222 protein-coding genes, 4 tRNA genes and 5 pseudogenes (2 of these 231 running past the window's edge) are annotated in these 227847 nt (G+C 73.0%); 120 read left to right on the top strand and 111 right to left on the bottom strand.

Annotated features, from left to right (window positions below; genetic code table 11):
* Together PSED_RS04965 and PSED_RS04960 are read left to right on the top strand one after the other, a co-directional pair.
* A protein-coding gene (locus PSED_RS04965) for a DNA recombination protein RmuC (protein WP_233899300.1) crosses the window boundary here: on the top strand, positions 1-1304 show its 3' portion. It extends 244 nt beyond the left edge of the window; only the last 1304 of its 1548 coding nucleotides appear in the window; its start codon lies beyond the left edge, outside the window; its stop codon occupies positions 1302-1304.
* Positions 1301-2047: a DUF6542 domain-containing protein gene (locus PSED_RS04960; protein ID WP_143770360.1), complete on the top strand. Its 747-nt coding sequence runs from the start codon at positions 1301-1303 to the stop codon at positions 2045-2047. Before PSED_RS04965 ends, PSED_RS04960 begins: the two co-directional genes overlap by 4 nt.
* Here the strand turns inward: PSED_RS04960 and PSED_RS04955 are convergent.
* Complete coding sequence (locus PSED_RS04955) at positions 1977-2936, bottom strand: 4-hydroxy-3-methylbut-2-enyl diphosphate reductase (RefSeq protein ID WP_013673157.1); 960 nt, start codon at positions 2934-2936, stop codon at positions 1977-1979. The genes PSED_RS04960 and PSED_RS04955 overlap by 71 nt on opposite strands.
* 133 nt (positions 2937-3069) lie before the next feature.
* On the opposite strand from PSED_RS04955, the gene PSED_RS04950 reads away from it, so the two are divergent.
* The 3 genes from PSED_RS04950 to PSED_RS04940 are packed head-to-tail and all read left to right on the top strand — an operon-like array spanning position 3070 to position 5209.
* Positions 3070-3720 (top strand): lipid droplet-associated protein, encoded by a 651-nt coding sequence (locus PSED_RS04950; protein WP_013673156.1) that lies wholly within the window; start codon positions 3070-3072, stop codon positions 3718-3720.
* Entirely contained in the window at positions 3717-4988 is a 1272-nt protein-coding gene (xseA, locus tag PSED_RS04945; RefSeq protein ID WP_013673155.1) for an exodeoxyribonuclease VII large subunit, read from the top strand. Before PSED_RS04950 ends, xseA begins: the two co-directional genes overlap by 4 nt.
* Positions 4985-5209, top strand: coding sequence for an exodeoxyribonuclease VII small subunit (locus tag PSED_RS04940; protein ID WP_013673154.1), 225 nt, complete (start codon positions 4985-4987; stop codon positions 5207-5209). The genes xseA and PSED_RS04940 overlap by 4 nt, the downstream gene beginning before the upstream one ends.
* Position 5210: 1 nt before the next feature.
* On the opposite strand, the gene PSED_RS04935 is transcribed toward PSED_RS04940, so the two are convergent.
* Complete coding sequence (locus tag PSED_RS04935; RefSeq protein WP_013673153.1) at positions 5211-5969, bottom strand: DUF4245 domain-containing protein; 759 nt, start codon at positions 5967-5969, stop codon at positions 5211-5213.
* A 92-nt stretch (positions 5970-6061) separates the two neighbouring features.
* Here PSED_RS04935 and glpX point away from each other — a divergent pair, with 92 nt between their 5' ends.
* From glpX to PSED_RS04910, 5 genes are all read left to right on the top strand, one after another.
* Positions 6062-7090, top strand: a complete 1029-nt coding sequence (gene glpX, locus PSED_RS04930; protein WP_013673152.1) for a class II fructose-bisphosphatase — start codon at positions 6062-6064, stop codon at positions 7088-7090.
* A 279-nt stretch (positions 7091-7369) separates the two neighbouring features.
* Complete coding sequence (locus PSED_RS04925; RefSeq protein ID WP_013673151.1) at positions 7370-8008, top strand: L,D-transpeptidase; 639 nt, start codon at positions 7370-7372, stop codon at positions 8006-8008.
* A 105-nt stretch (positions 8009-8113) separates the two neighbouring features.
* Positions 8114-9514 (top strand): class II fumarate hydratase, encoded by a 1401-nt coding sequence (locus tag PSED_RS04920; RefSeq protein WP_013673150.1) that lies wholly within the window; start codon positions 8114-8116, stop codon positions 9512-9514.
* A gap of 97 nt (positions 9515-9611) precedes the next feature.
* Entirely contained in the window at positions 9612-10802 is a 1191-nt protein-coding gene (locus PSED_RS04915) for an EAL domain-containing protein (RefSeq protein WP_013673149.1), read from the top strand.
* Between the two features lie 76 nt (positions 10803-10878).
* On the top strand, positions 10879-12420 hold the full coding sequence (locus tag PSED_RS04910) for an ATP-dependent DNA ligase (RefSeq protein ID WP_013673148.1): 1542 nt from the start codon (positions 10879-10881) through the stop codon (positions 12418-12420).
* 30 nt (positions 12421-12450) lie between these two features.
* Here the strand turns inward: PSED_RS04910 and PSED_RS04905 are convergent, their stop codons facing one another.
* On the bottom strand, positions 12451-13485 hold the full coding sequence (locus PSED_RS04905) for a ketopantoate reductase family protein (RefSeq protein WP_013673147.1): 1035 nt from the start codon (positions 13483-13485) through the stop codon (positions 12451-12453).
* A 126-nt stretch (positions 13486-13611) separates the two neighbouring features.
* Here PSED_RS04905 and PSED_RS04900 point away from each other — a divergent pair, with 126 nt between their 5' ends.
* The gene (locus PSED_RS04900) at positions 13612-15063 is read left to right on the top strand and encodes a GuaB1 family IMP dehydrogenase-related protein (RefSeq protein ID WP_013673146.1); all 1452 of its coding nucleotides are present in this window, start codon (positions 13612-13614) and stop codon (positions 15061-15063) included.
* A 173-nt stretch (positions 15064-15236) separates the two neighbouring features.
* On the opposite strand, the gene phoH2 is transcribed toward PSED_RS04900, so the two are convergent.
* Both phoH2 and PSED_RS04890 read right to left on the bottom strand, forming a co-directional pair.
* Complete coding sequence (phoH2, locus tag PSED_RS04895) at positions 15237-16520, bottom strand: RNA 5'-3' helicase PhoH2 (RefSeq protein WP_041760469.1); 1284 nt, start codon at positions 16518-16520, stop codon at positions 15237-15239.
* A 372-nt stretch (positions 16521-16892) separates the two neighbouring features.
* Positions 16893-18179: a hypothetical protein gene (locus PSED_RS04890; protein WP_013673144.1), complete on the bottom strand. Its 1287-nt coding sequence runs from the start codon at positions 18177-18179 to the stop codon at positions 16893-16895.
* Between the two features lie 345 nt (positions 18180-18524).
* Between PSED_RS04890 and PSED_RS04885 the strand changes: the two genes are divergently transcribed.
* Both PSED_RS04885 and PSED_RS04880 read left to right on the top strand, forming a co-directional pair.
* Positions 18525-18905: a hypothetical protein gene (locus PSED_RS04885; protein WP_013673143.1), complete on the top strand. Its 381-nt coding sequence runs from the start codon at positions 18525-18527 to the stop codon at positions 18903-18905.
* Between the two features lie 271 nt (positions 18906-19176).
* Entirely contained in the window at positions 19177-19533 is a 357-nt protein-coding gene (locus PSED_RS04880) for a hypothetical protein (protein WP_013673142.1), read from the top strand.
* Between the two features lie 138 nt (positions 19534-19671).
* On the opposite strand, the gene PSED_RS04875 is transcribed toward PSED_RS04880, so the two are convergent.
* A complete protein-coding gene (locus tag PSED_RS04875; RefSeq protein ID WP_083845087.1) occupies positions 19672-20433 on the bottom strand; it encodes an isoprenyl transferase in 762 nt (253 codons plus the stop codon).
* A gap of 128 nt (positions 20434-20561) precedes the next feature.
* Here PSED_RS04875 and trhA point away from each other — a divergent pair, with 128 nt between their 5' ends.
* Complete coding sequence (gene trhA / locus PSED_RS04870) at positions 20562-21245, top strand: PAQR family membrane homeostasis protein TrhA (RefSeq protein ID WP_013673140.1); 684 nt, start codon at positions 20562-20564, stop codon at positions 21243-21245.
* Positions 21246-21264: 19 nt separating this feature from the next.
* Here trhA and PSED_RS04865 read toward each other — a convergent pair whose 3' ends face one another.
* The 3 genes from PSED_RS04865 to PSED_RS04855 form a co-directional block, all read right to left on the bottom strand.
* A complete protein-coding gene (locus tag PSED_RS04865; RefSeq protein ID WP_013673139.1) occupies positions 21265-21876 on the bottom strand; it encodes a hypothetical protein in 612 nt (203 codons plus the stop codon).
* Between the two features lie 132 nt (positions 21877-22008).
* Complete coding sequence (locus tag PSED_RS04860) at positions 22009-24024, bottom strand: thioredoxin domain-containing protein (RefSeq protein WP_013673138.1); 2016 nt, start codon at positions 24022-24024, stop codon at positions 22009-22011.
* A gap of 42 nt (positions 24025-24066) precedes the next feature.
* Entirely contained in the window at positions 24067-24390 is a 324-nt protein-coding gene (locus tag PSED_RS04855) for a hypothetical protein (protein WP_013673137.1), read from the bottom strand.
* 199 nt (positions 24391-24589) lie between these two features.
* Between PSED_RS04855 and PSED_RS04850 the strand changes: the two genes are divergently transcribed.
* On the top strand, positions 24590-25207 hold the full coding sequence (locus tag PSED_RS04850; protein WP_013673136.1) for a hypothetical protein: 618 nt from the start codon (positions 24590-24592) through the stop codon (positions 25205-25207).
* 7 nt (positions 25208-25214) lie between these two features.
* Here PSED_RS04850 and mca read toward each other — a convergent pair whose 3' ends face one another.
* Positions 25215-26147, bottom strand: coding sequence for a mycothiol conjugate amidase Mca (mca, locus tag PSED_RS04845; protein ID WP_013673135.1), 933 nt, complete (start codon positions 26145-26147; stop codon positions 25215-25217).
* 497 nt (positions 26148-26644) lie between these two features.
* On the opposite strand from mca, the gene greA reads away from it, so the two are divergent.
* Positions 26645-27130 carry a transcription elongation factor GreA gene (gene greA / locus PSED_RS04840; RefSeq protein ID WP_041760463.1) on the top strand — a complete coding sequence of 162 codons (486 nt, stop codon included), beginning with the start codon at positions 26645-26647 and terminating at the stop codon, positions 27128-27130.
* Between the two features lie 7 nt (positions 27131-27137).
* Here greA and ilvA read toward each other — a convergent pair whose 3' ends face one another.
* On the bottom strand, positions 27138-28436 hold the full coding sequence (gene ilvA, locus PSED_RS04835; RefSeq protein WP_013673133.1) for a threonine ammonia-lyase: 1299 nt from the start codon (positions 28434-28436) through the stop codon (positions 27138-27140).
* Between the two features lie 80 nt (positions 28437-28516).
* Here ilvA and PSED_RS04830 point away from each other — a divergent pair, with 80 nt between their 5' ends.
* The gene (locus PSED_RS04830; protein ID WP_013673132.1) at positions 28517-28738 is read left to right on the top strand and encodes a hypothetical protein; all 222 of its coding nucleotides are present in this window, start codon (positions 28517-28519) and stop codon (positions 28736-28738) included.
* 48 nt (positions 28739-28786) lie between these two features.
* Here the strand turns inward: PSED_RS04830 and PSED_RS04825 are convergent, their stop codons facing one another.
* The 3 genes from PSED_RS04825 to PSED_RS04815 form a co-directional block, all read right to left on the bottom strand.
* Complete coding sequence (locus PSED_RS04825; protein WP_013673131.1) at positions 28787-29935, bottom strand: cystathionine gamma-synthase; 1149 nt, start codon at positions 29933-29935, stop codon at positions 28787-28789.
* A gap of 29 nt (positions 29936-29964) precedes the next feature.
* On the bottom strand, positions 29965-31335 hold the full coding sequence (locus PSED_RS04820; RefSeq protein WP_013673130.1) for a cystathionine beta-synthase: 1371 nt from the start codon (positions 31333-31335) through the stop codon (positions 29965-29967).
* Positions 31336-31396: 61 nt separating this feature from the next.
* Complete coding sequence (locus PSED_RS04815; RefSeq protein WP_013673129.1) at positions 31397-35320, bottom strand: WD40 repeat domain-containing protein; 3924 nt, start codon at positions 35318-35320, stop codon at positions 31397-31399.
* A 373-nt stretch (positions 35321-35693) separates the two neighbouring features.
* On the opposite strand from PSED_RS04815, the gene PSED_RS04810 reads away from it, so the two are divergent.
* A complete protein-coding gene (locus PSED_RS04810) occupies positions 35694-36875 on the top strand; it encodes a sigma-70 family RNA polymerase sigma factor (protein WP_013673128.1) in 1182 nt (393 codons plus the stop codon).
* Here the strand turns inward: PSED_RS04810 and PSED_RS04805 are convergent.
* The 3 genes from PSED_RS04805 to PSED_RS04795 all read right to left on the bottom strand — a co-directional run bounded on the left by PSED_RS04805 (position 36869) and on the right by PSED_RS04795 (position 39191).
* Positions 36869-38176 carry an RNA polymerase sigma factor gene (locus PSED_RS04805; RefSeq protein WP_013673127.1) on the bottom strand — a complete coding sequence of 436 codons (1308 nt, stop codon included), beginning with the start codon at positions 38174-38176 and terminating at the stop codon, positions 36869-36871. The two genes, PSED_RS04810 and PSED_RS04805, sit on opposite strands and share 7 nt — an antisense overlap.
* 19 nt (positions 38177-38195) lie before the next feature.
* The gene (locus PSED_RS04800) at positions 38196-38555 is read right to left on the bottom strand and encodes a YciI family protein (protein WP_013673126.1); all 360 of its coding nucleotides are present in this window, start codon (positions 38553-38555) and stop codon (positions 38196-38198) included.
* Between the two features lie 180 nt (positions 38556-38735).
* Positions 38736-39191 (bottom strand): pyridoxamine 5'-phosphate oxidase family protein, encoded by a 456-nt coding sequence (locus PSED_RS04795; protein ID WP_013673125.1) that lies wholly within the window; start codon positions 39189-39191, stop codon positions 38736-38738.
* A 130-nt stretch (positions 39192-39321) separates the two neighbouring features.
* Here PSED_RS04795 and PSED_RS04790 point away from each other — a divergent pair, with 130 nt between their 5' ends.
* Entirely contained in the window at positions 39322-40551 is a 1230-nt protein-coding gene (locus tag PSED_RS04790; protein WP_013673124.1) for an acetyl-CoA C-acetyltransferase, read from the top strand.
* Positions 40552-40693: 142 nt separating this feature from the next.
* Here PSED_RS04790 and PSED_RS04785 read toward each other — a convergent pair whose 3' ends face one another.
* From PSED_RS04785 to PSED_RS04765, 5 genes are all read right to left on the bottom strand, one after another.
* Positions 40694-41503, bottom strand: coding sequence for a Bax inhibitor-1/YccA family protein (locus tag PSED_RS04785; RefSeq protein ID WP_013673123.1), 810 nt, complete (start codon positions 41501-41503; stop codon positions 40694-40696).
* Positions 41504-41610: 107 nt separating this feature from the next.
* Positions 41611-42033: a hypothetical protein gene (locus PSED_RS04780; RefSeq protein WP_041759285.1), complete on the bottom strand. Its 423-nt coding sequence runs from the start codon at positions 42031-42033 to the stop codon at positions 41611-41613.
* Positions 42034-42120: 87 nt separating this feature from the next.
* A complete protein-coding gene (locus PSED_RS04775; protein WP_049803610.1) occupies positions 42121-43341 on the bottom strand; it encodes an acyl-CoA dehydrogenase family protein in 1221 nt (406 codons plus the stop codon).
* 28 nt (positions 43342-43369) lie between these two features.
* Positions 43370-44194, bottom strand: coding sequence for an SDR family oxidoreductase (locus PSED_RS04770; protein ID WP_013673120.1), 825 nt, complete (start codon positions 44192-44194; stop codon positions 43370-43372).
* A gap of 91 nt (positions 44195-44285) precedes the next feature.
* A complete protein-coding gene (locus PSED_RS04765) occupies positions 44286-44906 on the bottom strand; it encodes a TetR/AcrR family transcriptional regulator (protein WP_013673119.1) in 621 nt (206 codons plus the stop codon).
* Between the two features lie 80 nt (positions 44907-44986).
* Between PSED_RS04765 and PSED_RS04760 the strand changes: the two genes are divergently transcribed.
* Positions 44987-45406 carry a cupin domain-containing protein gene (locus PSED_RS04760; protein WP_049803312.1) on the top strand — a complete coding sequence of 140 codons (420 nt, stop codon included), beginning with the start codon at positions 44987-44989 and terminating at the stop codon, positions 45404-45406.
* A gap of 11 nt (positions 45407-45417) precedes the next feature.
* Here the strand turns inward: PSED_RS04760 and PSED_RS04755 are convergent, their stop codons facing one another.
* Positions 45418-46254 (bottom strand): GNAT family N-acetyltransferase, encoded by an 837-nt coding sequence (locus tag PSED_RS04755; protein ID WP_013673117.1) that lies wholly within the window; start codon positions 46252-46254, stop codon positions 45418-45420.
* Positions 46255-46472: 218 nt separating this feature from the next.
* On the opposite strand from PSED_RS04755, the gene PSED_RS04750 reads away from it, so the two are divergent.
* Positions 46473-47021: a GNAT family N-acetyltransferase gene (locus PSED_RS04750; protein WP_049803311.1), complete on the top strand. Its 549-nt coding sequence runs from the start codon at positions 46473-46475 to the stop codon at positions 47019-47021.
* 2 nt (positions 47022-47023) lie between these two features.
* Here the strand turns inward: PSED_RS04750 and PSED_RS04745 are convergent, their stop codons facing one another.
* The 3 genes from PSED_RS04745 to PSED_RS04735 form a co-directional block, all read right to left on the bottom strand.
* A complete protein-coding gene (locus PSED_RS04745; protein WP_049803310.1) occupies positions 47024-47470 on the bottom strand; it encodes a hypothetical protein in 447 nt (148 codons plus the stop codon).
* Positions 47471-47750: 280 nt separating this feature from the next.
* Positions 47751-48005: a hypothetical protein gene (locus PSED_RS04740; RefSeq protein WP_013673114.1), complete on the bottom strand. Its 255-nt coding sequence runs from the start codon at positions 48003-48005 to the stop codon at positions 47751-47753.
* A 164-nt stretch (positions 48006-48169) separates the two neighbouring features.
* The gene (locus tag PSED_RS04735; protein WP_013673113.1) at positions 48170-48520 is read right to left on the bottom strand and encodes an MmcQ/YjbR family DNA-binding protein; all 351 of its coding nucleotides are present in this window, start codon (positions 48518-48520) and stop codon (positions 48170-48172) included.
* 104 nt (positions 48521-48624) lie between these two features.
* On the opposite strand from PSED_RS04735, the gene PSED_RS04730 reads away from it, so the two are divergent.
* Positions 48625-49359 (top strand): metallophosphoesterase, encoded by a 735-nt coding sequence (locus tag PSED_RS04730; RefSeq protein ID WP_013673112.1) that lies wholly within the window; start codon positions 48625-48627, stop codon positions 49357-49359.
* Between the two features lie 185 nt (positions 49360-49544).
* Entirely contained in the window at positions 49545-50285 is a 741-nt protein-coding gene (locus PSED_RS04725; protein WP_013673111.1) for an alpha/beta fold hydrolase, read from the top strand.
* Positions 50286-50357: 72 nt separating this feature from the next.
* On the opposite strand, the gene PSED_RS04720 is transcribed toward PSED_RS04725, so the two are convergent.
* Positions 50358-50831, bottom strand: coding sequence for an ArsI/CadI family heavy metal resistance metalloenzyme (locus tag PSED_RS04720; protein WP_013673110.1), 474 nt, complete (start codon positions 50829-50831; stop codon positions 50358-50360).
* 74 nt (positions 50832-50905) lie between these two features.
* Here PSED_RS04720 and PSED_RS04715 point away from each other — a divergent pair, with 74 nt between their 5' ends.
* The 5 genes and pseudogenes from PSED_RS04715 to PSED_RS04695 all read left to right on the top strand — a co-directional run bounded on the left by PSED_RS04715 (position 50906) and on the right by PSED_RS04695 (position 55054).
* The gene (locus PSED_RS04715; protein ID WP_013673109.1) at positions 50906-51286 is read left to right on the top strand and encodes an ArsR/SmtB family transcription factor; all 381 of its coding nucleotides are present in this window, start codon (positions 50906-50908) and stop codon (positions 51284-51286) included.
* A 76-nt stretch (positions 51287-51362) separates the two neighbouring features.
* Positions 51363-52370, top strand: coding sequence for a hypothetical protein (locus PSED_RS04710; RefSeq protein WP_013673108.1), 1008 nt, complete (start codon positions 51363-51365; stop codon positions 52368-52370).
* Between the two features lie 62 nt (positions 52371-52432).
* Complete coding sequence (locus tag PSED_RS04705; protein WP_013673107.1) at positions 52433-53014, top strand: arsinothricin resistance N-acetyltransferase ArsN1 family B; 582 nt, start codon at positions 52433-52435, stop codon at positions 53012-53014.
* Between the two features lie 112 nt (positions 53015-53126).
* Positions 53127-54119, top strand: coding sequence for an LLM class flavin-dependent oxidoreductase (locus PSED_RS04700; protein WP_013673106.1), 993 nt, complete (start codon positions 53127-53129; stop codon positions 54117-54119).
* Between the two features lie 157 nt (positions 54120-54276).
* Positions 54277-55054: pseudogene (locus PSED_RS04695) on the top strand (DUF899 family protein).
* A gap of 14 nt (positions 55055-55068) precedes the next feature.
* On the opposite strand, the gene PSED_RS04690 reads toward PSED_RS04695, so the two are convergent.
* A complete protein-coding gene (locus PSED_RS04690; protein ID WP_041759284.1) occupies positions 55069-55797 on the bottom strand; it encodes a GAF and ANTAR domain-containing protein in 729 nt (242 codons plus the stop codon).
* Positions 55798-56092: 295 nt separating this feature from the next.
* On the opposite strand from PSED_RS04690, the gene PSED_RS04685 reads away from it, so the two are divergent.
* Positions 56093-56485 carry a VOC family protein gene (locus tag PSED_RS04685; RefSeq protein WP_013673104.1) on the top strand — a complete coding sequence of 131 codons (393 nt, stop codon included), beginning with the start codon at positions 56093-56095 and terminating at the stop codon, positions 56483-56485.
* 1155 nt (positions 56486-57640) lie between these two features.
* The gene (locus PSED_RS04680; RefSeq protein WP_083845085.1) at positions 57641-58090 is read left to right on the top strand and encodes an SAM-dependent methyltransferase; all 450 of its coding nucleotides are present in this window, start codon (positions 57641-57643) and stop codon (positions 58088-58090) included.
* On the opposite strand, the gene istB (PSED_RS04675) is transcribed toward PSED_RS04680, so the two are convergent.
* Positions 58077-58856 carry an IS21-like element helper ATPase IstB gene (istB, locus tag PSED_RS04675; RefSeq protein ID WP_013673103.1) on the bottom strand — a complete coding sequence of 260 codons (780 nt, stop codon included), beginning with the start codon at positions 58854-58856 and terminating at the stop codon, positions 58077-58079. The genes PSED_RS04680 and istB (PSED_RS04675) overlap by 14 nt on opposite strands.
* Positions 58853-60412: an IS21 family transposase gene (gene istA, locus PSED_RS04670; protein WP_103384716.1), complete on the bottom strand. Its 1560-nt coding sequence runs from the start codon at positions 60410-60412 to the stop codon at positions 58853-58855. The genes istB (PSED_RS04675) and istA (PSED_RS04670) overlap by 4 nt, the downstream gene beginning before the upstream one ends.
* Positions 60413-60718: 306 nt before the next feature.
* Between istA (PSED_RS04670) and PSED_RS04665 the strand changes: the two genes are divergently transcribed.
* On the top strand, positions 60719-61060 hold the full coding sequence (locus PSED_RS04665) for a hypothetical protein (RefSeq protein ID WP_049803309.1): 342 nt from the start codon (positions 60719-60721) through the stop codon (positions 61058-61060).
* Positions 61061-61149: 89 nt separating this feature from the next.
* On the opposite strand, the gene PSED_RS04660 is transcribed toward PSED_RS04665, so the two are convergent.
* The 4 genes from PSED_RS04660 to PSED_RS04645 form a co-directional block, all read right to left on the bottom strand.
* Positions 61150-61623, bottom strand: a complete 474-nt coding sequence (locus PSED_RS04660) for a hypothetical protein (protein WP_013673101.1) — start codon at positions 61621-61623, stop codon at positions 61150-61152.
* 686 nt (positions 61624-62309) lie between these two features.
* Positions 62310-62852: a dihydrofolate reductase family protein gene (locus PSED_RS04655; protein ID WP_013673100.1), complete on the bottom strand. Its 543-nt coding sequence runs from the start codon at positions 62850-62852 to the stop codon at positions 62310-62312.
* 99 nt (positions 62853-62951) lie between these two features.
* Positions 62952-63025: transfer RNA gene (locus tag PSED_RS04650), tRNA-Leu, on the bottom strand.
* Positions 63026-63077: 52 nt separating this feature from the next.
* Positions 63078-64007, bottom strand: coding sequence for a LysR family transcriptional regulator (locus tag PSED_RS04645; protein ID WP_013673099.1), 930 nt, complete (start codon positions 64005-64007; stop codon positions 63078-63080).
* Here PSED_RS04645 and PSED_RS04640 point away from each other — a divergent pair.
* From PSED_RS04640 to PSED_RS04635, 3 genes and pseudogenes are all read left to right on the top strand, one after another.
* Positions 63963-64361: pseudogene (locus PSED_RS04640) on the top strand (SDR family NAD(P)-dependent oxidoreductase); the annotation flags it as partial. The gene PSED_RS04645 and the pseudogene PSED_RS04640 overlap by 45 nt on opposite strands.
* Positions 64327-64503, top strand: a complete 177-nt coding sequence (locus tag PSED_RS35590; protein WP_199796519.1) for an SDR family oxidoreductase — start codon at positions 64327-64329, stop codon at positions 64501-64503. The pseudogene PSED_RS04640 and the gene PSED_RS35590, both read left to right, overlap by 35 nt.
* Positions 64504-64558: 55 nt before the next feature.
* On the top strand, positions 64559-65578 hold the full coding sequence (locus PSED_RS04635; RefSeq protein ID WP_013673097.1) for an LLM class flavin-dependent oxidoreductase: 1020 nt from the start codon (positions 64559-64561) through the stop codon (positions 65576-65578).
* A gap of 162 nt (positions 65579-65740) precedes the next feature.
* Here the strand turns inward: PSED_RS04635 and PSED_RS04630 are convergent, their stop codons facing one another.
* From PSED_RS04630 to PSED_RS04620, 3 genes are all read right to left on the bottom strand, one after another.
* Positions 65741-67126 (bottom strand): NAD(P)/FAD-dependent oxidoreductase, encoded by a 1386-nt coding sequence (locus tag PSED_RS04630; RefSeq protein WP_041759281.1) that lies wholly within the window; start codon positions 67124-67126, stop codon positions 65741-65743.
* Between the two features lie 119 nt (positions 67127-67245).
* Positions 67246-67959, bottom strand: a complete 714-nt coding sequence (locus PSED_RS04625; RefSeq protein WP_013673095.1) for a uracil-DNA glycosylase — start codon at positions 67957-67959, stop codon at positions 67246-67248.
* 9 nt (positions 67960-67968) lie between these two features.
* Positions 67969-68922: a Ppx/GppA phosphatase family protein gene (locus tag PSED_RS04620; RefSeq protein WP_013673094.1), complete on the bottom strand. Its 954-nt coding sequence runs from the start codon at positions 68920-68922 to the stop codon at positions 67969-67971.
* Positions 68923-69513: 591 nt separating this feature from the next.
* Here PSED_RS04620 and PSED_RS04615 point away from each other — a divergent pair.
* Complete coding sequence (locus PSED_RS04615; RefSeq protein ID WP_041760451.1) at positions 69514-71148, top strand: acyl-CoA dehydrogenase family protein; 1635 nt, start codon at positions 69514-69516, stop codon at positions 71146-71148.
* Here the strand turns inward: PSED_RS04615 and PSED_RS04610 are convergent.
* The 3 genes from PSED_RS04610 to eno are packed head-to-tail and all read right to left on the bottom strand — an operon-like array spanning position 71135 to position 73472.
* Entirely contained in the window at positions 71135-71665 is a 531-nt protein-coding gene (locus PSED_RS04610) for a DUF501 domain-containing protein (protein WP_013673092.1), read from the bottom strand. The two genes, PSED_RS04615 and PSED_RS04610, sit on opposite strands and share 14 nt — an antisense overlap.
* Positions 71662-72177, bottom strand: a complete 516-nt coding sequence (locus PSED_RS04605) for an FtsB family cell division protein (protein WP_013673091.1) — start codon at positions 72175-72177, stop codon at positions 71662-71664. The genes PSED_RS04610 and PSED_RS04605 overlap by 4 nt, the downstream gene beginning before the upstream one ends.
* A 2-nt stretch (positions 72178-72179) precedes the next feature.
* Positions 72180-73472 (bottom strand): phosphopyruvate hydratase, encoded by a 1293-nt coding sequence (eno, locus tag PSED_RS04600; protein ID WP_013673090.1) that lies wholly within the window; start codon positions 73470-73472, stop codon positions 72180-72182.
* A 172-nt stretch (positions 73473-73644) separates the two neighbouring features.
* Here eno and PSED_RS04595 point away from each other — a divergent pair, with 172 nt between their 5' ends.
* Positions 73645-74082, top strand: coding sequence for a tetratricopeptide repeat protein (locus PSED_RS04595; protein ID WP_013673089.1), 438 nt, complete (start codon positions 73645-73647; stop codon positions 74080-74082).
* Between the two features lie 14 nt (positions 74083-74096).
* Here the strand turns inward: PSED_RS04595 and efeB (PSED_RS04590) are convergent, their stop codons facing one another.
* From efeB (PSED_RS04590) to efeU (PSED_RS04580), 3 genes are read right to left on the bottom strand one after another with little or no spacing between them, the layout of a single operon-like run.
* Positions 74097-75344, bottom strand: coding sequence for an iron uptake transporter deferrochelatase/peroxidase subunit (gene efeB, locus PSED_RS04590; RefSeq protein ID WP_013673088.1), 1248 nt, complete (start codon positions 75342-75344; stop codon positions 74097-74099).
* Between the two features lie 8 nt (positions 75345-75352).
* A complete protein-coding gene (gene efeO / locus PSED_RS04585; protein ID WP_013673087.1) occupies positions 75353-76480 on the bottom strand; it encodes an iron uptake system protein EfeO in 1128 nt (375 codons plus the stop codon).
* A gap of 37 nt (positions 76481-76517) precedes the next feature.
* Positions 76518-77351 (bottom strand): iron uptake transporter permease EfeU, encoded by an 834-nt coding sequence (gene efeU / locus PSED_RS04580; RefSeq protein WP_013673086.1) that lies wholly within the window; start codon positions 77349-77351, stop codon positions 76518-76520.
* Positions 77352-77745: 394 nt separating this feature from the next.
* On the opposite strand from efeU (PSED_RS04580), the gene efeU (PSED_RS04575) reads away from it, so the two are divergent.
* From efeU (PSED_RS04575) to efeB (PSED_RS04565), 3 genes are read left to right on the top strand one after another with little or no spacing between them, the layout of a single operon-like run.
* Positions 77746-78567 (top strand): iron uptake transporter permease EfeU, encoded by an 822-nt coding sequence (gene efeU / locus PSED_RS04575; RefSeq protein ID WP_013673085.1) that lies wholly within the window; start codon positions 77746-77748, stop codon positions 78565-78567.
* 32 nt (positions 78568-78599) lie between these two features.
* Positions 78600-79739, top strand: coding sequence for an iron uptake system protein EfeO (gene efeO / locus PSED_RS04570; RefSeq protein ID WP_013673084.1), 1140 nt, complete (start codon positions 78600-78602; stop codon positions 79737-79739).
* An 11-nt stretch (positions 79740-79750) separates the two neighbouring features.
* A complete protein-coding gene (gene efeB, locus PSED_RS04565; protein WP_013673083.1) occupies positions 79751-81067 on the top strand; it encodes an iron uptake transporter deferrochelatase/peroxidase subunit in 1317 nt (438 codons plus the stop codon).
* 131 nt (positions 81068-81198) lie between these two features.
* Here the strand turns inward: efeB (PSED_RS04565) and PSED_RS04560 are convergent, their stop codons facing one another.
* The 10 genes from PSED_RS04560 to PSED_RS04515 form a co-directional block, all read right to left on the bottom strand.
* On the bottom strand, positions 81199-82599 hold the full coding sequence (locus tag PSED_RS04560; protein WP_013673082.1) for an IS1380 family transposase: 1401 nt from the start codon (positions 82597-82599) through the stop codon (positions 81199-81201).
* A 59-nt stretch (positions 82600-82658) separates the two neighbouring features.
* The gene (locus tag PSED_RS04555) at positions 82659-83675 is read right to left on the bottom strand and encodes a nucleoside triphosphate pyrophosphohydrolase (RefSeq protein ID WP_013673081.1); all 1017 of its coding nucleotides are present in this window, start codon (positions 83673-83675) and stop codon (positions 82659-82661) included.
* Positions 83676-83682: 7 nt separating this feature from the next.
* Positions 83683-84630 carry a SurA N-terminal domain-containing protein gene (locus PSED_RS04550; protein WP_013673080.1) on the bottom strand — a complete coding sequence of 316 codons (948 nt, stop codon included), beginning with the start codon at positions 84628-84630 and terminating at the stop codon, positions 83683-83685.
* A gap of 131 nt (positions 84631-84761) precedes the next feature.
* On the bottom strand, positions 84762-88346 hold the full coding sequence (mfd, locus tag PSED_RS04545; protein WP_013673079.1) for a transcription-repair coupling factor: 3585 nt from the start codon (positions 88344-88346) through the stop codon (positions 84762-84764).
* Between the two features lie 155 nt (positions 88347-88501).
* Positions 88502-89254, bottom strand: a complete 753-nt coding sequence (locus tag PSED_RS04540; protein WP_013673078.1) for a membrane protein — start codon at positions 89252-89254, stop codon at positions 88502-88504.
* A complete protein-coding gene (locus tag PSED_RS04535) occupies positions 89251-90261 on the bottom strand; it encodes an ABC transporter ATP-binding protein (RefSeq protein WP_013673077.1) in 1011 nt (336 codons plus the stop codon). Before PSED_RS04535 ends, PSED_RS04540 begins: the two co-directional genes overlap by 4 nt.
* Positions 90262-90346: 85 nt before the next feature.
* On the bottom strand, positions 90347-93715 hold the full coding sequence (locus PSED_RS04530) for a S41 family peptidase (protein WP_013673076.1): 3369 nt from the start codon (positions 93713-93715) through the stop codon (positions 90347-90349).
* A gap of 21 nt (positions 93716-93736) precedes the next feature.
* Positions 93737-94006 (bottom strand): DUF2277 domain-containing protein, encoded by a 270-nt coding sequence (locus tag PSED_RS04525; RefSeq protein WP_013673075.1) that lies wholly within the window; start codon positions 94004-94006, stop codon positions 93737-93739.
* 46 nt (positions 94007-94052) lie between these two features.
* Entirely contained in the window at positions 94053-94727 is a 675-nt protein-coding gene (locus PSED_RS04520) for a PIG-L deacetylase family protein (protein ID WP_013673074.1), read from the bottom strand.
* A 196-nt stretch (positions 94728-94923) separates the two neighbouring features.
* On the bottom strand, positions 94924-95928 hold the full coding sequence (locus PSED_RS04515; protein WP_013673073.1) for an acyl-CoA desaturase: 1005 nt from the start codon (positions 95926-95928) through the stop codon (positions 94924-94926).
* Positions 95929-96164: 236 nt separating this feature from the next.
* Between PSED_RS04515 and PSED_RS04510 the strand changes: the two genes are divergently transcribed.
* Positions 96165-96235, top strand: a tRNA-Gln gene (locus PSED_RS04510).
* A gap of 25 nt (positions 96236-96260) precedes the next feature.
* Here PSED_RS04510 and PSED_RS04505 read toward each other — a convergent pair.
* A complete protein-coding gene (locus PSED_RS04505; RefSeq protein WP_013673072.1) occupies positions 96261-96698 on the bottom strand; it encodes an OsmC family peroxiredoxin in 438 nt (145 codons plus the stop codon).
* 110 nt (positions 96699-96808) lie between these two features.
* The gene (locus tag PSED_RS04500) at positions 96809-97402 is read right to left on the bottom strand and encodes a L,D-transpeptidase (RefSeq protein ID WP_233899298.1); all 594 of its coding nucleotides are present in this window, start codon (positions 97400-97402) and stop codon (positions 96809-96811) included.
* Between the two features lie 236 nt (positions 97403-97638).
* On the opposite strand from PSED_RS04500, the gene glmU reads away from it, so the two are divergent.
* Both glmU and PSED_RS04490 read left to right on the top strand, forming a co-directional pair.
* On the top strand, positions 97639-99240 hold the full coding sequence (gene glmU / locus PSED_RS04495; protein WP_013673070.1) for a bifunctional UDP-N-acetylglucosamine diphosphorylase/glucosamine-1-phosphate N-acetyltransferase GlmU: 1602 nt from the start codon (positions 97639-97641) through the stop codon (positions 99238-99240).
* Positions 99237-100217 carry a ribose-phosphate diphosphokinase gene (locus PSED_RS04490; protein ID WP_013673069.1) on the top strand — a complete coding sequence of 327 codons (981 nt, stop codon included), beginning with the start codon at positions 99237-99239 and terminating at the stop codon, positions 100215-100217. The genes glmU and PSED_RS04490 overlap by 4 nt, the downstream gene beginning before the upstream one ends.
* Before the next feature lie 48 nt (positions 100218-100265).
* Here PSED_RS04490 and PSED_RS04485 read toward each other — a convergent pair whose 3' ends face one another.
* Together PSED_RS04485 and PSED_RS04480 are read right to left on the bottom strand one after the other, a co-directional pair.
* The gene (locus PSED_RS04485; protein ID WP_013673068.1) at positions 100266-101459 is read right to left on the bottom strand and encodes a tyrosine-type recombinase/integrase; all 1194 of its coding nucleotides are present in this window, start codon (positions 101457-101459) and stop codon (positions 100266-100268) included.
* Position 101460: 1 nt separating this feature from the next.
* Positions 101461-102120 (bottom strand): helix-turn-helix domain-containing protein, encoded by a 660-nt coding sequence (locus PSED_RS04480; RefSeq protein WP_013673067.1) that lies wholly within the window; start codon positions 102118-102120, stop codon positions 101461-101463.
* 99 nt (positions 102121-102219) lie between these two features.
* Here PSED_RS04480 and PSED_RS04475 point away from each other — a divergent pair, with 99 nt between their 5' ends.
* From PSED_RS04475 to PSED_RS04410, 14 genes are all read left to right on the top strand, one after another.
* A complete protein-coding gene (locus tag PSED_RS04475; protein ID WP_233899296.1) occupies positions 102220-102405 on the top strand; it encodes a helix-turn-helix transcriptional regulator in 186 nt (61 codons plus the stop codon).
* A 274-nt stretch (positions 102406-102679) separates the two neighbouring features.
* Positions 102680-102958, top strand: coding sequence for a hypothetical protein (locus PSED_RS04470; RefSeq protein ID WP_143770356.1), 279 nt, complete (start codon positions 102680-102682; stop codon positions 102956-102958).
* Between the two features lie 125 nt (positions 102959-103083).
* The gene (locus PSED_RS04465; RefSeq protein WP_267939129.1) at positions 103084-104409 is read left to right on the top strand and encodes an AAA family ATPase; all 1326 of its coding nucleotides are present in this window, start codon (positions 103084-103086) and stop codon (positions 104407-104409) included.
* Between the two features lie 49 nt (positions 104410-104458).
* A complete protein-coding gene (locus PSED_RS04460) occupies positions 104459-104782 on the top strand; it encodes a hypothetical protein (RefSeq protein ID WP_013673063.1) in 324 nt (107 codons plus the stop codon).
* Positions 104779-105087 carry a hypothetical protein gene (locus PSED_RS04455; RefSeq protein ID WP_013673062.1) on the top strand — a complete coding sequence of 103 codons (309 nt, stop codon included), beginning with the start codon at positions 104779-104781 and terminating at the stop codon, positions 105085-105087. Before PSED_RS04460 ends, PSED_RS04455 begins: the two co-directional genes overlap by 4 nt.
* A gap of 557 nt (positions 105088-105644) precedes the next feature.
* On the top strand, positions 105645-107291 hold the full coding sequence (istA, locus tag PSED_RS04450) for an IS21 family transposase (protein WP_013677379.1): 1647 nt from the start codon (positions 105645-105647) through the stop codon (positions 107289-107291).
* A 70-nt stretch (positions 107292-107361) separates the two neighbouring features.
* Positions 107362-108117, top strand: coding sequence for an IS21-like element helper ATPase IstB (gene istB / locus PSED_RS04445; protein ID WP_013673060.1), 756 nt, complete (start codon positions 107362-107364; stop codon positions 108115-108117).
* Positions 108114-109391: an IS256 family transposase gene (locus tag PSED_RS04440; protein ID WP_013672244.1), complete on the top strand. Its 1278-nt coding sequence runs from the start codon at positions 108114-108116 to the stop codon at positions 109389-109391. Before istB (PSED_RS04445) ends, PSED_RS04440 begins: the two co-directional genes overlap by 4 nt.
* Positions 109392-110463: 1072 nt before the next feature.
* Complete coding sequence (locus tag PSED_RS04435; protein ID WP_158511293.1) at positions 110464-110610, top strand: hypothetical protein; 147 nt, start codon at positions 110464-110466, stop codon at positions 110608-110610.
* 6 nt (positions 110611-110616) lie between these two features.
* On the top strand, positions 110617-111324 hold the full coding sequence (locus PSED_RS04430) for a hypothetical protein (protein WP_013673058.1): 708 nt from the start codon (positions 110617-110619) through the stop codon (positions 111322-111324).
* The gene (locus PSED_RS04425; protein ID WP_013673057.1) at positions 111324-111737 is read left to right on the top strand and encodes a hypothetical protein; all 414 of its coding nucleotides are present in this window, start codon (positions 111324-111326) and stop codon (positions 111735-111737) included. Before PSED_RS04430 ends, PSED_RS04425 begins: the two co-directional genes overlap by 1 nt.
* A gap of 154 nt (positions 111738-111891) precedes the next feature.
* Complete coding sequence (locus tag PSED_RS04420; RefSeq protein ID WP_013673056.1) at positions 111892-112218, top strand: hypothetical protein; 327 nt, start codon at positions 111892-111894, stop codon at positions 112216-112218.
* A gap of 4 nt (positions 112219-112222) precedes the next feature.
* Entirely contained in the window at positions 112223-115768 is a 3546-nt protein-coding gene (locus PSED_RS04415) for a hypothetical protein (RefSeq protein ID WP_013673055.1), read from the top strand.
* Between the two features lie 112 nt (positions 115769-115880).
* Positions 115881-116105, top strand: coding sequence for a hypothetical protein (locus PSED_RS04410; RefSeq protein WP_013673054.1), 225 nt, complete (start codon positions 115881-115883; stop codon positions 116103-116105).
* 1 nt (position 116106) lies between these two features.
* On the opposite strand, the gene PSED_RS04405 is transcribed toward PSED_RS04410, so the two are convergent.
* The 6 genes from PSED_RS04405 to PSED_RS04380 form a co-directional block, all read right to left on the bottom strand.
* A complete protein-coding gene (locus PSED_RS04405) occupies positions 116107-116313 on the bottom strand; it encodes a hypothetical protein (protein WP_041759272.1) in 207 nt (68 codons plus the stop codon).
* A 53-nt stretch (positions 116314-116366) separates the two neighbouring features.
* Positions 116367-116528, bottom strand: a complete 162-nt coding sequence (locus tag PSED_RS04400; RefSeq protein ID WP_013673052.1) for a hypothetical protein — start codon at positions 116526-116528, stop codon at positions 116367-116369.
* A gap of 72 nt (positions 116529-116600) precedes the next feature.
* Positions 116601-118637 (bottom strand): P-loop NTPase family protein, encoded by a 2037-nt coding sequence (locus PSED_RS04395; protein WP_013673051.1) that lies wholly within the window; start codon positions 118635-118637, stop codon positions 116601-116603.
* On the bottom strand, positions 118634-119287 hold the full coding sequence (locus PSED_RS04390; protein ID WP_158511291.1) for a DUF2637 domain-containing protein: 654 nt from the start codon (positions 119285-119287) through the stop codon (positions 118634-118636). The genes PSED_RS04395 and PSED_RS04390 overlap by 4 nt, the downstream gene beginning before the upstream one ends.
* 20 nt (positions 119288-119307) lie before the next feature.
* Positions 119308-119505: a hypothetical protein gene (locus tag PSED_RS04385; protein ID WP_013673049.1), complete on the bottom strand. Its 198-nt coding sequence runs from the start codon at positions 119503-119505 to the stop codon at positions 119308-119310.
* Positions 119502-119870, bottom strand: coding sequence for a hypothetical protein (locus PSED_RS04380; protein ID WP_013673048.1), 369 nt, complete (start codon positions 119868-119870; stop codon positions 119502-119504). Before PSED_RS04380 ends, PSED_RS04385 begins: the two co-directional genes overlap by 4 nt.
* A 533-nt stretch (positions 119871-120403) precedes the next feature.
* Between PSED_RS04380 and PSED_RS04375 the strand changes: the two genes are divergently transcribed.
* Positions 120404-120823, top strand: a complete 420-nt coding sequence (locus PSED_RS04375; RefSeq protein ID WP_013673047.1) for a hypothetical protein — start codon at positions 120404-120406, stop codon at positions 120821-120823.
* Between the two features lie 7 nt (positions 120824-120830).
* Here the strand turns inward: PSED_RS04375 and PSED_RS35270 are convergent, their stop codons facing one another.
* Both PSED_RS35270 and PSED_RS35265 read right to left on the bottom strand, forming a co-directional pair.
* Positions 120831-123047, bottom strand: a complete 2217-nt coding sequence (locus tag PSED_RS35270) for a PEP/pyruvate-binding domain-containing protein (protein WP_063821887.1) — start codon at positions 123045-123047, stop codon at positions 120831-120833.
* Complete coding sequence (locus tag PSED_RS35265) at positions 122954-123526, bottom strand: PEP/pyruvate-binding domain-containing protein (RefSeq protein ID WP_063821886.1); 573 nt, start codon at positions 123524-123526, stop codon at positions 122954-122956. Before PSED_RS35265 ends, PSED_RS35270 begins: the two co-directional genes overlap by 94 nt.
* A 301-nt stretch (positions 123527-123827) precedes the next feature.
* On the opposite strand from PSED_RS35265, the gene PSED_RS04360 reads away from it, so the two are divergent.
* Together PSED_RS04360 and pth are read left to right on the top strand one after the other, a co-directional pair.
* Positions 123828-124478, top strand: coding sequence for a 50S ribosomal protein L25/general stress protein Ctc (locus PSED_RS04360; RefSeq protein ID WP_013673046.1), 651 nt, complete (start codon positions 123828-123830; stop codon positions 124476-124478).
* A 5-nt stretch (positions 124479-124483) separates the two neighbouring features.
* Positions 124484-125065: an aminoacyl-tRNA hydrolase gene (gene pth / locus PSED_RS04355; protein WP_013673045.1), complete on the top strand. Its 582-nt coding sequence runs from the start codon at positions 124484-124486 to the stop codon at positions 125063-125065.
* A gap of 82 nt (positions 125066-125147) precedes the next feature.
* Here pth and PSED_RS04350 read toward each other — a convergent pair whose 3' ends face one another.
* Complete coding sequence (locus tag PSED_RS04350; RefSeq protein ID WP_013673044.1) at positions 125148-126818, bottom strand: fatty acyl-AMP ligase; 1671 nt, start codon at positions 126816-126818, stop codon at positions 125148-125150.
* Positions 126819-126856: 38 nt separating this feature from the next.
* Here PSED_RS04350 and PSED_RS04345 point away from each other — a divergent pair, with 38 nt between their 5' ends.
* Positions 126857-128209 (top strand): dipeptidase, encoded by a 1353-nt coding sequence (locus tag PSED_RS04345; RefSeq protein WP_013673043.1) that lies wholly within the window; start codon positions 126857-126859, stop codon positions 128207-128209.
* 112 nt (positions 128210-128321) lie between these two features.
* Complete coding sequence (locus PSED_RS04340; protein ID WP_041759268.1) at positions 128322-131555, top strand: AfsR/SARP family transcriptional regulator; 3234 nt, start codon at positions 128322-128324, stop codon at positions 131553-131555.
* On the opposite strand, the gene PSED_RS04335 is transcribed toward PSED_RS04340, so the two are convergent.
* From PSED_RS04335 to PSED_RS04325, 3 genes are all read right to left on the bottom strand, one after another.
* Complete coding sequence (locus PSED_RS04335; protein ID WP_013673041.1) at positions 131537-132412, bottom strand: ABC transporter permease; 876 nt, start codon at positions 132410-132412, stop codon at positions 131537-131539. The genes PSED_RS04340 and PSED_RS04335 overlap by 19 nt on opposite strands.
* The gene (locus PSED_RS04330; protein ID WP_013673040.1) at positions 132409-133389 is read right to left on the bottom strand and encodes a daunorubicin resistance protein DrrA family ABC transporter ATP-binding protein; all 981 of its coding nucleotides are present in this window, start codon (positions 133387-133389) and stop codon (positions 132409-132411) included. Before PSED_RS04330 ends, PSED_RS04335 begins: the two co-directional genes overlap by 4 nt.
* Positions 133390-133478: 89 nt before the next feature.
* On the bottom strand, positions 133479-134036 hold the full coding sequence (locus PSED_RS04325) for a TetR/AcrR family transcriptional regulator (protein ID WP_013673039.1): 558 nt from the start codon (positions 134034-134036) through the stop codon (positions 133479-133481).
* A 74-nt stretch (positions 134037-134110) separates the two neighbouring features.
* Here PSED_RS04325 and PSED_RS04320 point away from each other — a divergent pair, with 74 nt between their 5' ends.
* Positions 134111-134545: a nuclear transport factor 2 family protein gene (locus PSED_RS04320; RefSeq protein WP_013673038.1), complete on the top strand. Its 435-nt coding sequence runs from the start codon at positions 134111-134113 to the stop codon at positions 134543-134545.
* A gap of 174 nt (positions 134546-134719) precedes the next feature.
* On the opposite strand, the gene PSED_RS04315 is transcribed toward PSED_RS04320, so the two are convergent.
* The 10 genes from PSED_RS04315 to PSED_RS04265 all read right to left on the bottom strand — a co-directional run bounded on the left by PSED_RS04315 (position 134720) and on the right by PSED_RS04265 (position 147243).
* Positions 134720-135085, bottom strand: coding sequence for an MmcQ/YjbR family DNA-binding protein (locus PSED_RS04315; protein ID WP_013673037.1), 366 nt, complete (start codon positions 135083-135085; stop codon positions 134720-134722).
* A 120-nt stretch (positions 135086-135205) separates the two neighbouring features.
* Entirely contained in the window at positions 135206-136996 is a 1791-nt protein-coding gene (locus PSED_RS04310) for an ABC-F family ATP-binding cassette domain-containing protein (protein WP_013673036.1), read from the bottom strand.
* A complete protein-coding gene (locus tag PSED_RS04305; protein WP_013673035.1) occupies positions 136996-137967 on the bottom strand; it encodes a 4-(cytidine 5'-diphospho)-2-C-methyl-D-erythritol kinase in 972 nt (323 codons plus the stop codon). Before PSED_RS04305 ends, PSED_RS04310 begins: the two co-directional genes overlap by 1 nt.
* Positions 137968-138038: 71 nt before the next feature.
* Positions 138039-139544: a DHA2 family efflux MFS transporter permease subunit gene (locus PSED_RS04300; protein ID WP_041759266.1), complete on the bottom strand. Its 1506-nt coding sequence runs from the start codon at positions 139542-139544 to the stop codon at positions 138039-138041.
* Entirely contained in the window at positions 139541-140101 is a 561-nt protein-coding gene (locus PSED_RS04295) for a PadR family transcriptional regulator (protein ID WP_013673033.1), read from the bottom strand. Before PSED_RS04295 ends, PSED_RS04300 begins: the two co-directional genes overlap by 4 nt.
* Positions 140102-140468: 367 nt before the next feature.
* Positions 140469-141323 (bottom strand): 16S rRNA (adenine(1518)-N(6)/adenine(1519)-N(6))-dimethyltransferase RsmA, encoded by an 855-nt coding sequence (gene rsmA, locus PSED_RS04290; protein WP_013673032.1) that lies wholly within the window; start codon positions 141321-141323, stop codon positions 140469-140471.
* A 34-nt stretch (positions 141324-141357) separates the two neighbouring features.
* Entirely contained in the window at positions 141358-143511 is a 2154-nt protein-coding gene (locus PSED_RS35460; RefSeq protein ID WP_013673031.1) for a resuscitation-promoting factor, read from the bottom strand.
* 196 nt (positions 143512-143707) lie between these two features.
* Positions 143708-144592: a TatD family hydrolase gene (locus PSED_RS04275; protein ID WP_049803606.1), complete on the bottom strand. Its 885-nt coding sequence runs from the start codon at positions 144590-144592 to the stop codon at positions 143708-143710.
* A 43-nt stretch (positions 144593-144635) separates the two neighbouring features.
* Positions 144636-146429: a methionine--tRNA ligase gene (gene metG, locus PSED_RS04270; RefSeq protein WP_013673029.1), complete on the bottom strand. Its 1794-nt coding sequence runs from the start codon at positions 146427-146429 to the stop codon at positions 144636-144638.
* Between the two features lie 94 nt (positions 146430-146523).
* Positions 146524-147243 carry a helix-turn-helix domain-containing protein gene (locus PSED_RS04265; RefSeq protein ID WP_013673028.1) on the bottom strand — a complete coding sequence of 240 codons (720 nt, stop codon included), beginning with the start codon at positions 147241-147243 and terminating at the stop codon, positions 146524-146526.
* 119 nt (positions 147244-147362) lie between these two features.
* Between PSED_RS04265 and PSED_RS04260 the strand changes: the two genes are divergently transcribed.
* From PSED_RS04260 to PSED_RS04245, 4 genes are read left to right on the top strand one after another with little or no spacing between them, the layout of a single operon-like run.
* The gene (locus PSED_RS04260) at positions 147363-148352 is read left to right on the top strand and encodes a methyltransferase (RefSeq protein WP_013673027.1); all 990 of its coding nucleotides are present in this window, start codon (positions 147363-147365) and stop codon (positions 148350-148352) included.
* 12 nt (positions 148353-148364) lie between these two features.
* On the top strand, positions 148365-148970 hold the full coding sequence (locus PSED_RS04255; RefSeq protein WP_013673026.1) for a chorismate mutase: 606 nt from the start codon (positions 148365-148367) through the stop codon (positions 148968-148970).
* A 50-nt stretch (positions 148971-149020) separates the two neighbouring features.
* On the top strand, positions 149021-149503 hold the full coding sequence (locus PSED_RS04250) for a cation:proton antiporter regulatory subunit (RefSeq protein WP_013673025.1): 483 nt from the start codon (positions 149021-149023) through the stop codon (positions 149501-149503).
* Positions 149503-150807 carry a cation:proton antiporter gene (locus PSED_RS04245; protein ID WP_013673024.1) on the top strand — a complete coding sequence of 435 codons (1305 nt, stop codon included), beginning with the start codon at positions 149503-149505 and terminating at the stop codon, positions 150805-150807. The genes PSED_RS04250 and PSED_RS04245 overlap by 1 nt, the downstream gene beginning before the upstream one ends.
* A gap of 40 nt (positions 150808-150847) precedes the next feature.
* Here PSED_RS04245 and rsmI read toward each other — a convergent pair whose 3' ends face one another.
* On the bottom strand, positions 150848-151696 hold the full coding sequence (gene rsmI, locus PSED_RS04240) for a 16S rRNA (cytidine(1402)-2'-O)-methyltransferase (RefSeq protein ID WP_013673023.1): 849 nt from the start codon (positions 151694-151696) through the stop codon (positions 150848-150850).
* A gap of 24 nt (positions 151697-151720) precedes the next feature.
* On the opposite strand from rsmI, the gene PSED_RS04235 reads away from it, so the two are divergent.
* Positions 151721-153304 carry a dolichyl-phosphate-mannose--protein mannosyltransferase gene (locus PSED_RS04235; RefSeq protein WP_013673022.1) on the top strand — a complete coding sequence of 528 codons (1584 nt, stop codon included), beginning with the start codon at positions 151721-151723 and terminating at the stop codon, positions 153302-153304.
* 15 nt (positions 153305-153319) lie between these two features.
* Here the strand turns inward: PSED_RS04235 and PSED_RS04230 are convergent, their stop codons facing one another.
* Together PSED_RS04230 and PSED_RS04225 are read right to left on the bottom strand one after the other, a co-directional pair.
* A complete protein-coding gene (locus PSED_RS04230) occupies positions 153320-154285 on the bottom strand; it encodes an Lrp/AsnC family transcriptional regulator (protein WP_013673021.1) in 966 nt (321 codons plus the stop codon).
* A 107-nt stretch (positions 154286-154392) separates the two neighbouring features.
* On the bottom strand, positions 154393-154974 hold the full coding sequence (locus PSED_RS04225; protein WP_143770354.1) for a hypothetical protein: 582 nt from the start codon (positions 154972-154974) through the stop codon (positions 154393-154395).
* A 759-nt stretch (positions 154975-155733) separates the two neighbouring features.
* Between PSED_RS04225 and PSED_RS04220 the strand changes: the two genes are divergently transcribed.
* The 4 genes and pseudogenes from PSED_RS04220 (at position 155734) to PSED_RS04205 (ending at position 160503) form a co-directional block, all read left to right on the top strand.
* Positions 155734-156282 (top strand): alpha/beta fold hydrolase, encoded by a 549-nt coding sequence (locus PSED_RS04220; protein WP_202946350.1) that lies wholly within the window; start codon positions 155734-155736, stop codon positions 156280-156282.
* 16 nt (positions 156283-156298) lie between these two features.
* Positions 156299-157149 (top strand): annotated as a pseudogene (catA, locus tag PSED_RS04215) (catechol 1,2-dioxygenase).
* Between the two features lie 35 nt (positions 157150-157184).
* Positions 157185-158306: a muconate cycloisomerase family protein gene (locus tag PSED_RS04210; protein WP_013673018.1), complete on the top strand. Its 1122-nt coding sequence runs from the start codon at positions 157185-157187 to the stop codon at positions 158304-158306.
* Positions 158307-159522: 1216 nt separating this feature from the next.
* A complete protein-coding gene (locus PSED_RS04205) occupies positions 159523-160503 on the top strand; it encodes an AraC family transcriptional regulator (protein ID WP_143770351.1) in 981 nt (326 codons plus the stop codon).
* Positions 160504-160577: 74 nt separating this feature from the next.
* On the opposite strand, the gene PSED_RS04200 is transcribed toward PSED_RS04205, so the two are convergent.
* Positions 160578-161303 (bottom strand): type 1 glutamine amidotransferase domain-containing protein, encoded by a 726-nt coding sequence (locus PSED_RS04200; protein WP_013673016.1) that lies wholly within the window; start codon positions 161301-161303, stop codon positions 160578-160580.
* Positions 161304-161563: 260 nt separating this feature from the next.
* On the opposite strand from PSED_RS04200, the gene PSED_RS04195 reads away from it, so the two are divergent.
* The 12 genes from PSED_RS04195 (at position 161564) to PSED_RS04140 (ending at position 170569) form a co-directional block, all read left to right on the top strand.
* Positions 161564-162583: a DJ-1/PfpI family protein gene (locus PSED_RS04195; RefSeq protein WP_013673015.1), complete on the top strand. Its 1020-nt coding sequence runs from the start codon at positions 161564-161566 to the stop codon at positions 162581-162583.
* The gene (locus PSED_RS04190; protein WP_013673014.1) at positions 162580-163059 is read left to right on the top strand and encodes a nuclear transport factor 2 family protein; all 480 of its coding nucleotides are present in this window, start codon (positions 162580-162582) and stop codon (positions 163057-163059) included. Before PSED_RS04195 ends, PSED_RS04190 begins: the two co-directional genes overlap by 4 nt.
* A gap of 8 nt (positions 163060-163067) precedes the next feature.
* On the top strand, positions 163068-163544 hold the full coding sequence (locus tag PSED_RS04185) for a nuclear transport factor 2 family protein (RefSeq protein ID WP_013673013.1): 477 nt from the start codon (positions 163068-163070) through the stop codon (positions 163542-163544).
* A 43-nt stretch (positions 163545-163587) separates the two neighbouring features.
* Positions 163588-165120: a ferritin family protein gene (locus PSED_RS04180; protein WP_013673012.1), complete on the top strand. Its 1533-nt coding sequence runs from the start codon at positions 163588-163590 to the stop codon at positions 165118-165120.
* Positions 165117-165425: a toluene-4-monooxygenase system B family protein gene (locus tag PSED_RS04175; RefSeq protein WP_013673011.1), complete on the top strand. Its 309-nt coding sequence runs from the start codon at positions 165117-165119 to the stop codon at positions 165423-165425. The genes PSED_RS04180 and PSED_RS04175 overlap by 4 nt, the downstream gene beginning before the upstream one ends.
* On the top strand, positions 165422-165739 hold the full coding sequence (locus tag PSED_RS04170; protein WP_013673010.1) for an MmoB/DmpM family protein: 318 nt from the start codon (positions 165422-165424) through the stop codon (positions 165737-165739). The genes PSED_RS04175 and PSED_RS04170 overlap by 4 nt, the downstream gene beginning before the upstream one ends.
* The gene (locus tag PSED_RS04165) at positions 165736-166788 is read left to right on the top strand and encodes a ferritin family protein (RefSeq protein WP_013673009.1); all 1053 of its coding nucleotides are present in this window, start codon (positions 165736-165738) and stop codon (positions 166786-166788) included. Before PSED_RS04170 ends, PSED_RS04165 begins: the two co-directional genes overlap by 4 nt.
* Positions 166788-167114, top strand: a complete 327-nt coding sequence (locus PSED_RS04160; protein WP_013673008.1) for a Rieske 2Fe-2S domain-containing protein — start codon at positions 166788-166790, stop codon at positions 167112-167114. The genes PSED_RS04165 and PSED_RS04160 overlap by 1 nt, the downstream gene beginning before the upstream one ends.
* Complete coding sequence (locus PSED_RS04155; protein ID WP_013673007.1) at positions 167111-168352, top strand: NAD(P)/FAD-dependent oxidoreductase; 1242 nt, start codon at positions 167111-167113, stop codon at positions 168350-168352. Before PSED_RS04160 ends, PSED_RS04155 begins: the two co-directional genes overlap by 4 nt.
* A 27-nt stretch (positions 168353-168379) precedes the next feature.
* A complete protein-coding gene (locus PSED_RS04150) occupies positions 168380-169141 on the top strand; it encodes an iron-sulfur cluster assembly protein (protein ID WP_013673006.1) in 762 nt (253 codons plus the stop codon).
* A gap of 19 nt (positions 169142-169160) precedes the next feature.
* Positions 169161-169451 carry a putative quinol monooxygenase gene (locus PSED_RS04145; RefSeq protein ID WP_013673005.1) on the top strand — a complete coding sequence of 97 codons (291 nt, stop codon included), beginning with the start codon at positions 169161-169163 and terminating at the stop codon, positions 169449-169451.
* Between the two features lie 146 nt (positions 169452-169597).
* Positions 169598-170569 carry an AraC family transcriptional regulator gene (locus PSED_RS04140; RefSeq protein WP_013673004.1) on the top strand — a complete coding sequence of 324 codons (972 nt, stop codon included), beginning with the start codon at positions 169598-169600 and terminating at the stop codon, positions 170567-170569.
* A gap of 5 nt (positions 170570-170574) precedes the next feature.
* Here PSED_RS04140 and PSED_RS04135 read toward each other — a convergent pair whose 3' ends face one another.
* Both PSED_RS04135 and PSED_RS04130 read right to left on the bottom strand, forming a co-directional pair.
* Complete coding sequence (locus PSED_RS04135) at positions 170575-170808, bottom strand: biotin/lipoyl-containing protein (protein WP_013673003.1); 234 nt, start codon at positions 170806-170808, stop codon at positions 170575-170577.
* Positions 170805-171392: an alpha-ketoacid dehydrogenase subunit beta gene (locus PSED_RS04130; RefSeq protein WP_267939128.1), complete on the bottom strand. Its 588-nt coding sequence runs from the start codon at positions 171390-171392 to the stop codon at positions 170805-170807. Before PSED_RS04130 ends, PSED_RS04135 begins: the two co-directional genes overlap by 4 nt.
* Positions 171393-171726: 334 nt before the next feature.
* Here PSED_RS04130 and PSED_RS04125 point away from each other — a divergent pair, with 334 nt between their 5' ends.
* The 3 genes and pseudogenes from PSED_RS04125 to PSED_RS04115 all read left to right on the top strand — a co-directional run.
* The gene (locus PSED_RS04125; protein WP_013673002.1) at positions 171727-172923 is read left to right on the top strand and encodes a replication-relaxation family protein; all 1197 of its coding nucleotides are present in this window, start codon (positions 171727-171729) and stop codon (positions 172921-172923) included.
* 611 nt (positions 172924-173534) lie between these two features.
* On the top strand, positions 173535-173768 hold the full coding sequence (locus tag PSED_RS04120; RefSeq protein ID WP_013673001.1) for a hypothetical protein: 234 nt from the start codon (positions 173535-173537) through the stop codon (positions 173766-173768).
* A gap of 185 nt (positions 173769-173953) precedes the next feature.
* A pseudogene (locus PSED_RS04115) lies at positions 173954-174961 on the top strand (recombinase family protein); the annotation flags it as partial.
* A gap of 583 nt (positions 174962-175544) precedes the next feature.
* Here the strand turns inward: PSED_RS04115 and PSED_RS04110 are convergent.
* The 5 genes from PSED_RS04110 to PSED_RS04090 form a co-directional block, all read right to left on the bottom strand.
* Positions 175545-175617 (bottom strand) — tRNA-Ala (locus PSED_RS04110).
* 42 nt (positions 175618-175659) lie between these two features.
* Positions 175660-176868 carry a divisome protein SepX/GlpR gene (sepX, locus tag PSED_RS04105; protein ID WP_013672999.1) on the bottom strand — a complete coding sequence of 403 codons (1209 nt, stop codon included), beginning with the start codon at positions 176866-176868 and terminating at the stop codon, positions 175660-175662.
* Positions 176869-177084: 216 nt separating this feature from the next.
* On the bottom strand, positions 177085-177753 hold the full coding sequence (locus tag PSED_RS04100; protein ID WP_013672998.1) for a GNAT family N-acetyltransferase: 669 nt from the start codon (positions 177751-177753) through the stop codon (positions 177085-177087).
* A gap of 9 nt (positions 177754-177762) precedes the next feature.
* On the bottom strand, positions 177763-178989 hold the full coding sequence (glp, locus tag PSED_RS04095; protein ID WP_013672997.1) for a molybdotransferase-like divisome protein Glp: 1227 nt from the start codon (positions 178987-178989) through the stop codon (positions 177763-177765).
* 6 nt (positions 178990-178995) lie between these two features.
* A complete protein-coding gene (locus PSED_RS04090; RefSeq protein ID WP_013672996.1) occupies positions 178996-179892 on the bottom strand; it encodes a UTP--glucose-1-phosphate uridylyltransferase in 897 nt (298 codons plus the stop codon).
* Between the two features lie 36 nt (positions 179893-179928).
* Here PSED_RS04090 and PSED_RS04085 point away from each other — a divergent pair, with 36 nt between their 5' ends.
* The 4 genes from PSED_RS04085 (at position 179929) to mscL (ending at position 182201) form a co-directional block, all read left to right on the top strand.
* Complete coding sequence (locus tag PSED_RS04085) at positions 179929-180531, top strand: 5-formyltetrahydrofolate cyclo-ligase (protein WP_013672995.1); 603 nt, start codon at positions 179929-179931, stop codon at positions 180529-180531.
* A 79-nt stretch (positions 180532-180610) separates the two neighbouring features.
* The gene (locus PSED_RS04080; RefSeq protein WP_013672994.1) at positions 180611-180970 is read left to right on the top strand and encodes an FmdB family zinc ribbon protein; all 360 of its coding nucleotides are present in this window, start codon (positions 180611-180613) and stop codon (positions 180968-180970) included.
* Between the two features lie 110 nt (positions 180971-181080).
* Positions 181081-181755 (top strand): Flp pilus assembly protein CpaB, encoded by a 675-nt coding sequence (gene cpaB, locus PSED_RS04075; RefSeq protein WP_013672993.1) that lies wholly within the window; start codon positions 181081-181083, stop codon positions 181753-181755.
* 17 nt (positions 181756-181772) lie between these two features.
* Entirely contained in the window at positions 181773-182201 is a 429-nt protein-coding gene (gene mscL, locus PSED_RS04070) for a large-conductance mechanosensitive channel protein MscL (RefSeq protein WP_013672992.1), read from the top strand.
* Between the two features lie 6 nt (positions 182202-182207).
* On the opposite strand, the gene PSED_RS04065 is transcribed toward mscL, so the two are convergent.
* Positions 182208-183074 (bottom strand): SDR family NAD(P)-dependent oxidoreductase, encoded by an 867-nt coding sequence (locus PSED_RS04065; protein ID WP_013672991.1) that lies wholly within the window; start codon positions 183072-183074, stop codon positions 182208-182210.
* Between the two features lie 70 nt (positions 183075-183144).
* Between PSED_RS04065 and PSED_RS04060 the strand changes: the two genes are divergently transcribed.
* A complete protein-coding gene (locus tag PSED_RS04060; RefSeq protein WP_013672990.1) occupies positions 183145-184050 on the top strand; it encodes a LysR family transcriptional regulator in 906 nt (301 codons plus the stop codon).
* Between the two features lie 501 nt (positions 184051-184551).
* Here PSED_RS04060 and PSED_RS04055 read toward each other — a convergent pair.
* Complete coding sequence (locus tag PSED_RS04055) at positions 184552-184716, bottom strand: hypothetical protein (RefSeq protein WP_013672989.1); 165 nt, start codon at positions 184714-184716, stop codon at positions 184552-184554.
* Between the two features lie 118 nt (positions 184717-184834).
* On the opposite strand from PSED_RS04055, the gene PSED_RS04050 reads away from it, so the two are divergent.
* Positions 184835-185470 (top strand): Rv0909 family putative TA system antitoxin, encoded by a 636-nt coding sequence (locus tag PSED_RS04050; protein WP_013672988.1) that lies wholly within the window; start codon positions 184835-184837, stop codon positions 185468-185470.
* A gap of 704 nt (positions 185471-186174) precedes the next feature.
* Positions 186175-187185, top strand: coding sequence for an NADP-dependent oxidoreductase (locus PSED_RS04045; RefSeq protein WP_013672987.1), 1011 nt, complete (start codon positions 186175-186177; stop codon positions 187183-187185).
* A gap of 172 nt (positions 187186-187357) precedes the next feature.
* Here the strand turns inward: PSED_RS04045 and PSED_RS04040 are convergent, their stop codons facing one another.
* From PSED_RS04040 to PSED_RS04020, 5 genes are all read right to left on the bottom strand, one after another.
* On the bottom strand, positions 187358-187852 hold the full coding sequence (locus tag PSED_RS04040; protein ID WP_373866048.1) for a MogA/MoaB family molybdenum cofactor biosynthesis protein: 495 nt from the start codon (positions 187850-187852) through the stop codon (positions 187358-187360).
* An 83-nt stretch (positions 187853-187935) separates the two neighbouring features.
* Positions 187936-189099, bottom strand: a complete 1164-nt coding sequence (locus PSED_RS04035) for a S1C family serine protease (protein ID WP_158511290.1) — start codon at positions 189097-189099, stop codon at positions 187936-187938.
* 826 nt (positions 189100-189925) lie between these two features.
* Entirely contained in the window at positions 189926-191332 is a 1407-nt protein-coding gene (locus PSED_RS04030) for a HAMP domain-containing sensor histidine kinase (RefSeq protein WP_103384383.1), read from the bottom strand.
* A 53-nt stretch (positions 191333-191385) separates the two neighbouring features.
* Positions 191386-192087: a response regulator transcription factor gene (locus PSED_RS04025; protein WP_013672983.1), complete on the bottom strand. Its 702-nt coding sequence runs from the start codon at positions 192085-192087 to the stop codon at positions 191386-191388.
* A 51-nt stretch (positions 192088-192138) separates the two neighbouring features.
* Positions 192139-193032, bottom strand: a complete 894-nt coding sequence (locus PSED_RS04020; protein ID WP_013672982.1) for an NAD(P)-dependent oxidoreductase — start codon at positions 193030-193032, stop codon at positions 192139-192141.
* 66 nt (positions 193033-193098) lie between these two features.
* On the opposite strand from PSED_RS04020, the gene PSED_RS04015 reads away from it, so the two are divergent.
* From PSED_RS04015 to PSED_RS04000, 4 genes are all read left to right on the top strand, one after another.
* Positions 193099-194253 carry a metallophosphoesterase gene (locus PSED_RS04015; protein ID WP_013672981.1) on the top strand — a complete coding sequence of 385 codons (1155 nt, stop codon included), beginning with the start codon at positions 193099-193101 and terminating at the stop codon, positions 194251-194253.
* 13 nt (positions 194254-194266) lie between these two features.
* Positions 194267-194923 carry a class I SAM-dependent DNA methyltransferase gene (locus PSED_RS04010; protein ID WP_013672980.1) on the top strand — a complete coding sequence of 219 codons (657 nt, stop codon included), beginning with the start codon at positions 194267-194269 and terminating at the stop codon, positions 194921-194923.
* 174 nt (positions 194924-195097) lie between these two features.
* Positions 195098-196756, top strand: a complete 1659-nt coding sequence (locus tag PSED_RS04005) for a glycine-rich domain-containing protein (protein ID WP_013672979.1) — start codon at positions 195098-195100, stop codon at positions 196754-196756.
* Positions 196757-196863: 107 nt separating this feature from the next.
* Positions 196864-196936: transfer RNA gene (locus PSED_RS04000), tRNA-Arg, on the top strand.
* A gap of 98 nt (positions 196937-197034) precedes the next feature.
* Here the strand turns inward: PSED_RS04000 and PSED_RS03995 are convergent.
* Positions 197035-197940 carry a LysR family transcriptional regulator gene (locus PSED_RS03995; protein ID WP_041760415.1) on the bottom strand — a complete coding sequence of 302 codons (906 nt, stop codon included), beginning with the start codon at positions 197938-197940 and terminating at the stop codon, positions 197035-197037.
* An 83-nt stretch (positions 197941-198023) separates the two neighbouring features.
* Here PSED_RS03995 and PSED_RS03990 point away from each other — a divergent pair, with 83 nt between their 5' ends.
* The 16 genes and pseudogenes from PSED_RS03990 to catC all read left to right on the top strand — a co-directional run bounded on the left by PSED_RS03990 (position 198024) and on the right by catC (position 211290).
* Entirely contained in the window at positions 198024-199217 is a 1194-nt protein-coding gene (locus PSED_RS03990) for a thiolase family protein (RefSeq protein ID WP_041759260.1), read from the top strand.
* Complete coding sequence (locus PSED_RS03985; RefSeq protein ID WP_013672976.1) at positions 199214-199891, top strand: 3-oxoacid CoA-transferase subunit A; 678 nt, start codon at positions 199214-199216, stop codon at positions 199889-199891. Before PSED_RS03990 ends, PSED_RS03985 begins: the two co-directional genes overlap by 4 nt.
* A complete protein-coding gene (locus PSED_RS03980) occupies positions 199888-200553 on the top strand; it encodes a 3-oxoacid CoA-transferase subunit B (RefSeq protein ID WP_013672975.1) in 666 nt (221 codons plus the stop codon). Before PSED_RS03985 ends, PSED_RS03980 begins: the two co-directional genes overlap by 4 nt.
* A gap of 138 nt (positions 200554-200691) precedes the next feature.
* A pseudogene (locus tag PSED_RS03975) lies at positions 200692-201345 on the top strand (alpha/beta fold hydrolase); the annotation flags it as partial.
* Between the two features lie 391 nt (positions 201346-201736).
* Positions 201737-202627, top strand: coding sequence for an RNA polymerase sigma factor SigJ (gene sigJ / locus PSED_RS03970; protein WP_013672974.1), 891 nt, complete (start codon positions 201737-201739; stop codon positions 202625-202627).
* A gap of 66 nt (positions 202628-202693) precedes the next feature.
* Complete coding sequence (locus PSED_RS03965; protein ID WP_013672973.1) at positions 202694-203152, top strand: carboxymuconolactone decarboxylase family protein; 459 nt, start codon at positions 202694-202696, stop codon at positions 203150-203152.
* Between the two features lie 83 nt (positions 203153-203235).
* Entirely contained in the window at positions 203236-204150 is a 915-nt protein-coding gene (locus PSED_RS03960; RefSeq protein ID WP_013672972.1) for a LysR family transcriptional regulator, read from the top strand.
* A gap of 159 nt (positions 204151-204309) precedes the next feature.
* The gene (locus PSED_RS03955) at positions 204310-204699 is read left to right on the top strand and encodes a hypothetical protein (RefSeq protein WP_013672971.1); all 390 of its coding nucleotides are present in this window, start codon (positions 204310-204312) and stop codon (positions 204697-204699) included.
* Positions 204700-204752: 53 nt separating this feature from the next.
* The gene (locus PSED_RS03950; protein ID WP_013672970.1) at positions 204753-205700 is read left to right on the top strand and encodes a ferritin family protein; all 948 of its coding nucleotides are present in this window, start codon (positions 204753-204755) and stop codon (positions 205698-205700) included.
* Entirely contained in the window at positions 205697-205981 is a 285-nt protein-coding gene (locus PSED_RS03945) for an MmoB/DmpM family protein (protein WP_013672969.1), read from the top strand. The genes PSED_RS03950 and PSED_RS03945 overlap by 4 nt, the downstream gene beginning before the upstream one ends.
* A 1-nt stretch (position 205982) precedes the next feature.
* Positions 205983-207512 carry a ferritin family protein gene (locus PSED_RS03940; protein ID WP_013672968.1) on the top strand — a complete coding sequence of 510 codons (1530 nt, stop codon included), beginning with the start codon at positions 205983-205985 and terminating at the stop codon, positions 207510-207512.
* Between the two features lie 2 nt (positions 207513-207514).
* The gene (locus PSED_RS03935; protein WP_013672967.1) at positions 207515-207835 is read left to right on the top strand and encodes a phenol hydroxylase subunit P4; all 321 of its coding nucleotides are present in this window, start codon (positions 207515-207517) and stop codon (positions 207833-207835) included.
* Between the two features lie 9 nt (positions 207836-207844).
* Positions 207845-208897 (top strand): NADH:ubiquinone reductase (Na(+)-transporting) subunit F, encoded by a 1053-nt coding sequence (locus PSED_RS03930; protein ID WP_013672966.1) that lies wholly within the window; start codon positions 207845-207847, stop codon positions 208895-208897.
* A 25-nt stretch (positions 208898-208922) separates the two neighbouring features.
* The gene (locus PSED_RS03925; protein WP_013672965.1) at positions 208923-210026 is read left to right on the top strand and encodes a mandelate racemase/muconate lactonizing enzyme family protein; all 1104 of its coding nucleotides are present in this window, start codon (positions 208923-208925) and stop codon (positions 210024-210026) included.
* 38 nt (positions 210027-210064) lie between these two features.
* Positions 210065-210913 carry a catechol 1,2-dioxygenase gene (gene catA / locus PSED_RS03920; RefSeq protein ID WP_013672964.1) on the top strand — a complete coding sequence of 283 codons (849 nt, stop codon included), beginning with the start codon at positions 210065-210067 and terminating at the stop codon, positions 210911-210913.
* 101 nt (positions 210914-211014) lie between these two features.
* The gene (gene catC / locus PSED_RS03915; protein ID WP_013672963.1) at positions 211015-211290 is read left to right on the top strand and encodes a muconolactone Delta-isomerase; all 276 of its coding nucleotides are present in this window, start codon (positions 211015-211017) and stop codon (positions 211288-211290) included.
* A 285-nt stretch (positions 211291-211575) separates the two neighbouring features.
* Here the strand turns inward: catC and PSED_RS03910 are convergent, their stop codons facing one another.
* The 10 genes from PSED_RS03910 to PSED_RS03865 form a co-directional block, all read right to left on the bottom strand.
* On the bottom strand, positions 211576-211968 hold the full coding sequence (locus PSED_RS03910; protein WP_013672961.1) for a DUF5313 domain-containing protein: 393 nt from the start codon (positions 211966-211968) through the stop codon (positions 211576-211578).
* A 131-nt stretch (positions 211969-212099) separates the two neighbouring features.
* Positions 212100-213614 (bottom strand): hydrogenase large subunit, encoded by a 1515-nt coding sequence (locus PSED_RS03905; protein ID WP_013672960.1) that lies wholly within the window; start codon positions 213612-213614, stop codon positions 212100-212102.
* Complete coding sequence (locus tag PSED_RS03900) at positions 213611-215113, bottom strand: proton-conducting transporter transmembrane domain-containing protein (RefSeq protein ID WP_013672959.1); 1503 nt, start codon at positions 215111-215113, stop codon at positions 213611-213613. Before PSED_RS03900 ends, PSED_RS03905 begins: the two co-directional genes overlap by 4 nt.
* Positions 215110-215787 carry a hypothetical protein gene (locus tag PSED_RS03895; RefSeq protein WP_013672958.1) on the bottom strand — a complete coding sequence of 226 codons (678 nt, stop codon included), beginning with the start codon at positions 215785-215787 and terminating at the stop codon, positions 215110-215112. Before PSED_RS03895 ends, PSED_RS03900 begins: the two co-directional genes overlap by 4 nt.
* Positions 215788-215818: 31 nt before the next feature.
* Positions 215819-216766 (bottom strand): respiratory chain complex I subunit 1 family protein, encoded by a 948-nt coding sequence (locus PSED_RS03890; protein ID WP_013672957.1) that lies wholly within the window; start codon positions 216764-216766, stop codon positions 215819-215821.
* Positions 216763-218778: a proton-conducting transporter transmembrane domain-containing protein gene (locus PSED_RS03885; RefSeq protein WP_013672956.1), complete on the bottom strand. Its 2016-nt coding sequence runs from the start codon at positions 218776-218778 to the stop codon at positions 216763-216765. Before PSED_RS03885 ends, PSED_RS03890 begins: the two co-directional genes overlap by 4 nt.
* Positions 218779-218791: 13 nt before the next feature.
* Complete coding sequence (locus PSED_RS03880; protein ID WP_013672955.1) at positions 218792-219277, bottom strand: NADH-quinone oxidoreductase subunit B family protein; 486 nt, start codon at positions 219275-219277, stop codon at positions 218792-218794.
* 25 nt (positions 219278-219302) lie between these two features.
* Positions 219303-219629 (bottom strand): ArsR/SmtB family transcription factor, encoded by a 327-nt coding sequence (locus PSED_RS03875; RefSeq protein ID WP_013672954.1) that lies wholly within the window; start codon positions 219627-219629, stop codon positions 219303-219305.
* A gap of 267 nt (positions 219630-219896) precedes the next feature.
* Positions 219897-220433 carry a hypothetical protein gene (locus PSED_RS03870; RefSeq protein ID WP_013672953.1) on the bottom strand — a complete coding sequence of 179 codons (537 nt, stop codon included), beginning with the start codon at positions 220431-220433 and terminating at the stop codon, positions 219897-219899.
* Between the two features lie 484 nt (positions 220434-220917).
* On the bottom strand, positions 220918-221037 hold the full coding sequence (locus PSED_RS03865; RefSeq protein WP_233899290.1) for a DM13 domain-containing protein: 120 nt from the start codon (positions 221035-221037) through the stop codon (positions 220918-220920).
* Here PSED_RS03865 and PSED_RS35260 point away from each other — a divergent pair, their 5' ends adjacent.
* The 3 genes from PSED_RS35260 to PSED_RS03855 all read left to right on the top strand — a co-directional run bounded on the left by PSED_RS35260 (position 221038) and on the right by PSED_RS03855 (position 222212).
* Complete coding sequence (locus PSED_RS35260) at positions 221038-221160, top strand: hypothetical protein (protein WP_267939114.1); 123 nt, start codon at positions 221038-221040, stop codon at positions 221158-221160.
* Positions 221157-221681 (top strand): hypothetical protein, encoded by a 525-nt coding sequence (locus PSED_RS03860; RefSeq protein ID WP_041759255.1) that lies wholly within the window; start codon positions 221157-221159, stop codon positions 221679-221681. Before PSED_RS35260 ends, PSED_RS03860 begins: the two co-directional genes overlap by 4 nt.
* 195 nt (positions 221682-221876) lie before the next feature.
* The gene (locus PSED_RS03855; protein ID WP_013672952.1) at positions 221877-222212 is read left to right on the top strand and encodes a hypothetical protein; all 336 of its coding nucleotides are present in this window, start codon (positions 221877-221879) and stop codon (positions 222210-222212) included.
* A 172-nt stretch (positions 222213-222384) separates the two neighbouring features.
* Here PSED_RS03855 and PSED_RS03850 read toward each other — a convergent pair whose 3' ends face one another.
* The 3 genes from PSED_RS03850 to PSED_RS03840 all read right to left on the bottom strand — a co-directional run bounded on the left by PSED_RS03850 (position 222385) and on the right by PSED_RS03840 (position 224909).
* On the bottom strand, positions 222385-222939 hold the full coding sequence (locus PSED_RS03850; protein ID WP_013672951.1) for a DUF2231 domain-containing protein: 555 nt from the start codon (positions 222937-222939) through the stop codon (positions 222385-222387).
* Positions 222940-223008: 69 nt separating this feature from the next.
* Positions 223009-224238 (bottom strand): sensor histidine kinase, encoded by a 1230-nt coding sequence (locus tag PSED_RS03845; RefSeq protein ID WP_013672950.1) that lies wholly within the window; start codon positions 224236-224238, stop codon positions 223009-223011.
* Positions 224235-224909 (bottom strand): response regulator transcription factor, encoded by a 675-nt coding sequence (locus PSED_RS03840; protein WP_233899420.1) that lies wholly within the window; start codon positions 224907-224909, stop codon positions 224235-224237. Before PSED_RS03840 ends, PSED_RS03845 begins: the two co-directional genes overlap by 4 nt.
* A 204-nt stretch (positions 224910-225113) precedes the next feature.
* Here PSED_RS03840 and PSED_RS03835 point away from each other — a divergent pair, with 204 nt between their 5' ends.
* The 4 genes in view from PSED_RS03835 to PSED_RS03820 are tightly spaced (each overlapping or abutting the next) and all read left to right on the top strand, a layout consistent with a single transcriptional unit that may run on beyond the window.
* Entirely contained in the window at positions 225114-225488 is a 375-nt protein-coding gene (locus tag PSED_RS03835) for a hypothetical protein (protein WP_158511288.1), read from the top strand.
* Positions 225485-226417 carry an FAD:protein FMN transferase gene (locus PSED_RS03830; protein ID WP_013672947.1) on the top strand — a complete coding sequence of 311 codons (933 nt, stop codon included), beginning with the start codon at positions 225485-225487 and terminating at the stop codon, positions 226415-226417. The genes PSED_RS03835 and PSED_RS03830 overlap by 4 nt, the downstream gene beginning before the upstream one ends.
* Entirely contained in the window at positions 226417-226959 is a 543-nt protein-coding gene (locus PSED_RS03825) for a ferric reductase-like transmembrane domain-containing protein (protein WP_013672946.1), read from the top strand. Before PSED_RS03830 ends, PSED_RS03825 begins: the two co-directional genes overlap by 1 nt.
* Positions 226956-227847, top strand: partial view of an NADH-ubiquinone oxidoreductase-F iron-sulfur binding region domain-containing protein gene (locus PSED_RS03820; protein WP_013672945.1) — the 5' portion only. The gene runs 383 nt beyond the window's last position; 892 of the gene's 1275 nt are visible here — the first part of the coding sequence; its start codon is at positions 226956-226958; its stop codon lies beyond the right edge, outside the window. The genes PSED_RS03825 and PSED_RS03820 overlap by 4 nt, the downstream gene beginning before the upstream one ends.

Genomic DNA, 227847 nt, shown 5'->3' with positions numbered 1-227847 from the left:
GCCTGCGCCGCGCGGAGAGCGAGGCCGCCGCGCACGGTGCGGCCCTGCGCAGCGAGCGCGAGGCCGGCGCGGCCCGCGAGGAGCTCCTGCTGCGGCGCGACGCCGAGCTCAAGGAGGCGTTCCGGTCGCTGTCGGCAGATGCGTTGGCGCGCAACAACGAGCACTTCGTCGCGCTGGCGGAGGGTCGGATCAAGGAGGCCACGGCGGCGCTGTCCGCGAAGGCCGCGGGCGACGAGGCGGCCCGCGCCGCGGCGCTCGACAAGCTGATCGACCCGATGACGGCCACGCTCGCCCGGGTCGAGGGCCAGCTGCGGGCCGTGGAGAAGGACCGCGAGTCGGCCTACGCCGGGCTGCGCGAGCAGGTCATCGCGATGCACCGGTCGTCGGAGAAGCTGCAGAGCGAGACCCGGCAGCTGGTCAGCGCGCTGCGGGCGCCGCAGGTCCGCGGCCGCTGGGGCGAGCTGCAGCTGGAACGCATCGTGCAGCTCGCCGGCATGGTCGAGCACTGCGACTTCGACACCCAGGTCACCGGAACCGGCACGGGCGGCGACGCCGACGGCGGCGTCCGTCCCGACATGGTCGTGCACCTGGCGGGCGACAAGCAGATCGTCGTCGACGCGAAGGTGCCGTTCGCCGCCTACCTCGACGCGGTCGAGACCCGCGATCCCGAGGTGCACGCCGAGCGGCTCGCCGCGCACGCCCGCCAGCTGCGCCAGCACGTGGACTCGTTGTCCGCCAAGGCGTACTGGGCGGCGTTCGAGCCGTCGCCGGAGTTCGTCGTGCTCTTCGTGCCGGGCGACCCGTTCCTCGAGGCGGCCCTGCAGTCCGACCCGTCGTTGCTCGAGCACGCGTTCGCGCGCAACGTCGTGATCGCCACCCCGACGACGTTGATCGCGCTGCTGCGCACCGTCGCCTACACCTGGCGGCAGGAAGCGTTGGCGCGCAACGCTGCCCAGGTCCACCAGCTCGGCAGGGAGCTGCACTCGCGGCTCGCGACGATGGGCAACCACGTGGCCAAGCTGGGCCGCAGTCTCGACACGGCCATCACCAGCTACAACCAGACGGTGTCGTCGCTGGAATCACGGGTCCTCGTCACCGCCCGCAAGCTCACCGAGCTCAAGGTCGCCGACGACGACCTGGCCGCCCCCGGCCAGGTCGACCGCGCCCCGCGCACCGTCGCCGCCCCCGAACTCGTCGCGTCGGCCGCGGACTCCCTGATCGCGTTACATCAGCTCGAACGGGAGATCGTCGGCCCGCATGCCGACGACGACGAGGACGACGCCCCGGCTACCGTGACGGGGTGACATCACCTCGCCCGGCGGGCGCCGTCCGCCACCCGGGGCGTCCCGGCCAGGGGCGGTCCGGCGGGTCCGGTTCGCAGGGGCAGTGGCCGATGCCCGACCGGTCGATCATCGGCACGGTGCTGGGCATCCCGCCGGTCGCGGCGCTGGGCGTCGCCGTGGCGTTCACCGGGCTGGGCGTGCTGATCGACGTCCTGCGGTCGGGTACCGCGGGGATCGTCTTCAAGGTCGGGTTCTTCACCGGCTGCCTGCTCGCGGTGATGTGGGTGCGCCGCCGCAGCCTGTTCCTGCCGATCGTGCAGCCGCCGCTGCTGGTCGCGGTGCTCGTCCCGGTGATGGTGCTGCTGGTCGGGCCGTCGCGCTCCGGCGGCGGGACGACCGAGACGCTGCTGCTCGTCGGGGCCCCGCTGATCAACTCGTTCCCCACGATGGCCACCACCACAGCGGTCGTCGTCGGTATCGGGATCGGGCGGCTCCTGTTGCAGCGCAACGACGACCCCGAGCTTCGGCTCGGCAGGCTCGCCGGCCGCGACCGGGCTGCGCAGGGCCGAGGCGGCCCCGCGGGCCGGGCCCCGGGACGTCGGGAGCCGAAGCCGACCGTCGCGGAGGAGGCCCGCCGGCGGGCTCGCGAGAAGCGCCTGGAGGCCGAACGTGCAGGCCGCGAGGGCGGCCGGGTCAGCGACCCGCGCGGCTCGGGCGGAGCTCGCGGGGAAGGGCGAACGTCAAGGTCTCCTCGGCAGTCGTGATCTCCTCGACCTCGCCGAACCCGTGCTCGCCCAGGTGCTCGAGCACGCCGCGGACGAGGACCTCGGGGACCGAGGCACCACTGGTGACCCCGACCGTCGTCACGCCCTCGAGCCAGCTCTCGTCGATCTGGCGGGCGTAGTCGATCAGGTACGACGCCCCGGCGCCCGCGGCGAGGGCGACCTCGACGAGCCGCACCGAGTTCGACGAGTTGGCCGACCCCACGACCAGCACGAGATCGCAGTGCGGGGCCATCGCCTTCACCGCGATCTGGCGGTTCTGCGTGGCGTAGCAGATGTCGTCGCTCGGCGGGTTCTGCAGCGTCGGGAAGCGCTCCCGCAGCGCGGCAACGGTTTCCATCGTCTCGTCGACGCTCAGCGTGGTCTGCGAGAGCCAGACGACCTTGTCGGGGTCGCGCACCGTCACCGACGCGACGTCGGCCGCGCTGTCGACGAGCTGGACGTTGCCGGGCGCCTCGCCCGAGGTGCCCTCGACCTCCTCGTGGCCGCGGTGACCGACGAGCAGGATGTCGTAGTCCTCGCGGGCGAACCGCTTGACCTCACCGTGGACCTTGGTGACCAGCGGGCAGGTCGCGTCGATCGTGCGCAGCTCGCGGTCCTCGGCCTGCTGGCGGACCGCGGGCGAGACCCCGTGCGCGGAGAACACGACGATAGAGCCGGGCGGCACCTCGTCGGTCTCGTCGACGAAGATCGCGCCGCGCTCGGTCAGCGTCTCGACGACATGGACGTTGTGCACGATCTGCTTGCGGACGTAGACGGGAGCCCCGTGCTGCTCCAACGCCTTCTCGACCGCCTCGACGGCCCGGTCCACGCCCGCGCAGTACCCGCGCGGCTTGGCGAGCAGGATTCGCTTGGTCTCGGCTCGGGACATGCCACCAGCGTACGGCGGTGTCGGGCGACGGGCCGCCCGACGTGACCCACGCCGTCACCCGTCGGGGCCGTGCCGAAGGGGCGCAGCCACTCCCCCAGGTGACGGCCCCGGCGGCGCAGGGGATGATGCGGGCATGAAGCCGCTGCCGATGCCGGTGCGGATCGCCGCCGGCCTTGTCGCCACCGCCGTCGAGCAGGCCCGCGACCTGCCTCGTCTCGTCACCGAGCTGCCCGTGACGGCCGTCAGCCAGGCGCTGCAGGTGTCGATGAGGGTGCAGCAGCGGGTGACCGAGCTGGCCATCAAGGGCGACCGCGCGCTCGGCGCGCTGCGACCGGTGCCCGAGACCCCGAGCTGGGCGACCTTCGACGACGAGGAACCGGCGACCGTGAACGGCGCGTCGGTGACGTCGATGCGCGGGCGGGCCACGTTCGACGACGACACCGAAGACGACGACACCGAACCGGCGGCGGGGTCGACGGGTGGGACGACGGGCGAGTTGACGGGCGGGTCGACGTTGCCCGCCGACCCGGAGGACCCGATCGTCGCCGCCGACCCGGCGACCGAGGTCGCCGCCGAGACGATCCGCGACGCGGCCGCCGAGGACGACGGCCCGGCCGTCCTCCCCGGGTACGCCGGTATGACGATCCCGCAGCTGCGCGGGCGCCTGCGGGCGCTCGACGTCGACGAGCTGCGCGCCCTGCTGCAGTGGGAGATCAGCCACGGCAACCGCCCGCCCTACGTGACGATGCTCGGGAACCGCATCGTCACCATGACCGAGGGGTGAGCGACGCCCCGACGTCCCCGGAGTCGCCCTGGCCGGTCCGGACGGTCGCCCGCAAGATCGCCGAGTGGGTCGACCGGCTGGGCGCGGTCTGGGTGGAGGGCCAGCTCGCGCAGGTCACCGCGCGGCCCGGGACCGGCACGGCGTTCCTGACGCTGCGCGATCCCGCCGCCGACGTCTCCCTGCAGCTCACCTGCCCGGTCGGGCTGGTTCGCGAGGGCGGTCCCGCCGTCACCGAGGGCAACCGTGTCGTCGTGCACGGCAAGCCGTCGTTCTTCCTGGGGCGCGGCACGCTGAGCCTGCGCGTCGACCGGATCCAGGCCGTCGGCCTCGGTGAGCTGCTGGCGCGCATCGAGCGGCTGCGCCGACTGCTGGCCGCCGAGGGCCTGTTCGACGTCGCGCGCAAGCGCCCGCTGCCGTTCCTGCCCGGGCGCATCGGGCTGATCACGGGGCGGGCGTCGGCGGCCGAGCACGACGTCGTGTCCAATGCGACGGCGCGCTGGCCGTCGGTGCGGTTCCGGATCGAGCACACCGCCACGCAGGGGGCGCTCGCGGTGCCACAGATCGTCGAGGCGCTGGGCGTGCTCGACCGGGACCCGGACGTCGACGTCATCGTGCTGGCCCGCGGCGGCGGCAGCGTCGAGGACCTGCTGCCGTTCTCCGACGAGACGCTGTGCCGCGCGGTCGCCGATGCCCGCACGCCCGTCGTCTCCGCGATCGGGCACGAACCCGACACCCCGCTCGTCGACCACGTCGCCGACCTGCGCTGTTCCACGCCCACCGAGGCCGGGCGCCGGCTCGTGCCCGACCTCGCCGAGGAGAGCGCGCGGATCTCCGGGCTGCGCGACCGCGCGCGGCGCGCCCTGCACGGCTGGGTCGACCGCGAGCAGCGGCTGCTCGTCGCGCTGCGCGCCCGGCCGGTGCTGGCGGACCCGTTGGGCGGCCTGCAGGTTCGGCACGAGGAGCTGGAACGCCTGCGGGAGCGGACCCACGCCGCCCTCGACCGGGGGCTCGCCGCGCGGGCCACCGAGATCGAGCACCTGCGCGCCCGGCTGACCACGCTCGGCCCCGCGGCGACGCTGGCCCGCGGCTATGCCGTCGTGCAGCGGGTGCCCGACGGCGAGGCCGCCGACCGGGGTGTGGCCTGGCCGGTGCTGCGGTCGGCGGGCGAGGTCGGCGAGGGTGACCGGCTGCGCATCCGGGTCGCCGACGGCGCGGTCGCGGCCCGCGTCGAACCGGCGACGGCGGCCGGGCAGGATGGCGCGTCATGAGCGACGCACGGCCCCCGGTCGAGAGCCTCGGCTACGAGCAGGCCCGCGACGAGCTGGCCGAGGTCGTCCGCACCCTGGAGGTCGGCGGCCTCGGGCTCGACGAGTCCGTGGCGCTGTGGGAGCGCGGCGAGGCGCTGGCCCGCCGCTGCGAGGAGCAGCTGGCGGGAGCGCGCGAGCGCGTCGAGAAGGCCCTGGACGAGGCCCGCGAGCACGACCGGTGAGTCAGGACGGTGCGCTGCCGACCGGGAGCACCGTCCCGTCGACGGCGGCCTGCGCGAGCGCGCGGAAGTCCGGCTCCGGCGCGCTGCCCGTGAGCAGCAGCGACGACCGCGGGGTCGAGGGCAGCTGCGCCACCCACATCGCCTCCGACCGCGGTCCGACGCGGTAGACAACCCAGGTCAGGCTGGCCGCGTCGACGGTGCCGGTGGCCGTCTGCGGACCGCCCGCCTGCGCCGCGACGAGGTTCTCCTCGGTCGCGTCGCTCTGCACGAGCCGCACGTAGGAGCCGCCCTCGGTGAGGTAGCCGACGGTGACGGCACGGCCGCCACCGACCACCGGCCCGTCGTCGGCCGAGTTGGCCGTCCAGCCCGGCGGCAGCTGCGGGACGTGCAGCGCGAACGGGGTGTGCAGCGCGGCCTCCTGCAGCTGCGCGGCGGAGTCGACGGTCGGTGCCGAACCGGGCGCGACCGTCGGGCCGCCCGGGCTGAACGAGCAGGACCGGGTGAATAGCAGCGACACGACGATGATCAGCCCGATCGCGAGCAGCATCTCGCGCACCCTGGGCAACCCGCGGGCGGGCTTCGCCGGGCCCTCCCCGGGTTGCTCCGCGGGCGCTTCCGAGCCCTTCCCCGGATCCTCGGCGGGCGCCGCCGAGCCGTGCCCGGGGTCCTCCGCGGGCGCCGTGGAGCCGTGCGCGTCGGGCCGGTCGCCGGCGTCGGGGGCCGGGGCGGGCTGCGGATCGGGTCGAGGGGTACCGCTCACGTTGCCATCGTCTCAGGCGTCGGACGGCGCGGCGCAGTGCGTCGATCTGCGAGGATCGAGGCGGCACACCCCTGACCCCTGGAGGCGCCCCGATGTCCACCGACCAGCGTCAGCGACCCGACCGCAACCTCGCGATGGAGCTCGTCCGCGTCACCGAGGCGGCGGCGATGGCCGCGGGCCGGTGGGTGGGCCGCGGCGACAAGAACGGCGGCGACGGCGCGGCGGTCGACGCGATGCGGCAGCTGATCGGCACGGTCTCGATGCGGGGCATCGTCGTCATCGGCGAGGGCGAGAAGGACGAGGCGCCCATGCTGTTCAACGGCGAGGAGGTCGGCAACGGCGAGGGGCCGTGGTGCGACGTCGCGGTCGACCCGATCGACGGCACCACCCTGATGGCCAAGGGCATGCCCAACGCGCTGGCGGTGCTCGCCGTCGCCGAGCGCGACGCGATGTTCGACCCCTCCGCCGTCTTCTACATGGAGAAGATCGCCGTCGGACCGGAGGCCGCCGACGTCATCGACATCACCGCGCCCGTCGGCGAGAACATCCGCCGCGTCGCGCAGGCCAAGGGGTACGACGTCGCCGAGGTCACCGTCTGCATCCTCGACCGGCCGCGGCACGCCGAGATCGTCGAGCAGGTGCGGGCCACCGGCGCCCGCATCAACTTCATCTCCGACGGCGACGTCGCCGGCGCCATCTCCGCCGCGCGCCCGAACACCGGCGTCGACATGCTGTACGGCATCGGCGGGACCCCGGAGGGGATCATCGCCGCGGCCGCGCTGAAGTGCATGGGCGGCGCGATCCAGGGTCGGCTCTGGCCGTCCGACGACGCCGAGCGCGAGCGGGCCGTCGCCGCGGGTCACGACCTCGGCCGGGTGCTCACCACCGACGACCTCGTCCGCGGCGACAACGTCTTCTTCTGCGCAACCGGCGTCACGAACGGCGACCTGCTCAAGGGCGTGCAGTACGGGGCGGGCGGCTGCACCACGCAGTCGATCGTCATGCGCTCGAAGTCGGGCACCGTCCGGATGATCGACGGCTACCACCGGCTCACCAAGCTGCGGGAGTACTCGTCGATCGACTTCGACGTGCGCCCCAGCGAGGCCCCGCCCCTGCCCTGACCCCGGGCCCGACGTCCCGGCACACCGCGACGCACCGGGACGTCGACCTGCGACCTGCGCCGCGGTTGGTCGGCGCCACCGTGCGTGACCTCCGGCCGACCCCGTCGTGCGCAGGGCCGGTCACCCGGCGGCGGGCCCGACCCGGTCGTGAGCGGACCGCGAGACCGGGAGGCACCTCGCTGCAGCCGTGACCGAATCGTGAACATTCCACCACCCGAACGGGGCTGGTGGGGCGCGTGTGACGCGCCGATCCTTCGATGATCGCGATGGGGGGTACGGATGCGCGCGATTCGGGCACTTGCTGTCGTCCTCGGCCTGGCCCTGATCGGCGGCTGCGCCCATGCCGGCGCCACGCCGTCGGCCTTCCCGGGCGAGGTGCCGGCCGTCCGGACCGCGCCGGCCGCCGCCGCGCCGCCGGAACAGCCGGCTCAGGTGCCCGCCGCGCCGCCGACGACCACCCCGGCTCCGGCGACGACGGCGACGACCGCGGCAACGACCGCGGCCCCGGTCACGACGGCCCCGCGGACCGCGCCGCCGAGGACCGCGGTCGTGGCCGGGCTCGCGGCGGGCACGCCCTGCAAGGCGACCGTCGCGGCCTGCGTCCAGCTCTCGACGAAGAAGGCCTGGCTGGTCCGCGACGGAAAGGCCGTCTACGGGCCCGTCCCGATCACCAGCGGCCGTCCGGGCTGGCGCACGCCGCCGGGCACGTTCGCGGTGACGTTCAAGAACATCAACCACAAGAGCAGCCTGTTCAACAACGCCCCGATGCCCTACTCCGTGTTCTTCAACGGCGGCATCGCCTTCCACCAGGGCAGCCTGTCCGTGCAGTCGCACGGCTGCATCCACCTGTCCAAGGCCGCGGCGCAGACGTTCTTCTCGTCGTTGAGCAAGGGGTCCGTCGTCCAGGTCGTTGCGTGATCTTGTGAGTCGCCTGACCGTGTGAGTCGCCTGACCGTGTGAGTCGTGGCCCGGTGGTGGCCGTCTCGTCGCGGGGCGGGCCGGCCGGGGAGAACACTGGGGGCCATGAGCGACGGCGGGGACGGGTTCCGGATCGAGCACGACACCATGGGCGAGGTGCGGGTGCCCGCCGACGCGCTGTGGCGTGCCCAGACCCAACGCGCCGTCGAGAACTTCCCCATCTCCGGGCGCGGCCTCGAACGCGCCCAGATCCGGGCGCTCGGCCTGGTCAAGGCGGCCGCGGCGCGCGTGAACGGGCGGATCGGCGTCCTGCCGGAGGAGATCGCCGCGGCCATCGCCGGCGCTGCCGACGAGGTCGCGGCCGGCGACCACGACGCGCACTTCCCCGTCGACGTCTTCCAGACGGGCTCGGGCACGTCGTCGAACATGAACGCCAACGAGGTCATCGCCACGCTGGCCTCCCGAGCAGGTCTCGACGTGCACCCGAACGACCACGTCAACGCGTCGCAGTCGTCGAACGACGTCTTCCCGACGACGATCCACGTGGCGGCCACCGAGGCGCTCGCCGAGGACGTCGTCCCCGCGCTCGAACACCTCGCCGCCTCGCTGCGGCGGCGCAGCGCCGACTGGGCCGACGTCGTCAAGGCGGGGCGCACCCACCTCATGGACGCCGTGCCGATCACCCTCGGTCAGGAGGCCGGCGGCTGGGCGACGCAGGCGGAGAACGGTGCCGCCCGGGTCCGTGACGTGCTGCCGCGCCTCGCGCAGCTGCCGATCGGCGGCACGGCCGTCGGCACCGGGTTGAACGCGCCGGACGGCTTCGCGGCGGGTGTCGTCGAGGAGCTGCGCGCGGCGACCGGGCTCGACGTCCTGTCCGAGGCCGCCGATCACATCGAGGCCCAGGGCTCGCGCGACGCGCTGGTCGAGGCGTCGGGTGCGCTGCGGACGGTCGCCGTCTCGTTGTACAAGATCGCCAACGACCTGCGCTGGCTCTCCTCGGGCCCGCGCACCGGGCTGGCCGAGATCCACCTGCCGGACCTGCAGCCGGGCAGCTCGATCATGCCGGGCAAGGTCAACCCGGTGATCTGCGAGGCGACGATGATGGTCGCGGCCCAGGTCATCGGGAACGACGCGACGGTCGCGTTCTCCGGCAGCCAGGGCAACCTCGAGCTCAACGTGATGATGCCGGTGATGGCGCGCAACGTCCTGGAGTCCGCACGGCTGCTCTCGGCGGTCGCCCGGCTGTTGGCCGACAAGGTCGTCGACGGCGCCGAGGCGGACGTCGAACGCACCCGTGAGTACGCCGAGTCGTCGCCGTCGATCGTCACACCGCTGAACAAGTACCTCGGCTACGAGGAGGCCGCGTCGATCGCGAAGCAGTCGCTCAGCGAACGCCGCACGATCCGCGAGGTCGTCCTGGAACGTGGCCACGTCGACGCCGGAAAACTCACGCTCGCCCAGCTCGACGAGGCGCTCGACGTCCTGGCCATGACGCGCCCCCACTGACGACCCCGTTCGTTCACCCGGCCGTCGCCCGGCGGCCGCTTTCGCGTGACAAGTTGTGACCGCTCCCCCGAGTCCGTTCACCCCTGGCAGGCATGCGATGGACGTGCACGAACGGTTCGCCTTCGAACCGATCTTCAACCTGCGCACCTCCCGCGTCGTCGGCTTCGAGGTGCAGCCACGGCACGAACGCGACCGGATCGGCTCGCGGGCCGCCGGTACCGTCTGGGGCACCCGGCAGGTCGTCGAGCTCGACGCCGCGGTGGCCCTCGCGTCCCTGGCCTTCGCCACCGACGCCGACGCGTCGGTCCCGCTGCACGTCGACGTGCTCGCCGACACCGTCGTCGCGTCCCGCCGACGGTTGCGCGGCATGCTCGACGGCCTCGCCGAGCGTGGTCGCGCCGTTCCGCCGGTGGTTCTGGAGGTCGGCCCGCCCGCGTCGGCCGCGCCGACCGCGGCGCTGGTCGACGCGCTGCGCGAGCTGCGGTCCTGGGGCTTCCGGATCGCCCTGGACGCGGCCGGCGGGTTCGGCCTCGACGTCGTCGCCGCAGCACGGCCCGACCTGGTCAAGCTCGACCCGCACATCGTCGCCGGGCTCGGGCACAGCTCACTGGCCTCGACGGTCGCGCACGCGCTCGTCGAGGTCGCCGGGGCGGCGGCCGCACGGGTCGTCGCGACCGGCGTCACCGAGCCCGGGCAGCTCACTGCGCTCGGCGGGCTGGGCGTGACCCTCGCGCAGGGCCCGCTGCTGGCCACGCCGCGCAGGCGGGCATCGACCTCCGGGGTGACGCTGCCGGTCGATCTCGCGCTCGCGGGCGTCGTCGCGGGCGGGGCCGTCGATGCGTCGCCGGGGTCCGACGGCGCAGCCGTGGCGACGCGGCACCGGCCGACCGCTGTCCGCGACCTCGCCCAGGCCGCGGTCACGTTGCCCGACACCGCGACCGCCGACGACGCCCGACGCGTGTTCGCCGACCACCCGCACGCGGGGGGCGTCGTCCTCGTCGACCCGCGCCGCGTCCCGACGTGCCACCTGGACCGAAACCGGTTCATGCTCGCGATCTCCGGCCCGTACGGCCGGGCGCTCTACGCGGCCCGTCCCGCGGCGACCTTGGGCGACCGGCCGCGCGTGCTCGACGAACACACCCCGACCGGGGAGGCGCTGCGCGCCGGTCTGTCCGGCGACCCCGCGCGCAGCTACGACGACGTCGTCCTCGTCGCCGCCGACGGAACCTGCACCGGCGTGGTGCGGATCGCCGACATGCTGCGGACGGCGACGGTGGCCGCGGCGTAGAGCCGGGCCGGTGAAAGTGCCACCCACGACCCGGGATCGGTGAGAAGTTGTCGGGGCGCGCTGCGAGACTGGCCCGGTGCTGCTCGCCGAGGTCGTGACGACGTCCGCCGCGGTCGCCGCCACCCGCTCCCGCAAGGAGAAGGCCGCGGCGATCGCGGCCCTCCTGCGCGCCGCGCACGCCGACGGCGTCGTCGAGCCGGCGGCGTCCTGGCTCTCCGGGGAGGCGCGGCAGGGCCGCATCGGTACCGGCTGGCGCACCCTGCAGGCGGCGGCCACCGAGCCCGCCGCGGAGCCGACGCTCACGGTCGCGGAGGTCGACGCGACGTTCACCGAGCTCGCCGGCACGGCGGGCGCAGGTTCCGCGCGGCGGCGCAAGGAGCTGCTCGCCGCCCTGTTCGGCGCCGCGACCGAGCCCGAGCAGGCGTTCCTCGCCCGGCTCGTCGGGGGCGAACTGCGCCACGGCGCGCTCGAGGGCGTCATGCTCGACGCGATCGCCGTCGCGGCCGACGTCCCGCCGGCCTCGGTCAGGCGCGCGTTCATGCTGTCGGGCAGGCTCCCCGAGACGGCGGCCACGGCCCTCACGGGCGGGATCGCGGCCCTCGACGCGGTGACGTTGCAGGTCGGCGTGCCGGTGCGGCCGATGCTGGCGGCCCCGGGCGACTCGCTGGACGCGGCGCTCGACAGCCTCGGGGCCGAGGTCACCGTCGAGTTCAAGCTCGACGGCGCCCGGATCCAGGTGCACCGCGACGGCGACGAGGTGCGGGTGTGGACGCGCAGCCTGCGCGAGATCACCGCGGCCGTGCCGGAGCTCGTCGAGCAGGTCCGCGCGCTGCCCTGCCGCACCGCGGTGCTCGACGGCGAGACCCTCGCGCTCGACGACGACGGCCGCCCCCGCGCGTTCCAGGACACGATGTCGCGCTTCGGTTCCGACGGATCCGAGGCCGACGACGCGCCGCGGCTGCTCAGCCCCTTCTTCTTCGATCTCCTGCATCTCGACGGCGCCGACCTGCTCGACGCGCCGCTCGAGCAGCGCCTCGACGCGCTGGCCGGGCTGCTCGCCGCCGACGCGCACGCGCACCTCCGGATGCCGGGTGTGCGCAGGCCCGATCCGGAGCAGGCCGCGCAGGTCCTCGACGACGCGTTGACCGCCGGGCACGAGGGGGTCGTCGTCAAGTCGCTGGCTGCGCCGTACGCGGCGGGACGCCGTGGCAAGACCTGGCAGAAGGTCAAACCGGTGCACACGCTCGACCTCGTCGTCCTCGGCGCGGAGTGGGGCTACGGGCGGCGGACCGGGAGACTGTCGAACATCCACCTCGGCGCCCGCGACCCCGACGGCGGCGAGCCGATCATGGTCGGCAAGACCTTCAAGGGGATGACCGACGAGCTGCTCGCCTGGCAGACCGCGACGTTCCCCGGGTACGCGCGCGAACAGGACGGGCACGCCGTGCTGATGCGGCCCGAGCTCGTCGTCGAGATCGCGCTCGACGGGGCGCAGCGCAGCGTCCGCTATCCGGGCGGGGTGGCGCTGCGGTTCGCCCGGGTGCTGCGCTACCGGCCCGACAAGACCGCCGCCGAGGCCGACACGATCGACGCGGTCCGCGCGCTCCTCGCGCCGTGAGCCGGGCCGCGCCGGGGCCGACGCTGCCGGTCAGAGCATCGCGAGCGGCGCGGCCATGCCCGAGTAGCCCAGCAGCTCGGCGATGTCGCTCATCGGGAGCGACCGGGGCCGCACGCCCTGTCTCGCGACGGTCGCGATCCGGGTCTGCACGGCCTCGTTGAGCGGGGCGCGCAGCCCGTGGAGCCGCGCGAGGAGAGCGATCTCGCCGTAGAGGTAGTCGCCCTCGGCACCGCGGCCACGGGCGAGGCTCTGCCACGTCGACGATCCGCCGCGCCTGGCGCCCGGCACGTCGACGGTCTCGAACGACGCGCGGTCGAGCGCGTCGGGGACCGTCGGGGCGTGCGGGTCGAGCCCGGCGGCCTGCAGGACGGTCGTCGCCTCCTCGACCAGCTCGTCGCCGAGCCGGTTGCGCAACCGGCTGCGGCGGTAGAGGGCGTCGAGGTTCCAGTAGAGGTTGCCGAGGAGCTTGCCCGCCTTCCAACGGGCGATGTCCGGGACGACCTGCACCGCGAAGCCTGCGCTGCGCAGGTCGGCGGCCACCCGCTCGGAGTCGGGCCCGGCACCGGTCGGCGCGTCACCGACGTAGAAGCCGCCCGCGAGCGGGCTCCCCGGGGAGACCACCTCGCCCGGCCGCACGTGCGAGGCCCCGCTCAGCACCACCGTGTCGACGACGCGGGTGAAGCGGCGCAACGCCGTGCGCGCGTTCTCCAGGCCGTTCTGCATGAGGACGACGGGCAGCGTGTCGGCCGCGGCGGTCTCCGCACCGGCCCCGTCGGTGACGGGCTGCCACGCCCACTGGGCGACCGCGGCCTCGGTGTCCTGCGACTTCACCGCGACGACGAGCACGTCGTCGGACCGGAGGGTGACCTCGTCGGGGCCGGCGACGACAGGGAGCCGGAGGGTGCGCGGACCGTCGGGGCGCAGGTAGCGCAGCCCCTTGGCGCGCAACGCCGCCAGGTTCGCGCCGCGGGCGACGAGGACGACGCCGATCTCGGCGAGATGCAGCTGGGCCGCGACGGTGGCGCCCACCGCGCCACCACCGACGACGACGTAGCGCCCGGGCATGTCTCCATCGTGCTCGCGCTGAGTAGTCCGCGCTCATCCGATCGTGGGAGACCCTCGTCACCCCCCGGTCGGCTCAGAACCATGCGGCGCTGACGACCCGGGCCGACCCGCGTAGTTTCGGACCTCGTGCGTTTCCTCGACAGCGGCGGCCCCGCCCCGGCGGGCACCACCGACCTCACCTACGACGACGTCTTCCTGGTGCCTTCCCGGTCGTCGGTCGCGTCCCGGTTCGACGTGGACCTCTCGACCACCGACGGCTCCGGCGCCACCGTGCCCGTCGTCGCGGCCAACATGACCGCGGTCGCCGGCCGCCGGATGGCCGAGACGCTCGCCCGCCGCGGCGCGCTCACCGTCCTGCCCCAGGACGTCGACGCCCAGGCCGTCGCCGGGATCGTCGCGTGGATCAAGTCACGGCACCCGGTCTGGGACACCCCGCTGACCCTGCACACCGACGACGCCGTCGCCGACGCGCTCAACCTCCTGCCCAAGCGTGCGCACGGCACCGTCGTGATCGTCGACGACGGCCACCGGCCCGTCGGGACCGTCGACGAGGCGGCGTGCCACGGTGTCGACCGCTTCACCCGGCTGTCCGACGTGCTCGCCCCCGCACCGGTGACCATGCCGCTCGACACCGCCCCCCGCGAGGTCTTCGACGCCCTCGGCGGGCACGGCGTCGCGCTCGGCCTGGACCCCGACGGTCGCGTCGCGGGCCTGCTCACCGCGCTCGGGGCCGTCCGCGCCGGCATCTACACGCCCACCCTCGACGCCAGGGGCCGGCTGCGCACCGCGGCCGCGATCGGCATCAACGGCGACGTCGGCACCAAGGCGAAGGCCCTGCTGGAGGCCGGCGTCGACGTGCTCGTCGTCGACACCGCGCACGGACACCAGGAGAAGATGCTCGACGCCCTGCGCGCCGTCCGCCGGGCCGTCACCGAGTCCGGGACCACGGTGCCGGTCGTCGCGGGCAACGTGGTCACCGCCTCCGGCGTGGCCGACCTCGCCGAGGCCGGGGCGGACATCGTCAAGGTCGGCGTCGGGCCCGGCGCCATGTGCACCACCCGGATGATGACGGGCGTCGGGCGCCCGCAGTTCTCGGCCGTCGCCGAGTGCGCCGCGGCCGGACGCGACCACGGCGTGCGCATCTGGGCCGACGGCGGCGTCCGCCATCCCCGCGACGTCGCGCTCGCCCTCGCCGCAGGCGCCTCCGCCGCGATGATCGGCTCCTGGCTCGCCGGCACTTACGAGTCCCCCGGCGACCTCCTGCGCGACGAGGCCGGCCGGCCCTACAAGGAGTCGTTCGGGATGGCGTCGAAGCGGGCCGTCAGCGCCCGCACCCGTGGCGACGGGGACTTCGACCGCGCGCGCAAGTCACTGTTCGAGGAGGGGATCTCCAGCTCCCGGCAGCTGCTCGACCCCGCCCGGCCCGGGGTGGAGGACGTCCTGGACGCGATCTGCTCGGGTGTCCGCAGCGCCTGCACCTACGCGGGCGCCCGCACCCTCGCCGAGCTGCACGACAACGCGGTCCTCGGCGTGCAGACCGTCGCCGGCTTCGCGGAGGGAACGCCCCACGGCCTGTGACCCCGCCGTCGGAGTGCTCCTGCGTGGCGGGCCCCCTGCTGCAGGAACGGCACTTTCCCGCAACTGGGTTGCGGGAAAGTGCCGTTCCTGCACATCGGCCACGCCATCAGCCGACCACACCCGAGGCAGCCCGCCTTCCGGCAGGCCGCCCGGGCGGGGTCAGGCCGGCGAGGTCAGGCCGCGGGGCCCTCCAGCATCTCCGTCACCAGCGCGGCGATGGGACTGCGCTCGCTGCGGGTGAGCGTGATGTGGGCGAAGAGCGGGTGGCCCTTCAGCTTCTCGATCACCGCGGCGACGCCGTCGTGCCGGCCGACGCGCAGGTTGTCGCGCTGCGCGACGTCATGCGTGAGTACCACCCGGGAGGCGGTGCCGAGCCGGGAGAGCACCGTGAGCAGGACGTTGCGCTCCAGCGACTGCGCCTCGTCGACGATCACGAAGCTGTCGTGCAGCGAGCGGCCGCGGATGTGGGTCAACGGGAGCACCTCGAGCATCCCCCGCGCGAGCACCTCGTCCATCACGTCCTGGCTGACCAGCGCGCCGAGCGTGTCGAAGACGGCCTGCGCCCAGGGCGCCATCTTCTCGCTCTCGCTGCCCGGCAGGTACCCGAGCTCCTGGCCGCCGACGGCGTAGAGCGGCCGGAACACCACGACCTTGCGGTGCTGCTGACGCTCCAGCACCGCCTCCAGCCCGGCGCAGAGCGCCAGTGCCGACTTCCCCGTCCCGGCGCGCCCGCCCAGCGACACGATTCCCACCTCGGGATCGAGCAGCAGGTCGAGGGCGACGCGCTGTTCGGCGGAGCGTCCGTGCAGCCCGAACGCCTCGCGGTCGCCGCGCACGAGCTTCACCCGCTTGTCGGCAGTGACCCGTCCGAGTGCCGCACCCGACCCGCCGAGCAGCCGCAGGCCCGTGTTGCAGGGCAGATCGCGGGCGGTGTCGTGGTCGATGCTGCCGTCGCGGAAGAGGGCGTCGACCTCCTCCTGGCTGACGTCGAGGTCGGCCATCCCCGTGAACCCGGAGCTGACGACGTCCTGGGCGTGGTACTCGTCGGCCGGCAGACCGACCGCGGCGGCCTTGACCCGCAACGGCATGTCCTTGGTGACGAGCACGATCTCCCGGGTGCCGGCGGCCTCGGCCTGCAGGTTCAGCGCGCAGGCGAGGATCCGGCTGTCGTTGCTGTCGGTGCGGAACCCGGCCGGCAGGACGCTCGGGTCGGTGTGGTTGAGCTCGACGTGCAGGGTGCCGCCCGCGGTCCCGACCGGGATCGGGGCGTCGAGACGGCCGTGCGTGATGCGCAGCTCGTCGAGCTGGCGCAGCGCCGTACGCGCGAACCACCCGAGCTCGGGGTGGTTGCGCTTGCCTTCGAGCTCAGAGATCACCACCAGCGGCAGGACGACGTCGTGCTCGTCGAACCGGGTCAGCGACCACGGGTCGGACAGCAGCACGGACGTGTCGAGCACGTAGCAGCGGGACGGAGTGCCAGACGGTGCGTCGTTGCTCTCCGGAACGAAGGCGTTGCGACGGTCGGTCACGGGTGCTCCTTGTGGGCGCGGCACCACGCCCAACTCTCTGGTGGGCCGGCCGGCCCCTGACGGGACACTCGACGACCTGCTGCTCGTCGCCCAGCGCCCGTGAGGGCCGGGTGCCGGCCCCCTCGGGTGCAACACACCACGACCAGGGCCTCCCCGGACGGTCCGCATCGGGTGCGTACCGTCGCCATGAACGCTACTAGCGGTCACCCGGGTGCGGTCAACAGCAACGCCGCGTGGCGAAGAACGCCTGTCGTCAGATTTAACAGTTCGGCCTACCGCTCGTCGCTCTGCGCTCACCGTTCAGCTGGGCGTTTCGGGTACTTCCGCCGGGGTGGGCCCGGACGGTTCGCACCCGGGCGGACCAACGGCCGATGGACCGGACGCCGCAGCCGCCCGCAGCTGCGCCGGCGCGAGAGGCTCGTCGAACAGCGTCCGGTACCGGGCGACGCGGTCGGGGGCACCGTCGAGCCACTCCCGGACGAGCGCCTCACCCTCGACGTAGGTCGTCGTGTAGCCGCGCCAGCGCGGATCGGTGACGAACCGCAGGATCCGACGAGCCCTGCCGTCCGGCACGAGCAACCATCGACGCAGGTGGGCGGCAGCGTCGTCGACGTCTCCGCCGCGGTCGTGCAGCAGCAGCGCGGCGTCCTGGCGCACCGGGGCGAGCTCGCGCAGGGCGTCCTCGACCGCCTCGGCCAGTGGACCGTCGCACCGCACGCCCACGTCGGCGAGGACCTCGGCGACCCACGGCCCCCAGCCCGGACCGCCGACGACACCGCCGACGACGGCGAGCCCCGCGTCGGCGGCCCCCTCGGTGACGAGGCTGTGCGGCGACGGGGTGACGACGAGCCCGCGCTCGGGACGGTCGGACCGGCGCACGCCGCGGACCAGGCAGTGTTCGGTGTGGTGGCCGGGGTACGCCTCGTGGGCGACGAGCCCCGCGAGCTGCGCGGCGCGCAGCCCGGCGTCGGCACTGACCGTGACGCGCGACCGCAGGCCGCCGAGATGCGTCGTGAGCCCGGACCACGATCTGTCGACGGCGAGCTCGACCTCGACGTGCTCGTCGACGGGCAGTCCGATCCGCGCCCGGGTGCGCTCGCGCAGCGCCGCGAGCAGGGCGTCGACCGCGGCCCGGAGCCGCTCGCGGGGGACGCGCTCGCGCTCCCGGAAGGCCGTGAGGCGCTGGGGCAGCGTGCCCGGGCCCGGCAGGAGCTCGTCGAGGCGACGATGGGCTGCGCGGTAGCGGTCCTCGTCCGGACGGACGCCCGCGAGGTCGACGTCGAAGCAGGCCGCGACCTCCTCGACGAACCCGACGGGCTCGCCCGCGAGCCGGCGGGCGAGGCACTCCAGGGCCCGGAGCTGGGCCGCGAGGAAGCCGGTCCGGGTGGGTCCGAGCGCGGTGTCGGCCAGCTCGGCGCGCAGTCGTCGGGCGGTGCGGGCGAGCGCGGCGGGCACGGGGGCGGGCCCGTCGGCCGCGTACCGGCGGAGCGCCGGGTCACCGGTCCAGGTGTCGACGATGCCCGGGGCGAGCCGGTCGAGCCGCAGGGCGAGCAACACGTAGTCACGGGGGACCAGGCTCGGCGGCACCGCAGAACCGTACGCGCCCCCGACAGGTGATGCCGAGCCCGACGCGTGACACCGGGAACTACACAGCGTGCACCCGCGAAAGGATACTGATCCATTCAGGTGGAACGGAGTCACTTTCCGTAGACCAAGATGAGGTCGGACTGCGTGATGGCCTCACCGAACTACACACGATCGAGTGCGTAACTAAACGTAAAGTACCGGCTTCACACGATGGTGGTACGGAAGTTGGTGTATGGGGAGGTGGCCGATAGCTTTCTCAGCAGTCAGCGCGGGCTCCCCGGTCGGGCGCTGGCACGGACGGCGTCGGCTTTCAGTCGGCACCAGAAGACCAACAGGAGATAAAAAGTGCTGAAGAAGGCTGGAATCGTCGCGGCCACCGCCACCGCCGGTCTGCTCGCGGTCAGCCCGCTCGCCTTCGCCGGCGACGCCGGCTGGGGCGGCCACCACCACGGTGGCGCCGACCAGGTGAACTCCAACAAGGAGATCCACCAGGGCCTCGTCAACGTCTCCGACAACAACATCAACGTTCCGGTCACCGCCTGCGGCAACGACATCCCGGTCAACGTCCTGGGCGTGCAGGTCTCCGACGTCACCGCCGACCTGACCGGCGCCCTGGGCCTGCTCGGCCCGGCCGGGGCCAAGTCGGTCGCCGACCAGTCGCAGGACCGCAGCTGCGCCGTCGCGGCCGCCGCGGGCAACGACAAGTCGCAGTCGAACGACGACTGATCTCGGTTCATCCCGAGCTCACGGAACGGCCCCGGACGATGTCCGGGGCCGTTCTTCGTGTAGGCGACGAATACGCAACGCCGGAGTTTGCACCCGATCGGGTGCGTAACTTTCTGCGCGGCGCCGTCAACTACACGATAGGGGGACGCAGTTTGGTTCCGACTGATCCGCCCGATAGATTTTCCTCAGCCAGCACGGCTCCCCCGTCAGGTGCTGGCACGTTGAAGGAAACGGCTTCCCGCCGGTTCCCGATGACCAACAGGAGAGAACTGTGCTGAAGAAGGCTGGAATCATCGCGGCCACCGCCACCGCGGGTCTGCTCGCGGTCTCCCCGCTCGCCTTCGCGACCGAGGGGCACCACGGCGACCAGGTCAACTCCAACAAGGAGCTGCACCAGGGCCTCGTCAACGTCTCGGACAACAACGTCAACGTGCCGGTGACGGCGTGTGGCAACAACGTCCCGGTGAACGTGCTCGGTGTCCAGGTCTCCGACCTGACCGCCGACCTGACCGGCGCCCTGGGCCTGGCCGCCCCGACCGAGGCCAAGTCGGCCGCCGACCAGTCGCAGGACCGCTCCTGCGACGTTGCCGCCGCCGCGGGCAGCGACAAGTCGCAGTCGAACGACTGAGCTCTTTCGCTCAGCGCCTGACGCGAGGCAGCGCCGGACCTTCGGGTCCGGCGCTGTTTTCGTGTTCGCGGAGACACGTGCGGAGAAGCGTCACGGCGCAGACCGCCGCGCTCGCGAACCTGCGCTCCGGACCCGCGGTCAGGAGCCGAAACGACGGTGCCTCGCCGCGTAGTCGCGCAGCGCGCGCAGGAAGTCGACACGACGGAACTCCGGCCAGTAGGCCTCACAGAACCAGAACTCCGAGTGCGCCGACTGCCACAGCAGGAAGCCCGAGAGCCGCTGCTCCCCCGAGGTCCGGATGATCAGGTCGGGATCCGGCTGGCCCGAGGTGTAGAGGTGGGCGGCGATGTGGTCGACGTCGAGGACGTCGGCCAGCTCCTCGATGCTCGTGCCGGACTCCGCGTGCTGGAGCAGCAGCTTGCGCACCGCGTCGGCGATCTCCTGACGGCCCCCGTAGCCGACCGCGACGTTGACCTGCAGCCCGCTGCGCCCCACCGTCCGCGACGTCGCCGCCGAGAGCCGCGACGCGATCTCCTCGGGCAGCAGCTCCAGCGCGCCGACGACCCGCAGCTGCCACGGCCGGCCCGGCCCGGCCAGCTCGTCGACGACGTCGGCGATGATCTCCAGCAGGGGTTCGAGCTCGTCCGCGGCCCGGGTGAGGTTGTCGGTCGAGAGCAGGAACAGCGTCACGACCTCGACGTCGGCCTCACGGCACCACTCGAGCAGATCGCCGATCTTGGCCGCACCCACCCGGTGCCCGTCGTTGACGTCGACGAGCCCAGCGTCGCGCGCCCAACGGCGGTTCCCGTCGAGCATCAGGGCGACGTGACGGGGCCGCTCCGCGGTCTCCAGCCGCCGCGTCAGGCTGCGCTCGTAGATCGAGTAGAGGAGGTCGCGCACGCCCACGGGCGCTGAGCCTACGCGCGCCGGGGCCCGCTGTGGCGCCGTGGCCCACCGTGACGATGCGGCGGTCGGTGTTCACGTCCGGGGCACGCCCCCGTCATCGGGGCTGCCGTAACCTTGGCCGGGTGACACTCGGGAGCCTCGCCCAGCCACCGGCGCGCCCGTTGGTCAAGCCGCGAATGCGGGGCTGGCTGCACCTGTGGTCGTTCGCGGTGTCGATCCTCGCGGCAGCGGTGCTCATCTCGGTGGCCGCGGCGTCGGTCGGCGCGGCTGCGGCGGTGGCGACGGCCGTCTACAGCGTCACGATCCTCGGACTGTTCGGCGTCAGCGCCCTGTACCACCGCCGGACATGGACGACCACCCGGTCCCGGATGATCATGAAGCGGCTCGACCACTCCATGATCTTCCTGTTCATCGCGGGAACGTACACGCCGGTCTCCGTGCTGGCGATGGACGCCGCGACGGCGCGCTGGGTGCTCTTCACCGTCTGGGGCGGGGCACTGGCCGGCGTGGTGCTCAAGATGGCGTGGCCGGCCGCCCCGTCGTGGCTGGCGGTGCCCGTCTACGTCGCGCTGGGCTGGGTCGCGGTGTTCGTGTTCCCCCAGATGCTGCACAACGGCGGCGTCGCCGCGTTCGTGCTGCTCATCGCGGGCGGCGTGCTGTACACGATCGGCGCGATCTTCTACGCGACCAAGCGCCCCAACCCGTGGCCCGCGACGTTCGGCTACCACGAGTTCTTCCACGCCGCGACGGTCCTCGCCGCGGCGTGCCACTACGTCGCGATCTGGCTGGTGCTGTTCCCGGGCTGACCGTCCCCGGCGTCCGCGCTCAGCTGCCCTCGCCCGTCGGGCCCTGGGCGCGCAGCTCGTCGACCTTGGCCATCGCGTCGCGCAGGTCGCCCAGCCACTCCTCGGCGTGCTCCCCGACCAGGCGCACGGCCCAGGCCAGCGCGTCGGACCGCGACCGGGCGACGCCGGAGTCGACCAGCGTGTCCAGCACGATCCGCTCGGGCTGGCGCAGCCGCGTCATCACCGGGACCGACGCGGTCGTGAAGAGCTCCACGACGTCGCCGATCCGGGCGCCCCACGCGACCTTGCGCTGGTAGCGGTGCTCGGCCTGGCGCGCGATGTCGATCCGCTCGTCGCGGGTCTGCTCACGGAACCGGGAGATGCGGCCCGAGATCGCGGCGGCCCGCTCGGCGCGACCGGCCTCGGTGTCGGCGAACTCGCCGTCCAGCGGCGGGAGCTCGCCGACGATGACGATCTCCTCGCGGTCGACCGTGACGTCCGGGTTGCCGACGAACCAGCCGTCGGGCAGCCGGCCCGACAGCCAGGCGGCCGCGTCGTCGGTGCTCGGCAGGTCGGCCTGCTGCCAGCCGCCGCGCCCCGGTCCACGCCCCCGGCCTCCGCCGTGCCATCCGCGATGCATGCGTCCCGACATGACGTCCTCCTCTGCCGCGTTACATCGATTACGAGATTACACAGCAACACGGCACGCGGCCATGCGTTCGCCGACGGCGGACGCCGACCGGCCCGGGCCGGACAGCGCGATGTCAGGTCGGGCAGCGCGATGTCAGGTCGACAGCAGCGCCACCAGCTCGTCGGTCGTCGTCACCGGCCGGTCGCACACGAACCCGCGACAGACGTAGGCGGCCGCGGCGTCGTCGACCAGCGGGCGATCGGCCAGCAGCGGCACCCCGGGCGCGTCCGGCTCGCCCCCGACGACGACGGTGCCGCCCGTCGCCGCCTCCCGCGCGGCCGACACGAGCGCCTCGCGGGCCGTCGGCGAGCTCCCGACGACCGCGACCTGCAACGGCCCGGCCACGGCCGCCTCCGCAGCGGTCAGCCAATGCCCGGCGAAGCGCGGGTGCCGCTGCGCGAGCGTGCCCGCCGACGCGAGGGCCGCCTCCGCGGCGTCGCGGTAGCGGCCCGCGTCGTCGGGCCCCGCGAGGACCGACGCCGTCACCAACGCGTCGGCCAGCGCGGACGCCCCGCACGGCGAGGCGTTGTCGGTGATCTCGCGCGGCCGGTGCAGGAGCTGCTCGGCGTCGTCGGCGGTGTCGAAGAAGGCACCGGGGGCGTCGGGGTCGGCGAAGTGCGCGAGCGCGAGGTCGAGCAGGTCGAGCCCCGCGCGCAGCCGGGCCGCGTCGCCGGTGGCCTGGTGCAGCGCGAGCAGCCCGGCGGCGAGCAGGGCGTGGTCCTCCAGCACCCCCGCTGCGACACCGACCGCACCCGCGCGCGACGACCGTCGCAACCGCCCGTCGACGACGTGCAACCGCAGCAGGAGATCCGCAGCCTCCCCGGCGGCGACGACCCACTCCGGCCGACCCAGCGCGGCACCCGCCTCGGCCAGCGCGACGATCGCCATCCCGTTCCACGACGTGACGACCTTGTCGTCGCGCGCGGGTTGCGGTCGCGCCGCACGCGCCGCGAGCAGCCGGGACCGGACGTCGGCCCAGCGCTCCGGATCGGCCGGGTCGGCGAGCAGCTGGAGGGTCGACATGCCGTGCTCGAACGTCCCGCCGTCGGTGACGGTGAGCAGCTCGGCGGCCCACGCGCCGTCGGCGTCGCCGAGCGCCTCGCGCAGCTGCGCGGGCGTCCACGCGTAGGTGAGACCTTCCACGCCCTCGGTGTCGGCGTCGAGCGCGGAGGCGAACCCGCCCTCGGGTGTGCGCAGGTCACGCAGCAGGAACGCCGCGGTCTCCTCGGCGACCCGGCGGGCCAGTGCCGAACCGGTGCGCCGGGCGAGGTGGGCGTACGCGCGCAGCAGCAGGGCGTTGTCGTAGAGCATCTTCTCGAAGTGCGGCACGACCCAGCCGGCGTCGACGCTGTAGCGGGCGAAACCGCCGGCGAGCTGGTCGTACATGCCGCCGCGCGCCATCCGCTCGGCGGTGATCGCGACGAGCTCCAGCGGCCGCGGCGAACCGGTCCGCTCGTGATGGCGCAGCAGGAACTCCAGGGCCATCGACGGCGGGAACTTCGGCGCGCCGCCGAAGCCGCCGTGCTGCGCGTCGAACGCGTCGGCCAGTCCCGCGGCGGCGTCGTCGAGCACCCCCTCGCCGACGACGGCGGGTGGCAGCGCGGCCCGTGCCGTCTCGGCCAGCCGCGCCGCCATGTCCCCCGCGGCCCCCCGGACCCGGTCACGGTCGTCGTTCCAGGCCGTGGTGACGGCGTCGAGCAACTGCCGGAACGACGGCAGGCCGTGCCGCGGCTGCGACGGGTAGTAGGTGCCGCAGTGGAACGGCTCGCCGACCGGGGTGAGGAAGCACGTCATCGGCCAGCCGCCCTGGCCCGTCATGGCCTGGGTGGCGGTCATGTAGACGGCGTCGATGTCCGGCCGCTCCTCGCGGTCGACCTTGATCGCGACGAAGTCCGCGTTGACCTGCGCCGCCGTCGCCGCGTCCTCGAACGACTCGTGGGCCATGACGTGGCACCAGTGGCAGGCCGCGTACCCCACGGACAGCAGGATCGGGACGTCACGACGGGCGGCCTCGGCGAAGGCCTCGTCGGACCACTCCCACCACTCGATGGGGTTGTCGGCGTGCTGGAGCAGGTACGGGCTGGTCGCCGCGGCGAGGCGGTTCGGCATGCCGCGAGCCTGTCAAACTCCCACGGCCCGCGCCCGGTCGGCTCAGTCCTTGCGCGGCTCGGGTGCCTCGGCCGCCGTGCCGTCGCCCGCGGTGGCGTTCTCGCCGGCCGTGTTCTCGCCCGCAGTGTCCTCGGCGTTCTCGTCGTCGTCGAACGACTTCGGCAGCTTCCGCAGCCGCCGCGTCATCGACACGATCAGCAGCACCGTCGCGATGCCCAGCACGATGATGACGACGAGCGCGGTCGGCGAGGCCTCGCCGAACTCCTCGCCCTTGCCGGGAGGCGGCGGGGTGTCGTCCTGCGCAGGGGTGACGATCGCCGCGACCTGGGCCTCGGCGGGGACCACGCCGAGATCGACCAGCAGCACCACACACCTCCGACACCGTCCCGGCGCGCCGGCGCCGACCCCGTGCCGCCGCGCGGCGGCACGCCGGAACCCTACGCACCTGGTCCGACGCGCCGCGGGGCGGGCCTGCACCGGCCCGCCCGCACGGCTGTGGGACGCTCCGCGCAACGATCACCGACGCGTTCCGCGCAGCGATCATCGAACGACGGGAGGGCCCGGCGTGGGCACATCGATGTCGGCGACCCGGCGCTCCCTGCACGGCGTCGCCGAGCTGCTGCTCGCCGGGCCGCAGTACCGCTCGCACGGGACCATCCGGCTGAAGGTGACGCCGGGCGGGTTCGGGCAGGTGGCGGGCTCACTGCGGGTCCAGGGCTCCCACCTCGTCTGGGACGACGACCAGATCCCGCTCTCGGGCAGCATCCGCGATCTCGCGCTGTGGGCGGGCGTCGAGCCCGGCGCGCCGGAGGGCCTGTACAGCGACGGATCGGGTGTCGACGTCGACGAGCACCTCGCGGTCGACCCCGCCGACGCCGACGCCATCGCGTCGTGGTTCGCCGTCGGCGACGCCGCGCTGCGGACGCTCGTCGCCCCCGGCGAGGATCCGGTGCTCTGGCCGGAGCACCTCGACCTGGCCGTCACCGTCGACCGGGTGAACTACGGCGTCTCCGCGGGCGACGCCTCGCTGCCCGAGCCCTACGCGTACGTCGGCCCCTGGGAGCGGCGCGAGGGCGAGTTCTGGAACGCCCCGTTCGGGGCGTTCCGCCCGGCGTCGGACCTCGCCGACCCGGAGGCGCTCTACGAGTTCTTCCGCGCCGGCCGGGCCGCCGCGAACGACTGAGCCCGGCTCAGCCCACGCGCACCGCGTCGGGCGACGGGACGAGGCCCGCGAACAGGTCGTCCTCCGGGGTCGGCGAGTCGACGAACGAGCGGACCAGCTCGTAGTCCTCCGTCGGCCAGACCTCGCTCTGGATCTCCGGCGGCACGAAGAACCAGCGGCTCGTCGGGTCGATCTGGGTGGCGTGGGCCTTCAGCGCCTCGTCGCGGACCGGGAACCACTCGTCGCACCGCACGCGTGTGGTGACCCGCTCGCCCGGGTCCTTGCGGTCGCCGTCCTCCCAGCGCTCGATCCATTCGGCGTAGGGCGACTCGAGCCCGCGGGCCAGCAGTGCCTCGTGGAAGGCGATCATCCGGGCCTTCGAGAACCCGTGCGAGTAGTAGAGCTTGAGCGGCTGCCACGGCTCACCCGCGTCCGGGTAGCGGTCGGGGTCGCCCGCCGCGTCGAACGCCGCCATCGACACCTCGTGGGTGCGGATGTGGTCGGGGTGGGGGTAGCCACCGTTCTCGTCGTAGGTGACGAGCACGTGGGGACGCTCGGCACGGATCAGCCGCACCAGCCGCTCGGTGGCCTCGTCGAGGTCCGCCAGCGCGAAGCAGCCCTCGGGGAGCGGGGGCTTCGGGTCTCCCTCGGGCAGCCCGGAGTCGACGAAGCCCAGCCAGTGGTGGCGGACCCCGAGGATCTCGGCGGCCCGGGCCATCTCGGCCCTGCGCACGGCGGGAAGGTCGGCCGCGATCTCCGGCCGGTCCATCGCGGGGTTGAGGATGCTGCCGCGCTCGCCGCCGGTGCACGTCACGACGGTGACCTCGTGACCCTCGGAGACGTAGCGGGCGGACGACGCCGCCCCCTTGCTCGACTCGTCGTCCGGGTGGGCGTGCACGGTCATCAGCCGGAAGCGCGGTCCGGCCGCCTCGTACTCGCCGTCGATGTCGGGCTGGGTCATGGGTTCGACCGCCGGTCCTTCCGCGTCCGTGGTGTCGCGACGGGAGATCCTCCCGCCCGCGCTGTGCCGATGGTCGCAGACTCCACCGACACTCCTCGCGAGACCCAACGCCGTGGGCGGGCACGCTCTTCCCGGCCGACCGGGCTCGTCGTGGGAGGCGCTCGCGGGGACCCGCCGGGCGGACGCCGCTCGTCGTACCGCCGGGCGTGCGCGGCGCCACCCGGACGGACCCGAATGTTGCCGTCGGCTCGTCGGACATCGACGTTCTACCAGCGGATTCGAGGGTCCCGGGAACTCTTCGGGGCGCCCGGCCGTTCGTCGAATGCAGGCGACTAACGGCAAGCACCGTGTTACGGTGAGGCGCACACGGCCCGCACGGCGGGTCGTGTTTTTCCTTACTCGGGGCTATGCCACAACCGGCGGCATGCTTCGTCGCGTGCCGCGGGCAACCGGTCCGTGCCCATGTTCGGACCTGGACGGCTGGAGGAGTGATGACCGTGACGGACACCCAGGTGACCTGGTTGACCCAGGAGGCCTTCGATCGGCTGAAGAACGAGCTCGACCAGCTGATCGCCAACCGCCCCGTCATCGCTGCCGAGATCAACGCCCGCCGCGAGGAGGGCGACCTCAAGGAGAACGGCGGCTACCACGCCGCCCGCGAGGAGCAGGGCCAGCAGGAGGCCCGCATCCGCCAGCTGCAGGAACTGCTGCGCACCGCGCAGGTCGGCACCGCCCCCACCAGCACCGATGTCGCGTCCCCCGGCACGGTCCTCACCGTGCGCTACGACGACGACGACACCGAGCAGGTCCTGCTGGGCTCCCGCGAGGAGGGTTCGCACGGCGACCTGCAGGTCATCTCCCCGAACTCCCCGCTGGGCGCCGCCCTGCTGGGTGCGAAGGTCGGCGAGACGCGCGAGTACTCGCTGCCCGACGGCGGCACCATGAAGGTCACGCTCGTCGCGGTGGAGCCCTTCACCGGCTGACGGCCGTTCACCCGGCTGCCGCCACGTCCCCGGACCCCCACGGAGCTCCGGCCTCGTCGAACACGGCGTGGCCGGAGTTCCGTAGCGCGTCCACGATGGCGGCGGAGTGCGTCGCGCCGCGCGTCTCCAGGCTCAGCTGGACGTCGACGTCGCCGAGCGGGATGGCCGCGGAGATCCGGGTGTGCTCGACGTCGACGACGTTGGCGCCCAGGTCCCCGATCTGTGTGAGCAGCTCGGCCAGTGCGCCGGGACGGTCGACGACGCGCACCCGCATCGACAGGTAGCGCGCCGCGGCGGCCATGCCGTGCTCGATGACGTGCAGCAGGACCAGCGGGTCGATGTTGCCGCCCGAGAGCACCGCCACCACGGGACCTGGGAACCGCGTGGGCTGCTCCAGCAGCGCGGCGACGGCGGCGGCACCCGCGGGCTCGACCAGCAGCTTCGCGCGCTCCAGACAGTGCAGCAGCGCGCGGGCGAGGGTGTCCTCCCCGACCGTGACGAACTCGTCGACCAGGCCGGCGACCTGCGGGTACGTGACGTTCCCCGGTACGCCGACGGCGATCCCGTCGGCGATGGTCCGCATCCGGTCCAGCGCCACCGGCCTGCCCGCGAGCAGCGACGGGGGCCACGCGGCCGCCGCCTCGGCCTGGACGCCCACGACCCGCACGTCGGGCCGGCGGCCGCGGACCGCCGCGGCGATGCCGCCGAGCAGCCCGCCGCCGCCCGCCGGCACCAGGACGGTGGCGGCGTCGGGGACGTCGTCGAGGATCTCCAGTCCGACGGTGCCCTGTCCGGCGATGACGTCGACGTGGTCGAAGGGGTGCACGAGGACGGCGCCGGTCTCGTCGGCGAACCGCACGGCCTCGGCGAGGCTGCCGTCGATCGTCTCCCCCGCCAGCCGGACCTGCGCGCCGTAGCCGCGGGTTGCGGACACCTTCGGCAGCGCGGCCCGCTCGGGCATGAAGACGGTCGCGGTCGTGCCGAGCAGCCGCGCCGCCAGGGCGACACCCTGCGCGTGGTTGCCCGCGCTGGCGGCGACGACACCGCGGGCGCGCTCCTCGGCGGCCAGCCGGGAGATGCGTGTGTACGCGCCGCGGATCTTGAACGACCCGGTGCGCTGCTGGTTCTCGCACTTCAGCCACACCGGCGCGCCGACCAGCTCCGACAGCGCCCTCGCCGGCAGCGTCGGCGTCCGCCGCACGACGCCCCGCAGCAGGTCGCGGGCCGCCTCCACGTCCGCGAGGCGGACCGGCGGGCCGTCCTCGACCCGGGCGGACGACGCGGACGGACGGGGATCGTCGACCATGTCGGCATCCTCCCACCGGCGCGGGTAGCCTCGGCGACGGAGCGTCTCGCGGCGTGGAGGCGTTCTCAGGGGGAGGTCGGATGACTCGGCTGCGGGCGCTGGTCCCGCTGCTGGCCGCCGGTGTCCTGGCGGCGCTGGCGGTCCTCACCGTGCGCAGCGCGGGCTGCGACGACCCGGGTCGCTACGAACTGCGCGGCGGCGCGTACGAGCTGGTCGGGGGCTGCATTGCCCCCGGCGACGTGCTCGTCCCGCACCCGACGCCCACTGCGCCCCCGGACGCCGACGCGCCGGCCAAGAGCTAGGCGTCGAGCAGGGCTCCGGACGGGATCCGGGTCAGGATCGGATCCGGGTCAGGATCGGATCCGGGTCAGGGCGCCGCGCAGGTCCTCCAGCAGGTCGTCGACGTCCTCGATGCCGACCGAGAGCCGGACCAGGTCGTCGGGCACCTCGAGCGCCGAGCCCGCGACCGACGCGTGCGTCATCGCGCCCGGGTGCTCGATCAGCGACTCCACGCCGCCGAGCGACTCCGCCAGGGTGAAGAGCTCGGTCCCGGCGCACACGGCGAGCGCGGCCTCCCGCCCGGCGGCGACGCGGAACGACACCATCCCGCCGAACCGGCGCATCTGCTTGGCGGCCACCTCGTGGCCCGGGTGGGACTCCAGCCCCGGGTAGCAGACCTGGGCGACGGCGGGGTGCGCGGCGAGCATCTCGGCGACGCGCTCGGCGTTGTCGCAGTGCCGCTCCATGCGCACCGCGAGCGTCTTCACCCCGCGCAGGGTGAGCCAGGTGTCGAACGGGCCGGGTACCGAGCCGACCGAGTTCTGGGTGAACGCGAGCTGCTCGGCGAGCCCGTCGTCGCTGGTCACCAGGGCCCCGCCGACGACGTCGGAGTGCCCGCCGACGTACTTGGTCGTCGAGTGCAGGACGACGTCGGCGCCCAGTGCCAGCGGGGTCTGCAGGTAGGGCGAGGCGAACGTGTTGTCGACGACGAGCCGCGCCTCTGTCCCGCGGGTCACGTCGGCCAGCGCGGCGATGTCGGCGACGCCCAGCAGCGGGTTGGTCGGCGTCTCGCACCACACGACCCTCGTCGTCGGCCGCAGCGCGGCGCGCAGCGCGTCGACGTCGGCGAGGTCGACCGTCGAGTACTCGACGCCCCACTGGGTCAGGATCTTGTCGACGAGCCGGAACGTGCCGCCGTAGGCGTCGTGCGGGATGACGACGTGGTCACCCGGGCGGACGAGGACGCGCAGCAGCACGTCGGAGGCACCCATGCCGGACCCGAACGCGAAGGCGTGCCGGCCGCCCTCCAGCGCGGCCAGACACTCCTGCAGCGCCGTCCGGGTGGGGTTGGCGCTGCGGGAGTACTCGTAGCCGTTGCGGGTGCCGCCCACGCCGTCCTGGGCGAAGGTCGACGACGGGTGGATCGGGACGATGACCGCCCCGGTCGTCGGATCGGGCTCCTGGCCCGCGTGGATGGCGTTGGTGGAGAAGCCGCGCATACCGGCACGTTACGCGCGCAGGCGCACGGTCAGTGCAGCGAGCCCAGGAACGCGAGCACGTCCGATCGCGTCACCACACCCGCGGGACGCCCGTCGACGAGCACGAGCGCGGCGTCGGCGGAGACGAACGCGCTCATCGCGCTCTCCAGCGCCTCCCCGGAGCCGAGGGTCGGCAGCGGCGGCGACATGTGCTTCTCCAACCGGTCGGTGAGCTGCGCGCGCCCGGCGAACAGCGCGTCGAGCAGGTCGCGTTCGACGACCGCGCCCGCCACCTCGGCCGCCATCACCGGCGGTTCGGCGCGCACGACGGGCATCTGCGAGACGTGGAACTCGCGCAGGTAGTGCACGGCGTCGGCGACGGTCTCGTTCGGGTGGGCGTGCACGAGGTCGGGGATCGAGCCGTCCTTGCGGCGCAGCACGTCGCCGACGGTGGCGCCCTCGGTCGGCGGCAGGAAGCCGTAGCCCGACATCCAGGCGTCGTTGAAGACCTTGCCCAGGTAGCCGCGGCCGCCGTCGGGAAGCAGCACGACGACGACGGAGTCGGCCGGGGCCGCCGCGGCGACCTGCAGCGCGGCGACGACGGCCATCCCGCAGGAGCCGCCGACGAGCAGCGCCTCCTCCCTGGCCAGCCGCCGCGTCATCGCGAAGGAGTCGGCGTCGGAGACGGCGATGATCTCGTCGCAGATGTCCTTGTCGTAGGTCGTCGGCCAGAAGTCCTCGCCGACGCCCTCGACCAGGTACGGACGCCCGGTACCACCGCTGTAGACCGAGCCGACGGGGTCGGCGCCGATCACGCGGACCCGCCCGTCGGACACCTCCTTGAGGTAGCGGCCGGTGCCACTGATCGTCCCGCCGGTCCCGATGCCCGCGACGAAGTGGGTGATCCGCCCCTCCGTCTGCTCCCACAGCTCGGGGCCGGTCGAGGCGTAGTGGGACGCGGGGTTGTTGCGGTTGGCGTACTGGTTGGGCTTCCAGGCGCCGTCGATCTCGGAGACCAGCCGGTCGGACACGCTGTAGTAGGAGTCCGGGTGGTCGGGCTCGACGGCCGTCGGGCAGACCACGACCTCGGCCCCGTAGGCCTTCAGGACGTTGCGCTTGTCCTCGCCGACCTTGTCGGGGCAGACGAACACGCAGCGGTAGCCGCGCCGCTGGGCGATCATCGCCAGCCCCACGCCGGTGTTTCCCGACGTCGGCTCGACGATCGTCCCGCCCGGACGCAGCTCACCCGACTCCTCGGCGGCGTCGATCATCTTGAGCGCGATGCGGTCCTTCACGCTGCCGCCCGGGTTGAAGTACTCGACCTTGGCCAGCACCGGGACGTCGATCCCCGCGCTCACCCGGCCGAGCGCGACCAGCGGGGTGTTGCCGACCAGCTCGGAGACGTGTTCGACGTAACGCATGGCGTCATCGTCGCACCTTCCGCGGCGCGCCCGGACGGTCAGGGCACGTCGCGGGGGCGGATCAGCACGGCGGGCGGTACGGGGTGTCGGGCAGGAACCGCGTCCACTCCGCGCGCGTGACCGGGTCGCCCGTGGCCGCGCACACCGCGGCCAGGTCCCGGGCGACGTCGACGTCCCACAGCCGGACGACGCCGTCGGCGCCCGCGGCGGCGAGCCGGCTGCCGTCGGGGCTGAAGCCCACGGCCCACACCGCGGCGGTGAACCCGCCGTGCAACGTCGCCCAGGTGGTCGGCGACGCCGGATCGGTGACGTCCCAGATCCGGACGGTCCCGTCACCGCTGCCGGCGGCGACCAGCCGGCCGTCGGGGCTGTAGGCGAGCCCGAAGACGGTGTTGCCCGGCCCGGTCAACGGCTCGCCCACCGGCGTCGGGTCCGCCGGGTCGGCGACGTCCCACAGCCGGACCGTCTTGTCGGCCGTCCCCGTCGCCAGCGTGCGGCCGTCGGGGCTGAAGGCGACCGAGTAGGCGTACCCGGAGCCCGCGGCCACCGCGTCGCCGAGCTGCCGGGGTCGCGCGGGGTCGGCGACATCCCAGATCCGGACGGTCGTGTCCGCCGACACCGCGGCGAGCAGGTGCGAGTCGGGGCTCCACGCGGCCCCGAAGACGTAGCTGTGCGGCCCGGTCAGCGTCGCGGCCAGGGGCGACGTCGGGCGCGTCATGTCGAAGAGGCGGACCGCGTCGTCGTCGCCCGCGACCGCCAGGGTCCGGCCGTCGGGGCTCCACTCCAGCTGTTCGACGAGCGCGCCGTCGCCGGGCAGCGGTTGCGGCCTGGGCACGGCACCGTCCGGCCCGACGTCCCACAGCACGACGCCGCCGTCGGTCGCGCCGGAGGCGACGACCCGCCCGTCGGGGCTGCGGGCCACCGAGCCGGACAGCCCGGGTGCGCCGGCGGCGGCGGTCAGTGCCGGGGTCAGCGCCGCGGGTGCCCGGGGGTCGGTGACGTCCCAGATCCGCACGTTCTTCGCCGTGCCGCCGACGCCGAGGGCCACCGAGCGCCCGTCGGCCGACCAGTCGAGCGCGAAGACCGTGTCGTGCGGGTCGGTGAGGCGCGCGTCGCCCGCGTCCCAGAACCTGATCGTGCCGTCGCCGCCGACGGTGACCAGGCGTCCCCCGTCGTAGCCGACCTGGGTGACCGTCGACGGGTGCGGCCTGGTCCCGGCCGGGGCGCCGGTCCGCAGGTCCCACGTCCACACCCGGTCGTCGGACGAGGCGGCCGCGATCGTCGATCCGTCGGGGCTCACGGCGAGGCTGTTGACCTGCGCCGTCGGGCCGGCGAGCGGGGAGCCGACGGGCGTCGGGTCCGCAGGGTCGGCGACGTCCCAGAGGCTGACGGTCCGCGACAGGCCCGCCGCGGCCAGCCGGGTGCCGTCGCGGGTGAAGGCCAGCGCGAAGACCGTGCGGCCCGCCGGCAGCGGCGCGCCGACGGGTGTGGGGGCGGCCGGGTCGGCGACGTCCCAGAGCCGGACACCGCCGTCGGTCTGCCCGGTGGCGAGCAGCCGCCCGGTGGGCGCGAACGCGATCGCCCGGACCGGCCCGCCACCGGTCGCGAGCGACGGCCCCGCGGCGACCGGGCGGGCGGGGTCCGCCAGGCTCCAGAGCAGGACGGACCCGTCGGCGGTCGCGGCGGCGAGCACCGCGCCGTCGGGGGAGAACGCGAGGCCGTACACCGTTCCGCCGGGTGCCGCCGCGGCCGGCCCCAGCGGCCGCGGGGCGCCGTCCGCGGCCACGTCCCACAGCCGCACGGTCCCGGCGGTCCCCGCCGTCGCGGCGAGCCGCCCGTCGGGGCTGACGGCCAACGCGTAGTCGGCACCGGGCTGACCGGTGCCGACGGGCCCGCCCGCCGCGACCGGCGTGCCGGTGCCCGTGACGTCCCAGCGCTGCAGTGCTGCGTCGGCCGAGCCCTCCGCGGCGTCGACGGTGAGCATGGTGCGGCCGTCGGCGGTCCACGCAGCCTGCCTCGCCGTCCCCGCGGGCGAGAGCAGCCGGGTGGCGGTCGACGTGGTCGACGACTCCAGCACGCTCGAGCGGGCGGCGTCGGTCGGCGACGTCGCGTACGCGGCGACGGCGAACTGCATCGCCAGGTTCGGGTCGGTCGCGCGCAGGGTGTCCGCCTCGACGGCGAGCTCGCGCGAGGTCGCGGTGTCACGCGCCCTCGACGCCGCGACCCACTCCGCCACGGCGACGCCGAGTGCGCTCACCGCCACGACGCTCACCACCACGAGCACCGCGAGCCCGCGCCGGAGCCGGCGGGCGCGGCGTAGCTCGACCGCCCGTTCGCGGTCCCGGCGCGCGAGGCTGGCCCGCAGGAACTCGGCCTCGCGCGGCAGCAGGTCCTCCCCCGCGGCGGCGTCCTGCACGTCGTCGAGGACGCGTCCCCGCAGCAGGGCGCCGTCGTCACGACCGGTGTCCTGCCAGAGCCGGGCGCCCTCGGTCAGCCGGCCGCGGGCGGCGCGCGCGGCCCGGTCGTCGTCGAGCCAGCCGGCCAGCCGCGGCCACGCGCGCAGCAGCACCTCGTGGGCGATCTCGACGGCCTCGGCGTCCAACGTCAGCAGCCGCGCCTCGGCGAACCGCGCGACGACGCCGGCGACCGCGGCGTCCTCCTCCCCCGGCGGCCCGAGCAGCTCCTCGCGGGCGGCCCGGCGGCGGGTGTCGGCCAGGTCGGGGGTGCTGCGCACGAGCCGCAGGAACACCCGGCGGGCGACGGCGCGCTCCGCGGCGGGCAACGCCGTCCACACCTGCTCCGCCGAGCTCGCGACGGCCTCCCGGAGCCCGCCGCCCTCCCGGTAGGCGGCGACGGTCATCCGGGCGCCACCGCGCTCCCACGTCGTCGCCAGCGCGTGCGAGAGCAGCGGCAGGGTCGCGGCGGCGTGGGTGTCCGCGGCACGGGTGCCCGAGCCGGCGGGCACACCCGCGCGCAGCTCGGCGAGCAGCAGCTCGGTCAGCCCGTCCTCGACCTGCACGCCGACGTCGCGGGCGGGTGCGACGACGACCTCGCGCAGCTCGTCCTCCGTCATCGGGCCGACGGTCACCTGCGCCGCCGACAGGGCGTGCAGCAGGTGCCGGTCCGACAGCGCCCGCGCGTAGAAGTCGGCGCGCAGCCCCAGCACGACGACGACGGGCGGCCCGTCGCCGGGTGCGGGCCGGGCGGTCTCGGCGAGCCGGTCCAGGATCGCGCTCCGCGTCGCGGCGGGCACGGCATCGGTGAACAGCTGCTCGACCCGGTCGACGACCAGGACCGTCGGCGCACCGCCGGCCGCCGCACGATGGGCGTCGAGGTCGGCGAGGGTGTCGGGGCCCGCGTCGAGGGCGCCCACGTACCAACGTCCCGCGCCCGGCGGCGGCAGGTCGCCGCGATGCAGCGCCGGGACGAGGCCCGCGTGCAGCAACGACGACTTCCCCGCCCCCGACGGGCCGACGACCGTCAGCATCCCCCCGTGTTCGGCGGCCGGAGCGAGCCGGCGCAGCAGTTCGGCGAGCAGCCGTTCCCGCCCGTGGAAGAACGCGGCGTCCTCCGTCCGGTAGGAGGCGAGGCCCCGATAGGGGCACGGTGTCACTGGCCGAACCGACAGGTGCCGAGCCCGTTCCTCGTCCGGGCGGGCGGCACGGGCGTCGCGTTCGGAGTCACGGACCCGGCGCAGCGCGGCCTCCCAGCGAGCCGCGGTCTCGGCCTCGCCGCACGCGCGGACGATGCGGACGAGCCGCTCGGCGGGGGGCAGGGAGGTCCCGCTGACGTAGTCGCGGATCGAGGTGAAGGGCAGCGGGTGCCCGTCACCGGCGCCCGTGCCTCGCATGATGTCGCGGAAGCTGAGCCCGCTGCGGTCCTTGAGCAGCTGCAGCTCGGTGACGAAGGAGGCGCGGTCGGTGACACGGTCCGGGTCGGCTCGCTCGGGGCGGCCCGGGCCGCTTCCCGGCACGTCGTGGACCATCGCGCTCCCTCCGGCGGATCGTGGTCGGCGATCCTACGGCGCCGAGCGTGCGGGCCCGAACGGCGTATACGCGCTGTACGAATCTGTACGGGTCGGCGTCCCGAAAGGATGTCTCGTTCCCGAACGAGTGCTCGACCCGCTACGCTTCGGCCCCTCACGCCTGGGGCGTCCACGGGGGGCACACCGCGGACGGCACGCCTCCGGCGTGAGCAGCTCACCCACTGCGTGTCGGGACGACCACCCGCCGGAGTGCGGTCCGCGACTCCCGCGGCGCCCGACCACCGCCGGGCGCCGCGGGGCCCGGACCCACCCGAGGTTCGCCCCGCCGCGGTCTTCGTGCCACCGAGAACGAAGAAGGGTAGGTGGCCCGCCGGTGCACCCGATCGGCGGACAGGACTCGGACGACCCCGATGATCCCGATCCCGACTCCGGCCGGCCGCGGCCCGACGGCCGCGCCCGGTTCCGCACGGCCCGACGCTCCCGGCCGGGGTCGTCCGCGGCCGGCACCGGCCGGACGGGTGGCACCGGACGGCGCCGTCCGGCCGAGCGGCCCCGTCCGGCAGAACCCGACCTCGCGGACCCCGAACCAGGTCCGGGTCGGCCGCAGCACGCGGGCGGCCCCGCCGACACCGACGCCGGCGCGCGCGGGGGACGCGCCGGCGCCGGTACCTCGACCGGCCCCCGACACGCTTCCTCGGGCACCGGAGCCGTCGAGAGGCGGACCCGTCCACCGGGCCGTGCCCGGCCGCACGCCGGGACCGGAAGGCCCGCCGGCGCCGCCCCGGGCGCCCGCGGCGGCGGTCCCGAGGGCCCGCGCGACGACCCCACGAGGCCCGACGACGCGCGCACCGACACCCCCGACGGCCCCGACATCCCCGACGCGCCCGACGCCCCCGACGGCCGCGGTGGGCAGGCGGCCGACAACGAGGCCCCGCCTCCCACCGGGGGTGGTGGCGGCGACGGCCCCCGGCCCCCGGACACCCCGCGCGGCCGCGACGACGCGCTCATCGACGGCTGGGCCCGCAAGGCCGCCGACGGCGACAAGATCGCCCTGCGCGAACTGTTGATCCTGGTCAACCCGTTGGTGGTGCGCTACTGCCGGTCGCACCTGGGCGCGGGCCGCGTCGGGCTGTCCGGGCCTGAGGACGTCGCCCAGGAGGTCATGGTCGCGGTCTGCCGGGCGCTGCCGGGCTTCGACCGGACCCGCAACCCGTTCATGGCCTTCGTCTACGGCATCGCCCAGAACAAGATCGCCGACACGTTCCGCGCCGCCCGCCGCGACCGCACGATCGCCACCGACGAGATGCCCGAGGGGGCCGACATGTCCGGTGGCCCCGAGCACGAGGCACTGCGCGGCGACGTCGCGAGCCGCATCTCGGGGATGCTCGACCGCCTCCCCGACAGCACCCGCAAGATCATGGTCTACCGCCTCGGCCTCGGCTACTCCGCCGACGAGACCGCCGAGCTCGTCGGTATGACGGCGGGCGCCGTCCGCGTCGCGCAGCACCGCGCGATGCAGAAGCTGCGCGGCTGGGCGACCGAGCTCGGCTACTGATCCCCCGCCCGGTCACCCCGCCGCTCCGCCCTGCCCGTCCCGTCCAGCCCGTCCCCGCCCAGCGCGGCGAGCCTGCGGGCGAGGAACTCCCGCTCCACGCCGTTGTCGACGTGCGCCAGCGCCGCCCGGTACTCCGCGGCCGCCTCCTCGGTCCGGCCGAGCCGGCGCAGCAGGTCGGCCCGGGCCGCCGGCAGCAGGTGCCGCCCCTGCAGGCGAGGCTCGTCGCGCAGGTCGTCGAGCAGCGCCAGACCCGCCGCGGGCCCGTCGCGCATCGCGACGGCGACAGCGCGGTTGAGCGCCACGGCGGGCGACGGCGCGAGCCGGTCCAGCACGTCGTAGAGCGCGACGATCTGCGGCCAGTCGGTCGTCGCGACGTCGGCGGCCTCGACGTGCAGGGCGGCGATCGCGGCCTGCACGCCGTAGGGGCCGGGCGGCCCGCCCGTGAGCGCCCGGACGACGAGGGTCCGTCCCTCCTCGATGCGGTCGCCGTCCCAGCGGCCGCGGTCCTGGTCGTCGAGCAGGACGAGCGCGCCCTCGGCGTCGACCCGGGCGTCCCGGCGCGCGTCGACGAGCAGCATCAGCGCCAGCAGCCCGGCCACCTCCCGCTCGTCGGGCAACAGCCGCAGCAGGATGCGGGTCAGCCGGATCGCCTCGTCGGCGAGGTCGAGACGTTGCAGCGCAGCGCCCGTTCCCGCCGCGTAGCCCTCGGTGAAGACGAGATAGAGGACGTGCAGAACGCCCGGGAGCCGGTCGGCCAGCTCGTCGGCCGCGGGGACCCGGAACGGGATGCGCGCCTCGCGGATCTTGCGCTTCGCCCGGACGATGCGCTGGGCCATCGTCGCGGTGGGCACCATGAACAGGCGCGCCACCTGCGGGGTGTCCATCCCGCCGAGGCAGCGCAGGGTGAGCGCGGTGCGGGCCTCCATCGGGAGTGCCGGATGGCAGCAGGCGAAGAAGAGCCGGAGCCGCTCGTCGGGGATGTCGTCGTCGCCCGGCGTGGGCGGGGGCGCGGGGTCGGCCCGCTCGGCGTCGGCCCGCAACAGGGCCAGCCGGGCGGCGTAGGCCCGGTCGCGGCGCAGCCGGTCGACGGCCTTGCGCCGTGCCGTCGTCAGCAGCCAGGCGCCGGGCCGCCGCGGCACGCCCTCGCGCGGCCAGTGCAGCAGCGCCGCCTCGACCGCGTCGGCCGCGACCTCCTCGGCGAGATCGAGGTCGCCGAAGCCGTGCACGAGCGTCGCGAGGAGGCGGCCGTGCTCCTCCCGGAACACGGCCTCCACCCCGGCGACGGCTGCCCCGTCGTCCATCTGCGCTGATCCGGTGCGGTCAGCTCGCGGCGAACTCGCGGATCGGCCGCACCTCGATCGTGCCACCGTTCTGCGACCCGGGGCAGCGGGCCGCCCAGTCGAGCGCCGCGTCGAGGTCGGGGACGTCGAGCAGGTAGTAGCCGCCGAGGACCTCACGGGTCTCGGCGTAGGGCCCGTCGGTGACCAGCCGGGCGCCGGCGTCGTCGACCCGGACCGACGTCGCGCTCGCCCGGCCCTGCAGCGCGTCGCCCGCGAGCCAGACGCCCGCGTCGTGGACGGCCTTGGTGAAGTCCTCGTAGGCCTTCATCATCGGGGCCAGGACGGCCGGGTCGGGGGCCTGGCCCGGCTCGGTCGAGTAGATGAGCAGCATGTACTTCACGGTCGTCCTCCTCGTGCGTGCCGTGCGGCGGGGTGCCGCACAGCATGACGACGATCGGCCTCCCCCGGAATCGACAAGCCGCAACCGACAAGCCGGAATCGACAAGCCGGAATCGCCACGGCCGGAGTCGACACGGCCAGGACCGGTCACCCGGGGCCCGGGAAGGCGCCGACCCGCGGCTCATTCGCGTTCGACGCGGCGCAGCCCCCTGCCCGGGTGCCAGAACTCGACGACCAGCCGGTCGCCCGCCTCGTTGAGGTGCGTGTGCACGACCTCCTGCACGTCCGCGACGAACGCCAGCCCCGGCGCCGGGCCGTCGAGGGCGCCCGTGCAGCGCGCCCGCCCGGCGAGCTTGGCCTCCCCGGGCCACTGCGCGGGGGCGCCCTCCGGCGGGTCGACCGTGGCGCTGTGCAGTGCGAACCGGGGGTCGCGCAGCAGGTCCGCGCCCTTGCGCGCGTTCGGCATCGACCCGAAGCCGAGCTGCCCGTCGGCGAACTCCACCTCGATCCCGCTGATGCGCGGCGACCCGTCGGCGCGCAGGGTCGCGATGGTGAGGTGCTTGCGGGCGACCAGGATCGCCCGGACGCGCGCGGCGAACTGCGGCTCCGCCTCTTCGACGTCGTTCCACGAGGTCATGACGACATCGTCGGGTACATCACTGACAGTTCCCGTCAGGCAGAGTGGAGAGGCACGCTCGGCGTCACATCGGTTTCGTGACGAGACCGAGACGCACCCGGCCAACCGTCCTACCCGAGGAGCTCTCCCGATGCCCGAGGCCGTCATCGTCGCCGCCGCCCGTTCCCCGATCGGTCGCGCCGGGAAGGGGTCGCTCACCACGATCCGCCCCGACGACCTCGCGGCGCAGATCATCTCCGCCGCGCTCGCCCAGGTGCCGGGCCTCGACCCGGCGACGATCGACGACCTCATGCTCGGCTGCGGCCTGCCCGGCGGCGAGCAGGGCTTCAACATGGCCCGCGCGGTCGCCGTCGAGCTCGGGCTCGACACCGTGCCGGGCACCACGGTGACGCGGTACTGCTCGTCGTCGGTCCAGACCACGCGGATGGCGCTGCACGCGATCCGCGCGGGCGAGGGCGACGTGTTCGTCTCCGCGGGCGTGGAGACGGTGTCGCGCTTCGCCAAGGGCAGCTCCGACAGCCTGCCCGACACGCACAACCCGATCTTCGCCGACGCGGAGGCCCGCACCGCGGACGTCGCCGCGACGGGCGCCGACATGTGGGTCGACCCGCGCACCGAGGGCCGACTCCCCGACGTCTACATCGCGATGGGCCAGACCGCGGAGAACGTCGCGCGGCTGGAGAACGTCAGCCGCGAGGACATGGACCGCTTCGGCGTCCGCTCGCAGAACCTCGCCGAGCAGGCCATCGCCGACGGCTTCTACGCGCGCGAGATCACGCCCGTCACGCTGCCTGACGGCACGGTCGTCTCCGCCGACGACGGTCCCCGCGCCGGCGTCACCTACGAGGGCGTCGCCGGGCTCAAGCCGGTCTTCCGGCCCGACGGCCGCGTCACCGCCGGCAACTGCTGCCCGCTCAACGACGGCGCCGCCGCGCTGGTCGTCATGTCCGACACCCGGGCCCGCGACCTGGGCCTCACCCCGCTCGCCCGGATCGTCGCGACCGGCGTGACGGCCCTGTCGCCGGAGATCATGGGCCTGGGCCCGATCGAGGCGAGCCGGCAGGCGCTGGCCCGCGCCGGCATGACCATCGACGACGTCGACCTCGTCGAGATCAACGAGGCGTTCGCCGCGCAGGTCATCCCTTCGGCGCGGCACCTGGGCATCGACCCGCTGGAGAACGACAAGCTCAACGTGCACGGCGGCGCGATCGCCGTCGGTCACCCGTTCGGCATGACCGGCGCCCGCATCACGACGACGCTGCTCAACGGGCTCAAGGCCAAGGACAGGACGATCGGCCTGGAGACGATGTGCGTCGGCGGCGGCCAGGGCATGGCGATCATCTTCGAGCGCCTGAGCTGAGCCCGTGAGCGCTGATCCGGGGAACCGGCCCCGGAAACGGCGAGCGCCGCGGACCCGGCTCGTGTGAGCGGGTCCGCGGCGCCGTCGGCCGGGGAGGGGGGCTGTCCCGGCCGGCCTCGGGTCGGGGCCTGGGGCGGAGCGGCTAGTTCCGGAAGTACGAGAGCAGCCGCAGGATCTCGACGTAGAGCCAGACGAGCGTCGTCATCAGGCCGAAGGCGATGTACCAGGCGAACTTCGCCGGGGCGCCCGCCTTGACCGCGCGGTCGGCCTGGTCGAAGTCGAGCAGCAGGCTGAACGCCGCGACGCCGATGCAGACGATGCTGAACAGGAACGCGATCGGCGAGCCGTCGCGCAGGCCGAGCCCGCCTGTGGTGAAGAAGCTGACCACCAGGTTCACCAGCATCAGGACGACGACGCCGACCATGGCGCCGATCAGCCACTTGGTGAACCGCGGCGTCACCTTCACCGCGCCCGTCTTGTAGACGATCAGCATCCCGATGAAGACGCCGACCGTGCCGACGACGGCCTGGAAGCCGATGCCCTCGAACTGCGTCCCGGACAGCTCCAGCGCGCCGGTGATCCCGCCGAGGGCGACGCCCATCGCCGCCGAGTAGATCAGCACGAGCGCGGGGTTCGTGCTCTGCTTGAAGATCACGATCAGCGACACGACGAAGCCGACGATGAACGCCGGCAGCGTCAGTACGAAGGCGCCCGAGAGCGCCGTCGCGATGCCGGCCGCGAGGGCCACGCCACCCGTGATCGCCGTCTTGATGACGACGTCGTCGGTCGTCAGGCGACGGTCGCTCGTCGCCGCGGGGCCGAAACCGCTCTGCGACGCACGCGCGTCGGCCGCGGCGGCCCCGGCGCCGAACGCGCCGGCCTGGCGGTCGAAATCGGCGTATCCGCCCTGCTGGGGCAGGTTGCGGAACGCCGGGTTGCTGGTGGTGCGCACCTGGTCCTCCTACAGCGCGTGCGTGTCTTTCACGCCGTTCAACGCACGAACGGCGCTGCTGGTTCCCGATTGGTAAAGCCGACTTTACCGGCGACGCGTGTCGCCGGTCACGCCGCGGTGCGCTCCTCCCCCGGTGGGTCGAGCTCGATGCCCGCGGACTCGACGTCGGCCTCGGCGACCAGGCGCGCGAACGCCCGCTCCGAGCCGTGCTCGGGCGTCGCGGCCAGCCGTGTCGCGTCGACCCCGACGGCCCGGCACACGTCCAGGAGCACGTCGTCGTAGGCGGACTGGAGCGCGACGCGGCGCACCCGGGTGCGGGGTACGCCGTCGCGCAGACCGCGGCGCAGCCGGCGCAGGTCCGACACCAGCTCCTCGATCGGGGGCCGGGCCGGTGGCGGCGGCGCGGTCCTGCGACGGCGCGCGGCGACCGCGGCCGGCACCTTGAGTGCCGCCCAGAAGATCAGCGTCGGCGCGAGCGTGACCAGCGCGTAGATCGTCAGGCCCACCCACAGCGGACTGTCACCCGCCACGGCCCGTGACGATACCCGGGCGGGGGCCCGGGCACCCCCTCCCACCGGCACTTTCCCGCCGGACGGGGCACCGGTCACCCCGACGGCTCAGCCCGCGTCGGCGGTGTCGCGGTGCCGGCGCAGCTCCTGACGGGCGATGGCCCGCTTGTGGACCTCGTCGGGCCCGTCGGCGAGCCGCAGCGTCCGCACGTGGGCGTAGGCCGCGGCCAGCGGGAAGTCGCCGGTGACGCCGCCGGCGCCGTGCACCTGGATGGCCCGGTCGATGATCGTCAGCGCGATGTTCGGCGCGGCCACCTTGATCGCGGCGATCTCGGTGCGCGCGGCCTTGTTGCCGACGGTGTCCATCAGATGCGCGGCCTTGAGCGTCAGCAGGCGGATCATCTCGATGTCGATGCGGGCCTCGGCGATCCAGTCCTGGATGTTCGCGCGCTCCGAGAGCGGCTGCCCCCAGGTGACGCGGGAGTCGGCGCGCCGGCACATGAGCTCCAGTGCACGCTCGGCGACGCCGATCGTGCGCATGCAGTGGTGGATGCGGCCGGGGCCGAGCCGGGCCTGCGCGATCGCGAAGCCCTCACCCTCACCCTTGAGGACGTCCTTCTCCGGGACCCGGACGTCGGTGAACGTGATCTCGGCGTGGCCCTCGCGGTCGGCGTAGCCGAAGACGGTCAGGTTGCGCACGATCTCCACGCCGGGCGCGTCGATCGGCACGACCATCATCGACTGCTGCCGGTGCGGCAGCGCGTCGGGATCGGTCTTGCCCATGACGATGAGCACCTTGCAGTTGGCGTGCAGCGCGTTGGAGGCGAACCACTTGCGCCCGTTGAGGACGTACTCGTCGCCGTCCCGCTCCATGCGCAGCTCGACGTTCGTCGCGTCGGAGCTCGCGACCGCGGGCTCGGTCATCGCGAAGGCCGAGCGGATCGTGCCGTCGAGCAGCGGACGCAGCCAGCGCTCCTTGTGCTCCTCGCTGCCGAAGAGCGTGAACACCTCCATGTTGCCGGTGTCGGGGGCACTGCAGTTGAAGACCTCCGGCGCGATGAACGCGCTGCGCCCCATGATCTCGCAGAGCGGCGCGTACTCGAGGTTGGTCAGCCCCGGGCCCCAGTCGGGGTGCGGGTGGAACAGGTTCCACAGCCCGCGCTTCTTCGCCTCGGCCTTGAGGTCCTCGATGATCTGCGGGTGGTGGTGCGGGTCGCCCGCCTCGAGCATCTGCTGCTCGTAGACGGCCTCTGCCGGGTAGACGTGGGAGTCCATGAACTCCCGCAGGTCGGCCTCGACGGCCTTGGCACGGTCGGAGATCTCGAACATCGACACGGACGTTCCTCTCTTCTGCGGGTCAGGACTCGGGGGCGAGCAGCGACGCCTGGTAGCGGCGCATCCCGCGCAGCCACCGGTCGTAATCGGACCCCTTGCGGCGGTACATCTCCAGCACCTCGGGATGCGGCAGCACGAGGAAGCGCTCGTCGTCGATCGCAGCGAGGACGCTCTCGGCGACCTCGGCCGGCTGCAGCACCGAGCCCGCCTCGACGACCGAGCGTCCGGCCGCGGCCCCCATCGGGTCGTCCGACGTCGTCGCCGCGCGCAGCATGTCGGTGTCGACCCCCATCGGGCACAGGCAGCTCACCCGCACGCCCCGGTCGCCGTAGGTGATCGAGAGCCATTCGGCGAAGCCGACGGCGGCGTGCTTGCTGACGGCGTAGGCCGCGGACCCGATCTGGGTGAGCAGGCCCGCCGCGGACGCCGTGGCGACGAAGTAGCCCTCGCCGCGCTCGAGCCAGCCCGGGACGAGCAGCTTCGCGGCCCGGACGTGCGCGCGGACGTTGACGTCGATCGTGCGGTCCCACTCGTCCTCGGTGGCGTCGAGGCCACCCTTCGGCCCGATCCCGGCGTTCGCGCAGTACACGTCGACCGGGCCGAACTCCCGCTCCGCGAGCGCGATCAGCCCGGCGATCGCCGTGGCGTCCGCGGCGTCGGCGGCGGCCCCGACGGCGACGTGCGCGCCCGCGGCGGCATCGGCCTCGGCGGCGACCCGGTCGGCCGCGGCGCCGTCGACGTCGGAGACGACGACGCGCGCGCCCGCCCCGGAGAGCGCTGCGGCCAGTGCGGCCCCGATCCCGCCTCCTCCGCCGGTGACGACGGCGACCTTTCCCGCGACCCGCACTGCGACCTCCTCGTCGACTTCCCTCGAAGATATAGATGAAATCAAATTCAGGTTCAATGCCGGTGTGGGCGCGACCTCACCCGGCACACGCTCACCCGGTGATCCGCAGCGCGTTCGTCCACAGCCGCGTGAGGGTCTCGACCAGCTCGTCGAGCTCCCACGGCTCGCCCTGCACGAACGTCAGCTGCGCCATCCGGCTGACCATGCTCGACAGGGCCGTCGCGGCCAGCAGCGCGTCGAGCTCCGGATCGGCGACCCCGCGCACCTGCAGCTCGCGGATCGCCCTGGCGTTGCGCCGGGTGAAGGCCTCGCTGCGCCTGCGGCGCAACTCCCGGACGCCCTCGTCGATGTCGGCGACCTGGTCGAGCAGCCGCATGAGCCTGGCGTTGCGCGCGTATGCCTCCAGGTAGGCACGGTTGGCGGCCTCGATGACGGCGACCGGGTCGTCGGTGCCCGTCATCTCCCGGACGTTCGGGTGGAGCATCTCCTCCTTGGCCTCCTCGAGGACCGCGGCGAAGATCTCCTCCTTGTTCGCGAAGTACGTGTAGAACGAGCCCACCGCGCAGCGGGCCTCCGCCGTGATGTCGGTGAGCCGCGCGTCGATGTAGCCGTCGCGCTCGAACACCCGCCGGGCCGCCGCCACCAGCGCCGCCCGGGTGCGCAGTCCCCGCGCCGTGCGCGGCAGCTCGCGCGTCTCCCGCCCCACGTCCATGCGGTGACCCTATCCTGAATTCGAGTTCAACATTAGAGTGCGGCTTGTCGACGGCCGCCGCACCGGACCAGACTGCCGAGATGACCGACGCCCCGCGTCAGCTCCCCTACGCCGGCGAGACCGTGCCCGTCCTGGGCGCCACCGACGCGCTCGCCTTCTGCGAGATGACGATCCCCGCCGGGTTCGGCGGTCCGCCACCGCACATCCACCACGGGTTCGACGAGGCGATCTACGTCCTCGACGGCGAGCTCACCTACCTGACGGGGCGCTCCGACCCGGTGCCCGCACCGCCCGGCACGCTGATCCTCGCCGAGCGCGGGATCCGGCACACGTTCGCGAACCCGGGCGACACCCCGGCCAAGGTGCTCGGCATCTGGAGCCCGGCGTCGGCGCTGGATTTCATGGCCGAGATCGGCGCGGCCCTGCCCGCCTCGGGACCCCCCGACCCCGACGTGGTCGCCGAGATCTACCGCCGCCACAACGGCGTGATCGTCCCGTAGCGCGCCGCGCGTCAGCGGTCGTCGCCGAGATCGCGCAGGTCTGCGCGCAGCTCCCGGACGTCCTCCTCGATCCTCGGCAGGGTGTCGCCGGTCAGCCGGCCCCACTGCATCTGCAGGACGGCGTGCGCCTCGTCCGCCGCGACGCCGAGCAGCTCCTGCAACGCGGCCGCGGCCGTGGGTCGGTCGGGCGCGGCGGTCACGGCGGCGGCGACGTCGGCGGGCCTGCGCAGCGCCGCGGCCAGTGCCTCGAGCGTGCGCAGCCGCCTGCGCGTCTCGTCGAGCCGGTCGGCCCGCTCCCACGACGACGACTCCGGCCGCTGCCCGGGCGGCGCTGCGGACCGGGCCGCCGGCCGCGGGGGCTCGCCGCCGGGGAACGTCGCCATGAGGACGTCGTCGACGAGGACGCCGTCGATGCGGAACTCGCCGCGCAGCACGCCCTCGATGCCGAACCCGCACCTCGCGTACAGCCGGCGCGCCCCCGTGTTGGGGCCGAGGACGCGCAAGCCCACCTTGACCGCGCCCGCCCGCGCCGCCCGGTCGACGGCGGCGAGCACCAGCGCCCTCCCGACCCCGCGCCTCCCCAGCCCGGGGTCGACCGCGAGGCCCCGGATCTCACGAACGTGCCGGTGCGCCGGGATGGGCAGGGTGTCGCCGAGCGCGACGTAGCCCGCGACCGCGCCGTCTACCTCGGCGACCAGGACGTCGTCCGGACGCGTGCGGTCGGAGAAGAACGGCGTACCCGGTGCCGGGGGCGGCGCGGGTGAGCCGGCGGAGGTCCAGGTCAGGACGTCGATGCGGGCGAGTGCGGCATCGTCGTCGGCACGGGCGTCGCGGACCTCGATCCCCATGGGCACACATCCTGCCCCGCCCCGATCCCCGTCCCGCGCAACCGCACCGTCGCCGTCGCGGCGTCTCGGCGCGCCGGGGTTGCGCGCACCACGACCGGCGTAACCCCGCCGTCGTCGGGGCGCCGCGCGACAGCAGTGTGGTCGCGGCCGAGGTCCTGCGCCGCACGCCCCATGACCCACATCGACCCGACGTCTACTTCGTCCTACTCTGTCCGATTGTGGGTGAGACGCGGGTGCCGCGGCTCGACGCCGACGGGCTCGTGCTGCGCGGGTTCTGCGAACACGACCTCCCGATGGTCGTCGAGGCGTCCTGCGACGGCGCCATCCCCCGCGTGACGACGGTCCCCGCCTGCGCCGACGAGTTCCGGGCACGGGCGTGGATCCGGCTGCAGTACGCCCGGGTCACCGACCGGGTCGGCTATCCGTTCGTCATCGCCGACTCCGACACCGACGAGCCGCTCGGGCAGATCGGGCTCTGGTTCCTCGGCGTCGGGCCCGGCCGGGCGCGGATCGGCTACTGGGTGCTCGCGCGCAACCGCCGCCGCGGGCTGGCGACCCGCGCCCTGCAGACGTTGTCCCCCTGGGCCCTCACGCTGCCCGAGGTCGAGCGGCTCGAGCTCTACGTCGAGCCCTGGAACAAGGGTTCGTGGCGGGCGGCCGAGACCGCGGGCTTCCATCGCGAAGGTCTCATGCGCGCCTGGGAGGTGGTCGGCACCGAGCGCCGGGACATGTACATGTACTCGCTGCTGCGCTCGGACGTGGCGTGAGGTCAGCCCAGCGAGCGCAGCGCCGACCGGGTCGCGCGCCAGCGTGAGCTCACGGCCGCGGGGTCGTGCAGCCGGAACCGGATGCCGGACTCGACCGTCGCGTACGGCGCGGTGTCGGAGCGGGCCTCGACGACGCGCCCGTCGAACACCTGCAGCTCCAGCCCGCTCTCGCGGGGGGCGACCTCCACGCGTACCGCGAACACCTCGGCGTCGACGACCGCGACGAGCGTGGCGCGCCCGGTCGCGAGCAGGTTGCGGGTGGCGGTGCTGGCCGGCCAGGTCGCGAGCCGGAGCCGGACGTCGTCGAGCGCGACGATCTCGCCCACGCTGATCAGCGCCTGGTGCGGCCAGCCGCCGTCGGCGACGGTGAGCAGGGCGATCGTGAAGCCCTCGTTGTCGTCGGCGGCGAGCTCGCGGGCGAACGGCGCGGGCAGCCGGGGATCCAGCACGGTACTCAGGACATCTCCCCCCATCCGCAGGTCGGACGTGTGTCGGCGCCGATCCTGCCCTCCCACAGCGCACCCGTCCGCGGACGACGATGCCACGACCGTCGCACGGCCGTGGCGTCGAGGTCGAGCGCGGAGCCCGGAGAGGTAGTGCGGCACGCACACCGATGCGCGTCCGGGCGGCCCGTGCCCCGAACGCGCATCGAGTCGGTCGCCGGACGGCCGGCTCGGCGACGCCCCCACAGGTGTCGTCACCGGCCGATTCTCGCCGCCCGGGCCGGGCTCAGCTGTTGTAGTGGGAGTACTTGTCGTCGTGGCAGCCCCACTTGTCGTCGTCCCACTTGTCCTTGCCGTAGTCGTCGTCGCACTTGCCGTACTTGTCGTCCCAGCAGTCGTCGTACTTTCCGTACTTGTCGTCGCAGTCATTCCATTTGTCGTACTTGTCGTATTTGTCGTCGCACTTGTCGTCCCACTTGCTGTCCCACTTGTGGTCGTAGTCGTGGTCGCGGGACTTGGAGTGGCAGCTGCTCTTGAACATCGGTGGGCTCCCATTTTTCTCGTGTGTTCGGAGTGACTTTTCGATGTCGCCCCGTCCGTTGAGAAATACTTTGCCCGGTTCCTGCCACGATGAGGACCGAGCAGGCCCCCGACCTGACCGGACCGAACCCCCGAGCCGCGGCGGGGGCAAACCCCACGTGCCGGTCAGTCGGCTGCCGGCCCGCGGCGCATGGCCCACGCGTCGCCGACCAGCTCGGCGAGCCGCGCCTCGTCGAGCGCCTCGAGACGCACCATGACCAGCGGAAACCCGTCGTAACCCGGGGCGGTGAAGAACAGGTCGGGCTCGCCGAGCAGCAGCGCCTGCTTCTCGGCCTCGTCGCCGACGTACAGCACGGCGACGTCGGTGCGGATCACCCGCCGCCGGCCCGGTACCCGCTCCGGGTAGGACCAGACGAATCCCTTGCCGCCCACCCGGAAGTCGAAGCCCTCGCTGTCGATCTCCTCGACGTCGTCCAGCGCGAGCGCGAGCCTGCGCACGTCCTCGGCGTCGGCCACTTGTCCTCCACACGTGATCCCGCCCAGCACGTGGCTCCGCGCAGTATCGCGCGCGACCCGGACATTCCCACGCGCCCGTCCGTCGCGGCGGCCAGGATGGGCCCATGCTCCTGCTGGCCCACCTCAGCGACCTGCATCTCGACGGCAGCGCCCGCGCCCGCGAGCGGGCCGCCAGGGTGCTCGCCCACATCGACGCGCTGCCCCGGCGCGTGGACGCGATGCTGGTCACCGGCGATCTCACCGACCACGGCACCGACGACGAGTACCGCGAGGTGCGCGACCTGCTCGGCGACCGCGGGGCGCTGCACTGCCCCGGCAACCACGACGACCGCGCCGCCTACCGCCGGACACTGCTCGGCGGCACGGGCGACGAGCCGGTGGTCGGGGCGCACGACCTGCCCGGCGCACGCATCGTCCTGTACGACTCGACGATCCCGGGCGAGGCCGGCGGCGAGCTGACGGCGTGGACGGCCGACCGGCTGTCCGAACTGCTCGCCGACGCGCCCGCCACCCCCACCTTGCTCGCCTTCCACCACCCGCCCACGCCCCTGCACAGCCCGGAGATCGACGCGATCCGCCAGCGCTCGTCGGAACGCCTCGACGCACTTCTGAGGGCGAACCCGCAGGTCGTCGCCCTGCTGTGCGGGCACGCGCACACCCCGGCGGTGACGACGTTCGGCGGCAGGCCGCTCGTCGTCGCGCCCGGGGTGCGGTCGGGCCTGCGGCTGCCGTGGGAGGGACCGATCCTGCTCGACGACCGGCTCCCGCCCGGGCTGGCCTTTCACGTCCTCGACGGCGATCGGCTCACCACCCATTTCCGGCTATTGCCGGACGTGTGAGTTTCCGCGGCGAAATTCGGTGGCCCGGCCGGAACCGCCTGGTTTAGCCTTTCGTTCGTCCGTGACACACACCGAGGGGGTGAGACCTGTGAACGTTCCATCGATCCGGGTGCTCCTCCCGTCGTCGCGGGCGGTCGGCTGACGAAATGGTCGCCGGGAGCACCCACTCCCGAGAGGCGACTGCCATGAAACCAATCGAATTCACGACCCGTACCTCGTCCGACGGCGTGCTCGAACGCGATTTCGTCGTAGACGACGTGCCCGGTGTCCTCTGGTCCGCCGAGACGGGCCCGACCGGTCCGCTCGTGCTGCTCGGCCACGGCGGCGGCACCCACAAGCGGGCGGCCGGGATGTCGGGCCGGGCGCACAAGCTCGTGCTCGACGGCGGGCTCAGCGCCGTCACCCTCGACGCCCCCGCGCACGGCGACCGGCCGCGCTCGGCCTACGACGAGGAACAGGTCGAGATCATGCAGCGACTGATGGCGGCGGGCGACCCGGTCGGTCCGGTCGTCGAGGAGTACAACGCCGACATCGCGCGCCGCGCCGTCCCGGAATGGCGGGCGACACTCGATGCGCTGCAACGACTCCCCGAGATCGGTGCCGGCCCCGTCGGGTACTTCGGGCTGAACATGGGCACCGCGATCGGCATCCCGCTCGTGGCCGCCGAACCACGGATCGCCGCGGCGGTGTTCGGCGTCTTCTGGCACGACTCCGTGGCCCCCGCCGCGAAGGAGATCACCGTCCCGCTGGAGTTCGTGATGCAGTGGGACGACGAGCACATCCCTCGTGAGCAGGGCCTGGCGTTGTTCGACGCCTTCGGCTCGACACAGAAGACGTTGCACGCCAACGCGGGCCGCCACAAGGAGGTCCCGCGGTTCGAGTCCGACAGCGCGACGCGGTTCTTCGTCCGCCATCTCCTGAGCTGACCGTGGGTGGCGATAGTCGCTACAGCGACTATCGCCACTCACAGGGCCACGCAGACCCGGTAGGGCAGCGGCTCAGCCGCAGCACTCGACGGCGGCGGTGCCGGTCGCCGCGGCCGGCACCCCGCACTCGCACGACGCGTCGGGCCGCGCCCCGACGGGGTGGATCGACGTGGCGTCGGGCGCGCCGGCCTTCACCGTGTAGACCTCCCACGGCTCGCGGCCCGGCCCGTGCACCCACACCTTGTCCTGCAGCGCGTAACAACACGTGGTGTCGTCCTCGACGCGGGTGGCCAGGCCCAGCCCGGACAGGCGCTCCGTGGCCGCGTGCACCTCGTCGGCCGTCCCGACCTCCACACCGAGGTGGTCCATGACGGTCGGCCCACCTGCCGGGCCCTCGATGAGCACCAGCTTCAGCGGCGGTTCGGCGATCGCGAAGTTCGCGTACCCGGGACGGCGCTTGGCCGGCTCGACGCCGAACAGCGACCGGTAGAAGTCGATCGAGCCCTCCAGGTCGGAGACCCGCAGGGCGAGCTGCACCCGAGACATCCCACTCCTCCTTGATTCGATGGATATCGAAGCACGAGGTTGCACCCTGATTCGACGGCTGTCAACCTAGAAACATGTCGAAGCAGACGCTCCCGATCAGTGACGTCCCCGCGCCCGGGCCCCGCGCGTCGGAGGCGTGCTGCTCGCCGTTGACGCGCGAGCCGCTCGGCGAGGACCGCGCGGTGGAGCTCGCCCGGGTGTTCAAGGCGATGGGCGACCCGGTGCGGCTGCGGCTGCTGTCGATGATCGCCTCCCACCACGGCGGGGAGGCCTGCGTGTGCGAGCTGACCGGCGTCTTCGACCTCAGCGGGCCGACCATCTCCCATCACCTCAAGGTGCTGCGCGAGGCCGGGCTGATCACCGGCGAGCGGCGCGGGACCTGGGTCTACTACCGGGCGGTCCCGCAGCGGCTGGGCGAGGTCGCGGACCTGCTCGACCTCGCCCCGGCGACGTGACCCCGCTCCCGCTCCGCCGTCGGCTGCTCGCCGACGGCGTCGGGCGCGTCCTCGTCGCGGACCGGGTGGTGTAGCCGTGGCCACCCCGGGACGCAGCTGTCCCGTCGCCTACCGGTACCGGCCCGAGGACCTGGCCGGGCCGGTCGCGTTCGCGACCTCGACGCTCTACGTCGTCGGCGGGCTCTACGGCAACACCCGGGCGCTCGACGCGGTGCTCGCCCGGGCCGCCGAGGAACCGTCCCCACCCGAGATCGTGTTCAACGGCGACTTCCACTACCTCGACGTCGAGCCCGACCGGTTCGCCGCGATCGAGGCCGGCGTCCACGACCACCACGCCACCCTCGGCAACGTCGAGTACGCCCTGACCGCCCCCGACGACACCGTGGGGTGCGGCTGCGACTACCCCTCCTACGTCGCCGACGACGTCGTCACGAACTCCAACCTCGTCGTGGCCCGGCTGCGCGGGTCCGCCGGGCCGACCGCCGCCCGCGAGCGGCTCGCCGCGCTGCCCCGCCATCTGACCGTCGACGTCGGCGGCCACCGCGTCGGCGTCGTCCACGGCGACCCCGAGAGCCTCGCCGGCTGGCGCCTCGCGCTCGAGGCCGTCGACCCGCCCGACCACAGCGCCCGCACGGCCACCGGCTTCGCGGGGACGGCCACCACACCGGAGACCGTCGTCGACTGGTGCCGGCGCGCCGACGTCACCACGCTGTGCTGCACCCACACGGGGCTGCCGTACATCCAGGACCACGTCGCCGGCGGCCGCCGGTACGTCGTCGCCAACAACGGGTGCGCGGGGCTGCCGACCTTCCGCGGTCGGCGGTTCGGGGTCATGACGCGCATCTGCGCCGACCCGCGCCCGCCGGCCGACGGTCTCTACGGCGTCGCAGTCGACGGCCTGCGGGTCGACGCGGTACCCGTCCGCTACGACCACGACCGCTGGCACGACGACCTCCTGCGCGCCTGGCCACCCGGCTCCCCCGGCCACGCCGGCTACGCCGCGCGCGTCGACCGAGGAACCTGGCTCACGGTCGAGCACGCCGCGCGCGGGGACGTCGTCCTCGGTCCGGCCGCACCCACCTGACCCGCTGTGACGTGCCGCGCTGCGGCGGAACCCGTCCGCGGCCGTGCCGCAGACTCGTCGACGTGAGCACCCCGACGATCCGGCTCGCGACGGCCTCCGACGCCGCGGCCGTCGCCGCGATCTACGCGCCCTACGTCCGTGACACGGCGATCTCGTTCGAGACGACCCCGCCCGACACGGCGACGATGGCCCGCCGCATCGACCACACCCTGCAGCGGCTGCCGTGGCTGGTCGGCGAGATCGGCGGCCGCATCGTCGGCTACGCCTACGCGGGCGAGCTCAGGCAACGGCCCGCCTACCGGTGGGCCGTCGAGGTCAGCGTGTACGTCGACCTCACCGCGCGGCGCACCGGGCTGGGCCGCGAGCTCTACCGCGTCCTGCTCGACATGCTCGCCGCGCAGGGCCACATCCAGGCGTTCGCCGGCATCACGCTGCCCAACGACGCCAGCATCGGGCTCCACCGGACGCTGGGCTTCGCGCACGTCGGGACCTGGCACGACGTCGGCTTCAAGCTCGGCCGCTGGCACGACATCAGCTGGTGGCAGCGGCGGCTGCGCGAACCGGCGGACACCCCCGCCGATCCCCTCGCGCCACCCGGTCAGGGCTGCCCGGTCGACCAGGTCACCGCTCCGCTCGGTATGTGACGCGGACCACGCTCCCATTAGGCTCGGGGTCCCTGGGTCGAGCTCGACGGCGCACCGACCGGACGCGCGTCGCAGCAGCGACCCGTCTGTGCACGGCAAGGAGGCCGTCTCCATGAAGCTCGCTCTGTACCTGCCGAACTTCCGCACCGAGGTGACCGTCAAGGATCTCGAGGACCTCACCGCCCTCGCCGAGGACCTCGACCTCGACTCCGTGTGGACGCTGGACCGCATCGTCGTCCCGGAGTCCTCGGACCGCGGGGAGCTGCAGTACCCCTTCGGCATGATGGAGGGGCTGCCCAACGCGCTGCCGGTCGCCGCACGCGGCACGTTCCTGCAGGGCTTCCCGCTGATCCCGTGGCTGGCCGCGAAGACGACCAAGGTCCGCATCGGGATGAGCATCATCGACACCCCGTTCCGTGCCCCCGGCGTCCTCGCCGCCGAGCTGGCGACGATCGACCACCTCTCCGACGGCCGCCTCAACGTCGGTGTCGGCTCCGGCTGGATGCCCGAGGAGTTCGCCGCCGCGAGCGCCGCGCACATCTTCCCCAAGCGGCACAAGCACGTGCGCGAGACGATCGAGGTCCTGCAGGGCGTGTGGACCAACGACATCTTCGAGTACCACGGCGAGTTCGCCGACTTCGAGCCCTGCGGCTTCGGCGCCAAGCCGATCCAGAAGCCGCACCCGCCGATCTTCTTCTCCGGGCTGAAGGACCCGAAGCGCTCGGCGGCTCGCATCGCGAAGTACAACCTGTCGGGCTGGATCGGCATCCAGGACTCCCCCGAGGACATCAAGAACTGGCGCAGCGCCATCCAGCGAGAGCTCGACGAGCTCGACACCAAGCGCTCGGTCGACGACCTCGAGGTCTGCAGCATGCTGTGGACGGTGATCACCGACGAGGAGACCGACCAGTCCGACCAGGGCCGGGTCACCAACCTGATGGTCGGGACCGCCGGTCAGATCACCGACCGGCTCAAGGCCTACAAGGAGGCCGGGCTGACGATGCCGCTCATCTGGCCGCCGTTCGCCGACGTGCCCGTCGCCAAGACCATGGACGACCTCAAGCGGCTCAAGGAGGAGATCCTGCCGAAGGTCAACGCGGGCTGAGGCGTGGCACACGGGCCCCGGGTCGCACCGGGGCCCGTGGTGTCCGCGCAGCAGCGGCCGGGTCGCGGCCGACCGGCTCACAGATCCGAGACTCACAGATGAGTTCCGGCCCGCGCGGCGGTCTCCTCCGCAGAGCGTCGAACTCCGGAGGACCCCCATGACGACCGCCCCGCCCCACCCGTCCACCGCACGGCCCGGCCGCCCGCCCGTCGTCGACCTCGCGACGTGGCAGGCCGCCCGCGCCGAGCTCCTGGTCCGCGAGAAGGCCCACACCCGTGAGGGCGACGCCCTCGCCGCGGCGCGTCGCCGGCTGCCGATGGTCGAGTTCGACGGGACGGTGCAGGTCGTCGGAGCCGACGGCCCGGTCCCCTTCCTGGACCTGTTCCAGGGCCGCGAGGAGCTCGTCGTCTACAAGCACATGTGGTGGGACGGCGCGCCGCACCAGGGTCAGTGCGAGGGCTGCACCACCGCGGCCTGGCACGTGCACGACGCCGCCTACCTCCACGCCCGCGGCGTCTCCTACGCCGTCCTCACGGTGGGCCGCTGGCCCGAGGTCGCCGACTTCGTCGAGTTCATGGGCTACACCGAACCCCTGGTACTCGGTGCGCGACGTGCCGGCGCCGGTGGGCGAGGACATGGGCCACATCACGTGCTTCCTGCGCGACGGCGACCGCACGTTCCTCACCTACTCGACGACGGGGCGCGGCAACGAACGCGTCAACTTCTCGCTCGGCCTGCTCGACATGACGCCCTACGGCCGTCGCGAGGCCTGGGAGACCAACCCCGAGGGCTGGCCCGAGGGGCGGCCGCCGGCGTGGCGCACCGACGCGGACGGACACATCACCTGGGGTCCGACGAGCCGCCCCGTCCCGCAGTGGGGCCGCCCCGGCGCGACACCCGTCGAGACCCTCGGCCGCGACGGTTCCTGCCACTGAGGGCCGACCCGCACTCAGCGTTGCCGTACCCGGGCTCCGAGGCGGTCGATGACGTCCGGGGCCTCGATGATGACCTCGGCCAGGTCACGCAGCTTGTGGTTCAGGCGTTGCGACGCATCGACCAGGAAGCCGAACGCCTCGTCGCGCGCGACGTTGCGCCGCATCATCACCACGCCGACGGCGGTCCCGATCTCCCGGCTGCTGGCCAGCGCGGTCTCGAGGTTCTCGACGTTCTCGTGCTGGCCCGCCGCGAGCAGTGCGACGGCGGCATGCGCGGCGAGGATCGCACCGACGGCGCGCGACTCGCCGGTGAACGCGTGAGGGCGCCGCGCGTAGAGGTTCAACGCGCCCGCGGTGTCGTCGGCGGTGTAGAGCCGGAAGCACAGCATGCTCGCGACGCCGATCTCCTTCGCCGCCTTCTCGACGAAGCGGGGCCACAGCCGCGACGCCTGCGCGAGGTCGTCGATCGCGTAGACGGCGTGGTCGGCGATCGCGTCGAGGGCCGGCCCCTCACCGAGGCGGTACTGGATGGCGTCGACGCGTCGGACGACCTCGTCGGTCGCGGCGACGGTGGTCACCCCGCCGCGCCGGGCGATCAGCGAGATGCTCGCGTGGTCGCAGCCCGGAACGATCTCGACCGCCGTCCGCGTCACGACATGGCGGGTCTCGGTCGGGTCGCTCGCTGCCTCCAGTGCCCGAGCAACCGACGCGAACGTGTCGGCGAGGTCCTGGGAACCGGCCACACGGAAAATCGTAACCAGATCGAAGATCGCCCGCATGGCTCGTGGAGTGGGTGGGTAGGGGGCGCGCAGGGCTCGGCTCGGGCGCGTCCGGGTGGCGTCTCAGGTCCGGCCGGTTCCACCCACGAGCCGGCCGGACCGTCCTCCGGCCCACGCGCGCGGGCCCCGGTCGTGGATCGCGAGTCCACGTCAGTGCCCGGAATTGTTGCGGCGCGCGGGAGTCACCGACCGGACCGCCGATGAGTCGGGCGCCGTCGGACAGTCGGACGGGTACCGACACCCGTCCGAGAGGATGACGATGACAGAGCCCACGCACGAGTTCACCGATGGCGTCTACGGCTGGATCACGCACACCGACTTCGCCAGCGACGACGTCGAGGCCACGCGGGCCTGGTGCGCCGACGTCCTCGGGTGGTCCTTCCGGCCGCCCTTCCCCACGGGGTCGGGCGACTACCACCTGTTCGCCTACTCGGACGTCGGCGGCGGGGGCATCCGGCGGACGGCCCCCGCTGAACAGCCCGGCAGCACGCCGACGGTGCACGTCCGGGACACACACGCCGCCTTCGCCCACGCCGTGGAGGCCGGCGCCGAGCCGGTCACGCCGCCGACGAAGATAATGCCGGGCGTGTGCACCGCGCTCGTCCGCGCGCCGGGAGGTGTGCTGATCGGCTTCTCCGGTCCGACCGACTGAGGTCCTCGACGACCGCCTCGGATCGGGGACCCGGCCTCGGGTTCGGGCCCGGGTGGCCGAAGTCGGTTCAGGCCGGAGCTCGGGTTCGGGCTTCAGACCTGGGTTCAGCCCCCAAACCGGGTTCGGGCCCCGGCTGGCGGGCGTCGACCCCGGGTGATCATCGAAGCAGGGACCTGAGCGCATCCACGCGCCGATGTCCCTCACCTCACGATCACCCCGGCCAACGCCCTGGGCCCGTGACACCCCGGGCGCCCGAGCCTCGGATGATCACCGAGCCGGGGACCTGAGCGCAGCCACATGCGCCCAAGTCCCGCGAGCCGCGATCACCCACGGAGACCTACTCTGGAGCACCACAGCAAGCACGCCTGCCTGCGCCCCCAGACGCCCCAACCCCGCGGATGATCCCTTACACCGGGACCTCAGCGCACCCACATGCGCCCAAGTCCCCCAACCGACGATCACCACTGGCAACGCCCCGCCAGCGCGACCTCACCGGGGCCTGCCGCAACCCCGAGCCCGCCGCAGCCTCGGGCATCCCAGCCGCGGGTGATCATCGAGGCAGGGACCTGAGCGCCGCCACATGCGCCCATGTCCCGCAACCGGCGATCACCAGCGGACACCACAGCGAGCCCGCCTTCCCCGTGGCGCCCTGACCCGCGGATGATCACCGTGCCAGGGACCTGAGCGCATCCACGCACGCCCATGTCCCGCGTGCGGCGATCACCCACGGGACGCGACACCCCGGGGCACCGCACGAACGCACCCGGCCCGCTCCGGGCCCCCGACCCCCCACCCCCGCGATGATCACCTGAGCGCATCGACGTGCGCCCATGCCCTGCAACCGACGATCACCGGCCACCCCACGCCCCGCCAACACGCCGGCGAGCGCGTCCGCCGTGTCGACGGTCGTTGCGACGGCCGGGCCGCTGCGGGGCGGGCGGGCTGACAAGCAGCGGCGGGAGCAGACCTGGCCCGCCCGAAGGAGGCGACGTCTGGTGTTCGACCCCCAGCGCCTTCCGGCGTCACGGGATAACTGCTTTGCCGCAGACGGCGCGGGGTGGACGATTCGCCACCGGGGGAACCCGGCCCGACCCGACAGCAGTTGATCCATGCCGTCTTCGGATGGTTCACGGACCACGAACGAGAGGTGCTGGGATGGCGCAGGAGGGGCAGCCGGTCAACGAGCGGTTCCCGCGGTCGTCGGCATATCACCCGGACTGGGTCCTCGCCGCGGTGAGCGGCGGGGCGAACTCGCTGTGGCTCACCGAGTGGCTGGTCGAGGCGATGGACCTGCACTCCGGGATGCGCGTGCTGGACCTGGGCTGCGGACGCGGCGCCTCGTCGATCTTCCTGCACCGTGAGCTGGGCGTGCAGGTCTGGGCCACCGACCTGTGGTTCGGCGCCGACGAGCGGCTGGCCCGGATCCGCGACGCCGGCGTCGAGCACAGCGTGTTCCCGATCCACGCCGACGCCCGGGCGCTACCGTTCGCCGCAGGATTCTTCGACGCGATCGTCAGCATCGACTCGTTTGTCAACGGCCAGTTCGTGGTCCCCGCTGGTGGCCAGGTGAAAGTCCCCGGTCCGGGGTCGTTCAGCTGGTGTTGATGGGGGCTCCCTTCGCGGTCCTGGCCTCGCGCATGCGGTAGGAGTCGCCGCTGGTGACGACGACGTGGGCGTGGTGCAGGAGCCGGTCGAGCAGGCTGACCGCGGTGGTGTGTTCGGGCATGAACCGTCCCCATTGATCGAAGGGCCAGTGCGAGCTGATGGCGAGGCTGCGGCGTTCATAGGCGGCGGCGACGAGCCGGAACAGCAGCTGGGCGGCGGTGTCGTCGAGCGGGGCGAACCCGATCTCGTCGATGATGATCAGGTCGTGGCGCAGGGTCTGGCCGATCAGCCGGCCGACGGAGTTGTCGGCCAGGCCGCGGTAGAGCGCTTCGACCAGCTCGGCCGCGGTGAAGTAGCGGACCCGGTGCCCGGCCTCGACCGCCGCGGTGCCGAGGGCGACGAGCAGGTGGGACTTTCCGGTCCCTGCCGGCCCGACCAGGGCGAGGTTCTCCGGAGCGCGGATCCACTCGAGTGAGGCGAGGTAGTCGAACGTGGCCTTCGGGATCGAGGAGGCGGACAGGTCGAACTCGTCGAGGGTCTTGGCGACCGGGAACCCGGCGGCCTTGCGCCGGTTCGCGATGTTGGAGGCGTCCCGGGCGGCGACCTCGGCCTCGACCAGGGTGCGTAGCAGCTCTTCGGGGCGCCAGCGCTGGGTCCGGGCGGTGAGCAACAGCTCCGGAGCCAGGCGGCGCATCGCAGCGAGCTTGAGCCGCTTGAGCCCGGCCTCGAGGTCAGCATCGAGCGCCGGGGGCTTGCTCGCGGTCATGACGCATCCCCATCGACCACCGCGGTGTCCGGCTCGGTAGTGGTGGTGATGGCGTAGTCGGCCAGGGAGCGGGTCGGGACCGCGGGCAGCTCGACGACCAGGGCTTCTCCGGCCGGGCGGGGCCTGGGTGCGGCCGCGCCGGCGGCGAGGATCGAGCGGACGTCCTCGGCTCGCCACCGCCGGAACGCCGTCGCCCGGGCCAGCGCGTCGAGCAGCGCCTGTTCGCCGTGGGCCTGCCCGAGGCCCAGCAGCTCACCCAACTCAGTCCCGAGACGGGCCGATCCGGCCGCGGCGGCGCCGGTCAGGAACGCCGCCGCGATCGGGCCGAGCGCGCAGAACGCCTTCTCCTGCGCGGTCTTGGGGCGGACGGCCCGAACCGGAGTGGCAGGGCGGGGACCGCCGTAATGCGCGTCGATCACCGACGCCTCACCCGGCCCGACCAGGCGGTGCTCGGCCAACACCACCCCACCGGTCATGCTGCCGGGCGTGGCGGTGGTGAGGATGGTGAGCCGGTCGGCGTGGGTGCGGACCTCGACCCGGGTGCCGATCGCGGTGGTGGGCACCGAGTAGCGAGCCGAGCCGAACCGGACACAGGAGAGCCGGTCGACCTTGCGCAGCACGGCCGGGCCGGTGACCCGCGGCCGCAGCGACGGCAATCCGCCCAACACGGCGAGCTCGTGCTCGGCCAGGCGCCGGGCCGGAACGGCGGCGATCTCCGAGTGCGTCGCCGCGTTCACCTCGACGCACCACTGCCGGGCGGCCTCGTTGGCCGCGGCAAGGTCCACCGGCCGCTGACCTGTGCTGGAGTCGAGGTCGGCGACGAGACCACAGCCGATGATCAGGTCGGACTTGGCGTAGCCGACGAGGTTCTCCACGATGCCCTTGGACTCCGGATCGGCTCCATGGCAGAAGTCTGGGCGGAACCGGTAGTGGCTGGCGAAGCGCACGTAGTCCGGCGTCGGAACGACATGGTCGGCGACCACGGCGGCTTTCAGGCAGCCCATCCGGTCGGCGAGCACGACCTTGGGGACCCCGCCGAGGGTCTCGAAGCACTCGGCGAGCATGGTCAGGGTCGTCTCGGCGCGTTCGTCGGTGGCGAAGCGGACGAACCGCACCCGCGACCAGGCCAGCACCGCGCAGAACACGTGTAGCCCGGCGAGCACGCCCCAGTCGATGACCAGGTGCTCGCCCGGGGACCACACCGCCGGACGGCGGCCGCGGTGATGATCGCGGCGCCAGTCGGCCTTTACCGTCGCGACCAGGCGGCGGAAGTTGCGTGCCGAGCCCTCGTAGCCGGCCGCGCGGGCTTCGGGCAGCAGCCGCTTCGCCGAGATCCTGCCCTGGGTCTTCCCGACCCGGGCCGCGACCAGCTCGGCGACCGACTCGTAGTTCCGGGGCCGTGGCTTGCGTTGCGGCGCAACACCTCCTCCCTCATGGCGTTCGATGACCCGGCGCACCGTCTTCGGGGTCGTGGCGCAGATCGCGGCCGCGCCGCGATAACTGCCCACCTCCCGATAGGCCGAAATGATGTCCATCCGTTCCCTCGCAGACTTCAATGGGAGACCCCTGGGCGGTGCGGTGGCTGGCTTCGACAACCGCCACCGTCACCGCCCAGGGCCTCACCGCCCGGTACGACACGACGAGGGACCGGGGACTTCTAACTGGCCACCAGCGGGGACCTCACACGGCCACCCGCGAGGACCTGCACCTGGCCACCAGCGGGGACTTTTTCATGGCCACGGACATCGTTCGTCTACTACGGCACCGACGACCTGTACGCGAGCTACCTCGCCCGCTTCGTCGAACCCGGCGGGCAGATCGGGATCGCCGGGAGCGGGCTGCTCTCCGAGTTCGCCGGGCCCGTGCCCGAGCACCTCGCGGCATGGTGGGAACCGAGCCTCGCGTGCCTGCACTCGGCCGCGTGGTGGCGGCGGCACTGGGAGCGCAGCGGCGTGCTCGCTGTCGAGGTCGCGGACACGATGCCCGACGGCTGGCGACACTGGCTGGAGTGGCAACATGTCGTCGCCCCGGACAACACCGCCGAGATCGACGCCGTCCGGACCGACGCCGGCCGCCACCTCGGTTACGTCCGGGCGGTGGCGCGGCGACCCGAAGCCGCGGTGCTCGACGAGCCGATCACGACCATCCCGGTCGAGTACACGATGGCCCCGCTGACCCGCCCTGGTCATGACGATGCGGGCTGAGCGACGCGTGCCGCGCGCGACCCTGCGATAGGCCCCGTCCCGCGCTTGCCGCTGTCTGCCCCCTGCCGCTGACCTCGCGCCGAGTTCGGTCAGGAGGCCAGACCGGCGCGGGCCTGTGCCTGGCACTGGGCGGTGGTCTGGCCGGTCTGCTCGCGGCACGCCTGCAGCGCGGCGTCGCTGACGGCGCGATGTTCCGCGTCCAGTTTGCGCTGGTAGTCGCGGGCGGCTCTTTCCTTGGCGGCGTTCAGGGCCGGGCAGGACTTGTTCGTGATCGTGTTCGGGTGGGCGGGGTCGCCGAACTTCGCCGGCGCGTTGGGCTCGCACGAGTAGGCGACCTTGGGCTTCCCATTGGCCTTGGGCGCCGTGGGCCGGGCCGGAGCCGGCGTGGGCGGCGGCGTCGGGTCTGGGGTGGTGGCCTGCACGGTTGTCGGCGGTGCCGCAGGTGCGGTGACGGCGGCAGGCGCCGTCGGGGGCGGGACCTGGTCGGAGCAGGCGGTGACGAGCCCCACGGCCAGCACGCCCAAGGGCAGGATGGCCAGGGTGCGGGCGAGGATGGATTCCATGGTGGCGTCAGTCCTTGTATGAGTAGGTCTCGCCGACCAAGTTCGAGCCGAACTCGCAGGAGGCCGTCACCCGACCTTTCGTCACCGAAGAGTTGTTCGTTACGGCGCGACCGAACACGGCGATGGATCCGACTGCCTAGGAACGCTTCTGAGGCGTTTGCGCGGTCTCTCGGGACCGCCAGGCCATGCCCAAGCCGAGCTGCAGTCAAGCGCCCGCTCGCTGCTGTCTCGACGCGCGCGGCCAGCGCCGCTCGTGGTCGACCTTCGGTGAGCCGCCCACGTGGTGCAACTGTGTGCGTCCTCTGCGCCTTCCGCCCCGATCGCCAGTCCTGACGCTGATTCTTCCTCGCGGCGAGGGTTCACCTTTCCGACCCGTCCACCGGGCCGCAAGGCAATTCGTACCGCCCGCCTTCTGCCGGCCGACGGATCGGCTCCCGTCTCGGTGCACCGTGGCTGACCAGCAGCGGTGCCAGGCGGGCGGAGCTCGGCCCACCCGCGCCCCACTAGGGACCCTGCAGGCCGTCGAGGTGTGAAATCACAAAATAGGACCTGCGTCGACGACAATCAGTCCCGGGCACCGCTGCCGCAGGGAAGTACCGCTCGTGGTCCGTCCGTGGCACCTCGAGCGCGAATCTGCCGACGGCCGCGACGGAGCGCCCACTCGAGCCGCTCGACGGACGCCCGCTCTACTTCTGGACGCGGAAGCGGAGCACCGTCACAGGGCCTGACTGCGTGCTGCCGAGAGGTTCCAGGTCGATCCGGCCGAGGCCCGACGTCGAGAAACGCACGCCGTCGCCGAGCAGAACGGGTAGGACGTAGACCAGGACCTCGTCGACGAGCCCTTGCTGCAGGCACTGGCTCGCCACGTCGGCACCGAGGATCTCGAGGTTCTTCCCGCCCGCGGCGGCACGCGCCGTGGCGACGGCCTCGGCGAGGTCGCAGGTGAGGAACGTGGCCCCGGGCTCCGGCTCGTCCGGCGGCCGGTGCGTCAGGACGAAGACCGGCCCCCCGTCGTAGGTGGCGTCCCCGCCCGACATCCGTTTGCCGACCTCATAGGTCACCCGGCCGGCCAGCATGGCGCCGGTGGCATGCATGACCTCGGAGAACGCGTACTCGATCTCGTACTCGACGACCCAGTCCATCGCGTCGTCGGGGCCGGCGATGAAGCCGTCCAGCGACATCGCCCTGTTCACAACGACCTTGCCGAGGCCGGCGTCCGAATCGCTCATACCGGTGAAGACCCCCCGTCCGTCACGAACTCATCGTCAAAGGCGGACCGTCGTCATCACCTCGCAGGCCAGGGCCATTATCGGGCAGGTGCGCAGGGGTGCCCCCGGTGGGATTCGAACCCACACTGTGACCCTTTTAAGGGGCCTGCCTCTGCCGGTTGGGCTACGGGGGCCCGAGGCGCAGCTTAGAGGTCGGCGAGCGAACCTCCCGGATGTCCACTGTGGTCACACCGGGCGTGCCGCGTCGACCGGCGCGGCGAGGGGCGCACGGCCGGCGTCCGCGCTCACCGGTACCACCACCTTGCGGGTCCTCGCGACCTCCTCGAGGAAGGCCCGGGCGGCGGGCGACGCGCCGGCGGCGGCCGCGACCCCGAGGGTGCGCACGGTCCGCGGCACGAGCGGCCGGACGATCGTCTCGGCGGGCACGGTCCGCAGGGCCACCGCCGGCACGATGCTCACCCCCAGCCCGGCACCGACCATCTCCAGCACCGCCGACAGCTCCCGTGCTTCGAACGCCGGGTCGAGCCGGACCCCGACCTCCCGCGCCACGCCCTCGAACACCCGCGCGCACCCGCAGCTGGAACGGATGAACGGTTCGGCGGCCAACGCCTGGTAGGTGACGGTGTCGCCCGCGCCCAGCGCGTGACCGGCGGGCAGGACGGCGACCATCTCGTGGCTGTCGAGCAACTCAAGGTGCAGCCCGGGAGCCGGCAGCGTGACGACGCCCGCGTCCACCACGCCCTGGTCCAGCCAGTCGCGGATCTCCTCGTCGCTGCCCTCGAGCAGGCGCACCGTCACCAGTGGATACCGCTCGGCGAACCCGCGCAGCCGCGCCGCGATCAGGGTGCCGGTCGCCGACGGCAGGCTGGCCAGCCGCAACGTGCCGGTCACCCGGCCCGAGACGGCGGCGACCTCGGTGCGCAGCAGGTCGACCTGCCGGAGCGCCTCGCGCGCGTGCGTCGCGGCGCGGGCGCCGGCGTCGGTGAGGGCGACGCCGTCGCGGCCCCGCCTCAGCAACACGGTGTCGAGCTCGGACTCCAGCGCGGACACGGCCCGGCTCACAGCGGGCTGGGACATGCCCAACGCGGTCCCGGCGGCGGTGAACCCGCCGTGCTCCGCCACCGCGAGCAGCACCCTGAGCTGGAGCAGCGTCACCCCGACCTCCGCGTTCGCCCACTGTTATGCAGTCATACCTGCGATGACATTTCACATGACGATGTCACAACCGTAGCGTTATGCCGCAGGCCGGCGGAAGGAAGAGAGCGCGTGACGAGCAGACGGGTGCTGATCACCGGAGCGTCCAAGGGGATCGGGAGGTCGGTCTCGGCGCGACTGGCCGCAACCGGGCACCGGCCGATGGGGATCGCGCGCCGCGCTCCCGCGGACTTCCCCGGCGAGTGCCACGTCGCCGACCTCGCCGACCGCGAGGCCACCGCGGCCGCGCTGGAAGCCGTCGTCTCGGGCGGCACGGTCGATGCCGTCGTCAACAACGTCGGGCTGGTCGCGCTCGCGCCGCTGGGTTCCATCGATCTCGACCCTCGGCGCTCCGGACGAGCTCGCCGCCGCGATCTGCTTCCTGCTGTCGGAGGATGCCGGTTTCATCACCGGCCAGACGATCCGCGTGGACGGCGGCGGCAGCGTGGCGGCGTGAGCACCGCGCGACGCCGACGGCCTGACGGTTCCGGACCCCTGGAGACGAGGCGAGAATGAAGTTCGGGTTCATGCTGTTGCCGCGCAACCTCGACGAGACGCGCGAGGTGGCGAGGATCGGCGACGCCGCCGGCTACCACTGGATGGGTGTGGCGGACTCCCCGACCGTCTACCAGGACAGCTTCCTCCACCAGCTGGAGGTCGCCCGGGCGACGGAGCGCATCCGGATCGGCCCCATGGTCACGCACTTGGTCGCGCGGCACCCGGTGATCGTCGGCAACCTGCTCGCGACGTTCAACGAGTTCACGGGCGGCCGTGGCATGGCCGCGATCGGCACCGGGAACAGCGCGGCGCGCGGTCTCGGGCTCGCACCGGCGACGATGGCCGAGCTGGAGGAGGGTGTCGGCGCGCTCGAGTCCTACTGGCGCGGCGAACCTGCCGCGTACTCGTCCACGACCTACCCGGACAGTCGCATCCCCGGGACCGGGTTCGCGCGCACGCGGCCCGAGCTGCTGGTCGCCGCCGACGGCCCGCGTGGGACGGAACTGGCCGGCCGCGTCGGCGACGGGCTCTTCTACGGGGGGACCCTGGATGCGGACGTGATCGCGCGACGGGTCGCGGCCGTCCGCACCCGGGGTGGCTCGCGGTCGGTATGGGTCGGCCCGAGCGCGTCGGTGCGCGCGACCAAGGACGAGGTGCGCGACGACCTGGGCGCGATGATCGTCGCCATGGCCAACCGGGCGTTCCGGGGTGATCTCTCCGACCGCAACCTGCCGGCGGAGATCGAACGCGACGTGCGGGAGATGTGGCGCCGCTACGACTACGCCTTCCACGCCGACAACTCCCGCCCGGCCAACCTGGACGTCGTGACCCCGGCACTGGCGGACTACCTGATCGACCACCTGTGCGTCTGGGGCGACGAGGACCGCTGGCGCGCGCGGCTCGACCGGCTCGAGGCCGACGGCTGCGACGGGGTCATGTTCATCATGGGTCAGGCCGACCAGGCCGCGGCCCTGCGCGAGATCACCGAGCGCCTCGTCGCCCTCGGCCGCCTCCCGGCACCGGTCGCCGGCTGACGCGGCGCTCGTCGGAGGGCGCCGCGATTGCCGGACGGCGCAGCAATCACCGGACAGCGCAGCGATCACCACGCGGCAGCCACCGGACGGACGGTGGCCGGTACCGGCGACGAACGTCGCGCGGGCCGGCCACCGGCCCATCGAGGCCGACGGTGCCCGTGCTCAGGCGCCGCTGACGACCCGCTCCTGCGTCGTCGGTGCCGACGCCGGGTTCTCCGCGGGCGGCATCGGGCGCGGCGCGGGCGGGCCCGCGACCCGGCTGAACTCCGCGCGCGGCTCGTGGATCTGCCCCAGCGCGACGACCTCGCGCCCCAGGACCAGGGCGCCCGTCCAGTCGAAGACGATCCGGACCCGGCGGTTCCAGGTGGGCATCCGGCTCACGTGGTAGGTGCGGTGCATGAACCAGGCGACGATCCCGCGCAGCTTGATGCCGTAGATCTCCGCGACACCCTTGTACAGGCCGAGGCTGGCGACCGAGCCGGCGTAGGAGTGCCGGTACTCGCTGAGCTTGCGGCCGCGGATGTGGGCGACGAGGTTGTCGCCCAGCACCTTCGCCTGCCGGACGGCGTGCTGCGCCGACGGGCTGGTCCGGGCTTCGGGGTCGTCCTTGGAGAGGTCGGGCACCGAGGCGCAGTCGCCGGCGCTGAAGACGTCGGGCATCCCGACGACCTGCAGCATCGCGGTGCAGTCGACCCGGCCGCGGGCGTCGCGGGGCAGGTCGGTGTTCTCCAGCATCGGGTTGGGCTTGACGCCCGCGGTCCAGATGATGGTGTCAGTGTCGAACGACTGGCCGTCGTCGAGCTCGACGTGACCGTCCACCATGGACACGACCCGGGTCTCGAGGTTGACCTCGATGTCGGCATCGAGCAGGCGCTCCACGGTGTAGCGCCCGAGCTTCGGGCCGACCTCCGGCATGATCCGGTTGGCCGCCTCGACGAGCACCCAACGGATGTCCTCGCGGTTGACGTTCTCGTAGTACTTGCTGGCGTGCCGGGCCATGTCGGCCAGCTCTGCCAGTGCCTCGATACCCGCGTAGCCACCACCCACGACGAGGAACGTCAGCAGCTTGCGACGCAGCCGCGGGTCGGTGGTCGTCGACGCGGCGTCGAGCCGCGAGAGCACGTGGTTGCGCAGGTAGATGGCCTCGCCGACGGTCTTGAACGCGATACCGTGCTCGGCCAGCCCGGGGACGGGCAGCGTGCGCGCGACCGACCCGGGCGCGACGACGAGCACGTCGTAGCCGAACGTGGCCTCGTTCCCGGCCGCGAGCTCGGCGACGACCTCGCGCTTCTCGTGGCTGATCGAGGTGACGCGTCCGGTGACGACATGGCAGCCCCGCAGCACCCGGCGCAGCGGCACGACGACGTGCCGGGGCTCGATGGACCCGGCGGCCGCCTCCGGGAGGAAGGGCTGGTAGGTCATGTGGGACTGCGGATCGATCACCGTGACGTCGGCCTCGCCGCGGCGCAGCTTCTTCTGCAGCCGCAGCGCGGTGTACATGCCGACGTAGCCACCGCCGACGATGACGATCCTGGTGGTCCGAGCCATGACTGGATTTTCCCACCAGACGGCCTGGAAAACCCAGTCAAGGGGGCCGATCGTGTTACGACACACGCCTGTGACGGTCAAGACGACCATTCGGGTGATACTCGCCCCGGTCGGGCCGATCAGCCGTCGATCAGACCAGCGGACCGGCCGGCGGCCCGGAGCACGTCCTCGAGCATCGCCGGCGTGAGCTTCCCGGTGAAGGTGTTCTGCTGGCTGACGTGGTAGCTGCCGAAGACCTGCAGCGGGCCCCGGCGCCCGGTCAGGACGACGTGCGCGCCGTGCCCGAAGCGCGGCCGGGGCCGGGGGACGTCCCACCCGTTCTCGCCGAGCACCGGCAGCAGCGACTGCCACCCGAACGCCCCGAGCACGACGACCGTGCGCAACGTCGGCGCCAGCAGCGCGAGCTCGGCGTCGAGCCAGCGGCGGCAGGTGTCGCGCTCCTCGGTCGTGGGCTTGTTGTCGGGCGGGGCGCAGTGCACCGGGGCGGTGATCCTGGTGCCGCGCAGGGCGAGCCCGTCGTCGGCCGAGACGGCGATCGGCTGGTTGGCCAGGCCGACGGCGTGCAGGGCGGCGTAGAGGACGTCGCCGGAGCGGTCGCCGGTGAACATCCGGCCGGTGCGGTTTCCGCCGTGCGCGGCGGGCGCGAGCCCGACGATCAGCAGCGCGGCGTCGGCGGGACCGAAGCCGGGGACCGGCCGCCCCCAGTAGGTCTGGTCGCGGTACGCGGCGCGCTTCTCCGCGGCGACCTTCTCCCGCCAGGCCACCAGCCGGGGGCACGCGCGGCAGCGCGACACCTCGTCGTCGAGGAGGGCGAGCGTCGCGGGGGCGGACACGACGGCGGGTCAGGCGATCGAGCGGGCGATGCCGTCGAGGATGTCGTGCTCGGAGACCACGATCTCCTCGATGCCGGTGCGGGCGTGCAGCTCGTCGGCGAGCACGGAGACGATGATCGCGCCGGCGCCGATGACGTCGACCCGGCCGGGGTGCAGCGCCCCCATCGCCTCGCGCTCGGGCCGTGTCGCCGTCACGAGCCGGTCGGCCAGCGCGTGCAGGTCGGCGCGGGTGAGCCGGGACAGGTGCACGGCCACCGGGTCGTACTCCGGCAGGTCCTGCGCGATCCCCGACAGCGTCGTGATCGTCCCGGCGACGCCGACCCACGTCGCCGCACCGTCGAGCGGGACGGCGTCGAACGCGGCGTCGAGGATTCCGGCGGCCGTCTCGCGGGCGGCGGCGACGTCGTCGGCCGACGGCGGGTCGCCGGGCAGGCAGCGCTCGGTGAGCCGGACACTGCCCACGTCGACGCTGCGGGCGGCGCGGACGGTGGCGGTGCCGTCGTCGGAGAGGTCGCCGATGACGAGCTCGGTGGAGCCGCCGCCGACGTCGACGACGACGAACGGCCCGTCAGCCGGGTCGAGGTCACCCACGGCGCCGACGAAGGACAGCGTCGCCTCCTCGTCGCCGCTGATGACCTCGGCGTCGGTGCCGAGCACGTCGCGGACCATCCCGAAGAAGTCCTCGCGGTTCGAGGCGTCGCGCGTGGCCGAGGTCGCGACCATCCGCACCCGCTCGGCGCCCTTGCGGCGCAGGATCGCCGTGTAGTCGACGAGCGCCGCGCGGGTGCGCTCGAGCGCCTCGGGATCGAGCCTCCCGGTGGCGTCGACGCCCTTGCCCAGCCGGACGATCCGCATCTCGCGGTGCACGTCGCGCAGGTCGAACCCGCCGGAACCGGCGGTCACGTCGGCGACGAGCAGACGGATCGAGTTCGTCCCGCAGTCGATGGCAGCCACCCGGGGCATCGAGACTCCTCACGCGATCGCGGGCCGGACCTGCGTCACCGTACGCGGCACGGTGCCCGCGTTCGTACGTGGACGGCCCCGAACGGGTGGACTCGCCGCTACCCTCGCACCGTGGTCAGCGCAGAATCGCACGGGGGCGGGCGGGCGACGCGGGACACGGCCGGGCCCGGCCGGGCAGCGGGCCGCACCCCGGAGGGCGGCACCCGCGACACACACGACCGCGGGGCGGCGGTGGACGCCGGGTCCGCGGTACCCGCCCCGCGACCGGCCGGGCCGACCGAGCCGGCCGAGGGTGGCGCAGCGTTGCCGCGCATCGACATCACCGGGATCGGCAGCACCGGAACCGACAGCACCGGAACCGACAGCACCGGAACCGACGCGCGCGCGACGACCGACGACTCCCCCGGCACCGGCACTGGGTCCGAGAGCTCCCGGCACGGGAGCACCCCGCACTACGGCGCCCGGCCGAGCGGCGCATCGCAGGGCGGACGGGCGGCTCCGGCCGGGAGCGGACGCGACGACGACCCGATCGCCGGTCCGGCGCCCTCGACCACCCGGCCCCGCGTGCCGCGCACCGTCCGCGCCGAACCCGTGCCGCCCGGGCCGGGCGTCGACCTCGGGACGCACGAGGTCACCAACCAGCCACCTCCGCTGTCCGGGTACGACCCGCTGGCCTGCGACCCCGCGCTCGTCGACGCCGTCGAGCGGGAGGGTGCGGGCGGCGCCCTCCCGACGATGCGCCAGCTGGGCGAGCGGATCGCGTCGCCGGAGTACCGCGAGCACGCCCGGCTGGCCAACGAGAACCACCCGATCCTGCGCACCCACGACCGCTACGGGCACCGTGTCGACGAGGTCGAGTTCCACCCGTCGTGGCACGCCCTGATGGACCTGTCCGTCGGCTGGGGTCTGCACGCGGCGCCGTGGCTGGCCGACCCGGGGACGGGCGCGCACGTGGCGCGGGCCGCGGGGTTCTACCTGGTCGGACAGCTGGAGCAGGGGCACTGCTGCCCGATCTCGATGACCTACGCGTCGGTCCCGGCGCTGCGCCACGACGACGAGCTCGCCGCGGCCTACGTCCCCGGCCTCACCGCACGCGAGTACCAGCCCGGCCTCGCCCGTCCCGACAGCAAGACGGGCCTGCTCGCGGGCATGTCGATGACCGAGAAGCAGGGCGGGTCCGACGTGCGGGCCGGCACCACCGTCGCCACCCCGTCATCCGACGGCACCTACCGGCTGACCGGGCACAAGTGGTTCACCTCCGCCCCGATGAACGACCTGTTCCTGACGCTGGCCCAGGCCCCGGCGGGGCTGACCTGCTTCGTGCTCCCGCGCGTCCTTCCCGACGGCACGCGCAACGCGATCCGGCTGCAGCGGCTCAAGGACAAGCTGGGCAACAGGTCCAACGCGTCGGCGGAGCTGGAGTACGACGACGCGGTCGGCTGGCGGCTCGGCGAGGAGGGCCGCGGCGTCGTCACGATCATCGAGATGGTCTCGATGACGCGGCTGGACTGCGTGATCGGGTCGGCGTCGGTCATCCGGGCCGCGCTGACCGAGGCCGTGCATCACGTGACGCACCGTCGCGCGTTCGGCGAGCGGCTGGTCGACCAGCCGCTGATGCAGGCGGTCGTGGCCGACCTGGCGCTGGAGTCCGAGGCCGCGACCGCGCTGACGATGCGGCTCGCGGGCGCGGTCGACCGGGGTGAGACCGACTTCCTGCGGCTGGCGCTGCCCGCGTCGAAGTACCTCGTCTGCAAGCGGGCCCCGGCGGTCGTCGCGGAGGCGCTGGAATGTCTGGGCGGCAACGGGTACGTCGAGGAGTCGGGGATGCCGCGGCTCTACCGCGAGGCGCCGCTCAACTCGGTGTGGGAGGGCTCGGGCAACGTCACCGCGCTCGACGTGCTGCGCGCCGTCACCCGCGAGCCGGACTCGCAGGAGGCCGTGCTGCGCGAGATCGACGCGGCGGCCGGGGCGGACTCGTGGTTCGACCGGGCCCGCACCGAGCTGCGGACCGAGCTGCGCTCGCGCGAGCAGCGCACGGCCCGCAGGCTCGCCGAGCTGCTGGCGCTGTGCATGCAGGGCTCGCTGCTGCTGCGGTTCGCGCCGGAGGAGGTCGCGTCGGCGTTCGTGTCGTCGCGCTTCCTGCCCGACGGGCCGTGGCGCACCGCGGGCACGCTGCCCGCCGCGGCGCACAGCGAGGCCCTGGTCGAGCGGGTCAGTCCCGGGTAGCGGTCTCGTCGCCCGGCCGGTCGACGTGCACGCACGGCCCCGCGGCCCACCACTCGCCGACCTCGTCGAGCGCCTCGTCGCCGAACGGGTTGATGCCGCGCCCGCGCGCGAGCGCGTGCCCGGCGTGCACGTGCAGGCACTTGACCCGCCCGGGCATCCCGCCCGCACTGACGTCGGTGCCCAGCGGCTCGATCGCGTCGCGTTCGGCGAGGTAGGCCTCGTGCGCGCGCTGGTAGGCCGCGGCGAGCTCGGGGTCGGTCCGCAGCCGCTCGGTCATCTCGCGCATCCGGCCGTCGGCCTCGAGCGTGCCCAGCTTCGACGCCAGCCGCGAACAGGTGAGGTAGAACAGCGTCGGGAACGGGGTTCCGTCCTCCAGCCGCGGCGAGGTGGCGACGACCGACGGCAGCCCGCACGGGCAGCGGTGCGCGACCTCGCGAACCGCGCGCGGCGCCCGCCCGAGCTGGGCGGTCACGGCGGCCCGGTCGGCGTCGGAGATCGAGGGAGCCGGGGAGGTCACGGTGCGGGGGAACCTTTCGACACGTCGTTCCAGAGTCGCTGGAACCATGGCTGACCCGCGGCGATCTCGTCGGGGCTCGGCGGCGGGACCGGCAGCTCGACGACGTAGGGCACCTCGCCGGGCATGACGTACCCGAGCCGGCTGCGGGCCTGCGCCGAGACCTCGTCGGGATCGGAGAGCCGGGCACGCTCCTGGTTGAGCTGGTCGACCTGCGCGGCGAGCTGCTGCTGCTGACGGTCCATGTCGGCGAGCTGCTGACGCTGCGCCACGTAGTTGCGCAGCGGCACCGCCACGGTGAGCGCCAGCGCGCACACGACGACGGCGAGGATCGCCGCCCGGCGCGTCGAGGAGACGCCCAGGAACCCCGTCGTCGCGGCGACGACGCCGCGCGAGCGGGACCGGGTGAGCTGCGGCTCGCGTGCGCGACGACTGGTGGGCGACGGGCGTGCCGCAGCCGATCCGCGGCCCCGGTCGCCCCGGGACCGGGCCCGCTCCTCGGCCGCTGCGGGCACGCTCAGCCCTGAGGTACCGCGTACCGCGGGAAGGCCAGCTCGCCGGCGTACCGCGCGGCGTCGCCCAGTGCCTCCTCGATGCGCAGGAGCTGGTTGTACTTGGCGACCCGCTCGGACCGCGCGGGCGCGCCGGTCTTGATCTGGCCGCAGGAGGTGGCGACGGCCAGGTCGGCGATCGTGGTGTCCTCGGTCTCGCCCGAGCGGTGGCTCATCATGCAGCGGTAGCCGGCCGACTGGGCCAGCGTCACCGCGTCGAGGGTCTCCGACAGCGTGCCGATCTGGTTGACCTTGACCAGAAGCGCGTTCGCGGCGCCGCGCAGGATGCCGTCCTCGAGACGCTCGGGGTTGGTGACGAACAGGTCGTCGCCGACGAGCTGGACCTTGCCGCCGATCGACTCGGTCAGCGACACCCAGCCGTCCCAGTCGTCCTCCGCCAGCGGGTCCTCGATGGAGACCAGCGGGAACTCGTCGACGAGGCCGGCCCACACGGCCGACAGCTCCGCCGAGCCCAGCTGCTTGCCCTCGTAGCTGTAGGAGCCCTTCTCGAAGAACTCCGTGGCCGCGACGTCGAGCGCGAGCACGACGTCGGTGCCCAGCGAGAAACCGGTGGTCTCGATGGCGCTGGAGATCAGCTCCAGCGCTCCGCGGGTGCCGCCCGCGACGTCGGGCGCGAAGCCGCCCTCGTCGCCGAGGCCCGTGGCCAGGCCGTTCTTCTTCAGCACCGCCTTGAGCGCGTGGTAGACCTCGGCCCCCCAGCGCAGCGCCTCGCGGAACGACTCCGCACCGATCGGCGCGATCATGAACTCCTGCACGTCGACCGAGGTGTCGGCGTGCGCGCCACCGTTGAGGATGTTCATCATCGGCACCGGCAGCACGTGCGCGTTGGGGCCGCCGACGTAGCGGAAGAGCTCCAGGCCCGACGACTCCGCCGCCGCCTTCGCGACGGCCAGCGACACCCCGAGCAGGGCGTTCGCGCCGAGGCGGGACTTGTCGGGGGTGCCGTCGAGGTCGACGAGGCGCTGGTCGACCAGGCGCTGGTCGACGGCCTCCATGCCGGTCAGCTCCGGGCCGATCTCGTCGAGCACCGCGGCGACGGCCTTCTCGACGCCCTTGCCGCCGTAGCGCTTCGCGTCGCCGTCGCGCAGCTCGACGGCCTCGTGCTCACCGGTCGAGGCGCCGGACGGGACCGCGGCCCTGGCGAGGGTGCCGTCGTCGAGGGCGACCTCCACCTCGACCGTCGGGTTCCCTCGCGAGTCGAGGATCTCGCGTGCGCCGACCTGCTCGATGACCGCCACCAGTGCTCCCGTTCCTGCGGTTGTGCCGTGGATCCGGTGGGCCAGCCTAACCGGCCCGAACGGCGGCACCGCGCAGGAACCCGTGTGGTGTCGCACCCTTTCGCGCGAGCGGCCGCGCGGCGCGTTGTCAAGCCTCGCGGATCCCCTGCCCGCCCCCTACCGTGGAACGACCATGACGATGCCGCGGGGATCAGACGCACCGGAGCCCGACGACGACCGGTCCGGGACCGTCCACGACGTCTTCGCGTCGTTCCGCCGCGCGGAGCTGCTGCTGTCGGACCGGCGCCCGCTCGACGCGCTGCAGGCGCTCGGACCGGTGCTCGACAGCCAGCCGAACGACGCCTCCGTGCACCTGCTCGCCGGGCGCGCCTACTTCGACTCGGCGCAGCTGCTCCGCGCCGAGCAGGCCTTCAGCCGGGTGCTCGAGCTCGACCCGGCCGATCACTACGCGCGGTTCGCGCTCGGCAAGACCTTCCAGCGCCAGGCCCGGCTGTCCGAGGCGTTGGCGCAGCTCAAGATGGCCGCCGCGATGGACCCCCGGCCGGAGTACCAGGAGGCGCTCGGCGAGCTGCGGGCCCGCGTCGCCATGGACCGGGCCGAGCCGGCCTGACGGCCCGCTCACGATCAGGAGAACAGGGCGCGGCCCCACCAGTCGTCGGGGCCGGAGGTTCCCGGCGGCACCGCGAACAGTCCCGAACCGACGTGGCGGATGTACTCGTTGAGCGCGTCGCTGGTGCCGAGCTTGCGTTGCAACGTCACGAACTGGTTCGGGTCGCGCATGTAGGCGAGGAAGAACAGCCCGGCGTCGAGGGTGCCGGTCGTGGCGTCGATCCCGTCGGTGTAGGAGTAGCCGCGCCGCAGGATGCGCAGGCCGCCGTTGTTCTCCGGCGAGGCGAGCCTGATGTGGGCGTTCGCGGGGATGACGGGCCCGTCGGCGCCCGTCGCGGCGTAGTCGGGCGCGTCGAACTCGGCCTTGCCCGTCAGCGGTGCGCCGGAGTCCTTGAACCGGCCGAAGACGGCCTCCTGGTCGCCGAGCCGGTCACGGTCCCACGGTTCGACGAACATGCGGATCCGGCGGGCGACGAGGTAGCTGCCGCCGCCGAGCCAGCCCTGCCCGTCGGCGTCGGCGACCCAGACGTGCTGGTCGAGCGCGGCGTCGTCGGTGCCGACGATGTTGCGGGTGCCGTCCTTGAACCCCATGAGGTTGCGCGGGGTCCCGCCGGGGTCGCCGTCGGCCGACCCCTGGGTCGACGACGTCTTGCCGAACCCCAGCTCCGCCCACCGGGCGACGACGGTGCCGCGCCCGATCCGGGCGAGGTTGCGCACGGCGTGGAACGCGACCTGCGGGTCGTCGGAACACGCCTGGACGGCGATGTCGCCGCCGCTGCGGGCGGGGTCGAGCAGCTCGCCGGGGAGCGCGGGCAGCGGCACGAACGCGGCGGGACGGCGGGCGGCCAGGCCGAAGCGGTCGGAGCCGTCCGGGCCGGTGAACAGCGACGGCCCGAAGCCGACGGTGACGGTCAGCCGCGCGGCGGGCAGGCCGACGGCCTCGCCGGTGTCGGCGGGCGGGACCTGGTCGTCGGGCGGGGCGCCGGGGACGGCTGCGCCCCGGGTCATCGCCTCCGCCGCCGTCGTCCAGCTCTTCAGCAGCTCGACGACGTCCGCGCGGCTCGTGGAGGTGACGTCGAACGTCATGAACGCCAACCGGTCCTGCACGGCCGTGGCGATGCCGGCCTGGTGCGGGCCGTGGAAGTCGACGACGTCGGTCGGTGCGGCGGCCGCCGACGGGGCACAGCCCGCAAGGGCCAGTCCCGCGCCGGCGGCGCCGGCCCCCGCGATGCCCTGCAGGAGCCGGCGCCGGGACAGTTCCATGGGGTGCGTCAGACCACCTTTCCCGCGACCTGCGAGAGCGGCTCGGCCAGCGCGTTGACCGAGTCCGCGAGCGAGCGCCGGTCCGTGTCGGTGACGGCGCCGTAGTCCTCGTAGCCGTTGCCGGACCTGTACTTCGCGAGCCCGTTGACGACGTCGGTGAACCGGGCCTCGAGCTGCTGGGCCAGGTCGGGGTCCGTGGCGGCGAGGGCGGGCTGCAGCAGCTCGAACGCCTTGCGGGCGCCGTCGATGTTCGCGGCGAAGTCCCACAGGTCGGTGTGCGAGTAGCGGTCCTCCTCACCGGTGACCTTGCTGGTCGAGACCTCGGTGAGCAGGTCCGACGCGCCGTTGGCGAGCTCGGCGGGCTGGTAGGTGTTCGTCGCGACCTTCGCCTTCAGCGTCGCGATGTCGGCGTCGAGCTTGTCGGCGACGGGCGCCATCCCCGCGAGCGAGTGGTCGGCCCACAGCGCCTTCTCGATCCGGTGGAAGCCGGTCCACTGCGTCGGGTCGGTGACGTCGTCGATCCGGGCGTCGATCGCGGGGTCGAGGTCGCCGAAGCTCTCGGCGACGGGCTCGATGCTCTCGTAGTGCACCCGGGCCGGGGCGTACGCCTGCTCGGCAGCAGAAATGTCCCCGGCACGCACGGCGTCGGTGAAGGTCTTCGCGGCGGTCTGCAGCTGGCCGACCTCGGTCACGACGTAGTCGTGGTAGGCCTGCGTCGCGGCGGTGAGCGAAGTGTCCGCCGCGGCGGACCCGTTGCCCTGCACGGTGAACGCCCATGTGTCCTTGGCCGCGCCCGGGCAGTAGACGCTGTAGGTGCCGGGGTCCAGGCGCAGCGAGAAGGCGCCGTCGAGGCCGGGGGTGATGTTCTCCTTCTCACCGAGGATCTTGCCGCCGCCCAGTACCTCGGCCTCGGTCACCTTGTCCGACGCCGGGTTGGTCACCGCGAAGTTCACCGGGCCCGTCGGAACGGTGGCGGGGTTCGGGCCGCAGCCGGCGTCGCTGATCTCGATCGAGACGTTCGTCGCGGGCGGGCCGCCCGCGGACGGCTGCGGCGAGCTCGCGCAGGCCGCGGCGAGCAGCCCGGCGGAGAGCACCGCGGCGGCGGCGCAGGCCGCGCGGGATCGGGTGGGGGTCACGGGTCGTGCTCCTCGATGGTGGAACGGGGTGGGGGGGTCAGGCGACCGGCTGCGGAGCCGGCCTGCGCCGCTTCGTGGTGGGAGCGAGCACGTAGACCAACAGCGGGACGACGTAGACCAGCCAGACGAGGACCTCGAGGACCACCGGGTAGGGCTGGATGCCGAGGACGCCGGTCAGCAGGGACGAGACGGGCGTGCCGGGCAGGACGAGCCAGGACAGGTCGAACGCGCGCGTCTGGCCGATGTCGATCCAGCCGGCCTCGTGCGCGGTGTGCGCCGCCGTCATCAGCAGCCCCCCGGCCACGATCACGAGCACGGCGCCGGTGACCCGGAAGAACCGGGCCATGTCGAGCTTCACGCCGCCGCGGTAGATGCCGTAGCCGAGCGCGACGGCGACGAGCACGCCGAGCAGCGCACCCAGTCCCGCGAGCAGCGGTGACGTCGAGGCCTGGAACGCCGCGAGCAGGAACACCGCCGTCTCGAAGCCCTCGCGGAGCACGGCGAGGAAGGCCATGGCGACCAGTGCGGTGGTGGACCCGGCGACGAGCGCCGCGCCGGCCGAGGACTCCAGCGCACCGCGCATCCCGCGGGCGTGCCGGCGCATCCAGACGACCATGTAGGTGACCATCGCGACGGCCAGCAGACCGATGACGGTCTCGAGACCCTCCTGCGCGGCCTGCGGCAGGTCGGCCGTGACGATCTCCAGCACGGTCCCGACGGCGAGGCAGAGGAGGATCGCGATGCCGACGCCGATCCACACCGACCGGAGGGCGTCGCGGCGCCCGCGGGCGACGAGGAAGCTCGCGATGATCCCCACGATCAGGGATGCCTCGAGCCCTTCACGCAGCCCGATGATGAACGTGGCGAGCACCCCGACGACCTTCTTTCCGCGACACCGGCTCGCACATTCCGCGCGGCCGGGCGAGACGAAGTTAGGTATTCCTGCGATTGGCTGTCAATAGCCTCGGATAACAGCGGAGCAATGCGTCGACCGTCCATTTGTCGGGTGTTTGTTCGATTACTCCCCGAGAATTCCGTCGAATCGGAGCAACGTCCCTTTCATCATGATCGGCACTGCTCGGCGACGCCTGTCCGATCATCTGCACGTTTCGCCTGAAACGTCCGCTTTGTGAACACGACGTCGCGCTCATCGAGATCAACCACCGCAAAGTGGCGAACCGGGACTACCGCCCGACTCCGGACTCAGGCTAGCCTCGCTGCGCACCTGAGCAGCCTCACCTAACGAAGCGGATGGAGACCCGAACGTGCTCGGCAACGCCCTGATCGGGCTACGGGAAGGCCTCGAGGCCGCGCTCGTCGTGAGCATCCTGGTCGCGTTCCTCGTCCGCACCGACCGGCGTGCCGAGCTGCCCAAGGTCTGGCTGGGCGTCGCGATCGCGGTGGCCGTGTCCGTCGGCGTCACCCTCGCGCTGACGCTCACCCAGCAGGCGCTCACGTTCGAGGCGCAGGAGGCGCTCGGCGGGACGCTCTCGATCGTCGCCGTCGCCTTCGTCACCTGGATGATCTTCTGGATGCGGCGCAACGCGCGGGCGCTGTCGTCGGAGCTGCAGGGCCGGCTCGAGGACGCGCTGCGGATCGGGCCGGTCGCCGTCGTCGTCATGGCGGCACTGGCCGTCGGCCGCGAGGGCCTCGAGACCGCGGTGTTCTTCTTCTCCGCCGCGGAGGCCGCGGGCGAGACGCTGCAGCCGTTGATCGGGTTCCTCGTCGGCATCGCGATCGCGATCGCGCTCGCCTACCTCATCTACCGCGGCGCCGTGAAGATCGACCTCGGGAAGTTCTTCACCGTCACCGGACTGCTGCTGATCTTCGTCGCCGCCGGAATCCTCGCCTACGGCGTCCACGACCTGCAGGAGGCCGGCATCCTGCCCGGCCTCAACACCCTCGCGTTCGACGTCAGCGCGGCCGTCCCGGCCGACTCCTGGTACGGCACCCTGCTCAAGGGCATCTTCAACTTCTCGCCGCAGACCACCGTCCTCGAGGCGGTCGTCTGGGTCGCCTACGTCGCCGTGGTGCTGACCCTGTTCCTGCTTCCCGGCCGGCGCCGTGCCGCCGTCGCCACCACCTGACAGTCACAGCGCTGAACACCTCGAGGAGAACCATGTCACGCAGGACCGCGGCCTCCGTGCTGGCCGCAGCCGCGGCGGCGGCCGTGCTGGCCGGATGCACCAGCACCGCACCACCGAAGGAGGAGGTCGCGGGCCAGGGCGGGCCGATCGTCGTCAAGGCCGCGGACACCGCCTGCGACGTGTCCGTCAAGGAGGCCCCCGCCGGGACGATCTCGTTCGCGGTCACCAACACCGGCAGCAAGGTCACCGAGTTCTACCTGTACGCCACCGGCGACCGGATCATGGGCGAGGTCGAGAACATCGGTCCGGGGCTGACCCGCAACCTGATCGTCGAGGTCCCCGACGGCGGCACCTACACCACCGCCTGCAAGCCCGGCATGGTCGGCGACGGCATCCGCGACGCCTTCACCGTCACCGGCAACGCACAGCGCTCCGTCGACCAGAACACGCGCCTCGCCGAGGCCACCGCGGGCTACAAGCGCTACGTCAACTCTCAGATCGACGCGCTCGTGCCGAAGACGCAGGAGTTCGCCGACGCCGTGAAGGCGGGCGACGTCGCCAAGGCCAAGGCGCTCTTCCCGGTCTCGCGAACCTACTGGGAGCGCATCGAGCCGGTCGCGGAGTCGTTCAGCGACATCGACCCGAAGGTCGACGGCCGTGACGACGGCGAGCCCGGCGTCCCGTTCACCGGGTACCACCGCCTCGAGAAGGACCTGTGGGAGAGCGGCCTGCAGCCCGACTCGGCCGCCATGGCCGACGCGCTCGTCGCCGACATGAAGGACCTGCAAGCCCGCGTCGCGACCCTGGAGCTGACGCCGGTCCAGCTGGCCAACGGCGCCAAGGAGCTGCTGGACGAGGTCGCCACCGGCAAGATCACCGGTGAGGAGGACCGCTACTCGCACACCGACCTGTGGGACTTCAAGGCCAACGTCGAGGGCTCGCAGGCCGCGGTCGCCGCGCTGCGCCCCGTGATCGACGAGAAGGACAAGGCCCTCGGCCCGCAGCTCGACGAGCGGTTCGCCGCGGTCGACGCGCTGCTGGAGCAGTACCGCGCCGGCGACGGCTTCACGCTCTACACCGAGCTCACCGAGGACGACAAGAAGAAGATGACCGACGCCGTCGACGCCCTGAGCGAGCCGATCAGCCAGGTCGCCGCCGTCGTCACCAGCTGAGCGGACATCCTGTGACCGACACCGGCCAGACCGAACGCACCGTCCCCCCGAGCCCGCCGACCGACGAAGCGGGCGGCGGCCCGGGCGGGGGTGGCGGCGGGTTCTCCCGCCGGGCACTGTTCGGGCTGGCCGGTGCCGGCGTGGCCGTCGCCGGTGGCGCCGCCGCCCTCGGCTACGTGGCCGGCAGTTCGGCGGCCGAGCCTGCGCGCCCGGGCGTCGTCCCGTTCCGCGGGGTGCACCAGGCCGGGATCGCCACCCCGGCGCAGGACCGGCTGCACTTCGTCGCCCTCGACCTGACCACGACCGACCGCGTCGCCGTCGCCCGGCTGCTCGGACGCTGGACGGGCGCGGCCGAACGCATGACCCAGGGTCGTGAGACCGCCGAGAACGGCGCCGTCGGCGGCAACCCCCTCGCGCCGCCCGCCGACACCGGCGAGGCGCTGGGGCTGCCGGCGTCGTCGCTGACGATCACCGTCGGCTTCGGCGGCTCGTTCTTCGACAAGCTCGGGCTCCAGGACCAGCGGCCACCCGCACTCGCCGACCTGCCGCCGTTCGCAGGCGACAACCTCGATCCCGCCCGCAGCGGCGGCGACCTGTGCATCCAGGCGTGCGCCGACGACCCGCAGGTCGCGGTGCACGCGGTGCGCAACATGGTCCGGGCGGGCTTCGGGACGACATCGGTGCGCTGGTCGCAGCTCGGGTTCGGGCGCACGTCGTCGACGTCCACGGCGCAGGCCACGCCGCGGAACCTGTTCGGCTTCAAGGACGGCACCAACAACCTGAAGGCCGAGGAACCCGACCTGCTCGACCAGCACGTCTGGGTGCAGCCCGGCGACGGCCCCGAGTGGATGACCGGCGGCAGCTACCTCGTCGCCCGCCGGATCCGCATGCACATCGAGACGTGGGACCGGACGTCGCTGCAGGAGCAGGAACAGATCGTCGGACGCAGCAAGGGCGAGGGCAACCCGCTGGGCAAGGCCTCCGAGTTCGACCAGGCCGACCTGGCGGCCCGCGGGCCCGACGGCACACCACTCGTCCCCGCCGACGCGCACATCCGGCTCGCGTCGGCGGAGACGTTGAACGGGGTGCGCATCCTGCGCCGCGGCTACAACTTCGTCGACGGGACCGACGGCCGCGGCCGGCTCGACGCGGGGCTGTTCTTCATCGCGTTCGTCCGCGACCCGCAGACGCAGTTCGTGCCGATGCAACGGGCGCTCGCCCAGCAGGACCCGATGATGGAGTACCTGCAGCACACGGGCTCGGCGATGTTCGCCTGCCCGCCCGGGCTCGACGGCAGCGACTACTGGGGCAGCGCGCTGCTCGCCTGAGCCTGAATCCACCGTCGTCCGCACTTGTTGATCTTTGGGGTGGGTTGGCTCGTGGTGATAGGCGCAGGGCGTGAGAGGTCCCGGTGCGGGCTCCGAGGTCCTGGTCGCGGGCGGGTAGCGGGCAGCGTGGGTCAGCCCGCGGGCTCGGGTAGGGCCCGTAGGCGGGTCAGCGCGGTGAGCAGGCCGGTGGCCCAGGGCCAGCCGGTGGGCAGGCGGAGCCGCTGACCGCGGGCGTGGCGGATCAGCCGGGCCGGGACGGCCAGGTAGCGGCGACGCAGCGTTTTGACCGTCTGCCGGGCTGTCGCGGCGATCCCGCCGAGCCGGGCGGTCCAGCGGGCCAGGTTGTGCGCGATGGTCTGCAAGACCAGCCAGGCCTGGTTCGCCCCGAACCGGCCCGAGGGCAGGTGGTTGAGCCCGAACCCGTACTTCAGATCACGGATGGCCAGCTCCACCTCGGCGTGGCCGCGGTGGAAGGCGTCGAGCTCCACGAGGTCGCCGGGCTGGTCGGTGATGAACGGGTGATATTCGAAGGTCGGGAACAACTCCTGCTGGGCGGGATCGACCCGGCCGGTCCGGCCGGCCCGGCGTTCGCGGATGCCGGGCGGGGTCGGGGTGCGGCGCACGATCAGCCGCACCCGCAGCCCGTTGCCCCGCCAGTTCGAGGCGGGGGTGGTCCGGTGCTGGTCGAACACGACCCAGTCCAGTTCGGCGACCGCGGCGCCGGGTTCGAAGTAGGGCAGCGGGGTCCACCGGTGCTCGGGAACTGCGGTGATCGCCGCGCGCATCCGGCCGAGCAGGCGGGCACCGATGGAGAACCCGACCCCGCGACGGCGACACGCCGCAAGGACCTCGGCCAGGTAGAACCCCGAATCCGCGCGCAACACCACCGGCCCGGACCGGTCCGCGGCGGCCCGGGCCTGCTCCAGGCGGGCCAGGGTCTCGGCCACGAACGACGGCGCCCCGGTGGCGTCGTTGGACCGCCCGCGCCGCAGCCGCGCGTGCAGCACGTCTCCGGTACCGGCGAGCACGGCCACCAGCGGGTGATAGCCACGGCGGCCGGTGCGCATCACCTGCCGCGCGCCCGCTTTGGCCAGCCCGTAGGTCTCGACCAGGGTGGCGTCGATATCGACCACCACCGGCGCCGTCCCACCGGCCAACGCCCCCGCGGCAGCGGCGCGCACGACCAGCCGGCGGGCGACCGCGTCGAGCTGGCGGGCATGGCCCCAACTCATCGACCGCAGAAACGTCCCCACGGTCGACGGTGCCGCCACTCGATGCCCGAGCACCGCCGCGGTCGCGCCGGCCCGCAGCGCGTCGACATCGTCGATGCAGTCCCCACCCGCCAGCGCGGAATGGATCACCGTCAGACACTTCTGCGCGGCATGCGGACCCGCAGTGACCTGCGTGTCCAGCAGCTCGGGCAGACCCAGCCGGCGTCCCAGCGTCGCCGGCAACACCAGCCCGGCCCCCGCGATCAGCGACGCGTCGTCCGCGGTCACCGACAGGCGGTCGAGTACGTGCGATGCTGACACCAAGAGGGTGCTCCTTTGCTCCAGACCGACTGCTGGCGTGAGAACCGCAATCGTCCAGCTCAGGAGCACTCTCTACCTACGCACCACGCCGAACCCACACCAAGCCCGGTGGATTCAGGCTGAGCCCGCCCGGCCCCGTCCCCGTCCGCCTCCACGGCGTCCCACGCGGCGCGCCAGGCGTCGCCGTCGAGCGCGTGCGCGTCCGCGCCCGACGCGGCGGCCGCCCGCTGTGCCCGCCGCACGTGCTCGGCGAAGCGGCGCGCGGCCGCACGCAGCTCGGCCTCGGGGTCGACCCCGGCGAGCTTGGCCCGCGCCGCGAGCGCGAACAGCTCCTCCCCCACGCCCGGGCCGGCGGGCAGCAGGTCGGCCGGGAACCCGGCACGGGCGGTACGGCTGGTGAGCTTGGCCGCGAGCGCGACGGCGGGCTGCCCGAGCGGCACCCCGTCGACGCTGGACTCGCGCTGCTTCTCCGCCCGCTTGAGCTCCTCCCACCGGTGCTGCTGGCGCTCCGCGGTGTCGACGGTCTCGCTGCCGGCGAACACGTGCGGATGCCGGCCGACCAGCTTGGCCACGAGGTCCCCCGCGACGGCGTCGACGTCGAACGGGTCCGTCGCGTCCTCGGCGGCGACCCGGGCGTGGAAGAGCACCTGCAGCAGGACGTCGCCCAGCTCCTCGCGCATCGCCGGGCGGTCGCCGTCCTCGACGGCCTCGTACAGCTCGTAGGCCTCCTCGACGAGGTACTGCAGCAGCGAGGCGTGCGTCTGCTCGGCGTCCCACGGGCAGCCGCCCGGCGACCGCAGCCGGTCCATCACGGCCACCGCGTCGAGCAGGGCGGCGCCCGCGGGCTCGGGCGTCGCGATCACGGCCTCGGCCGCCGCGACGACGGGGTGCGCGGCGTCGGTCGTGAGGACGACGGCGCCCGCGGGCGGGTCACCGACGAGCGGGCCGGCGCCCCAGGCGGCCGGGTCGGCGAGCTCGGCGGTGGCGAGCACGGCCGTGGCCGAACGCAGGGCCGGGACGGCCGCGGCCGGCAGGACCGCGCCGAGCCGTGCGGAGAGCAGGACGACGGTGGCCACGCCGGCCTCAGGGTGCGGCGGGCGGGTACAGGGTGCCGGCGGCCTGCCCCTCGGCGACGACCGCCATGGACAGCGGGTCCCACACCCCGAAGCGCGGGTTGACCCGGATGTCGGTGGCCATCGCGCGCGGCTGCAGCAGGTGCTGGCCGAACGTCAGGAGCAGGCTGGGGTCGAGCTGCGAGGAATCCGACGGCGCCGGCGCCCGGCCGGGGGGCGTCGTCGTGCGCGACTGCACCTTCGCGATCGTCCACGTGTTGCTGCCCTGCTGCGGGTTGACGACGATCACGCCGCCGGCCGGGGTGCCCAGCAGCGACCACGCGTACGGCGGGGCCTGCGCGAACCCGGGGACGATCTGCGAGGCCGAGACGGCCTGCGCGGGACCGCCGAAGAACTGGTCGGCCGCCGCGCCACCGGCCAGCGCCAGCTGCGCCTTGGCCTGCGCGTCGGCGGCGGAGCCGGTCTGCCCGACCTGGACCGCGACGTCGAGCGAGTCGATCTCGCGCTGCCCGAGCTTGACCAGCAACAGGTCGTCGCGGACGGCCTCACGGCGCGCGGCCGGGTCGCCGTACATCGCGATCGGCGACTCGAGCGGCTGCGCGGCCGGCTGGTTGTCGTCGGTCGTGCGGTCGTCGGCGGCGATCGTCTGGTCGATCTCGGCGTCGCTGACCGAGAGTCCGGTGGCGGCCGCCTCGGCGCGGATCAGGTCGTGGATGACCGCACGGCCGACGATCTCGCGCGTCACCATGTCCGGCGTGACGCCGGCCTTGGTGAGCTGGGCGGAGAACTTCGGGTTGGCCAGCAACGTGTCCAGCGTCGAGTCGACGTCGGCGAGCCGGGCCGCCGAGTCGCCGACGATGACCGCGGAGCCGACCTGGCTGGGCCCGCTGCCGCACCCGGCGACGACGGCGCCGAGGATCGACGTGACGGCGATTGCCCGGATCACCCTGCTGCGCACGGCCCCACCCTCTCACGTGCCGTTCGGCGCCCCGCCGAGGGCTCTGCCCACCCGGGACGCCCACCCGGGACGCCCACCCGCGACGCCCACCCGCGACGCCCACGCCCGACGCCACCCGCGACGCCGCCAGGTCAGCCCGCCGGGACGGCCGCCGGGGTGCCCGTCAGGTCGTCCAGCAGCCGCGCCGCCCAGTCCAGCAGCTCGACGTCGCGCAGCGGGGCCCCGCCGATCCGGTTGCCCGCCGCCGGGCGCGGCACCGTCACCAGCCGGGCCGCGGGCTTGTAGACGGCCTTCGGGTAGAGCCGCTTGAGCCGCAGCTGCGCGGAGTCCGCCAGGTCGACCGGACCCACGCGCACCACGTTGCCGGCCACGGTGACCTCGCCGACGCCGCGCGCCCGGCAGGCCTGCCGGAACGCGGCGACGGCCAGCAGGTTGCGCACCGGCTCGGGCGGCTCGCCGTAGCGGTCGGTGAGCTCGTCGACGAGCGCGTCGAGGGCCTGCTGGTCGGGCGCCTCCGCGATCTTGCGGTACACCTCCAGGCGCAGCCGCTCCCCCGTCACGTAGTCGTGCGGGACGTGCGCGTCGATCGGCAGGTCGATGCGCACCTCGGCCAGCGGCTCGGGCTCGTCGGCGCCCTGCGACCCGGCCTGCTTGCGGAAGGTGGCGACCGCCTCGCCGACCAGCCGGATGTAGAGGTCGAAGCCGACGCCCGCGATGTGCCCGGACTGCTCGGCGCCCAGGATGTTGCCGGCACCGCGGATCTCCAGGTCCTTCATCGCGACGGCCGCGCCCGAGCCGAGACCGGAGTGCTGCGCGATCGTCGCGAGCCGGTCGTGGGCGGTCTCGGTGAGCGGGGTGTCCGGCGGGTACAGGAAGTAGGCGTACCCGCGCTCGCGACCGCGGCCGACGCGGCCTCGCAGCTGGTGCAGCTGCGACAGGCCCAGCGTGTCCGAGCGCTCGACGATCAGCGTGTTCGCGTTGGAGATGTCCAGCCCGTTCTCGACGATCGTCGTGCAGACGAGCACGTCGAACTCGCGGTGCCAGAAGCCGTTGACCGTGCGTTCGAGGACGTCCTCGTTCATCTGGCCGTGCGCGACGGCGATCCGCGCCTCGGGCACCAGCTCCTGGACCGTCCGGGCGGCGCGGTCGATGGTCGACACCCGGTTGTGGACGTAGAAGACCTGCCCGTCGCGCAGCAGCTCGCGGCGGATGGCGGCGCCGACCTGCTTGGGGTCGTAGGCCCCGACGTAGGTCAGCGTGGGGTGGCGTGCCTCGGGCGGGGTGGTGATCGTCGACATCTCGCGGATGCCGGCCAGGCTCATCTCCAGGGTGCGCGGGATCGGCGTCGCCGACAGCGTCAGCACGTCGACGTGGGCGCGCAGCGCGGTGATGTGCTCCTTGTGCTCGACGCCGAAGCGCTGCTCCTCGTCGACGATCACCAGGCCGAGGTCCTTCCAGCGGACCCCGGTCTGCAGCAGCCGGTGGGTGCCGACGACGACGTCGACCGTGCCGTCGGCGAGCCCCTCGATCGTCGCCCTGGCCTCGGCGGCGTCGGTGAACCGCGACAGGCCCTTCACCGTGACGGGGAAGGCACGCATGCGGTCGGAGAACGTCGCGAGGTGCTGGGTGGCGAGCAGCGTCGTCGGGACGAGGACGGCGACCTGCTTGCCGTCCTGGACCGCCTTGAACGCCGCACGCACCGCGATCTCGGTCTTGCCGAAGCCGACGTCACCGGAGATGACCCGGTCCATCGGGACGGGCCGCTCCATGTCGGCCTTGACCTCGTCGATGGCGGCGAGCTGGTCGGGGGTCTCGGTGAACGGGAAGGCGTCCTCGAGCTCGCGCTGCCAGGGGCTGTCGCTCGCGAACGCGTGCCCGGGCGAGGCCTGCCGGGCGGCGTAGAGCTGCACCAGGCCCGCGGCGATGTCGCGGACGGCCTTGCGCGCCCTGCTCTTCGTCTTCGACCAGTCGGCCCCGCCGAGCTTGTTGAGCGTCGGCTGCTCGCCGCCGACGTAGCGGCTGATCTCGTCGAGCGCGTCCGTCGGGACGAACAGGCGGTCGGCGGGCTGGCCGCGCTTGGACGACGCGTACTCCAGCACCAGGTACTCGCGCGTCGCGCCCTGCACCGTCCGCTCGCGCATCTCGACGAACTTCCCGATGCCGTGCTGGCTGTGCACGACGAAGTCGCCGGGCTGCAGCACGGCGAGGTCGACCGCGTTGCGCCGGCGGGCCGGCATCTTGCGGGCGGTGGCCTCCAGCCCGGCCCGGCTGCCGGTGACGTCGGCCTCGCTGAGCACGACGAGCCCGATGCCGGCGGCGGTGAACCCGTCGGCGACGCGGCCGCAGGTCACCGTGACCAGGCCCTTGTCCGGGGCCTCGGCGAGGTCCTCGACGAGCACCGCGGGGACCTCGGCGTCGCGCAGCTGCTCCAGCGAGCGTTGCGCCGTGCCCTGACCGGCCACGACGAAGACCGCGGCGCCGCCGGTGGCGGTGTGTGCGCGCAGGTCGACGAGCGCGCGGTCGGTGTCGCCGCGGTAGGACTCGATCTCGTGCACCTGGGGGACCAGCACGTCGTCGGCCCCGGAGAGCAGCGGCGAGAGCGTGACGACGGGCCGCCCCGTCGTCGTCGCGTGCGCGAGGACCTCGCCGAGGTCACGGTAGGCCGAGGCCCCCAGGTCGATCGGGGCGGCGGCGCCCGCGGCGACGTCGTCGGTGCCCAGCGACGCCGCGAGCCACGACGCCTCCAGGAACTCCTGGCCCGTGCGCACGAGGTCGCGGGCGCGGGTGCGCAGCAGCTCGGGATCGGCCACCAGGACGACCGAGCCCGCGGGCAGCAGGTCGGTGAGCAGCTGCATCTCGTCCCCGACCAGGGCCGGGATCAGCGACTCCATGCCCTCCGCGGGGATGCCCTGCGCCAGCTTCTCGAGCAGCTCGCGCAGCTGCGGGGTGTTCTCGTGGACGCGGGCCAGCTCGGCGGCGCGCTCGCGGACCGGCGCGGTGAGCAGCAGCTCGCGGCACGCCGGCGCGACGACCTCCTCGACGACGTCGACCGAGCGCTGGTCGGCCACCGCGAACGAGCGCAGCTCGCTGACCTCGTCGCCCCAGAACTCGATGCGCACCGGATGCTCGGCCGTCGGGACGAAGAGGTCGACGATGCCGCCGCGAACCGCGAACTCGCCGCGCTCGGTGACCATCTCGACGCGGGTGTAGGCCAGCTCGACGAGCCGCTCCAGCAGCAGCTCGAACTCGTACTCGGTGCCGACGCGCAGCCGGACCGGGTCGAGGGTGCCCAGCCCGGGCGCGATGGGCTGGATCAGGCTGCGCGCGGCGGCGGTGACCAGCCGGATCGGGGTGTCGCCGCCCGCGAGCGCGCGGAAGATCGTCAGCCGGCGCCCGACGGTGTCGGGGCGCGGCGAGAGCCGCTCGTGCGGCAGCGTCTCCCACGACGGGAGGACCGCGACGGCCTCGCCGCCGATCAGGTCGGACGCGGCGGCGGCCAGGTCCTCGGCCTCGCGGTCGGTCGCGGTCACGGCGAGCACGGTCGGGCCCGCCGCGACGATCGCCGACGCCAGGAAGGGGCGCAGCGCCGACGGGCCCTCGACCTTCAGCGCAGGGGTCGTCGCGGTACGGGGGTCGAGCGCCGCGACGGCGTCGAGCACGTCGCCGAGCGCGGGGGTGGTGGCGGAGAGCAGGCCGGAGAGGGGGGCCGCGATCACGACGGGGGACTCCTAGCGAAGCGGGGCACGCGAGACAGACCCCTCCCCGGGTCGTCGCCCGGGTGGGGCCTTCGTCTTCCGAGCCTACGCGCCCACCACGGGGCGGGACGCCCAGGCGCCGCGTGCCGCTCACGAGCCCGTCGGGCGAGCGCGCGTCAGGCGTCGCGCCGGTTCGCGACCACGAGCGCGATCGCCATCAGCACCACGGCGATCCCCGCGAACCAGGCCAGCGAGCCCCACGGCCCGAACGCCATGGCCGACATGGACGGCGTGGCGCCGGCCTCACCGCCGCCCCCGGTGAGGAAGTTCGTCGCGTTCACGAACGGCAGCCAGCCCTGGATGTCCGCTCCGACGCGCGGGATCAGGCCGACGAGGTTCTCGAGCAGCAGCGCCCAGACCAGCAGGATCGTGGCCGCGCCCGCGGTCTGGCGGACCAGGATGCCGACGGCCAGCGCGACCACCGCGGCGATCGCCCACACCAGCCCGGTGCCGGCGACGATCCGCCACTCGGCCCCCGTCGACAGCGACATCGCGGTCGGCGAGATCAGCCACGCCGCCCCCCAGGCCCCGAAGCCGGCGACGAGCCCGACCACGCCGGCCACGGGCACCACGACGGCGGCCTTCGCCAGCAGGGCCGGCGTCCGGCGCGGGACGGCCTGGAACGTGGTGCGGATCGTCCCGAAGCGGTACTCCGAGGTGACCGCGACCGCCGCCATCACCATCACGACGACCATGCCGAACGTCGCGAAGTAGCCTGCGACGGCGAACGGCACGGGGCCGTCGGCGGGGCTCCAGGTGGCCACGACGATCGCGGTCAACCCGATGACGATCACGACCGCGACAGCGCTCGTCCACCACGGCGAGCGGGTGGACATCAGCTTGACGCGCTCGGCGGTGACGGCGCTCACGACTGCACCTCCGTCCGGCGGTCGCGCGCCGCGAGACCGTCGGGAACCGCGGGCGGGGGCCCTCCGGCCTGCCCGACCGCAGGGACCGCCGACCGCGACGGGGGCCCGCCTGCCGTGAACTCGACGTCGCGACCCGTGATCTGCATGAACGCCTCCTCGAGCGAGCCGCGCAGCAGCGTCAGCTCGTGCAGTGCCAGTCCGTGGGCGGCGGCGAGGTCGCCGACCTGCTCGGTCGTCGCGCCGCTCACCCTGGCCCCGCCGGACGGGTCCGGGACCACGGCGAAGCCCGCGGCCTGGACGATCGGCACGAGCTGCGCGATCGCGGGGCTGCGGACCAGGACCGCCGAGCCCGCGGCACCGTCGACGAACGCGGTGGTCGGGCCCTGGGAGATCAGCCGCCCGCGGCCGATGACGACGAGCTCCTGCGCGGTCAGCGCCATCTCCGAGAGCAGGTGGCTGGACACGAACACGGTGCGCCCCTCCGCGGCGAGCCGCTGCATCAGCGTGCGGATCCAGCGGATGCCCTCCGGGTCGAGCCCGTTGACCGGCTCGTCGAACATCAGCACCGGCGGGTCGCCGAGCAGGGCGCCCGCGATCCCGAGGCGCTGCGCCATGCCGAGCGAGAAGGTGCCCGCGCGCTTGCCCGCGACCGACGTCAGGCCGACCGTCTCGAGCACCTCGTCGGCGCGCGAGGCCGGGATGCCCGACGCCGCCGCCATCCAGCGCAGGTGCTGGCGGGCCGAGCGGTTGGGGTGCACCCACTTCGCGTCGAGCAGCGCCCCGACCGTCCGCATCGGACGGCTCAGCTCCCGGTAGCGGCGGCCGTCGATCCGGACCTCGCCCGCGTCGGGACGATCGAGGTCGAGGACCATCCGCATCGTCGTCGACTTGCCTGCGCCGTTGGGTCCCAGGAACCCGGTGACGACGCCGGGCCGCACGTCGAAGCTCAGGTCGTCGACGGCGACCGTGGCGCGGTAGCGCTTGGTGAGGCCTCGCACCTCGATCATGGGTCTTCCCCCTCCGTGTGAGGGGCCATTGCATCCCACTTCCCGACCCCGCGGCATGGGGGAGACCCCCGATGTCGCTCCGGGTTCACCCCCGGGGCGGCAGTTCCGGACGGCGGCGCGACGGGCGCGTCGCCGGGTCGGGCGGGCGGACGGCGGGCGTGCTCTCCAGCGCGTCCAGGGCCAGCCGCACGGCCGTCTCCAGCTGGGGGTCGCGCCCCGCCGCCCAGTCCTGCGGCGTGATCACGACCTCCACGTCCGGGTCGACGCCGTGGTTCTCCACGTCCCAGGCGACGTCGTCGAACCAGAACGAGTAGCGCGGCTGCGTCACCCTGGTGCGGTCGACCAGCCCGTAGCGGCTGTCGATGCCGATGACCCCGCCCCAGGTCCGGGTGCCGACGACCGGGCCCAGTCCCAGCCGCTTGAACGCCGCGGTGACGATGTCGCCGTCGGAGCCCGAGTGCTCGTCGGCCAGCGCGACGAGGGGGCCGCGCGGCGCGTCGCCCGGGTAGGTCTGGGGCTGGCGGTGCCGCACGACGTCCCAGCCGATCACCTTGCGGGCCAGCTTCTCGATGACCAGCTGCGACGTGTGTCCGCCCGAGTTGCCCCGCACGTCGACGACGAGGCCGTCGCGGCTGGTCTCCCGGCCGAGGTCGCGGTGCAGCTGCGCCCAGCCGCTCGCGACCATGTCGGGCACGTGCAGGTAGCCCAGCCGCCCGCCGGAGCGCTCCGCGACGAACGTCCGCTTGGCGTTGACCCAGTTCTGGTAGCGCAGCGGCAGGTCGTCGTCGAGCGGGCGGACGACGACGCGCCGCACCTCCCCGTCGGCCTTGCGCACGGTCAGCTCGACGAGCTGGTCGGCCGTCCCGACCAGCAACGGCGCCGGGCCGAGCTCGGGATCGACGGGCCGGCCCGCGACCTCCAGCAGGACGTCGCCCGGGCCGACGTCGACGCCGGGATCGGCCAGCGGGCTGCGGGCCCGGGTCGCCGAGGTCTCCGGCGGCAGCACCCGCGTGATCCGCCAGCCCTCCTCGGCGCGTTCGAGATCGGCGCCGAGCAGCCCGGGCCGCCCCGACCAGTCGCCGCCGCCCCCGCCGCCGATGACGTAGGCGTGCGAGGACCCCAGCTCGCCCTGCAGCTCCCACAGCAGGTCGACCAGGTCGTCCTTGCTCCCGACGGCGTCGACCAGCGGCCGGTACCGGGCCAGCTCACCGGCCCAGTCGACGTCGGCCATGTCCTCGACCCAGAAGTGGTCGCGCATCAGGCGGCCGGCCTCGTCGAACATCTGCCGCCACTCGGCAGTCGGGTCGACGGTGACGGTGATCCGCGACAGGTCGATCTCGAACTCGTCGGCGTCGGAGTCCGACGGCGCCGACGAGCCCGACCGGTCCGAGCGCAGCACCCGCACGGTGCTCCCGTCGCGCACGACGAGCCGGTTCCCGTCGCCGCTGACCTCGTACGACGACACCGGGTCGGCGATCACGTCGACCTTGCGCCGCACCAGGTCGTAGCGCTCGAGCACCGGGCGCGGGCCGCGGTCGCCGGTGAGCTCCCGGCCCTCGCCGAGCACGCCGGACACGGGGTTGCGCAGCCACAGCAGGCAGTCCCTGGCCGCGCCGAGCCCGCGCAGCCTGCCCTCCGCGACCGGGATCGGGACGACCCGTCCGGGCAGCCCGTCCACGTCGACGACGACGGCGTCGTCCTTCTCCGGGGCCGTCTCGTCGCCCGCCTTCTCCCCCGCGTCCGCGCTCGCGGCGTCGGGATCGGTGTCGGCGTCGCCGTCGGCGGGGTCGGTCGCCGGCAGGTCCTCGGGCCCCTCGTCGGCGCTGGTCGTGGGCCTGCCGTCGGGCGACGCCCCGAACGGCGACGGTGTGCGCGCGGCCAGCGGCACGAGGAACGGCCGCCACGACGCGGGGAACGTCAGGTCGAACGAGTGCTCGTCGTAGATCGGGTCGAACGTGCGCAGCGACAGGAACGCGAGGTACTTGCCGTCGGCGGTGAACACCGGGTGCCTGTCGACGAACCGCGGCGGCGTCACCTCGACGAGCGTGTCGTCGGCCAGCCGGGCGATCATGATCCGCGACAGCCCGGTCTCGACGGGGTCGGCGTAGGTCAGCCAGGCGCTGTCGGGCGAGTAGGCGACGCCGGAGACCTCGCCGTCGGCACCGCGGGCCAGCTCGCGCAGCTCCCCCGAACCGATGTCGAGGACCAGCAGCCTGCCGTCGTGCGTCGCGATCGCCGCGGTGCTCCCGTCGGGCGCCGCGGCCAGCTCGAGGACCCGCCCGACCCGGCCCGCCGCGTGCCGGACGAGGGCGGGTGCGCCGTCGGCCCGCGGGTCCAGTGGCGCGACGACGACGGCGTCCTCGCCCTCGGCGTCGTCGATCCACAGTGCCCGGTCGTCGCCGAGCGGCTGGGCCAGCCGCGCCCGGACCCCGGGCTGGGCGAGCAGCGTCCTGGCCGGGCCGTCGCGGTGGGTCAGTCGGTGCACGGTGCCGCGGACCTGCGCGATGCTCGCCCGGCCGGTGCGGTCGGGGGCGGCCCGGTCGAGCCAGCGGTCCGTCGTGATCCGGAACGGTTCGCGGTCGGTCCGCGGACCGCCCAGTGCGATGTCGAGCCGGCGCGGCGCCGAGTCGGCGGTCAGGTCGTCGAGCAGGTACAGCTCACCCGCCGACTCGTAGACGACGCGGGTGCCGTCGGTCGACGCGTGCCGGGCGTAGAAGGCGGGCGCGCCGTCGGCGCCGTGGTCGGTGTGCCGCAGCAGGCCCTCGAGCGAGTCGTCCGCGCCGGCGCCGTTGCGGTCGAGCGGCAGGGAGTAGACGTTCCCCCAGCCCTCGTGGTCGGACAGGAACGCGATCCGGTCGCCCACGAGCATCGGCGAGTCGATCTGGCCGCCCAGCTCCGCGGCGAGCCTGCGGAACTCGCCGGTGCCCTCCGGGTCCCACCACAGCTTGCCGGCCGTGCCGCCGCGGTAGCGCTTCCACCAGGCCATCTCGCGCGACATCGTCGTGCCGAGCAGGACCGCGGGCCGGCCGGCGGCCGTCGCGACGTCGGACACCGGCCCGTAGTCGAGCCGCCGCGGCGCACCGCCCGCCGCCGGGATCGCGTACGCCCAGGTACGCCGGGCCGACGCCTCTCCGGCCGCGCTGAGGACGACCACCTCGGCGTCGGCGCCCGAACCGCGCCAGCCGACGGTGCGCGCGCCGCCGAACCACGTCAGCCGCCGGGCTCCCCCGCCGTCGAGGTCGGTGACGAACACCTCCTGCGCGCCCTCGCGCGTCGACGTCCAGGCCACCCGGGTCCCGTCCGGCGACAACCGTGGCCGCGACACCGGCACGTCGTCGGCGGTCAGCCGGTAGGCGCGGCCCCCCGCGAGCGGTGCGGTCCAGACGTCGTCCTCGGCCGTGAAGACCAGCGTGTCACCGTGGAGATGCGGGAAGCGGAGGTAGCTGCGTGGCACCCCGTGACGGTAGCCAGCGGGTCAGCTCCCGTAGCGGGCGGCCGCGCGGGCCCGCGCCTTCATCGCCTCCACCTCGCGGTCGCGCGGTGGCGCCGTCGTGACCAGCTCGTCGAGCAGCCTGCGGGTGGCCTCCTCGACGGCGGCGACGGCCGCGGCGAACGCCTCCTCGTTGGCCTTCGACGGCTTCGCCGCCCCGCTTATCTTGCGGACGTACTGCAGCGCGGCGCCGTGCACCTCGTCGTCGGTGGCGGGCGGCTCGAAGTTGTGCAGGGTGCGAATGTTGCGGCACATGGGCTTCCGCTCCTCCTCGGGGTCGTTCGGACGGATGGGCCGCCGGTCAGACCGGCTCCGGGCCGGTGCCGGTCAGCGGGGCGACGGCCAGCACGATCCGTGGGACGTGGAACGCCTCGGCGTACCGCGCGCGGCACTGGATCCCCCGGATGCGGGCCAGCCCGCCGAACGTCTCGGGGTCGAACCAGCTGCGGTCGCGCTGCGAACCGTAGTGCTCGTGCAGCTTCGCGACCTTCTCCCGCAGCACCGGCTCGGCCAGCGGCAGGTAGACCGACGGCAGCGCGAGGTCGTTCTCCCACTTCACGATCTCGTAGCAGAACGTCAGGTGGTCGCGGAAGACCGTCGGGACGATGTCGGCGAGGGTCCGCAGGTCCGGGTCGGTGTCGTGCGGCGACGGCGCGAAGACGATGTCCGGGTCGCCGTGCGCGGCCATGTCCTCGACGGCCTGCTTGGCCCGGTCCCACCGCGTGGTCAGCCGGCCGTCGGGCAGGTCGAGAACCGTCACGTCGACCTTGGCGCCCGGGCAGAACGCGGCCAGCGCCGAGCGTTCCTCCTCCTCGCGCAACGAGCCCCCGCCGGTGAGCACCAGCGCGCTGACCTGGACGCCCGGGTGCGCCCGGCACATCTCCAGCAACGTGCCGCCCGCACCGATCGCGATCTCGTTGCAGTGCACGCCCAGCAGCAGCATCCGGTCGAGTCGCTCCGGGAGCAAACTCAGCATCGGGGGCCACCTCTCCGGCGGCCGGCCGGGCACGGGCGTCCGGGCCCGCGACGGTGCGGGACGACGTCCTCGCCTCGGGCCACCTCGAGCGAACGGGACGGGAGGACCAACCCGATCAGTGTTCCACGTGCGCCGTCGCCGTCGCTGCCCACGCGCCGTGACCGCAGTGCGCCGCAAATGGGTGACCGCGACCTGCTCAGGTGGTCTTGAGCTTCTCCAGCCGACGCGGCGTCGGCCAGCGGACCTCCCAGGCCCAGCCGAACTTCTCGAAGAACCAGATCAGCCGCGCGGAGATGTCGATCTGCCCGCGCAGCACGCCGTGCCGGGCGCACGTCGGGTCCGCGTGGTGCAGGTTGTGCCAGGACTCGCCCATCGAAAGGATCGCGAGCGGCCAGAAGTTGCGGGACTTGTCGCGCGAGCGGAACGGACGCTCGCCGAACATGTGGCAGATCGAGTTGATCGACCAGGTCACGTGGTGCGACACGGCCATGCGGACGAGACCGCCCCAGAAGAAGCCGGTGAGCGCGCCCGCCCACGACCAGGTGACGAGCCCGCCGATCAGGGCCGGCAGGGCCAGGCTGACCAGCACCCAGACCCCGAACAGCTTGCTGACCATCCGGATGGCCCGGTCGGCCAGCAGGTCGGGGATGAAGCGCTGGTAGTTGGTCTTGCGACGCTCGAACAGCCAGCCCATGTGCGCCCAGACGAAACCACGCGCGACGGCGACCAGCGAGGTGCCGTAGCGCCACGGGGAGTGCGGGTCGCCCTCCTTGTCGGAGAAGGCGTGGTGCCGGCGGTGGTCGGCCACCCAGGCGAACACCGAGCCCTGCACCGCGAGCGCGCCGCCGATCGCGAGGATGACGCGCAGCCACGGCTTGGCCTTGAAGGACTTGTGGGTGAAGTGCCGGTGGTAGCCGACGGTCACGCCCAGAATCCCGACGGTGTAGAAGATCGCGGCGATGACCACGTCGTGCCAGCCGAGGCCCCAGCCCCACACGACGGGCACCGTGGCCAGCAGGGCCAGCATCGGCCCGACGACGAACAGCCAGACCAGACCCTGCTGCCAACCCGAGCGGGTGGCGCCGATGATCGGCCGGGCGATGTTGGCGCCTGCTGGCGTCGTCCCGTCGGCCCCGTCGGCCTCCGCGGCCGGAACGGCCGGGGCCTCGGTCGGTCGCGCGGCGGCGGCCTCTGCGGTCATGCGGCACCTCTCGGATCGGGAGCGCGGTCGGTGAGGACCGTCTACCCGCAGAGGGTAACGAATATGTTGCGGCCCGCTGAGTCGAACCGGCACGAAGCCCGTGAATCCGACGTGGACATACGACGACGCCCGCCCGGCCGCGATGATCGTCAGCTGCGATGATCGTCACAGGGCCCGGCGGGCGTCGCGGGTGCGGGGCGAGGAGCGGGCGGGCGTCGTGCCAGGATGGAGGCCTGTCCGCCGTGGTGTAATGGCAGCACCTCGGATTTTGGTTCCGATGGTTCAGGTTCGAATCCTGGCGGCGGAGCAGTTCTTCCCCGCCCGGCGCCTCGTCACTCCAGCGCTGCGTCCAGCGTGATCGTCGTGCCCGTCAGCGCCTTGCTCACCGGGCAACCGGCCTTCGCGGCGTCGGCGGCCTTGGCGAAGCCCTCGGCGTCGAGGCCCGTGACCTCACCGCGGACGGTCAGCTTGATGCCGCTGATGCGGAACCCGCCGGCCGGGTCGGGGCCCAGCGTGACGTCTGCCGTCACGTCGAGCGACTCGGGCGTGCCGCCCGCCTCGCCGATCAGGGCCGAGAGCTGCATGGCGTAGCAGGACGAGTGCGCGGCCGCGATCAGCTCCTCGGGGCTCGTGGTGCCGCCGGCGTCGTCGGCTGCCCGCTTGGGGAAGTTGACGTCGTAGGTGCCGACGTGGCTGCTGCTCAGCTCCACCTGGCCGGAACCCTGCTCGAGGGTGCCGTTCCAGGCCGTGCGTGCGGTACGGGTGGGCATCGCCGTCCTCCTGATCGGGGTGTGTCGGGCGTCGCGGCCGAGTCTTCCCCCCGACGGCCCGACTCGGCCACCGATGTCACACGATCTCCGGCATCGGGCCCCTGCGCCCGTCAGACGATCTCGACGCGGTCGCCGACCGCGAGGAAGTCGTGGAACGCCTCCGCGTCGGCGCGTGCGAGCCGCACGCACCCGGCCGACCCCGTCCGCGTGTCGCCCTCGTGGAAGGCGATGCCGCCGGGCGCGAAGAAGACCGCGAACGGCATGGGCGCCCCGCCGAACTCGGCGCTGCGGTGGTCGCGGTTCTTCCACTCGACGCCGAACGCGCCCCGCGGGGTCTCCTTGCCCGCCCCGCCGGTGCTGACCGCGACCGGCCCGCGGACGACGCGCCCGTCGTCGAGCAGCCAGGCCTGCTTGGCGCCGATCGAGACACAGGCCCGCGCGGCGACGGTGCACGGCGTCCCGTCGACGAGGGGCGCCTCGACGGGACGCAGCGGTTCGGCCGACCCGACGCCGGTGCCACCGAGCGCGCCCAGGCCCGCGAGCCCGAGTGCGATCGTGGCGCGGACGCGCGGCATCGCCGCGAGCCGCGACCGTCCCGCCCCGTGCCCGGCTGCCCCGTGCCCGGCTGCCCCGTGCCCGGCCGCCCCGCGCGCGACCCCACTGCGCCCGGCTGCCCCGCGCCCGGCCGCACTGTGCCTGCCCACCGACCTCACCCGCCGCTTCCACGTCGTCCACCCGACCGGGTGACTCAACGACGACGGCCGCGGAGGGTTACGAACCGACCATCGGCGACCAACCGGACGACACCGGTGCGCGGTCGGGGCCCGCCGCGCGACCCCGTACGATTCAGCCGTCCGGGCGTCGCGACGTGCTGCATCGCGTCCGGCCGGCACCCCGGCCGACGTACGGACCCGTGAGCGACGACCGAGGAGTGCGGCTCATGCCCGACCGTCTCGACGGGCCCGCCCGGCCCGACGGGGACGCTTCGTCCACCCCCCGCCCGACCGGCCCGGCGCCCGCCGCCGGGGCGACCCGCGCGGCGCCGCCCGCGGCGGTGGTGGTCCTCGCGGCGGGCGAGGGCAAGCGGATGCGTTCGGCGACGCCGAAGGTGCTGCACGCCATCGGCGGGCGCAGCCTGCTCGGCCACGCGGTGCACGCCGTCGCCGCACTGGAGCCCGAGCACCTCGTGGTCGTCGTCGGGCACGGGCGCGACCAGGTCGAGCCCGCCGTCGCGGCGATGGCCGACGCGCTGGCCCGCCCCGTCGTGACCGCCGTCCAGGAGCAGCAGAACGGCACCGGCGACGCGGTCTCCTGCGGCCTCGCCGCCCTGCCCGCGGACCTCTCCGGCACCGTGCTGGTCACCTACGGCGACGTCCCGCTGCTCGTGCCCGAGGCGTTGCGGGCGCTGCACGAGGCGCACGGCTCCGTCATGACCGTGCTGACCACGACCCTCGACGACCCGACCGGCTACGGCCGCATCGTCGCGGGCGCCGACGGGGTCACGGCGATCGTCGAGCAGAAGGACGCGACGGCCGAGCAGCGCGCGATCACCGAGGTCAACTCGGGCATCTACGCGTTCGACGCCGACTTCCTGCGCTCCGGGCTCACCCGCCTGACCACCGACAACGCGCAGGGCGAGCTCTACCTCACCGACCTCGTCGCGATCGCGGTCGCCGACGGGCACCGGGTCGGCACCCTGCACTCCGACGACCCCTGGCTCGTCCGCGGCGTCAACGACCGGGTCCAGCTCGCCGAGGCGGGCGCGGAGCTCAACCGCCGCGTGGTGCGCGGCTGGATGCTCGAGGGCGTCACGGTCGTCGATCCGGCGACGACGTGGATCGACGTGCAGGTCCGGCTGGAGGCCGACGTCGTCCTGCACCCCGGCACCCAACTGCACGGGACCACCTCCGTCGCCGGGGGCGCCCAGGTCGGCCCCGACACGACGCTGACCGACGTCGAGATCGGTGCGGGCGCGATCGTCGTGCGCACCCACGGCAGCAGCTCGACGATCGGCGCGGGCGCGTCCGTCGGCCCCTACGCGTTCCTGCGGCCGGGGGCGCACCTCGGCGAGCGCGGCAAGATCGGCACCTTCGTCGAGGTCAAGAACTCCGACATCGGTGCGGGCAGCAAGGTCCCGCACCTGACCTACGTCGGCGACGCGACGATCGGTGAGATGAGCAACATCGGCGCCTCGTCGGTGTTCGTCAACTACGACGGCGTGACCAAGCGCCGGACGGTGGTCGGATCGCACGTGCGCACGGGTTCCGACACGATGTTCATCGCTCCCGTGCAGGTCGGCGACGGTGCGTACACCGGCGCGGGCACCGTGCTGCGCGACGACGTCCCACCGGGGGCGCTCGCCGTGTCGGCCGGGTCACAGCGCACCATCGAAGGGTGGGTCCGGCGCAAGCGCCCCGGGACGCCGGCGGCCGAGGCCGCCGAGCGCGCCGAGGCGGCCGCCGCCCAGCTCGACGGAGCGGCCCCCGCCGCACCCGCCACGGACGACGCCGGCCGAACCGGCCGAGGAGGCACACGACGGTGAGCGCGATCTTCGCGACCCCGAAGAAGAACCTGATGCTCTTCTCCGGGCGGGCACACCCCGAGCTGGCCGACCAGGTGGCCAAGGAGCTCGACGTCACCATCACGCCGCAGTCGGCCTACACCTTCGCCAACGGCGAGATCTTCGTCCGCTTCGAGGAGTCGGTCCGCGGCTGCGACGCGTTCGTCCTGCAGTCGCACTCCGCGCCGATCAACGACGCCGTGATGGAGCAGCTGATCATGGTCGACGCGCTCAAGCGCGCCTCGGCCAAGCGGATCACCGTCGTGATGCCGTTCTGGGGCTACGCCCGGCAGGACAAGAAGCACCGCGGCCGGGAGCCGATCTCCGCGCGGCTGATCGCCGACATGTTCCTCGTCGCGGGCGCCGACCGGATCATGACCGTCGACCTGCACACGGCACAGATCCAGGGCTTCTTCGACGGGCCCGTGGACCACCTGTTCGCGCTGCCGGTGCTGGCCGACCACATCAAGCAGAAGTACGCCGACCGCGATCTCGCCGTCGTCTCACCCGACTCCGGCCGCGTGCGGCTCGCCGAGCGCTGGGCGGAGACCCTCGGCGGCACCCCGCTGGCGTTCATCCACAAGACGCGCGACCCGCGCAAGCCCAACGAGGCCGTCGCCAACCGGGTCGTCGGCGAGGTCGACGGGCGCACATGCGTCGTGATCGACGACATGATCGACACCGGCGGGACGGTCTCGAAGACGGCCGAGGTGCTGCTGCGCGAGGGCGCCCGCGACGTCGTCATCGCCGCCACCCACGGGGTGCTGTCCGGGCCGGCCGTCGAGCGCCTGTCGACGTGCGGCGCCTCCGAGGTGATCTTCACCGACACGCTGCCGATCCCCGAGGAGAAGCGCTTCCCCGGCATGACGGTCATCTCGATCGCCCCGCTGCTGGCCGAGGCCATCCACCAGGTCTTCGACGACGGCTCGGTCACCAGCCTGTTCGACGGCAACGCCTAGCAGTCTCGCCCAGCGGGCCTCCTGCCAGGGACAACAGCGCCGTAGAGATCATCTGGGCAGTCCCTGGGCAGCGGGAGCATGCTCCTCGGCCGTCCGAGCAGTGCCCCACGCGGCGTCAATCGCGCGCCGGGCGATGTCCTCACTACCGGGCAGCAGGTGCCCGTAGGTCGACAGGACCAGCGACGCGTTCTCGTGGCCGAGCAGCTCGGCCACCGCAACGACCGACTGCCCGGACGCGAGGAGCACGCTCGCGTAGTGGTGGCGAAGGTCATGCGGCGTGACACCAGCAGGGAACGCCGCCGGCGGCTCCTCGTCGCGCTCGACGGCCTCCGCGGCCTCCTCGGCGAGCCGCTCACGCAGGCGCGTCACGCACGCGACGAACACCTTGTTGCCGTACCAGTCGTGCATGAGCGGCCGGCCGTCCCGGGTGTGGAACAGCAGCCCGTTCGGGGCGGGCGGGTGCTCGGCGATGTGCCGCGACAGCGCGACCGCCACCACGTCGGGAAGCGGCACCGTCCGACGAGACCGCGCGGTCTTCGGCGGAACACGGTCGCGGGTGTAGCGGTCGATCTGGTCCTCGATGCGGACCGTGCGGCGCAGGAAGTCCACATCCTCGACGCGCAGCGCGAGGAGCTCACCGATCCTCAGGCCCAGGCCGGCTTGCGCAACCACCATCGCCTTGTACCGGTCGCCGATGGCGTCGACGAGCAGCTCGACCTGGGCGACTGTGAGCGGGACGAGCCGCTCCTTCTCGGCACGCGGGAGAGTGATCCGCACGAACGGCGTAGCGCCGATCGTCCGGTCCTCTACGGCCGCGGCGAACGCAGCCCGGACGAGCGTGACGACGTTCCGCAGTGTCAGGGGCGAGAGATGCTCTGCACGGTCGGTGACCCACGCCTGCACCTCCGATGGGCGCACCGCCGCGGCTCGCCGGCGGCCGAGCGGGGTCGGCTCGATGTGGTTGCGGATGTGGCTCTCGACGCGGTCGCGGGTACGGGGTCGATGCATCCGGGTCGCGGCGTAGGCGCGGACGAGGTCGACGACGAGTGTGCGGTCAGTGGGGTCGACCCACTGGCCGCGCTGGACCGACGCCTCCAGCTCGACCAGCTTCCGCTGCGCCATGGCCTTTGTGTCGAAGCTGCCGCCGTCCTTCTCGCGGCCGTCGACGCGGTACTTCACCTGCCAGCGCTTGCCCTTGCCCTTCCGAGCCGGGTCGCGCCAGCGGTCACGGACGTAGCCCACGTCAGTCCCCCCTCAGCTGAGGAGGCAGGTCGAAGTCGAGCTCGCTCGCGCGACGTCGGATGTAGTCGAGCGGGAGCCACGGCGGCAGCTCGGCGCCAGCGCCGACGATGCGAATCGCGGAAGTCCGGATCGCACGGAGCGCAGCCCGGTGCCTGGCCGCGGTCCGATCCAGCGCTTGGGCGGCATCGTCGTCACCGGCGACGTAGCGCTCGTCGGTGTGGAGGTCCGCGACGGCCTCCTCGAGGTGCCACCCCGCCTGGATGAGCCAGCTCGCCCGCGACTGGTTGTCGAGGTCGGACTCGCCCACCCGGCCAGCGCCACTCAGCCAGAGCAGTGCCTCCCATGGATGGGTCTCTTCGCCCGGGACGAGGGGCACCGGCTCTCGGCGACGCGGATCCGCGATGAGGATGATCGGCGGAACATCCAACGCACGACCGAGCGCGAGCAGCTCCTGCACCGTGACCGTCGCCCGCCGCCCAGTCTCAAGCTTGGCGACGGTGGTCCGGTTCCACGCGATACCGAGGTCGTTCATTCGCTCCGCGAGGTCGGCGCCGGAGAGGCGCGCCGCATCGCGGAGCTCACGGACCCGGCGGGCGATGACGCCCGTTACGGGCTCTCCTCGTGATTCCACGTGAGCATCAAACACGATCCCGCTTGACATCGCAACGTCCCGGACGGCATGGTGCGGATGTGCTTCCTGAAGAAGTACGGCTTGATGCCAACAAAGAATCGGAGTCTGGGCATGAGCTCGCCTGACTTGATGACCCTCGACGAGGTCGCGGCGGAACTCCGCGTGTCCCGCAAGACCTTGCTGAACTGGCGTGCGCAAGGCGCTGGGCCCAAGGGGTTCCGACTCGGCCGCGCCGTTGTGTTCGACCGCTCCGACGTCCGCTCCTGGATCGACGAGCAGCGCGCCGCTGACCACATTGGGGCGCGGTCGGCATGAGCAGAAACGGCAAGGCCCCCGAGTGTGTCGCTCGGGGGCCGTACCCAGGCGGCGATGGCGCGGGAAACGAATCGCAACCTGCATGCACATCTACTGGACTCCGTGATCGTACGACGTCCGCGAGCTCACTGGCGAACGTCGTCGCCCTCGCCCGCGCTCGCCGGCGCCGCGCCGTCCAGGACGCCCTCGACTGGCTCGACCATCACAACGCCTGCGCGTGCTGGACCGCTGCCCCGCCCCGCCGCTGCGCCCGCACCGGACGGTGGTGGCGCGGATGAGGCCCCCGCACTCCGACCTGACCGAGAGCGACCTCGACCCGATCGCCGTCGGGGTCGCCGTGGCCACGTTGCCCGACGACGACGGCGTCGTCATCGCAGCCCGCCTCGCCCTCGAGGTCCGCGCCGGCCGCCGCGCCGTTCGCGAAGCCAGTCGCGACGTCCACGGCGGCGACCGCGACTACTGGCGCCGAGTGGCCACCAACCATGTGCCCTATGCCGAGCTGCAGCGCCGCCGCGAGCGCCCGGGCCGAACCCTGGAGGGCGGCGCAGCGTGAGCAGGGAACGCTCCCACGACGGGGACGACCCGTACGGCCGGCTCGGAGGCGACACACCGTACGACGATCTCCCGCCCGACCCCGGGCCCGACGAGTGGGAACCATCACCCAGCCTGCTCGGCCGCATGCGGTCCGGCTCCTGGCTCGAAGACCAGGTGTTCCCTCCGCTGCAGTACGTCGTCCCCGACGTCATCGCCGAGGGCACCACGGTGTTCGCCGGCGCACCGAAGGTCGGCAAGAGCTGGGCCGTGCTGCACATCGCGCTCTCCGTCGCGGCAGGCACCCGCGTGTTCGGCTGCCTGCCCGTCGGCCCGGGCCGACCCGTGCTGTACCTCGCACTTGAGGACGGATGGCGGCGTCTGCAGTCCCGCTCCCGGTCCCTCCTCGGCAACGGGCGGCGCATCCCCTGGAACCTCGACATCCTGCTCGAGGTCGAGCACCAGCTCGCCGTCGAGACCGTCGCCGAGTGGGTCGAGCAGCACCAGAACGACCGCCCCACCGTCATCGTCGACACCTTGGGCAAGGTCATGCCATCCAGCCGCGCCGGCGAGTCGGCGTACGAACGCGACTACCGCGCCGTGGGCGCCTTCAAGCGGGTCATCGACGCCGCACCCGGCGCCGCGCTGATCCTGGTGCACCACACCCGCAAGCTCGGCAGCGACGACTTCGTCGACTCCGTCTCCGGCACCCTCGGCGTCACCGGCGCCGCCGACTCCACCGTCGTCCTGGCTCGCAGCCGCACCGACGACGGTGGGCTCCTCAAGGTCACTGGCCGCGACATCTTCGAAGCCGAGTACGCCGTCGAGAAGAACCCCAGCGGCCTCTGGACCCTCACCGGCGGGTCGCTGGTCGAGGCACGCAAGGCCGCCACTACTGCCCGCGTCTCGGAGGGCGTCAGCGACCGCAGCGCCGACATCATCGCCCTCGTCGCCGACAGCCTCGACGGCATCGGCCCGACCGCCGTCGGCGAGAAGCTCGGCATCAGTACCCAGCAGGCCGGCGTTTACCTGTCCCGGCTGGAGAAGACTGGGCGGCTCCGCAAGGTGGGACGCGGCGTCTACAAGTCCTGTGACAACACTTCAACACATTCAACACTCTCAACAGGGGTCGACAGACACGGCAACGCCGGTCATCCCCGAACTACTGATGACACCGTTGAGAGTGTTGATTCCCCAGGTCAGACCCATGCCGGTGTTGAGACCGAGGACGGCTTGCCACGGCAGCCCCACTGGTCGCTCCCCGACAGTGACGCCAGTCCTGCCACGGACGTGCCACGTGCACGTGACGGTGGCACGACTGGCACAACTGGGCCTGACCTGCACGTTTCTAGTGGCACGACTGGCACAACTGAGCCAGTCGTGCCACCCCACGTGCACGGCACGACTGGTGGCGCCACTGCGCCCGTGCACCACATCACCGACCACTGGCGCGTCAGTGGCGAACCAGCCTGACCGTCCCGGCCGCCGCTCCCCCACGCTCCCCAACAACCAGGAGGCCCCGATGCCACGAGCTGACGAGCCCACGCTCTACACGCTCAGCCCGAACGGCCCACTCGTTCGGCTCTACCAGCAGCCCGACCTGCCCTGCCGAACCCGGGTCGGCGACTTCGACATCGACGCGGGACCCGACGAAACCCCCGACGAGCGGGTCGCCCGCATCGCAGCCGCGTGCCGCACCTGCCGGGCCTGTCCTGCTATCGAGCTCTGCGAGGCCGGCTTCGCTGAACTCCCGCCCCGGTTCCAGCAGGGCGTGTGGGCCGGACAAGCCCGCGGAGTCAGCGCCCGCACCACCCGCGCGATCGCTCAGCTCGAGGACGCATCGTGACCAGCCAGTTCCCAGCACCCGACGAGGACCTCGAGGCATACGCCAACGAAGCCGCGACCCTGCTCCTCGGCACAGCCCGCGCCGTCACCCTCCGAGACACCGAGCTGAGGCGGGACCTCACCCGGCGCCTCGTCGGGCAGATACCCGAGTGGGTGAGCTGCACCATCGCCGCCCACCTACTCGCGGACCTCGCCGCCCTCATCACCGCACCCACCGGCGCAGACCCAGCCGAGCTCCTCGTCGAGGTAGCCGCAGTGAAGCAGGGACTGCGCCTGCCCCCATCCAGTGGCGAGGCCAGGCCATGACCCCCAGCGACACGCTGCCCCGCACCACCACCCGACCACACCACGCCCGTGGTGGTGGCACGGCAGGAGCGACAGGCGACCGCACCCAACGTCACGCTGTGTCAACACAGCAAGTCGATCATCAACTCGATCAACTAGACGATCAACAGAGATCAACAAGTGATCCACAACTGATCAACAAGCTGCAACGCTCTGACCTGCGAGAACACCCAGGGGTAGGGGGGCGCCAGGCCCGCGAACAGGGCGAACGCCGAACGACCCCGGACTGGTCCGTATCTCCTCTCTCTGAGCGATCTTGCCGGGGGTGTGATCCGTCAGTCTGGTCACTCACAGTGATGCCTGCCTGGTCAGGATGGTCGGTGGGGGTCCGCGTTACGCCTGTCACGCGTCACGTCGTCCCCTCACGCGTGGGGTGGTTCGGGTGAGCTGACAGCGGCCAGTCCAAACTCCCCGTAGGCGGCCATTTACCGCCCCACTGATGGCCAGCGATCTCCCCGCTGGCGGCCAGATATCTCCCCGGTGATCAAGCATCCGATGCCGGTGGTGAGGGTCTGCCGGTGAAGCGAGACGAGGAGATCATGGAGATCCTGGAGGCGTTCGACCTCACGGGCAGTTACCGCGCCGCCGCGGAGTTGGCCGGTTGTGATCACCACACCGTCGCCCGCTATGTGGCGCTGCGGGAGGCCGGTCAACCCCCGGTCGCTCGCGAGCACCGGGCACGACCGATCGATGAGTACCTGGACAAGATCGAAGAACTGGTGGTGCGCTCCGACGGGCGGGTGCGCGCCGACGTGGTGCACGAGCGGCTGCTCGCGATGGGCTTCACCGGCGGGGAGCGCACCACCCGCCGCACCGTCGCGCAGGTGAAGGCCCGGCTGCGGGCCGGGCAGCGGCGGGTGTTTCGGCCGTGGGTGGTCGAGCCGGGGCTGTGGCTGCAGTGGGACTGGGGCGAGGGCCCCCGCGTTGCCGGGCGCCGCACGAATCTGTGGTGCGCGTGGCTGGCCTGGTCGCGGTTCCGGGTCGTGCTCGCGGTCTTCGACCGCACCCTGCCCACGATCGTGGCCTGCATCGACACCACGCTGCGCCGGCTGGGCGGGGTGCCGACCTACGCGCTGACCGACAACGAACGCACCGTGTCGGTCGATCATGTCGCGGGGATCGCGGTGCGCCACCCGGAGATCGTCGCGGTCGGGCGGCACTACGGGATGACGATCCGCACCTGCGTGCCGGCGGACCCGCAGTCCAAGGGCGGGTCCGAAGCGACGGTGCGGATCTCCAAGGCCGACCTCGTCCCGACCGCGGCGAACCTGCTCGAGGAGTACCGCACCTTCGCTCAGCTTGAGACGGCGTGTCGAAGCTTCTGCGAGCAGGTCAACGCGCGGCCGCATCGGGAGACCCGCCGCCCGCCGGTCGAGGCGTTGGCCGAGGAACGCACCCGGCTGCATCCGTTGCCCGATCGGCCGTTCACCGTCGCGTTCGGCACGACCCGGCGGGTGAACTGGGACGCCACCGTCTCGGTCGACGGGGTGCGCTACTCGGTGCCGCATCAGCTGGTCGACACTCGAGTCTGGGTCCGGTTCCACGGCGACGACCTGGTCATCACCGCCGTCGATGCCCCGTTGGAGGGGCACGGACCCGGCAGCGGCCCCACAGAGGTCGCCCGCCATGCCCGCTCGACGCCGGGCACGCCCTCGATCCGCGACGAGCATTACCCGCCACCCACCACGGCCGCGAACGCCGCCGGAGAACGCACCCCACGCGCGGGCAGTGCCGCGGAGGCCGAGTTCCTGGCGCTCGGCCCGGGCGCAGCGTCCTGGCTGGTCGAGGCGGCCGGGGCGGGTGCGCGCGGGGTGCGCCGGAAGATGGCCGAAGCGGTCGCGCTGGCGAAGCTGCACCCACCCGGCGAGGTCGACCGCGCGCTGGGCACGGCCGCGGTCGCGGGCCGGTTCGCCGAGAACGACGTCCTGCGCATCCTCGCCCACCAAGCCGGCCGCAACGTCAACAAGCCCACCATCCGCGCCAGCGAGGACCACAGCTTGCAACCCGGCACTTCCGCCTGGTCCGGCTTCGGCATCACCCCACCACCCGAAACCGACCCGTCAGGGCTCGACCCGGCAGGGCTCGACCCGGCAGGGCTCGACCCGGCAGGGCTCGACCCGGCAGGGCTCGACCCGGCAGGGCTCGACCCGGCAGGGCCGTCATGAACGCGGCCACCGGATCAGTGCCGGCATCGGGCGGGACCCGCTCGCCGAGGCCGTCGCGCTGACGCGGCGGTTGAAGCTGCCCCACATCCGCCGCCACCTCGTCGAACTCGTGCCCACCGCGCGAGCACAACGCTGGGACCATGCCGAGCTCGTCCGGGTGCTGCTGGCCGAGGAAGCCGCCGGCCGCGACGCGACGAACCTGCGCACCCGCCGCCAACGAGCTGGGTTCCCCGCCGGCAAGACGTTGCACGACTGGGACGCGGGCGCGTCCTGCATCCCGCGCCCCACCCAAGACGCCCTCACCTCGCTGGAGTGGGTCAGCCGGCGGGAGAACCTCTGCGTCTGCGGGCCGTCCGGGACCGGGAAGTCCCACTTCTGCGAAGCCCTCGGTCAGGCCGCGGTCGAGACGGGGATGACCGTGGCCTGGTTCACCATCGAAGACCTCGGCGCCCTCGTGCGTCGTCACCGCGCCGACGACTCGATCACCCGCGCACTCGCGAGACTGATCCGCACGGACCTGATCATCGTCGACGACATCGGGCTCCTGCCGGTCAGCCCGGACGCCGCGGAAGGGTTCTACCGGCTCGTCGATGCCGCCTACGAACGCCGCTCCCTGGCCATCTCCAGCAACCTGCACCCGTCAGGATTCGACGAGATCATGCCCAAGACCCTGGCCACCGCCACGGTCGACCGGCTCCTGCACCACGCCCACATCGTCGTCACCGACGGTGACAGCTACCGGCTCGCACAAGCCACGGGAGTGTCCGATCTTCGGTGTAACTGGTCTGTAGCTCCGGGCGTGTCCCGGGGGAAGGACCACCAATGACCGACACGATCGAGCCCATGCCGCGGGCTCGGATTGATCACCAGCAGTTCGCTCAGCAGTTGGTGGAGGCCGCCAAGGCCGACGGGGTGGAGCTCGTCGGCCCGGACGGGCTGCTCACCGGGCTGACCAAAACAGTGCTCGAGACCGCCCTGGAAGCCGAGCTCAGCGAGCACCTGGGCTATGACCGCCACGACCCGGCCGGGCGCGACGGCGGGAACTCCCGCAACGGCACCCGCACCAAGACCGTGCTCACCGAGATCGGCCCGGTCGAGATCGAGGTGCCGCGCGACCGCGACGCCAGCTTCGAGCCTCAGATCGTGCGCAAGCGCCAACGCCGCCTGGACGGGATCGACGAGATCGTGCTGTCGCTGACCGCCCGCGGCCTGACCACCGGGGAGGTGGCCGCGCACTTCGCCGAGGTCTACGGGGCCAAGGTCTCCAAGGACACCATCTCGAGGATCACCGACAAGGTCCTCGACGAGCTGGGCGAGTGGCAGAACCGCCCGCTCGACGCCGTCTATCCGGTGCTGTTCATCGACGCTCTCTACGTCAAAGTCCGCGACGGGCAGGTCACCAACCGGCCCTTCTACGTGGTCATCGGGGTGACCGTGGACGGGCAGCGCGACATCCTCGGGATCTGGGCCGGCGAGGGCGGCACCGGTGGGGAGGGCGCGAAGTTCTGGCTGCAGGTTCTGACCGAGATCAAAAACCGCGGGGTCGGCGATGTGTGCATCGCCGTCTGCGACGGCCTGAAGGGCCTGCCCGAGGCGATCACCACCGCCTGGCCGCAGGCGGTGGTGCAGACGTGTGTGTTGCACCTGATCCGCAACACCTTCCGCTACGCCTCCCGGCGCTACTGGGAGCAGCTGGCCAAGGACCTGCGCCCGGTCTACACCGCCCCGACCGAGGCCGCGGCCCAGGCCCGGTTCGCCGAGTTCGCCGAGACCTGGGGCGGGCAGTATCCGGCGATCATCGCGCTGTGGCGGGCGGCGTGGTCGGAGTTCGTGCCGTTCCTGGACTACGACGTGGAGATCCGCAAGGTCATCTGCTCCACGAATGCGATCGAGTCGCTCAACGCCCGCTACCGGCGGGCGATCAAGGCCCGGGGGCACTTCCCGACCGAGCAGGCCGCGCTGAAGTGCCTCTACCTGGTCACCCGCTCACTCGACCCCACCGGGAAGGGCCGAACCCGCTGGGCGATGCGCTGGAAGCCGGCCCTGAACGCCTTCGCGATCACCTTCGCCGGCCGTATCGTCCCCAGCAACGGAAACTAGCCGCCACCCCGGCCAGTTACACCGTTCCTCTGACACTCCCCAAGCCACCGCCGGCAAGGGGGTGAGCCCGTTGAGCTGACCACGCACGACCGAGGCGGGGAAATATCTGGCCGCCGTCGGGGAGAAGTATCTGGCCACCAGTGGGGAGAACTACTGGCCGCCAGCGGGGAGATCAAGCTGGCCGTTGACAGTGAGCCGGCGGAATCACTACGGGCGTCCGCATAAGCGGGCTCGGGCGGCTCTGTTGGCGGCTCTGCGGCCGGGTGATCCGTGCCCGCTGTGCGGCTTGCCGATGTTCCCGGAGCAGCAGCTGGACGCCGATCATTCGTCGCCGGTGGTGCTGGCCCAGGGTGGTGATCCGGACCGGTTGACTCATGCGAGCTGTAACCGGCGCCGGGGTCAGGCGCTGGCGGCGGCGCGGAACCGGGCTCGCCGGGCCGGGGTGTTGCCGCGTGTCCAGTCTCAGCCGGTGCGCCGGCGTCCTCGAAGGGGGCTACCCCGGTGGTGAGCACGATCCGCGGCTTGTGGTTCCGCCTGGTGGGCGGTGTTCGGTGTGAGGCGTGTGGGCACCGCATGTTGCGGGTGTCGACGTGTCGGGCTGATCTGCGCCCGGGTGTGTCTCGGTTCGGGTCCGAGCTGGAGGAGCTGTGGTTCCGCGACATGTTCGCGGGCCCGCCGGTGCGGTGCCGGGACTGTGGTGTGAAGACGACGGGTGTGCACCATCTCGGGTGCTGTGTCGCGATGTGCAGGGCCTGCGATGACCAGCGGATTTCGTGTGGCTGCGACGACGAGAGGATTGATGATGTTCGACTGTGACGCCTGCCGAGGGCGGCTGGCGCACGACCACCGTGATGGTCGGGAGTGCCCGCACGAGTTCTCGTCGGGCGATTGGCGGTCCTGCTGCGCGGCCGAGTCCGCGAAGCGGGTCGAGATGCTGGCGGCGGAGTTCCGGGCTCGTCGTCAGCCGCCGGAGGACGCGCGCGCGGTGACGCTTACGGCGCGGTGTGAGTGCGCTGAGGCCGCGGGTGCTGGGGTCGACCCGTCCGCGGAGGAGCAGGCCACGTTCTCGTGTGTGACGGGCCCTCAGGGCGTCTGCAGGGCGTGGTGGATCGAGCGGCTGGCCGCGGAGTTGCTGGCCGAGCAGATCGAGGCGGGACTAGTCGAGGTCCCGGATGACGTCTCGTCGTTGACGGCGACGGGCGAACTGCGAGAAGGGTGAATTGAGATGGCGATCAGCAGGGATGTCGTCGAGCACGAGGCCGCGCACTACGTCGCCGCCCGGGCGTTCGGGGTGCGCGTCGAGAGGGTCGAGGTCGTCGGGGACGCGCCTGGCAAGGCGGGGTCGTGTGCCTACCGCGCGGGTGACTGGTTCCCGAACGGTTCGTGGGGCGGCCTTTGGCTCGAGCGGTGCGCCGCGGCGCTCGCTCCGCAGATCTGGCTGAAGGAGCTCGCGCCGAAGCGGCTGCGGCCGCGCGGGGTCGAGGCAGACAACGCGCTCGTCGATCGGGTGCTGCGGGAGACGCTGCCGCCGGACGCGGACCCGTTCCACCGGCGCCAGCTGCGCCGGCGGGCCGAGGATCGGGCTCAGGAGGTCCTGAGCGGCCGCCGGGACGAGGTCTTGGCGTTCGCGGACGGTCTGGCGCGGCACGGCATCTGGACGGCTCGCGATGGCTTCGGGGGCCCGCGGGTCGGTCACATCCGCCGCGCGGTTCGTCCGGCGGGCTGCTCGCTGGACCGCCCCGAGACCGGCCGATCGGCGGCTCGGCGGCCGGCTCCCCGTCCGGTGCTGTCGCGGGAGGAGGAGCACCAGCGCGCGGTTATGGAGAGCCTGCGCACCCTGGTCGCCCGGGGGCTGGTGTCCTCGTTCGATGCCGAGGCAGCGTGTCGTCGGGCTGGATTCCGCACTGAGTTCCGCTACGGGAGGACTGCCTGATGTTCGGCACCGTGACCACGGTGCCGACGACGACGGCCGTCTACCGGTTCGCGGTGGACCGCGACGGTGGTGGGGTCGGTTATCACCAGCTCGACGGTGACCCGATCCCGGCCGGCGCGCTCGTCGTCGACGCCCTCGCCCGCATCGAGCGGAAGTTCGGCCCGGCCGAGCCTCCTCAGGCTCGGAGCCCGCTCCGTCTGGCGGTGGTGCTCGGCGGTGGGGTGCTGCTGCCGCCGGTGGGGATGGGGGCGCTGGCCGCGCCGGGGCAGGTCCTGCGGTCGGAGCTCCCGGCCCGGGCGCGGGTGCTGGTCGCGAACGGTGAGCGGCCGGCGGTCGCGGTCGAGGGCTCGGTGGGATTCGCCACCGGTGGGCTGCTGCTCGCGGTGACGTGGTTGCACCTCGACGACAGCTGATCCCCGATACGATCTGTTCTGCCGCCCTGGCTGATCTCCAGGGCGCCCCCCGGGGTAGCTCCCGGGGGGCGAGGCAGGCCCTGACGAGGGCCTCGGAGCCCCGTAGGGGCCTGCCTCTTCAACCGACTTCTCGGGCTGAGTCCGAGGAGTTCGCGTGGCCATCCACTTCCGGTTCACCACCGCTGACGGCGACACGCTGCAGATCAACCCCGACCCGCGGAAGCTGACCGGCGCCGAGCTGATCGCGGTCGAGCGGAACACCGGGCTCGGGATGGTCGACCTTCTCGAGGCGCTGAAGAACCCTCGCGGGTCGGCTGCGGCGATCTGCGCGCTGGTATGGCTGGCACGTCGGCGTTCCGGCGACTTCGTGAGGTGGCCGGAGTTCGTCGAGGCCTTCCACCCGCTGACGCTCGGGATCGAGGTCGTCGACGACGAGGCCGGCACAGCTGAGGCTGAGGTCGAGCCGGCGGTCGAGGGCTGATCCCGTGGCCGCCAACCTGCAGTTCGACGTCTCGGCCCTGGACCGCGCGTCGGCCACGTTCATCAAGATGGCGGCGCAGGTCGAACGCCTCGCCGCGAAGATCGACAAGCTCGACGGGAAGAAGGCCGACGTCGAGCTCGACGTCGACACCTCGAAGGCCGACGCCAAGCTCGGGAAGTTCGAGACCGACCTCCGGACCAAGCTCGCCGCCGCGTCCAAGGCCCTGCCGGAGCTGAACCTCGACGTCGACACGACCGAAGCCAGTCAGGCCCTCGCACGGATCCGCAACGAGATGGCCGCGCTGCACGACCAGCGCCTCGGCATCGACATCAGCTCGGCCGACGCCCTTGCCGAGCTCGAGCGGTTCCGCGCCGAGCTCGAGCAGGTCAGCCGCGAGTCCGCCGACGTCCGGGTCAAGGCCGACACGGCAGCTGCGATCGCCCAGCTCGACACGGTCCTCGCGGCTGCGACGGCGGTCGGCGCGTCGGACCCCGAGGTCAAGGTCGACGTCGACTCGGCCCCGGTCGAGCAGGCCACCACGGCGCTGTCGGACATGTTCGGCATGGTCGAGCTGGTCGCGGCGGCCTGGCCGCCCGTGTCTGCGGCGATCCTCGCCATCCCCGGTGCGATCGCGCTCATCGCGGCGCCGCTGGCCGCAGTCGTGGTCGGCATGGACGGCATCAAGGCCGCCGCGAACCAGCTGATCCCCGCGTTCACCCAGGTGCAGCAGGCCGTCGGGCAGGCGTTCCTGTCCGGGCTGCAGCCAGCCGTCGCGGCCCTGGCCAAGACCTTCCCGACGCTGCAGACCGGTCTCTCCGGGACGGCCACGGCGCTGTCGGACATCGCGAACCGTGTCGCGTCAGTCGTGTCGTCGTCCGCAGGGCTGAACTCCCTCCAGTCCATCTTCCAGGGCGTCAACCAGATCGTCTCGAGCCTGGCGCCGGCGATCGCGACCCTCACCCAGAACTTCCTCAGCCTCGCCACCTCAGGGCTGCAGGGCCTGTCCGGGCTCGGCCCGATGCTCGAGCAGGTCGGGCAGGCGTGGGCGCAGGTCATCGCGCAGATGAACCAGACCGGGACTGTGCAGGCCGCGGTGTCTGGCCTGGTCCAGGTCCTCGGCGCCGTCCTGAACATCCTTCCGCCGCTGGTGCAGGCCGGTGCGCAGCTGATGGCGACCCTGGGGCCGCCGCTCGCGGCCGCGCTCAACGGGGTGGCTGCGGTCGTCGGTGTGCTCGCGGGGCCGCTGGGGTCGCTCACGACGACCGTCCTCGCGTTCGCCGCGGCCTGGAAGGTCGCGTCCGCAGCGGTCGCGCTCGGGCAGGCAGCGCTGGCCCGGGGCGCCGCGGCGTGGACAGCGATGAGCGGAGCCGCAACAGCGGCAACCGCCCGCACAGCCGCGGCCGGCGCGGCGACCGCAGCAGCCGGTTCGGCGGCCGGGACCGCCGCCGGCGGGATGTCGAAGCTCGGGGCGGCCACGGCGGTTGCCGCCCTCGGCCTGGCGGTGGTGTCAGAGGCCGCACGGACCGGTGCTGAGAACACCGACGAGCTCTACAACGCGCTGCTCGACGGCAAGAACGCAACCGACCAGATGACTGCGTCCGCGAAGCTCGCGATCTCGGGGGTGAGCACCTGGGGCGAGACGTTCGACGACGTCAAGGCCAAGGTCGACGCCGCCAAGAAGGCGATGACACCCCTGCAGAAGGCCCAGAACGAGCTCACGAACGCCCAGAACGCCTACAACGACGCCGTCAACCACGGGAACCCGGCGGCCGTCGCTTCGGCGCAGCAGCGGCTCGCGGCGGCCACGCAGGCGGTCGCGAAAGCGCAGCAGGACGCGACTCTGTCGACGTCGAACCTCGGAGTGTCGTTCCAGAACGCGTCGACCTACTTCTCGAGCAGCACTGCGGCGACGGACCGGGCGGCGGCGTCCGCGAAGACCCTCGCGGACGCCTACAACGGGCTGACGAACCCCCTGACGACGGTCGCGGACAAGGCGTCCGCGTTCACCACGGCGTTCCAGATGGCCGTCGACCCGGCGGTTGCGTCGGCGGAGGCCACACGGGCGCTGAACGACTCGATGCGCCAGCTCGACGGGGCGCTGACCCCGGCGTCGGCGAAGCTGGTCCAGCTCAACGGGACGATCAACACCACCACCGAGGCAGGCTCGCAGCTGCAGCAGTCGGTGCTGCAGACCGCGGCGGCGATCCAGAACGACTACGGCACCTCGGTCGCGGCAGCTGTAGCGAACGGGCAGAGCCTGACCACGGCCAGCGCGAATGCTGCGGCCGCGTTCGAGCAGCAGAAGACGAAGCTCGTCGACCTCCTCGTCCAGCAGGGCGTGGCGCGGCCGGCGGCGCAGGCGCTGGCCGATACCTACCTGAAGTTCCCGAAGGAAGTCAGCACGACGTTCTCCCAGCCCGGCATGGTGAAAGCCCTCGCCGACTCCCTCGGGCTGACGTCGTCGATCATCGGTATCCCGGACAACAAGACGGTCATAGTCAACTCGCTGACCGACGCCGCGCAGAAGCAGCTCGAGGACCTCGGGCTGACGGTCACGCGGCTCCCGAACGGTCAGATCGTCATCACCGCGCGCGACGAGACGTCCCCGGTTATCGCGGCCGCGGTGACGTACGCCAACGGGCAGAAGGGCACCATCCTGCTCGACGGGAACCCGCAGCTGGTCAACGGGAAGATCCAAGAATCTGTGACCTTGGCCGACGGCTCGAAGGGCACGATCATCATCGACGGTGACCCGGACCCGGCGACGGGTCAGATCACGGCGGTCGTCGACCTCGGCAACGGCAAGCACACCGTCATCAAGATCGACCCGAAGGACAACGCGACCCCGGTCATCCAGAACATTCAGGGAAAGACCGTCTACATCAACGTCGTCGCCACGGGTGTCCAGTCGGCGATCGCGGCTGTCCAGTCCGTCGCCGCGGCCGCGTCAGCGGCGGCCGGCCGCGCCGGTGGAGGCGTCAACGGCTACGCCGGCGGCGGCATCACCGGCCCGATCCGCGCGGCCCGCGGCTACGTGCTGCCCGGCTACCAGCCCGGCCGAGACACCGTGCCCGCGGTGCTCTCGCGCGGCGAGGCTGTCCTCGTCCCTGAGCTGGTGAGGGCGCTCGGGGCCCGCCGGATCCTCGCGGCGAACGCTGAGGCGTCCGGGGGTCGACCGGCGACGAACGTCGGCAACCTCGCCGCGATCATGGACGGCACCATCCCGGACCAGCGGACCGTCAGCGGGTCGAGCCTCAACGTGCAAGTCGCGGCCCCTGCCCGCGCAGCCTGGTCGCGGCCGCTCCCCTCTGGTGGTGCGGTCGACCTCGGCGCGCTGGTGGGCCGTGTCGACGCCCTGCGCGCCGACCTGGGCGTGCAGACCCAGACCCTCGACGAGCTCCGCGCGGACATGGCCGGCTACGCGGCCGCCGACCGGGCGACGGCTCGCAACACGGGCGTGCTCGTCGCGGAGGCCCGCCGGTCTCGTCCGGGTGCCGCCGCGACTGCGGCTGGTGCCCGCACCCAGGCCGATCTGGGCATGTTCGGCTGAGCCGGCAGCGGCCCCGCTACGCTCCACGACGTCCCCGGGCCACGGGTGTGATCACCCGTCCCCCGGGGCGTCTCGACGGCACCGTCGGGCCCGACACGTAGCCTGGCGCGCCGTGACGGCCTCCGAGCTTCCTGCGCATCTCCAGTTCGAGCGCCACGAGCGCGTGCACTACCGCGGCAACCTGTTCGCTGGCGCGGTGAAACCGGCCGTCGTGCTCTCGCAGAACCGCGACCCGGACAGCGATGACTACGGGACCGTCCGGATTCAGACAGCGGACAACTGGGTCATCCCGTGCACGCCTCGGGCCCTGCAGCGGCTCGACGGGCCGCCCAGCTGAGCTACGCCTGCTCGCCTGCCTGCCGCTCCAGTTCCGTCCGGCTGAAGTAGCCGCGCTCGTGCGCCGTCTCCCAACACCCGTGCGCTGGGCAGATGCCCATCGCGTCGCGGGTGTCCGGGTTCTTCATCGTGGTCAGGCTGTCGGTGGGGTTCATGTGCCGGTGGCAGACGTCGCAGCTCTGAACGCGAGTCTTCGGGTCGTACGCCATCCGTCGACGATCGCACGGGCTCTGAGGCCGTGCGTCGGACACGCCGGAGGGCCTCAGTACTCGTCGCGGTTCTCGGCCTGGTCGCCGCGCCACCAGCCGCGGGCCCAGTGCAAGAGCCGGCGCCGGCCGCGGCCGCCGTACGGGGACCAGGCCGCGCGGGCCACGTAGAGCGTCGTGAGCAGGAGTAGCGCGACGACGATGAGGAACACGAACACGGGGACTCCCGGGATAGTGGGGCCCTGACCTGCGGTGCCGCTACGCGCTACACCGCAGGTCAGGGAAGGCGATCAGCCGCTAGTGCTGGCGCTACCCGTAGCGTCGGGCAGCTGGCCGAGCTCGACGCCCCACCAGTTGTGGCGCAGCCCGTCCGGTCCGGTCCGGTTGATCTGCTTGGTGGCCACTCCGCGGCCCTTCATGGCCGCCCCGAACGTGTCGGCGGTCCACCCGCGGTACACATCTGGACGGAGCTCGGCGAGCCGCTCGGCGGCCACCTTCGACCACACCCAGTCCTGTCCGAGCTCGGCGAGCACCTTCCGAACGTCGGTCAGGAGGTCCGCGCCCTTGCCCTCAACGGTCGCGCCGATCGCGTGCCCGGTGAGCCGGCCTGCCTGCTCCCGCAGTTTCCGGGCCCGCTCACACACCCGCTCGGCCATCCCGGTCGTGATGTTGAAGGACTTCGCGACGAGCGGCTCGTCCTCGACCCCGACCAGCCACGCGATGCCCTTGTCCCGCACCGTGAAGTCGGTCGCGCGGATCCCGGCCGCGTACATCCCGGCGCCGAGGATCGCGTTGTTCGCGTAGTCGTCCATGACCCGCAACGCGATCCGGATCCCGGCGTTCGAGCTGATGCCCTTCGGCAGGCTGTCGGCGTCCGGGCGCTGCGTGGCCTGCACCAGCATCACCCCGAACGCCCGCCCGAGCCGGATGATGTCGAGCGCGAGCTTCCCCGCCTCCTTCCCGTAGGTCTCGTGACTGAACAGGTTCTGCACCTCGTCGAGCAGCACCACCATCGGATGCAGCCCCAGGTCGCGCCGGTTCGCGAGGTCGCGGGTGACCTTGTTGTTCGGGCACATCTCCGGCGAACGCTTCGCGATCTTCTTGATCTCACCGGCCCGACGCTCCACCTCGGCGCGGATCGCCCGCAGGTCCTCGAGGCATCCGCGGATCGTCTCGTCGTCCTGCCCGGACCCGTAGGTGTGGGCGAGCTGCTCGAGCGCCCCGAGGTCACCGGACCCCTTGAGCTCCCACACCCGCAGCTCGGCGGTGACGTCGAGCGCGCACCCCAGCGCGAGCACCCGCATCGCCGAGGTCTTGCCCTGACCGACCATCGCGCCGATCAGCGCGTTGTTCTCGATCAGCTGCACCCCGACCTTCCCGTTGCGCTGGTTCGTGCCGTACGGCAACCGCCCGAACACGTCCGCCACTCCCTTCTCCAACAGCGGGTAGACGGGCTGGCGGGCCGTCGCCAGGTCCTGATCCCCGACCCACAGATCCAGCTGCCCACCGTGGTGGGGCCCCGGCGCCGGCCACACACAGCCGATCGGGCGCCGCAGCCCCGACGCCAGCGCCGCCCGCTTGCCCATCACGTCCTGCGGCGTCACGCCCACCGGGAGATTCACACGGGCGAGATACCCGGGGCCGTCCCGGGTGACCGGGTCCGGGAACTCGATCCGGGCGTCCTTCTTCACCACCCCCGGCAGCGCCCGCAGCGCGACCTCGACCACGTCGGCCCGCAGCACCGGGGCCAGGTGCAGCGGGGTCGTCGCCCGCGTGATCAGCGGCTTCTCCCGGTCCCGCCCGATCACACCCAGGACAGCGACCGCGGCCGCCAACCCCGCCCAGAACAGCGGGCCCGTGGCGACCAGCAACAGCCACACCAGGAACGCCGCGACGAGGACCCCACCCACGACCGCAGCGACCGCGCGATGCCGCACCCGGGCGTTCCGCTCCCGCGCCAGCTGCATGTACTCCCGCACATCGTCACGGACCACCGCAGACTTGCGCAGAGGACGTGCCTCCGAGTCGGTCATCCCGTCGACCACCCACCGGATCGCCCGCCCGAGCCCGACCGGCGACCGCCGCAGCACCCGCAGGACGTAGACCGGGAGCCGTACCGCGTGGAACCGGGCGACGTGCCACGAGTAGCCGGCCGCCCACCGCAGGATCGGATCGCGCTGGTCACGGTCCCGCACCCACGGCACGACGATCGGGTGCTTGGCCGCCTCCCGGTGGGCGGTGATCCGGTCGAACGCCGTCCGCCGCGGCTCCCGGATCTGGTCGACCGGCTGCGGGTCGGCGACCGGCTCGTACGGGACGGCGCTCATGCGATCTCTCGATTCGTCTTGTGGGCGGAGAGGATCTCCCGGGCGGTGTGCTCGGACACCCCGAGCTCCTTCGCGAGCCGGCGCCGGCCGACGCCGCGGGCGAGCAGCTCCGACAGCCGCTCCGGTGCGGGCGTCGCGGCCTCCTCATCCCGGGTCTCGACGGCCGGGGACTGCGGGCCCCACCAGTCGGGCACCGGCTCGTCTACGGGCTCGTCGGCGCCGGGCCAGTCACCCCAGGACGCCTCGTTGATCTCCTCTGCGGACGACTCAGGACCTGCTGAGAGGCCCGCTGCCGGCGTGTTCGTGTCCCGCGCCACGAGGATGAGCAGCTCGAACGAGACCGCCAGCGCGACCGCTGGCCAGCCGGACACCACCCACGACAGCGGCTCCGGTCGCGCCGCCGCGATGTTCGCCGCCAGCGACGCCATCAGACCGAGCACCAGGCCCACCCACGGCAGCACGCCGGCGCCCTGCCCGGTCCGGCGCCGCACCAGCATCACCATCGAGGCCGCGACGAGCATCCCGTCGACCGACAGCGGGATCAGGTGCGCCCGCCATCCCTCGCCGGCCGCCTCCGCGAGCTCGTGCATGTGGACGTAGGACACGACCGCCGCGACAACCGCGACGACGGACACCGCAACCACGGTCACGGTCCGCACCCAACGCGGGATCACCGCGACCACCGCCCCGCCGAGCGCCGGACCCGGGCGGCGATCTCCGCGACCCGCCGGGGGTCGGTCACCACCCCGCCACGCAGCCGCGTCGGGAACTCGTCCTCGCCCGGGTGCCGGTCCAGCGGCGACAAGTAGCCGTGCGGCGGCCACGACTCGCCGTCGACGACGATCCGCGCCGGCTCCACCGCCGTCACCGCGCACCTCCGGCGATCGCCGCGCGCAGCTCGGCCAGCATCCGCATGACGCGCCGGGTCGCGGCCTCGAGCAGCTCCTCCTCGGCGTCTTCGTCGGCCGGGTCGAACGGGCCACGGTGGAGGTGCAGCAGCTCGTGGACGAACGTCTCCGTCCAGTCAGCCCACGACTGGCTGACGTCCAGGAAGATCGTGTTCTGAGTGAAGTCGGCCGCGCCGAGCAGGCCGACGAACTCCGCCGGCCGGATCACGACCGGCTCCGGTGACGTCAGCAGCTCACGCAGCAGCAGAAGAATCGGGACGAGCGCCGGCGCCGACACGGCCGGGGCCTCGTTGGTAGATGGACGTACAAGGGTCAGACTGGGCACGGGTCCACTCCTCGGGTGGGCCAAGGCCCCGGATCAACCGGCGTTCGCGCGCCGGCCGGGGCCGTCTTCGTCTAGGGGCTGGGCACCTCGACGAGATGGCGGACCTCGAGTCCTTTGTGGATCACCGTGGGCAGCCGCTGGGCAGCGTGTCGAGCCAGCAGGGCAGGCGTCGTCGGGAATCGGCGGGATGCCCCGGGATGGGTGTCTGCACTGCTCAGACGCGCTCCGTACGGCGACTCCGCAGGTGAGGGCGGACCCCTGGTCAGGCCCGCAGCCTGTTCGACGGCAACGCCTGATCCCGCGGCGCCTGATCCCCCGGCGCCTGATCCCCCGGCGCCCGGTACGGGGGCGCCCGGTACAGGGCGCCGGGGCACCGGCACGCCCGAGGCGGTCGACGGCGAGGCGTGAGCCGCGTAGAGTTCCCGCTCCCGAAAGGTCCGGATCCGCTGAACCGCGCGGGGCCGCGGTCCGTCGTGGAGGGCGCAGGGGGCGTCCGGACCGACGACGCCCGGCACGGCGGGAGGTCGACCGACATGGCATCGCAGACCGGAGGCATCGCGGCCCGGACGAGGTCGCTGCCCGCATGGCGGGTGGCGGGCGCGATCCTGCTGCTCCTCATGGGCGGCATCCACCTCTACCTGGTGTTGTTCGGCGGGTTCGACGGCCTCGTCGGCACGCTGTTCGTGATCAACGCGATCGGTGCGCTGATACTGGCGATCGCGATGGTCGGCGCCCGGGACCGGCAGCTGCCGCTCGTCAGCCTGCTCTCGCTGCTGTTCACGGCGGGCACCCTCCTCTCGCTGGTACTGGCGCTGCTGCTGCCCGGCGGGTTCCTCGGCGTGCGCGAGCAGCTCGGCGGCGAGCTGGTGGTGACGACGCTGATCGTCGAGGGCCTCGGCGTGCTCGCGCTGCTGGGCGCGACGTTCGCGGCGGCCCGCCTGCCCAAGTCGTAGCGGCGCCTCACGAGCGCCGTCGGCGCCGCCTCACCAGCAGGGCGACCGCACCGACGGCCGCGCCGGCGACGACCAGACCCGGCCACGCCGGGCCGGAGATCCGCCGGGTGGCGGCGTCCGCGTCGGGTGTGTCGGGGGCGTCGAGCAGCGTCACGGTGCCCGCGTCACCGTCGACACGGATGCGCTCGTCGTCGGTGATCCGCCGCGTCGCCACGGCGGTCCCGAGCACCGCGGGGATCCCGTACTCCCTGGCCACGATCGAGCTGTGGCTCAGCGGTCCGCCGACGTCGGTCACCACGCCCGACGCCATCGCGAACAGCGGCGTCCATGCGGGCGTCGTGATGCTCGCGACGAGCACGTCGCCCGACCGCATGCGTCCGAAGTCGGCCGGCCCGCCGAGCACCCGGGCGGGCGCCGTGACCTGTCCCGCGCTGGCGCCGACCCCCCGGATCACCGGCCCGGTCTGCTCGGTCGTCGCCGTCGGCATGAAGCGTTCCATGGCCTCCCAGCGCGACCCCTGGGGCAGCAGCCCCGGCGGCGTGGCCCGGCGACGACCGCGCCACTGCGCCCGCCGCGCCGCGACGTCGGCCGACCGGTCCTGCGGCGGCGCCAGGATCTCCGCCGATCGCAGCCAGTACACGTCGTCGGCCGCGACGATCGTGCCCGCTCCGACGAGACGGCCGCCGATCTCGCGGAGCAGCCGACGAAGGTGCGGCCAGGCGAGCCCGATGTCGGCGAGGGCGTCCTCGCGCAGCGGCGCCGCCGACTGCGCCCAGCGGAGCAGGCGGTCGAACAGATTGCGCCGCAACGGATCGAGCCGGCCCCGTACGGCCGCGGCGGTCTCGTCACGACGTGCGGCCGACCGTCGTTGCCGCTCGACCGGATCGGCGCCCTCGCCGCGCAGGAAGAAGCGCAGCGCGTCGAGCAGCGGGGCCGGGTCGTCGGCCGGGACGGCGTTGGCGAAGTCGAGGTTGTAGACGGTGTGCCCGTGCGCCCGCAGGTGGGCGTGGAAGCGGTCGGTCCACTCCCGCCACACCGCCGGGTCGACGCCGCCGAGCGGGTGCGCGGGATCGAGCAGCGCCGCGGCGGGATGGTCCGCGAGCAGGACGGTGGCGAGCGCGTCGTGCCCGCGGGCCCAGCCGGCGATCGTGTACAGCGAGCGTTCGGCGCGGAGGGGCGCGCTGTCGAAACCGAGCAGCAACGTCGCAGCGGGCGGGTCGCCGTCGCGCCGGACGGCGGTCTCGTAGAACCGCGTCAGGAGGATCTCGCTCGACGCCGCGATCGGGATGATCGTCTGCACGGCCGTGTAGTACGTCGCCCCCGCCCCGAGCAGTTCCTCCACACCGTCGAGCAGTTCCGGGATCGAGAGCCCGGCCAACGGGCGGTCGGCCCAGCGGGCGACAGCCTCGACGTAGGCGGGGTGCGCCCGGTCGCGCCAGCGCGCCTGCGCGCCGTCGTCGCCGCGGCCGAGGATCAGCCTGACCGCCGAGACCGTGCGACTGGTCATCCGCCACATCGCGGCCCGCGTGTAGCGGTAGTAGGCGTAGCCGTTGACGGTCGGCAACCCGATGTCGCCGTCGGCCAGCACGTCCTCGCCGAGGAACTCGCGCACCATCGCGGTCAGCGAGCGCGTGACGGCCGGGTCGATCAGCTCCTCGAACAGCGGGGTCAGCGGGTCGGGCAGCTGTTCGACGATGCTGGCCCTGGCGTAGAGGGCGCCGTCGGGCACCGACCAGTCCGTCGGCGGGGCCGTCTCCGGTTCGGGCAACGCGGTGATCGGGCGGGACTGCACGATCGCGAACCCGTCGGGCCCGCGGGCCCACTCGACGTCCTGCGGGGCGCCGAAGTGGTCGGCGATCCGCTCCCCGAGCGCGGCGAGGGCCACGACGTCGGCATCGGACAGGACGGCCCGGCCGCGGTCGGCGTCCGGCACCGGCTGCTCGACGGTGCCCGCGCCCGTCGCCACCGTCATGACGGCCTTGTCCGCCGTCGTGCGCGAGGTGACCCGCCCGCCGCTGACGACCGCGTCGTCGGTGGTCACCGCGCCGCTGACGACCGACTCCCCCAGCCCCCACGCCGCGGACACGACCGTCTCGTCGCGGCGGCCGTTGGTCGGGTTGGCCGTGAACATCACACCCGCCGCGTCGGCGTCGACCATGCGCTGCACGACGACCGCGAGCGCGACGTCGGCGGGTGCGATGCCGTGCCGCGCGCGGTAGGCCATGGCGCGCGCCGTCCACAGCGAGGCCCAGCAGGCGCGGACGGCGGCGAGAGCAGTGCCTCGTCGCCTCGGACGTCGAGAAACGTGTCCTGCTGCCCCGCGAAGCTCGCGCCCTCCAGGTCCTCCGCCGTCGCCGACGACCGGACCGCGACGGGCCCGTCCCCGAGCATCCGGTGGGCGGCGCGGATCTCGTCGGCGATCGCGGCGGGGATCTCGGCGCGGAACAGCGCCCGGATCGCGTCGGCCGACCGGTCGACGTCCCCGTCGGTGGCGGTGGAGCCGGGCGGCGGCGTCGCGAGCTCCAGGACCCGCGGTCCGATCCCCGTGGCGTCGACGAAGGCCCGGTAGGCATCGGTCGTCACCACGAAGCCCGGCGGCACCGGCAGGCCGCCCCGGGTCAGCTCGCCGAGGTTGGCGCCCTTGCCGCCCGCGGTCTCGACGTCCCCACGACCGATCTCGGAGAAGGCACGGATGTGGCCCATGACCGGCAGTCTGCTCCTCGCACCCGGCCGCGGCGGCCGAACCGGCCGATCGTGCGACACACGAGGTCCACGACCGGGCGCGAGCGCGCGGCGGCGCCCGTCGTGGGCGGACCGCGGAGCGCGTCCGGCCTGCCCGACCCGGGGGTCGGTGTCCACTCGGCGCGGCGTACGCTCTTCCCAGTTCCGCGGCGAGGGCGGGCGTCCGTGTTGCCCGCCGTGATCGACGCTGGACCGGTCCCGCCGGTTCCATGCGCTCCTCGCCGCGCGCTCGCTCAGACCGCATTCACCGAGGAGAAGTACCGTGGCCCAGGCCCGAATCGACGCCGAGACCCGCACCGAGTTCGGCAAGGGCGCTGCCCGGCGCACCCGCCGTGCGGGCAAGATCCCCGCCGTCCTCTACGGGCACGGCACCGACCCGCAGCACCTGTCGCTGCCGTCGCTGGAGTTCGCGCGCGTCGTGCGCGAGCAGGGCCGCAACGCGGTCCTGGAGATCAACATCGGCGGCACCCCGCAGCTCGCGCTGACCAAGACCGTGGTCGTGCACCCCATCCGCCCGTACATCGAGCACGTCGACCTGCTCGTCATCAAGCGTGGCGAGAAGGTCGTGGTCGACGTGCAGGTCGTCGTCACCGGCGAGGCCGCCGCCGGCAGCATGATCGCCCAGGAGCTCAACACCATCGAGGTCGAGGCCGACGTCCTCAGCATCCCCGAGTCGATCGAGCTCTCGGTCCAGGACGTCGAGATCGGCACCCAGATCCTCGCGGGCTCGGTCGCCCTGCCCGACGGCGTCACGCTGCAGACCGACCCCGAGGCGCTCGTCGTCAACGTCGTGGCCGCGCCGACCCAGGCCGATCTCGAGGGCGAGCTCGACATCGAGGGTGCCGGCGTGGTCGAGGACGCGCCCGAGTCGGCCCCGGCCGAGGGCGACTCCGCCGCGTCCTCGGAGGGCTGACGGCCGTGCCGGGTCCCGCCCTGGTGGTCGGGCTCGGCAACCCCGGTCCCGAGTACGCCGAGACCAGGCACAACGTCGGCTTCCGCGTCGTCGAGCTGTTGGCGGCGCGGGCCGGCGGTGGCCGGTTCTCGAAGCACAAGAGCAACGCCGACGTGCTCGAAGGCCGGCTCGCCGGCCGCAAGGTCGTGCTCGCGAAGCCCCGGACGTACATGAACGTCTCGGGCGGCCCGGTCGCCGGGCTGTTGCGGTACTTCTCGGTCCCCGCGGCCGAGCTCGTCGTCGTGCACGACGATCTCGACCTCGGGTTCGGCGTGATCCGGCTCAAGCAGGGTGGCGGCGAGGGCGGGCACAACGGGCTGCGTTCGATCAGCTCGTCGGTCGGCACCCGCGACTACCTGCGGGTGCGCTTCGGCATCGGCCGCCCGCCCGGGCGCCAGGACCCGGCCGACTTCGTGCTCAAGCGGTTCTCCGCCGTCGAGCGCAAGGAACTGGATCTCGCGGTGGACCTGGCCGCCGACGCCGCCGAGGCCCTGCTGTCCGACGGGCTGGAACCGGCCCAGAACCGGTTCCACGCGCTGTCGGGCTGAGCCCCGCCCGCCCCGTCCTCCTGCAGGAACGGCACTTTCCCGCAATCCAGTCGCGGGAAAGTGCCGTTCCTGCGTCAAGGGGTCAGGCCCGGGCCGCCAGCAGGTGGCCCGTGGCGGATCGGCGCAGCTTGCCCGACGGCGTCTTCGGCAGCGTGCCCGGGCGGAGCACGACGACGTCGGCCGGCCGCACCCCGCAGGCCGCGACCACGCGCGACGTGACGTCCTTGCGGATCACGGCCTCGGCCTCCTCGTCACCGGCCCGCCGCGACTCGACGGCGACCAGGAACGACTCCCGGTGCCGGCCGGCACCCGCCTCCAACCGGACGGCGACGACGTTGCCCGCGCGCACGTCCGGGGCGTCGGCGGCGGCGCGCTCGATGTCGGTCGGGTAGATGTTGCGGCCGCCCATGATGATCACGTCCTTGCGCCGGCCGCACACGACGACCTCGACCCCGGCGAGGTAGCCCTCGTCACCGGTGTCGAGCCAGCCATCGGCGTCCTGGGCGGGGCGCGGGCCGTCGACGGTGAGGTAGCCGGGCGTCACCGACTCGCCGCGCAGCTGCAGGATGCCGACCTCCCGCTCGCCGAGGACCCGGCCGTCGTCGCCGACGACCCGCACCTCGATTCCCGGCAGCGGCGGGCCCAGCCGCGGGAAGCGCCTGCTCGGCCCGTAGATCGCGGGCTGCGCGACCCGGTGGAGCTCCAGCTGCTCGGCGTCGACGTGGTCGACGACCATTCCGGTGTCGCACGGCGCGAACGACACCCCGAGGGCGGTCTCGGCCATCCCGTACGCGCACACGACGGAGTCCTCGCGCAGGCCGAACCGCTTGCCGGCGGCGGTGAGCGCGTCGACGGCGTCGGGGTCGATCGGCTCGGCGCCGTTGAGCGCGAAGCGCATCGACGACAGGTCGAGCGAGCCGTCCTCGGCACGCGCGAGCTGGCGCGCGAGCACCGAGTAGGCGAAGTTGGGCGCCGCGGTGACACTGCCCCGGTACTTCGAGATCAGCTCCGCCCACAGCAGCGGGCGCGACAGGAAGTCCGCAGGGGTGACCGTCACCAGCTCGATGCCGGCGACCATCGGGATCGTCAGGAACCCGACCATCCCCATGTCGTGGAACAGCGGCAGCCACGACACCATCACGTCGCGCCCGGCGTCGAGCTGGGCGGCCGCGATCATCCCGCGGATGTTGGCGTACAGGTTGGCGTGGGTGATCCGCACGGCCTTGGGCTCGGCCGTCGACCCGCTCGTGAGCTGCAGCAACGCGGTGTCGCCCTCGTCGGCGACGGCCTCGTCGGCGACGATCGGCGCCGCGTCGGACGCGTCGACGTCCGACAGCAGCCGGTGGGCGATGCCGCGCTCGGCCAGCACCGGGGCCAGCGCGTCGAACGGCGCACCGAGTACGACGAGCTTCGCGTCGATCATCCCGAGCACCGCCACGGTGTCGGCGGCCCACACGGCCAGGTCGGTGCGCGCGGTGGGTTGGTGCAGCATGGTGACGCTGCCGCCGAGGAGCCAGACGGCCTGCGCCGTCGGGGCGATGACGGCGGGCTCGGCCGCCAGGACGGCGACGGCCGAGCCGCGCGCGAGGCCCGGCACCGACCCGTCGCCCGCCGCGAGCGCCCCGGCGAGCGCGCGGGCCTTGGTGTGCACCTCGCTCCACGGCGTCCGGACGGGAGCCGACGGCTCGCCGGTGACCATTCCCTTGGCGGACCGCGCCGCGCTGTCCAGCAACATCGTCAGGAACCGCGACATGCTCAGGAGCCTACGACCTGCGCGTAGCATCCGGCTCCGTGGCCGATCAGCACGCGAACGACCCGCTCGCCGCCGCCGTCGAGGCCGAGCTCCCCGGCGCCCGCACCGACCTGGAACGGCTCGTGCGGATCCCCAGCATCTGGGCCGATCCCACGCACGCCGACGACACCCGGCGCAGCGCGGACGCCGTCGCCTCGCTGGCGCGCGAGGCCGGTGCGGCGGACGTCCAGATCCTGCAGGCGCAGGGTGGGGCGCCCGCCGTCGTCGCCCGCTTCCCCGGTCCGGCCGGGACGCCGACCGTCCTGCTCTACGCCCACCACGACGTGCAGCCCACCGGCGGCGACGAGCACTGGACCAGCCCACCCTTCGAGCCGACCGAGCGCGCCGGGCGCCTCTACGGTCGCGGCGCCGCCGACGACAAGGCCGGCGTCATGACGCACCTGGCGACACTGCGCGCCTTCGGCGGGAAGCCGCCCGTGGGGGTGACGCTGTTCGTCGAGGGCGAGGAGGAGTCCGGCTCCCCGACGCTCACCGCGCTGCTGTCCGAGCACCGCGACCTGCTGGCCGCCGACGTCATCGTCATCGCCGACTCGGCCAACCCCGCGACCGACGTCCCCGCCCTCACGACAACCTTGCGCGGCCTGGTCGACGTGGTCGTCGAGGTGTCGATGCTGGAACGGCCGGTGCACTCCGGGGTGTACGGCGGCCCGGTCGGCGACGCGCTGACCGCGCTGTGCCGGGCGCTCGCGTCGCTGCACGACGACAAGGGCCACGTCGCCGTGCCCGGGCTGATGGGCACCGAGTCCGACGTGCCCGACATGGACGAGGAGACCTTCCGGTCCGACGTCGGCCTGCTCGACGGCGTCGAGCTGCTGGGCTCGGGGTCGATCCCGGACCGGGCGTGGCTCAAGCCGGCCGTCGCCGTGCTGGGGATCGACGCGCCGCGCGTCGCCGAGGCGTCGAACGTGCTGCTGCCGCGGGCGCGGGCGATGGTCAGCCTGCGGCTGGCCCCCGGCGACGACGCCGCGACCGCGCAGCAGGCCCTGGCCGAGCACCTGCGGGCGCACGTCCCGTGGGGTGCGCACGTCACCGTCGAGCCGGGCACCGGCGTGGCGGAGCCGTTCGCGTTGGACGCCACCGGTTCGGCCTACGACGCCGCCCGGTCCGCGTTCTCGCGCGCCTACGGCAACTCGGTCGTGGAGACCGGCATCGGCGGCTCGATCCCGTTCATCGCGGAGTTCGCCCGGACGTTCCCCGGCGCCGCGGTGCTGGTGACCGGCGTGGGCGACCCGGCGAGCCGCTGGCACGGCATCGACGAGAGCCTCGACCTCGCGATGTTCGGCCGCGGGGTGCTCGCGGAGGCGTACTTCCTGCAGACGCTGGCCGAGTGACCCTGTGCGCGGCGATGGTCGCTATGGCGACCATTGCCGCGCACGACCCATATCGCCCGGCCACGAGGGGGATTCCCTGCGGCCGCCCGCCGCGGCACGGCAGACTGATCGCGTGCGGATCGGGGTGCTCGGGAGCGTCGCGGCGTGGCCGTCGGCGAACGGGTCCGGCACGCCCGCCGATGCCGACGCGGCTCCACCCGGGTTGCGGTTGCGCGGGCTGCTCGCCCGGCTCGCCCTCGACGCCGGCCGGCCCGTCACCACGGAGACGCTCGTCGACGACCTCTGGGGCGACGAGCCGCCCGACGCCGTCGGCAACGCCCTGCAGTCGCTCGTGTCGCGGCTGCGCCGGGCGCTCGGGTCCGCGCTGGTCACGACCGTCCCGGGCGGCTACCTGCTCGACGTGGCGCCCGCCGACGTCGACGCCGGGCGGTTCGGCACGCTGCTCGCCGCCGCCAGGACCGCGCCCGACCCGGCGCGCGCCGTCGTCGCGCTCGACGACGCGCTCGCCCTGTGGCGGGGGCCCGCACTGGCCGACGTCCGCAGGCTCCCGTTCGCCGACGTCGTCGCGGGCCGGCTCGAGGAGCAGCGGGCGACGGCCGTCGAGGCCCGCGCCGCGCTGGGCGTGCGCACGGGCGACCCGGCCGCCGGACTGGCGGCGGTCGGCGACCTGCTGGCCGCGCAACCGTTGCGGGAGAGCGCGGCCGTCGTACTGGCCCGCGGGCTGCACGCCACCGGCCGGCAGGCCGACGCGCTGGCCGTGCTCGACCGCACCCGCGAGCGCCTCGCCGACGAGCTCGGCGTCGATCCCGGCCCGGAGCTCGTCCGCGCCCGGCTCGACGTGCTGCGCGGCGCCCCCGCTGCGGCACCTGCGGTTGCCGCGGCGAGCCCGGAACCACAGCGCTCCCCGGACCTGCAGGAACTGCAGCGCTCCCCCGAACTGCGCCGCAACGGATCCGTGGCACTCACCAGCTTCGTCGGGCGCGCCGCCGACGTCGCCAGGGTCCGCAGCCTGCTCGGCACGGCCCGGCTCGTCACGCTGCTCGGCCCCGGCGGGTCGGGCAAGACCCGCCTGGCCCGCGAGATCGTCGGTTGGCCGGGCGGCGGGCGTCCGGGGAAGGGCGCAGACGAGACGCCCCTCGCCGAGCTGGCGCCGCTGACCGGGCCCGAGCAGCTCGTCGGGACGGTGCTGGCGGCCGTCGGCGAACCGGAGCTGGTGGTGCGCAACCCCGAGGAAGGCCCGCCCGACACCACCGCCAGGCTGTTGACCGCGCTGGGCGACCGCGACATGGTCCTCGTCCTGGACAACTGCGAGCACCTCGTCGACGACGTCGCCCTGCTCGCCCAGCGCATGCTGGAGGCGGCGCCCCGGCTGCGGATCCTGGCGACGAGCCGGGAGCCGCTGGCCGTTCCTGGCGAGGTGCTGCACCCCGTCGAGCCGCTCGACACCGCCGCGGCCCTGCGGCTGTTCGCCGACCGCGCCGCCGCCGTCGACCCCGGCTTCCGCCTCGATGCGGCCACCGAGCCCGTCGTCGCCGAGATCTGCACCCGGCTCGACGGCCAGCCGCTGCCGCTGGAGCTGGCCGCGGCGCGGCTGCGGACGTTGTCGCTCACCGAGATCGCCGCCCGGCTCGACGACCGCTTCCGGCTCCTCACCTCCGGCGCGCGCACCGCGCTGCCGCGCCACCAGACGCTGCGCGCCGTCGTCGACTGGAGCTGGGACCTGCTCGGCGAGCCTGAACGGATCCTGTTGCGCCGCATGGGTGTCTTCGCGGGCGGCGCGACGGCGGCGACGATCGAGCGGGTGTGCACCGGCCGCGGTGGCCCGGACCCGGCCGACGCGTTCGACCTGCTGGCAGCGCTCGTCGACAAGTCCCTCGTGGTCGCCGTCCCGTCCGGCGGCGCGGAGCCGACGCGCTACCGGCTGCTGGAGACGATCCGCGACTACGCGAGCGAGCGGCTCGCCGAGGCGGGCGAGACCGACGACGTCGTCGCGGCACACGCGGCGTGGGTCACCGCGCTGGCCGAGGCCGCCGAGCCGCACCTGCGCGGGGCCGACCAGCTGCGCTGGCTCGCCTCGCTGCGCGCCGAGAGCGGCAACATCGCCGCCGCCCTGCGCCGGGCCGTCGACCGGCGCGACGGTCCGACCGCGCACCGCATCGTCGCGGCCATGGGCTGGTCGTGGTTCATCCGCGGCCGCTACGAGGAGTCGATCGGCTGGGTCGAGGCCGTCGCCGAGCTGCCGTCGCCCGTCGACCTGCCGGCGATCGGTGCCCGCAACGTCGCGTACCGGGTGCTCACCTGCATCGCCCGCGGCGACGTCGAGGCCGCGACGGCGCTCATCGACGACGCCATCGCCGCCGCTGCTGCCGCGCCCGAACCGCGCCATCCCACACTGCAGCTCGTCGCGCCGATCGGCCGGGCGTTCACCGGCGACACGACGCTGCTCGACGAGGTCGCCCGGTCCTCGACGGACACGTGGGTGCGCGCGTTCGCCACCCAGGTCCTCGCGCAGCTCGCGGAGAACGACGGGCACATCGAGCGCCAGCGCGCCCTCGTCCGGGTCGCCCACGAGCTGTTCACCGCGACGGGCGACCGCTTCGGGCTGGGCATGACCCTCGGGACGCTCGGCGAGCTCGAGGAGCTCGCCGGTGACCACGACGCGGCGGCCGCCGCCTACGACGAGGCCGTCGCGCTGGCCACCGAGCTCGGCAACGACGACGACCTGCCCCAGTTCATGCTGCAGCAGGCCCGGCTCGCGGTCCGTCGGGGCGACCTGGACCGGGCCCGCGAGCTCTGCGAGTCCGCGGCCGACCTCGCGTCCGGGCCGTTCGGGATGCAGACGATCGTGCGGGGCACCCTCGCCGACGTCGAGCGCCGGGCGGGCAACCTCCCGGCGGCGCGGCGACATCTGGCCGCGGCCGAGCGGGACGTCGGGACCGGCCTCGCGCGCGAGCAGCGACTGGCGCTGACCGAGCTGGTGCGTCACCAGCTCGAGACGGCGAGCGGCGAGCTCGACGCGGCGACCGCGACCCTGTTGCGTGCGGTCGACGCCGCGGCCGACAGCCACGACGGACCGGTCGCGGCGATGGTCGCGGAGTGCGCTGCGGCGTTCGTCCTCGCCGGGGGCGACGCGGCGGGCGCCGGGTTCCTGCTCGGGGTCGCACTGACCCAGCGCGGCACGCTCGACCAGGGCAACCCCGACGTCGTCGCCGTGGTGGACGGGGTCCGCGACGCCCTCGGCCCCGCCGCGGCCGACGAGGCGCTGCGGCGGGGTCGGGACCTCCCCCGTCCCGAGGGCCTCACGGCCGTCCGGGACCACGTCCGGGCTCAGGCCCGCTTGCGGTAGAGCGTCACCGCGATCGGCGCGAACACCGCGACGATGACGGCGGCGGCGATCAGCGACGTCGTCGCCGGCCCGGCGACCGGCCCACCGGTGAGCAGCCCGCGGACCGCGTCGGCGACCTTGGAGACCGGGTTGACGTCGACGAACGCCTGCAGCCACCCCGGCATCGAGCTCGACGGGACGAACACGTTGCTGCCGAAGGTGAGCGGCAGCATGATCATCGCGCCGATGCCCTGCACCGAACGCGGCTGGCGGACGAGCATCGCGAGCGCGGTGAACACCCAGCACAGCGCGAAGGCGAACACCATGACCAGACCCATCGCGGCGAGCACGGCCAGCGGACCGGTGTGCATCCGGAAGCCGAGGATCACACCGAGGACCAGCATGATCACGCCGGACGTCAGGTAGCGCACGAGGTCGGCCATGATCGCGCCGACGAGCGGTGCCGAGCGCGAGATCGGGAGGCTTCTGAACCGGTCGAAGATGCCGGTGTGCAGGTCCTCCGCCAGCCCGACGCCGGTGCCGGCAGATGCGAGCACCACGGTCTGCACGAGCACGCCCGGCAGCGCGAACTGCAGGTACTCGGTGGTGTTGCCGGCGATCGCGCCGCCGAAGACGTAGACGAACAGCAGCAGGAAGATCACCGGCTGCAGCGTCACGTCGATGAGCGCCTCGGGAGAATGGATCGTCTTGATCACGCCCCGCCAGGCCAAGGTGAGGCCGTGCCGGATCGTGGAGGGCCCGCGCCTGCCGCGTTCGATGTCCGACGGGGGCAGCGGCGGGCGGACGTCGGTGCGGTGTGCGACGGCGGTCGTGCCGGCTGCCGCCTCCGCGGAGACGAGTGCGTCGGCGGTCGTCATGCCGCCACCTCCTGGTCGGTAGGGCCGGCCTGCTTCTCGGCGTCCTCCGTCGAGCGGCCGGTGAGGGTCATGAAGACGTCGTCGAGGCTCGGCAGGCGCAGGCCGAGCTCGGCGATCGCGAGGCTGGCCTCGTCGAACCGCCCGCCCGCGACGTGCAGCAGGCCGGGTTCACGGGCGGCGACGGTGAGCTCCCCGGAGGCGTCGACGACCGGGGTCTCCCCGGCCAGTCCGGCGAGGATCGCCGAAGCGGCCGGGATGTCGGTGCGGTGCAACGGGCGCACGTGCAGGCGCTGGCCGCCGACCTCGGCCTTGAGCGACGCCGGGGTGCCCGACGCGATGACCCGTCCGGTGTCGATGACGACGAGGTCGTCGGCGAGCTGGTCGGCCTCCTCCAGGTACTGCGTCGTGAGCAGGACGGTGACGCCGTCGGCGGCGAGTGCGCGGACCTGGTCGAGCACCTCGTTGCGGTGCCGTGGGTCCAGGCCCGTCGTGGGCTCGTCGAGGAACAGGACGTCGGGCCGCCCGATCAGGCTGGCCGCGAGGTCGAGCCGGCGGCGCATGCCACCGGAGTAGGTGCGGACGCGCCGGGTGGCGGCGTCGGTCAGGCCGAACCGTTCGATGAGCTCCGCGGCCCGGGTGCGGGCGGCACGGCGGGGCATGTCGAGCAGCCGGGCGATGAGGATCAGGTTGTCGGTGCCGGAGAGCGCCTCGTCGACGGCGGCGTACTGGCCGGTGAGCCCGATGCGGGCCCGGACGGCCGCGGGTGCGGCGACGACGTCGTGGCCGAGGACCGTGGCGCGGCCGGCGTCGGGACGCAGCAGGGTGGCCAGCACGCGGACGGTCGTGGTCTTGCCCGAGCCGTTGGGACCGAGCAGGCCCAGCACCGTGCCGCGCCGGGCGGTCAGGTCGACCCCGGCGAGGGCCTTCGTGGCGCCGAAGGACTTCTCGAGTCCCTCGACGTGGATGACGGTGTCCATGACGATGACTCTGACCCGCACCACTGACGCCGCGCTGATATGCGGCTGACACCACGTCGACCGATCCGCGACGTCACTATGACGTCATGTCAGCGCGGCGCCCGCAACCCGTCCACGACGACAGCGATCAGCCGGTCACGCGCGTCGTCCGCTGTCTCGACCAGTGCCGCCATCAAGCCTTTGAGCAGGGCGAAGAGGTCGTCGACGCGGATCCCGTCGCGGACCGCGCCCGCCTGTTGCGCTCGTGTCAGCAGGACCTCGAGCGCGGCCCGCAGGTCCGTGCGCAACGACGTCGCGACAGCCGGTGGCGCCACCAGCGCATCCGAGAGGTCACGCTTGACGCCGGCCTCGTCGGCGAGCAGCGCGAGGAAGCCGAAGAACGCCTCGCCCGGGTCGGCCGCGTGGGCCCCCGCTCGGGCCGCGGTGATCAGGTCCTGCATCCGCGCGGCGACGACGGCCTCGAAGAGGGCCTCCTTCGTCGGGAAGTGGCGGTAGACCGTACCGGGCCCGACCCCCGCCCGGCCGGCGATCTCGTCCAGCGGGACGCCCATGCCGTGCTCGGCGAACGCCTCCTGCGCGGCGCGCAGGACCTTCTCACGGTTGCGCCGGGCGTCGGCACGCAGGGGCCGGTCCGGGACCTCAGCCATCGTTGCCAACCGGGGCGTGCGTTCCGTATCGTTCAATCGGAGTCATCGTTCCGGATTCTATCCCTGGAGGCACCGTGTCCCGAAGCCCGCGTGAGGTCGTCGAGGAGGTTCGGCGGATGGTCGCCGGCGAGAACGTCGTGTTCGCCGACCTCTTCGCTCCCGACGGCGTGCTCACCTATCCGTTCGCCCCGCCAGGAATGCCCCGCGAGCTGCGCGGACGCGACGCCATCCGCGCCTACCACGGGGACCACGCCGACCGGCGCGACATGTTCGCGATGGACGGCGTCGACATGGTCGTGCGCACCACCGACGACCCCGAGGTCGTCGTCGTGGAGATCGAGCACCACGGGACCGCCCGGGCGACCGCCGCGCCCTACCGGTTCCGCGCGCTGGGCGTCGTCCGGGTCCGCGACGGCGAGATCGTGCAGTACGACGACTACATGGATCCCCTCGCCCTCGCGACCCTGCTCGGGCGGACGCCGGACCTGGTGGCGGCCCTGCAGTCGTGAGTGGCAGGGTCGGCCCGTCGCCGACGGCCACGGGCCGGCCCTCCCCCCAGACGGCCGGCCCGTCGTGCGGCCCGGCACTCGGGCCGCGGCCGCACACAGGACACGTTAGGGGTGGGGCGGCGGCGTCGAGTCGATCGATCGGTGGATCCACGCTCCACCGCCCGTCGTCCGGCGTCAGCCCGCCCCCGGCCCGTCGGGGTGGGCGAGGTCGTAGGCACGGGACAGCTTCTGCGGGACGACCATCCGCCACGCGTCGACGACCAGCTCCCGTGCCTCGGCCGCGTCCAGCACGGCGAGATCCGCCTCGACCCAGTTGAAGCGCATGTCCGACGCCGACGGCAGCCGGAAGCGGCGCGGGTCGCTCGCGACCAGCCCCGCCCGCTCCTCCCGGGGGGACGCGAACCCCATCCCGCTCCCGTCGAGGGAGAACGCCACGTAGACGAGCTGTCCCACGCGGAACTTCAACCTGCCGCGCACGTACACCTCGTACGAGCGCGCCAGGCCCGCCCCCAGCGGCCGGACGTCCTCGACCACGGCCATACCCGCCTCCTGCGTCGTCCCCGGCGTCGTCCCCGGGCGTCGTCCCCGGCGTCGTCCCCGGCGTCGTCCCCGAGGAGAAGGACCCCGCCGGCGCCCCGAACTCATCGGCGCGACGGGTGCTCAGGACTCCGCGAGCTCCGCGGCGGCGAGCCAGTCGATCTCGACGGCCTCACGCTCGGCGGTCACGGCCTTGAGCTGGGCCCCCAGCTCCATGAGCTTCGCCGGGTCGGTGGCCGCGGCGGCGAGGGCGTCGTGGAGCTCGGACTCCCTGGCCGCCAACGACTCCATCTTCCGTTCCAGGCGCGCCGCGTCCTTGCGGGCGGCACGCTGCTCGGCGGCCGACACCGCGGGCGCCGCCTTCGCGGCGGGGCCGGACGTCGTGATCGTCGCGACCGCGTCGCCGGCCGCGGCCCGCCGCTGCAGGTACTCGTCGATGCCGCCCGGCAGGTGGGTGATGCGCCCGTCGCCGAACAGGGCCACGACCGTGTCGCAGACCCGCTCCACCAGGTACCGGTCGTGGCTGACGACGACGAGCGTGCCGGGCCAGCCGTCGAGCAGGTCCTCGAGGTTGGACAGGGTGTCGACGTCGAGGTCGTTGGTGGGCTCGTCGAGCAGCAGGACGTTGGGCTCCGCCATGAGCAGCCGGGTCAGCTGCAGGCGCCGCCGCTCGCCGCCCGAGAGCTGCCCGACCGGCGTCCACTGCCGCGCCGCCGGGAAGCCCAGCCGCTCCAGCACCGACGACGCCGACAGCTCCAGCTTGCCCAACCGGACGAACTTCGCGACGTCCTCGGTCGCCTCCAGCACCCGCATCTCGCGCGGCAGGTCGACGAGCTCCTGGGTCAGCTCGGCGAGCTGGACCGTCGTGCCCTGGACGCGGCGCCCGGCGTCGAGCGGCCGCTCGCCGGTGAGCGAGCGCAGCAGCGTCGTCTTCCCCGAACCGTTGACGCCGACGATGCCGATCCGGTCGCCGGGGCCGAGCCGCCAGGTGACGCCGTCGAGCAGCGTGCGGTCGCCGATCCGGACGGTCGCGTCCTCGAGCTCGAGGACGGTGCGGCCCAGCCGGTTCGTCGCGAACCCGAGCAGCTCGACGGTGTTGCGCGGCGCCGGGACGTCGGCGATGAGTGCCTCGGCGGCCTCGATCCGGAACCGGGGTTTCGACGTGCGCGCCGGGGCCCCGCGCCGCAGCCAGGCCAGCTCCTTGCGCGCCATGTTCTGCCGACGGGCCTCGGCCGCGTCGGCCTGCCGGTACCGCTCGGCCCGGGCGTAGACCCAGTCGGCGTAGCCGCCGAGGTAGCTCTCCACGCGTCCGCCCGCGACCTCCCACGTCCGGGTGCAGACCGCGTCGAGGAACCAGCGGTCGTGCGTGACGACGACGAGCCCGCAGTTGCGCCCCAGCAGGTGCCGGGCGAGCCAGCCGACGCCCTCGACGTCGAGGTGGTTGGTCGGCTCGTCGAGGACGACGAGGTCGGGCTCGCCGATCAGGGTCGCCGCGAGCCCGACGCGGCGCTTCTCGCCGCCGGAGAGCCCGTCGACGGTGCGGTCCAGGTCGGTGACACCGAGTCCGGTGAGGACGTCGCGCACCCGGGGGTCGGACGCCCACTCGTGCTCGGCGCCGTAGTCGGCGAGCACGACGTCACGGATCCGCGCGCCCGCCGGGAGCGGGTCCCCCTGCGCGAGGTGGGACAGCTTCAGGCCACCGAGCCGGCTGATCCGCCCGCCCTGCGGCTCGCGGCGGCCCGCGATGATGTCGAGCAGCGTCGTCTTGCCGCCGCCGTTGAGGCCGACGACTCCGATCCGCTCGCCGCGTTCCACGCCCAGCGACACGGCGTCGAGCAGGACGCGCGAGGCGTCGCCCGGGACGTGCGCGGTGACGGACTCGAGGTTGACCAGGTTCTGCCGAACCGGGGGCATCAGGCACGCACTTTCGGCCAGGAGCCGGTCGGGGGGCCCGACGGCGGCTCGTTCTCGTCGACGACCCGCGCGCCGGGCACCGGGCCGTGCGCGACGCGGACCGTGCGGCACACGCCCGCGCCCGCCAGCTCGGCGGCGACCTCGACGGCGGAGTCGGCGCTGTCGCACAGGAACGCGCAGCTGGGGCCGGACCCGCTGACCAGCCCCGCGAGCGCGCCCGCCGAGACCCCCGCGCGCAGGGTCCGGCGCAGGTCGGGTGCCAGGCTGACGGCCGCCGCCTGCAGGTCGTTGCCCAGGGAGAGGGCGAGCTGTCGCGGGTCGCCGCCCGCGAGCGCCTCCAGCACCGGCTCGACGGCGCGCACCGGCGTCGGGTCCGACGACGCGGCCCGCAGCCGGTCGAGCTCACCGAAGACGGTCGGTGTCGACAGCCCCTGCCGGTGCAGCGCGATCACCCAGTGCTGCGGGTGTCGCGCGAGCACGGGCACGATCCGCTCCCCCCGCCCGGTGCCCAGCGCGGTGCCGCCGTGCAGCGCGAACGTCACGTCGCTGCCCAGGTCTGCGGCCAGGACGGCCAGCTCGTCGCGGGTGAGGTCGAGCTTCCAGAGCGCCGCGAGCGCGACGAGCGTGCCCGCCGCGTCGGCGCTGCCGCCCGCCATGCCGCCCGCGACCGGGATGCCCTTGCGCAGCACCACCCGGACGTCGGTGTCGTGCTCGACGTGGCGGCCCAGCAGCTCGACGGCCCGCCACGCGAGGTTGGTGCCGTCGGCCGGGACCTCGGCCGCCGAGTCCCCGAGGACCTCGATCCCCGGCGACTCCGAGGCGGTGACCGTGACCTCGTCGAACAGGCTCACCGCGTGGAAGACGGTGACCAGCTCGTGGAAACCGTCGTCACGCACGTCGCCGACGGCGAGATGCAGGTTGATCTTCCCCGGCACACGCACGGTGACCGGGGAGGGGACGGCGGCGAGCACCCGACAACACTACGTGCCCCGGCGCGCGCCCGTCCGTGGACCGGCCGCGCGCCGGGGCGTCCGTCCGCTCCTCAGGCCGCCGCCGGGGCCGGCTGTGCGGCGGCCGCGGCACGCCGGGCCGCGAGGTGGCGGGGCACGGCGAAGGCCGCGGTCGCGACGAACCCGACGAGCAGCACCGCTGCCGGCAGGTACATCGCCTGCCCCATCGCCGACGCGAACCCGGCGTGCAGGAACGGCGGGAGGGTGGCCACATCCGCGCCGCCGCCGCCCGCGGCACCCGCGGCAGGCAGGTTCGCCGCGATCCGGGAGGCCATCAGCGTCGCGATCGCCGCCGAGCCGAGAACGGCCCCGACCTGCCGCGTCGTGTTGTAGATGCCCGCGCCGCTCCCGGCGCTCGACATCGGCAGGTTGCGCGTCGCCGTCGTCGCGATCGGCGCCCAGACGAAGCCGTTGGCCACGCCGAGCAGCGCGATCGGCAGCAGCAGCTCCCACACCGCCAGGCCGGGCCGCAGGATCGCGCCGATCCAGAACAGGGCGGCCGAGAAGCAGAGCATCCCGAAGCCCGCGATCCAGCGCGGGTGCACGGTGTCGGTGATCCGCCCGACCCACGGCGCGAGGCCGCCGGAGAGCACGGCCATCGGCACGAACAGCAGCGCCGAACGCGTCGGCGACAGGCCCATGACGCCCTGCGCGTAGAACATCAGCGGGAACGCCATCGCGGTGATCGCGAACCCGACCGTGGTGATCGCGACGTTGGCCAGGCTGAAGTTCCGGTCGCGGAACAGGGCCAGGTTGACGAGCGGCTCGCCGCGGTTGCGCGCCTGCCACCACAGGAACACGCCCATGACGACGACACCCGCGCCGATCAGCGACCACACCGAGATCGGCCCGGCGATCGTGCCCCAGTCGTAGGTCTGGCCCTCCTGGATGCCGAAGACCAGCAGGAACATGCCGACCGCGCTGAGCGCGACGCCGAGCAGGTCGAACCTGTGGACGTGGGTCTCCAGCGCGGGCACCAGCCGCACCGCCAGCACGAACGCGACCACCCCTACCGGGACGTTGATGAAGAAGATCCACTCCCAGCCGAGCCCGTCGACTAGCACGCCGCCGAGAATCGGGCCGACCAGCGTCGCGACGCCTGCGACCGCTCCCCACAGGCTCATCGCGCGGCCCCGCGACTCGGCCGGGAACGTCCGGGTGATGACGGCCATGGTCTGCGGGGTCATCAGCGAGGCGCCGAGACCCTGCACCACCCGCGCCGCGACGAGCCCGCCGATCGAGTGCGTGAGCCCGCACCACAACGAGGCGAGGGTGAAGATCGTCAGCCCGACCAGGTACACCCGGCCGGGGCCGAACCGGTCGCCCAGCCGCCCGGTGATCAGCAGCGGGACCGCGTACGCGAGCAGGTACGCGCTGGTCACCCAGACGACCGCGTCGACGCCCGCGCCCAGGCTCTCCTGGATCGCCGGCGTCGCCACCGACACGATCGTCGAGTCCACCAGGATCATGAAGAACCCGACGACCATCGCCCAGAGGGCCGGCCACGGGCTCGCGGGGAGGTCCGTCCTCCCGGTCACAGCCTGTCCTCCGACGGCCATGTCAGCTCCTTCGTCTCGAGCCGCTCGACCAGCCGGGTCAACCAGCCGATCTCGGCCCGTGCCATCGCGATGAGGTAGTGGTTGTCCAGCAGGTGGGCCTCCTGCACGCGGGTCATCGCCTCCGCGAGCAGGGGTTCGCTCTCGTCGACGTCGGCCTGCAGCGCGTCGATCCGCGCGCGCAGCAGGGCGATCGCCTCGGCGCGGGGCAGGTTGTGCGCCTCCCCCAGCGCGAGCGGGAACCGCGGGTACTCCTTGACCGGGACGCCGAGGTTCTCGGTGATCCAGGCCCGGAGGGCGTCGCGGCCGGCCGGTGTCACCCGGTAGGTCGTGCGCTCGGGACGCCCGCCCTCCCGGTCGGTTCCGACGGCCTCGACCAGCGACGCGTCGGCCAGCCTGGCGACGGTGTGGTAGAGCGAGCCGGGCCGGACCTTCACGACCCGTCCCTCGTGCCGTTCCATCATCAGCCGGTACATCTCGTAGGGGTGCATCGGCTTCTCGCAGAGCAGGGCGAGCACGGACGTCCCCAGCGCCGTCATCGACACGGTCCCCCGACTCCCTTCCCGATCACCCCACGTGGACTATTCCGCGTGGAATATAAGCGCATCCGCCCTCCCTGTCACCCGACCGTGGCACGCGACACCGACAGTTCACGGTCCCCGGGCCGATCCCCCGGGCCGATCCCCCGGGCCGATCCGCTGCTCCTGCCTGACGACGAACGCCCTGCTGCGGAATCGACCGGCCCGGCGCGAGGCACGCGACATACCTCCGGTCGCAACCCCACAGTCGTCCGTGGGCGTCGGCAGCACTGAGGTTGCGCGCGGCCGGGGGCGCGCAACCCCACCACCGTCGCCCGGGACGCGCAGGCAGTCCGGCCGGCGCGAGACGACCGACCGCCCGGGCGGCTCAGGCGGGGCGGGCGGCGGCGATGCGGGCGAAGTCGGTGATGCCGAGGCGTTCGGCCCGGGTCAGGGGGTCGATCCCCGCCGTGGTGAGCGCCTGTTCCGCAGCGGGCGGCGAACCCGCCCACCCGGCCAGCGCGGAGCGCAGGGCCTTGCGACGCTGGGCGAACGCGGCGTCGACGACGGCGAAGACGTCGGCCCGCGGGACGTCGGACGGTGCGGGACGGCAGGTGAACGCGAGCAGGCCGGAGTCGACGTTGGGCACCGGCCAGAACACCGCCCGCGGCACCGGGCCCGCGCGGCGGGCGTCGGCGAACCACGCCAGCTTGGCGCTGGGCACCCCGTAGGTCTTCGAGCCCGGGGGCGCGGCGAGCCGGTCGGCCACCTCGGCCTGCACCATCACCAGCCCGCGCCGGATACCCGGCAGCTCGGCCAGCAGGTGCAGCAGGACCGGGACGCCGACGTTGTAGGGCAGGTTGGCGACGATCGCGGTCGGGACAGGGCCGGCGAGCTCGGCTGCGCGCACGCGCACGGCGTCGGCGGTCGTGACCGTCAACCGGTCGGCGAGGCCGGGCGCGAACTCCGCGACGGTGGCGGGCAGCTGCGCCGCGAGCACGGGGTCGATCTCGACGGCGTGCACGGCCGCGACCGCCGGCAGCAGCGCCAACGTCAACGACCCGAGGCCGGGCCCCACCTCGACGACGACGTCGTCGGAGCCGAGCTCGGCGGCCTTCACGATGCGGCGCACCGTGTTCGGGTCGTGCACGAAGTTCTGCCCGAGCTTCTTCGTCGGGCGGATGCCGAGGCGCTCGGCAAGGCCGCGGACCTCGGCAGGACCGAGCAGCCGTGCGTCGTTCACCCTCGGATCATGCCCGGCCGCATCGGCCGGGCCGTCACCGCAGTCCCAGCTTGCGCGAGCAGGCGGGCCAGGCGCTGTACCCGCCGCGGGCGTCGCGGACCTTGGTCGCGACGGCGATCTGCTGCTCGCGGGTGGCCTGGTGGGGCAGCGGCGCGTACTGCGTCCCGCCGTAGGCGCGCCAGGTCTGGGCGTCGAACTGCAGGCCGCCGTAGTAGCCGTTGCCGGTGTTGATGGCCCAGTTGCCGCCGGCCTCGCACTTGGCCAGCGCGTCCCACGCCCCGCCGCCGGAGACGGCGGGGGCGGCCGGAGCCGTGTTGCCGGTGCCGACCTTGACGATCTTCGGCTTGGGCGGCACGGTCGAGCCGGCGCTGACCTGCTCGCGACGGATCTCCTTGCCGTTCTGGCTGTAGACCCGCACGACCGACGACTGCTCGCCGGCCTTGCCGGGGTCGACGACCTGCTGCGTACCGCGCGGCATCGACGGGTCCTCGATCGTCTGCACGGGCGGCGGGATCGACCGCGTGACGACGATGTCGCCCACGGTGTTGCGCACGACGCCGATGGTCATGCCGTCGGTCAGCGGGGCGTCGATGCCGGGGGTGGCGGCGTCGTCGGCGCCGAGGGTGATGCCGCGCTCGGCGAGCAGCCCCCCGACGGTGCCGGCCATCGTCGTGACCTGGACGGGCGCGCCGGAGCCGTCGGTGATCGTCACGGTCCGCTCGACGTTGAGCACCAGCTGCATGCCGCTCAGCGGGATCTCCGTGCCCGGGGCGACGGACATCTGGATCGGCTTCGCATCCAGGCCCAGGCCCGCGAGCGCCTCGGAGACCATGTCCGAGGTCGTCCACACCTCGCGACGCTGGCCGCCCTCGATGAGGGTCAACGGGCGGCCGCGGTCGACGGTGATCGTGTCGCCGCTCGCGATCGGTGCGTCCGGGGCGGCGGAGACCTTGTCCTGCGGCCCGGTCTGCACGCCCGCCGCGGCCAGCGCGCCCTCGACGTCGCCCGCGAACGTGTGGACGACGCGTTCCTTGCCGTCGACGGTCACCGTGACGGTCTTGTCCATCGCGAGGGCGGTGCCGCTGCCGGCGGTGAGCGTGACGAGCGCGGCCAGTGCCGTGGCCCGGACGACGGTGCGCGAGCGGCCGCCGGTGTCCTCGGCGGTCTCGGCGGGAGCCGCCTCGGTGCGGGTGGGGGGCGCCGGACGCCCTGCGGTGCGCGGGCGGGCGGGCCGGGTGAGGCGCTCGACGTCGGCCGGGTCGGTGAGGCCGGCGGGGAGGTCGCGACGCGTCCGGGCCGGGACGTCGACCGCCGTGTCCGCCGCACCGGCGTCGGCGGGAGCGGCCCCGAGAGGATCGACACCGAGAGGAGCGACACCGAGAGGAGCGGCCCCGACGGCGGTGTCCTGCTCCTCGTCCAGCTCGGCAGGATGCCCTACGAGACCCTCGACGGTCGACGGGTCGACGGGACGCGTCCGCGGCGCCCCGGCGAACGGGTCGAGGGTGACCGTGCCGGGCTCCGCCCACGACGACGGGCCGGAGCGCGCGTCGACCCGGCGGAAGCGGTCCGTGCTGGGGTGGTCGGTGCTGGGGTGGTCGGTGCTGGGGTGGTCGTCGACGGGGCGCGAGGGCGCGGGGACCGCGAACCAGTCGGTCGCGTACGCGGGGTGCGCCGACGGGTCGATCGCCTCGTGCGTCGGCGGGTCGAGGTGCACCCGGCGCTCGACGGGCGGCGCCTCGTCGAGCCGCGCGACCGGGAACCAGCCGGTCACGGGTTCGTCGGGGTCGTACCCGCCGACGGGGCCGTCCGGCTCGTCCCGGGGGTCGACGGCCAGGTACGGCTGCTGCCGGTACGCACCGCCGGGGAGCGGAGGGTCGAGGGGGTCCGCCGCGCCGCGAGGGTCGTCGTCCCACGAGTGGTCCTCGTCCCAGGCGCCGAGGTCGTCGACCTCGTCGTCGAGGTAGCCCAGGTGCGGGGCCGCGCGCCGGGGCTCGGCGAACCAGCCACCGGTCGCAGGGGCCCCGGTGGCGCCGAGCCGCGCGAGCAGCGCGTCGGCGCGGGCGCGCGGATCGAAGTCCTCGTCGCGAGGGCCATCGGGACCGGGGAAGAAGCCTGCGGCACCGTCCTCGGGCGCGTACCCCAGGTGGGGGCGCCGCGGCAGGCGAGAGGAGACGTCGACCACTGCCATCCAGACCTCGACGGACCGGGCAGGGGCTGCTGCGGTCACGGTGGCCCGAGGGCGAGTCGGTCAGGGGAGCGCCCCGAGCCACCGTTGCCGCTTGTGCTGGGGAGCGTCACCCCATCCCGGCGATCACGGAACCGTAACGGGCACGGGTGATCGACTCGGCATCGCGACACGCTGTGAGCGCCGAACGGCCTTCTGGCTACGGCGAGCGACGGCCGTCCGCGCCCAGAGCGAGGTCGGGCACGACGGGCGGCAGTTCACCGAGTCGGAAGACCCGTTCGGCGTTGCGCCCGGCGGTGTCCGCGAGTCGCTCGTCGGAGACCCCGCGCACCGCCGCGAGGCCACGGACGGTCCAGGGCAGGCAGTAGGGCTCGTTGGACCTGCCGCGGTGCGGGTGCGGCGTGAGGAACGGCGCGTCGGTCTCGACCAGCAACCGGTCCTCGGGCACCAGCGCCGCGGCCGCGCGCAGGTCGTGGGAGTTCTTGAACGTCACCGGCCCGGCGAACGAGAGCACGTACCCCGCGCCGACGCATTCGCGCGCCATCGCGGCGTCGCCGGAGAAGCAGTGGAAGACCACCGTCTCCGGGGCGCCCTCCTCCCGCAGCACGCGCAGCACGTCGGCGTGCGCGTCGCGGTCGTGGATCATCAGCGGCTTGCCGAGGCGTTTGGCCAGGTCGACGTGCCGCCGGAACCAGGTCTCCTGCGCCGCGGGCGGCGAGTGGTCCCAGTAGAAGTCGAGCCCCGTCTCCCCCACCGCGACGACCCGCGGATCGGCGGCCAGCCGCTCGATCTCGGCGAAGTCGGCCTCGGAGACGGCGGCCGTGCGGGTGGGGTGCAGCGCGACCGCCGCCGCGACCCGGGAGTCCGAGTTCGCCGCGGCCACGGCCCACCGCGCGGCGTCGAGGTCGTCGGCGATCGTCACGACGCGCGTGACCCCCACCGCCTCGGCCCGGTCCAGCGCCGCGGCGACGTCGTCGGTCGTGACGCAGCCGCACGCGTCGAGATGGGTGTGGGCGTCGACCGTCGGCGCCGGCAACGGCTCCGGCGGCTCGGGCCGGGGCCTGCGCCCGTACGGGCCGCTCACGCGGCTCGTGAGCGGCACTGGTCGCCATGGCGACCAGTGCCGCTCACGGGCGCTCGATCGGGGCCCACGACGGCCCGGTCTCGCCCAGCTCGGGGTCGAGCTTGGCGAAGATCGGCGTCGGCTTGGCCAGCGGGCGGCCGGTCTCGATCGGCGTGGACTCCCAGCGTGCCGACTCCGTCGCGTAGTCGCCGGTGAGGACCTTGTAGCCCGGGCCGTCGCCGAGGTCGTCGACGTCGCGGATCTCGGGCTGCGCCGCCCAGACGCCGGTGCCGCCGAGCGCCTCGTGGACCTGCTGCGCGGCGTGCGGCAGGAACGGCGTCAGCAGCGTGTTGGCGTCCTGCACGACCTGCAGCGCGGTGTGCAGGATCGTGTCCCGGCGCTCGGGGTCGTCCTTGCGCTTCCACGGCTCCTGGTCGGACAGGTACCGGTTCGCCGCGGTGACGACGCGCATCGCCTCGCCCGCGGCCTGCTTGAACCGGTTGCGCGCCAGCAGTCCGCCGACGGTGTCGAACCCGGCCCTGGAGACGGCGAGCAGCTCGGCGTCGGCCGCCTCGGGCGCCAGCGGCTTCGGGATCGCGCCGACGTTCTTGTGCGCCATCGAGATCGACCGGTTGACGAGGTTGCCCCACTCGTTGGCCAGCTCGAAGTTGGTGCGCCGGACGAACTCGTCCCAGGTGAAGTCGGTGTCCTGGTTCTCCGGGCCGGCGACGGCGATGAAATAGCGCAGCGCGTCGGGGCCGAACTCGCGCAGGAAGTCGCCGACGTAGATGACGCGGCCGCGGCTCGTCGAGAACTTCGAGCCGCTCATCGTCAGGTACTCCGACGACACGATCTCGCTGGGCAGGTTCAGCGTCCCGAACACGCCGGGCTCGCCGCCGCGGTCGCCCGCACCGTTCTGGCCCAGCAGCAGCGCCGGCCAGATGACGGAGTGGAAGACGATGTTGTCCTTGCCCATGAAGTAGTAGCCCTCGGCCGAGGGGTCGGTCCACCACTGCTTCCAGGCGTCGGGGTCGGGGCTGCGCCGGGCCCACTCCACCGACGCCGACAGGTAGCCGATGACGGCGTCGAACCACACGTAGAGCCGCTTCATCGGCTGGTCGCGCCAGCCGTCGAGCGGAATGGGCACGCCCCAGTCGAGGTCGCGCGTGATGGCGCGCGGCTTGAGGTCCTCGACGAGGTTCGCCGAGAACTTGAGGACGTTGGGGCGCCAGTCGGTCCGCGTCGACAGCCACTGGCCGAGCGACTCGGCGAACGCCGGCAGATCGAGGAAGAAGTGCTCGGTCTCGACGAACTGCGGGACCTCGCCGTTGATCTTCGACCGCGGGTTGATCAGGTCGGCCGGGTCGAGCTGGTTGCCGCAGTTGTCGCACTGGTCGCCGCGGGCGCCGTCGTAGCCGCAGATCGGGCAGGTGCCCTCGACGTAGCGGTCGGGCAGCGTCCGGCCCGTCGACGGGCTGATCGCGCCCATCGCCGTCTTCGAGACGACGTAGCCGTTCTTGTGCAGCGCCAGGAAGAGGTTCTGCACGACCTCGTAGTGGTTCGACGTCGTCGTCCGGGTGAAGAGGTCGTAGGACAGCCCGAGCCCCTGCAGGTCGCGGGTGATGACCTCGTTGTACTTGTCGGCGAGCTGGCGCGGGGTGAGCCCCTCGGCGTCGGCCTGCACCTGGATCGGGGTGCCGTGCTCGTCGGTTCCGGAGACCATGAGCACCTGGTCGCCGACCATCCGCCGGTAGCGGGAGAAGACGTCGGAGGGCACACCGAAACCGGAGACGTGGCCGATGTGCCGCGGGCCGTTGGCATAGGGCCACGCAACGGCGGTCAGCACGCGGGAGCTCATGTGGCCAGCGTATTCCCCGTCCCGACGGCGCTCGCGCCGCCGTCGGGTAAGCGGCGACCCGCGCCGGGACCGCCGGCGGACGGGGTCGGTGCGGTCAGATCCAGCCCCGGCGGGTGGCCTCGATCCCGGCCTGGAACCGCGTCTGCACACCCAGCACCGCGAGCAGCTCGGCGACGCGGCGGCTGTAGGTCCGCGGCGAGAGCCCGATCCGGCGGCAGGCGACGTCGTCGGGTTCCCCCGAGGCCAGGGCCGGTACCAGCGTCGCCAGCCGCCCAGGCAGCTCGGGTCCGGGGTCGGCCTCCTCGCCGGTCCCCCACAGCTGGCGGTGCACCGCGACCAGCGCGGCCACCAACACCGGGTCACGGACCAGGTGGAACCCGTCGGCGAGCACGGAATGGTCGGTGGCCAGGCACGCCACCTGCCGGTCGATGATCGAGATCTTGAACGGGATCGTCTCGACAACCCGCGCCTGCCCGCCCGCGCGGTGCACGATCGCGCCGAGGTCCCGATCGGCGGCCAGCCCGGCCCGCGTGGTCACCTGACGGATCGCCACCCCGCGTTCGGCCGCGGCGGTCAGGGTCTGGGGACCCAGCTCACGGATCCGGTCGGGCACGTCGGCCCGGATGAGGTTCGTCGTGTCGTCGCAGCTCAGGATCTCCCGCGCGGCGTTCGCGCGCAGCGACCGCAGCACCGACCACGTCCGGGTCCGTGCGCCCGTCACCATCCGCGTCGGCGGCACGGTGCCCGCACGTGCCCGGAACGCGGACTCGTCCAGCGCCGCTCGCACCCGATCGCGGATTCCGGCATCGTCCACGGTCCAGGCCCCCTCCCGCCGTAGCGGGATGGTAAGCACCCGAACGCTCGCCCGCCGTCCGTGGCGAGTACTCGCCGCGGGGTCGCGCGGCCCGCCCGGCATCCCGCAGCGTCGGAGCCGTGCACGAGGCGACGACCGAACTGGCCGGACTCGCCGACCTCGTCACGCCGCTGGCGTTGCGGGCGGCGGTGACGCTCGGGCTGCCCGCGGCCATCGGCAGCCGGTCGGTCGCCCTGGGGGCGCTCGCGGACGAGCTGGCGGTCGATCCGCCGGCACTGCGCCGGCTCGTCGGGTTCCTGGCCGCACGGGGGGTGGTGGCCGTGGACCCGGCGGGCACGGTGCGGCTCACGGCGATCGGGGCACCGCTGGCCGCAGCCGGCTCGGACTGGTCCACCAGGCTCGACTGGACCGGGGCAGGCGGGTACCTCGACCGCCGGTTCGCCGGCGGCATGCTCGCCGTGCTGCGCACCGGACGCCGTCCCGGTGACCCGTGGGCCGAGATCGCCGCCGACCCCGCGCTGGCGACGTCGTTCGACCTGCTCATGACCACGCGCGCGGCCGAGTGGGTGCCCGCCGTCGCCGGCCTCGACGTGTGGGCGGGCGCGCGCTGCGTCGTCGACGTCGGCGGGGGCCGCGGCCACCTCCTCGCGGCCCTGCTCACGCGATGGCCGGACCTGCGCGGCGTCCTCGTCGAACGGCCGGGGCCCGCCGCGGCCGCGGCCGACGCCCTCGGGCCGGAGCTCGCCCACCGGGTCGACGTCGTCGTCGGTGACTTCCGCGAGGCGCTCCCGCCCGGCGGCGACCGGTACGTGCTGGCCCACGTGCTGCACGACTGGGACGACGACACGGCCGCCACCGTTCTGCGGCGCGCCGCCGACGCGGCCACCGCGCCCGGTGCGAGGGTGCTCGTCGTCGAACGGCTCCTCGACGGCCCACCCGGACACCGTCGCGAGGTCACCCACCAGGACCTGCGGATGCTCGTGCTGTTCGGCGGCCACGAGCGCACCCACGCCGAGTTCACCGCGCTCGCCGCGACCGCCGGCCTGCGGGTGTGCGCGGCGCTGCCGACGTCGTCCAGCCGCCACGTCCTGGTCCTGCAGTCCTGCTGAGGAGGCTCCTCCATGCCCGCCCACGCTCCCCGTCGACGCCTGCTCGCCGGGCCGCTCCTGGTGTGCGCGCTCGCCGTGCTGGCCGCACTCGCGCCGACCGCGGGCCCGGCCGTCCGGACGGTCGGCGACTCCACGGCCGACAGCGGTGTCGACCCGCTCCTGGACCTGATCGTGACGCGCATCGAGACCGGGGACGTCGTCGCCCGCGCCAAGTGGGCCTCCCGCGGTCCGGTCGAGGACCCCGCGCGGGAGCAGGTCGTCCTCGACGCCGCCCGGGCCGGTGCCACCGGGCGCGGTCTCGACCCCGACGTCGTCGCCGCCGTGTTCGCGGACCAGATCGCCGCCAGCAAGGTCGTGCAGTACGGGCTGTTCTCGGACTGGACCGCCGAGCCGGCGGCCGCCCCCGCCCCCGGCACCGACCTCGCGACCGTCCGGCCCGTCCTCGACCGGATCACCACCGGGCTGCTCGACCAGCTCGCCGCGACCGCCGACCGTCGCGACGGCGCCGCGTGCGGCCGGACCGTGCAGGACGCCGCCCGGCACGCCGCCGTCCGGGCCGGGTTCGACGAGCTGCATCGCTCCGCTCTGGCCCGCGCCGTCCGGTCCCTCTGCACCTGACCCGGGGCGATGCCTGTCGCCGGCACGCGGACCCGACATACGGTGTTCGCGTGAACGTCGAGGTGACCCCTTTGCCCGGTATAGGTGTCCGGAAGGACTTCGCCATCCGCGCCGGCCGGCGCATCGGCGTCGTCACCCACCGGGACGGCAAGATCGAGCTCATCGTCTCCAAGTCCGACGATCCCGATGCCGCCCTCGCCTCCCTCCCGCTGACGATGGAGGAGGCCAGCGCACTGGCCAACCTCCTCGGCGCGCCGCAGCTCGTCGCGCAGCTCACCGAGGAGCACCGCGACCTCCCCGGCATCCACACCCGCCAGCTCCCGATCGGTGCCGGCTGCCCGTTCGACGGCCGGACCCTCGGCGACACCGCGTTGCGCACCCGGACCGGCGTCTCCGTCGTCGCGGTGATGCGGGCCGGGCAGGTGCACGCCTCGCCCACCCCGGACTTCACGCTGACCGCGGGAGACCTGCTCGTCACGGTCGGGACGGCCGAAGGGCTGGACAACGCCGTCAAGATCCTCAAGCGGGGCTGATGAACCACACCGCGCTCGAACTCCTCGAACTCGGTGCGATCTTCTTCGGGCTCGGCCTGCTCGGCCGGCTCGCCCACCGCATCGGCCTCTCCCCGATCCCGCTCTATCTGCTCGGCGGTCTCGCGTTCGGCCAGGGCGGGCTCGTACCGCTGGGCGACATCGGCGAGTTCACCTCGCTGGCCGGTGAGGTCGGCGTCGTCCTGCTGCTGCTGCTGCTCGGCCTGGAGTACTCGGCGTCGGAGCTGATCACCGGGATGCGCCGGTCCTGGACCGCGGGCGTGCTCGACATCGTGCTCAACGCCGCACCCGGCGTGGCCGTCGCGCTGCTGCTCGGCTGGGGCCCCGTCGGCGCGATCGTCATGGGTGGCGTCACCTACATCAGTTCGTCGGGGATCGTCGCCAAGGTCCTGGCCGAGCTCGGCCGCATCGGTAACCGCGAGACGCCGGTCGTGCTGTCGATCCTGGTGTTCGAGGACCTCGTCATGGCCCTCTACCTGCCGATCCTCACCGCGATCCTCGCCGGGGTCAGCTTCCTCGGCGGGCTCACGGCCGTCGGCATCTCGCTGCTGGTGATCACCGTCGTGCTGGTCGTCGCACTGCGCTACGGACGGTTCGTCTCGGCGATCGTCGACAGTCCCGACCGCGAGGTCTTCCTGCTCAAGGTGCTCGGGGCGGCCCTGCTGGTCGCCGGGTTCGCGTCGGCGATGCAGGTCTCCGCGGCGGTCGGGGCGTTCCTGCTCGGCATCGCGATCTCCGGATCGACCGCCGAGAACGCCACGAAGCTCCTCGAACCGCTGCGCGACCTGTTCGCGGCGGTGTTCTTCGTCGTCTTCGGGCTCAACACCGATCCCAGGTCCATCCCGCCGGTGCTCGGGTTCGCGGTGGCGCTCGCCGTCGTGACGACGTTGACGAAGATCGGTACCGGATGGTGGGCCGCGCAGCGACAGGGGATCGGGAAGCTGGGCCGGGCGCGTGCCGGTGCCGCGCTCGTCGCGCGCGGGGAGTTCTCGATCGTCATCGCCGGGCTCGCCGTGGGGTACGCCGCGGTACCGGCCGACCTGGCCGCGCTCACCACGAGCTACGTCCTGATCATGGCCGTGATGGGCCCGATCGTGACGCGCTACGTGGAGCCCGTGGCCCGCAGGCTCACCCGCATCGGCGGGAGCCGCGGCGTGGACACGACCGTGCCGCCGCCGAGCGCCGCGGAAGCGGCCGTACCGCCACCGGACGCCACCGCTCCCGCGCCGGACGCCGCCGCGGAACCGACTGCTCCGCCGCCGAGCTCGGCGGGGGAGCGCTCGTGACCCGACGCCGGCCCGCGGCCGGCCCGACGCCGGCCCGCGGCTACGTGCGGGCGGCGAGTGCCGCGTTGTAGAGGTCGCGTTTGGACGTGTTCGTCGCCGCCGCGACGGCGGCGACGGCGTCCTTCAGGCGCTCCCCGTCGTCCACCCGTGCCTGTACCTCGGGCACGAGCGACTCGACCGACGGCGCCTCGGCGGCGTCGGCCCCCGCGAGCACGACGGTGATCTCCCCGCGCACCTCGCCCGCCGCCCACTCCGCGAGCTCGGCCAACGAGCCCCGGACGACCTCCTCGTAGCGCTTCGTCAGCTCCCGGCACACCGCGGCGGCCCGGTCCGGGCCGAGGACGTCGACGGCCTCGCGCAGGGTGTCGGCGAGCCGGTTCGGTGAGTCGAAGAAGACAACGGCCCGGCGCTCGACCGCGAGCGTCGCCAGCCAGCGACGGCGCTCACCGGAGCGGCGCGGGGCGAAGCCGTCGAAGCAGAACCGCTCGCAGGGCAGCCCCGACAGCACGAGCGCGGTGGTCACCGCCGACGGCCCGGGCAGGCAGGTGACCGGCAGGTCCTCGGCGGCCGCGGCGGCGACGAGGCGGTAGCCCGGATCGGAGACGGCGGGCATGCCCGCGTCGGTGACGACGAGGACGGTGCGGCCCGCGCGCACGTCGTCGAGCAGCCGCGGCAGCCGGGCGGCCTCCACGGCGTCGTAGTGGCTGACGACCTTTCCCGACACCGTGACGTCGAGCGCGGCCGCCAGCGCGCGCAGCCGGCGGGTGTCCTCGGCGGCGATCACGTCGGCGTCGGCGAGCGCGTCGCGCAGGCGCACCGAGGCGTCCTGGGCGTCGCCCAGCGGGGTCGCGGCGAGGACCAGACGGCCCGCCGGGGAATCGGCGCTCATGCCGAGAGCCTACGATCGGCCCGCGTGGGGGGTCGCGGGGAAGGAGCCGTCCTGACGGCGAGTCCGGAGGTCATCGGGACACCGCCGCCGTTGCGTACCCCGCCCTCGCCCGATCCCCGGCGCCGGCTCGGCGTCGACGGTCTCGACGACAGGCTGCGCGGCTGGGTCGTCACGATCGTGCTCGGCGTGCTGGGCGGCGTGCTCCGCTTCGCCGGCCTGCGCTACCCCACCGACCAGGGCACGCCCGTCTTCGACGAGAAGCACTACGTCCCGCAGGCGTGGCAGATGCTGCAGAACGGCGGCGTCGAGGACAACCCCGGCTACGAGCTCACGGTTCACCCCCCGCTGGCCAAACAGCTCATCGCGATCGGTGAGTGGATCTTCGGCTACGACAGCCTCGGCTGGCGCGTGGCGGCCGCGGCGGCGGGCACCCTGTGCATCGTCCTGATCATCCGCGCGGGCCGCAGGCTGACGCGGTCGACGCTGCTCGGCGGGGTCGCCGGCCTGCTACTGATCTGCGACGGGCTCAGCCACGTGCAGTCGCGCATCGGGATGCTCGACGTCTTCTCCGCGCTGTTCGTCCTCGCCGCCTTCACCACGATGCTGCGCGACCGCGACGACGTCCGGGCCCGGATGGCCGTCGTGATGGCCGAGGGCCGCGTCGACGACACGGTGTACGGCCCGCGACTCGGCTTCCGCTGGTGGCGCTTCGGCACCGGCGTGCTGCTCGGGATGGGCTGCGCGGTCAAGTGGTCCGGCGTCTACTGGGTCGTCGGGTTCGCGGTGCTGACCGTGCTCTGGGACGTCACGGCGCGACGTGCCGCCGGGGTGCAGCGGCCGTGGGTGGGCACGGTGCGTCGCGACCTGCTGCCCGCGATCTGGGCGCTCGCGCTCGTCCCGTTCCTGACCTACCTCGCGTGCTGGTGGGCGTGGTTCGGCAGCGAGACCTCGACCGACCGGCACGCCGTCGGCATCGCCGTCGGCACCGGTGGCCCGTTCTCGTTCGTGCCCGACGCGCTGCGCTCGCTCTGGTACTACAGCGGCAAGGTGCTCGCCTTCCACGAGAGCCTCGACACCCCGCCGGGCAACCCGCACCCGTGGGAGTCCAAGCCGTGGACATGGCCGATGGGCCTGCGCCCGATGCTCTACTACTACGCGGGCGGCTCCGACGTCACCGGCTGCGGCGAGAGCGAGTGCGTGTCCGCGGTGATGCTGATCGGCACCCCCGCCCTGTGGTGGCCGGCCCCCGTCGTCGGGGCGTGGGCGCTGTGGCGAGCGGTCACCCGGTTCGACTGGCGCTATGTCGCCGTCCTCGTCGGCTACGGCGCGGGCTTCCTGCCGTGGTTCCTCAACCTCAACCGGCAGATGTACTTCTTCTACATGGCGCCGGTGGTGCCGTTCCTCGTACTGGGGACGGTGCTGGTCATGGGCGAGGTCCTCGGCCGGGCGCGGGCACAGCGGGAACGACGGCAGACCGGGCTGCTGGTCGTCGCACTGTGGGTGGGGCTGATCGTCGCCAACTTCGCGTGGCTCTGGCCGATCCTCGACGGCGTCGCGATCACGCAGAGCCAGTGGCAGGCCGAGCTATGGCTCCCGTCCTGGCGCTGATCCCGCCCACGCGACTCAGTGCTCCGCGGGGAGGGTGAACAGCCCGTCGCGCTTCAGGGTGCCGACGACCAGCCACGACTCCGCCGACGTCACCCGCTCCAGCCAGGCCGCCGAGGTGAGCAGGTCGTGCAGGGCGTCGACCGTCGGGAGCGCGACCTCGGCGACCAGCTGCCTGTCGCCCGACACGGCGCCCGCATAGCGCACCGACGGCTCCCGGCACAGCGCCGTCGCGACGGCCTCGACGTCGCGCGGGGCGCAGCGCACCGACACGATCGCCCGGACCGCGAACCCCAGCAGCGCCGGGTCGACCACGACGCGCAGCCGCAGCCCGCCCTCCCGGCGCAGCCGCTCCACCCGCCTGCGCACCGCCGAGGCCGACAGGCCCGTCACACCGGCGAGCTCGTCGACATCGCGGCGGCCGTCGTGGGACAGGGCCGCGAGCAGCAGCGCATCGAGCCGGCTGACGTCCTTCGTCTCGCCGAACGGCGCGTACTCCGGGGGTGGATCGACGTCGACGAGTGCCTCGTGCTCGGCCTCGGTGAGCAGCCCCGGCCGCCACTGCGCCGAGGTGCGGACCGTGCGCAACACCGTCCACACGGTCGATCCCGCGAGGCCGGGCAGCAACGGCAGCTCGTCGAGCACGACGGTGGGCAGCCTCCCGGGCTCGCAGTCGATCTCGGCGAGGCAGCCGAACGGGCCGGCCAGCACGTGGGCGAACCGGGTGTCGCGACGGTTGGCCAGTGCCAGCGCACCGATCCGCTCCTTGCCCGGCTCGCAGCGCAGCGCGACGAGCGCGCCGGGCGGCGGCGGCGGCGCGCCGGTCACGCGGACGACGCCGTCGGCCAGCAGCTCCGACCCGTGCCGCGCGACGACGCCCTCGGGCTCACCCAGCGCGGCGGCGATGCGCTCCCAGGAGGCACGGCCGTCGACCTGCAACGCCCCCACGATGCGACGGTCCAGCGGGGCCAGGGTGCCCGTCACCTACACCCCGCCGTCCATGTCGTGCCCGTTCGCCGAGATCATCCTGCCGGATGACGCAGCGTCGGTGCTGCCGCCCGGCGTCCCCCGTAGGCGGTAGCCCGACGGGGTCAGCAGCCGTCGAGTCGCAACGGTCTGTGTACCGGATCCACTGCGAGAGTAAGGGAGTCGTAACGGGAGCGGTAGCCGCAACCGGGCCCCGCGACGACCTCGACCTGCTGGTCGGCCGCCGGATCGCCATGGAACCGCACCTGCGCGGGCGGCGAGCCCTCGGCCAGGCCCTGCCACACCAACGAGTCCTGCTCCAGCGGACCGGATCCGCGCCGCAGATGCACGGAGTAGACGGTGTCGACGAACGCGTGGCCCTCGACCACGACCAGCCGGTAGTTCCCGGCCGCGACCGTGGTCACGTCGCGCTGCGGGCCGGAGAACCGCAGCCCGACGATCGCCGCCGCGCACCACCCCACGAGTATCAGCGTGCCCAGCACCGCGGTGACGATCCGGTTGGCCCGCCGCCGCGGCACGACGGCCGCCGCCGCGGTGACCAGGGCGATCGTCAGTCCGACGAGAACCGCCGTCGCCGGACCGCCCCAACGCAGGTGGAACGGGTTGACCGCCGCGAAGGCCGCGAGAGCCGCCGCCACCAACGCGCAGATCGCGCAGACCATCGACCGCCGACGGACCGGACCCACCTCCCGGGATGCGCACGGCCGCCCCCGCGACGCCGCGGGCCGACCGTACCGGGTCCGAAGTGCTGCGCGGCAACGGGTCCAGCGCCGACGCGCCGATTCCGATCAGGCCCCGGACGAGGAGCCGGGACCCGGTGAGTGGCGGATCATGGAGAAGGCCGGGTCCAGGATCAGCCGACCACGGCGAGGGTCCCGCGGAGGCGAACCGAGCGGGACCTGCGGCCTCCGCCCGACAGACGCCCGGGACAAGAACAGGACCGGTGCCCCGCGACATTCGACCCGAGCGGGTGTACGCGGACCCCGCGGAGAACACAAGATCGACGCTGAGACGACCACTGTGGAGGGTTGAGCAAAGGCCCGTCGCTCGACGACAACGCCGCGAACCCCCGGCACGAGCGGCGGCAAGCCCGGCCCAAGGCGAACACAGATCCGCACAAGGCCGACCACGGTGAGCCGAAGCCCTGCTCATCGAGCTGCGGGCTCCCCCGGACAGACCCGAGCGAGCGAAACCGGCCCACCGAACAACACAAGTCCGAAACCGACCCGACCACAGCTGGGGTCCGAGGGGCCTGCGAGCTCCGCCCGGACAGACCCGAGCAACAGAAACCGGACCCACCGAAGAACACAAGATCCGAAACCGAGCCGACCACAGCGGGGGCCCGGGGGGCGAAGCCCCGCCGGGCGGGGCCTGGGGGCTGCGCCGCCAGAAAACACGCGGAACGAAGAATGGAAGCGGGGAAACCCGCGAACACGGCAGGGAGAGTGGAGCTGGTGCGCCGGCTCGGGCTGAACCGGCCCGTTGTGGTCGGGCAGTCGTTCGGTGGCATGCTGGCCGCCGAGCTGGCCTCGTTCTTCCCCGGGCTGCCGGAAAAGCTGGTGCTGCTCGACCCGATCGGCCTGTGGCGCGAGGAAGCCCCGGTCGCCAACTGGGTCGCGACCCCGCCGGATCAGCTGCCGGCCCTGCTGTTCAAGGACCCGTCGAGCCCGGCGGCGCGGGCGATGCTGACACTGCCCGATGACGAGGAGGCCGCCCGCGCGGCCACCGCCGGCATGGTCTGGGCGCTGGGTTGCACCGGCAAGTTCGCCTGGCCGATCCCCGACCGCGGGCTGCGCAACCGGCTGCACCGGGTCACCGCGAGCACCCTGATCGTGTGGGGCGAGGACGACGCGCTCGTTTCGGCCAGCTACGCCGAGGACTTCGCCGGCCTCATCGCCGACAGCAAGGTCGCCATCATCTCCGACAGCGGGCATATCCCGCAGGTGGAGCAGTTCGAGCGCACCGCGGCCGCGGTGGACGAGTTTCTGGGCTGAGAAAAGGAGAGTCGCCATGACTACCGAAATACACACCCCGACCGCGGTGGAGTCCGGCAGCTCGGCAACCGAGGCGTTCCGCAAGAGCCTGGCGCGGCACGGAACCGCGGACACCGACCGGGAGCGGATCGACACGTTCGCCAGGGACGTGCTCGGTCGCATCCACGATGCGATCCGTGCGCACAACATGACCTACCCCGAGTACCAGGCGGTCAAGCAGTGGCTCATCGATGTCGGTGAAAGCAAGGAATGGCCGCTGTTCCTCGATGTGTTCGTGGAGCATGTGGTCGAGGACGTGGCGAGCCAAGACCACCATGGCACCAAGGGAAGCATCGAAGGCCCGTACTACCTGCCAGATCAGGTGATGCTGCCGGCGAAGGCCACGCTGCCCATGCGGCAGGAGGAAAGGGCACCCCGCTGGTCTTCTCCGGTCAGGTACGCACTCTCGAAGGCACCCCGATCCCCGGGGCCGAGCTGGACATCTGGCAGGCCGACGCGGACGGCTACTATTCGGGGTTCGCGTCCACGATCCCGGACGGGAACCTGCGTGGTGTCGTTGTCGCGGACGGCGATGGCAGGTTCGAGATCACCACGGTTCAGCCGGCGCCCTACGAGATCCCGAAGGACGGGCCGACCGGGAAGCTGATCGCCGCCGCGGGCTGGCACGCCTGGCGCCCGGCACACCTGCACCTCATGGTGCGCGCGCCCGGACATCGGACGGTCACCACGCAGCTGTACTTCCGTGGTGGTCAATGGCTCGACAGCGATATTGCGCAGGCCACGAAGCCGGAACTGGTGTTGGACCCGCAGCCGGACGCCGACGGGGTGCTGCACCAGGACTACGACTTCGTACTCGATCCGGCCTGAACCTTCCTGCCACCGCACAACAGAGGAGAAACCCTGTGAACACGGCTCGCATCGAGTCGGTGACCGCGGACATTGTGGACATCCCACTTCGAAGGCTGCACAAGTTCTCGGTGACACAGATCGACCACCAGAGCGTGGTGCTCGTCCGGGTGCGAACCGTGGACGGTGCCGTCGGGATCGGCGAAGGTGTCGTTCCCGGCGGCCCATGGTGGGGCGGGGAATCGGTGGAGACGATGAAGGTCGTCATCGACCGGTACCTCGCGCCACTGCTCGTCGGTCGGGACGTCGCCGAGGTGCCGGCCTTGCGCGCCACCATGGACCGGCTGGTCGCGGAGAACCGGTTCGCCAAGGCCGCGGTGGAGGTGGCGCTCTTCGATGCCTGGGGCAGGACCGTCGGGTTGCCGGTGTACGCGCTGCTCGGCGGGCTCGCGCAGGACCGTGTCCCGGTCACCTGGGCGCTGGGTGCCGCCCGGCCGGACGAGATCATCGAGGAGGCCACCGGCAAGCTGGATGCCGGGAAGCACGCCAGTTTCAAGCTGAAGATGGGTTCGCAGGATCCGGAGGCCGATGTCGAGCGGATCGAAAAGGTCGCCTCGGCGCTGGCTTCCCGGGCGAGCCTGCGGGTGGACATCAATGCGGCATGGGACGAGCTGACCGCCACCCGCTACCTTCCGCGGCTGCAGGCCGCCGGCGTCGAGCTCATCGAGCAGCCGCTGCCGGCCTGGGACATCGACGGGGCGGCCCGGCTCGCCCAGCTCCTGGAGATCCCGATCATGGCGGACGAGAGCCTGCGCAGCGAACAGGACGCGCTGCGCATCGTCAAGGCCAACGCGGCGGACATCTTCTCGCTGAAGGTCACCAAGTCCGGCGGTTTCACGGTGACCCAGCGGATCGCCGCGGTCGCCACCGCGGCCGGGATACCGTGCCACGGCGGCACGGCCATCGAATCGCCGATCGGCACGGTCGCCGGGCTGCACCTGTGCTGCGCCACCCCGTCGGTGACCTTCGGCAGCGAACTGTTCGGGCCGCTGCTGATGGCCGAGGAGCTGCTCGTCGAGCCGCTCGACTACCGGGACGGGCACCTGCACGTACCGCACGGTCCCGGCCTCGGGGTGACACTCGACGAGGAGAAGGTGCGCCGACTCACCCGGGGATGAGCAGGTGTGATCCGGCTGCTCCCGCAGGGAACGCGGGAGCAGCCGGACCGCTTTCGGCGCTTGGCGCCCTCCGTGTCCGGTCGTGGCTTGCCGGCATCCGGCCGATCCGCATGCACCCGGCCGATTCGGGGGTGGTGACCACGTGTCCGACGATGGTGACCGGGTGTCCGGCGTCGGTGAGCGGGTGTCCGACGTTGGCGACCACGTGTCCGGCGCCGGTGACTGGGATTCCCGATCGGACAGCGGGAGAATGCATCAACGTTGCTCGGCGTGGAGTGTTAGAAGGGTGGTGGTTCGTTGTCGGGCTTGGCGTCGGGCGCGGGTTCGGGTGTGGGTGCAGGTGGTGTGCGGGTTTTGTCTGATTCGCTGGGTTTGCGGCGGCGGGCTTCGGCATCGACCCGCCCATAGGTCGCCGCCCCCACCGCCACCGGTTGGTCTGAGGTGAGGGTGACCATGCCCTCGCCCTGGTCCATCAACTGGACGTCGCGGCCGTGGCGGCGGGCGGGGTCGACTGGCGTACCGCCCGTTGGGTGGATTTCCGCAACGAGCGCCGGTACTTAGGGTGACCGGGCATGCGATCCGGTGGGAATTCGCGCCACCAGCCACCCCGCCATGATGAGCATACGAGCGCGAATCCCCACCGGTGCGCCGAAGGCGTGCCCGAAACTCAACCATCCCTCTCCCAGAACGCCGATACCGCCTGGCACCCGACGTCCGGTGCAACGCCTCGCCCCACGGCCAATCCCCGCCAACGGCGATCCAGTCGGAATCCGCACGAACTCAGCAGGAATCCACATCATCGCGGTCCCCGGCCAGCCGTAATGTCGATCAGTGCCGCACGGGATGGGGTGCGCACCGGGAACCTGCATGGGGAGGAATGCGGTGATTGGACTACCGGTCGAGCTCGAATTGCCTGCTCAGGCGGCTAGGGCGAGCGCTGAGCGATACGGCGCGGCGCTGGTAGCTCCGGTCGAGCCGCACGTGGCGACGGAGGTGGTCCCGACCGGGCCGTACGCAGCGGCGCTGGTACCTGCAGGTGAGCGGTACGGCGTGGCACCGGCCTCGGCCCAGCCGCGTGGTGGGGCGCTGGTAGCTCCGGCCGAACCGAGCGCGGTATCGCTGGCCCCCGCCGAGTCGCACGCGGCACTGGCCCCGGCCGAACCGAGCGCGGCACTCGCAGCCCAGTCGGCTACTCCTCGATCGGACGCCGGGCTCGATGATCGACACCACGGGAGATGCCGACATGACCGAAATGCTTCGTCAGCTCGACGAGATCCACACCTCGGGTGACCTGCTCACCGAGATCCGATCCCGTGCCCCGGAGCTCGGCGGCAATAACGGGGGATGGCCAGGGCTGACGTTCTATCGTTTCACGCACCCGGCCGCGCCGAAGTGGGCCGAGGTCAAGTCGCTGTCGCTGTGCATCATCGCGCAGGGGCGCAAATGCGTCACGGTCGACGGGCAGCAGTACTTCTATGACCCGTTCAACTACCTGGTGCTGAGCAGCAGCCAGCACTTCCAGGCCGAGATCCTCGAAGCCACCCCGGCCAAGCCCTTCCTGTCCTTCGTCCTGCAGATCGATCCCACCCTGGTCCGGCGGGTGTCGTCGGACATCCTCGACCGCCGCACCACGACCTTCGGGCGGCCGGTGGAGAGCAAGCCGGAGCGCGCGTTCGTCACCGCGCTCGACCGTAACCTGATGGGCGCGGCGATGCGGTTCCTCCGTGCGACGCACACCGGGGCCGACCGGCGGGTGCTGGCGCCGGTCTACCTGCAGGAGATGGTCTACCGGGTGCTGCAGGCGGAGCAGTACTCCCGGCTGCTGGAGATCGCCGCCACCCAGGCCGCCAGCAACCCGGTCAGCGAGGTCATCTCCTACGTGCGGAAGAACATGTCCGAGCCCCTGACGGTGAGCGACATGGCGGAGCAGGTTTCACTCAGCCCGTCCGCGTTCTCTCATCTCTTCCGCGACGTCACGGGTAAGTCGCCTTACCAATTCGTGAAAGAGATGCGGCTCAACCGCGCGCGGGAGTTGCTGATCGAGAACAAGCTGAGCGTAACGCAGATCTCGCGGGCGGTCGGCTATTCGAGCGCATCCCATTTCATCAATGAGTTCCGCGACCGGTTCGGCGCGACCCCGCGTGCGTACTGCGATCTGCAGTCGCTCAGTCATGAGCTGCGAATCCAGAAGGGCTGACGACGAGAGGCCGTGCTCGTGGGGCGGCAGGGTGCCCCACAAGCACGGCCTCGTGACGGCGGAAGCGATCCGCGTTACTTCGCGGTTTCCAGCACCGCGCTGTGCGCCTTGACGAGCTGGTCCGCCAGCGGCTCGGAGGCCGCCGGATTCTGTCCGGTGTAAAGGTTCCCGTCCACCACCACGTGCGGTTCCCATGGGCCGCCACTCTTCTCGAACTTGCCGCCGCTGGCGATGAGCCGGTCTTCCAGCAGCCACGGGGCCTTGTCGGCGAAGCCGACCTGCCCCTCCTCGACATTGCTGAAGCCGGTGACCCGACGGCCCGCGAACAGCCAGTTTCCGTTGTCGTCCTTGGCCGGCAACAGGGCGGCCGGGCCGTGGCAGACGGCCGCGACCGCTTTCCCGGCGTCGGTGAAGTTGCGGACGAGCGCGCCGAACTTCTCCGACACGGCAAGATCCTCCATCGGCCCGTGTCCACCGGGGACGAACACGAAGTCGAAGTCGCCGGCGTCCACTTCGTCCAGATCCACCGGCGAGTTGAGCTCGGCGGCGACGCTGTCGAGGTATGCGCGGAATCGCTTGCCCGGCTCTTCCGAACCCCCGTTCATGGCCGCGGTGAAACCGGCTTCGTCCGCCGTCGGGACGGCGGCGCCAGGGGTGGCGATCGTGATGTCGAAACCGGCGGCGCGGAAGACCTGGTGCGGAACGGCCAGCTCCTCGGGCCAGAAACCGCAGGAGTGCCGGGTGCCGTCGGCCAGCGTCCAGTAGTCCTTTCCGGACACTGCGAACAGTACGCGCGTCATGGAATGCCTCTCTGCGTCGGATGTGATGAGGTTTCCGCGGCGCCACGCACGCGGAAACATGCTATGACCCTAATCGCGGCGAACCTGAACGGTCAGCTCCTTCGGCTGAATCTTGCAGAGATCAGCAGGAATCCACACACCCATCCCAACCGTGTCGGAATCCGCACAACTCTCGTAGGAATCTTCGATGCGAGCCGGATCACACGCTGGGTACCGTTCCGCCACGGTCTTCGATAACCAGCCGTTCACCTGGAGTTGACATGCCGCGTATCGCTTACCTGGTCTCGAGTGCTCGCGAGATCGAACTCGCAGACGGCACACTGCATCCCACCGGTTACTTCGCCGAAGAAGCCTTGAAACCGTACGAACGGTTTGTTGCCGCGGGCGCCGACGTCGTAGTGGTCACCCCGGACGGCCGCGAGCCTTTCGCTGACCCGTACGGGCTCGAGAACTTCTTCCACTATCCCGAAGAGGACCAGGACTACTTCGCCTCCGTCACCCGTACGTTCCACCAGGATCCCGACGACGTCCGGGTGACGCTGCACCATATGACCGAACAGGGTCTGGTCGCGGCGCGCCGGATCGCGGCGCGACTCAAGGAGCGCGGGATGTCGGCGAGCGACGCGCATGCGCTGGTCAGCAAGGCGGCGAAGATCGCGTGGCGGGAGGACCGCCAGCTGATCGACGTGATGGTGGAGGAGGGTATCGACGGCGGTCTGTCCCGTGCGGAGATCCAGGCGGCCGTCGACGAGCTCGACGAGGCGAGCCGGGCGCTCGCCGCGGAGCGCCGCAGGCGACTCGATGCCATTCCGGGCTTCCGCAATCCCGTTTCCCTGGCCGATCTGACCGACGAGCAGCTCGCCGAGTTCGATGCCGTGTTCGCCCCAGGCGGGCACGGGCCGATGGTCGACCTCGCAGACAACCCGCACGTCGCCCGCCTGCTGACGATCCTGCACGAGAAGACCGCGCCGATCGCCTCGCTGTGCCACGGCCCCGCCCTGCTGCTGTCCGCGCCGGAGCGGGAAGACGGGCAGTGGCTGTTCGACGGCTACCGCATGACTTGTTTCACCGACGAGGAGGAGGACCAGACGGCCCCCGGCAAGCTCGGGTTGCCGTGGTACGTGGACACCGCACTGAAGAACGCCGGCGCGGTGTTCGACGACGGCCCGGCCGCGTGGGTCTCGCATGTGGTGGTCGACCGCAATCTGATCACCGGTCAGAACCCCGCATCGACCGAGGCCACCGCGGACGCTGTCCTCAAGGCACTCCAGATCCGATGAAGCTCTTCAAACGCAAGTCGATTCCCCGTGAGGAGCAAGGGATTGTGAACACTACGCCGGAACAGACCGTCAGGGCATTCCTCAACGCATTCCAGCTCAGGGATGTCGAGGCAGCACTGTCTGTTGTGGACAAGTCAGTCCGAGTGGAGATCTTTCCCCTCGATGTCCGAGAAGGCGGCTTCGACGACATCCGCACCGCGCTGACGGACATCGTCACCGCATTCCCCGATCTGCACCTGGTGATCAAGGACGTCATCGAAACCGGCTCGGTGGTCACAGCGGAACTCAAGGTCGAGGGCACCCAGGCCGCGGACTACGCCGGCGCGGTCAACCAGGAGAAGCACCTGGACGTCGACCAGGCGTGGCGGTTCACAGTGGACGGTGACCACATCGTCGGAATCCACGTCTACTGGTGCCAGAACCAGCTCTACCGCCGCCTTGCCGTGAAACGACTCGACCAGATCGCGATTGTGTGAGGACTCCCATGACTACCACGGAACCAGCAACCCGAGAGCTCACGTCCCCCGCCGATGTGGTCGCCGCGTTCTTCGAGGCGTACTCGCGCCACGACGTCGAGACGATGACCGAGATGTGCACCGACAACGCCGACTTCTCCTATATCCCGTACGAGGTGTGGGGCAAGCAGCGGGTGCTGCGCGGGGACGGCAAGGTGCGCACCGTCGGCAAGGTCATCTGGAGCGGCCTGATCAACTCCTTTCCCGATCTGTTCAACGTGGTCCACAGCATCGACGCCAATGACAAGGGCGATGTCGTTGTGATGTGCGACATCGGCGGAACACAGCAGTCCCCGTGGGGGTTCGCCGCACCGAAGGGTGGCAGGTTCAGCGAGCCACACCTGTTCATCTTCCACGTCGACGAGAACGGCCTCATCGACAAGATCAAGGCTTACTGGAATGGGGCCGGAATCAATCGCCAGCTCGGCCACCTCGAAGTCGACTGACAATCCCCTTCTTGCACAGCGCAGTGAAAGGAATCTCGGAGAAATGACCTTGCTGAAACGCGAAGAGTGGCAGCACTTCGTTCGTGACGTCGACTGGACCTTCCGCTACGTTGACGACGAGGCGGTGTTCCCGGAGTGGCACAGCGGTACCGGCAAGGTGCCGCGTGAGGCGTGGTTGTCCTGGGAGGAGAACTACAAGGTCACCTACCCTGAGTACGTCGCGACACAGCGTGAGAAGGAAGCCTCGGCGTACGCGGTGAAGGCGGCGCTGCAGCGGTCCACCGCCTTCGACAACCTGGACGAGGGCTGGAAATCCTCCACCAAGATGCACTTCGGCGGGGTGGCCCTCGTCGAGTACGCCGCGGTCCTCGGCGAGCTGAAGATGGCTCGGTTCGGCCTCAACGGGGCCTGGCGCAACATGGCGACCTTCGGTCAGCTGGACGAGCTGCGCCACGCGCAGATCACCACCTTCTTCGGGCACGAGTTCGTCGGCAAGGACCCGCAGTACGACTGGACGCAGAAGACCTTCCACACCAACGACTGGGTGCCGATCGCGCTGCGGAACCTCTTCGACAACATGATGATCTCGCCGAACGTGGTCGACCTGGCGATCGAGCTGCCGTTCACCTTCGAGACCGGCTTCACCAACCTCCAGTTCGTCGCGCTGTCGGCCGACGCGCTGGAGTCCGGCGACGTCAACTTCGCGAACATGATTTCGTCGATCCAGACCGACGAGGCCAGGCACTCCCAGCAGGGCGGGCCGACCATGGAGATCCTGGTCGAGCACGACCCGGTGCGCGCGCAATGGGTTATCGACCGCAGTTTCTGGGGTTCCGCTCGCGCGTTCGCCGCGCTCACCGGCCCGGCGATGGACTACTACACCCCTCTGGAACACCGGAAGCAGTCCTACCGGGAGTTCATGGAGGAGTGGATCATCGACCAGTTCATCCACACCATCGAGGACTACGGGCTGAAGAAGCCCTGGTTCTGGGACGAGTTCATGCGTGGCCTGGACACCTGGCACCACGGGCTGCACATGGGCCTGTGGTACTGGCGCCCGACCCTGTGGTGGCGGCCGAAGGCCGGGGTCAGCAAGGACGAGCGCGAGTGGCTGCAGGAGAAGTACCCCAACTGGGAGAAGGTGTACGGCGGCAAGTGGGACACCATGATCGACAACATCAACGCGAACAACGTCGAAGCGACGCTGCCCGAGACGTTGCCGTGGTTGTGCAGCATGTGCCACCTGCCGGCGTGCAACGCCACCCAGTCGCGCGACGGCACCTGGCGGGTGCGTGACTGGTCCCTGTCCTACGGCGGGAAGACCTATCACTTCTGCACCAACGCGTGCCGCCAGATTTGGTGGAAGGACCGTGACAACGTCAACCACGAGACGCTGATCGATCGCTTCCTGGCCGGCCAGATCCAGCCGATGGACGTCGGCGGCATCCTCAACTACATGGGGATGACCCCGGACGTGATGGGCGACGACCCCGACTACGCCGCATGGACCAAGGACTACACCGGCCGGCCGGCGACCGGGCTCGCGCTGAGCACGGCGAAGGGTGACCAGTCATGACCGAGAATGCCACGGTGGAGCTCCCCATCGAGGACCAGGCGCCGCAGGTGGTGCCGCTGAACGCGGTCTTCGCCGACGACTTCGTGCAGATCCTGGTGCCGGTGACCACCGCAGACACCGTCCGCGAGGTCGCGGCCGCGGTCGCGCACCACGTCGAGGGCAAGCGGGTCCGCGCCCTGCCCTACGAGAAGGTCGTCTTCCACAACGGCAGGCGCCTGCCACCGGAGATGACCGTCGCCGAAGCGGGCATAGCGCCGCTGGATCACGTCCGCGTCGAGTACGACATCCCGAAGGGCAAGTCATGAAGAATCCTGTCGGGCCGATCCTGCGGATGGGCGACGAGGTCGAGCAGATCATCGCCGCCATCGAAGACGACAACCCGGACCACGAGATCGAGGTCATCGACCGCGGCTCGTACATCCGGGTGCAGGGCGAAGATCGCCTGGTCGTCACCCAGGACACGCTCCGCGCCTACCTCGGCGCGGACTACGAGATCCGCACCTTCGAGTCGATGATGTCGTCCTTCAACGGCCGCATCACCACCACGAGTGACTCGATCACCTGGGAGAAGGTGTCGGCGAAGAAGAACGCCTTGGCGAGGGAAGGAGCGCGGTCATGACCGGTCAGCCGAGGAAGGCGCGCCCGCGCCGGACCTTCAGCGCATTCGGCGACGTGCGCCGGATGCCGAGCGAGTACGAGATCGTGACGCACGGGCAGAACTGGACGATGCGTGCCAACCGCCCGTCGGCGTTCGAGCACAACCCGTCGTCCCCGCCTAACCTGTGGTTCCTCACCTACCGGGAGAACTCACCGCTCAAGGCGGAGGACTGGGAGCAGTTCCGCGACCCGGACTCGATGACGTACAAGACCTACGTCAACCTGCAGGCCGAAGCCGAGACCAAGACCGCGGGCGTGCTGGAGGAGTTCGCCGAGGCGAACGCGGACTCGGCGCTCACCCCCGGCCAGGTCGCGCTGCTCGGGTCGATGTTCACCCCGTCCCGCTACCTCCTGCACGGATGCCAGCAGGTCGAGGCCTACATCGGCTACATGGCGCCGACGTCGTACGTCACCAACGCGGCCAGCTTCGCGACCGCGGACTACCTGCGCCGGGTGACCCTCACCGCGTACCGAACCCGGGAGCTGCAGCTCGCCCACCCGGACTCGGGCATCGGCACCGCCGAGCGCGGGATCTGGGAAAACGACGAGGCATGGCAGCCGGCACGGCAGGCGATCGAGAAGGCACTGATCGCCTACGACTGGGGTGAGGCGTTCACCGCGCTCAACCTGGTGCTGGCACCGACCATCGATGACGTGCTGGTCCGCCAGTTCACGGAGGTCTCGCGCGACAACGGCGACCAGCTCTCCTGGTTGCTGCTGTCCTTCCTGCAGGCGGACAACGATCGCCGCAACCGGTGGAGCGCCGCGCTCGCGGGCTTCTGCCTGCAGCAGAAACCCGAAAACGCCGACGTGCTCCGTCGCTGGATTGCCCGCTGGACCCCGGTCGCGGACGCGGCGGCACACGGGCTCGGCAGGTTACTGGAGACCCGGCCGGAGCACGGTCGAGCGGCCGACGAGGTCGCGGCCGGGGCCAAGGCGGCGCGGGAAGCCTTCCACGCGCGACTGTTCGAGGGGCTGGAGGCGGCCGGAGAAGGGAAGAGGGCAGGGTGATGAGCAGCGCAATAACCGGGCAGTGGCAGGAAGCCATGCATCTCGACGACCTCTGGGAAGGCGAGATGGAGGGCGTCGAGATCGACGGCAAGAAGGTCCTGCTCGTCAATATCGACGGTGAGGTCCGGGCGTACAAGAACCGGTGCCCGCACCAGGCGTGGGCCCTCGACGAAGGCGACTTCGACGGGCAGACCATCACCTGCGTGCGCCACATGTGGACGTTCGACGCGCTCAGCGGCAAGGGCACGAACCCGGACAACTGCGAGCTGATCACCTACCCGTGCCGGGTCGAAGAGGACGGCACGATCCTGGTGGACGTCGGATGAGCACCCGGCGTCATGTGCTGGTGGGGGGCGGGGTCGCGGCCGCGGCCACCGCCACCCACCTGCGCAAGCACGGATTCGACGGTGAGATCGTGCTGGTCGGCGACGAGCCACAGCCGCCGTACGAGCGGCCGCCGCTGTCCAAGGACTTCCTGCTCGGGACCACCGAATTCGAGGAGTTCCAGGTGCGGCCGCCGGCCTGGTACGACGAGCAGTCTGTCGACCTGCGCGTCGGCATCAGGGTGACCGCGATCGATGTGCCGGGGCGGTCGGTGACCTTGTCCACCGGCGAGCGGCTCGGGTACGACGGGCTGGTGCTCGCCACCGGGGTGCGGCCACGGCGGCTGCCCGGGTTCGACGGCGACCGGGTGCACTACCTGCGGACCGCCGCGGACTCGCAGCGGCTTCGCGCGCAGCTGGCCGAGTCCGAGCGGGTGGTGGTCATCGGCGCGGGTTTCATCGGGTGCGAGGTGGCCGCGGCGGCGGTCGGGCTCGGCAAGCAGGTGACGATCTTCGATCCGGCGCCGACCCCACTGGCGCGGGTGCTCGGCGCCACGATCGGCTCCGTGATGACCGGGATCCACCGGTCGCGCGGGGTGCAGATCCGGGCGGGGGAGTACATCAGCGAGCTCCGGCACACCGGGGACGGGATGCTGCTGACCTCCAACCTCGGCCACCGGGTCGAGTGTGACCTGGTGGTGGTGGGGATCGGCTGTGAACCCAATGTCGAACTCGCCGCCGAGGCCGGCCTGGCGACGGACGGCGGGATCGTGGTCGACGAGTACGGGCGGACCTCGGCGCCGGATATCTACGCGGCAGGCGACGTGGCAGCGCAGTATCACCCGGTCTACGGCAGGACGATCCGGGTGGAGCATCACGACAACGCCCTGCGCCAGGGCGCCAATGTGGCACTCAATCTGACCGGCTCGGCGGAGCCGTTCGCCGAGGCGCACTGGTTCTGGTCGGATCAGTACGAGCACAGCCTGCAGTCGGTCGGCCGGCCGGCCGACCTCGAAGACCTCGTCATCCGCGGCTCGTTGGAGGACCACGACTTCTCGGCGTTCTCCCTTGTCGACGGCCGGATCCAAGCGGTGATCTCCCTCAACCGCCCCCGAGACGTGCTTGAGGTGCGGCGGATGCTCTTTGCGCCGCACGAGGTGACCGCCGAGCAACTGCGCGACGAATCGGTACCCCTCAAGCGGCTGATACCGCGGTCGCCGAGGGCCACCGCCCGAGCTTGAGCCGCCAGTGTCGGAGAAGGAGTCACCATGACCACGATGGGAATACTGGCCGTCCGGGAGCAGCAGGCGCGGGTCGTCGCGGACGAAGCCCGCGTCGCGCTCGAAGCGGTCCGAGGGTTGCCGGCCGTCAAAGCGGTGGCCAAGCTCAGGCTCGGACCAGGACGGACCTGCGAACCGGTCGCGCGGGTGATCGACAAGGCGCTCGCGCGGGCGGACGCGGCGGGTATCGCGGCGGACCAGCTGGTCGTCGCGGGTGGATCGGCCGAACCGGCGGAGGACATCGTTCGCGTCCGGCGCAAGGCACACGGCATCGCGGACTGGATCAGCAGCCCCACCGCCGATGTGTCCGTCGAACTCCAGCCGGCCGGGCTGTACGTCACTCAGGCGGGCACTGCTCCCGCGCCGCCCGATCGACCCGGCACCACGGCGAGCCCGCAGGCGAGCGCGTACCAGGACGTCACACCGAACCCGATGGCCGAGACCGTCCGCGAGGCGCTGTACGAGGTGATCGACCCGGATCTCGGGGTCAACATCGTCGACCTGGGGTTCGTGCGCGACGTCGTGGTCGACGACAACGGGGTCGCGACCATCACCATGACGCTCACCTCGGCGGCCTGCCCGCTGACCGAGGTGATGGAGGATCAGATCCGCACCGTGCTGCTGACCGACAACGGCGGCCTGGTTTCGGACTTCCTCGTCGAATGGGTGTGGGTGCCGACCTGGCGGCCCGCGGACATCAGTGCCGAAGGCCGCGAGCAGCTGCGGGCAATCGGCTTCACCAATTTCTGATCTTGCGCAGGAGGTTCGAATGGCGTACGTGGTGATCGCGACCTGGAAGGCGAAGCCGGGCCAGGCCGAGCACATCAGGAAAGTGCTGGAAACGGTGACCCCGATCAATCGGGCCGAGGAGAAGATGCTGCACTTCCAGGCCCAGGTCAGCATCGACGACCCGGACACGTTCGTGGTCTACGAGAAGTATGTCGACGCCTCCGGCTATGCGGACCACAAGGCGAGTGACGCGTTTCAGTCCTACGTCGTCGGCGAGGTCATTCCCAACCTGGTGGAGCGCAGTGTCGCCACCTTCGAGACGATCGACTGACGCCACCTACATGGTCAAGCCCGTGCCGTCGCGCTCGAACATCCCGGAGGGCCATCCGGCGGAGTAAACTCCTCGGTTACGGCGTGACCGCGGCTCGCGGTTCACCGGCCGTGGTGTGCTGACTGCTGGCGAGCGGGGAGTGTGGCATGCACAAGGAAGTGCGCGCCCTCGAAGAGAGGATGACGTCCGGCGACCTCATCGCCGCGTTGCTGGAGCGGGCCCCGGAACTCGGGGCCAACACCGGGCTGTGGCCAGGGCTGACCATCTACCGGTTCGCCGAGCCGGCGGCGCCGACCTGGGAGGAAGTCCAGTCGCTGTCGCTTTGCGTGGTCGCGCAGGGACGCAAATGTGTGACCGTCGACGGCGTGCCCTACCGCTACGACCCGTTGAACTACCTCGTGCTCAACAGTCACCTGCATTTCCAGGCGGAGATCGTCGAAGCGAGTGCCGCCAAGCCGTTTCTGTCCTTCGTGCTGCAGATCGATCCGGCCGTGGTGCGGAAGGTCTCGGTCGAGATGGTCGAGTGGCGGTCGGCCGCGCTGACCGAACCGTCGCCGGCCGCCGAGTCCGCTCCCGCGTTCGTCTCCGCGTTGGACTGCGGCCTGATGGGCGCCGTCCTGCGGTTCCTGCGCGCGCTGGCCAGCGGTTCGGACCGGCGCATCCTCGCCCCGGCCTACCTGCAGGAAATGGTGTACCGCGTGCTGCAGGCGGACCAGTACTCCCGGCTCCTGCAGATCGCCGCGGACCAGCAGTTCCACGACCCGGTCACCCGTGCCATCTCCTACGCCCGCGACCACCTGGCCGAGCCGCTGTCGGTGGCGGACATGGCCGAGCACGTCTCCCTCAGCCCGTCCGCCTTCACCGCGCTGTTCCGCGAATCCACCGGTAAGTCGCCTTACCAGTTCGTCAAGGAGATGCGGTTGAACCGCGCGCGGGAGCTGCTCGTGTCGGGTGGCAGTACCGTCGCCAGCATCTCGCGCGCGGTCGGCTACCCCAGCGCATCGCACTTCATCAACGAGTTCCGCCGCCGGTTCGGCCTGTCACCGCGCGCCTACTGCGACTTCGCCACGCTGAGCAACGGCCTCGACGCGCAGCAAGCAGCCGGGAGCTCCGGGTAGCGCGGTCACTCGATGCGGGCCACGACGGTGCCCTGGGTGAGGACGTCACCTTCCTTGGCCAGTAACCGAATCACGCCGGATGCGGGGGCCGGGATCTCCATGTCGACCTTGTCGACGGCCACCTCGGCGATGAGGTCGCCCTCCCGCACCTGGTCGCCATCGGTGACGAACCAGGTGGCGACCACCCCCTCGGCGTCCGGGTCGGTGTCGGAGATGATCGGAAACGGGATCTCGGTCACGCGGTGACCACCTCGAGCACGGCCCGCCGGATCCGATCCGCGGTCGGCAGGACCGCGTATTCGAGCGAGCGGGAGTACGGGATGGGCACGTCGGGAACGCAGACTCGCCTGGCGGGAGCGCGCAGCAGGGTCGGATCGCGCTCGACGACGCGGGCGATCACCTCGCCGGACAACCCGAACGACAGGTAGTCCTCGTCCACCACGAGCAGCCTGCCGGTCCGGCCAACCGATTCGAGGATGGTGTCGGTGTCCATGGGCACCAGGCTGCGCAGGTCGATGACCTCGCACTCGACGTTGTCGCCGGCCAGCTCGTCGGCCACGTCGAGGGCGTGGTGCACCGACAGCGACAGGGTCACGATCGTCACGTCCCTGCCGGGGCGGACGATGCTCGCCTTGCCGATGGGCACCTCGTACTCGTCCTCCGGCACCGGGCCGATCGAGCGCCGGTTCTTGGCCATCCACGGCAGGCCCATGATCCCCTTGTGGAACAGGTAGACCACCGGGTTGTCGTCGCGGATGGCGGAGATCATCAGGCCCTTGGCGTCCGCGGGCGTACTCGGCACGACCACCTTCATGCCGGGCAGGTGCGCGAAGGTGCACCCAACAAGCCAGTATACGAACCTAAACCTGCTGGTCAGCGGCCTGCCGGTCTCCGTGAAGGCCCCTCACGCCAAGGTTCGGCGCGATGGATACCGCCAACCCGCCCGCAGCAGCCGCAACGGTGACTCTGGGTGACGACCGGGCCTACTAGTGCCGGGGGCGGTGGTGCCGGAACGGGCATCGCCACCCTGGCGGGCCGCTCGGCTGGCGACACAAAGGCGTTGTGCGGACAGGCTGGGGGCGCGAGGGTTCGGTTAGCTGCGGCGTTTCCGGATCAGGCGACGGAGTTGGGTGATCCGCGCGGTGCCCAGGATCAGGGTGAGCAGGGTCGCGCCGACTGCGGCGATGAGAAGGGCGAGCGCCAATGAGGTGTTGGCGGTCATCCACAGGAACGAGATCTCGGTGCTGCGACTGCTGGCCCTGCTGGCCGAGCACAAGGTGCTGACCACCAACCAGATCGCCGCGATCGAGTTCCTGTCGGTGCGCCGCGCGCAGGACCGGCTGCGGCACCTGCGGGAGTTGGGCGTGGTGTTCGCGTTCCGCGAGTCCTACGTGCGCGGCGGGACGAGCCAGACGCGCTACGCGCTGGGCTACCTCGGCGCACGGCTGATCGCGGCACAGCGCGCGGAGAAACCACCGTCGCCGAAGGCGTACACCGAGAGCCTGGAACGGCTCGCGCTGTGGCCGAAGCTGGATCACCAGCTCGGCGTGAACGACTTCTTCTGCTCCCTCGCCGCCCACCGCAACCCCGCCCGCCTGCGGGAGGCGGGCCGCGAGGGTGAGATCAGTGGGCTGACGCAATGGTGGTCCGAACGCCGCTGCACCGGGTTCTTCGTGAAGTACCTGGGCGGTGGCCGGGACACCCGGCTGCGCCCGGACGGCTACGGCTGCTGGGAAGAGCACGGGCGGACGGTGCGGTTCTTCCTCGAACACGACACCGGCACCGAATCGCTGACCACGGTCATCCACAAGATCGATGACTACCGCGACTTCCCGACCGACGCCTTCGGCGTCCTGCTGTTTTCGGTGCACTCCGCCCGGCGGGAGATCGCCCTGCGCACAGCACTGCGCCGCGACCTCGCCGGGCACGACCCCGGCCTCGTGATCGCCACCGCAGCCCGCGACCACGGCGCCTACCCCCACGCCGATGGCCCGGCAGGGCCGATCTGGGGCCTGTGGACGCCGCGCAGCGGCGACAACGTGCCTCGCCGATACAGACTGGCCGAACTGCCCCAACGCGGCCCCTCCGTCGAGCACAGCGCCTCGAACACCGACCAGCCGCTCAACGAGGCGGCGTTCGACCCGCACGACCGGGAAATGCTGCGCCGCATCGACACACCCAAGCCCGAACCAGCCGAGCTGGCGGGCTACGCGGACGACGATGACGACCTCGACGACGTGACGCTCTACGACGACACGGACGATTACGCAGACGATGACGACGTGTACCGCGCGCCGGTAGCCCCGGCGCGGCCGGAGGCGCAGCGTCCCCGGCGACCACGCTGGGCCGCCTGAATCTCCTGTTCCCGCAAGGGTTCCTCGCACGCTTTCGCCTGCCCGAAAGGAGGTGACCGACGATGACGTGATCCCGTGAGAACGACAGCGATGACGGCCGCGCCGGTCCCGGCCCGCCGTTCTCTTGCACAGCAGGGAAATCTGAACCCGTTATACGTCGAGCTGTCCACTCGTGGCCCCGCACCTTGCGAGACCGCACCGAGACACGGAGACGAGCCGAGACGAGACATCGAGACCACGGCGAGACCAGCGAGACACCCAGTCTCGCAACGAGTCTCGCGGTCTCGGCGGCGGTCTCGCCGGATGTCTCGGGTGGACAGTGGGAGGGTTCAGTCGACCGGTGATCGCTGGCCCCGGCGGGTGCTACGGCAGCCGGGGAGTCGAAGCGGCACAATGGTTGGAGCAGTTCAGACCCCAGCCGGTTCTTGAATCGCGCGTAGCGGCGCGGCCATCACCCCACCACGAACCCTCCGCTCCTGTGTGGAGGCTTCCGGGGTGCTGGTGACCAGAGGGCCGGCGGGTCCTGCTGATCGACGGTTGCCCAGTGACCGCCCGACAGCCGCCCGCGACCTCCCGCTTCTGTGCGGGCTCGCAGGCACCCGAGGTGCACCATGCCCCAGCACACACCCGACCACGAGCAGGAGCACGGTGGCGATGACGCCAGCGTGCTCCCGTTCCGCCCCACACGATCAGCCACACAGGACACCTGGCGCGTGGAGCGGATCGACACCGAACCGATGACCGCCCAGCAATACGACCTCGCCGTCACCACCCTGGCCACGCTCATCGGCCAGTGGCGAAACAATCAGGAGAACCCCAAGGAGGGCAACGAAAAAGCCGCGTAGAACGACACTGTTCCGCTTCCCTTGCCGCGCTTGATGAGCGATAATGGAAGCACGACACACCGCCCGTGAGCTGCGGTTTTAAGTCGACGTTAGTAGTGATCTAGTAGCCGCGTAGTCGCCCTGTAGTAGCCGGAGAAACGGCTACTACAGGGCACACGGAAATACCGAACAAGGGGGTCGGAATAATGGCGCGATCCACGACCGCGCAACGCACCAAGAAAGCCGCGATGACCACACTCGGCGACGACGTCCGGGTGGGGATCTACGTGCGGCGCTCCACCGACGACGAGCACCAGCCCTACTCCATCGAAGCCCAGGACACCCGCCTGGAGTCCTACATCGGCTCCCAGCCCGGCTGGCGGCTCGTGGCGCGGTTTCCCGACGACGCCTCCGGCGCCACCACCGAACGTCCCGGCCTGCACCGCGCGCTCGCCGCCGCCCGCGCCGGGCTGATCGACGTGCTGCTCGTCTACCGGGTCGACCGGTTCTCCCGCAACCTGCGGGACATGGTCATGCTGCTCGACGAACTCGACTCCGCCGGGGTCGTGTTCCGGTCGGCGACCGAGCCGTTCGACACCTCGACCCCGATGGGCCGGATGCTGGTGCAGATGCTGGGAATGTTCGCCCAGTTCGAGCGCGACACCATCATCGACCGCGTGATCGCCGGGATGGAACGCAAGCACGCCAAGGGAAAGTGGAAGGGCGGCAAACGCCCCTTCGGCTACCAGGTCGACAAGACCACCCACACCCTCGTCATCGACGAGCACGAGGCGGTGATCGTGCGGCTGATCTTCGACCTGTACACCAAGGACCGGCTCGGCTCCCGCGCCATCGCCAAAGTCCTCAACGACCGAGGCCACCGCACCAGCAGCGGCGGCAAGTGGTCCGGCTACCAAGTCATCCGAGCGTTGAACAACCGCGTCTACCTCGGCGAACTCACGTTCCGGGAGACCACCGTGACCAACACCCACGCACCCATCATCGACCTCACCGCCTGGGAACAGGCCCAAGCCATCCTCGACGCCCGCGGCGAATCCCACGCCCACCGCGCCGCATCCGGCTCCGACTACGTGCTCACCGGCCGCCTGCGCTGCCCCAAGTGCGGCAAGGCCATGATCGGCACCCGAGCCACCGGCCGGAACCGCACCTACCGCTACTACACCTGCTGGAACCTCGCCCGCTACGACGCCAGCAAGTGCGACTTCAAGCGCTTGAACGCCGACGCTGTCGACGCAGCGGTCCTGGACGCGCTGACCGGCTTCTACCGCACCCGGCACGACCTCATCGCCGACGCCATCGCCCACGAGCAGAAGCAACACCGGGCGGCGCACGCTGACCGGCACGCCGAACTCGCCACGGTCGAGAACGAGATGACCAAGACCGGAGTGGCTATCGACCGGTACCTGACCGCATTCGAGCGCGGCACGATGGACGAAGAGCTGGTCGCCGACCGGCTCACCGAGTTGCGCGCCAAGAGCAAGCAACTCCGCGTTCGCCGCGACGAACTGACCCTCGCGCTGGACGACGAGCCCGCCATGCCCGAGCCCGCTACCCTGGCAGCGGTGGCCGATCAGATCGCCGAGATCATCACCGACGGCACCCACAACCAGATCAAGGCACTCGTGGAAGCCCTGGTCGCCAAAGTCACCATCACCGGCCCCGACCGGCTCATCCCGGTCTTCCGCATCCCCCAACCCCGCAACAACGACGGGGCCGCACCCGCCCTACCAGCGGAAACGGCCCCGAACGGAGTGGTTCGCACAATGACTAAATCGGTGGAGCTGAGGGGAATCGAACCCCTGACCTTCTCGATGCGAACGAGACGCGCTACCAACTGCGCTACAGCCCCGAACCGCCGTCTCCGGCGGACGTGACAAACCCTAGCAGGGCCTCACTGGCCCACCGCACGCCGGTATCCCGGTCCGGCGCGGCGGTCGAGCTCGCCCAGCTCGAGCTCCTCCTCGTCGAGCTCGACGACGCTCGTTCCCGCAGGCAGCGGCGGTGGCGGGGTCGGCTTGAGCCGCGGCAGGGCGGTCTCGGGCTCGGCTTCGTCGTCGGCGTCCGGCGCGACGGTGCGCCGCTTGGCCGGGAGCACGCCGACGGGCTCCCCGACGCCCTTCACCCGGCTCGGGTCGCCGTCGTCGTCCAGTCCCTCGATCCGGTCGTCGCCCCCCTCGTCGTCGAGGCGGTCGTCGGGGTCGGCGTTCCCCCGGTCGGCGTCCGGTCCGGTGGGAGCGCCGTGGTCGGCGTCGACCCATCCGCCGTCGGCGTCGAGGTCGGTCCCGGCGCCGTCGAGGTCGTCGGCGTCCTCGTCCTCGTTCCGGCGCCCGACGGCACGGCCGCGGGCGGCCCACTCGTCGAGGGCGGGGTCGTCGGCCGCGGCCGGACGGCGGGTGCCGGCGGCGCGGGCTGCGCGACGCGCGCGGATCGCCTCCTCGAGGCGGACCTGACGACGCAGGTAGATCAGGTATCCGACGAGGCTCGCCCCGATGAGCGCGGTGAGCCACCACAGCCCCGAGGCGACGAACAGCGCCAGCAGCACCGAGATCAGCAGGCCGCCCAGCAGGCCGAGGACGATGCGCTGCCGGGCCGCGTACTTGGCCCGGGCGACGAGTGCGGCCGCCTCGGGATCGAACCCGCCTCGGCCGGGGCGGTACCGGGCCGGGGGGCGCTCCCAGCCGTCCTCGACGGTCTCGCCGTAGGAGTCGGCCTCGCCGTAGGAGTCCGCCTGGTCGTAGGAGTCCGCCTCCTCGCGTGCGCCGGCGTCGTACGTGTCGGACTCGTCGTCGACGTCGTCCTCGTGGGCACGCGGGGCGTCCTCCGACGCCCGCGCCTGCGGCACCTCGGCCTCGGCGGTCGCGGTCCGCACGTCGTCGGCGTCCCGGGGCTCGTCGACCCCGGTCGCGACGGTCCTCTCGTCGGTCCGGTCCATCAGTGCCACCTCCTGGCTACGACGCTCGTGACCCGGTCGCGCGATGACCCGCCCCGACAGGGCCGCAGCCGACGGCCGCGCCACCTCCTGCCTGCGTCGCGCGACGGCGGGGACGAGGATCAGCAGCCATATCGCCACCAGGCTCACGAAGATCATCGAGCTCGGCACGGCCGCTCCTCTCCCCCGATCGGCGCAGTGGGACACGCCCCGCTCCCCGAGCAAGATCGCGCCCGAGCGTCACGGTAACGAGCGCGATCGTGGGAACCCGGAAGCGACGCGCCGTGGCCACCCAGATCTACGCATGATTCGGCCGGGACGGCAGTGACTCGTGTGGTTTCAGAGGGTCGGGCACGGCGCCCGGCCCGACGACGGCCCGTGAGCGGCTCAGTCCTGCGCGGGCGTGGCCAGCCCACGCTCGACGAGCATCGCCGCCATCCCCGCGGCCGGGACGTCCTCGACGGTGAGCGCGAAGCACAGATGGTCGCGCCACGCCCCGTCGACGTCGAGGTAGCGGCGGAACAGCCCCTCGTGCCGGAACCCGAGCTTGGCCAGCACCCGCAGGCTCGCCGCGTTCTCCGGCCGTACCGTCGCCTCGACGCGGTGCAGCCCCACGGAACCGAAGCAGTGGTCGAGTGCGAGCGCGACCGCGGCGGTCGTGACGCCCTTGCTCCCGACCGTCGAGTCGCACCAGTAGCCGACGTATGCCGACAGCAACGGCTCCCGCACGACGTTGCCGAGCATGACCTGCCCGACCAGCCGCCCGTCGACGGTGATCACGAACGGTAGGGCCGCACCCCGGCGGGCCGCCGAGCGCAGCAGCATCCAGCGCGCGGGCCATTCCGCGGCCGAGTGCCGCTGCGCCCACGTCCCGGGCGCGGTCGGCTCCCACGGGGCGAGATGCTCCTCGTCACGCAGCCGGATGGCCGACCACGTGCCGGCGTCGCGCAGCCGTACCGGCCTCAGCTCGACGGCACCCGCCGCCACCCGGAGGCCGCCGAGCCGCGCCGGCCAACCCGGGTGCCGGCCGTGGCGCTCGGGTCCTGCATGCGCCATCGTCGCCCGTCAGCGCCGCGCCGAGAGGAACGCGACCGAGACCCGCTCGTCGACCGTCAGGTCGGACACGTCCTCGGGGACGACGACGAGGCCGTTCGCGTCGGCGAGCGACGACAGCAGGTGGGTGCCCGACGTCGCCAGGGGCTGGACGAGATAGTCGCCGGTGTCCTGCTCACGCAGGAGCCGCCCGCGCACGTAGCCACGGCGGCCCTTGCGGGAGCTGATCGGTGAGGTCAGCCGGGCCGACAGCACCCGCCTGTGCGGGTCCTGCAGACCCAGCCCGACCCGGATCAGCGGGCGCACGAACACCTCGAACAGCAGCAGCGCCGTCGACGGGTGCGCCGGGAACAGGAACGTCGGCACCGCGTCGCGGCCGACCATGCCGAACCCCTGCGACGAGCCCGGATGCATCGCGACGCGGGTGGCGTCGATCTCGCCGATGCCGTCGAACGCCGACTTCAGCTCCGCACCCGGCCTGCCCGCAACCGCACCGCAGACGACCAGTACCTCGCTGAACGGCAGCATGTCCTCGAGCGCCGAGCGGACCTCGCGGACATCGGCCCTGACCAGCCGCAGCCGGGACACGGCGGCGCCGGCCTCGCGAGCGGCGGCGGCGATCGCGTGCGTGCAGACGTCGGGCACCTGCCCCGGCCCGGCGCCGCGCGAGACGTCGACGAGCTCGTCGCCGACCGCCAGCACCGAGACCCGCGGCCGGGGGTGGACGAGCACCTTGTCGCGGCCGGCCGCGGCCAGCATCGCCACCTGGGCGGTCCCGATCACCTGGTCGCGCCCCACGGCCACGTCGCCCGGCTGGACGTCCTCGCCGATGCGCCGCACGAACACCGCCGACGGGACGCCCCGGTGCACCGAGATGCGCGCGGTGCCGGCATCGGTGTGATCGGCGGGCAGCACGGCGTCGGCGAGCGTCGGCAACGGCGCGCCGGACACGACGCGCACCGCTTGGCCCGGCTGCAGCCGCAGCGGCTGTCGCGAGCCCGCCGGGATCTCCCCCACGACCGGCAGCGACACCGGTTCGGCCTCCGACGCACCGGACAGGTCCACGCTGCGGACCGCGTAGCCGTCGATGGCCGCCTGGTCGAAACCCGGCAGCGGGCGCGACGCGACGACGGCCTCGGCCGATCGCAACCCGTGCGCGTCACTGATCGCAACGCGCACCGGTGCGGGGCGGACCGCCGCGGCGAGTACCCGCTCGAGCTGCTCGTCGACCGGCCGCACCGTCGCCTAACCCTCCAGCCGCGCAGCGAGCCAGCTGCGCAGGTCGTCGCCGTAGTCGGGATGCTGCAGCGCGAAGTCCACGAACGCCCTGACGTAGCCGCCCGGGTTGCCGAGGTCGTGACGGCCACCGCGGTGGACGACGACGTGCACCGGGTGCCCCTCCTCGATCAGCAGGGCGACGGCGTCGGTGAGCTGCAGCTCGCCGCCCGCGCCCGGCGTGATCCGACCGAGCGCGTCGAAGATCGCCCGGTCGAGCAGGTACCGGCCGGCCGCTGCGTAGGTCGAGGGCGCCTCGTCGGCGGGGGGCTTCTCGACCATCCCGTGCACGCGCTTGACGTCGGCGTCGGCGGTGTCGGCGACGTCGAAGACGCCGTAGGCCGAGATCTCGGGCCCGGGGATGTCGAAGGCGCACAGCACGGTCCCGCCGTGCTGGTCCCGGACCTGCGCCATCCGGGTGAGCACGCCGGTGGGGAGCACGAGGTCGTCGGGGAGCAGGACCGCGACGGCCTCCTCGTCGTCGTCCAGCACGTCGGCCACGCAGCCGACGGCGTGCCCGAGGCCCTTGGGCTCGTGCTGGGTGACGGTGGCGACCTCGAGCAGGTCGGGCGCCCGCCGGACCTTGGCCAGCAGCGCGTCCTTGCCGCGTTCCTTGAGCATCTCCTCCAGCGCGGGTTGCGGCGCGAAGTGCGCGGCGACGGCGTCCTTGCCCGGCGAGGTGACGATGAGCAGGCGCTCGGCCCCGGCCTGGGCGGCCTCCTCCGCGACCAGCTCGATCCCCGGCGTGTCGACGACCGGCAGCAGCTCCTTGGGCACGGTCTTCGTCGTCGGCAGGAACCGGGTCCCCAGACCGGCGGCGGGCACCACGGCGGAGCGGAAGGACCGGCGCGCGCTGGACTCGCTCATGGTCGGCGAGCCTATCGGCGCCGGTAGGTTGGCCGCGTGACGGCCTGCGGCGAGTCCCGGGCGCAGGATGCGGCGAAGGCCGAGCTGCGCCGCTCCCTCGTGACCGCGCGCCGCGCCGTGTCCCCGCAGCGGCGGGCCGAACGCGACCGGAGGCTGGCGGCAGGCGCCGTGGCGGCGGCCGCAGGCCGTGCCGTGGTGTGCGCGTACCTCCCGGTGGGCAGCGAGCCGGGTTCGGCGTCGATGCTCGACGCGTTGCGCGACGCGGGGCACGTGGTCCTCCTTCCTGTCGTCCCGCCGGAACCCGGGAGCCTGGACTGGGCGCGTTACGAGGGCCGGTGCTCGGTGACCGACGGGCCCCTCGGCCTGCAGGAACCCACCGGACCCCGGCTCGGTGTGTCAGGTATCACAAGGGCGGCGGTGATCTTCGTCCCGGCGCTCGCCGTCGACCGTCGCGGTCACCGGCTCGGCCGGGGTGGCGGCTACTACGACCGGACGCTGCCGCTGGCCGCTCCGGACGCGCTGGTCACGGCCGTCGTCGACGACCACGAGCTGCTCGACGTGGTGCCCGCCGAACCGCACGACGTCCGCGTCGGCGCCGTGCTGCGCCCGGCGACCGGCGTGACCCTGCTCCCGGCGTGACCACGCTGCGAGCCGCGGGGCGCGTCGCCGGGTTAGAATTGGCAGTCCCTGTGTGGGAGTGCCAGCTCCGGAGGATCCCTTGCCGACCTACCAGTACGCCTGCACCGCCTGTGACCACCGGTTCGAGGCCGTGCAGTCCTTCTCCGACGACTCGTTGACGGTCTGCCCCGAGTGCGGTGGCCCGCTGCGCAAGGTCTTCTCCTCGGTCGGGATCGTGTTCAAGGGCAGCGGCTTCTACCGCACGGACAGCCGCGGCAGCAGCAACGGCGTTGCAGCGTCGTCGTCGGAGTCCAAGTCCGACTCGTCGTCCTCCACGTCCTCCTCCGACTCGGGCTCGACCCCGCAGACCGTGTCCGGCAAGCCGCCGAAGCACGGGGAGCTGGTCAAGACGTCCGGGTCCAACAGTGCCTCGTCGTCGGGCTCGAGCCCCGCAGCCTGACGAGCTGTCCACAAGCGGCGTAGTTGTCCACAGGCCGGCCGCGCCCGGCTCGACGGCACGTGCTCGCGACCTAACGTCGGGACCGTTCTGGTTCCCGACGGGAGGTCGCCATGCCCGCCCCCTCCGCCTCGCCGCCTCGGCCGTGGCGGGCGCTCGTCGCACGGCTGCCCGCCACCCGGTGGCGTCGAGCCGTGCTGGCCCGCAGGGTGATCGCGGGTGCGCTCGTGGTCACGGCCGTGGTGCTGGCGCTGCGGCCTGCGGCCGATCCCGGCGTTCCCGTGGTCGTCGCGGTGCACGATCTCCCGGCCGGAACGACGCTCGCCGCGGCCGACGTCGCCGTCCGGTCCTGGCCGCAAGGGCTCGTCCCGGGCGGCGTGGCGGCCGCGCCGTCCGATGTCACGGGCCGCGTCCTCGCGGGGCCCGCACGGGCCGGTGAGCCGTTGACCGACCTGCGGCTCGTCGGTCCCGCGCTGGCCGTGGTGGCCACCGGCCGGGCGGACGCCGTCTCCGTCCCGGTCCGGCTCGCCGATCCGGGGGTCGCCGGGCTGCTGACGCCCGGGAGCCTGGTCGATGTCGTGACGCCCGGTGCCACCGCCGACGAGGCCGTCGTCCTCGCCTCCGCGGCGGCCGTCACGGCCGTGCTGCCCGCCGAGAACGGACCGGTGGCGGGCGCCGCCAAAGGGCGACTCGTCCTGGTGGCGCTGCCCCCGGCCCAGGCGACGCGGCTCGCCGCCGCGTCGCTGACCCAGCAGGTCGCCATTACCCTCCGTCCGTCAACCGGATGATCTGAAGGGGGCAGCTCGTGCTGAAAGGTTTCAAGGACTTCATCCTGCGCGGCAACGTGGTCGACCTGGCCGTCGCAGTCGTCATCGGCGCCGCGTTCGGTGTCATCGTCTCGTCGTTCACCGACAAGATCATTCAACCCCTGCTCAACGCCATCACGCCGCCGACGGCGACGGGCCTCGGTATCACGGTGATCGCCGGCAAGCCGAGCACCTACATCGACTTCGCAGCCGTGATCACCGCGGCGATCAACTTCCTGATCGTCGCCGCCGTCGTCTACTTCGCCATCGTGCTGCCGCTCAAGAGCCTCAAGGAGCGCCGCAAGCGTGGCGAGGAGGCGGGCCCGGCCGAGCCGACCGACGTCCAGCTGCTCGCCGAGATCCGCGACCTGCTCGCCGCCCAGAACGGCACGCCGACGGGCAAGCACGCCCCCACCGACCGGAGCTGAGCGGGCCTACGCGACGGCGCGATGGGGCACCGGGATTCCGGTCGTCCACGGAACCACCCGTCCGAACTGCACGAGCTCGCCGTGGAAGGCGGGATCGGCGGTGTCACCGAGCACCAGCTCGACCGGCCACCTCGCCGCCTCGGCGGGGGTCTGGGCCTGGCTCATGTCGGCGAACCACGGTCGGGACGCCGCGGTGTCGATCAGCCCCGGGCAGAGCGCGGCGACCAGCCGGTTCGAGGCGAGATCAGCCGTCCGGCGCCCTCGTGCGACCGCACGCACCGCGGCAACCTGGGCGACCTTCGACGGGATGTTGAGCCAGCGCCCGAAGCCCTCGGTCTCGGCCCGGCCGGCGTGCACGGCCAGCCGCCATTGCTCGACGAGCTCCTCGACCGCGTCGAGCCCGGCGTCGGCGGCGGCCGCGAACCGGGGCCGGACCCGCTCGTCGAGCTTGTCCAGGGTGCCCAGCGCGCTCGCCACGACGATCAGCCGCCCACCGGGCCGCAGGCGCGGACCGAACTCGCGCAGGACCGTGGCCGTCGCGACGTCGTTGGTGTTCACGACGTCGTCGACCACGTCGGCCGGATCGTCCTCGGGGCGCATCCGCGCCGTGGCGTTGGACACGACGATGTCGATCCCGCCGAGCTCGGCAGCCAGGCCGGCGACCGCCGAGACGTCCCGCACGTCGAGCACCCTGCCCTCGACCGCGGCGTCACCCCGGGCGACGGAGGCAGCCGCGGCGCGGACGCGTTCGGGGTCCCGCCCAGTGAGCAGGATGCGGTCCCGCGGCCCCATCCGGGCGGCCAGCCCCTCGACGAGTGCGCGGCCGAGGCCCTGGTTGGCGCCCGTCACGAGCGCGATGCGTCCTGTCGTCATACCTCGACGCTAGATCCGCACCAGTGATGCGGGAAGCGAGAATGATGCACACCTGCCATACCATTCACGCATGCCCACGGACTTCTCCCCGACCGGGCTGCGGGTCCTCGTGGAGGTGGCGCAGTCGGGGTCGTTCAGCGCGGCGGCGCGGACGCTGGGCTACTCCCAGTCGGCCGTGTCCCGGCAGGTCGCGGCCCTGGAGTCCGTCGCGGGCAGCGCATTGTTCGAGCGCCGCAGCGACGGGGTCGCGCTGACGCCGCAGGGCAACCGCCTGCTCGTCCGTGCCGTCCGGATCCTCGACGAGCTCGACGCGGCCGCGCGCGAGCTCACGGGATCGCCGGCCACGCCCGAGCCGGTGCGGCTGGGGGCCTTCAGCAGCGCCGTCGCCGGCCTGCTGCCCCGGGCGTTGGCCGCATTGCCCCGCGCGCTCCTGGTCACGGTGCGGGAGGGGAGCACGCCGTCGCTGACGCGTGCGCTGCGCGCCGGCACGCTCGATCTCGCCGTGCTCGCCCAGGTCCCGCCGTTCCGGCCGCCGGACGCCGAGTCGCCGGGCCTGGAGGTGACATTGCTCGGCGAGGAGGAGCTGGTCCTCGGTGTCGGCCCACGACACCCGTTCGCAGGACGGCGCGCGGTCGAGGTCGGGGAGCTGGTGGGTCAGGTCTGGGTGGCGTCGCGGTCGGACGCCGCCGAGCCGATGCTCGGAGCCTGGCCCGGCCTGGCCGAGCGGCCGGACGTCCGCTACGTCGTACGGGACTGGCACGCCAAGCTCCGGCTGGTGGCGGCGAACCTTGCGATCACCACCCTCGCCCCGGTGGCGCTGTCCGCGCTGCCACCGGACGTGCGGGTCGTCGCGGTGCGGGGCGAGCCGCAGGAGTCCCGACGGATGATCCTCGCCCGCCGTCCGGGGCCCCTCCACCCCGGCATCACGGCCGTCACGGACGCGCTGCTCCACGCGGCACACGCCGACCCGCCGTAGTCCGCGACCGGACCTGGCAGCGGTTGCGCCCGGTCGGACGGCCGCAATCAGGTTGCTCTCCTCGGCGCTCCCGACGACAGTGAGGTTGCGCCCCGTCGAACGAGCGCAACCTGGGTGCTCGCCTCGCCGCGCTCGACGACCCTGAGGTTGCGCCCCGTCAGACGGCCGCAACCTGACTGCTCCCCTCGGCGCGCTCGACGACGGTGAGGTTGCGCCGGCTCGGGCCTCCCGCGCGGTGGACTCGACCCAGCAGCCGCCCGACCGTCGAGCAGGGCGCGTCGCGCTCTCCTCGGCCGTCAGCGTTCACGCGGAGTCAGCGGGCGAGCAGACATGTGAGCAGGGTGTGCGCATACCGCTGCGATGGACCGGCTCCCCTCGCATTCCCGCGGCCGCGTCCACGGCGTTCGTGCCGGTCAACCCGCCCGATCCCGGATGGGACTCCCCGGCAGGCGCGCTCGTGACGTCAAGCGGGGTCCGCGCGAGTCGCGACCCGGATCCGGGTCAGTCGCGGTCGTGGTGGGGCGGCCGGTTCGCGCGCAGCCACTCGTCGCCCTCGTCGTCGCGACGCGGCTCGTCCTCCCCGCGTTCGTCACGGGTCGTCGCGGGCAGGACGTCGCCGAAGATCTCCTCGATCCGGCGGCGCATCTGCTCGGAGAGCTCGGCCATGCCTCCATCGTGCCACCGCGACGCCCCGCGACGCCGCTGCCCTGCGGGAACGGCCTTCCTGATGCCACCATGGACGGACCGGGCCTCGGTCGCGCCCGGCCAGGGATCGGGGGACCACATGGGACTGTTGGACAAGGCTGTCGAGATCGTCGAGGAAGTCATCGAGCGCGCCACGCCGTATGCGAAGGAAGCCGCGGGCAAGGCGGCGCCGCACGTCGAGAGCGCGAAGCGGAAGGCCGGGCCCTACATCGACCAGGCACGGGAGAAGGCGTCGCCCTATCTCGACCAGGCGAGCAGGAAGGCCGGCCCGTACCTGGACCAGGCCAAGCAGAAGGTCGACAAGGCCACCGGCGGCCGTTTCCACGACCAGCTCGACTCGGTGAGCAGCGTCGTCGGGGACGTCATCGACCGCACCGCCGCAGCGGCGCGGCGCGGCCCGGCGGGGGCTGCCGACGCAGCGGACGCGGACACCGCGCCGCCCGGAGCCGCGCCGACCCAGGGCTCTGCAACGACGCCCGGCCCCGCGGCGACGCCCGGAACCGCGGCGACGCCCGGCTCGACGACGCCCGGCTCGACGACGCCCGGCTCGACAACGACGCCCGGAACCGCGGCGAGCGAGCCTGCCGCGCCGACGGGTCCGGTGTCGACGCCGGGCACCGCCGGGAGCACGCAGACGGACACGGGCGCGGACCCGTCGTCGGCGACGAAGTCGTCGGCGGACGACGGTCCCGCCGGCTCGGACCCCACGACCTGATCGGGGGCTCGCACGGCGGGGATGAGCGGCGGCGCTCGGGTCGCCGCGACATCGTCGCCCGGGGCGTCCGATCACTCGCCGCGGGGCTCGGCGCTCGGGCGCCGCTCGGCACGGCGTCACCGAGCCCGGAGACGCCCGGTTCCTTGTGCGAGCCCGCTTCCGCCTCGCAAGGAATCGCCCGGATCACGACGGTGGTCCACCAGCCGCCACGGGGAGTGTCGGACGGATCATCAAAGCCGGGTGAGCAGGGCGGCGAGCCGACGTGCAGGCCTGGATGCCGGGCGCCGCTGGTGTCGAATGGGCAGAAGCCGCGTTCGACGACGCTACGCCGCATGCGGCCGGCCTCGTCGAGCCCGGCCGTCCCGTGCAGGCGAGCGGCCGGCCTCCCGACCGCGGGGATCGAGGACAGCGGGAGCCCCGGAGCCGATCGGCCCTGAGGCCGACGGCCGACCCCGACAGCCGCTGCCCTGGTCGCACCCGGTGACCTCCGGGGTCGCCACCCGCGCCGAAACCCTCGTGAGTGGCGATGGTCGCTAGAGCGACCATCGCCACTCACGGTTTCGAGAGCCAGCCAGTTTGCCGGGCACGGTCTCCGGGTCCTTGCAGCAGCAAAAGCGGATGACTATCCGCTTCCGCTACGTTGAGATCACGGGGACGAGCGTGATCCGTCGACGTTTCACGCGCTGCTACGGAGACGAGGGAGCATGGAAGAACCGAGCGTCATCACATCGACGACCACGGGCCGGGCGGTCCGGTTCGAGTCGTTCGGCGGACCGGAGGCCTTGAGCGTCCGCGAGGTACCCGTGCCGCAGCCCGGTCCGGGACAGATCCGCGTGCGGGTCACCGCGGCCGGCCTGAACCCGATGGACTGGTTCATGACCTCCGACGCGGAGACCGCCGCGCGATTCGGCCTGAGCCTGCCGTGCGGGTTCGGCACCGACTACGCCGGGATCGTGGACCAGGTCGGTGACGGCGTGAGCGAGTTCGCGGTCGGAGACCGGGTGTTCGGTGGCGTCCTGTCCCGCGCGGTCGCCGACTATGTCGTCGTGGACGAGGCGGGGCCCATCGCGGTGGGCGGCGAGGCGCACCGCACCCCGGCCGGCGTCGACGACCACACCGCTGCCACCCTCGCCATCGCGGGCCGCACGGCGGCCGCGGCTCTCGCCGTGGTCCACCCGGGTCCGGGTGACACGGTGCTCATCGGCGGCGCGGGAGGCGGGGTCGGCGTGTTCGCCGTCCAGCTCGCGCGCCTCGCCGGCGCACGGGTGATCGGGACGGGGTCGGCAACCTCCGCCGATGCCCTGCGCGCCCTCGGGGCGGAGCCGGTCGCCTACGGCGACGGCCTGGTCGAGCGGGTCCGAGCGCTGGCTCCCGCCGGCGTCACCGCGGCCATGGACCTGCACGGGACGGACACGGCGCACGCGGCACGCGAGCTCGGCGTGCCCGACGAGCGCATCACCACCATCGCCACCCGGATCGACGGGATCACGGCGGCGAACGGCGCCAATGCTCCTCGCAGCGCCCTCGACGACATCGCCGGGCTGGTTGCGGCGGGCCGCCTGCGGGTGCCGATCGCCGCACGCTTCCCGGTCGAGCAGATCCGCGCCGCGGTCGAGCTCCAGGCGGGCCGCCACGTGCACGGGAAGGTCGTCATCGACCTCCAGGACGTGTCCGCCGGGTCATGGAAGCCGGGTGCGCAGGGCGGCGAGGTGTAGGGCGGCGAGGTGTAGGGCGCCGAGGTGGCTGCGGGCGCGCGGGTCGACGCGGGTCGCCGAGCCACTGGGCGGGCCCCGCCGGGCCCGAACACGACCGTGTACGCCGACCCGGCTCCGCCCTGCCACGAACCGCCCGGATCACCGAGCCCATCGACGGCGATCCGTCGGACCCCTAGTCGGGATCCAGGTCCGAGAGCTGCGCGATGACGTGGGTGACCAGCGGGGTGAGGGTGGCCATGCCGTCGCGCACCGCGGCTCGCGACGACGCGAGGTTCACGACGAGTGTGCTGCCCGAGACGCCCACCAGCCCGCGCGACAACCCCGCGTCGACGGCGCCGGCGGCGAGCCCGGAGGCACGCAGGGCCTCGGCGATGCCCGGGATCGGACGGTCGAGCACACCGGCGGTGGCGTCGGCCGTGACGTCGCGCGGCGAGACGCCGGTGCCGCCGACGGTCACGACGAGGTCGACGCCGCCGATCACCGCGGTGTTGAGCGCGTTGCGGATGGCGACGGACTCGCCGGGAACGATCACCACCGCATCGACGACGAAGTTCGCTTCCTCGAGCAGCTCGGTGACGAGCGGACCCGTCGCGTCCTCCCGCTCGCCGTGGCTCGCGCGGTCGTCGACGATCACGACGAGGGCCCGGCCGATCTGGGGTGGCGCCATCTCCATATGGTCACCGTAGCGGGACGCTCCGCGCGCCCCGGATCCGGCGGCGCGCAGGGTCCGGGAGCCGGTACGGGTGTCGGTCATCCGGTCGCCGAACCCAGCGTGACCTGCACCGTCCGGTCGCTCAGCTGCACCGGCAGCACCGCGCCGGGCGCCGCGGAACGGATCTGTGCCTGCAGGTCCAGACCCGTCACGATCTGCTTCTGACCGAACTTCACGACGACGTCGCCCGGCCTGATCCCCGCCGCGTCCGCGGGCCCACCGGGCACGACGCTCTGAATGCGGGCGCCGGTGATCGTCTGGTCGTCGGCCACCCCGACGCCGAGGACGGCGCGGGTGGCGCGGCCCGTCGTCTCCAGCTCCTGCGCGATCCGCTTCGCGGAGTTGACCGGGATGGCGAAGCCGACGCCGATCGAGCCACCCTGCGAGCCCGTCGTCGCGATCGCGGAGTTGATGCCGATGACCCGGCCCTGCATGTCGACGAGCGGGCCGCCGGAGTTGCCGGGGTTGATCGCCGCGTCGGTCTGCAGGGCGCTGAAGACGGTGGGGTCGGACCCCGACAGCGCGTCGCCGCCGACGCCGACGGCCCGGTCGAGTGCGCTGATGATGCCCGTGGTGACGGTGCCGCCGAGCCCGAGCGGCGACCCGAACGCGACGACCGGCTGGCCGACCCGCACGCCGTCGGAGTTGCCGAGCTCGATCGGCGTGAGTCCGGAGACGTTGCTCGCGCGGACGACCGCGACGTCGGAGCTGGGGTCACGGCCGACGATCGTCGCCGGCGCGCTGCGCCCGTCCTGGAAGACGGCGGTGACGGTGCCGCCGTTGGCCGCGTCGGCGACGACGTGGTTGTTGGTGAGGATGAGCCCGTCGACGCTGAGGATCATGCCGGAGCCCTCGCCCTCCGTCCGTACCCCGGTGACCCGCAGCTGGACGGTACTCGGGAGGACGCGGTCGGCGACCGCCTCGACCGGACCTGCGGCGGCGGGGTTCGCGTCGACGTCGGGCAGTGGCTGGTCGAGCACGCTTCCCGACGCCGCGGGCGGCTGCCCGCGGTCGGCCAACCGGTAGCCGACCCAGCCGCCGACCCCCCCGCCCAGCAGGGCGGCGACCAGGAGCGCCGCGACGAGCCCCGCGATCAGCCCGCCGCGTCGACGGCCCGGCTCGGGCGCGGTGCGCGTGCTCTGGTCGCCCGCGGTCCACGGCGGCTGCGGCCCGGTATGCCGGGGTCCGGATGACAGGTGCACGGTGTCGCCGGGCCGACCGCCCTGTTGCGCCGCAACGGGTTGTGACGAACTCGACGGCCACGCCCCCGACTGCGCGGTACCGGTCGGCCACGACCCGGGCCGTGCCGGACCTGTCGGCCACGGCCCGGGCTGCGACGCCGGTGGCTGCGCGTTCCATGGTCGCTGCGGCGCCTCGGCACGGCCGGGGGCGGCGTCGGGCGGCTGGGCCGGTGCCGCGACGGGCGACGTCGGGCCGGTCCGCTCGGAGCGGCTCACGCCCGCGTCCGTCGCCGACGACGCCCCGGACACGTGCGGATCGACGGCCGCCGCGGCTCCGGTGACTCCCGCGGCATCGGATTCGGCGAACAGGTCGACCCCGGCACCGGGCTCACCCACGCCCGGGGGGACCGGGTCCGGCTCGACCGTCGTCGCACCATCCGGCGACGACCCCGCACCTGCCGAACCTGACGCGCTCCCTCGATCAGGGACCCCGGCCGCCGGGACGCCGGACTCCGCGACCCCGGCCGGCGGCCCCACGACCGCTGCCCCCGACGGAGGCGTCACGGGATCGGGATCGGGCCGCGGCACCCCCATGGCGTGCGCGGGCGCGTGCGTGCCGTCGGCAGGGCCGGCCGGGGCCGAAGGGGTCCCCTCGGGCGGCGTCGGGTCCCCGGGCACCTGCGGGCCGGCCGCAGGATCGTCCCGGTGCGGACCGGACGCCCCGGCCCCGTCATTCGCCATGTTGGTGCCCCCGTGTCGCGAACCTGGGGACAGCCTATGAGCCCTCGACGCCCCGCGCGCCGCGACGGGTCGCCCGCCGCCGAGCGCGAGACCGGCACTGCACGGCTCAGTCCGGCGGCCGCCTGCCGGGCAACCGCAGGGCAAGCAACGCGCCACCCTCGGGCGCCCGCCCCGCCCACACCGCTCCCCCGTGCCGTCCGGCCGCCTGCCGGACGATCGCCAGCCCCAACCCGGAGCCGGGCATGGTGCGGGCACCGTCGGCCCGGTAGAAGCGGTCGAACACGTGCGGCAGGTCCTCGTCGGCGATACCGGGTCCGCGATCGGCGACCTCCAGCACGACCGTCCAGTCGTCGATCGGCTTCATCTCGACCCGGACGTGGCCGCCGGGCGGGCTCCACTTCGCGGCGTTGTCGAGCAGGTTGAGCACGGCGCGTTCCAGGGCGGTCGCGTCGCCGACCGTCGTCCACGGCACCAGCGTGACGTCGAACTCGACGTCCCCCGCCCGCCGCCGCGCGCGCTCCAGCGCCCGTTCGACGACGTCGGTCAGCTCGACCGGCTCGGCCATCACGCGCGGAGGGTCGTCGCGGGCGAGCTCCACGAGGTCGCCGACCAGCTGGGACAGCTCGGCGACCTGGGCGCGCACGTCGTCGAGTATCTCGACGCGGTCGGACTCCGGGAGGAGCGGCGCGCCCGGCTGGTCGGCCGCCGCAAGCAGCTCGAGGTTGGTGCGCAACGAGGTCAGGGGTGTCCGCAGCTCGTGCCCGGCGTCGGCGACCAGTCGGCGCTGTTGCTCCTGCGACGCCGCCAGCGCGCCGAGCATCTCGTTGAAGCTGTGGGTGAGGCGGGCGAGCTCGTCGGACCCGCTGACGGGGATGGGGTCGAGCTCGCCGGTCGCGGCGATGCGTTCGGTCGCGTTCGTGAGCCGCTGGACCGGCCGCATGCCCGCACGCCCGACGGCGACGCCGGCCGCCGCGGCCACCCCGACGCCGAGCGCGCCGATGATCGGCAGCGCGATGCCGAGCTTGGTGAGGACCTCCTGGGTCGGGGCGAGACGTTGCCCGATGACCAGCGCGCGACCCTGCCCGGCCTGCACGGCGACGACGCGGTAGGCGCCGTCGGGCGAGTCGGCGGTCCGCACGGAGTAGGGATCCTCGCCGCGCGCGACGGCGATCTCGTCGTCCCCCAACGGCGGCGCCGACGCGGGTCCCTCGGCCGAGAGGGCCTTGGGGATGCCCGCCCCGCCCGTCTGCAGGAGCGCGATCCGGATGTCGGCGGCGCCGAGCACCTCGGGCGGGATGCCCGCGAGCGACGCGGGGTCGGCCAGCTCGCTCTGCGCCGCGGCCGACGCCCGCTGCAGGAGGTTGTCGTCGAGCGTCGCGAGGATGTTGGCGCGCACGATGAGGAACGCCGCGACCGACACCAGGACGACCGCCGCCGCGGCGACGAGCGCCGCGAGGATCCCGATGCGCGCGCGCAGCGAGATGCGTTCGAGCGCAGGCAGCCGGGTGCGCACCGACGCAGTTTTCCTGGTGGCCGGGGCGACGCGGTCGGCGACCCCGGCGCGGCTCACGGCGGCGACTCGCGCAGCACGTAGCCGACCCCGCGGACGGTGTGGATGAGCCGGGGCTCGCCGCCCGCCTCCGTCTTGCGACGCAGGTAGCCGATGTAGACCTCGAGCGCGTTGCCGGTGGTCGGGAAGTCGTAGCCCCAGACCTGCTCGAGGATCTGCGCGCGGGTCAGCACCCGGCGTGGGTGCGCGAGGAGCAGCTCCAGCAGCGAGAACTCGGTGCGGGTCAGGCTGATCGGCCGGTCGCCGCGGCGGACGTCACGGGTGTCGGGGTCCAGCGACAGGTCGGCGAACTCCAGCGGTTTGCTCGCACCCGCGGCGGCCGCCGCGATCTCGTCGGGCGTGCGCCTGCGCAGCAACGCCCGCAGCCGCGCCAGCAGCTCCTCCAGCGCGAACGGCTTCGGCAGGTAGTCGTCGGCGCCGGCGTCGAGCCCGGCCACCCGGTCGGACACCGCGTCGCGGGCGGTGAGGACGAGGATCGGCAGCTCGTCGCCCGCGGCACGCATCCGTCGGCAGACCTCGAGGCCGTCGAGCCGCGGCATCATCACGTCGAGGACCATCGCGTCGGGGCGCGAGGCCTGGAGCGCGTCGAGGGCGGCCTGGCCGTCGCCCGCGAGCTCGACGGTGTAGCCGTTGAACGCGAGCGAGCGCCGCAGTGACTCACGGACGGCCCGGTCGTCGTCCACGACGAGGATTCGCATGAGACCAGTCTGAACCGGACTTCTGAGAGGCGCCTGAGAGGCGTCTGTGCGCTACTCGTCGGAATCGCTGGTGGGGTGGCCGTCCGGGAACCCGGCCAGGTACGCGACGGCCATGTCGTCGTCGGCGTGCCCGAGGTCGCAGGCCCGCAGCAGCCGGTCGCGGGTGGCGGCGGCGACGTCGAGCCGGATACCGGCGGCGGTCGCGGCGTCCACGATCAGCCCCGCGTCCTTGGCCGCGTTGGCCGCCGAGAAGCTGGGCGTCCAGTCGTCGTCGAGGATCGCCTTGGCCTTGGCCCGCAGGTAGGGCAGGTCGAGCGGGCCGCCCTCGATGGCGTCGAGGAACGTCTGCGGGTCGACACCCAGCCCTTTCGCCAGTCCCAGCGTCTCGCCGGTGGCGGCCGTGATCGCGAGCACCCAGCTGTTGGCGACGAGCTTGAACCGGCTGGCCGCCGCCTGCGCCCCGTCGTCGCCGAGCCAGACGGTCTGCCTGCCGACGGCGTCGAACACCGGCGTGATCGCCTCGCGGGCCGACGCCGGTCCGGCCGCGAACACCTGCAGCTGGCCGCTCTCCGCGGGCGCACGGGTGCCGAGGACGGGCGCGTCGAGGAACACCAGGCCGTGCTCGCGGGCGAACTCGGCGAGCGTCCCGACGGGCTCGACGCCGACCGTCGTCATCTGCGCCCAGACCTGCCCCTCGGCGAGGCCGGGGGCTGCCCGGTCCATGACCGCCCGGACGTCGTCGGCGTCGCCCAGCATCGTGACGACGACGTCGGCGCCCCGCACCGCGTCGGCCGGTTCGGCAAAGGCCTGCGCGCCCTCGTCCTCCAGCCGCTTCGTCTTCGCTGCGGTGCGGTTCCACACCCGCAGGTCGAGGCCGGCGGCGAGCATGTTGTGGCCCATGCCCGCGCCCATGATCCCGGTGCCGAGCAACGCGACGGTCGTCATGTCCGGCGAGCGTAGGCCCGACCCGTCGAGCTCGCCGCAACGTGGTGGATACGCGAGGATCATCCGGTGTTCGCCGTGCTCACGTTGCTCCTGGTCGTCGTGACGCACGTGTACCTGTACCGGCGCGCCGTGCACGACGTGTTCGACGGCAGGCGGGCCCGGCGCATCGGAGCGACGGTGATCGTGCTGCTCGGCCTCGCCGTCGCGGCCGCGTTCACCACCCAGCGTGCGCTCGACCCCGGCGCCGCGCGGCCGCTGCACACGGCCGGCTACCTGTGGCTCGCCGTCGTCCTCTACGCGACGTGTGTGCTGGTCGTCGGCGAGCTGGTCCGGCTCGGGCTGCGCGCCGCGGGCCGCGCCCCCGACCCGGAACGACGCCGCTTCCTCTCCCGGGTGCTCGCGGGGACGGCGGCCGTCGTCGCGCTCGGGACGGTGACCTACGGGGCCGTCGCCGCCCGCCGGGTCCGCACCGAACGGCGTGAACTGCTGCTCGACCGCCTCGACCCCGCCTTCGACGGGTTCACCATCGCCGCGATCAGCGACGTCCATCTCGGGCCGCTGGTCGGCCGCGCCGATCTCGCGGGGTTCGTCGCGACGATCAACGCCGCCGCGCCCGACGCCGTCGCGATCGTCGGAGACCTCGTCGACGGCGACGTCGCGACGCTCGGCCCCTACGCCGAGCCGTTGCGCGACCTGCAGGCTCCTGCCTACTTCGTCACCGGCAACCACGAGTACTACTCCGGTGCGGCGCAATGGGTGGAGCACCTGCCGACGCTCGGCGTCCGGGTGCTGCGCAACGAACGCGTCACCGTCCGCCGCGGCGGCGCCGTCCTGCACATCGCGGGCTGCGACGACCGCACGGCCGCCCGCTCCGACGTCCCGGGGCACGGGTTCGACCTCGACGCCGCGCTCGCCGGCCGCGGCCCCGACGAGCCCGTCGTGCTGCTGACCCACCAGCCCGTCATGGTCGACCAGGCCGCGCGCGCCGACGTCGACCTGCAAGTCTCCGGGCACACCCACGGCGGCCAGCTCTGGCCGCTGACGACCGTCGCGTTGATCGACCAGCCCGTTCTCGCCGGGCTCACCCGCGTCGGACGCACCTGGCTCTACGTGACGCGCGGCGTCGGGTTCTGGGGCCCGCCCGTGCGCGTGGGGTCGCCGCCGGAGATCACCGTGCTGACGCTGCGGGCGCGGGGCGGCGGAACCGTCGGGCCCGGGTGATACCCCTGTCCCCGTGCCCTCCCTGACACAGCCTGCCGATCTCGACGGCGTCCGCGACTCCTACGACCGGGTGGCGGACAACTACGTGGACATGATCGCGACGACGAGCCTCGGCGACATCCGCCACCAGCCGTGGCTGCGCGCCGCGATGGACGTCTTCGCCGACGCGGTCCGAGGTCTGGGTCCGGTGCTCGACGTCGGGTGCGGACCGGGCACGATCACCGCCTACCTGGCCGAACGCGGCCTCGACGTCTCAGGGGTCGATCTGTCCCCCCGCATGATCGAGCACGCGCGCCGGTTGCACCCGGAGTGCACGTTCGGCGTCGGCTCGGCCACCGACCTCGACCTCGCCGAGGCGTCGTGGGGCGGCCTGTTGGGCTGGTGGTCGCTGTTCAACCTCCCCCGCGACGTCCTCCCCCAGGTCCTGTCGGCCTTCGCGAGAGCGCTCGTGCCCGGCGGTCAGCTGATCGTCGCGACGCACGTCGGCGACGGCGACGTCCAGCGCACCGAGGCCTACGGCGGCGTCGCGGTGCGCTGGACGACCCACCTCTGGCAGCCCGACCAGCTGCTCGCCCTGATCGAGCAGACGGGCCTGACGCCGAAAGCCGAGCTCCGGCTCCCCGCCGAGGGGGAGATCGGTCCGGGGGTCGTCCTGGTCGCCGAAGCCTGACGAGCATCCGAAGGTCCCCTCGGTGGTGGTGGAGCCGGCGAGCCCGGGCACCCGGATGGCAGCCATGGACCCGCCGCTCGTTGGTGTGAACGCGAGTGCTCCCACCGGCGGCAACGCCCTATCGTTCCGCCAAGCGTGCCGGGGGCGCGTTCACAAGCCGAGCGGAGTCGGGCGATGAGCGCAGCGCTTCGAGTGGCCGTCGTGACCGCGTCGGTGATCCTGGCCGCGGCCGGGCTGGAGGCGCCCACCGCGTCCGCCGCAACCCTTCCGGTGCCCCTGCACGTGACGTCCGCGGCGCAGACGTCCGCGCCGTGCGATCTCGCGTCGTCCACGAGCTGCACCTACACCGGATCGGGCGAGCTGCCCACGGTGACCGTCCCGCCGGGCATCTCCCGGCTCACCGCGATCGTCACCGGGTCCCAGGGCGGAACACCGCGCGGGCACGACCCGGACGGCGGCGAGGGCGGTGGCGCCGGCCAGGTCATCGCCCAGCTCGATGTCCACCACGGACAGCAGCTGCAGCTCTGGATCGGCCGGCGCGACCCGCAGGCCGGCTACACGCACGGCGGCGGGGGCGCCACGTCGTCCTCGTCGCAGGGCGGCGCATCCGGCGGCGGATCGAGCGCCATCGTGTCCGACAACAAGCCGCTGGTCGTCGCCGGGGGCGGCGGCGGGGGCGGCGGGGGCGGCGCGACCACGACCATCGTGCGTGCCGGGAGCGGCGGCCACGGCGGCTCCGGTGGGAAGCCGGCGCAGAACGGCCAGCAGGGCAACGGCAACTACTCGGGCGGCAAGAGCCCTTACAGGTGCAGCGGCGGATACGGGGGCTCCGGCGAGAAGGCCCACTCCGGCAAGGGGGACAGCGCCGTCGCGAACTTCGTCCTCGGCGGCGGGGGCGGCGGGGGCGGCGGCGGCGGATACCCGCACGGCGGCACCGCCGGCTACTCCGGTGACGGCACGCTGACCTGCGGCGGGGGCGGTGGCGGCGGTGGTGGCGAGTCGTTCGTCGGCAAAGGTGCCCATCTGCTGGCCTTCGACGGGGTCGCCGGCAACGGCGACGGGAGCATCGTGCTCAGCACCCACCTGACCGCCGCGGTCTTCCACTGCACGCACCGCAAGGAGGCTTGGCGTGTGCCGACGACGGTGACCTCGGTCGACGCGATCGTGGTCGGCGCGGCGGGCGGCATCCCCACCGACCCGGGCGTGTCCGGGCGTCCGGGCTACGGCGCGCGCGTCGCGGCGACGATCGCGCCGGCCGGCTCCGATCTGACGGTGACCGTCGGCTGCGACGGGAACAGCGGCGCCGGATACGGCGACGCCCACGGGGGTGGCCGCGGCATCGCCCACACCTTCACCGGTTTCAACGGCGGGGGCGGCGGAGGGGCCAGCTCCATCACCGACGCGGCGGGCACCAGGCTGGTCGTCGCCGGTGGTGGGGGCGGCGGGGGCGGCTCCACCTACTTCGCGCCCCAGGCCCGCGGCGGCAACGGCGGCTCCGCCGGCTACGGCCCCGGCCGGGCCGGGGCCCACGGCGGTTCGGGAGGACAGGGGATCTACGGCCACGGTGGCGACGGCGCGCACGAGTCGAAGCCACGCGGCGCCGACGGGGAGGACAGCGCCAAGCCGCCGTTGCTCGGCGGCGGGGGTGGGGGCGGCGGCGGTGGCGGGTACGCGCACGGCGGCGGCCGCGGCGAGAGCAACAGCTTCGGCGGCGCTGGGGGTGGCGGCGGTGCCGGCGACTCCTACGCCGACCCCACCCGTACCCGCGGCGCCACCTTCGAGCCGGGCGCCGACGGCGGCAACGGCGTCGTCATCCTGCTCTACACGCCGTGACGCAACATCCGACTCGGCCGTGATCCCCCGGCCGGCGTGACCTCGCGGGTCCGCTCCTACGCAGTAGGCGCCGAGCGTCGTGCGGGCTGCAGGTAGTCTCCCCCAAGGCCCTCGTAGCTCAGGGGATAGAGCACCGCTCTCCTAAAGCGGGTGTCGCAGGTTCGAATCCTGCCGGGGGCGCCCAGATCCGAACCGCACGTCGAGGCGGCTCGGGAGGCGCGTCGTACGCCCGAGACCGCCGAACGACGGGCCACGCCGACGTCAGGCTCGGGTGCGGCTCAGCCGGATGCATCCCGTCCGGACCCGGAGGTGACGGCGGCGACCAGCGCGGACACCCGGGCGACGACCGGGGCGGGATCGGGTCGGTGCGCGAGGACGAGCGGCGCGGTCACGGGCTCGCCCGAGAGCGGGACGTAGGCGACCCCGTCGAGCCGCAGGGCACGGACCGAGTGCGGCACGAGTCCGAAACCGAGACCCGCGGCGACGAACACGACCAGCGTCCCGGTCTCGCCGACCTCCACGACGTGGGGGTCGAGGCCTGCGCGGCGGCAGACGTCGAGCACGAGCGGCTGCATCGTCGAGTGGTAGCCGGACGGGTGCGTGATCAGGGGCATGCCGTCGAGCTCACGAAGATCGACCGCGTCGGCCCGGGCCGACGGGTGGTCCCCGGGCAGCACGGCGACCAGCGGTTCGTCGCGCAACCGGAGGACCTCGAGATCGTCCGTGACCGCCGCGCCGGGCCGGAACACGGCGATGTCGAGGTCGCCCTCGCGCAGCTGGGCCATCAGTTCCGGCCCGAGCAGCTCGCCGCGCACCTCGAGCTCGACGTCGGGCAGCTCGTCGCGAACCCGACGAGTCACGTGCGGCAGCACGTCGTACGTGGCGGTCCCGACGAAGCCGAGCCGTACCCGGCCCGCCCGACCGGCGCCGAGCAGGCCCAGGTCGGCAGACGTCCGGTCGACGGCCGCGAGGATCTCGGCGGCGCGACCCCGCAGCAGCCGGCCGGCCTCGGTGAGCTCGACCCGTCGCGTGGAACGGTCCAGGAGCCGGGCACCCGTTTCGCGCTCCAGCTGCTTGAGCTGCTGCGACAGCGCGGGCTGGGCGATGTGCAACCGCACGGCCGCGCGACCGAAGTGCCGCTCGTCGGCCAGCACGACGAAGGACCGGAGATGTCGCAGCTCCACCACCACATCTTATGCGACGCACTTATCAATAGTGGCCCGATCAGTATTGGACGTGATGGATGACGTGTTCCTACGGTCGGGACGTGACGTCCTGCTACCTCTACGCAAGTACGCGGACGGCGTTCGGCCGCTTCGGCGGCGCGCTCGCCGACGTCCGGCCCGACGACCTCGCCGCCGCGGCCCTCGCCGGCGTCCTCGCGAAGACCCCGGCGCTCGATCCGGCACTGATCGGCGACGTCGTGTGGGGCTGCGCCAACCAGGCGGGCGAGGACAACCGCGACGTCGGACGGATGGCCGTCCTCCTGGCGGGTCTGCCGGTGTCCGTGCCGGCCACGACCGTGAACAGGCTCTGCGGCTCGTCCCTCGACGCCGCCATCCAGGCGTCGCGGGCCGTCGAGGTCGGCGATGCGGACGTGGTCGTCGCCGGCGGCGTGGAGTCGATGACCAGGGCGCCGTGGGTGCTGCCCAAGCCGTCGCGCGCGTTCCCCGCCGGGAACGTCACCGCGGTCTCGACGACGCTGGGCTGGCGCCTGGTCAACGAGCGGATGCCCGCCGAGTGGACGGTCTCGCTGGGCGAGTGCAACGAGCAGCTGGCGGACCGGTTCACCATCTCGCGTCGCCGCCAGGACGAGTTCGCGTCCCGGTCCCACCGCCTCGCCGCCCAGGCCTGGGCCGACGGGTTCTACGACGACCTGGTCGTCGACGTCCCCGGCGCGGGTCTGGAGCGCGACGAGAGCATCCGCGACGGTTCCACCCCGGAGACGCTCGCGGGGCTCAAGCCGTCGTTCCGGGCCGACGGGACGATCACCGCGGGCAACGCCAGCCCGCTCAACGACGGTGCCGCCGCCCTCCTGCTCGGATCGGCGGACGCGAGCACGCACATCGGGTCCGAGCCCCTCGCCCGCATCGCCGGCCGGGGCGTGCACGCCCTCGATCCTCGGGAGTTCGGCTTCGCCCCGGTCGAGGCCGCCGAGCGCGCGCTGGCCAGGGCCGGCATCGGCTGGGCCGACGTGAGCGCCGTGGAGCTGAACGAGGCCTTCGCCGCACAGTCGATCGCGTGTGTCGACGCCTGGAAGATCGACCCGGACATCGTCAACGCGAAGGGTGGCGCGATCGCCATCGGCCATCCGCTCGGCGCCTCGGGCGCCCGGATCCTCGGGACGCTCGCGGCGCGGCTGCGGGAGTCCGGCGGCCGGTGGGGTGTCGCGGCGATCTGCATCGGCGTCGGGCAGGCACTCGCCGTCGTGCTCGAGAACGTCACCGGGGCGCGCCCGTGACCGCCCGGATCTGCGACGGCTACGACGAGGCGGTCGCCGGCACCGCGGACGGGTCGACCGTGCTCGTGGGCGGGTTCGGCATGGCCGGCATGCCCGTCGACCTGATCGACGCCCTGATCCGCCAGGGCGCCGCCGACCTCACGATCGTCTCCAACAACGCGGGCAACGGCGACACCGGGCTGGCCGCGCTGCTGGCGACGGGCCGGGTGCGCAAGGTGATCTGCTCGTTCCCGCGGCAGGCCGACTCCTGGGTCTTCGACGACCTCTACCGCTCCGGACGCATCGAGCTCGAGGTCGTCCCGCAGGGCAACCTGGCCGAGCGGATGCGCGCCGCCGGGGCCGGAATCGGCGCGTTCTACAGCCCCACCGCGGTGGGCACACCGCTCGCCGAGGGCAAGGAGGTCCGGGAGATCGACGGCCGTACGTACCTGCTGGAGTACCCCATCCACGGCGACCTCGCGCTGATCAAGGCCCACACCGCCGACCGGATGGGCAACCTCGTCTACCGCAGGACCGCCCGCAACTTCGGTCCCGTCATGGCCACGGCCGCCCGCACCGTCGCCGTGCAGGTCGACCGCGTGGTCGAGACCGGCGCACTGGACCCCGAGAACGTGATCACCCCCGGCATCTACGTCGACCGCGTGGTGGCCGCCGAGCAGGAGCGCGCCGCATGATCGGCAGGATCCGCGACAAGAACGACATCGCCGCCGCCATCGCCCGCGACATCACCGCCGAGCACCCCGACGGGGCCTACGTCAACCTCGGCATCGGGCAGCCGACGCTCGTCGCGGACCATCTCCCCGACGACTCGGGGGTGGTGCTGCACACCGAGAACGGCATGCTCAACATGGGTCCGGCCGCCCACGGCGACGAGGTCGACCCCGACCTCGTCAACGCCGGCAAGGTTCCGGTCACCGAGCTGCCCGGCGCGGCGTACTTCCACCATGCCGACTCCTTCGCGATGATGCGCGGCGGGCACCTCGACGTCTGCGTCCTCGGCGCTTTCCAGGTCTCCACCGCGGGCGACCTCGCGAACTGGCACACCGGCGCCCCGGACGCGATCCCCGCGGTCGGCGGCGCCATGGATCTCGCCATCGGCGCGAAACGCGTCTGGGTCATGATGACGCTGTTCGACAAGCAGGGTGCGCCCAAGCTCGTCCCCGAGTGCACCTACCCGCTGACCGGCCTCGGCTGCGTCGAGCGCGTGTACACCGACCTCGGCACGTTCGCGGTCGGGCCGGGCGGGCTGCAGGTGCTCGAGGTCCACGGCATCGACCCCGACGAGCTGGCCCGTCGACTCGGTCTGCTCGACGCCGTCGGCGAGCGCCGAACCTGACCGATGAGCGTGACGACGCGCATCCCTGCGGTCAGGGTGACCTGCCCGGCACCGGCAGCGGGGCGACCGGTGCTCGTTCTCGGGCCGTCCCTCGGAACCAGCACCGCGGCGTAGTGGGGGCCATGCCTTCCCGGCCTCCTCGAGTCCTTCGACGTCCTGGCCTGGGATCTGCCGGGCCACGGCGGCAGCGCCCCCGCCGCTGCCGACTTCACGATGTCCGAGCTCGCCGAGGGGGTCCTCGACGCGGTCGACGCGACCCTCGGCGCGCGTGTCCCGGTGCACTACGCCGGCGACTCGATCGGGGGCGCAGTCGGACTCCACCTGCTGCTCGACCGTCCCGATCGGATCCTGGCCGCGTCGCTCATCTGCACGGGCGCGAGGATCGGTGAGCCCGAGGGCTGGTCGGACCGGGCCGCTCTGGTGGAGCGATCGGGGGTCGACGCCGTCGTCGACGGGTCCCGGCAGCGGTGGTTCGGACCGGGCTTCGCCGACCGGCACCGCGACCGTGCCGACGCCCTCATCGCCTCGCTGCGTGCCGCGAACCCGGTCGACTACGGACGGGCATGTCGGGCCCTGGCCTCGCACGACGTCCGCGACCGCCTGCCGAAGATCACCGTTCCCGTCCTCGCCGTCGCCGGCAGCCACGATCGGCCGACGCCCGTCGCGTCGCTCCAGGAGATCGCCGACGGCGTCGCGCACGGCCGGCTGGAGGTCCTCGACGGCGTCGCGCATCTCGCACCCGCCGAGGCGCCGCAGGAGGTCACGGCACTCCTGCGCGACCACCACGGATGAGCAGTCCGGCGACGGGGCGTCGACCCCGGACACCGGACGTCACCGCGGTTCCGTCGGCGATCCGGTGCGGTGACGGCCGGGTGGTTCGCCGGGGCGGGGCGTGCGGCGGCGGTCCGAGCGGGCTCGGCGACCGCGGGTCGGAACAGGAGCGCCGGTCCGTCGTGGGACGGGTGCCGATGCCGACGAGGACGGCGTCGGCGGGGACGACCGAGCCGTCGTCGAGATCGACGGGCTCGACCCCCGACGAGCCGCGGCCGCACACCGCGCCGTGACGCGGCACGTTGCGGTGGCGCAGGTCGAACCTGTTGGCTGTCGCGGACGTCGCGGCGCCCCGCAAGTGTCGCCGGGGAGCGACGCGGCGTGCCCGCCGTCGGAGGAGGTTGCGATCTGCATGGGTGACGGCCCGGCCCCGGGACCGCCCGAGCACCAGGACGTGCTCGGCGCCGAGTGGGAGACGCATCGCCCCGCGGTCTTCGGCGTGGCATACCGGTTGCTGGGGAGTGTCGCCGACGCGGAGGACGTGGCCCAGGACGTGTGGCTGCGCGCGGCCCGCGCGGACCTTCGGGCCGTCGACGACCTCCGGGCGTGGTTGGTGACGGTCGCCGCGCGGCGCTCCTACGACATCCTCAAGAGTGCCCGCTCACGACGCGAGACCTACGTCGGACCGTGGCTTCCGGAGCCGTTGCTCACGGGGCCCGACGCGTCCGTGCCGGTCCTCGTCGACGAGTCCGTCAGCGCGGCGTTGCTCCTGGTCATGGAGGAGCTGAGCCCGCCGGAGCGGGTGGCGTTCGTGCTGCACGACGTCTTCGGGTTCGAGTTCGGCCGGGTCGCCGAGGTGCTGGACGTGTCCGTGCCGAACGCCCGGCAGCTCGGGTCACGAGGGCGGCGGCAGGTCGTGAAGGCGAGGCGGGCGGTCGTACCCGCGTCGAGGGCGGAGCGGGAACGGGTGCTGACGGCCTTCCGCGCTGCCTACGAGGCCGGGGACCTGGCCGGACTCGTCGAGCTGCTGCACCCCGGGGCCGTGTACGTCACCGACGGCGGCGCCAAGGCGTTCGCGGCGCGCAAGGTCATCCACGGCGGCGAACGCGTCGCCGAGGTGATGGTGCGGGTGGGCCCGCGGTGGCGTGCGGACCGCATCGACCTCGTCGAGGTCGGCGGCGAGCTCGCCCTCGTGTTCCGCCGCGAGGGCCGCGTCTACTCCGTCGACACGGTGGAGATTGCCGGGGGCCTGATCACCGCATACCGCAGGGTCATCAACCCGGACAAGCTGAGCCACGTCTAGTTGTCACGTCCGGCCCGGCCATCTCGTCTCCCTGCCGACACACGACGTGGACGAGACGAAGGAACCATGACCACCACCCAGCGCGTCAACATCGGCAAGCAGCACCCCGCCCCGTACAAGACCCTCATCGCCCTGTCGGAGGAGGTGGGCCAGAGCCTCGCCTCCGCAGGAATCGACCCGCTGCTCGTCGAGCTCCTGAGGATCCGCAGCTCACAGCTGAACGGCTGCGCGTTCTGCCTGCGCATGCACACGCGCGACGCCCTGAAGAAGGGCGAGAACCCCGACCGGATCGCCGTCCTGCCCGCCTGGGAGGAGACCGGGTACTTCTCGGAGACCGAACGTGCCGCCCTGCGTCTGACCGAGGCGATCACCCGCATCTCCGACGGGCACGTCGCCGACGAGGACTACGACGCCGCCGCGGCCGCGCTCACCCCGGACCAGGTCTCGGCCGTCGCCTGGCTCGCCACGGTGATGAACGCCTTCAACCGGGTCGCGGTCACCAGCCGCTACCGGGTCGCCGGCTGACCTGCGCCGTGTTCGGCCGGGCCGGGTGCCGCGGCGGCTGCACGAGCCGCCCGGCACCCCCGTGACCAGGCTATTCTGCCGCCGTGGAGCTGCGGCGAATCCAGTACTTCGTCGCCGTCGCGGAGGAGGCACACTTCGGGCGCGCCGCGGAGCGGCTGCAGATGGCGCAGCCGCCGCTGTCCCAGCAGATCAAGGCGCTCGAGGCCGAGATGGGCGTGACGCTGTTCCGGCGCACCACCCGCAAGGTCGAGATCACGCCGGCGGGCGAGCGGTTCCTGAAGCGGGCGCGAGAGATCCTCGCCGCGGTCGACGACGCGGTGACCGAGGCCGAGCAGGTCGCCCGCGGCCTGCTCGGCCGGATCGCCATCGGGTTCACCGGATCGGCGACCTACGACCTGCTCCCGTCGCTGGTCCGGGTCCTGCGGGCGGACCTGCCCGGCATCGAGCTCGACGTCTACGGCGAGATGCTCACGCCGCGCCAGGTGCTCGCGCTGGAGGACGGCACGCTGGATCTCGCGCTGCTGCGTCCTCCCGTCCGCAGCTCCGCGATCGACGTGCGCATCCTGCGCCGCGAGCCGTTGATCGCCGTCCTGCCCGCCCAGCACCCGTTGGCGGACAAGGGGCCCGTGCGGCTCGCCGACCTGGCCGACGACACGTTCATCACCTACCCGTCCCACAACCGGTCCGTCGTGTACGAGGCGGTGATCGACGCGTGCCAGCACGCCGGGTTCGTCCCCGCCGCGATGCACGAGGTCGCCGAGACCTCGACCCTGGTCTCGTTCGTCGCGGCCGGGCTCGGCGTCGCGCTCGTCCCGGCCTCCGTTCGGCACCTGCAGATCACCGGGGCGTGCTATCTGCCGCTCGCCGGCACGACCCGGGAGGTGGAGCTGGCTCTCGCGACGCGTGTGAACGAGCCGTCCCCGCTCGTGGCCCGCGTCCCCGCCCGTGCGGAGGCCTTCATCGGCGGTGGCCGGAAGGTGAAGACCCCGCGTCATTGAGATGACAGGGGTCTCAGTGGGGACGATTTCTGTATTTCCCACGACCGAGTCCGTCGACGAGACTCGGGTCACGGTCCGGTCGTCGAGGACCGACACGCCTCGGAGGATCACCGACATGCCTGTCCCCCATCTCGCCGCCCCGGTCGAGGGTGAGTCGACGTGACGCCGTTCATGCACAGCGTCCAGGCGCTCCTCGCCGGCGAACCGGCGCCGGCCACCGGCACGGAGCAGAGCCTGCCCGCGCCGGTGCCGATCGCGACCGACACCCAGGTCATCGTCCGCTCGCTCGCCGAGCAGCTCGTGTCCGAGGCGAACGCGGTGCTGCGCGCACACGGCGACGTCATCAGCCTCGACGACGAGGTGGGCCCCGGGGAGCTTGCGTTCACGCTGGGATACCGGGATCGTGCCGCCCGCGTGCAGACGGTCATGTCCGGCCGTTCGGCCCTGGTCAGCCTCATGGTGACGGGTCGGCAGGACGAACAGCCGCGTCGGCTGGCCGGTGAGGACGAGCTCCGGTCGCTGCTGCTCAACCTGATCGCGCCGGCCTGACCCCCGGTCGCGGCGAACCGCCCGTACCTCATCCGAACCGACAGGAGCCACCCGTGCAGTACGAGTTGCGCTACCAGGTCATCGAAGCCAAGCGCCAGAGCTATCAGAACGTCATCGACCGCTTCGGTGACCAACCGGCGACCCGCTACCAGGAGGCGACGCTCGACGTCGAGCCTCGGGAGAACTTCCACTACCGCCCGACCTGGGCGCAGGACCGCGAGCTGTACGACCCGCGGTACTCGGCGCTGCGGCTGACGGATCCCTACACGTATGCGGACCCGCGCGGCTTCTTCTACACCCCGTACGTGACCAACCGGGCCGGGCTGCACGACGAGTTCGGCAAGACCCTGTCCTACCTCGAGGACCGCGAGCTGCTGGTCACGCTCCCCGAGGCATGGCGCAGCGTGCTCGGGTCGGTGGTGATCCCGTTGCGCCACTACGAGTCCGGCTGCCAGCTCGTCTCCGTCACCGGCGCCCGCTTCGCCCACGGCACCTCACTCGCACAGTGCTGCACCTTCGCCGCGTTCGACCGCATCGGCAACGCGCAGATGCTCTCCCGGGTCGGCATCGCCGTCGCCGGCGGTGTCGGTGACGTGCTCACCACGGCCAAGCAGGAATGGCTCGACGGTGCGCACCTGCAGCCGCTGCGGCGCCTCGTCGAGGAGATCATGGTCGCCGACGACTGGGCGGAGGGCCTGCTGGCGATCGACCACGTCGATTCCCTGCTCTTCCCGGCGATGTACTCGGGTCTCGACGAGAAGGCACTCCTCGGCGGCGCCGGCGCCTACAGCCTGGTCGCCCAGTACCTCACGACCTGGTTCGCCGACCAGCGCCGCTGGCTGGACGCGCTGGTCGCCGCATGGCGGGGCGACCCCGAGCACGGACCGTCGAACACCGAACACCTCGACCGCATCGCCGCCACCTGGAGGCCGCGCGCCGAGGAGGCGGTCGGCGCACTGTCCGCCGTCGTCGCGGACCGTCTGGACGGGGTCGCGGCATGACCTCCACGCTGCGCCAGGTCGGCATCGACATCCAGGACGCCGAGGAGAACCGGCCGCTGGTCGACGCGATCAGGGCCGACAACCCGGAACTGACCATCCGCCACCTGCCCGGGCTGCTCAAGCTGCAGGCCGCGGGCCGCATCGTCGTCAACCGGGAGACGGTCGAGGCACAGCTCGGCCGCGAGTGGGACACCGGTGAGTTCCAGCTGGCGATCGTGTCCTACGCCGGCAACTTCTCCGAGTGGGACGACGACCAGATCATCGTGAGTTGGGAGCACTGACATGACCCAGGCGAAACCCCGCGCGAAGAAGCTGCCGCTCAAGGAGCGCTACGCCCTGCTGACCCGCGACCTCGACTGGGAGCCCAGCTACGTCGAGCGCGAGAAGCTCTTCCCCTACACCTCGTACGAGGGGATCAAGATCCACGACTGGGACGGCTGGCAGGACCCGTTCCGACTGACCGTCGACGCCTACTACAAGTACCAGGCGGAGAAGGACAAGCGCCTCTACGCGGTCCTGGACGGCTTCGCCCAGAGCCAGGGCCACCTCGGCCTCGCCGACGCCTCGTACCTGAACGCGATCAAACTGTTCATCCAGGGCGTCACGCCGCTGGAGTACGCGGCGCACCGTCACTTCGCGTACCTCGCGCGCTATCTCGAGGGCCCGGCCCCGCGCTTCGCCGCGCTCTGCCAGAGCATCGACGAGCTGCGCCACTGCCAGACCCAGATCCACACGATCAGCAACTACAACAAGTACTACGGCGGTTTCCACAGCTGGTCGAAGATGCACGACCGGGTCTGGTACCTGTCCGTGCCGAAGTCCCTGTTCGACGACGCGATGAGCGCGGGGCCCTTCGAGTTCCTGATCTCCATCTCGTTCAGCTTCGAGTACCTGCTGACGAACCTGCTCTTCGTGCCCTTCATGAGCGGTGCCAGTTTCAACGGCGACATGCCGACGATGTCGTTCGGGTTCTCGGCGCAGTCCGACGAGAGCCGGCACATGACGCTGGGCCTCGAGGCGATCAAGTTCCTGCTCGAGCAGGACGAGGGCAACGTCCCGATCATCCAGGCCTGGATCGACAAGTGGTTCTGGCGGGCGTACCGCATGTCGGCGCTGGTCGCGGCGATGATGGACTACATGCTCCCGAAGCCGGTCATGAGCTGGAAGGAGGCCTTCGAGCTCTACTTCGAGGACCAGATGCTCGGCGGGCTCTTCCCCGACCTGGAGTACTACGGCATCAGGCCGCCGCGGCACGTCGAGGACGCCATCGCGGAGAAGGACCACCTGTCCCACCAGGTGTACAAGATCCTGCACAACTTCAGCTTCGCGGCGGCGTTCACCACCCAGACGCCCGGCGTGGAGCACTCGGCCTGGCTGTCCGAGCAGTACCCGGGCACCTTCGACGAGCTCTACAAGCCGGTGTGGGACAAGCACGCCCGCACCGAGGCCGCGGGTGGCCGGATCTTCTTCCAGGGCCTGCCGCAGCTCTGCCAGGTCTGCCAGATCCCTATGGTCTTCACCGAGCCGGACGACCCGACGTCGACCTCCTTCCGCACGAGCAGCTTCCGGAGCGAGACCTTCCACACCTGCTCCGACGGCTGCAAGTGGATCTTCGACCGCGAGCCGGAGAAGTTCGTCCAGGCGTGGCTGCCCGTCCACCAGATCTACCAGGGCAACTGCGGCGGGCCGAGCGTGCCGGAGGTGCTCGACTGGTACGGCATCCAGGAGGGCGACAACGGCGAGTACAAGGGCTCGCCGGACCAGAGGTCGTGGGCCGAGTGGCACTCCGGCGCACCGAAGCAGGGGAGCTGACCATGGCCGTCAAGGCGCTCTACGACTACGAGTTCCCGTCCGCCGACCGCGCCGAGAACTTCGGCGACGACCAGCTCGTCTACGTGCACTGGGACGGCAATCCGCTGTTCTGCTCTGCCGCGTGCTTCCGCGTGCCGAAGGCCATGCCGTTCGGCGAGTTCGTGGCCGGCGTCGTCGCACCGTGGGCCGGCTCCGACCCCGACTTCGACGCCGCCGCCGTCGCCGGGTGGCGGCTGTTCGACGAGCCGCTGCAGCCGGCCGACGACGCGTCGCTCGCCGACCTCGGCATCGGGCACAAGGCGTTGCTGCACTTCTCGGCCTGAGGAGTCGTCATGGAGACCTACACCGTCACCGTCGAACCCATCGGCGCCGAGATCGAGTGCCGCGAGGACCAGACCGTCCTCGACGCGTGCCTGCGCGAGGGGATCTGGCTGCCGCACGCCTGCACGCACGGCACCTGCGGCACCTGCAAGGCGCAGGTCCTCGACGGCGAGCTCGACCTCGGCGACGCCTCCCCCTACGCCCTCCTCGACAGCGAGCGGGACGAGGGCGCGGCCCTGTTGTGCGTCGCGACGCCGCGCAGCGACGTGACGATCGAGGGCGAGGTGGACGTCGAGGCAGGGGTCGAGGTCCACCCCGTGCGCGACTACACGGGCACGGTCGTGGGGCTCGAGGACATCGCCCCCACCGTTCGACGGGTCCGTCTGGAGCTGGATCGGCCCATTCCGTTCAACCCGGGGCAGTACGTGCAGCTCAGCACCCCGGCCGGGGAGACGCGCCCGTACTCGCTCGCCGTCGCGCCCGCCGACGCGACGACGATCGAGCTGCACGTCAAGCGCTCACCCGACGGAGCGGCGACCGAGGGCTGGATCTTCAAGGACCTCGCGGTCGGCGACGCCGTTCCGGTGTCCGGGCCCTACGGCCAGTTCTTCCTGCGCCCCGCCCGCGACGAGCCCATCCTCATGCTGGCGGGTGGCACGGGCCTGGCGCCGATGAAGGCGATGCTCCGGCACATCGAGGACCTCGACAGCGGCCACGAGGTGGTCCTCTACCACGGCGTTCCCACGGCGGCCGATCTCTACGAGCACGAGTGGCTGCAGGAGTTCGCCGCCGCGCACGGGTGGTTCACCTACCGGCCCGCCTTGTCCCAGGAGGAGTTCGAGGGGCGCACGGGGCGGGTCCCCGCGATGCTCGCCGAGGACTACCCGCGGGCGTCGGGCAACGTCGCCTACATCTGCGGCAGCCCGGCGTTCGTGCGCGACACGATGAAGGCCCTCATGAAGGCGCGGCTCTTCCCCCGCGACATCTACCGCGAGGACTTCTTCGACTCCGCCGACCGGGCAGCGGGGTCCACCGTCGTCCGGAGTCCGCTCATCCGACGCTGACCCGTCCGGGTCGGGAAGGCACGTCATGAAGATCAGCAGGGTCGAGGCGGTCCCCTTCGCGATCCCCTACCGCAAGCCGCTGCGGTTCGCGTCGGGGTCGGTCTCGGACGCCGAGCACGTCCTGGTGCGGGTTCACACCGACGACGGACTGGTCGGCACCGCGGAGGCGCCGCCACGGCCGTTCACCTACGGCGAGACGCAGGAGTCGATCGTCGCGATCGTGACGACCGTCTTCGCCCCGCAGATCGTCGGCCTGTCCCCCCTCGATCGCGAGCAGGTTCGCGTTCGCCTGGACCGGACCGTCGGCAACCCCACGGCCAAGGCCGCCATCGACATGGCGCTGTGGGACATCGTGGGACAGGCGCTCGGCGTCCCGGTGACGGACCTGCTCGGCGGGTTCGGCGACCGGATGCGCGTCGCGCACATGGTCGGGTTCGCGGAGCCGGCCGAGATGGTCGCCGAGGCGGGCCGGATGCAGGAGCAGTACGGCATCGCGACCTTCAAGGTCAAGGTCGGACGCCGCCCGATCGGCCTCGACGTGGCGGCCTGCCGCGCACTGCGTGAGGCCATGCCGGAGGCCGAGATCTACATCGACGGGAACCGGGGCTGGACCCCGGTCGAGTCCGCACGCGCGCTGCGGGCGCTGGCCGACCTCGACCTGCAGTTCGCCGAGGAGCTGTGCCCCGCCGACGACGTACTGGGCCGCCGGTGGCTGGTGACGCAGAGCTCCGTCCCGATCTTCGCCGACGAGAGCGCGCCGACCGCCGGGGACGTCACCCGCGAGCTGCTCGGCGGCTCCGCCACCGGCATCAGCATCAAGACGGCGCGCACGGGGTTCACCGGCTCGCACCGCATCCTCGCCCAGTGCGAGGGCCTCGGGGTCGAGGTCGTGCTCGGCAACCAGATCGACGGGCAGATCGGGTCGCTCTGCTCGCTCGCGTTCGGCGCCGCCTTCGAGGGCACCTCGCGCCGGGCGGGTGAGCTGTCGAACTTCCTCGACATGAGCGACGACCTGCTCGCCGAACCGCTGGAGATCCGCAACGGGACCGTGCGGGTGCGGCAGGCGCCCGGGCTCGGCATCGAGATCGACGAGGACAAGCTCCGCCACTACCGGACCGACGCCCGCTGACCCCGGACGAACAACGAGGTCTCGACGAAGGGAACAGCATGACCACCACCACCCCGTCCCCCACCGCGGCCGGATCGGGCGCCAACGCGTCCGAGGCGTTCCGGGCGAGCTCCGAGCGTCGTGGTCCCGCCGCGACGAGCCAGGAACGGACCGACCGCGTCGTCCGGCGCGTCCTCGAGGCGATCCATCAGGTCGTGCGCGAGGAGGAGGTGACCTACCCCGAGTTCCAGGCCGCGAAGCGGTGGCTGATGGACGTCGGCGAGGGCGGCGAATGGCCGCTGTTCCTCGACGTCTTCGTCGAGCACGAGATCGAGAAGGTCGCCGCCCGGACCCAGCGAGGAACCGTCGGCACCATCGAGGGCCCGTACTACCTGCCCGGCCAGACCCGGCTGCCCGCGGTGGCGACGCTCCCGATGCGCGCGGGCGAGAAGGGCGACAAGCTCGTGTTCAGCGGGCAGGTCCGCGACCTCGACGGCCATCCCCTCCCGGGCGCCGAGATCGACTTCTGGCAGGCCGACGCGGACGGCTACTACTCCGGCTTCGCGCCGCACCTGCCGGACGGCAATCTGCGTGCCGTGGTCGTCGCCGACGACGAGGGCCGGTTCGAGATCAGCTCGATCAAGCCCGCTCCGTACCAGATCCCGACGGACGGACCCACCGGTGCGCTGATCTCGGCCGCCGGCTGGCACCCGTGGCGGCCCGCCCACCTGCACCTGATGGTGCGCGCCGACGGGTACCGCCAGATCACCACGCAGCTGTACTTCACGGGCGGCGAATGGCTCGACGACGACGTCGCGACCGCGACGAAGGACGAGCTCGTCCTCGACCCCACGCCCACTGCCGAGGGCTGGGCCGTCGAGTACGACTTCGTGCTCGAGCGCGCCTGACCGCCCGGGTCCGGCTCCGGCCGCCGGAGCCGGACCCAGGGCCTCCGTGCCACAGCGGGCGGGCGACGTGGGTCGCCTGCCCTCCCGAGAGGACACCTCGCATGCTCTTCCACGTCACGATGGATGTCGCGATCCCCCGTGACCTCGCCCCGGAGGTGAGGGCCGATCTCGTCGCCCGGGAGCGGGCGTACTGCCAGGACCTGCAGAAACAGGGCACCTGGGTCCACATCTGGCGGGTCGTGGGCCGGTACTCGAACGTCAGCGTGTTCGACGTGGGCTCCTCCGACGAGCTGCACGACATCCTCTGGAACCTGCCGCTGTTCCCTTTCATGACGATCGCGGTGACGGCGCTGTGCCCGCACCCCTCCGCGCTGTAGGCCGCTGCGCAAGATCGGCCGGAACCCTGGGGTCAGCCGGGCAGGAGCAAGGAGCTGGTCGGGTTGCCGACAGGATCATGGGTGTTCAGCGGGATGTTCACCGCGACGGCGGCGTACGCGCTCACGCGCATCGACGAGCTCATCGTGGACCTGACCCCCAGGACCGGTTCACCAGCACCGCGGCCATGCTCGAGACGGCGGTCGAGATTCGCGGTCGCGCCGCAGCCGCCGGTCTCGTCGCCTGACGGACCCGCGGTCGACCCGCCGGCCGGGGACAAGCGCGCGTCAGGTGCGGTAGCGGCGGGCGTAGCGGGCGGCGGCCGCCGCCCGCTCGTCGGCGCCGGCGTCGTCGCGGACCCGTTGCGCGGTGCCCGGTGGGTAGCCCGCCTTCTGCACCCTGTGCTCGACGGATCCGTCGGCGGTGTACAGCACGTACTGGAGGGCGACGAGCCAGCCGAGCAGGGTGGCCAGTGCCCTGACCCAGAGCGGCCCGGGAACCAGGAGCAGGACCGGCACCGTGATCAGCCCGAGCTGGACACAGGCGCGGGCGAAGTGGCGGAGCTGCCACGTGGGGCGGGTCGCGTCGTACAGGACCCACTCGCGGTGGCGGGCGGGCAGGGATCCGCCGAGCGCGTACCACAGCCATCGCACCGGGCTCGGACGCTGCACCGTCGTCATGGTCGGGCTCGTCTCCTGCCGTCCTCGCCGCGGATCGCCGCGGGTCTCGCGGACGAACACGTCGTCACGGTCCAGCCTATCTCGTTGCCGAGTTTCGAAGTTGCCACGATGTGCAAGCATCGACCGTCGCGTCAGAGGTCGTTGCCCGCGTAGGAGAGGTTGAAGCTCTTGTTGACCAGCGGGAAGTCGGGAACGATCGTGTCCGCGAGGGCGACGGGCAGCGCGGGCCAGTTGAAGAAGCTCGGGTCGACGATCTTGAGCCGGCGCAGCGTGCCGTCGTCGGCCAGCTCGACGCGGTGCGTGATGGTGCCGCGCCAGCCCTCGACGATGCCCACACCCGAACGGCCCGAACCGGGTCGGTCGCGCGGGTCCACGCGGTGGTCCGGGCCGTCGAGCCGTTCGGCGAGGGCGGCGATCGTCGCGACGGCGAGGTCGATCTCCTCGCGTCGCACCTGAAAGCGCGCGAGCACGTCGCCGCCGGTGCAGCTGTACTCGGCCCGCGGCAGTTCGTCCAGGAGCACGGGGTGGTCGTGGCGGGCGTCGACGGCGAGGCCGCTGGCCCGCGCGACGTAGCCGAGGGTGCCGAGCTCGGCGGCCTGGTCGCGGGTCAGGACCGCGGTCCCGGCGAACCGGTCGTGCACGACGCTGTGCCCGAGCGCGAGGTCGGCGATCTCCGCGACGTCGGCGGCCACCCGGGCGAGCACAGCGGGATCGGGCAGTGCGACGACGGCCGCGCCCCCGGGAACGACCGCGCCACGCAGCAGGCGGTGTCCGGTGACCTGGTCGTTGAGCCGCAACAGTCGTTCCCGGACGCGCTGGGCGTGTGCGTTGAGGACGCCGTGGCCGACGTCGTTGCACAGCGCCCCGAGGTCGTTGACGTGGTTGTAGAGGCGCTCCAGCTCCAGCAGCACCGCACGCAGCCGGTGGGCCTGGGGTCCGACGTCGATGCCCAGGGCGTCCTCGATCGCCTGGCAGAACGCGACCCCGTGCCCCACGGTGGTGTCCCCGCTCGCCCGCTGCGCGATCTCGAGCGCATCGGCGGGACAGCGGCCCTCGACCAGCTTCTCGAGCCCACGGTGGACGAACCACAGCCGGGCCTTGAGCTTGAGGATCGTCTCGCCGACCACCGAGAACCGGAAGTGTCCCGGCTCGATCATGCCGGCGTGCACCGGCCCGACCGGGATCTCATAGACGCCGGGCCCCTCCACCGGGCGGAACGGGTAGGGCCCGTCGGGGTCGCCGAACGCCGGGGCCGGACCGGCGTCGGAGAGCATCGGATACCAGCCGCGAGGCCAGTGGAAGTGCCGGACGAGCCTGCGCGGCAACGGGTGGCCGACCGGTTCGATGCCGAACAGGTCCCGCAGCTCGCGTTCGAACCGGCCCGCCGGGAACGAGAGCGCGGCCAGGCTCGGGAGCGCGGGCCGGCCGGGGTCGAGGTGGACGTGCAGCTCGGTGCGCAGGTCGGCGCCGGGCTGCACGAACAGATGGACCGTGCGCAGCCCGCCGCCGGACGGCCGGTCGTCGTGTCCGGCGACGAGGGCCAGCCGGGCGCCGCCGGCGAGCAGTGCGGCGGCGCGCTCGGGCAACGCGTCGGCGGGCACCGTCGAGACGATCCGGCCTGCGCCGGTACCGATGGGCGTCGTCATGGTGCTCCGGTGAGGGTGCGCGCGGCGTGGGTGATCAGTTCGGCGAGCGGGCCCGCGGTCACGCCGAGCACGGCGGCGGCGAGGAGGCCGGCGGCCATGGCGACGGCGGTCGACCGCGGCAGCCGCCGGGGCGCGGCCGCCGCCCCGGGGCCGTCCGGTGCGGGGCCCAGCAGCATCCGTCCGGTGTGCCGCAGCATCGCCGCACCGATCACGACGACGAGCCCGAGCGCGACGACGACCGCCCAGCCGGCGGCGGGACCGTCGCCGGCCAGGCCGGCCCGCACTATCGCGAACTCGCTGGCGAACAGGCTGAACGGGGGCAGCCCGAGCAGGGCCAGGACCGCGAGGCCCGTTGCTGCCGCCAGGCCGGGCTGGGTCGCGACGAGCCCGCGGACGCGGTCGATCCGGCTGGTCCCGGTGAGCTGCGCGATCCGGCCGGCGCCGACGAACGCGACGCTCTTGACCAGCCCGTGGCCGAGCACGTGCAGCAGCACCGCCGCGGTCGCGGCCGCCCCGCCGATGCCGGCGCCGAGGGCCAGCAGGCCCATGTGCTCGATGCTGGAGTAGGCGAGCATCCGCTTGTAGTCGCGCTGGGCCAGCAGCAGCGAGGCCGCGACGGCGAGCGAGACGAGCGCGGCGCCGAGCAGCAGGGCCCGGACGAACCCGGGGCCGAGCGCGGCGTCGGCGATCACCTTGACCCGCAGGATCGCGGAGAACGACACGGCCAGCAGGACGCCGGACATGAGCGCCGACACCGGGGCGGGCGCCTGGCTGTGCGCGTCGGGCAGCCAGGCGTGCAGCGGCGCGAGCCCGGCCTTCGCCCCGAAGCCGAGCACGAGCAGGACGACCGCGATCCGGGTGACGCCGGGGTCGAGGCCGGGGGCCGCGGTGACGAGGCCGGCCCAGTCCAGCCCGTGCCCGCCGGTCCCGGGGGGCGCGTGCGCGGCCGCGTGGTTGAGCAGCACGAGTCCCAGCAGGGCCAGCGCGATGCCCGTCGAGCAGATGACGACGTACTTCCAGGCCGCCTCCACCGCCCCCCGGGTGCGGCCCTGGCCGACGAGGAAGGCCGTGACGATCGTGGTCGCCTCGACCGCGACCCACAGCACGCCGAGGTCCGCGGCCAGCACGGCGATCGCCATCGCGGCCAGGAACGCGTGCACGAGCACGCCCTGGCGCCGGGCCGTGCTCGGCGCGAGCCGGCCGGCGTCGACCTCCGCGGCGACGTGGGCGGGCGCCGCGATGGCGGCGACCATCGCCACCGCGCCGATCACGACCAGCATGAACGCACTGAGCGCGTCGACGCGCAGCCCGGCGACCTCGACGGGACCGCCGGCGACGACATGCGCCCCGAGGCCGGCTGCGACCGCCAGCACGGCGGCCGCGCAGCCGATGCCCGCGGCAGCGGCCGTGCGGCGGCCGGCGACGGCGCAGCCGGCCGCGGTCAGCGCCGGGACCGCGATCGGCGCGATCGCGAGCGCGGCGAGCGTGGGTGTCGTCATCGGTCCCGCAGCTCCCGCAGCTCGCCGAGGTCGACATCGCCGAAGGTGTCGCGGATCCGCCCGGCGAGCACCTGCAGCACGAGCACCGCCAGCAGCACGTCCAGCGCAACCCCGACCTCGACGACGAGCCCGATGCCCGACGTGGTGAGGAACCCGGCGGCCGTGATCCCGTTGTCCACCAGGAGGAACCCGACGAGCTGGGAGATCGTGTGCCGGCGGGTGACGAGGACGAGCAGCCCGATCAGGACCACCGCGACGGCCACCGGGACCGCCCGCGTGGCGGGCGACTCCCCGAGCTCGACGAGCGGGACCGAGACGGAGAACGCCAGCAGCACGAGCGCCGCGACGGCCAGCAGCGACGCGGTGACGTTGACCACCGGCCGGACCTCGCGCCGGGCCGGTCCCGCCCCGGCGAGCGCGCGGCGCAGCAGCCACGGCAGCAGCCCCCCGCGCACCGCGAGGACCCCGATCGTGACGAGCCCCAGCTCCACCGAGCGCTGCGCCCAGGCCAGCACACCGACCAGGGCACCGAGCGCCAGCCCGTGCGCGGTGAAGATCCGCAGGATCGTCGGCAGGTCGCGCCGCCAGACCACCAGCACGGCGGTGAGCAGCAGCGCGCCGGCCGCGACGTCGAGCAGCGCTGCGGCGGGTGGGCTCATGACGACGGGCTCCATTCCGGTGTGTCCTCCACTGGCGTCGGTCCGGTCAGCCGAGGACGTAGGCGGTGGTGACGGCGAGCAGGGCCAGCAGGAACGACCCGGCCAGCAGCTCCGGCACCCGGAACAGCCGCAGCTTGGCCAGGAACACCTCGAGCGCGGCCAGCCCGGCGCCCACGACCCCGACCTTGACGACCAGCGCGACGACACCGAGGGCCAGCGCGAGCGGGGTCGCGGTGGTGGCGATCCCCCAGGGCACGAACAGCGAGGTGAACAGGCCGAGATAGACCGACAGCCGCATCGCCGAGCCCAGCTCGACGAGCGCGAGGTCCGGGCCCGCGTACTCCAGGACCATCGCCTCGTGGATCATCGTCAGCTCGAGGTGCGTCGACGGGTTGTCCACCGGCAGCCGTCCGGTCTCGGCGACGATCACGGCCGCCAGCGCGACCGCCGCGAGCAGGCTCGCCGGTGAGATGAGCCGCTGCGGGTCGTCGAGGGCGGTGCCGACGATCGTCGGCAGGCTGGTCGACCCCGTGGGGACGGACAGCGCGAAGATCGCGACGAGGGCGGTCGGCTCGACGAGCGCGAGGACGGTCACCTCCCGGCTCGCGCCCATCCCGCCGAACGCGGTCCCGCTGTCCAGCCCGGCGAGCGCGATCACGACCGTGGCGTGGGCGAGCAGCGCGACGACGACGAACAGGTCCGCGACGGGCGGCACCGCGGACGCGGTGGTGACCAGTGGGGCCACGACCGCGACGACCAGCGTCATGGCCACCAGCAGCACCGGCGCGACCCGGAAGACCTCCGTCGTGCCACGCGGCGAGATGGACTGCTTGCGCACCAGTTTCCGCAGGTCACGCCAGGGTTGGCCGACGCCCGGCCCGGCGCGGCCCTCCAGCCGCGCCCGGACCTGGCGCATCAGACCCAGCAGCAGCGGCGCACCGCCGACGATCACCACCGCCTGCAGCACGCCACCGGCGACCCCGAGGGCGCTCACCGGGTCACCACGAGCCACGCGAGCAGGCCGCACAGGGTGACGAACCCGTAGCCGAGGTAGCGGTGCACGCTCCCGGTCGCCAGGCCGCGCCCGGCCCGCCCCCACGCCGTGGCCGCGTCCAGGAGCGGGGTGTAGAGCCGACGTTCGACCCGGTCGGGCAGCTCGCGCCGGTAGGACACCGCGGCGACCAGGTAGCGCGACTCCTCGTGGTGGCTGACGTCGACGTCCTGCTCCGGGGCCAGCACGTCGTCGAACACGCGCTGCAGCGGCTCGGCGAACGACGTCGCCGTGTACTCCATGCGCGCCGAGAGCGGCCCTGCCCCGCAGTCCCACAGCCGCGCCCGCCTGCGGTCCCGGCGACGAGCCAGCAGCCGGAGCGCACCCACGACCGCCGCCGCGGCGGCGATCAGCGTCACGACCAGCAGCACCGGCGACAACACACCGCTCACCCCGACGAGCTCGATCGCGACCGTTCCGCTCACCGCCGGCACGGCGTGCACGACACCCCCTGCGACCTCGGCCAACGTCGGGAGCACGAGGGTCGGGCAGACCGCCGCGGCGACACAGGCCAGGCCCGCCAGCACCATCGCGGTCAGCGCCGCCGGGCCGCTCTCGGCCGCGGCTGCCGCACCGGCGCCACGCGGCCTGCCGAGGAACCCGATTCCGAAGGCCTTCACGAAGGTCGCGACGGCGAGCCCGGCGGTCAGCGCGATCGCCGCGACCCCGAGCGGCAGCACCACCGCGGGCACCACGCCGGGCGCGGGGAGCCCGTGGATCAGGGCCTGCAGCAGCAGCCACTCGCTGACGAACGCCGCGCCTGGCGGCAGTGCCGACGCCGCCAGCGCGCCGACGCCGAACGCCGCCGTCGTCACCGGCATCCGGCTGCGCAGCCCGCCGAGCGCGTCGAGATCGCGCGTGCCGGTCGCGTGCAGGACCGATCCGGCGGACAGGAACAGCACCGTCTTGAACGCCGCGTGCGTCATGACGTGCAGCAGCGCCGCGGTCAGCGCCAGGCCGGCGAGCGCGCGGCTCCCGGCGGCGGCGAACATCCCGCACGCACCGACGCCGACCAGGACGAGGCCCATGTTCTCGGTCGTCGAGTAACCGAGCAGCCGCTTGAGGTCGCTGCCGACCGCGGCCTGCAGGATGCCGTACACCGCCGAGACCGCGCCGAGCACGAGCACCGTCACCCACCACCACGACGGGCCTCCCCCGAGCAGGTCGACCCCGACCCGGACGATCCCGTAGACGCCGAGGTTGACCATCGCCGCCGACATCAGCGCCGACACATGGCTCGGTGCCTCGGGATGGGCTCGCGGCAGCCACGGGTGCAGCGGCACCATGCCGGCCTTCGAGCCGAACCCGGCCAGGCAGGCCAGGAACGCCGGACTCGCCGCCGCGGGCGACAACCCGCTCGCGGCCGCCCGGATCGCGGCGAACGAGCCGTCGCCGGCCGCGCCGGCCGCGACCAGCAACCCGACCATGATCGCCACGAACCCCGCGTGCGTCATGACGGCGTACCAGAGCCCCGCCGACGCCACCGCGGGGCGCTCCCGGTGCTCGGCCACCACGAGCACGAGCGACGTCAGCGCCATCAGCTCCCAGCAGTACAGCAGCGTGCCGACGCTGCCCGCGGCCGGGACCAGCAGCAACGACGCGACGAACGCGGGCAGCGCAGCCTGCACGCCGGGCCCGTCGAGACCGTGCCGCGCGGCCCCGATCGCATATGTCCCGGCGGCAATCGCCACGACGCCACCGACAGCGAGGAACACCCCCGACAACGAATCGACGTCGAGCTCCAGACCGATCAGCGGAAGCAGATCGGGGCGCGCGACCGACCAGGTCGTGCCGGTCGTCGCGACCACGCCCGCGACCGTCCCGAGCAGCCCTGCCGCGACCACACCGACGCCGGTCACGGCCGGCCGGTGGCGGCGCGGAACCGCCAGGGCCGCCACCGTCGCGGCCAGTGCGACGACGACCGCCGACACCAGTCCCCAGCCCACCGCGTTCATCGGGCCACCGTGCTCACCGGCCGGTGCACAGCCGTAGCGCGGCCACGATCGTCTCCGGGCGAGGCGGACAGCCGACGACCTCCAGATCGACCGGGACGACATCGGCGACCGCGCCGACGACGCCGTACGCCTCGGCGAAGACCCCGCAGTTGCGCGCGCAGTCGCCCACCGCGACGACGACCTTCGGCTCGCCGACCGCCTCATAGGTGCGGCGCAGCGGTTCGACCATGTTCCGGGTCACCGCGCCGGTGACGACCAGCGCGTCGGCGTGCCGGGGCGAGGCGACCAGCCGCGCGCCGTACCGCTCCGCGTCGTACACCGGCCCGAACGCCGCGCCGATCTCCAGCTCACAGCCGTTGCACGACCCCGCGTCGACGTGGCGGACCTGCACCGAGCCGGCCAGCTCGGCGGCCACCGCGGGACCCGCGGGCACGGGAGGTGCGGGTGCGGGCTCGGCGGCCCGCCCGAGCCGGCGGATCGCCCGCCACAGGCTCAGCACCGGACCACCCCGGCCCGGGCGGGGATCAGGCCAGCCGCAGCTCCTCGAGCAGCTCCGCCTGCCCCGACAGGACACCGGACAGGATCGCCCGCGCGACGGCGAGCAGCTCCGACACCTCCGGACCCGTCAGCGAGTAGAACACCGACGAGCCCTCCTTGCGCGTGCGGACCAGACCTGCCCGGCGTAGCACGGCGAGCTGCTGCGAGAGGTTCGCCGGCTCGACGGCGATCTCGGCCAGCAGCTCCGACACGGCGTGCTCGCGCACGCTCAACAGCTCCAGCACCCGGATCCGCACCGGGTGGCCGAGCGTCTTGAAGAACTCCGCCTTCGCCTGATACAGCGGCGTGCTCATCAACGCCCACCCCCTTCGGCGTCCCATCTTCACACGCGCTCATCAGTTGCAGACATTAGCAACTGCGTAAGTCTTTGCGTCCGGGGACCCGGCTGCACGCCCGAGGGCGACGCCGGGCTCGTGCGACAGCACCCGGACAGAGCGGGCTCCCGCGCCCTTCGGTGCGCCCGCGAGCGGTGCGCGCGACGTCGCCGCGCCGACCGACGGACACCACTCCGGCGCCATGGAACGGAGTCGCGCGACCACGGACGCGATCACCCGCCGCCGTCACGGGATCGGTATCGGAGTGATTCCCACCTTTGCGATCCGCACGTTGGACAGGTTCCGGAAATTGATCGTCGTCTGGGTCACGTCGAGAGTCGGAACTCCCAGCGTGCCGCCGCCGTCGAGACTCAGTCCGCCCCGCTGGTCGGCATCGGTGGCAAGGATCCAGCCGGCCACCGCTCCGCCGCCCGCGGCCCGGTAGAGCCCGGCGTCCCCCGTCACCGCGCTACCGGTCACCGGCGCGGCCCGGCCGTCGGCGAGGGTGAGCGTGCCGGTCATCGTCGAGTCGGTCAGCTCGAGCTGGAGCTGACCGGCCGGCTGGCTCGCGTCGACCGTCGTGCCGTCGGACGGGACGTTGAACCAGGCCTGGATGGTCGGCGCCGCCGGCGACGAGCCGGGGACCCCGTTACAGACGTACGCCAGCGCCCGGGAGCCGTCGACGACGACGGCGACGAAGGCGTCGGTCCCGCCCGCCGTCCCCACGAAGGTCTTCGACGCGGCGGGGCTCGCCGTGGGCGGCGCCGCCGGGGCCTGCGGCATCGCCGTCTGCGGCAAGGTGCTGGGTCGCTCGCTGTTCGTGCAACCGACGAGAAGAAGCACACCCGCAACGGCGAGCAGTACCGATCCGAACCACCGGACATTCCTGCAGTCGGTCGACATGCCCGGTGAGTATGGACCCGGCCCCGCCGCTCGATCCAGCAGAAAGGGACGTTCGACCCGGGAAAAGGCCCCCGATGGGCCTCGACGCGTACGGGAAGAACCAACGGGCGTTCGGCCGCTGATCGGCGAGCGGTGTGCGCGGTGGTCTCAGGGGAGCCGACCGGTCAGCGTGCACGCGCGCTCCCGCAGCCGGTCCGTCGGCCCGGCGTCCGCGTCGGTGAGCAGGGTGAGCAGGCGCAGCGGCACCCCCGTCGACGACGACGCGGCAGGACCTGACCCGGTGTCGACCCGGCCGGCCCGACGTCGGCCGAGGGGCCGCGATCCGTGCCGTGACCGGTGCCGCTCCGGCTGCCCCGGGCGGGGGTCAGACGGTCGTCAGCGCCGCCGCGGCGAACGAGACGTTGAACCGGTCGCACCAGATGCTCAGGCTCGGCAGTGCGGCGAGGTCGACGTCGGACGGAACCGGGTAGTTGGAGGCTGCCACGTGCGCGACGGCGAGGTGCTCGTCGACAAGGCCGATCTCGTCGAGTACCGGGGCATGCGGCCCGAACGCGCGGTCACGTCGACCTCCTCCGCGCCCTCTTCGCCGACCTCCCGGACCAGGTGAACCTGACCTGCTTCCTGGACTGCTGCCACTCGGCCACCGCGACGCGCCGGGCCTACCTCCGGCACGTCGACGAGCCACCGCCGGAACCAGGCAGGCCGCGGTTCATCCTCGCCGACGCCGCGCTGGAGGCGGCGCACCGCGCGTTCCGCCAGCGCACGGGCGCCACCCCGGCCGGCCGGTCGACCAGGGGCACGGAGGCGATGCGGGAGATAACCTTCAGCGCCTGCCTGCAGAGCGAGCTGGCGTTCGAGACCGGTGGTCGCGGGGACTACTCGCGCATCGCCGTGCCGCTGCTGGACACCGCCCAGGGCACGAACCAGCAGTTCCAGGAGCAGGTCCTCGCGGCTTTCGGACGCAACCCGCGGCAGACGCCGTTCCTCGACAGTGCCCCGTCGGCGGCGTCCCGACCGTTGCTCGCCCCCCGCGGCACCCCGGAACCAGCACCGGACGGCACGGCCGACCGCGGCACCGGGTCACGCGCGGCGACCGTGCTGCGTGCCGTCGCCGACCTGCTCGACTGACCGCTGTCGCCCCGACGCAGCGCCCAGTGCTCCTGTGCCGCCGGCGGACCGGCGGACCCGGGGCCCGGCCGATCGACCGACGCCGCCCTCCCCCACGCGCTCCGTCGCTCGCCCGACATCGCGGACGCCGGGTTCGCGACATGGTGGTCCTGCGCCGGAATCCCGGCGCCGACCATCGAAACGGAGGGCAACCAAATGCGCACCAGTCTTCTCGCGGCCGTCGGAGCCGCGGTCGCCGTGGCAGGCCTCGTCGGGTTCGCCGGGACCGCGGCTGCCGCGGAGGCGGGGCATCCCGCCTACATCAAGGCACCCGCGACGGCCTACCAGCACGCCGACAACCGGTCCGCGCCGATCTTCACCAACCTCAAGCCCGGGCAGCAGGTCACCGCGCTCTGCTTCACCGAGGGGCAGACCGTCGACGGCAACCACAACTGGTTCCGGATCAGCCTGACTCCCGACCCGCAGGGCTCGACCGGGTTCGTGCACCGCGACGCGATCAGTGTCAGCACCCCCGACCTGCGTCACTGCTGACGCCACGGCCTCGTCTGCTCCACGCGGCTCGCCGCGGACGTCGGAGCCGGGCGCAACCCCACGGTCGGCGCCGGCCCGATCCGGAGCAGTGGGGTTGCGCCCGGGGTCAGGGCGTGCCCGGGCGAGCGCGGCAGCGTGGCGCCGGAGCCCGGCCGACGGCTCCGCGACCGGGTCAGCCGGCCGGTCGATCGAGGTGCCGCGGCTGGGGCGCGTACTGCACGCCGCCCCAGGCCGCGCGCGCACCGCTGTCGCCGATGCGCACGACCTGCACGGCCGACACCACCGCGAACACGACGACGAGCACCGCGAGGACGACGACCCCGACGCGCGCCTGCCCGTCGCGGATGCGGGGCGCGGCCATCGTGCCCGGTCCGGCGTGCCGGGCGGTCGCGGTGTCGCGGTCCGTCGTCCGGCGGCGCAGGTGGTCGAGCAGGACGAGCCCCGCGACGAACAGCAGCAGCGGGGCGACGAAGACCAGCAGCTCGTCACCGAGCTGCGTGTGGGTCTCCATCGCCGCCGTGCGCGGGAGGTTGTGCTCGAGGCCCTCCCCGGTGCTGGTGGCGACCGGGATCGCCAGCGTCGCGAGGGCCGTCAGGGCGACCACCGGCCACCCCCACCGCGGCCGGATCCGGGGCCACGCCGCGACGAGCACCGAGCCGATGACGGCGGCCGGCACCAGCACCACCACCGCGTGCACCACCAGCGGATGCAGGGGGAGTCCGAACATGAACGTGGGCAACGGCGCGGCCTTCCACAACGGCGGTCACGAGACGACGTCGATCGTGGCGGCGAATTCTCAGAGGTTCCTTGGAGCCACGGGCAGGGTGAGCCGGAACGTCGCGCCCCGGCCCGCGGTGTCGACGAGCGCGACGCGCCCGTCGTGCGCCGCCGCGATCTCGGCGACCAGGGCCAGCCCGAGGCCGTAGCGGCGCCTGCCGGCCTCGCCGGGCCGCGACGTCGTCGCGAACCGGTCGAAGAGCCGCGGCGCCAGAGCCGGGTCGACGCCCTCGCCGTCGTCGGTGACGTCGACGACCGCGGTGTGCCCCTCGACCCGGACGGTCATGGTCACGACCCGCGCGGCGTGGCGCACCGCGTTGTCCGCGAGCGCGGTGAGCGCGCGGCGGAGTGCGGCGGCCGACCCCGTCGTGTGCACGGGGTCACCCACGTCGAGTCCGAGATCGATCCCACGGTCGGTGGCGTCGGCCTCGGCGGCGGCCACCACGTCGCGGCACAGGTCGGTCAGGTCGACGACCTCGCGGGGCCGGGCGCCGACCGGGTCGGCGGCGAGCAGCAGGTCCTCGAGGATCGCGGTCAGCCGGCCGGCGTCGGTCACGACCCCTTCGACCTCGGCGACCACCTCGGGGTCGGCGCCGGGATCGCGACGCAGCCGCCGGCGCAGCAGCTGCGCCCGGGTGCCCAGCAAGGTCAGCGGCGTGCGGAGCTCGTGGCCGGCGTCGGCGACGAACCGCCGCTGCAACGACAGCGCGGCCGACAACGGCGCGAGTGCCCGGTGGCCCAGCCAGGTCCCCGCCGCGCCCGCCACGAGCAGGCCCGCGAGGCCGGTCGCGAACATGGTGGCGAGCAGCCGGTTCCGCTCGGCGTGGTTGACGGTCAGGTCGAGGATCGCCTGCACGGTGGTCCCGTCGCTGCGCAGCTCGGTGGCGACCTCGTACTGGACGTGGTCGACGCTGCGTTCGACGGTCGGCGGGGAGCCGCCCGCGGCCGCGTCGGCGACGGCTCCGAGATCGGCGACGCCGGCGTGCAGGCCCGGGGTGACGGTGACCGCTCCGGTCCGGTCGCGCAGGACGAGGTACATCCCGTCGGGCGGGTCGGCGACGTCGTCGGCCCTGACGATCGCCCGCTGCAGCTGGGTGGCGACCTGCGCGCGTTGCGCACCGAGCAGCACGACGACCGCGACCGCCGTCAGCGCGACGACGATCAGCCCGGCGATGACGGCGGCCTGCACGCCGAGCCGGACCGCGGCCCGTCGCGCCAGCAGGGCCTCCCCCGCCGGCCGGGGCCTCATCCCACCGGTCCGTCGACGCCGGGAGCGGCCGGGACGCCGACCCGGTAGCCGCGCCCGCGCACCGTCTCGACGACGCCGCGCCCGAGCTTGCGCCGCAGGTAGTGCACGTAGGTGTCGACGACGACGGGGTTCTCGGCCTCGGGGAACGCCAGCGCGAGCAGGTCGTCGCGACCGAACACCTGACGCGGCCGCGAGGCCAGCGTCGCGAGCAGGGCGCACTCGCGTTCCGACAGCGCGACCCGGCTCCCACCGACGACGACGTCGCGCGCGTCCAGGTCGAGCCGGGCCTCGCCGATCGGGAGCACCCGTGCCGCGTCGAGATGCCGACGGCGCAGCGCGCGCAGGCGGGCCAGCAGCTCGTCGATGTCGAAGGGTTTCGTGAGGTAGTCCTCGGCGCCCGCGTCCAGCCCCGCGACCCGGTCGGCCGGATTGCCCAGGGCCGAGAGGACGAGCACCGGCGTCGTCACCCCGCTGCGCCGCAGCCGGCCCAGCAGGTCGAGCCCCTCGAGGGCGGGCAGTCCCCGGTCGAGCACCGCGACGTCGTAGCTGCGGGTCAGCCCGTAGTGCAGTCCGGTGTGCCCGTCGGCGGCGACGTCGACGAGGTAGCCCTCCTCGCGGAACAACCCGGCCAGCATCGCGGCCAGCTCACCCTCGTCCTCCACGAGCAGCACCCGCGGTCGCGCGGTCACGGGTGCCCCGGGGTGCGCGGACCCCGGGACGGCGGATCCGGACGGCGCGTTCATGGACGCCATCATGACGAACGGCGCAACGCCGTGCCCCGACACCACCCGCCGCGGGACGATTTGTCCGCGCTGCTCCACGTGGGTGTCCCACTCCCCAGGAATCTCCAAGAACGCGGGGGTTGAGTGGGTGCCGTGACGGATTCGCAACGGGGACGCGCCGCCGCCCGCGACCGCGCCCTGCAACGGGCTTCCACCGCGACCGGCTGGATCGCGGTCGGCGGCATCGCGGCGACGGCGCTGGCAGCGGTCGTGTTCTCGCAGGCCCCGGCCGCGGCCACCACCGACACCGCGACCACTGCCCCGCCCGCTCTGACCGGGCAGGTCCCGGACGATGACGGTGGCCCAGGCGAGGGCGGCCCGGCCGCGGCGGACCCGCCGGGCACGAACCCCGCCGTCCCGAACCGGTCGCACCACTCGTCGGGCCGACAGGGACTGCAGGCGCCGGCGACGCCGGTGGTCCCCGTCGCGCCGCAGGGCGGACATCACGTCTCGTCGGGTGCGTCGTGACCGCCACCGTCGTCGGGCCGGAGGTCTCGGAGTCCTTCCCCGCGATCGGCACGACCGCCACGGTCGTCGTGACCGACGGGGCCGCACTCCGCACGGCGGTCGCGATGCTGCGCGCGGAGCTCGACGAGCTCGACCGGTCCTGCTCCCGGTTCCGGGTCGACTCCGAGATCCGCGGGGTCGAGCGGCGGGCCGGGACGGCGGTCCCCGTCGGCGACACCCTCGCCCTGCACCTCGACGCGGCGCTACGGGCCGCGTCGCTCACCGACGGCCTGCTGGATCCGACGGTCGGGACCTGCATGGATGCCCTCGGCTACGACCGCGACATCGCCGACGTGGCCGACTCCGACACCGCCGCCGCCCCGGTGCCCGCACCGGGTTGGTGGCGGGTCGGCTGGAACGTCACCGACCGGACCGTGCTGGTCCCCCGCGGGACCGGCATCGACCTCGGCTCGACGGCGAAGGCACTCGCCGCCGACCGGTCCGCGGCGGCGATCGCGGACCGCACCGGCTGCGGAGTGCTGGTGAGCCTGGGCGGAGACGTGGCCGTCGCCGGGCCGCCCCCGGCGACCGGGTGGCGGATCCGGATCGGCGAGGACCACGCCGCGCGCGGTCCGGGGCCTGTGGTCGCGATCGCCTCCGGCGGGCTGGCGACGTCGGGGACGACCCGCCGACGCTGGCGGCGCGGCGACCTCCGCTGTCACCACATCGTCGACCCACGGACGGGCCTTCCGACCGCGGGCGGTTGGCGGACCGTCAGCGTCGCCGCCAGGACGTGCCTGGAGGCGAACACCGCGGCCACCGCGGCGATCGTGGCGGGGCACGAGGGTTGCCACTGGTTGTCGCAGGCGAACCTGCCCGCGCGGCTCGTCGCCGACGACGGGCAGCTCGTGGTACTGGGCGGCTGGCCGGCCGATCTCGACGCACGCTGATGTGGACCTGGTACGCGAGCCGTGCTGCGGGCCTCGTCGTGCTCGTGCTGCTCACCACGACGCTGCTGCTCGGCATCTCCGGGGTCGCCCGCGCGGCCACGACACGCTGGCCCCGGTTCGCGCTGGGCCGCCTGCACCGCAACGTCTCGCTGCTCGCGATCGTGTTCCTCGCGGTGCACGTGGCCACCGCGGTACTCGACGGCTACGTCCCGATCCGGTGGCTCGACGTCGTGCTCCCCTTCACCTCCGCATACGAGCCGTTCTGGCTCGGGCTGGGCGCGGTGGCCTTCGACCTCCTCGCCGCGCTGGTCGTCACGAGCCTGCTGCGCGCCCGGCTGGGCCTGCGCGCGTGGAAGGCGGTCCACATGACCGCGTACGCGTGCTGGCCGCTCGCCGTCGCGCACGGGCTCGGCATCGGGGGAGCCGACTCGACCACCGGCTGGGTCCTCGTCCTCACCCTCGGTTGCGTCGCGGCGGCCACCGCCGGGCTGCTCTGGCGGGCGCTGATCTGGTCCGACGACTCCCGGGAGCCCACACGATGACGACCGCCCAGGACCTGTCGCACGCCCACCGGCTCCTGGCCTCGTGGTACGCCGACGGCGACCGCGACGACCTGGCGGCGCACCGGCGCCGCCACGGGTCCCTGCCGGTGCTCGACGTTGCCGGGCTCGCCGACCTCGTCGAGGTGGCCGGGCTGCGAGGGCGCGGCGGGGCGGGGTTCCCGACCGCAGTGAAGCTGCGCGCCGTCGCCGCGCGGGGTGTGCGCGCACGCCGGCGCGTCCCGGTCGTCGTCGCCAACGGGTGCGAGGGCGAGCCCGCCTCGCGCAAGGACGCCGTCCTGCTCCACCACTCCCCGCACCTCGTGCTCGACGGGCTCGCCGCCGCCGCGGACGCCCTCGGAGCCGACGACGCCATCCTCTGCGTGCACACCGGCGAGCCGGGCCTCGGGGATCTGCGGGCCGCGGTGGCCACCCGCGACGACCGGGTCCCCGCGCGGGTGGTCACCGTCCCCCGCCGCTACGTCGCGAGCGAGGAGTCCGCGCTGGTCGGGTACCTCTCGGGCCGGCCCGCGCTGCCGACGACCACGCCGCCGCGACCCGCCGAGCGCGGCGTCGCCGGCCGTCCGACGCTGGTCGACAACGTCGAGACACTCGCCCACCTCGCGCTGATCGCCCACCACGGACCGGACTGGTTCCGCCGCGCCGGGACGTCCGACCTGCCCGGCACGCTGCTCGTCACCACCGGTGGCGCACTCCGTGACCCCGGCGTCGACGAGGTTCCCGGCGGCACGACCGTGCAGGCGGTCCTCGAACTCGCCGGCGGTCCGGCCGAGCCCGTGCAGGCGATCCTGTCCGGCGGCTACGGCGGCGCGTGGCTCGGGATCGACGCGCTCGCCACCCCGCTCACCCACGAGGCGATGCGGTCCGCGG

The sequence above is a fragment of the Pseudonocardia benzenivorans CB1190 genome (assembly GCF_000196675.2).
GTDB classification, from domain to species: Bacteria; Actinomycetota; Actinomycetes; order Mycobacteriales; family Pseudonocardiaceae; genus Pseudonocardia; species Pseudonocardia benzenivorans.
This window is presented reverse-complemented; position numbering and strand designations above follow the sequence as displayed.

Bases quoted from the DNA above. Each gene is read 5' to 3' on its own strand.
- PSED_RS04955 (WP_013673157.1), bottom strand. From the start codon at position 2,936: ATGTCCCGAGCCGAGACCAAGCGAATCCTGCTCGCCAAGCCGCGCGGG.
- PSED_RS04950 (WP_013673156.1), top strand. From the start codon at position 3,070: ATGAAGCCGCTGCCGATGCCGGTGCGGATCGCCGCCGGCCTTGTCGCC.
- PSED_RS04940 (WP_013673154.1), top strand. From the start codon at position 4,985: ATGAGCGACGCACGGCCCCCGGTCGAGAGCCTCGGCTACGAGCAGGCC.
- glpX (WP_013673152.1), top strand. From the start codon at position 6,062: ATGTCCACCGACCAGCGTCAGCGACCCGACCGCAACCTCGCGATGGAG.
- PSED_RS04925 (WP_013673151.1), top strand. From the start codon at position 7,370: ATGCGCGCGATTCGGGCACTTGCTGTCGTCCTCGGCCTGGCCCTGATC.
- PSED_RS04920 (WP_013673150.1), top strand. From the start codon at position 8,114: ATGAGCGACGGCGGGGACGGGTTCCGGATCGAGCACGACACCATGGGC.
- PSED_RS04915 (WP_013673149.1), top strand. From the start codon at position 9,612: ATGGACGTGCACGAACGGTTCGCCTTCGAACCGATCTTCAACCTGCGC.
- PSED_RS04905 (WP_013673147.1), bottom strand. From the start codon at position 13,485: ATGCCCGGGCGCTACGTCGTCGTCGGTGGTGGCGCGGTGGGCGCCACC.
- PSED_RS04865 (WP_013673139.1), bottom strand. From the start codon at position 21,876: ATGTCGGGACGCATGCATCGCGGATGGCACGGCGGAGGCCGGGGGCGT.
- PSED_RS04860 (WP_013673138.1), bottom strand. From the start codon at position 24,024: ATGCCGAACCGCCTCGCCGCGGCGACCAGCCCGTACCTGCTCCAGCAC.
- mca (WP_013673135.1), bottom strand. From the start codon at position 26,147: ATGACCCAGCCCGACATCGACGGCGAGTACGAGGCGGCCGGACCGCGC.
- ilvA (WP_013673133.1), bottom strand. From the start codon at position 28,436: ATGGTCGACGATCCCCGTCCGTCCGCGTCGTCCGCCCGGGTCGAGGAC.
- PSED_RS04830 (WP_013673132.1), top strand. From the start codon at position 28,517: ATGACTCGGCTGCGGGCGCTGGTCCCGCTGCTGGCCGCCGGTGTCCTG.
- PSED_RS04825 (WP_013673131.1), bottom strand. From the start codon at position 29,935: ATGCGCGGCTTCTCCACCAACGCCATCCACGCGGGCCAGGAGCCCGAT.
- PSED_RS04820 (WP_013673130.1), bottom strand. From the start codon at position 31,335: ATGCGTTACGTCGAACACGTCTCCGAGCTGGTCGGCAACACCCCGCTG.
- PSED_RS04815 (WP_013673129.1), bottom strand. From the start codon at position 35,320: ATGGTCCACGACGTGCCGGGAAGCGGCCCGGGCCGCCCCGAGCGAGCC.
- PSED_RS04805 (WP_013673127.1), bottom strand. From the start codon at position 38,176: ATGGACGACGGGGCAGCCGTCGCCGGGGTGGAGGCCGTGTTCCGGGAG.
- PSED_RS04795 (WP_013673125.1), bottom strand. From the start codon at position 39,191: ATGACCTCGTGGAACGACGTCGAAGAGGCGGAGCCGCAGTTCGCCGCG.
- PSED_RS04790 (WP_013673124.1), top strand. From the start codon at position 39,322: ATGCCCGAGGCCGTCATCGTCGCCGCCGCCCGTTCCCCGATCGGTCGC.
- PSED_RS04775 (WP_049803610.1), bottom strand. From the start codon at position 43,341: ATGTTCGAGATCTCCGACCGTGCCAAGGCCGTCGAGGCCGACCTGCGG.
- PSED_RS04765 (WP_013673119.1), bottom strand. From the start codon at position 44,906: ATGGACGTGGGGCGGGAGACGCGCGAGCTGCCGCGCACGGCGCGGGGA.
- PSED_RS04760 (WP_049803312.1), top strand. From the start codon at position 44,987: ATGACCGACGCCCCGCGTCAGCTCCCCTACGCCGGCGAGACCGTGCCC.
- PSED_RS04755 (WP_013673117.1), bottom strand. From the start codon at position 46,254: ATGGGGATCGAGGTCCGCGACGCCCGTGCCGACGACGATGCCGCACTC.
- PSED_RS04740 (WP_013673114.1), bottom strand. From the start codon at position 48,005: ATGTTCAAGAGCAGCTGCCACTCCAAGTCCCGCGACCACGACTACGAC.
- PSED_RS04730 (WP_013673112.1), top strand. From the start codon at position 48,625: ATGCTCCTGCTGGCCCACCTCAGCGACCTGCATCTCGACGGCAGCGCC.
- PSED_RS04725 (WP_013673111.1), top strand. From the start codon at position 49,545: ATGAAACCAATCGAATTCACGACCCGTACCTCGTCCGACGGCGTGCTC.
- PSED_RS04720 (WP_013673110.1), bottom strand. From the start codon at position 50,831: ATGTCTCGGGTGCAGCTCGCCCTGCGGGTCTCCGACCTGGAGGGCTCG.
- PSED_RS04715 (WP_013673109.1), top strand. From the start codon at position 50,906: ATGTCGAAGCAGACGCTCCCGATCAGTGACGTCCCCGCGCCCGGGCCC.
- PSED_RS04700 (WP_013673106.1), top strand. From the start codon at position 53,127: ATGAAGCTCGCTCTGTACCTGCCGAACTTCCGCACCGAGGTGACCGTC.
- PSED_RS04685 (WP_013673104.1), top strand. From the start codon at position 56,093: ATGACAGAGCCCACGCACGAGTTCACCGATGGCGTCTACGGCTGGATC.
- PSED_RS04680 (WP_083845085.1), top strand. From the start codon at position 57,641: ATGGCGCAGGAGGGGCAGCCGGTCAACGAGCGGTTCCCGCGGTCGTCG.
- istB (WP_013673103.1), bottom strand. From the start codon at position 58,856: ATGACCGCGAGCAAGCCCCCGGCGCTCGATGCTGACCTCGAGGCCGGG.
- PSED_RS04660 (WP_013673101.1), bottom strand. From the start codon at position 61,623: ATGGAATCCATCCTCGCCCGCACCCTGGCCATCCTGCCCTTGGGCGTG.
- PSED_RS04655 (WP_013673100.1), bottom strand. From the start codon at position 62,852: ATGAGCGATTCGGACGCCGGCCTCGGCAAGGTCGTTGTGAACAGGGCG.
- PSED_RS35590 (WP_199796519.1), top strand. From the start codon at position 64,327: ATGCCGTCGTCAACAACGTCGGGCTGGTCGCGCTCGCGCCGCTGGGTT.
- PSED_RS04635 (WP_013673097.1), top strand. From the start codon at position 64,559: ATGAAGTTCGGGTTCATGCTGTTGCCGCGCAACCTCGACGAGACGCGC.
- PSED_RS04630 (WP_041759281.1), bottom strand. From the start codon at position 67,126: ATGGCTCGGACCACCAGGATCGTCATCGTCGGCGGTGGCTACGTCGGC.
- PSED_RS04620 (WP_013673094.1), bottom strand. From the start codon at position 68,922: ATGCCCCGGGTGGCTGCCATCGACTGCGGGACGAACTCGATCCGTCTG.
- PSED_RS04595 (WP_013673089.1), top strand. From the start codon at position 73,645: ATGACGATGCCGCGGGGATCAGACGCACCGGAGCCCGACGACGACCGG.
- efeB (WP_013673088.1), bottom strand. From the start codon at position 75,344: ATGGAACTGTCCCGGCGCCGGCTCCTGCAGGGCATCGCGGGGGCCGGC.
- efeO (WP_013673084.1), top strand. From the start codon at position 78,600: ATGTCACGCAGGACCGCGGCCTCCGTGCTGGCCGCAGCCGCGGCGGCG.
- PSED_RS04535 (WP_013673077.1), bottom strand. From the start codon at position 90,261: ATGATCGAGGTGCGAGGCCTCACCAAGCGCTACCGCGCCACGGTCGCC.
- PSED_RS04525 (WP_013673075.1), bottom strand. From the start codon at position 94,006: ATGTGCCGCAACATTCGCACCCTGCACAACTTCGAGCCGCCCGCCACC.
- PSED_RS04520 (WP_013673074.1), bottom strand. From the start codon at position 94,727: ATGCTGAGTTTGCTCCCGGAGCGACTCGACCGGATGCTGCTGCTGGGC.
- PSED_RS04515 (WP_013673073.1), bottom strand. From the start codon at position 95,928: ATGACCGCAGAGGCCGCCGCCGCGCGACCGACCGAGGCCCCGGCCGTT.
- PSED_RS04505 (WP_013673072.1), bottom strand. From the start codon at position 96,698: ATGCCCACCCGTACCGCACGCACGGCCTGGAACGGCACCCTCGAGCAG.
- glmU (WP_013673070.1), top strand. From the start codon at position 97,639: ATGCCCGACCGTCTCGACGGGCCCGCCCGGCCCGACGGGGACGCTTCG.
- PSED_RS04480 (WP_013673067.1), bottom strand. From the start codon at position 102,120: ATGTCAAGCGGGATCGTGTTTGATGCTCACGTGGAATCACGAGGAGAG.
- PSED_RS04475 (WP_233899296.1), top strand. From the start codon at position 102,220: ATGACCCTCGACGAGGTCGCGGCGGAACTCCGCGTGTCCCGCAAGACC.
- PSED_RS04470 (WP_143770356.1), top strand. From the start codon at position 102,680: ATGAGGCCCCCGCACTCCGACCTGACCGAGAGCGACCTCGACCCGATC.
- PSED_RS04465 (WP_267939129.1), top strand. From the start codon at position 103,084: ATGCGGTCCGGCTCCTGGCTCGAAGACCAGGTGTTCCCTCCGCTGCAG.
- PSED_RS04460 (WP_013673063.1), top strand. From the start codon at position 104,459: ATGCCACGAGCTGACGAGCCCACGCTCTACACGCTCAGCCCGAACGGC.
- PSED_RS04440 (WP_013672244.1), top strand. From the start codon at position 108,114: ATGACCGACACGATCGAGCCCATGCCGCGGGCTCGGATTGATCACCAG.
- PSED_RS04430 (WP_013673058.1), top strand. From the start codon at position 110,617: ATGGCGATCAGCAGGGATGTCGTCGAGCACGAGGCCGCGCACTACGTC.
- PSED_RS04425 (WP_013673057.1), top strand. From the start codon at position 111,324: ATGTTCGGCACCGTGACCACGGTGCCGACGACGACGGCCGTCTACCGG.
- PSED_RS04405 (WP_041759272.1), bottom strand. From the start codon at position 116,313: ATGGCGTACGACCCGAAGACTCGCGTTCAGAGCTGCGACGTCTGCCAC.
- PSED_RS04395 (WP_013673051.1), bottom strand. From the start codon at position 118,637: ATGAGCGCCGTCCCGTACGAGCCGGTCGCCGACCCGCAGCCGGTCGAC.
- PSED_RS04375 (WP_013673047.1), top strand. From the start codon at position 120,404: ATGGCATCGCAGACCGGAGGCATCGCGGCCCGGACGAGGTCGCTGCCC.
- PSED_RS35270 (WP_063821887.1), bottom strand. From the start codon at position 123,047: ATGGCCTACCGCGCGCGGCACGGCATCGCACCCGCCGACGTCGCGCTC.
- PSED_RS35265 (WP_063821886.1), bottom strand. From the start codon at position 123,526: ATGGGCCACATCCGTGCCTTCTCCGAGATCGGTCGTGGGGACGTCGAG.
- PSED_RS04350 (WP_013673044.1), bottom strand. From the start codon at position 126,818: ATGTCGCGGTTCCTGACGATGTTGCTGGACAGCGCGGCGCGGTCCGCC.
- PSED_RS04335 (WP_013673041.1), bottom strand. From the start codon at position 132,412: ATGACGACCGCCGACGCACTCGTCTCCGCGGAGGCGGCAGCCGGCACG.
- PSED_RS04330 (WP_013673040.1), bottom strand. From the start codon at position 133,389: ATGGACACCGTCATCCACGTCGAGGGACTCGAGAAGTCCTTCGGCGCC.
- PSED_RS04325 (WP_013673039.1), bottom strand. From the start codon at position 134,036: ATGGCTGAGGTCCCGGACCGGCCCCTGCGTGCCGACGCCCGGCGCAAC.
- PSED_RS04315 (WP_013673037.1), bottom strand. From the start codon at position 135,085: ATGGCCGTGGTCGAGGACGTCCGGCCGCTGGGGGCGGGCCTGGCGCGC.
- PSED_RS04310 (WP_013673036.1), bottom strand. From the start codon at position 136,996: ATGCCCCCGGTTCGGCAGAACCTGGTCAACCTCGAGTCCGTCACCGCG.
- PSED_RS04295 (WP_013673033.1), bottom strand. From the start codon at position 140,101: ATGACGGCGCTGGGGACGTCCGTGCTCGCCCTGCTCTGCGAGAAGCCG.
- PSED_RS35460 (WP_013673031.1), bottom strand. From the start codon at position 143,511: ATGGCAGTGGTCGACGTCTCCTCTCGCCTGCCGCGGCGCCCCCACCTG.
- metG (WP_013673029.1), bottom strand. From the start codon at position 146,429: ATGAGCTCCCGCGTGCTGACCGCCGTTGCGTGGCCCTATGCCAACGGC.
- PSED_RS04255 (WP_013673026.1), top strand. From the start codon at position 148,365: ATGCCCGCCCACGCTCCCCGTCGACGCCTGCTCGCCGGGCCGCTCCTG.
- PSED_RS04245 (WP_013673024.1), top strand. From the start codon at position 149,503: ATGAACCACACCGCGCTCGAACTCCTCGAACTCGGTGCGATCTTCTTC.
- rsmI (WP_013673023.1), bottom strand. From the start codon at position 151,696: ATGAGCGCCGATTCCCCGGCGGGCCGTCTGGTCCTCGCCGCGACCCCG.
- PSED_RS04205 (WP_143770351.1), top strand. From the start codon at position 159,523: ATGATCGACACCACGGGAGATGCCGACATGACCGAAATGCTTCGTCAG.
- PSED_RS04200 (WP_013673016.1), bottom strand. From the start codon at position 161,303: ATGACGCGCGTACTGTTCGCAGTGTCCGGAAAGGACTACTGGACGCTG.
- PSED_RS04195 (WP_013673015.1), top strand. From the start codon at position 161,564: ATGCCGCGTATCGCTTACCTGGTCTCGAGTGCTCGCGAGATCGAACTC.
- PSED_RS04190 (WP_013673014.1), top strand. From the start codon at position 162,580: ATGAAGCTCTTCAAACGCAAGTCGATTCCCCGTGAGGAGCAAGGGATT.
- PSED_RS04185 (WP_013673013.1), top strand. From the start codon at position 163,068: ATGACTACCACGGAACCAGCAACCCGAGAGCTCACGTCCCCCGCCGAT.
- PSED_RS04180 (WP_013673012.1), top strand. From the start codon at position 163,588: ATGACCTTGCTGAAACGCGAAGAGTGGCAGCACTTCGTTCGTGACGTC.
- PSED_RS04175 (WP_013673011.1), top strand. From the start codon at position 165,117: ATGACCGAGAATGCCACGGTGGAGCTCCCCATCGAGGACCAGGCGCCG.
- PSED_RS04170 (WP_013673010.1), top strand. From the start codon at position 165,422: ATGAAGAATCCTGTCGGGCCGATCCTGCGGATGGGCGACGAGGTCGAG.
- PSED_RS04165 (WP_013673009.1), top strand. From the start codon at position 165,736: ATGACCGGTCAGCCGAGGAAGGCGCGCCCGCGCCGGACCTTCAGCGCA.
- PSED_RS04160 (WP_013673008.1), top strand. From the start codon at position 166,788: ATGAGCAGCGCAATAACCGGGCAGTGGCAGGAAGCCATGCATCTCGAC.
- PSED_RS04155 (WP_013673007.1), top strand. From the start codon at position 167,111: ATGAGCACCCGGCGTCATGTGCTGGTGGGGGGCGGGGTCGCGGCCGCG.
- PSED_RS04150 (WP_013673006.1), top strand. From the start codon at position 168,380: ATGACCACGATGGGAATACTGGCCGTCCGGGAGCAGCAGGCGCGGGTC.
- PSED_RS04145 (WP_013673005.1), top strand. From the start codon at position 169,161: ATGGCGTACGTGGTGATCGCGACCTGGAAGGCGAAGCCGGGCCAGGCC.
- PSED_RS04140 (WP_013673004.1), top strand. From the start codon at position 169,598: ATGCACAAGGAAGTGCGCGCCCTCGAAGAGAGGATGACGTCCGGCGAC.
- PSED_RS04120 (WP_013673001.1), top strand. From the start codon at position 173,535: ATGCCCCAGCACACACCCGACCACGAGCAGGAGCACGGTGGCGATGAC.
- PSED_RS04100 (WP_013672998.1), bottom strand. From the start codon at position 177,753: ATGGCGCATGCAGGACCCGAGCGCCACGGCCGGCACCCGGGTTGGCCG.
- PSED_RS04090 (WP_013672996.1), bottom strand. From the start codon at position 179,892: ATGAGCGAGTCCAGCGCGCGCCGGTCCTTCCGCTCCGCCGTGGTGCCC.
- cpaB (WP_013672993.1), top strand. From the start codon at position 181,081: ATGCCCGCCCCCTCCGCCTCGCCGCCTCGGCCGTGGCGGGCGCTCGTC.
- PSED_RS04065 (WP_013672991.1), bottom strand. From the start codon at position 183,074: ATGACGACAGGACGCATCGCGCTCGTGACGGGCGCCAACCAGGGCCTC.
- PSED_RS04060 (WP_013672990.1), top strand. From the start codon at position 183,145: ATGCCCACGGACTTCTCCCCGACCGGGCTGCGGGTCCTCGTGGAGGTG.
- PSED_RS04055 (WP_013672989.1), bottom strand. From the start codon at position 184,716: ATGGCCGAGCTCTCCGAGCAGATGCGCCGCCGGATCGAGGAGATCTTC.
- PSED_RS04050 (WP_013672988.1), top strand. From the start codon at position 184,835: ATGGGACTGTTGGACAAGGCTGTCGAGATCGTCGAGGAAGTCATCGAG.
- PSED_RS04045 (WP_013672987.1), top strand. From the start codon at position 186,175: ATGGAAGAACCGAGCGTCATCACATCGACGACCACGGGCCGGGCGGTC.
- PSED_RS04040 (WP_373866048.1), bottom strand. From the start codon at position 187,852: ATGGCGCCACCCCAGATCGGCCGGGCCCTCGTCGTGATCGTCGACGAC.
- PSED_RS04025 (WP_013672983.1), bottom strand. From the start codon at position 192,087: ATGCGAATCCTCGTCGTGGACGACGACCGGGCCGTCCGTGAGTCACTG.
- PSED_RS04020 (WP_013672982.1), bottom strand. From the start codon at position 193,032: ATGACGACCGTCGCGTTGCTCGGCACCGGGATCATGGGCGCGGGCATG.
- PSED_RS04005 (WP_013672979.1), top strand. From the start codon at position 195,098: ATGAGCGCAGCGCTTCGAGTGGCCGTCGTGACCGCGTCGGTGATCCTG.
- PSED_RS03980 (WP_013672975.1), top strand. From the start codon at position 199,888: ATGATCGGCAGGATCCGCGACAAGAACGACATCGCCGCCGCCATCGCC.
- sigJ (WP_013672974.1), top strand. From the start codon at position 201,737: ATGGGTGACGGCCCGGCCCCGGGACCGCCCGAGCACCAGGACGTGCTC.
- PSED_RS03965 (WP_013672973.1), top strand. From the start codon at position 202,694: ATGACCACCACCCAGCGCGTCAACATCGGCAAGCAGCACCCCGCCCCG.
- PSED_RS03945 (WP_013672969.1), top strand. From the start codon at position 205,697: ATGACCTCCACGCTGCGCCAGGTCGGCATCGACATCCAGGACGCCGAG.
- PSED_RS03940 (WP_013672968.1), top strand. From the start codon at position 205,983: ATGACCCAGGCGAAACCCCGCGCGAAGAAGCTGCCGCTCAAGGAGCGC.
- PSED_RS03935 (WP_013672967.1), top strand. From the start codon at position 207,515: ATGGCCGTCAAGGCGCTCTACGACTACGAGTTCCCGTCCGCCGACCGC.
- PSED_RS03930 (WP_013672966.1), top strand. From the start codon at position 207,845: ATGGAGACCTACACCGTCACCGTCGAACCCATCGGCGCCGAGATCGAG.
- PSED_RS03925 (WP_013672965.1), top strand. From the start codon at position 208,923: ATGAAGATCAGCAGGGTCGAGGCGGTCCCCTTCGCGATCCCCTACCGC.
- catA (WP_013672964.1), top strand. From the start codon at position 210,065: ATGACCACCACCACCCCGTCCCCCACCGCGGCCGGATCGGGCGCCAAC.
- catC (WP_013672963.1), top strand. From the start codon at position 211,015: ATGCTCTTCCACGTCACGATGGATGTCGCGATCCCCCGTGACCTCGCC.
- PSED_RS03910 (WP_013672961.1), bottom strand. From the start codon at position 211,968: ATGACGACGGTGCAGCGTCCGAGCCCGGTGCGATGGCTGTGGTACGCG.
- PSED_RS03905 (WP_013672960.1), bottom strand. From the start codon at position 213,614: ATGACGACGCCCATCGGTACCGGCGCAGGCCGGATCGTCTCGACGGTG.
- PSED_RS03900 (WP_013672959.1), bottom strand. From the start codon at position 215,113: ATGACGACACCCACGCTCGCCGCGCTCGCGATCGCGCCGATCGCGGTC.
- PSED_RS03895 (WP_013672958.1), bottom strand. From the start codon at position 215,787: ATGGAGCCCGTCGTCATGAGCCCACCCGCCGCAGCGCTGCTCGACGTC.
- PSED_RS03885 (WP_013672956.1), bottom strand. From the start codon at position 218,778: ATGAACGCGGTGGGCTGGGGACTGGTGTCGGCGGTCGTCGTCGCACTG.
- PSED_RS03875 (WP_013672954.1), bottom strand. From the start codon at position 219,629: ATGAGCACGCCGCTGTATCAGGCGAAGGCGGAGTTCTTCAAGACGCTC.
- PSED_RS03870 (WP_013672953.1), bottom strand. From the start codon at position 220,433: ATGCCGCAGGCCCCGGCGGCGCCGCCCACGGCGAGCCCCGCCGCGTCG.
- PSED_RS03855 (WP_013672952.1), top strand. From the start codon at position 221,877: ATGCGCACCAGTCTTCTCGCGGCCGTCGGAGCCGCGGTCGCCGTGGCA.
- PSED_RS03850 (WP_013672951.1), bottom strand. From the start codon at position 222,939: ATGTTCGGACTCCCCCTGCATCCGCTGGTGGTGCACGCGGTGGTGGTG.
- PSED_RS03845 (WP_013672950.1), bottom strand. From the start codon at position 224,238: ATGAGGCCCCGGCCGGCGGGGGAGGCCCTGCTGGCGCGACGGGCCGCG.
- PSED_RS03825 (WP_013672946.1), top strand. From the start codon at position 226,417: ATGTGGACCTGGTACGCGAGCCGTGCTGCGGGCCTCGTCGTGCTCGTG.